This is a genomic window from Desulfoferrobacter suflitae, assembly GCF_022603395.1.
Taxonomy (GTDB): domain Bacteria; phylum Desulfobacterota; class Syntrophobacteria; order Syntrophobacterales; family Syntrophobacteraceae; genus Desulfoferrobacter; species Desulfoferrobacter suflitae.
Genome location: NZ_JAIBKA010000006.1, coordinates 115,344 through 343,828, shown reverse-complemented (window position 1 = coordinate 343,828; position 228,485 = coordinate 115,344). Strand labels below are relative to the sequence as shown.

Sequence of the window (228,485 nt, the reverse complement as noted above, 5' to 3'; positions counted from 1 at the left end):
TAACCCATTATTCATTGATCCTGCTAATGGCAACTACAGGCTTGACGCCCTGTCAACAGTTGTTGACGCGGGCGCCAATGGGGCTCCAGGGATGTCGGCGGTGGATAAGGATGGAAATCCGAGAATCATCAATACCACGGTGGATATGGGGGCTTATGAGTATCTTTTGGAAGCGAGCTTTAGTGCTGATACAGTCAGCGGATCAAGCCCTTTAACGGTGACTTTCAGTGATACCTCTTTGGGAAGTGTCAGCGCATGGCTTTGGGACTTTGGTGACGGGGCAACCAATTCTACAGACAGAAATCCAGTGCATGTCTATAACACGCGAGGTATCTACACTGTGACACTGACGGTGCAAGATACCAGCGGAAAAGAAGAGAGCGAAAAAAAGACCGCCTATATCCGGGTGGATATTCATCCCCTGCCGCCGTACCTGATACTGTTTGATTAGTGGCTGCCTGTTCGGCCCTGCCATGCCGACATTTCAATGTCGTGATCCGGACGATCCCGGGCTGACAGGGCCGATTGTTTTTCATCCAGGCTAAATTTTTTGCTTGCAGAACTTTTTGGCGTAATCCAGATGGTGCTTGAGCAGCCACAGCCTTTCCAGGAATTCCGGCCAGCCGCAGCCTGGTTTAAAGCCCTTTTCCGCTCCAGGCAAAACCAGAGTTGCGTCTGTCACTTTGCCCTTCATTTCCCTCCATAGTGAATTCCAGACATCCAACGCGTCGTCCAGGATTACTTCGGTAACATTTTGTAAATGTTTAATTTTTTCTTCTTGTGAGAGGATGCGATGCGTTGACTCCTGCATCCCGCTCCCGGAGATGACTTTGAAATCTCTCGACATGACTTATTGCTCCTTATCCCGATATTGAACAATCGACCACGGCTTCGTCCTTCCGTGGCAGGGCGGTCTCAACGGAGGTCCAGGAACTGTTCCATCCCGGTGACGGATAGACTCATCGCGAAGTATTGGGATGCGGGTCGGTTCAGGCTTCTAATTTCGACCCATGGCGCAGCCGACGCGCGGGTCGCTTCCCAACAGCCCACTATTAGATTCAACCCTGGCTGTTGATGGCTTTATAAATCACACCTCAGGCGCAAAGCGTATTTGATTCAGTCGTAATCAATATATGACCGAATTCAAGCTCGGTCCAGGTTTTCATATGATCGGCAGCAGCGGCGTGTTACGGAAACAGGCACGCCTGTCACCTTCTTGAATTCGAAATTGTTAGCCTCAGCCGGCGCATCTGCTATGATCAAAGGTGACAAGCGATACCCGAACCGAGGACCCTCTTCGGTGAGCCCTATCGGTGTCCTGAAGAGGCATCCCAATTGCTGCTCACAGGGTTTTTACCGGAATGAACACAATATGAATGAAATAGAACGAATAGGGTCATCCTCCCAATACCTGGCCACTCTTTTGCGGCGCCGCCCGGATTACGTCGATTGGCTGGTGGGTTCAAAGAATCTTTATCGGCGCTATCCTTTGACGGAAATCTACCAGGATCTGCAGGATACGGCAGAAAAGACGAGCTCTTTCACGAATCTGCAACTGTGCTTTAGAGAGTTTAAGCAGCGCCATTTTCTAAGGATCGGCGGCCGCGATCTGCTGGGCCGGGCCAATCTTGCCGAAACTACGTCGCAATTGAGTGATCTTGCCGCCGTCGCGCTGCAAGTCGGTCTCAATATGCTCAATAAACACCCCGAGTGGTGGTTTGGCAGCACTCGCCCCGATGCGTGGCGCCGGATAAGAGAGGACTACGCTCTGGTTGTGATGGGGCTGGGCAAGCTGGGAGGACAGGAGCTCAACTATGTGTCCGACATCGACATACTCTTTCTGCACGCTGGCAAAAATGGCGGAGGTGATGACCCGTCCGATTATCTGGTTTTGTTGAACCGGTTTTGTCAGAGTTTGACGCGCCTTCTGGCGGATAAGGTCGAAGGAGACCGGGTGTTTGAAGTGGATCATCGATTGCGGCCCCTTGGCAAAGACGGGCCGCTGGCGCCATCCGTTGCAGCGGCCGTTGACCACTATCTGCATCGGGGACAGCCGTGGGAGCGTCAGATGCTGCTCAAGGCGCGACCGGTGGCGGGCGATCGTCACCTGGGGAGCGCCTTTATTCAGGAGGTGCGTCCCTTTGTGTTTCGTCGATTCCTTGATTTTCAGGCGCTCGACGAATTGCGCGACATGCGTGACAAGATTTTGGCGAGCGCCGTGCAGCCGGGTCGCGGCTGGCAGCAATTTGACGTGAAACTGGGGGTGGGCGGCATTCGGGAAATCGAATTTCTTGTTCAGTCCTTGCAGCTCATTTATGGCGGCCGGCATCCTCAGTTGGACGAATCCAACACCCTGAACTGCCTCGATCGGCTATACGGCCTGGGGTTGTTGCCCGGCGAGACGGTGCAGCAGCTGAAGGAGGCCTATGTCTTCTTGCGACGGGTGGAGCACTGGGTGCAGCTGGATCAGAATCGGCAGACTCAGAAAATACCGCGATCCGATGAAGCTCGCAGACGCCTCGAATCTGCCCTCGGTTTTGACGCGGAGGAGGGACAATTCATCGACAAGCTGGAAGTTTGTTGCCGCACGGTGCATCAACACTTCACGGCATTATTCCGGAGCAGTGAGCCGGAGGCGGCCAAGAGGGCAACGGAAGTTGACGGTGAGGCCGCTTTGCTGGAACATTGCCCGCCGGACCTGTTGGCCGGCATTCAAAAAAATACCGGGATCTTTCCAGAATTCTTGCACAAGACCGTCGTTGACGTGCTCGTGAAATTCGGGTCGACCCATGATCGTGCGATCTCTGAGAAAGTGCTGATCAGACTGGATCGCTACTTCAGTCAGGTAAGAAAGCGCCCCGGGCTTGTGAAGGTATTTCACACGGCATCCGCGTGGCTGCCCGACTTTATAGGAGGGCTGGCGCAGAGCGAGTTGCTGGCGGATCTTTTGACCCATCATCCGGCTCTGGTTGAAGGCGTTGCCACATTAGCCGGAAGATACACCAATGCCCGTTCCTGGCAGGAAACCAGCCTGGGTCTGCTGAACAGGCACAGCGATTACGAAGAGTCGCTCGAGTGGATCAGGCGGCTGAAAAACGAGCGGCTTCTGCAACTGGCCATGGCGGATCTGCAAGGCACCATAAACCACGGGCAACTGGAAAATGAGCTGAGTTCACTGGCCGATTTTGTCATAACACACACCTACCGGAGAGTGGCCGAAAGCCGCGGTTTTGACACTCACACACCCCTTGCGGTCCTTGCCCTGGGCAAACTGGGAAGTCGAGAGATGGGCTACCTGTCGGACGTGGATTTGGCTTTTGTGTATGATCCCCCCAGGGGGCAGACCGAGGATCAGATCCCCGCCGCAATTATCAGTCTCATCCAGCGATTCATGCGGATGTTGAGCACACCGCTGCATGAAGGCCCGGGCTATGAGGTCGATGCGCGTCTGAGGCCGACCGGCAATTACGGGCCACTGATTGTCACACGCCGGGCCTGGCGGGATTACTACAGGAAACAGGCCGATATCTGGGAGATCCAGGCGCTGCTGAGAATGCGCTGTGTGGCTGGAAACCTTGAGCTTGCGACCTGGATTGAGGAGGAGGCGCACAAAATCTGTTATCAACAGCGCGCCCCCTCTGCGGTATGGCAGCGCCTTTGCCATCTGCGGCAGCGCATGGAACGGGAACGGACTGAGGAACGATCCGACCTTGTCGACATCAAACTGGGGGCGGGAGGATTGGCCGACCTGGAATTCCTGGTGCAGGGGTATGTACTGGTTGAAGGCGGCAACGATCCTTTGCTGCGGGTGGGCTCCGTGCGCCGGGCATTGCCCGTAGTGCTGGAAAGGCTCGCCGAGTCGCAGGATCTGCCGGTACGGGAAGGGTATACGGCTTTTGAGACGCTGCGGTCCCTCGAACATCGCCTGGTTCTGTGTAACAATGCCGCCGCAGCACGCGTGCAGCCGCATCAGTTTGAACGGCTCAAGGCCATGGGGCTTTGGCCGCCTTCGCAGGCGGCCGGCACCGTTGATTCCTGGCAGGATCTACTGCGACTGCGTCGCAGGGTGAGAAGGCTTTTGCAGAATTGGTGCCCCGATCTGTAGAAGATTTCTGCTCTGTTCGGGAATGATCTGGGGGCGGCGTTATCGGGTACCCCCGCAGCAACAGCGCGCGTCAAACATTGGGCGGCATGGGACGAAGCGCAAAACGGCGACAGCAACGCATGGCCCAAAAAATTTTCGGACAAGTGAGAGATAGGGCTTGACTTTTGTGGTTAAGTCGCTCTAATAGAATCCTGACTTTGTAAGCTTTGGTAACAAACCGTACAACGGAGTGCGGTTTTTAATGATTGCATGAGGACAAGGGCGTCCAACTCCAAGAGTGGAGTAGCGACGCCCTTTTTTTGTCTGAGGTGCAAACCCACGCCAGCCGATCGGGCTACGACGAAGTACCCCGATGGGGACAATTGTGTCCACTCGCTCCCTCAGGGCGGTGGACTTTTTTTATTCCATCCATCCAGGAACGAAGGAGTAGAACAATGAACCTGTGTAAACCCAATGCAAACGACGCCACTTTGACGTTCAACCGGTCCAAGAGTGTGGTGCCCATGAGTGGTATCTGCTCGCGCTGTATCGACGGTTGCCGCGGCAACTGCGAGATTTTCCGATCCACCTTCAGAGGGCGGGAAGTCATTTATCCCGGCCCGTTTGGAAAAGTGACGGCGGGGGCCGACAAAGACTACCCGGTGGACTACTCGCATCTCAACATTCAGGGTTATGCGCTGGGTGCCAGCGGTCTTCCCGAAGGAGTCGAGGCGGGGCCGGACACGGCGGTTTTCCCTGCGGTGAGCACGGAAACCGATTACGGTTGGGACAGCAAAGTCAAGTTGAGTGTTCCCATCTTCACGGGTGCTCTCGGCTCCACCGAAATTGCCCGCAAGAATTGGGAACATTTTGCGGTGGGCGCGGCCTTGAGCGGGGTAACGCTGGTTTGCGGAGAAAACGTGTGTGGCATAGACCCCGGCCTGGAATTGAACAATGGAAGTAAGATTGTGAAGTCCCCCGAACTGGATCGACGTCTTGAAGTCTATAAACGCTATCACAACGGGTACGGGGAAATTCTGGTGCAAATGAACGTGGAGGACACCCGGCTGGGCGTCGCCGAGTATGTTATGGACAAACACGGACTCGACACCATTGAGCTCAAATGGGGCCAGGGAGCCAAGTGCATCGGGGGAGAAATCAAGGTAGACAGCATCGAGCGGGCGCTCGAACTGAAACGCCGCGGGTACATTGTCACTCCCGATCCGTCCAGGCGGTCCATCCAGGCGGCATACGAGGACGGCGCCATCAAGGAGTTTGAGCGCCACAGTCGTTTGGGTTTTGTGAGTGAAGAAGGGTTCATGGCCGAAGTCGAACGTTTGCGCAGACTGGGCTTCAAACGGATAACTCTGAAAACCGGGGCGTACAGTTTGAGAGAGCTGGCCATGGCCATCAAGTGGGGCTCCAAAGCCGGGATCGACCTGCTCACCATCGATGGCGCGCCCGGCGGCACCGGCATGAGTCCATGGCGTATGATGCAGGAATGGGGCATCCCGAGCATCTACCTGCACTCGAAGGCTTACGAGTATTGTGACAAGCTCACCGCCCGGGGCGAGAGAGTTCCGGATATTGCGTTCGCCGGCGGTTTCTCCAGTGAGGATGGCGTGTTTAAGGCGCTGGCTTTGGGTTCCCCTTATGTCAAGGCCGTGTGCATGGGACGAGCGTTAATGATTCCGGGAATGGTGGGCAAGAATATCGGTGAATGGATGGCCAAGGCGGATCTTCCGAAAACCGTCAGCCAATACGGAACCAACCCCGAAGAAATTTTTGTCAACTATGAAGCTGTCAGGGATTTGGTGGGCAGCGACGAGATGAATTCCATCCCGCTGGGGGCGATTGGCATCTTCAGTTATGCAGACAAGATCAAGGTGGGACTACAGCAGCTCATGGCGGGGGCGAGATGTTTCAGCGTGCGCTCCATCGCGCGCAAAGATCTGATGTCTCTCACCCAGGAATGTGCTGCGGTGACCGGCATTCCTTATGTTATGGAAGCTTACCATGATGAAGCGGAAGCCATTCTGAACAGCTAGAAACCTTTCCGATAGCTCCTTCTCCCTCCGCGGGGGAGAGAGGAAGCGTCCCCCGGGTACCGCGGGACCATGGGTGGGTGACTGTCGGCTCAACGGGAAGGGAAGTTTCCCCTTCTCGGATAAGATCTCAGCGGCACGCTGTTGGCGGGAGGTCTTGGCGCAACGGGTCGCCCCCCTCCACCCCGCGACTCCAATCACCCTGGCCCATCCTTCTCGGGCTCCACGGCCGGTGCCGACGGAGCCCTGCCTGCCGTCGCGCAAGGGCTTTTCTCAACGGGACGGGGCGCCTGTCTCTTTACTTAAACAATGCTTAGTTTTTTAGTAGAATTGGATCGGCGGCTTGGGTTCACTGCAACTTCTGAGTGGCTTAGACGGCTGGTGACTATTGGATGTGAACGAAGAGCGGACTGGCGAGAAAGGAGAACATCTATGAATCAAGAATTCAGAGAAGAATTGAAGGAGCTTGTCCAAAAACAGGGTGGACCCTGCGTGTCCATCTTCATGCCGACCTTTCGGGCAGGCACCGAGGTTCAGCAGAATCCAATCCGACTCAAAAATCTTCTGCGCGAATCCGAACAACAGCTGGTTTCCCTGGGTGCCCGGCAGCCGGAAGCCCGGGAATTGCTTGGTCCTGCTCACGGGTTGCTTGCTGACGGTAATTTCTGGCGGCGGCAGGCGGATGGTCTGGCAGTGTTCATTGCCTCAGATGTTTTCCGAACCTATAGTTTACCCATTCATTTTGATGAGTTATCGGTGGTGACCGATCGATTCCATGTGAAACCCCTCCTCAGGGTCTTGGCGGAGGACGACAGGTTTTTGGTTCTGGCATTGAGTCAAAAGGAGCTGCGATTGCTGGAATGTACCCGTTTTGGGGTCAGTGTTGTGGAACTTGAGGGGGTTCCCAAAAGCATGGATGAAGCCCTCAAGTATGATGATCCACAGCGCCAGCTGCAGTTTCATACCGGCACCCAGGGGCGTGGAGGCGGTAAGCGTTCGGCCATGTTTCACGGCCAGGGGGTTGGAGTGGACGACACCAAATCGAACATTTGGCGTTACTGCCTGATGATCGACGACGGACTGCATAGCTTGCTGCGCGAGGAGCGTGCCCCGCTGATTCTGGCGGGGGTGGATTATCTGCTCCCCATTTACCGAGAGGCCAATGGCTATGCGCATCTTGTGGAAACTTGCATCACCGGTAATCCCGATGTGTTGAGTGCCGATGAACTGCATGCCCGAGCCTGGGAGATCGTGCAGCCGCTTTTCAAGCAAGGACAGGAAGAGGCTATGGCGAAATATTTGCGACTGGCCGGAACAGGACTCGCCTCGGGGGATGTGCGGGAGATTGTGCCGGCTGCCGTTTTCGGGCGGGTCGAGTCGGTATTCCTGCCCGTGGGAAAACAGATCTGGGGCAGCTTCGATGCGCAACAAAATGAAGTGACCCTGCATCCGGAGGTGCAGCCGGGAGACCAGGATCTGCTGGATCTGGCGGCGATCCAGACCTTCACAAACGGCGGAGCGGTCTATGTGGTCGAGCCCGAGCACATACCGAACAAACAATCTGCCGCAGCGGTGTTTCGCTACTGATGCCATGTGAGTGAAAGGGGGCCCGCATTGGCCGGGCCCCACGATTTATAACCTAAAATAATCCATTTGTTATTTTATCCCGACCGTTAAGCATTAGGGGTTTTATCGTTGGCAGGTCTCGCCTCCGGGCCTCGCTGCGCTCCACCCATCCTGCATCTACTGAGAGAGGTTGGGTTGAGCGCCGGTTGGTGCTCCCTGCTACCCGACCTTAATCCACAGCAGCCTGGCGGTTTCCGCCCCAGGGTTCTTCCAGTGCGCGGGCATTTCCGAAGTGAGGTATATGGTGTCCCCGGCCCGCAGCGTGTAGGATGATTTATTGATTTTGACCTGCAGTTCTCCGGAGATCAAATGGCCGACCTCTTCTCCCTTGTGCATGAAAAAATGCGACGAGAGGGCTTTGTGCGGCGGCACTTCGATCAGATAGGGTTCGGCCTTGGAATCGAAGTCCACCGGAGTCAGCAGCTTTGCCTGAATGCTGTCTTCCGGCAAGTCGGGAATTTTTACTTCGGTGGCTTCATCGGCGAGGAAGACAACTGGTTTTTCCCATTCTGATTTTTCTTGAAAAAACGAACTGATATCGACCCTCAGCACTTCGGCCATTTTGAGGAGCCCGGGCAGAGAAGGGTAGATGAGGTTGCTTTCCACCTGCGAGATGGAACTGGGTGTGACTCCCACCAGCCTGGCCAGCTCCGTCTGGGAAAGTCCTCGCTTGCTGCGCAGTTCTTTAATGCGCAGGCCCAGATCGATGCCTCCCGGAGTGCGTTTTTCTTCGTCGAAGTGAATACGTTGATCTTTGGTCCAGTAGTTGTGAGGCTTGTGCAAGTTCTCCAGGTCGCGGTTTTCGGCTTTGAAAACCGTCAGTGAGGTACTTCCCCGCTTGATGGAAAGGTCGATTACGACCTGAGCGATCTGGCTGATTTGGGCTCTGAGCCGCGGTGAATGCGCCTTTTTTTCCATGATCCAATAGGCTATGGTGTTCAGTTCATAGAGGCGCGGGCAGGAATGGGAGTAAAAGTTGATGATGGCTTCCTCACCGCCCCAGAGCTCCTGCATGCCGGTGACGCTTTCGAAAACAAATCGCACGTCGCCGTCCATCTCCGCATGCAGTCCATAGAGCGTATCCATGACAAGCTCGGTTTGGCGCGGCTCTTCTATTTTGACGATGGTGCAGGATTGTCTGCCCTGCAGTGCCGCGTAGGATTTCAGAAAGATGGCAGAGCTCTTTCCTTTACCACAGGTGAAGCAATCGAGGATGGTCAGTGATGGGTTGTCGGCGAGGGGACCAAGTCTTTCCAGAAGATTCTTGAGGGAGCGATCGAAGCTGACATAGATGAGAGGCTTATTGTGGGCCTGGGACGCCTGAATGAAATTGCGGCAAAAAACATAGGCCAGGCTGCCGGAATCGTCCAGCCACACCACATTGTCGCCTATGTAGAGTCCTCCCAGCAGTTCGTCCAGCTGGTCCACTCCAGAGCTCACCTTGTATTTGTCGGACAAAGCCATATTGCTGTTCCTCTGAGTCAAGCGGCTGCGCGCGTCTGCGCCGCCAGAGTTATGGGAGAATACAGAATCCGCAAGTCACAGGCCAGAATAAAAACCGCATCTTGCCTCAGGAGTCTCCCCTATTTTCAGGTTTCATTCTAACCGGCGTGTTATGAAGATTAACACGGCGCGTGGCAATAACCCATTGGCGGAACAAATTTTTGCTTGAAATTCTGAGCGGATTCCATTATCTATTTGAAACGCAGTGTCAACGACGACAACGCTTCCGGAAATCTTCCCTTTGATCGGGCACAAAGCGGAATTTATCGTTCGCCCGGGCAAATTGGGGAGAGCCCGGATTGGTGGATCAACGAAGTTCCCCCCCTTGCTGTATTCCCCGGCATCAGACCATAGCGGTCGAATAACATAGCGCGGCATACCTGAAAGTGGCTGCCACGCGCTGCTTGGAGCCGTTTTCCAGAGGGGCCCGTGGTACCGCCGGGGCATGCCCGGGTACTCATGTCCTCATAACAAGGAGGAACAAAACACTATGTGTCGCTTATTTGCAATGACCAGTGAAAAGCCTTTGTCTCCCATGGTGGCCATTCATGCTCTGGACGTGATGCGTGAGGGCCATGACGGGTCGGGTGTGGGTCTTTTCTTATCGGACCTGGGAGGGCCTTTCGAGGAGCTGAAGGGGACTCCCATTCTTTCCGGCATCTTTAGCAACGATGGATTGAAGCGGCTCGACCAATTCATGATGAACATTGGTTTCATGACCAAGTATCGCTTTTCCATCAAAGTCCCCAAACGTCCGCCCTTGGGGGTTCCCAAACGCGACGTGTACCTCATTCGTGCTTATGAATATCCGGAAGACTGGGAACATTTGAGCCAGAGTGAAATCGATCATCGTCTGCTGTTGATTCGGCTTCAGTTGAGGCAGATGGGCGAAGAAAAAGAGGACATGATCGTCTACAGTTTCTGGCCGGATGTGATCATGCTCAAGGAAATCGGCGATCCCATGAATGTAGCCGACTATTTGAGCCTTGATCGGGACGAACTGAAGGCCCGGATCATTCTCGCCCAGGGTCGTCAGAACACCAACTATGCCATCAATTTATACGCGTGCCATCCGTTTTTCATCCAGGGCGTGGCCACCATGACCAACGGGGAGAACACCGCCTTTGTTCCCATTCGGGAGTTCCTCATGTCGCGCGGATTTCCGGGATATATCGGGTACAATTCGGACTCCGAAGTTTTCACCCACATTCTGCACTATTCACTGAACCGGCTGGGGCTGGGCATCGAAGCCTACAAGCACGTGATCACGCCGCTTCAGGATGAAGACTTGGAGCGCCATCCCGACGGAGGTTTCCTGAAACAGCTGAAGAATTCCTGCCGTCGTCTCATCATTGACGGCCCCAATTGCGTCATGGGGTGTCTGCCTGACCGGAGCCTGTTTATGGTGCAAGACCGCAAGAAATTGCGGCCCGGCGTTGTGGGAGGACGTCCGGGTCTATATGCGTTTTCATCGGAAATGTGCGGTTTGGATTCGGCTATTCCCGATCGAGACAAGAGCCGGGATTTCCAACCCATGCATTTGGATACAGCTGTCGTCGCTTCAGACCGCGCGGAGGTTAAGACATGGTCACAAATGGAAACATTAGCCCTTCTACACTGAGCGTCAAAGACCTGCCCTGGCAGATCGACTGGGATAAGGACCGGTGCACCCTGTGTGGCCGCTGTACGGCTGTGTGCCCGGTCCACGCCATTGAACTGGGAGTCTACCGCAAGCGGCACATCGAGCTGCCTTCCCTGGATGCCGGTTTAGCGAGGAACAACGGCGGTTCCAACGTCTATCAGATCTTTCAGGGGATTCGTCAAAAAACCGATCCGGCGTATGCCTGTGTAGGCTGCGCCGCGTGCAGTCTGGTATGCCCGAACGATTGCATCATCCCGCGCAGAAGCGATGAGGCCGACAAGCTCAAGTTTCACGTCAATCAGGGCGGCCAGCCACGCCGGCGGGGAGGTCGGCGCAATGTTCGCGACGTGGGGCAGGGCGGTATCCTGGACCAGATCAAATTCACGCGCATTTCCATGCTGACCGACCCGGCTCTGGATGCCGGCCGGCATGAATTTGAAGTGCGCACTCTACTGGGCAGGGTTCTGCCCCCGGAAGAAAGCTTAAGGCTCTACCGCGAGCAGGGTTGGGCTCCTCCGGTGCGGGAAATTTATCCCCTGGTCATCGGAGCCATGTCCTTTGGCGCCCTTTCTCCCAACATGTGGGAAGGCCTGCAGATGGGGGTTGCCTATCTGAACGAAGAACTGGGCATGCCGGTGCGCATGTGCACCGGCGAAGGGGGCTGCCCCCCGCGGCTGCTGCGGTCGCGCTTCTTAAAGTACGTCATCTTGCAGATCGCCAGCGGCTACTTCGGTTGGGACGAAATCATCCATGCGCTTCCGGATATGCAGGAAGATCCCTGTGCGGTGGAAATCAAATACGGGCAGGGGGCCAAGCCGGGGGATGGTGGTCTGTTGATGTGGTACAAAGTCAACAAGCTGATTGCCGCCATTCGTGGCGTGCCGCCGGGAGTCAGCCTCCCCAGTCCGCCCACCCATCAGACCAAGTATTCCATCGAGGAAGCGGTCGCCAAGATGATCCAGTCCATGTACATGGCGTGGGGATTCAGGGTTCCCGTGTACCCCAAGATTTCGGGGAGTTCGACGGCCCTGGCCGTGTTGAACAACCTCACGCGCAATCCTTATGCGGCAGGTCTGGCCATCGATGGGGAAGATGGGGGGACGGGAGCAGCCTATAATGTCTCCATGGACCATATGGGGCATCCCATTGCGAGCAATCTGCGCGACTGTTATCTCAACCTGGTCAAATTGGGCAAACAGAACGAAATCCCTCTGTTTGCCGGCGGCGGAATCGGCAAAAACGGCAATCTTGCCGCCAACGCCGCGGCGCTCATCATGCTGGGAGCCAGTGCGGTGCAGACGGGCAAATACATGATGCAGGCGGCTGCCGGCTGTTTGGGGTCGGAATCCGACCGCTGCAATATCTGCAATATTGGTTTGTGCCCCAAGGGCATCACCTCCCAGGACCCTCGCCTGTATCGGCGGCTGGACCCGGAAAAGGTGGCCGAGCGCGTGGTCGACATCTATCTCAGCTTTGATACCGAACTGCGCAAGATCCTTGCACCTCTGGGGCGGTCCACTTCACTTCCGATCGGCATGTCGGATGCTTTGGCCATCAATGATCACAACGCAGCGGAACGGCTTCAAATCAAGTATGTGGTGTGAGCCGGCTGAGGATAATAGGGAGGCAGCTATGCAGAGTCAACAAGGCCAGGCGGGCGATCAACAGGCCGTCCAACTGTGCGGGATGGAAGACGGCCGTCGGCTGGAATCGCGCGTGCTGGAAGAGCGCATCCAGCAGGCGGTGGCGGACGGCCAGCGCCGTTTGCTGATCGAGGCGTACGGCCAACATGGTTTGGGTGGCCGGTTGTGGCGAGCCGGCAATGAACCGGTCCAGGTAATAATCAGCGGTTCTTCGGGGCAGCGGGTGGGTTCCATGGGTTTTCCCAACACGCGCATTGAAGTCATGGGGCCGGCTTCCGATGATGTGGGATGGCTCAACGCCGGTGCTGAAATCATAGTGCACGGCAATGCCTGCAATGGTACCGCCAATGCCATGGCGCAGGGGAAGGTTTATGTGGCCGGCAACATCGGTGCGCGCGGCATGACCATGACCAAGTTCAATCCTCGTTTCCAACCGCCGGAGCTGTGGGTTTTGGGCTCGGTGGGAGATTACTTTGCCGAGTTCATGGCCGGTGGGGTTGCAGTGGTGTGCGGACATCAACCCCAGGACCCGCAGAATATCCTGGGGTATCGGCCATGTGTCGGGATGGTGGGCGGTAAGATTTTCTTCCGCGGTCCACACAAGGGCTACAGTCAGGCCGATGCCAAATTGTCGCCGTTGTCCGATGACGACTGGCAGTGGCTGCAAATGAACCTGCGGGTCTACCTGGAAAGCATTCGTCGGACGGAGCTGTATGACACGTTTAATGATCGAACCGCATGGCAGCTGCTGGCTGCGCGCGGACCGCAGGAAAAATTCACCCGCCCGAGACGTTCCATGGCGGCCTTCCATCGCCAAGTGTGGGACCAGGAACTGGGCAAAGGCGGACTGATCGGCGACTTGACCGATCTCGACAACAGTCCCATAGCGCTGATCACCACCGGTGATTTGCGTCGTTTTGTTCCCGTTTGGGAGAATCGCACCTATGCGGCGCCGTGCGAAGCCAGCTGCCCGACCGGCATGCCGGTGCAGGAACGTTGGCGGCTGATACGGGAAGGCCGGGTCGATGAAGCGGTCGATCTGGCCCTGGCCTACACCCCGTTTCCCGCTTCGGTGTGCGGGTATCTCTGCCCGCACCTGTGCATGCAGGGCTGCACGCGCCAGACGGTGAACATGCCGGCGGTCGATGTCAGTCAACTGGGCAGGGCGAGTATCAAGGCAAAGCTCCCCGAGCTGCCGCCGCTAAGCGGCAAAAAAGTGGCTGTGATCGGCGGCGGGGCGGCCGGTTTATCCATCGCCTGGCAGCTGCGGCGGCGGGGCCATGAAGCCGTCATTTATGACATGCATAGGACTCTGGGCGGCAAGATAGCCTCCCTCATCCCCAGGTCGCGCATCCCCGCGGAAGTGATCGGTGCAGAACTGGAAAGAATTCAGAGCGCTCTGCCCCATGTGCATCTGCAGCAGCGTCTGAGCAAAGAGGATGTTGAGCAGTTGAAGGTCGACTATGATTTCGTGGTAGTGGCGGTAGGTGCCCAAAAACCCAGAATCATCCCCATCCCGGGAAAGGAAAAGCTGATACCGGCACTCGATTTTCTGCGCCAAAGCAAAGCCGATAGCATCCAGGTGGGAAAGAAAGTGGTGATCATCGGGGCCGGCAATGTGGGCTGCGATGCCGCTACCGAAGCTCACCGGCTGGGGGCCGAAGAAATTACCTTGATCGACATTCAGGAGCCGCTCTCGTTTGGCAAGGAGCGAGAGGAAGCAGAGGCGGCGGGGGCCAAATTCCGCTGGCCGTGTTTCAGCAAGGCGGTGGTCGATGAAGGGCTCGAGCTGACAACGGGTGAGGTGATCCCCGCCGACACGCTGATCATTTCCGTTGGGGATTTGCCCGATATCGAGTTTTTGCCGGAGAGCGTGGCCACCGATCGAGGCTTCATTCAAGTCAATGAATGGTACCAGACCACCGATCCACAAATATTCGCCGTAGGTGATGCGGTGCAACTGGGGCTTCTGACGGATGCCATCGGAGCCGGGCGCAAGGCGGCTCAGGCCATCGACGACATGTTTCAGGGCAAGCGGCCGCGCGGAGACGTGCGCAAGCGAATCGATTATTCGCGGGTCAAGCTGGAATACTTCGATCCGCGCCTGCAAAAATTCGACGGCATCGAACAGTGCGCTTCCCAGTGTTCGTCCTGCGGCTCCTGCCGGGACTGCGGCATGTGCGTCACCATGTGTCCGCAGGCCGCCATCTCCAGGAAAGAAAGCGGCAAGGACTTTGAAATGGTGGTGGACAAAAATCGCTGTATTGGCTGTGGCTTCTGTGCCGGAGTGTGCCCCTGCGGCATCTGGGACCTGGTGGAAAACGACCCGATCGGCTGAGCGACCCTGACACATCCAATACTCCTTTCAAACATCAATCCTTGCATCGTGCGGCGGGGTTTATCCCCGCCGCAACCAATCCGCTCGTAAACTTTCCCTGAATCATCTGTGGCGAAAACGATTTTACATCGTGTACCTCAAATGCTATTTGACAACTGGTTCGAATCGTCCGGAAATTTGAAAGTTCATTCATTCGCAGGTCAGGATGTGTGCGGTGGAACTCCCTGACAAAAGGGTTGTGTCAGGCAGTGCTGCACACACCCTGACCTACCGGGGAGAGCCTGCATGTTCCAAAGCGAGTTTCCGGATTTCTGGTCGTCGGATTTTTCTTAGTGGACTTTTGCCAACAGCATCCACTTGCCATCGAGCAAAATTGACTGTGAGGAGAGACTGGTATGTATGTTTTGACCGAGGAATTCATTCGGGACGAGGTGGCCGATTCGAATATCATCTACCGCCGCGGAGAGAACCTCTATCAGCTTGGGGCATACAGCTGCGTCGAGGTGAATCAGGAGGAAGGATCGTATGTCTACGAAGTCGATGGAAGCTTCGGCGACTACCTGATCACGGTTGCCTTCAATAACGGCGGCATCGACTACTCCTGCAATTGCCCGTACCCCGGTGAGGGTTGCAAGCATACCGTAGCGGTCCTGCTCGACATCATGGACAGGAAGAATTTTCGGGACTATCAGGCCCTCGTGCCGGAACCGGCGGACATCATCCCGGCCGAAGCCTACCTGACCGCCGATGAAATCCGCGCTCAGGCCCTTGAGGATCGCAGAAAGCGGGCCAAAAGCGAGGAGCTGTCAGCCGTTTTAGGGGATATGTACAAAGGCGAGCACCTGGTCGGGACAGCCCGTGGGCTGCAGTACAAGGTGACCCTGCACGATCCGGAAAATGCCTTGGGGCATTGCAGTTGCCCGGATTTTTTGACGAATCGACTCGGCACCTGCAAACACCTGATGTTCATCCACGAGCATATCAAAAAGCAGAAGGACTTGCAGGAACGACTGCAAATCGAGCGCTTTCCTTTCGTGGACATCTATTGGGATTCGTGCCACGGTAAGCCAAGGATCTTTTGCGAGCGGCCGCAGGAAGAGATTCAAGACATCCAGCCGTTGCTCGCAGAGCATTTTGATCAGCAGGGACTGTTTGCAGACGGTGACTTTGACGGTTTTCTCCCGCTCTTCTTCAAGCTGCAGGGGAACAAGCGTGTGCGGGTGCAGGAACCGGTCCTCAACCGCCTTGATGAGTATCTCACCGAGCGGCAACTGCAGGAATTGGCACGCAGCGAATTTCCCGCCCTGGATAGGATAAAGGCCACCCTTTATCCCTATCAGGTCAAGGGCGTTGAATTTGGCCTTTACAGGAAAGCGGTGTTGATCGGCGATGAAATGGGCCTCGGCAAGACCTTGCAGGCCATTGCCCTGAGTGTTCTGAAAAAAGAAGTGTTCGGATTTCGGCGGGTATTGGTGGTCACCCTGGCTTCCTTGAAAGAGCAATGGAAGCGCGAGATCGAAAGATTCACCCATGAACGCGCCGCCATTGTGGCAGGCACAAAGCAGCAGCGCAAAGCGCTGTATGACAATGAGTCAAGCCTGTTCAAAATCACCAACTACGAGGCTGTGCTGCGGGATGTAACGGTCATTTCCCGCTTCAAGCCGGATGTGGTCATTCTGGATGAAGCGCAGCGCATCAAAAATTTCACCACCAAGACCGCCGAGGCGGTCAAAAGCATCCCACGCAAGCATGCCGTCGTCCTCACCGGTACTCCCCTGGAAAATAAGCTGGAAGACGTCTATTCCATCGTTCAGTTTCTCGACCCTCACATGCTGTCGCCCCTCTGGCAGTTTGCCGCCGACCATTTCATGCTGAGCCGCCACAAGAAAGGGAAAATCCTCGGATATCGCAACCTGGATGTTCTCAATGAGCGACTCAAGGGCGTTGTGATCCGCAGGCGCAAGGAGGAAGTCCTGTCAGAGCTGCCCGAAGAGATCGTCAACAATTATTACCTGGAGCTGACCGCCAAACAGGCGGAGATTCACAACGGTTATCTGGCGTCGCTGCTGCCTCTCATCAACAAGAAATTTCTCACCCCCATGGACATCAGACGCATGCAGGAACTGCTGCTCAAGATGCGCATGGTGTGCAACTCGACCTATCTGATCGATCGCCACACCAACCTCTCGCCCAAGCTCAAGGAACTGGAAGGAATTCTTGACGAACTGGTGCTGCAGAATGGGCGCAAGGTCGTTATTTTCAGCGAATGGACCACCATGACGTTTCTCATCGGTAAACACCTCTCGCAGGCCGGCATACCGTTTGTCGAGCTGTCCGGCAAGGTCCCGGTGAACAAGCGTCAGTGTTTGATCGATGAATTCACCACAAATCCCCAGTGCAAGGTGTTTCTTTCGACCGATGCGGGTGGGACCGGTCTGAATCTGCAGGCGGCGGACTGTGTGGTCAACTTCGAGCTGCCGTGGAATCCGGCCCGATTGCATCAGCGCATCGGCCGTGTCAGTCGCATCGGGCAACAGAGCAGTTGTGTGAACGTGGTGAACCTCATTGCCAAAAACAGCATCGAAGAAAAGATCATGGCCGGCCTGCAGCTTAAAAAGGACCTGTTCGACGGCGTGTTCGACGAAGGGCCCGCCACGGTGGAATTTTCCCACGAAAAGCGGATGGAGATTCTCAACAAGCTGCGCGAGATGATGGGCGATGAACCCCTCGTGGTTGTCCCGGAGACCAGGCATTCCGAGGAGCTGCCGGAAGAAACACCCCATTATCTGAATCCTCAGGTGTTGCAGGATGACAGCCGACAGGTGGCGTTCGCGTCCGAGGAACCCGATGTGCAAAGCGAACTGGCGGCCGCTCGGGAGCAACAGCAGATGGCCGATGATCGGGCTCAGGCGGCCGGCTTCAATCTTGCCGCGCAACCGCCGGAAAAACTCGAGCAAGTGCTCAACTCAGGTCTGCAGTTCATCAGCGGCCTTCTGGAAATGGCGACCGGTCAAAAGCTGGCAACGGCGGGAGAGGCGACACAGGACGAGCGGATGATCCAGATCAACAAACAAACGGGCGAAGTGACCATGAAGTTCAAGCTGCCGGGATTTTGAGGACAGCCGGCAGAGCCGGCTTCTAGATGTCGCTTTGTTCCCTCAGAATATTTCGTGCCGCGGCTTTAAGGTTTCTGCACACCACATTGACCAGCGCCCAGATGCTGTCGAGAGATTCCAGCTGGCTTGTGACAGTAGAGTTGAAACGGATGTGCAGCGCCGGTTCAAATTCTTCATCCCCTTCCCAGAGCACAAACAGCAGGGGAATGCGCGGAAAGGCCCAAAGTCGGTAGCCCAGATCGCCCATTTCCACCGGCGTTCCACCCAGAGATTGTGCGGCCGCCCGAAAAATTTCCGGCTTGCGGCCGAAAAGCGCCAATAAGGGTTCAGTGGGGAACTTGTGAGGCCCGCGAAAAAACATTTGGCCCCCGGGAATGTCCTTCTCGCTGATCCATGTGGCCGACAGTGGAACGTTTTGTGCTTCCAGCAAATAATGAAGCACTACCAGATAAAATTCAAAGTTCAGGTCGGGGTGTGGCAGTGGATGCAGAACCTCTATGGTTTGTTGGTGAGGGAGACAGACAAATGTGCCGTTGAGCAGAGAAAAGGTGTAGCCTTGTGCCTCAGAGTCGTAACGAATCTGCGCGTTAATGCAGATCCTTCGAGGATCTGCCTGGCGCAGATTTTCCCACAACAGCGGATCGAGTTCGGAGGGGTCGGAGTAGAGCCTGGTTTTCTGCAGATCTTGAATCAAGGGATCAATCACTTCACGAGCTTTTGTGACGTCTTCCTCGGCTACCAGAACCCGGCCCCATCCCCTCTGCGATACAAACAGTCCATTGTAGGGGGTTTCCTCAAATGTTCGCAGGATTGCATGAATTTCTTCCTTCTCCAGAGCGTGCATGATGAGGTCTGCTTCAAAGCGGTCGGCCACGGTATGAATGGAAACGAACTGAGGGTCTTCTTGGGTCATGTCTGATATCCGTTGCGTTGAAGTTCGCGGAATAAATCCCGATAGTTTTCCTGTTCCTGCACGAGCGGTGCGCAGGCGGTAATGCTGGCTTCCCGCCTGAACACGGCGGCGGCGAATGCCATGCAGGAAACGGATCCGCATTCTTGGCAGTTTGTTTTGGGCAGTGCCCGCAGGATGTCCAATGGAGAGAGTGTGGGGTGCCTGGTGAAAACCGGCTGAAGGTTTGCCCTGTTGCGCTTAACTTCCTGTATTTTCTGAAAATAGTCACGGCAATACCGTTCCGCTTCGGCGTGCGTTGTCACATCGGTGATAGTCAGATAGGTGGGATAAATGGCGATGATGTGACCTTTATCCATGAGGTTGATCACTCCGGCCTCGACGGTATAGCTGCAACCGGGCAGTGCTGCGGCCAGGTAGGGGAGCAGTTCTGCTATGGTCTCCTGCAAATCCATAATAACATTGAAATTGGCCGAATTCGGCAGGCATTCGATGTTGACCAACCGAAACCGGTAGCCATTTGGCGTGGTTGTCTCTCGCTCCATGTTTTCCATCTCGTTGTCAGGCTGCTTTGCCCTGCTTCTGCAGTTGTTCGTAAGCCCATTGAATATCTTGAAACTTTTCCTTGGCCAGAGCCTGGAACTCTTCTCCCAGGTGGGCAACCTTGTCCGGGTGATAGCGATTGGCCTGCAGTCGGTATGCCCGCTTGATTTCCGTGGGCGTAGCCGCCGGTTCCACACCGAGGATCTTGTACGGATCCCTGAAGTCTTTGTGAGACCCGCCAGCATCGCCCGTGCGCTGCCGCCCTTGCGAATCGGTCCGTGATTCCTGCTGCTGTTCCTCCTGGTATTGAAACCGGCCTGTATGGTCGGTGGAATAGCTTTGCTGTTTGTTGCGCCACATCCAATATCCGCCGATGAGGATGAGAAAATCCTCGATCCAGCCGATTCCAGGGATAAAATCCGGGAACAGGTCAAAGGGAAAGAGGAAGTAAATCATCCAAAGGATCAACAGCCAAAAAGGGAGCATTGATGTTGTTTCCCGATTATGCTTCTCAACAGAGCATTCAATATACCGACTGCTTCAGGACCGACCCGTGGGCTGCGCGATTCCTGCCACCATCTGAAATATATCGATCTGCTGATCAAAAACAAGGTTTAAAGCGGTAAGCACTCTTCTTATCCACACGAGTTCGACTCCTGCATGAGCATATTCACAAAATCCTGCTGGTACGACAAAAGCTTCTTATCCACTCGTGTCACGATGCAAATGTGATCCGGCTGAAAATAGTGATCGAGTGCGAGAAACTCGAGCCTTCTCTCTCGCAGGACGGGCAAATCCCTCACCACCGTGGCAAAGGAAATGCCAAGACCCAGTTCCACATAGATCGAACTGAGCTCCACATTGGAAGATTCCATAATGATGCGGCAGCTCATTTTCATGCGCGCCAATTCCCTTTCCAAAAGCTGACGGCAACCGGTTCTCATATGCTTGGGGGGCATGATGAGCGGGTACCTGGCGAGCCGGTCGAAGGTCACCCGCTCCAGCCGAGCCAGGGGATGCCCCTGCGGCACCATGAGAACCGTTTCCACTGTCAGCCAGCGAACAGAGGTGAAGGACTTGGGCACCAGTGATTCCAGGGCAAAACATAAATCGATTTCTCCCTGCTTGAGCAGTTCGAGCGCGCTCTCCTGCGGACGATCCAGCAGAGTGAGCTCCACTTCGGGGTAGCGCTGCATGTATCGGGAAAGTCTCTCCGGCAGCAAATGGTACAGGGTGGTGAAGGGTGCCGCGATCTTCAGTGGTCCCTTCGGAAGCTTTTTGATGTCGTGCAACTGTTCCACAAGCTGCGCGTGCCCGTGCAGCACCGATTCGGCGTAGTGATACAGGATTTCGCCGGCCGCGGTGAGGCTGATCCTGCGCTTCCCCACCCGCTCAAACAACTGACAGTCCAGCTCCTCTTCGAGTGCCTTGATCTGCTGACTCAACGCCGACTGCGTGCGGAATGTGGCTTTTGCCGCTCGGGTAAAGCTCTTTAACCTGGCGACGTGATAAAACCCCGTCAATTGCTGCCATTCCATTCTGCATAAGCCTGTCTAATGTGCTCGATTAGAATAATTAATTTGACATTTCAACATCTTACACTCGATAGATAAAATAGTAAACCGGAAAAGAAGACTTGATTTCAATCGAACAGCACATTCCAGAGGAGGTTCACCATGCAAAAGACGCTTCAGCCCGGGTTGTCCTTTGAGTTCAACTTTACCGTACCGGAAAACAAAACGGTGCCTTTTCTCTATCCCGAGTCGCCGGAGTTTCAGGTGATGCCCAAAGTGTTTGCCACCGGCTTTATGGTGGGACTGTTCGAGTGGGCCTGTATCTGCGCCGTTAATCCTCATATCGATTGGCCGCGGGAACAGACGGTGGGCATCGGTGTCAATGTGAATCATACGGCTGCGACTCCGCCTGGTCTGACAATCACGGTCAGGGGAAGTCTCGAGAAGGTGGAAGGACGAAAGTTGACCTTTGTTCTCAGCGCCCATGATGGAGTTGACGAAATATCTCGAGGGACCCATGAGCGGTTTATCATCGATGCAGCAAGGTTTAACCAGAAAGCAGCGGCCAAGTCTTCACACGCGGCACCGCAATAGAAAACTTGCCGGCGCACTATGCGCCGGCAGTGCATGAAAAACCGCTTGAACTGCGGCACTCTCCTGTTGCTGCAAGTCCCTGTAAGCCAATAGTCATTGCTCGCCTCAATGGCCTCCCCCTGATTTCATCGTAATTATCTATTTGATATAGGGGCTCCTTCAATTTACTTGTCTTTCTTGTTGCTACTTGTTGCTATCGGAGCCGGCAAAGGGGCTTCCAAGGTATTGCGTGCCCCGACCGGGTGTTTTCGACAGTGCGCCTGGTGCGCTTGGAAGAAGCCATTCGACTGGAGGAGAAAAATGAAAACCATCAATCTGTTATGGCTGATTACGGTTTGCTTTCTGGTGAGTGCGGTCATGCCCTTCGATCAGGGACACTGCAATGCTCTGGAGAGCTTTAAAAACCTTAACGGGACCATCAGCATCGCCGGCGGCACGGCTCACATTCCAGTGATGAACGACGCGGCGAAAACCATCATGACTTTCAATCCTGCGGTGAGGATCACCGTTGAAGGGGGCGGAACGGGTGTCGGGGTGCAGAAAGTGGGCGAGGGCCTGGTCGACATCGGCAACACCGGACGGGCACTGTCACCCGAAGAAATCGGCAAGTATGGTCTCCGGTCCTATGCGTTTGCGCTGGACGGCGTGGCGGCCGTGGTCAATGCGCAAAACAGTGTCTCCAATCTCTCCGCCGAGCAGATCATGGATATCTTTGCGGGAAAAATCAGCAACTGGAAGGAGGTAGGGGGTAGAGACGCCGCCATTCACCTTTTCAGCCGTGATGAAGCGAGCGGGACCCGCGAGGTTTTTTGGAAGAAGCTACTCAAACAGGGAACGGTCGCCCAGTCGGCGAACATCGTGCCGTCCAATGGAGCCATGAAGGTTGCCGTGGCGCAAGACCCAAATGCCATTGGCTATGTGAGCATCGGGCACATTGATGAAAGCGTCAAGGCTTTGCAGTTGGACGGTGTAGCCGCGTCGCAGGAAAATGCGCTGAACGGCAGCTATCCAGTGGTACGCAAGCTTTACATGAACACCAGAGGTGAACCGAACCCGCTGGTTCAGGCTTTCATCGACTACATCCTGAGCCCTGACGGTGCTGCAATCATCAGGCGGCACGGTTACTTTCCCATCGAGTAGGCATGCCTTTCGGTCGCCCATGCGGTTTGCGCTTACGTTCCAAGCTGGAGCGTTGCATCGAACGAATCCTGTTGATCGCCACCGCCATTGCGGCAGTGGCGATCATTTCCATCCTGCTGTTGCTGGCGTATTTCTGCCTGCCTCTGTTCACTTCAGGGGAACTGGGTGAGGTGTTTTCACGGCGCTGGCAGCCGTTTGCCGGCAGCTATGGCATTCTGCCCATGTGCGCGGGGTCCTTCGCTATTTCTCTGCTGGCCCTGTTTCTGGCCTTCCCTGGGGCCGTCGCCATTTGTTTTTTCGTGCACTCACTCGCTCCGGCCCCGGCAGCCGGATTGTTAAAGACACTGGTGCATTTCATGACGGGCATTCCAACGGTCATTTACGGATTTGTATCGGTTTTTCTGCTGGTTCCGCTCATGCGTGACTGGCTGTCGGCAGGAACCGGCTTCACTCTTCTGACCGCCGCCATAACCCTGAGTCTCCTTATTTTGCCCACGATCGTTCTGGTTTTTCAGGCCAGACTCGAACGTATTGATCCGACTCTCACACTGGCCTCGGCGGCGCTGGGCTTCACTCCCATCGAACAGGTGCGGCACGTGTTGATCCCGGCCTCTGCCCAGGGACTGCTAGTGGCGGCTATTCTTGGCTTTGGCAGGGCGATCGGCGATACGCTGATTTCGCTCATGCTGGCCGGAAACGCCGCGCAATTTCCCGTCTCTCTATTTGTCTCCATTCGCACTCTCACGGCCCATATCGCGCTGGTTCTGGCAACGGACAGCCAGAGTATGGCCTACCGGTCTGTCTTTGCAGCGGGACTGGTTTTGTTCTTGCTCATGGGGATGATCAATCTGCTCATCCAACGAATTGGCCGTGCCGATAACGAAAAGACTTATGAAAAAGATCGCTGATCGGTGTTTGGTCGGGTTCGCCTGGCTCTCCGCCGGGATGGTTACGCTTGCCGCCGTCATGCTCGTCGGCTTCCTGCTGCGGCGCGGGCTGGCAAGCATCGATGGCTCGCTGTTTTTTGGCGAGACTCACTGGCTGGACGCGGTCAGCGGCCGCGCCCCCGTTTTTGAAGGTATCTGGCCAGCCCTGATGGGAACACTTTATCTGGTTCTGGTGTCGTCTTTTGTGTCGATACCGGTGGGCATTGCCAGCGGTGTCTATCTGGCTGAATACGCATCCAAGCGAGTGCGGGCCTCTCTTGGCTGTGCCGTGGACCTGCTGGCGGGGACCCCATCTATCGTCATGGGTCTGTTCGGGTTCGCCCTGATACTCTTATTGCGCAGGACCCTGTTCCCCCAGGCGGGAACGTCACTCGCTCTGGCCGCCCTTTGTATCGCGCTCCTGGTCCTGCCGTATGTGATACGTACCACACAGACGGCGCTGCAGGCGATCCCCGTGCATCTGCGCATACTTGGCCCCGTGTGTGGCCTGTCCGGGCTGCAAGCCATTGTGCACATTTTGCTTCCGGTCGCCAGCCGCGGTATACTCAGCGGGGTCATCCTCGCCATGGGACGGGCGGCCGAAGACACCGCGGTGATCCTTTTGACCGGCGTAGTGGCTCAAGCGGGAATGCCGCGCGGCCTATGGGAACGCTTTGAAGCGCTGCCGTTTCGCATCTATTATCTGGCGGCGGAGCACCAAACTCGTCGGCAGCTGGATCAGGGTTTTGCAACGTCGCTGGTGCTGCTCCTTTTGACCTCGACCTTGTTCTTGACCGCCTTCATGCTGCAAAGACGCTTTGAGAAGCGATGGAAAAAGTGGTAACGAACCCCGCTATTGTCGTAGAAGAGTTGTGCGTGGAATTTTCCGGCAAAACAGTCCTGGAAAATGTCAGCCTGACAATACTGCCTGCTGAGCTGCATGTTATCATTGGACCTTCGGGATCGGGCAAGTCTACCTTGTTGAGGGCCATCAATCGTCTCAATGAGTTTTTTCCCAACTGCCGCACCAGCGGTCTGGTCCGAATCCGACTGGATGGTCACCTGGTGGATATCTATGCGCGCGATGCACCCCCTCTGCCCGAGCTCCGAAGACGGGTGGCCATGGTCTTTCAGACTCCGGCGGTGTTGCCTTTTTCCATTGAGAAAAACATGACTATGCCGCTCAAGGTGACCCTTGGTTTGCGAGGCGGCGAGCTTAGGGAGCGCATGGAGTGGGCCCTGCGCCAAGTAGGTTTGTGGGATGAAGTCGAAGCCCGGCTGCTGGATGAGGCTACAACCCTTTCCGGAGGGCAGCAGCAGCGCCTATGTCTCGCCCGTGCGCTGGCCCTTGGACCCCAGGTATTGCTGGTGGATGAACCCACCGCGTCGCTCGATTTTCGCGCGACGGAAACCATAGAGCAGCTGCTGGTGGATTTGAAAGATCGCTACACCATCATCGCCGTATCGCACAGCCTGAGCCAGGCGCGCAGGCTGGCCGACCGACTCTGGGTGCTGCGCGAGGGGCGCGTTATGCAGCAGATGAACCGACGGCAACTGCAGGATGCAGCGCTCTTTCAAGAAATCATCGACAACATATTCTGATGAGTTCAACAGTGAAGGAAGGATGTATGCTGAAGATAGCCATACCGGGTGGCAAGGCCCTCAACGTGTCCCATCTGGTGCTCGACTGCAACGGCACCATCGCCCTTGACGGCGGTCTCATCGCAGGGGTTGCGAAAAGGCTTGCCGCACTTGCCGGAGATCTGGAAGTGCATGTGCTGACCGCCGATACTTTCGGGTCAGTCGAGGAGCAACTGACGACAATCCATTGCCGTTTGTCAATCATCCCCAAGGAGGACCAGGCTCGCGCCAAGAAGAACTACGTTCAAGAATTGGGGCCTGACCATTGCGTATGTATTGGCAACGGCCGCAATGACCACCTGATGCTGCGAGAGTCCGCCCTCGGCATCGCTGTCATACAGACGGAAGGGGCGGCACTTGCCTCCTTGACCGCCGCCGACGTGATTTCCACCAGCATTCTCGACGCCCTCGACCTGCTGTTGCATCCCCTCCGGTTGACAGCGACTTTGCGGATGTGAGCCATATTCTGCAGGCAAAGCTGAAGTGTTTCAGGGCATCGGTCCAAACCGTGCAACGGGCAGGAGGCCGTGTCGAGTCTAAAGGGGCGCAATTTTTCCGGGGGCTTGTTTGCAAAGATACCGGTGCCGCCATTGATCCCAATTGCAGATTCAGACGGTTTGCGGTGCACGGTCAGGTTGTGACTTTTCTTGCCACGAGACCACCAACCGTCTGTGATACCAAAATTGAAGTCGGGTCGGCCGTCATGCGCTCCCATTCTTCCTGGACCGCTTGCACTTCCTGGTTGGTCAGGAACTCCTGTTCGATGAGCATGGGCAGCAGTTGCCGGTGGAAGCGGCTCATCCATTCCCAGACATCGCTGCCGGGGCCGCCGGCAAGGGAGAATGCTTTAATCCATACGGTCTCCAGCCCGAAAGGCCGTAATTTGCGCGGCAGCCGACCGATCACATCGAGAAATCCAAGACGGCGTTGGTGCGCAATTCGGAAGAGCTTCTCGTAGGCCGACTGGAAAGCGTGTGCATCGGGCATCAGCGCAACGGACCTGTACTGGAGGTAGTCCATGACCGCGAGGATGCCTCCCGGCTTCAGGGCCTCCGCGATTGTTTCGAGCACGGGCGTCAAATCTTCCATGTGGGCGAACAGCCAGCGGGCGAACATCCCATCAAATGAGCCTCCTGGAAAACGATGGGTTGCCGTGTCCGCACAAATGACCGTTACGTTTTCCGCTGCTTGAGAGCGAATCAAATCACAGAATCGTTCATCGTTATCGACTGCGGTCACTGCTCCCGTCGCACCAACGCGCCCGGCCAGTTCGTCGGTTGTGAACCCCGGCCCTGCGCCCAGATCGGCGACTCTGTCCCCAGCACAGAAACCCGCGGCAGCCAGCACCGCATCGGTGGCGAACCGCCAGGTGCCGTGCTGCTGTTCGAGTCTCTGAATTTCATCGTCACTGTTTCCCAAAGCGTAATGATGTGCCATCTTCTGCCTCCCCGGGGTGTTGTCCATTCAATCTCAGGAAATCTCACGCCTCCTCATCGCGACCCCCTTCCCCGCGGGGGAGATGGTGTGTGCCCCGCGCGCCACGCTGCTAAAGTTCATTGAGGCGGCGCTGCAGCGCTTGTATTTCATGGGAGCTGAAATCAAGGTCCCGGTAATAGACCGATTCGAACCGGTTGACAAATTGCGCTGCCTTGACACGCACCCTGCGGTCTTCAATGCGTGCAACAAATTCTTCAAGACCTTCAGAGCGCTTACGCTGATAGCCGAGCTGGCTCATCCGGCCTTCGAATCTTGCCATCAACTTTTCGTGGGGGCGCCTGCGCACGGCTCGATACAGCGCACAAATGAGCAGGAACGCTGGAGCCGCAGCCAGAAGGTAGAGCAGGTAGCGCTTAATTTGATGCTTGGCCAGATCGATTTGGACATCCGGTTTTTGGATGGTTGCCTTGAGCTTCCGGATCAGGGCCAGTTGTTTGCTGAAATCATAGTTGATGATGAATTTGTACCAGTAGTAATTGAAGGTATCCAGCATGAGCTTGAGGCGCATGAACACGCCGTGATCGGGACTCACGGAGGCATCGGCCCGGCTGTATAGGGTCGGGTCGATCCTTAGCCAGCCCTGTTTTTCGGGCAGATAAGCTTCGACCCACACGTGCGCGTTGTTTTGCAGCACCATGTAGTAGCCGGCCGCCCGGTTGTAGTAGCCGCCTCGGTAACCGCCCACGAGTCGCGCCGGGATCTTCGCCATGCGCAACATTACGGCCAGGGATGAAGCAAAAAACTCACAGTTGCCGCTCCTGTTTTGAAACAGGAAATCCTCCAGTGGGTTGTCCGTGGTGGGCAGGTTCTTCATCGAATACTGAAAATCGCCCTGCCTGAAAAATGCCAACAAAGCCTGCAGGGTTTCTCCTCCCTGCCTGCCGTGGGACAACTCAGCGACGAGCCGTTCCATTCTTGGTGAAAAATCCGCCGGCAGCTGAACATATCGAGAATGCCCGGGGGATTGATCAACAAGGAAGTCCGTGATGACCGAGACGGCCTTGTAACGGACTCTTTCGTCGATGTATGTGGACAAAGAATAGGTGAGATCCTGAGCCCGTTCCACATGCCGGTGCAAAATCGATTGGGGTTTGTCGAGGGCGAACAAAAATCTGTTGCCGTAAGGCTCCAGATAGATGGTTTGCTCAACCTGCGGGCCTCTCCGCAAGCTGGGTTTGGATGAGGTGTCAACGGCGCCGCTTTTCCAGGATTTACCGTCGAATTGGTCGAGGACGATGCCTCGCCAGTAGAGATCCTGGTCATCGATGGGGCTCATTTGAGCCCGGAATATGACCAGATTATTTTCCTGAATTTCTGCTATCTCCCCGAGATTGATGCGGTCCGTGAAGCCCGCCCTGGCATAGCCTTCTCTGTTGAGAAAGCTCAGTATGGGATAGTTGGTGCGGGGCAGGATCACGAAGAAAATCAATGAACCGGGCAAGGCGATGGCGCAGATGAGAAGTGATTGCAAAAAAACCTTGTTCAGGTTGCGTCGCTGGATGGCGATTTCCGAATCCTGAGCAAAATAAGCCAGCAGAATCAATGCACTCGTGGCCAGGACCGCCGTCAGTGAAAAATAGCCAAGAAAGGCGATGCTCAAAGAAAGCAGGCTGGAGCCGATCAGCACAAAAACACACATGGCAAATATTTGCGCGTAGTCTCTGAAAGCCTTGTCATCCAGCAGCTTGATGGCAATCAGCACGAGCAGCGCGCCCAAAACGGGTTCCACCAGATACTCGGTGGTGATGGTGAGGGCTGAAATGGTCAGCACTCCAAGGGAGATGCTGTTGAGAAGCCACCGAGGAATCTTTAGGAAACGGTTGAAATTCAAGTAGATGGAGAGGGCCAACAGGGAGGCGAAACTGGCAGAATAGTACGTCTCGACATATTGAAAAACGGCCGCGTAGCTTACGCCAACCACCAGATAGGTGATGATCTGTAAAATGCTGCTAATCTTGACCATACACTGCCAGTTTTTTCAGGAGAGTCAATTTGTGGGCTGTGGTTGCAGCGGGTTTGAATCTCTCGCCGGCGATCACCAGGCCCACCGGAACATTCGATCGGATGAAATTGAGAATCAGGTAGGTGACGCAGGATATCCTATGTTCCAGATCTTTCTTATCGAACTTGTCAAAATCGATCATCACCTGCCGCAGCTCGATGGCTGCCAGTTCCTTGGTTTTCAGGGTGCCCGTTTTTGCCGTCGACTTCCAGTTGATGTATTTCAGCGGATCTCCCGACACGTAATCCCTGATCGAGACGATATCCGAATCGTATCCCAGGGTCAGGGCAGCGCTTTCTCCTTTGACGCGGGTTTGTCTGTCCTGGAAATGGAGGGACCGGCATTTCTGAGGCCTGGCAAAGATGATCAGCCGGCGGGCCTGCTTGAGCTTTCTGTAGCGCGAAAAGAAATTGAAGGGGAAAACCGAACTGACATAGATGTTTTGAATCACGTGTGCGCCCCGTGTTTCGAACTGCATCGCGCAATACTGCTTATGTTGTGAATTGGGGCCGATGAAGGAAAATAACGAGTGGTGATTTTCGACGAGCACCCGAATTAGAAATGCGGGCATGAATTTTCGCCTGTTGGTCACGCGAATGCCGACGAGGGTGCTGGTCTGGGCGAAGATTTCCTGTGGAATTTCCAGGTCGATGTCAAGTTCGAACAGGTTGCGCCGGCCGAAAATCCCGGAAACCAGCATATAGCTGAGCAGTGCCGATGCGATGATGTAGATGAGGTTATTGCCGGTATTGACCGCTGAAAACCCGACCAGGATAGTCAGAATAATGTAAATCCAGCCGGCTTTATTGATCTTGATTACACCGGGACCGGCACTTCTTCCAGGATTGATCGTATGATCTCCTTCTTGTCGGCGGACTCATATTCTTCTTTGAACAGGACTCGATGGGGCAAAATATACTGGGCCAATTCCTTAAGATTTTCCGGCACCACAAAGTCTTTTTTCCTGAAGAAAGCGTCCGTTTTGGCTGTTTGCACCAGTGCCAGAGCCCCTCTGGTCGACAGGCCCGCAATCAGGTATTTGCTCTCCCGGGTTGCAGCAATGACGTTCAGGAAATAATCGATGATCTTATCCGAAACATAGACCCTCTGTTTTATGCATTGCTGAATCTCGATCACTTCGTCTTTATCCATGACCGGTTCCATGGAGTAGATTTCTTTGCGCTTGCTGCCTCCCTTCAAAATTTCCCTTTCAGCCGTTCGCGGCGGGTATCCGATGCTGATTTTCATCATGAATCGGTCCAGTTGTGATTCGGGCAGAGGGAAGGTCCCAAATTGCTCGGTGGGGTTCTGGGTGGCAATGACGAAGAACGGCCGGGGCAAATCATAAGTCCTGCCCTCGATGGTCACCTGCTTTTCCGCCATGGCTTCAAGCAATGCGCTCTGTGTCTTGGGAGTGGCCCGGTTGATCTCATCGAATAGCACGATGTGGTTGAAGATGGGGCCCTGCTGGAACTCGAAGGCACTCAGATTCTTATTGTAAATGGACAGTCCGGTAATGTCCGAAGGCAGCAGGTCGGAGGTGCACTGAATGCGGCCGAAGGTGAGGCCCAACACCTTGGCGATGGCGATGGCCAGGGTCGTTTTGCCAAGGCCTGGAAGGTCCTCTATGAGCAGATGTCCGTTGGAGAAAAAACAGATCAGAGCCAGGCGCAAGGCCTTTTCTTTGCCATGCAGGTAGTGGGACAGTACCGATATGGCGGCATCTATCCTTTCGTTTTTCGCCTGCAGTGGCGTCGCATCATCCGGCAGGGGAGTCGGTCTCGACATGTCTACTCACTTGCGATTCGCACCGGAGGAGACGCTTCATCGCGAGCGATAATTTCTCCTATGCGATAGGCCTTTTCCCCCATGGCATAGAGAAACTGGATGATTTCGTCGGATTCCTCGGGTTCTACGATGAGCACATAGCCGATCCCTCGATTAAAAACGCGATACATTTCATCCTCCGAAATGTTCCCTTTTTCCTGCAGAAACTGAAAGATGGCGGGGACTTCCCATGACCCGTGGTAAACAATTGCCTGGCAAGCTCCCGGGAGGATCCTGCAGATGTTGTCATGGAAGCCGCCACCGGTGATGTGGGCCATGCCCAGGATTTTAAACTGGCGCAACAGCTTGCGCACGGATTCCACATAAATGGCAGTGGGTTCGAGCAGTTCTTCGGCGACTGTGCGGTTGCATTCATGAATGAAGCTGTCCGGCTCCATCTTCAGCTGATCGAATACGATGCGCCGTACCAGGCTGTAGCCGTTTGAGTGGAGCCCGCTGGAGGCCAATCCGATGATATGATTGCCGACGTGAATGGTGGAGCCGTCGATGATCTGGCTGTTATCCACCAAGCCCACCGCAAAGCCGGCCAGATCATATTCATTTTCTTGGTAAAAATCGGGCATTTCGGCGGTCTCGCCACCAATAAGAGAGCATTTGGCCTGTTTGCATCCCCCCACAATGCCCGCGATGATTTGTTCGACCAGGTCCAGCTCAATCTTCCCCATGGCCAGGTAGTCCAGAAAAAACAGCGGCCGTGCTCCCTGCACAATGATATCGTTCACACACATGGCCACCAGGTCGATGCCCACAGTGTCATGTCGATTGGCCAGGAATGCCACTTTCAGCTTGGTACCCACGCCATCTGTCGAGGAGACCAGGACGGGGTTTTTCAAGTCACGGCAGTCGAACGAAAAAAGCCCTCCAAAACCTCCAATGTCTGTTATGACCCCGCTGTTGAAGGTCGATCGCACCAATGGCCGAATGCGTTTGACAAGCTCGTTGGCCTTGCCCAGATCCACTCCCGAATCGCGATAAAGATCTCTTGTCATGAATTTTGCCGCCCCTTTTCTGGTGATTTCCGATTATTGCTCCCCCTTTCTCCTCCACCTCGCCGACATCATAGCATTGAATCGTTTCCAAGCCAAAGATTCTTAACGGTCGCGTTGCTCAACCTATTCTCAGATTCCCCATGGGCTGTCAGCCCCTGCCAAATCCGTGTATGCCGGCTGTGACAGTTATTCTCATGCTGCCGCGAGGCGCGGTGCGCATGCGCGGGCGGCGGACACGGCTCATCCGGAGCAAGGCAAGTTGAAAGGAGAATCGCTGTAGTGTTGTCGTGAGCTGTTTTCCGTGCTAAACAAGATCGTCAACGAGGAGGTGAGCATGAGCGGTCTCAAGAAATTTGGCGTCGCAATGGGTTATCTCGTGCCTTCGGTGGTGTGGCTGTTGACGCTGGCGGGCCTGGTATATGCCTTTCAGTTCTGGATGTTTGTGCATCTACCCGGAAGAGCGGGCGCCGTGCCGCGGGTGCAGGAGCTGACCGTCGAGCCCGGCATGGGGGCGGCGGCCATTGCCGATCTACTGGAGCGAAAAGATCTGGTTGCCGATGCCAAGAAATTCTATTTGCTCTGCCGCCTTACAAACTCGGGGCAAAAGCTCAAGGCGGGAGAATATGCCTTCTTTTCTCTATCCAGCCCGGCTCAAATCCTTGATCAAATCGTGCAAGGGAAAGTTTTACTGCATCGAGTGACGATACCCGAGGGGTCGACCTTGGCGGATGTGGCTGCCATCATTGAAAGGGCGGGGCTTGGTGCGGCCGATGATATCAGCCGGTTGACCAGAGACAGGGCCTTTATCGATTCCCTGGATCTGCCCGGCGATAGCCTGGAAGGTTATCTTTTCCCGGAAACGTACTATTTTTCCAAAACTACCAGTAGCAAGACCATGTTGAGGGCGATGGTTCGCCAGTTTCAAATCAACTTTTCAAAAAAGTGGCAAACCAGAGCCAGGGAGCTTGGGTGGAGTGTGCAGGAGGTCGTAACCATGTCGTCCATCGTGGAGAAAGAAGCGGTTGTGGATGCAGAGCGACCTGTGATTGCCGGTGTGTTTTTGAACCGACTGAAATTGGGCATGCCCCTGCAAAGTGATCCGACTGCCGTCTATGATTTAGCGGATTTTTCCGGACCGATAACGCGTGAGCATCTGCAGAGGCAAAGTCCTTATAACACCTACCAGAGAAAGGGATTGCCTCCAGGCCCCATATGTAATCCCGGAGCCGAATCGATGCGCGCGGTGCTCTATCCCGAGGATGTTCCCTACTTGTATTTTGTGAGCAATAACGACGGCACGCATCGATTTTCCAGGACTCTGGAGGAACACTACAAAGCCGTTTCAATTTACCGCCAAAATAAGAACTGACCGTAAGTGGCGGGGCACTTGTCCGCGAACGGAAAATTCCTCTCCCCCTCGAGGGGAAGGGGTTGGGTGAGGGGCTGAGATTGCAACCATTTACGCCCTCACCCCGGTCCTCTCCATCAAGGGAGAGGGAGTTCCCGGACAAGCTCCGAGGAGCGATCGGAAGTTGAAAGAAGTGGCCAGCATTGTTTTTGCTGCCGGAAAGGGCAGCCGCATGATGGGGTATCAGGGCAATAAAACTCTTTTGCCTCTCATTCCGGAAGGTTCACTGTACAGTGGCAGACGGCCTATGCTGATTGAAGTGCTGGACAATCTTCCACCTGGGCCCAAGGGGATTGTGGTGCACCATTTTGCCGACCAGGTGAGAGCAGCGGCCGCTGCCCATGGAGCGGAATTCATTGTGCAGCCCGAGACCAACGGAACCGGCGGGGCGCTGCTGGCGGCAAGGTCTTTTCTTGAGTCCTCGGCCGCCGACAAGGTGATCATCACCATGGGCGACGTGCCGCTCATCCGACCGGCAACCTACGCCGGATTGATTGCACAGCTCTGTTCCTGTGACCTGGCCGTGCTGGCGTTCGATCCGCCGGACAAGGCTCAATATGGGCTGCTCGAGTGTGCGGGGGAGCACGTGAAGAAAATCGTCGAATGGAAATACTGGCGATCCTACCCGGCCTCTCGGCGGGCGGCTCTGCACTACTGCAACGCCGGTGTTTACGCCGCCGGGCGGCGAGTTCTCCTGGAGTATATGGCACATCTGGCAAAGGCACCGCATCGGGTGCAGAAAAAATGGGGCGGCAGCCATGTCACGGTGGAGGAGTTCTTTCTAACGGACCTGGTTGAGCTGATGAGCCGGGACGGCCTTGCTGTTGGGATGGCCATCGCCGCCCCGGCTGAGGTCACCGGGGTGGATACGCCGGAAGCGTTGCACTATGTGCAGCGGCAATATGCAGGGCTGAGAAGGCATTAACCTTCTCGAGGGAAAGCTTTTGCTACGGCGTCTGCCTGAATATGCGCCCAGTAGCGGCCTTTGTCCTTAACCACCTCCATCGCCAGTCCAAAAGCTTCCTGCAACAGAGAAGATCGAAGAATATCTTCGTTGGTTCCCTGCGCCAGGATTTTTCCATCTTTGAGGAGCAGGGTGTGGGTGAAGATCGGCACAATTTCTTCGAGATGGTGTGTGACGTAAATCAAAGTGGGGGAGTTGGCCGAGCTGCCCAGATCCTGCAGGATCTGGAGCAGTTGTTCACGCGCTGCCAGGTCAAGTCCGGCGCACGGTTCATCGAGTATGACCAGTTGAGGATTATGCATCAGGGCACGAGCGATAAGCAGGCGCTGTTTTTCGCCCTGTGAAAGGACTCCGTAGGGGGACTGCAGAATTTTGTCCACCCTCAGTCGACAGGCTACCTGGTAGGCGTGACGGTAGTCGTCTTCCGCAGGTTGCTCGAAAATGCCGATGGAGGCAAACTTGCCGCTGACGATAAAATCCACAGGGCGTTCGGAGGGAGGAACCTGGATTTGCAGAAATGACCCTACCCAGCCGATCTTTTTTCTCAGGGTGCGCAGGTCGGTGTGGCCGAATCGTTCACCCAGTACGGTAATGTTGCCCCGGGTCGGCCAGAGGTAGCCCGCCAGGAGCTGCAGAAGGGTGGTCTTGCCGGAGCCGTTGGCACCCATGACTACCCAGTGGTCGCCGGGACTGACGGACCACTGGATTGCTTCCAGGATGGTTTTGCGATTGCGCACCAGGGATACCTTATCCAACCTGATCCAATCGTTTTCCATTGGGCTTTCTCCGGCACACCCAAGCCCTCGTTTCAACCTCGCCTCCCAACCCCATTCCAGTCTTCCACGCCGTGCCAGGTCAAAACGATCTTGCCGAAATGACCTCCAGCCAGCATCCGTTGATGGGCTTCTTCCGCGGCGTGAATGGGATAAATGCCGTCGATTACGGGATGGATTCGGTTGGATTCGAGTAACGGAATGACTTTCTTCCGGAATTCCTGGGTTATAATCGCTTTCTCCCGGTTGGTTCTGCTTCTGAGCACCGAGCCGATGATTCGCAGTCGTTTGGTGAGTACCGGGCCAAGAGGAATTTCGGCCCTGCTTCCGCCCATCAGGCCGATTAAGACCAGGCGGCCGCGGTTGCTGAGAATATCCAAATGGCGAGTCAGGTATGGCCCTCCGACGATGTCCAGGATGACATCGACGCCTTCATCGGAGGTGAGCTCCAGGATGCGTTTGGCGAAGTCCTCCTGTTTGTAATTGATGCCGTATGCGGCTCCAAGCTCCAGGCAACGCCGGATCCTCTCATCGCAACCGGCTGTGATGTAGGACCTCACATCTGCCGCCTTGGCCAGCTGGATGGCAGCGCTTCCGACTCCGCTTCCGCCGCCCTGAACGAGCAACCTCTCGCCCGCTTGAATCTGCGCTTCCAGGAACAGGTTGACAAACGCCGTGAAAAACACTTCCGCCACTGCGGCCGCTTCCACAAACGAAAGGCGCTCAGGAATCCTGACCAGATGATCTTCCGACACGGCAATGTAGCGCCCGTAGCCGCCTCCGGAGGTTATGCCGAACACACGGTCGCCCGCATGCCATCGGGTAACGTTATCAGCCATTGCTGCGACGAAGCCGGCGAAATCCAGGCCAAGGATTGCAGAAGCACCCGGGGGTGGAGGATAAAACCCGCGTCGTTGCAGCAAATCGGCGCGATTGACCGAGCAGGCTTCTACCTGGACCAGCACTTCCCGGTGGGCAAGCGTGGGACGTGGCACCGTCTCGAACGCCAAACGGTTCCACTGACCTTTGCCGCCGGACTGTTTGACGACGATGGCCGGCATGGTACCGGAATTCATTCCATTTCCCCCTGCTCGACGAAGGAAAAATAGCGCGGACCGGCAATGATGATGTGATCGTGCACGGTGATGTCCAGGTCGTGCAGGATTCTTTTGAGTTTGCGGGTCAACTGGCGGTCGGCGGTTGAAGGGCTCGGGTCGCCCCCCGGGTGATTATGGGCCAGGATCACCGCAGTTGCCCGGTGCTTGAGACTGGTTTCAACCACCAGTCGAGGGTACACCGCCGTCCGATTGACACTGCCTCGCTGGATCTCTTCCCGAGCGATCAGTCCATTGCGGCTGTTGAGCGCGAGAACACAAAACACCTCATTCCTCTCGGTGCCCAGGACGGCTGTCAGATAGGCCACCGCCTGCTGAGTGGAATGGAACGAGGAGGTTTGCCGCCATCGGTCCTGATGATAGCGGTCCACCAAACGGGGAATCATAGAGAGCAGCATGGCCGCGTGTTCCCCTACTCCGGAAACGCTCTGCAGTGCTTCCATCGGTGCATCAAAAACCGCCGATACCGAGGAGAATTCCATCAACAGAGCCTTGGCGATCGGTTTGACGTCTCTCCTGGGAATGGCGTACAGCAGGATCAATTCCAGCAACTCGTGGTCGTGAAACCCATCGAAGCCACTGCGCAAGAACCGTTCGCGCAGGCGTTTGCGGTGTCCTTCCGGTCCGAGATTCATCAAATCGCTCCCAACCGGGCTGCAGGGTACCAGCTAGGCGGGCTTGTTGATTGAGGCCACTTTGTTATTCATTGTCTTGAGCAGTTCATCGAAAGATTTTCGGGAAAGGATGGAGTTGAACTGACTGCGATAGTTATTCACCAGACTGATTCCTGCAACGATCACGTCATAAACCTTCCACTCGCCGGCTTTCTGAGTGAGTCGGTAGTCAACGCTCACATCCTTGTCCTGATACCCGGTGATGCGGGTCTTCACCACTGCGTGGTTGCCGTCGATTTGCTGCGTGTCGAACACAACCTGCTCGTTGGAGGCAGTGTAGCTTTCGACCCGATCCACGTAAGTATTAAACAACAGGTCTTTGAAAAGTCTTACGAACTCATCCTGTTTCTGTTTTGACTGGAACCTCCATGCACGTCCCAAGGAGCGCTTGGCCATTTCTTCAAAGTCAAAATATTGGTCAACAATGGTCAGGATTTCCCCCCGCCGCGCCCTCAGATTGAGCTTTCCATCTGGATTGCGGTCATGCAGAATATCCAGCGCCTTTTCGGTTCCCGCCTTGATCACATCCATTGGAGTCCGGCTGGCTAGCGCCGGTATTGGTGCGAGCAGAAAGGAGCCAAAAATCAAAAATATCACCAAGGTTCTCACAAAACGATGATCGTGCAACATTTGCATTTCTCCTGTGGGCATTAGCTCGCTCTATAGCAACCTTTTACAAATCTCATTATTATACCAGTATGATGCCTCTGAAAATAACTTTTTTTGGGGGGCAGGATACTGATCGCCCTGCATCGCATACATCGATTTCGGGGGGCAGTCGGCGCAAATTCAAGCAGGCACCGTCTACCACCCTGGCGAACCTGCAGTCAAGCATTGTTCCGGCCGTTCCTTTTCATGTGCCACTCTTATTCATTACTTGACAAGATATACCCAGGCTAATAAAAGCGAGCCCAATCATTGTCATTATAATTTGTTAGATCAGTTGGCACAGGAGCAGTGGGATGAACAAATGGGTCTTTCTTTTTCCAGGTCAGGGATCGCAATACGTGGGCATGGGACGCGAATTTTACGAGAATTACACGGAAGTTCGTGAACTATTTGAACAAGCCAATGACATTCTGCAGATGAACATTACTCGACTTTGTTTTGAGGGGCCCGAAGAGTTGCTGGTGCTCACTGAAAACGTTCAGCCTGCGATTACCGTTGTCAATTTGGCTTGCTTTAACATATTGCGACTGCATGCCATCTATCCGGTCGCCGCCGCCGGACACAGCCTGGGGGAATACAGCGCCCTCTATGCGGCTGGCGTGATCAGTCTGGAAGACACGCTGAAACTGGTCAAAGCGCGTGGAGCCTTAATGCATCAGGCGGCTCAGGAAGAACCCGGCAGCATGGCCGCAATAATGGATTTGGAAGAAGACAAGATTCGAGAGATTTGTCAGGTGTGTGATGTGGAGGTCGCCAACATCAACTGCCCCGACCAGATCATCATCACCGGTCCGGCCGATACTGTGGATCGGGCGATGAATTTGAGCATCGAAGCCGGTGCCAAGAAGTGTGTTAAGCTGAACGTCAGCGGACCCTGGCACAGCCGCTGCATGCGTCTGGCAAAAGAACGGTTTGAGCCGGTGGTGCGAGAATGCGTGTTCCGCGATCCGCAGATTCCGATCGTGAACAATGTTGATGCAACGCCCCTGAAGACCGCACTTGAAGCCCCGCAAAAGCTCATCGACCAATTGTGTGGTTCGGTTCTCTGGAGGCAGTCCATCGAATGGATGCTGCAGGAAGGGTACAGTCAGTTTGTCGAAGTCGGTCCCAAACGAGTGCTGCGCGGACTGATGCGCAAGATAGATCGCAGCGCAAAGGTTCTGAGTGTTGAAGATCCTGCCAGTCTGGCGAGCTTTCTGCAAGCAAATCAATGAGTCAGCCGGAGGCCGATGATCGAGTCCCTAAAGCGCTTTGGGTAGTGAAACGTAAAAGGTGACACCTTGATCCGGGTTGGGCTCCGCCCAAACTTTTCCCCGGTGCCTGGTGACAATCTCCTCAACGATGGCAAGGCCCAATCCGGTTCCCGCTATTCCCTTGGAAGTTTCATTGCGCTTAAATGGTCCGAATACGGATTTGCAGTCTTCCGACTTGATGCCCACCCCGTCGTCACTGACTGAAAAAATGTGAGAATCCGCTGACTCCTGATAGCCGATTGTGATCTCGCTAAGATCATCGCCGCCATACTTGAGCGCGTTGTCCACCAGATTGCGAAAAATCCGCAGCAAGGAGAGCTTATCAGCTTTGACCGTGGGCGCATCGGCGGGTTGTGACCAGGTAATGTGATGAATTGCCAGCAGGGGGCTGAACTCCTCTCTCATGGCGGTGAATATTTCGTTGCTGTCAACGGCTTCAAAGTTCAGGGGAGTCTCCTTGGTTCTTATGAACGTGTTGAGCTCCTCAACGAGGGCGACGACCTGTTTTGAGGCTTTGAGGATTTGTTCGCAGTATTTGCTGCCTCTTTCGTCCAGCAGGTCCCTGTATTGTTTGTGCATCAACTCGACCAGGCCATGGATCCCGATCAGCGGACTCCTGAGGTCGTGGGAAATGGCGTAGGCAAACATCTTGATTTTTTCTGCGTTGTTCCTTAGTTCCGCCTCCATCTTTTTGCGCTGAGTGATATCCAGGGAATACTCGATCAGCTGAGCGACATTGCCGTCTTCATCAAAAATCGGATAGCCGTGAACTTCGACATTTCTGGGATTCCCCTTCCGGTCAAAATGAATATGTTCGACGATCACGGGCTTTTTGGTGTTTTTTACCATCTGCAGCGGGCAAATGTGTTGGGATCCGTTGCATGGGGTACTTCTCCCATGGGTCAGCTGGTAGCAGGTTGTATTCTCACTGAGCTCCCCGGCGATCGCCGCCGAGTTTGCCATTTTGATGGTGTAATCTTTGGCGTCAAGCACATAGAAAGGGTGAGGCAAGGATTCCAGGACATGGTTCAAAAATTCATTCTGCTGGCGGATTTTCTTTTCAGCCTTTTTGCGTTCGTTGATTTCAGCACGCAAATCCCTGTTGGCTTTCGCCAGGGCCTCGTTCTGTTTCCTTATCCTGGCATCCAGTTCATCATGCGCCAAACGCATGCGCTCCGCTTCCGACACGGCTTTCTGAGAGACTGATCGGTTGCTGTGCTCCTGATATCCATTGCCGGGCCCCAGAGCTCTCAGCAGATCCAGGCAGGCCATCTGCAACCCCATTTCATGCGCACCGGTTGCTGCCGGACACTGCAAAAAATCGTGGATCAGATCACCCAGGATCCGGCTCTTTTCTTTTACATGCTGGACGCGTTCTCCTGGTTCCACAGCGTGCTCCCCATGGTTAGATCAATTTCATTGTGTAGATTTGACGCCCCAAGCCAGGGACATCCCATTCTTGGTGCCATGACCACAATGTAACATCAATGCCTGCAATTGGGGAGGATGCAGCATGATAAAAGGGAACACGAGGTGCTCAAACCGCAGCCAACCTCAGACGTTTGGAAAGGCCATCCACCAGGTACCGTCAAACTCCGGCGTGACAAACTGAAAGATGGAATCGAGCCCCGTCAAGGAAAAGACATTCTTGATGGGGGCCGGTACGTTGCACAAATAGAGCTCGTTTTGATTGGCCGCAAGGCGCTTTTGTGTAGACAGGAGAACGCCCAGTCCGGCTGAGCTCATAAAAGTCACTTGCCCAAAGTCCACCAGCAGACTGCCGCTCGCCCGATCAAGCTGCCGGCGCAACAGCGGAACACTTTCGCTGCCGACGCGGCCCCTCAAGGCGATCCCCTGGTTGGTCCACTGGATGGTCAATTCGGCGGTTTCAAAGGTTTCTCCGGCAGTGGGCCGATCCTTGGAAGTCCACTGAGCAGGCTGCTTGTCCAGGCTGGTCGGCAAAACGATGTAGATCTGTTCATCGCTGTTTTCCAGCACCCGAATGGTTATATTGTCCGGCACCTGAATTGAAGCGTCGCGCAGGACCTCTTTGGGATCCTGCAGGAATTTTTCGCGAAAGGGTTTGTCTGAGCACACTCTAATGAGGATTTCCTGCAGAGGATTGTTTTCCATGACTACTCCATGCACGCTATGCTATTCACCCACATAAGGAGGAATGGCGATGTGGACCACGCGGTCTGTGTTCTCTACAAAGGTTACTTTGACTCCATCGGGCAACCGGACGCCAATTTCCGCCAGCACGGTTGCGGGATCTTCCACAAGTCTGCGGCGGAATTCGGGTGACTGCACCGCCCTGACAATCACCGACTCATAAAATTCCTGGGCGGAGATGCTCCGTTCCGGGTTCGCTGAAAGGTCTGTAAAGTTATAGAAATGATTGAGGAACGAGTTCAAAGCAGTCGTCAGTTTCATGATGACTCCTCATTGGTTGGTCGATTGGTGGGAGTGCTGTATTGACAGGCGCCTGTAAACCCTGTTTGTTTATCATACTTGAGGTAGGATGCGTAAGCATTATAACGCCAACGGAATCATTTGCAGGAAGACCAGTGTTGGCTGGCTTCAGTATTTCTTGCGGAGAATTTTTCTATGTGGCTGGAATCCATCGGACTTGGAGTCGTCATCTTCTTTATGCTGCTGGGATTTGTAGGTTCGTTTGTGCCGCTCATGCCCGGACCGCTGCTGGTGTGGCTGGCAGTGCTGGTTTATGCCATCGCAACGCAGTTCACAGTGGTTGGGCCGGTGGCGTTTGCGAGCATGACGCTGATTGCCGTCATCTCTGCCACGGCGGACATGTGGATGGCTCTGTTGGGAGCGAAAACTCTGGGTGCCGGCAGTCGTTCAATAATCTGGGGAATTGGCGGTGCATTGGCCGGCTTTATAATCCTGAACCTGCTGGGCGCTCTTGTCGGCTATGCCCTTGGCATTCTCTACGCCGAATACCGCCGGGACCAGGATTGGGGTGCGGCCTTCAAGGCCAGCGTGGGCGGAGTGGCCGGATGGGGGCTGGCAACCGGATTCCAAGCGGCAGGCGCGCTGCTTATGATCATCATCTTCATCTGGCAGGTTGTGACAAAATAGCCGGCTTAATCCGTTATTCAAAATAAAATTAATATGCTACCGGTGAATCACTTGCTTTCTGTCCATGGCATTGGTATCTGTCAGTGTACTCGATCAGTCCAAATGGATTGCAAATCCTTTTGTCATTTGATAATTATTTTCCAGTGTCATGATGCGGCAATGATGACATGCCTCGCAAAGCCGGGGAGGTTTGCCGGGTTGACCGGCAGGATCGATTTTCAGCCGTCAGCGTGTGACTGAAACCTTTGATCTCAGGAGTCTGGCGATGTATTTCAAGCAGATTACGGTACCGGGACTGGGCTGCAACTCATATGTCATTGGCTGTCCCGGAGCAAGACAGGCGGTGGTTGTGGATCCCAAGCGCGATGTGCAGGAGTATATGGACATATCCCGGGATGAAGGGATGAAGATCACTCACATCATTGAAACCCATGTGCATGCCGACCATGTCAGTGGCAACCAGGAATTGCGATCGCGCACGGGAGCGGATATTTATTTCAGCGAAAATGCGCCGGTGACTTTTGATCACAAGAAGTTGAAGGAAGGCGATGTGATTGAATTCGGCATGGTCAAGCTGGAGATCCTTCATACCCCCGGTCATACCCCCAATTCCATATCGATTCTGGTAACGGATAAAGCACGTGCCGATGTCCCATGGATGATTCTCACCGGAGACTTGCTCTTTGTTGGTTCCATCGGCCGGCCGGACCTGGCTGGGGAAGAGGTTTTGGATGAACAGGTCAACAATCTATATGATTCTCTATATGAAAAAATGCGGCGGCTCCCTGATTATCTGGAGGTCTTTCCGGCCCATGGCCAGGGTTCTCTGTGCGGCAAGGGGTTGAGCGCCAAAGCGAGCAGTACGCTGGGCTATGAGCGCCTGACGCAACCGGTGTTGCGACTGGCGGACTTTCGCGCATTCCGCGACCAGATTGGCGGGAGTTTTCCGGTACGCCCCAAGAGCTTCACCCACATCATCAACACCAACACTCAGGGCGCGCCCTTGCTTGAGCGCTGTCCACTGGAGCAGACGCTCAATCCGGATCAGTTCGATCAACTCCACCGGCAGGGGGCGACCGTCATCGACACGCGGGATACGGCTTCCTTCGGTGGGTTCCATATCCCCGGAGCCATCAACATTGGGTTCGAGAAACAGATGGCCAACTGGATCGGCATGGTTGTCGATCCATCGGACAACCTTTTGCTGGTAGTCGATGATCGGGAAAAGTATGACCTGATGACAACCGAGCTTCACCGCATCGGTTATGACAACATCATTGGCTACCTTTCCGGCGGAATGTCCGCCTGGATTGCCCATGGTATGCCCATCGACAGTCTGTCGCCGATTTCCGCCCAGGACCTCAAGCAGCAGTTGGACGACCGGGATTTTGGCCGCATCGTCGATGTGCGCACCCCGGATGAGCGCACCCAGGGCTACATTGCGGGCTCCGTTCATGTGCCGATGAACGATATTTTGGCAGGAAGTCTGGGTATGCCAAAAGACGAGGAAATGATCCTGGTTTGCGGCACCGGTTATCGTGCCAACATCGTGGCGAGCCGTCTCAAGCAGGACGGATTCAGCCATGTTCACAGCCTGGCCGGCGGGCTTACCGCCTGGCAGAATGCCGGTTACAGCCTGGCCTCATGATCCGTTGCTCACAGGCAGTTCGAGACGGGCCGCCCATTCCGTCCAGCCCGCATCGTAATAGGATACGTTCCTGTACCCAAGCAGGTGCCTTAGAAGAAAAAAAGTCTGGCTTGCCTGATGACCGGTGCGGCAATGGACAACGATGGTCGTGTCTTTGGAGGGGATAAGTGCGGCGTACTCTGTTGCGAGTTCGGTGAGCGGGCGTAATCGGGTGTAACCGTCGGTTGTCAAAACGTCTTCCGTGTAAGGCCTGTTTACCGCCCCGGGGATGTGACCTGCACGTGCTTCGTCGGATTTTTCCCCTGTAAAGTAGTCTTTGGGCCTCACATCGAGGATGACCGTGCCGGGCTGCTGCATGAGCTTGAGGACCTGGGGAGCAGTGACCGTGAAGGAGTCCGGTCGTTGCCCGGTGGGGGGTGGATAATGCGACTTGCTCAAATTAATCGGCAAGGCATTGTCGACTGGACGTTTCTCGACCAGCCACTTGCCGAAGCCACCGTCCAGGACGGCGTAATTGCTGTGGCCCAGACGTTCAAGAGCCACCCCGGCCAGTGTAGCGTCACGAATTGCGTCGCCGGCAATCAAAACGACAAGGTCCGATGGGGTTATCCCCATTTGTTCCATGTGCCATGCCAGCATTTTTTCCGGCAATATCCTCGATGGTATTCCGTCGATCACTCCCCTTAGGCTGTCCGTTGCAAGAAAGAGCGAACCGGGGATGTGAGCAGTGTTGTATTCAGGCTGGCTGCGCACATCGATGATTTTCAGGCCGGTCTCCCCGAGGTTGGATTGCAGCCAGGCAGTGTCTACCAGACCCGGCAGTTGGCCGGGGACCTTGACGGATTCCACCATACGCTCGGGCGCCGGCGCGGTCGTTGCCCGGGTGACGAAGTAATTTCTCCAGGCGGCAATGCGGGCAGCAAATTCTTGCGGGACGGGTTCCGACCTGAGGGAAACAGGTTTCAGGCAGGTTTCAATGAAACCCTTGAGGCCGTCGGTCAGAATGTAAACGTTTTGATAGCCCATGCGGTACAGAGCGTCCCGTGCCTGGGCCGGGTGAGTCATGCCGTTCGAGTAGAGGACAATTGTACCGGCATTTCTATAGGGCTGGAGAACCTCCACCAGCTCCGAGAGAGTGGCATTGATCGACCCGCGGATATGGAATTGTGCAAACTCTCCGGGAGTCCTGACGTCGACGACCAGCAGTTGGGGTTCTCGGCGCAGGATTCGATCGGCCAGTTCGATTGGCTCGATGTGGTCGGCGGCACCTTCGATCGCTTGCAGGAGCTGCTGGTCGGAATGCTTTGGGTAAGAAGGGCGCCCCGTTTCCGGTAATCCGGAGCCCGCCGGGAACTGTTGTGAAGAGGGGAGAAGCAAAAGCCCTGCGGAAAAGATCAGAAGTCCCAGGCTGAATGCCTTGAGGAACGGGCTTCGGAAATAGGTGCCGCCGCGATTCCGTGTTGCTTCAACATACTCGGAACCCCAGAAGCATCCAACGGCTAAGGCTGTCAAGAGAAATCCAAAAGCCATTCTGGAAATGCCAAGGACCTCGTAAGCAAACGAGACTCCTGCCTGCCCCCAGTTGTAGAGCGGCTTGACGGCAGCAAAAAGTTCATTAAAAAAAACGCTGCCGGCCACTGCGCCCAGGAGAAAAATCAGTGCGTCCAGCCTGCCCGACGCCAGGCCGACAGCCCCCGTTCCCGGACACCAGCCGCTCAGCACAAAGCCGATGCCGAACAACAGCCCGCCGATGAGATGGGCTCCATAAACGGTCGGCATGAAATAGAGCTGTTCCGGCCTGATCCAACCGAGTGACAGGCTCGTTGAAAGCCCCAGCATTGCTGTAACCAATGCAGTAAACATGACTTTCAGTACCGCCATGTCACGCAAGTAGAAGATTCCGGCCAGTCGCCTGGAGCTCCCGAAGCCTGCCCGCTCGAGTATGAAACCGAAACAAAAGCCGATAATGAGAGCGGCGAAGTAGCCTTGGGGGGAATTGAGGGTGCCCAGCCCGAAGAAGGTTTCAATCATTCCACTGGCTCCTCACAAAATAAGCGGCTGCATACCCGCCAATGAAGGTGCACACCAAAAACAGCAGGCTGCCGCTCAGCAGCATTGCACCTCCGGTGAGTGCCTGCCCGGATGTGCAGCCCCTCGCCAGACGACTGGCGAAGCCGACGATAACTCCGCCCAACAGCGCCAGCACGGAGCGCAGTGCAGGGGATGCAGCTGAACCTCGTTCCAGCTTGAATTGCAGGCGGCTGGATAGAACTGCGGAAACCAGAGCGCCCAGGAATGTTCCCAAAAACATGAAAACCAGATAGTAGCTGAGGGGGTCCTTGCCCCATTGACCAAAGTATTCGGAATGGAGCAGGTGATCGCGGGAAAACAGCCCCTCGACGAAAGCTCCAACACGTGCAATGCCTCCTGAGGCACCAAGGCCGGCGCCAAGCATCAGGAAGGAGGCGAGCAGCGTCAGCCCCAGCGCAACTCCAGCCAGGTACGGATTCCAATAGCCCTTATCATTTGAATTGGTCGGTTTCATGGTCAGCACCCGGCGCTCTTCTTCTTGGGGGGGTGAGGTTCGGGAGCAGGCGAAGCCGGCGGAATGATCGGTTTCTTTACCGTCGAGGTTTCATTGGGTGAGGTACCGGGCTTTACCGCAGACGGTCCCATCCCCTTGGGCAGGGTGCCGGGCAGCGTCACCTGGCGCACTGCAGGGGTCAATTCCGATTCGGCCCAATACGCCTCCACCCCCCCATAGAGGGCTTTGATCTGCCTTTCGGTCTTTTGTGAGAGTATGCCGGCGACAGCCATTGCCAGAGAACCGTCTCGGTCCACAATGATCAGAGGGCCGACCCCGGCGAGATAGACCGGGTTATTCATCAACTCGGCGATGTCCACGTGGGTGGAGCCGGGCAAACTGTAGTCTGCAAACTGCTCTGCCGGACGAATATCGACCATCTCAAAGGTGCCCGGCAGGTCCATCATGAGACGCATCAATGCAGTCGCAGGAATCCTTTCGGGCAGATTGATCCGCCTGATCGCCGCCGTACGCCCGGCACTCTGCGGGGAGCCGGTTGCCTGCGCTGTGTAAACCGGCAGGCCCGAGTCGAGCCAGGCTTCGGTTCCACCCGCCAGACTGCTCACCTTTTGAAACCCTTTGCGCTGCAGAATGCCGACCGCCAAGCTCGATCGATAGGCAGAGTTGCACACGGTGACGGTGGGCATTGCCGGATCAAGTTTCGACGCCAATGCAGCGAGACGATTCAGGGGAAGATTCACGACCGTGCCAATGCGCACCCCCATCCATTCTTCGGGGAGTCTCACATCGACCACCACCGGGGCTTCATCTGTTTGCATGAGCTCATACAGTTCGGCCGGCTTGACCAGGTCACTCGTGGAAAGCGGTAGGCCGGATCCCTGCCAGCTCTGCATGGTGATCCCTTGTGCTCGGTAGCCAACTCGATGGAGTCGGTAGACGGCCTCCCGCAGCTCGGCTTCACTGCCGCACAGAGCTACCCTGGATTCCCATGGAACCATGGTGCCCACCCAGGTTTCCAATCTGCCGCGCAGTCCGATATTGACGGCATTAGGAATGTGGCCGCCGGCATAATCCCGGGGATCGCGCAGGTCGACGACATAGAAGCGCTCGGTGTCGATGAGCGCCTTATCTGCAGAAACCGGTTTGAGTGGTGCGTGCCAGTCCACCAGGTCAGGTCCTTTGCGGTTGAGTGCTGCATTGTGTTTGAAGTATTGGGGGGCCTGGGGCAAATCCTGCAACACTGCGGCTACGAATTCGCCTCTTGATGGGTGCCGTAAATAAGGATTGGCGACTTTCTCGGATCCTATGGTGGATGAGGGCTGGTCGCTCAGGTGAGCCCCGCACAGAGATCCGGCACCATGGGCCGGAAATATCACAGCGTTGTCACCCGCCCGCGACAGTTTTTGGTTCCACGTGTCGTACATCATGGAAGCCAAGGCGGCGGCTGACATGCTGCCTTCCATGAGATCCGGGCGGCCGACGCTGCCCACAAAGAGGGTATCGCCGGTGAAGATGAGCGCCGGCCCATTGTTATCGACCTGGGTGTAGACATAGGCGCACAGGCCATCCGGCGTGTGCCCGGGAGTCTCAACAAAGCGCAGGAAAGCTTTGCCGATGGTGATTTCGGAACCCTCCCTCAGGGGCTTGAAGTCGTACTCGGCACCGCTCGCATGACTGGTGTAAATCGGGCAGGCGGCCCTTTCGGCGAGTTCCACATGGCCGGCCACAAAGTCGGCATGCGAATGAGTCAGAAACACGCCGGTGATCTTTACCCCCTCTTGTTTTGCCGTATCCAGGTAAATGAAGACGTCCCTGCCCGGGTCAACGACCAATGCCTGCTTGTCGCTGATGAGCATATACGAATAGTGCGAGAGCACCGGAAGGGTGAACTGGAGGACTTTAAAACCGGGGAACGTGTAGGTGTCGACCGCCTGGTAGGCGGCTGCGTCGTCGCCGTGAGTGGCCGATTCACTGTCCTTGATTTGTGCCGCCCATGGGCTTGAAAAGCCAAAAGACAACAGATAAACGATCGCGCAAAGCATTGATGACCCAAGTAATTTCTTCACCCTCACACCTCATTTTGTCGGTAGCGTCAAGTCTGTGAGTCTTTCTGTCGAGCCGGTTCAGCTTCCAGTTTTTTTATGTTATCCCTCGCAAATTCAATATCTGGATCGAGCTCGAGGGCCATACGATAGCACTTTATGGCCTCTTCTTTGTGGCCGAGTTCCCTCAGGTTGGAGCCGATATTGGCATAGTCGATGGCGGAGCCGGGATCAATCTCAATGGCTCTCTCAAACGCCGCGATGGCCTCCTCGTGCCTCTTGAGCTTGAACAGGCAGTAGCCTCTCAGATTGTAGATTTCTTTCAACTCGTTGTTGTGCTGTTCGGCAGCCTGGAGGTCCTCCAGGGCCGCTTCAAATGCTTCCATCTCCTTGCGGCACGACGCCATGTGCACGTGAATACTGGCAATCTCTCGCGGGGCGGGCTGCTGCTCCAGGGCCCTCTGAAACAGGGAAAGAGCCGCCTCGCACTGTCCTTCCAGTTCCAGGCTGTGGGCCAGGAAAAAAGTGAGATCGTAGCGCGGGCCGAACCGTTTGAGCAGTTCTTGCAAGTGAGGCAAGGCCCGAGCGGCGGGCAGAGTGCGCAACAGGGTTCGTGCAGCATGTTGGGGGAAATCGGTGTCGCGGGTGTGATCCAGAAAGTGCGCACCGGGTATGATGGTATAAACCGATGGAATGCCCAGCTCGGGGTGGGTGACGTTGATCACCAGGACTTCCAGACCGATTCCTTGCAACGCTTGTACGGAGCGCTCGATTTCGATCCGCAGATTATCGTCTTCCAGGTTTGGAAGGCTGCAGATGGCCACCGGTTCACTGTGGTTCTCCATCAAATAGGCGGCTTCTTCCAGGCTTGCATATTTGGGCAGGGTGGGGCGGTACGACGTGCGGCTCTCAAAGTCGCCGGCCAGCTGGGCTATCTCCGTCAGTGCCCGACAAAGAGACTTTTCCGGGTTGGACGTCGTGCCCGTCGTGAAGACTATTTCGCTCTTAAGCGGAAAAGTTGCAGGGTCATAAGCGAGCGCTCCAACCGATGGAATGCCCGTATCCAGGGAGAAATCGCGCAAAAAGAGCCGGATACCGTTACGTCGGAATTTATCCACCAGTTCCACCGCTGCCGGATCCTTCAATGATTCCAGATCAATCATGGGAGTGGAACGACCCTCATGGCTGATAATGGACCCCACGTGCCTTTCCACGACCTCGCAAAGGCTTTGCAGTACGGCTTCTTCGAGGGTATTGCCGGCTGCCGGACCATTGTATTCGTTGATGAGGTAAAACCAATCGAGGGGGACCAGTTGATCGGTGCCATGCGTCAAGTTATGGGCAACCGCCCAGCGCAGCGGCACATCCTGCAACAATCGCCGGGCAGCGTCGGTCGAAGTGCTGTCGTCATGCACCGACTGCAGAAACATCGCCACCGGGATTGCCTCATCGGCAACATCCCGGTAGCGCAACAGCGGGAATTCAGTTCGCTGAATAAAGGAGAAAAAACTGTAACGTTCAACCAGTTCCATCACCGCGCTGGCTTCGGATTGTACAGGCGTTGCCCCTTTGCCCATTTGTTTCTTGGTTCCGGTAAAGCGGGTGGCGTCTTCTCCGCAAAGGCTGATGTAAACAGGAATATCAAGCCTGCCGGTATCAATGCGCATAGTCTTGCCGAGAATCTTCATATCCATTTGCCCCAGCCGCTCCTTCACCCAGTGAACGGTTTCCTCGGGCCGCCTGGCTTTATCCTGATCATAACGATACGATTTATAACAATCTCTTATAACAATCTCGGAATTCATTCTTGCTCCCCGTCGCACTCAAGTAGAAAGCGCGCTCACACCGGCGGCTAAATCTTTGCTTCGGCTTCCTGGAAGTACTCTTTATGCTTCTCGATCAACCGGATCAAACTTTGTGCCTTTTGGCCCTTTCGATAGTTGCGCGGCAACCCTTTGGTTTGACAGAAGTCCTTGAGACTGTGAGGTCGCGTTCGCGCCAATCTCACCAGGGTCTCATTGGAGAGGATGCGAAAGGGGGCTCGATCGCGTTTTTGGGCTTCGTTCTCACGATACACATAAAGCGCCCTGAGAATGCGCCGGCCGGTGGAATCCAGCGATTTTGCTCCTTTGAGGTTAATGAAACTGTCCGGATGAAAAGGCTTTTCCTGTGCCTGTTGTTCGCACTGCCGGTCGAAGGCTTCCTTGGCCTGCGTCCATAAACCTTGAACATCCAGCTCGGCGGCCAGTTTATGGCGCAGTGGGATGAGGTAATGCGTATCAAGCCTGGCGTAATCGATCTGTTCGTGGCGGAGGGGGCGTCGACCCCAATCACAGCGCTGCCATTTCTTATTGAGTTGTACGCCGAAATGCTCCCGCAGAACGCTGGCGAGCCCCAGTTGCCTGAATCCCAGTAGTTTGCAGGCTATTGCAGTGTCAAAAAGGTTGTGGATATGGAAATCAAAATCACGTCTCAACCCGAGGATATCATTGGACGCGGCGTGCAATATTTTTTCGATTGCCGGGTTGGCAAGAAGTTCTCCGAATGGCTCCAGATTATCCAGGAGCAGCGGATCGATGATGTAATCATCGGTGGCGGTGGAGACCTGGATCAGACAAACTTTTTCGAAGTAGGCGTAAAAACTGTTCGATTCGGTGTCGATGGCGATGTGTCCGGTACGCTGCAGCTCCTTTGAAATGTTCTGCAGTTCCGCCGGATCACGGATATATGTTATGGGTTTCATCAGAGGGTTTCCCGGGCTCCTGACTTGTGATATCAGTAGATGTAGCCTGATAGAGAATTCAGCATTTACCAGCCGAGCAGCTCCTCCAGCGATTGAGGCGTCACAATGCCGGGCAAGAAAAAAAAACCAGCACATTCCAAACATCGGCCGCCGAAAAAGAACCGCTCTTTGCAGGGTTTCTATACCCCCTTTGAACAGTTAGATCAACACCTGGCGAGAAAATCAGCGCTGCTCGCTTCGGTAGCGCACCCGGGAGGAAGCAGTAAAACCGTGCAGCCAATTTCCAGCGAGGAAGCGATCTTTCATGAGGCCATGTCTGATGTGGTTCCACTGGCCAAGCTGTACCGTGAGAAGGTGCCGGCTGGTCGCCCGGCAAAGATTCCTCCGCGGTTCTTGATGCAGGAGGAGTTGGAAGTGTATGGGCATTTGGTCGATTTAATAACGGGGGAAGGCCAATTCGAGCTGACCTATTCGGATGAATACATCGATGGTGCGGTGGTCGGGCTCTCCCCGGAAATTCTCAGGAAGCTTCGCAACGGTGACTTCAGTTATCAAGGCTGCCTGGATCTTCATGGGTTCAATCGTGACCAGGCGCGTGAACTGGTGACCGACTATCTGTTTGCGAGTTTTTCATGCAAGCGGCGTTGTGTTCTGATCGTCTCCGGCCGCGGCCTCAATTCCAAAGACAAGGAGCCCGTTCTCAAGCACAACCTGGTGACCTGGCTCACCCGCGCTCCTCTCAAGCCTCTAGTGCTCGCCTTCGCCTCGGCGCGCTCCTGGGACGGCGGTGCCGGCGCATTCTACGTGCTCCTGCGGCGCAACAAGGGCAAGGCTCCATTGGTGTGTCCGGCGCGCTAGGAAAAAACCGGCAGGCTGGCGAGCATGGCCTGCGGGCTGGCTCAGGTCGAGGACTTGAGCCAGCCCGAACCCGGCCGGATCCGCTGTTGTCAAATATTTTCCTTCGGCCAGGCCGGCCGAATTAATCCCATGTGAGTATCTCTTCATCATAAACGGTTTCTATCTTCCGCTTATGTTTCATTTCTTCCTGTGCCAGCATTTCAAACAACTTGGCGGTTTTCTCCTGCATGCACTTATTTTTCCATGCATTGTAAAACTCGTAGGCTTTTTCCTCTTTTTTCATTGCCAGCGTCAATGCTTCCTGGTAGGTGATGTCTTCTTTGAACTGGACTTCAACCAGATAATCGCTGATGCGCAGGTCTTCCACCTTCTCCAGTTTCAAGCTGTCTAACCCCGAAGGGTCCAGATCCTGCAACAGCTTCTTATGTCTTTGCTCTTCCTCTGCCATTTCCTCAAAGAATTTCTTGATTCCCGGATTTTTTGCTCTATCGGCGCATTTCTGATAGAAATCCATTGCCTTCTCTTCTTTTTCAATGGCGAATTGGACGACATCGTTCATTGAACTGCATGAAACCGTAGACATAAGTTCCTCCTGTAAAAGGTTGATGTAAGATTGGGTTGGTTCAGGGGTGCGGATACCCGAACACTCAAGAATTGTCCGCCGATTCAAACAAGGGTACCAGTGAGAACGAGGACACATCCACGAGGCCCAAATCAGTCAGTTTGAGCTCCGGAATGACCGGCAGGGCCAAAAAGGATAGAGCCATAAAAGGGTTGTCCAGGGGAGACCCCCAGGCTCTGGCCTTAGCCTTAAGACTTTCCAGTTTTTGCACGACCGCAATAAGGGGCTTGTCGGACATGAGTCCGGCAATGGGAAGGGGTAACACTTCGACGTCGCCATGTTCGCTGCCGACCGCCATGCCGCCTCCATTTTTTCGAACCGCTTCGGCAACGGTTACAATCGCTGCATCGCTGGTTCCCACCGCGATGAGGTTGTGGGAATCGTGCGCCACGGTTGTAGCGATGGCACCCTTTTTCAGACCGATCCCCTGGACAAAGGCAACGGAAGGGCGCTGGTCCGGCAGGTAGCGATTATACACCACCAGTTTCAACAGGTCGCGGTCCACATCGGCCGTGACCCCGTCCGTCGAGGTGGCCGGGGCTGCCAAAGTCTTGCCCGTGAGCAGGGTTCCTTCCCGCACCTGAATCACCCGCAGCATTCCATCTTGCCTGGGTACAAAGATCGCCTCCTCGGCCATTCTTTTCAACTTCATCGGGCTGGCCGGCAGCCGGGGTGCCTGCCAAGAGGCCGGATCGAGTGTCAGCTTGCCGTCCTGCGCCACTTCCGTACCGTTTTTGAATACCCGAAGCGGATTCCAGGGAGCCAGGCTCGGGCTGAGACTGAAGTCGGCTCTGTAGCCGGGAGCCAGAGCGCCTCGCCGTCTCAGCCCAAAGTGATGAGCGGGAGTCCAGGTGGCCAGTGTGAGTGCCCTGATCGGATCCATGCCCAGCCCCATGGCGCGGTTGACAATGTGGTTCATGTGTCCCCGTCGCAGCAGGTCGTCGGGATGGCAATCATCACTGACCAACATGCAATGCGGCCAGCTTCGATCGTCCACCACCGGCATTAGAGTTGCCAGGTCCCTGGATTGGCTCCCCTCGCGCAGCATGATAGTCATGCCCTTGGAGAGTTTTTCGCGGGCTTCCAACAGGGTCGTGCACTCGTGGTCGGACGCGATCCCCGTGCCGATGTAAGCATTCAATGCCAGCCCGTCCAGCTGGGGTGAATGGCCATCCACAACCCCCTCTTGAAAAAGCACTAGTTTATCCAAAACCTGCGGGATTCCCGCGAGCACACCCGGAAAATTCATCATTTCGGCCAGCCCCAGCAGCCTGGGATGAGGCAGGAGAGAATAGAGGTCACTGCCGCTCAGATGCGCTCCCGAGGTTTCCAGCGGGGTTGCCGGCACGCAACTGGGTAGATTGAAATAGAAGTCGAGGGGGAGCTGCTCCGTCGCACTAAGAAAAAAGAGAATTCCCTCTCGTCCCAAGACATTGGCAATTTCGTGCGGGTCCGCTACCACTGCGGTCGTTCCACAGGGAAGGACGGCGGCGCAAAACTGTGAAGGACTCAAGAGGGTGCTTTCAATGTGAATATGTCCATCAATAAATCCCGGGCAGACATACATTCCGTCAGCTTCTATGGTCCGCTGGGCCGGGTAGCGGCCCCAGCCGGCAATCAGTCCGTCCTGCACGGCCAGGTCGACCTTCTCGATTTGTCCGGACAACACATTGACCAATTGGCAGCCGCGCAGGCACAAATCTACCGGCCGCTTTCCCTGAGCAGCCTCAATGAATCTTGCCAGACTCTGAGTGTCCCATTTCATGTCGGAATGCCCGCTCCTCACATCTTGTATTTGCTGAAATCTTCCGGGTCCAGCTGTTCAAGAATTTCAGCCCACTTTTCTTTGTTTTCCTTATCCAAAATCGGTCGCGGCGTGGCATCGTTCTTCTGCGACTTGGTCAGAACTTCTTCTTTGACATAGATGGGAGCGTTGGTACGCAGAGCGATGGCAATCGCGTCGCTTGGCCGGGCATCGATGGGGCTGACTTGATCGTTGTTCTTGAGGTAGATGAGGGCAAAATAAGTGTTGTTCCTCAAATCGCACACTTCTATCCGTTCGACTTGCACATTGAGGTGATCAAAACAGTTCTTGAGCAGATCATGGGTCATGGGACGAGGAAATTGAATTTTTTCCAATTCAGTGGCGATGGATGTGGCTTCCAGCAGACCGATCCAAATGGGGAGCGAGGTTTCGTCCCGGAGGTCCTTGAGGATCAAAATCGGAGTGTTAGTCTGGGGGTCCATGACCAGTCCGGACACTTTCATTTCTCTAAACATGGCGCCTCCTTCGCAACCACTCCAGCCCACCTGTCTGGTACTGAGAGCTGGTCCGCTGGACCAGTTTTCTAAAGCCGGTATGTCCTGCCGTCTGAAATGCTTCGCCGACTGATTGTCGAATCAGCTCCCTTTGCTCAGCAACTCACCCTTAAGGGAATGAGAAAATGCGGCAGTGATTTTGGTCCGCACTATTTTCCCAAGCAAATGCCGCGGGCCGGTGAAGTTCACGATCCGGTTCTGCTGAGTTCGGCCGGTTATCTGCCCTTCACCGTTCCTGCTGGGACCTTCCACCAAAACTTCTCGGACGGAGCCGACCTCCGCCTGGTTCTTGTTTAGAGTTATGGTCGCCTGCAGACTCTGCAGTTCAGTCAGGCGCCGTGCTTTGACTTCCCTGCTCACTTTGTCGGGAAAATGGGAAGACGCGGCATATGGGCGGTCTGAATAAGCAAATGAAAACAGATTGTCAAATTGAATGTCATTGAGGAGCCGCATGGTCTCATCAAAGTCTTCTTCGGTCTCTCCCGGAAAACCAACCATGACATCTGATGACAAACCCATTTCAGGGCAGCACTGCCGCAACCTGTCAATGCGCTCACGGTAACGGTCCGCCGAGTAACCCCGGTTCATCCTCTGCAGGATGCGATCAGACCCGGCCTGCACGGGCAAATGCAGGTATTTGCACAGGATCGGCAGTTGCGCCAAACAGGCTACCAGTGCGTCGCTCAAATCCTTGGGATGGGAGGTGGTGAAACGCACTCTGTCGATGTCGGTTTCGCTCCCAATGCGATGCAATAAATCTACAAAAGAGGTCTTTTCCGCCAGACCCTTACCGTAAGAATTCACATTTTGTCCCAGCAGCAAAATCTCCCGCGCTCCGCCCGCAGCCAACAACTGAATTTCCCTGATGATCTCGTTGGGCCGACGGCTCCTCTCGCGGCCTCTGACGTGAGGGACAATGCAGTAGGTGCAAAAGTTGTTGCATCCCTGCATGATCGTCACCGGGGCCACAATTTCGCTTTGTATGGAGGGCAGCTGCTGAAAGAGAGCGCGCCAGTTTTCATCCTCCTGACGGTCGGGCAGGTGCGTGATCCGGCAATGGTCGTCTTGAACCTGTTCCAGCAGCTCCCCGACGGAATCAATACCGCCTGTTCCCAGCACTACATCCACGTAGTCGAATCGTTCCAGCAGCTTTTTGCCAAGTTGCTGGGCCACGCATCCCGCGACGATGATCCTGACTTGCGGGTTGCGTGCCTTAACTCGCCGCAGCCGTCCCAAAAAGGAATGGACTTTCTGTTCGGCCTTTTCGCGAACAGAACAGGTATTGAGAAAGATCACATCGGCCGCATGCAAATCCGATGTAGGCAGGTACCCCCGCCGGCTCAACATTCTCTGAACGCGGAGCGAATCATATTCGTTCATTTGACAGCCAAATGTCTGAACGAACAGGTAACGGGCAGGATCAGCGGTTTTCAAAAAAGGCTGTTGCATCGCCTCTGCTAGATATCTTTCTCAGTCAATCGGACATTCATCTCTATCAAACGCGATATCAGCGTGCGCATCATCTGGACGGCAATTTCCGGATAATCCCTTATGATCGATTCGACGCTCTCCAGATCGTATCTTTCCACAACGCTCTCCCCCATGCTCGTTACCGTTGCCTGGCGCGGCAAATGCAAAAGCCCCGCTATCTCCCCGAAAAACTCTCCGGGTGTGACGATGGGGGGAAGTTCTTCGTTTCTGATGCTAACCCTTAAACCACCCTGAGTCGAGACCAATCTGTAAAACTCCCGACTCCTGGTGCCCTCTTCGATAATCACCTCGCCATCCTGGAAAAACCTGACATCGACCTCCTCGATGGAAAACGAATCGGACGACCACACCGAGTCGCGCGTGACTCTTGCCAGCTGCCGCAGAATCGAAGCGAGGATGTTGCGGGTCATGCGTGGGTTGCGACGAATGAAGTGATCCAGTGCCTCCGGGCCATAGGCTGCAATTCTAGATTCGCTCAGGGCTGTAGCCGTGTAAAAACAGGAATGCTTGAGCACTATGTTTTCCAGACCAAAAATGTCCTGATCCGCGAGGTTCAAAATCGCCTTCCCTTTAGTGCTGAGGCGCACCTGACCATTCAGGACCACAAAGAAACAGAGCGGTTCATCACCCTCTGATACAATCTCCTTGCCCGCCGGGTAAGTGCGGATTTGCAGAGCCTGCAGCCGATGATGACTCCGCTCTCTGTCGCTGGATTTTTTGAGAGTCTCATCCATTCGAGTCTTCCTGCTGTGGTAGTTTCGATTGTCCTGATACTGGACGGGTTTATGGCAAGTTCGGCTCGGGAAATACAGCGCTTTGTTCATTTCTGGGTGATTCCGGAGCATGCCTGAATCGTGCTGAACGCTACCTTCTTAGCCAATTCCCGGGAGCATTGCAAGGCAAATTAGACCGGGTGGACAGATGCACGTCGGACGTTAACCGGCTTCACATCGAGCCCCGAATTCTCCGCCGTCAAAATCTGCTCCAATTCGTCTTCACATCCCGGAGCGATACTTATCTGGACGATTCCGGATTCCCTATTGAGCGTGGTGACCACAGCCAAACCGTCGTACCCCTCCAGGATAAAACGCAGGAGGTAAATGTCCCTGGGACGAACAAGGTAATGTTTGATCGTGCACTCGAGGGCTATCATAAGTGCCTCTTTCTCCTTTTGTTTCAATCGAGACTATGATACCAAATAGTACTCCTGAAACAAAGAATCATTCCAGAAAACATCGGCACTCCTTGAATGCCCGATGTGGTCGAGGCGGCGGGCGGTCAGGGGCGCAGTTGCCGAGTTCGGTGGGAGGAGAACAGAAGCGATGCTCAGATTCAACATAGGGAAGAATTTGCTGCTCAAACTTGTACTACTGGTTGCCGTTGGGATTTTGCCATTACCCGCAGCGGCGGCTGAAACCGGCGGCTTCTTCAGTCAGGGTCAGGCGGTGTATGACGCGCAGGATCTTGCCAAGAGCCAGCAGGAGGCGCTGCAAGACCTCATGGTGCAGGGAGTAACGCAGGCTTTGGCATCTCTTTTGAGCCCCTCCCAGATGGGTAGCCACTACCCTGCCATCCAGTCGAAAATCCTGAAGCAACCTGAACGTTATATCGAGTCGTACCAAGTTTTTTCGGAGAATCCTGCGGGGGGATTATATCGCATTACCGGCCAGGTGAATGTTGCCATGAGCGCACTCAAGCGTGACGTTGAGCAATTGGGGCTGACTGCTGCGCCGGTCTCCGAAGCGGCACCCGCTGCACCCGAACAAACCGTGCAGCCACAGGAAGCGGCCGCTCCCCGGGAGTCAGTTGCGCCCCCGCCTCCGCCCGAACCGTACCCCGTGCAGTCGGAAACCGGCCAGCCGATGCCGGCATCCGAGCAAAGGGTGCTGTGGGCGGTTGCGGAGAAATGGGACAGCAGCTGGATACTACCGGAAAGCAGTGGGGACTCCCGGTGTTTTTTTGTGTTGAGTGTGCTGCAGGAATCCCAGGATTATCCGTGGTTGTTGAACTTTCCCCAAGGGGGGTCGCTTGCGCTCGACACGTCCGGCCATGTGGCAAGGGCGCAACTGCTCGCGCTGGCCGGTTCGTCGGGTACCCAGAGCGCCATTTCCGGTACCGTTTCCGTCCGGCAGGATAGCGGGCAGGGACCGGCCGTGGAGGTGTTTTTGCAAGTCATCGATGTCACTTCCGGTCAATCCAAAGGAGAAATCCGCAAAGAAATGCCCATGGGCAATGCCACTTATCAGGAGGGTGCAATAAAAATGGCCTACCTGCTGGTTCCTCAATTGGATCGCCTGCTGCGCGCGGCCTCCTCGGCGGCTGTTCCTGCTCCTGCCACGATGATGACTCCGGGCGGTGTCTGGACCGTCCTCATTCGCGCCGATTACCCGTACTTCTATTGGGAGGAGTTGGAGCAAGTCCTGAGAGACCGATTCGCTTCGCTGCAGGTCAACAAACTGCAGGTAAGCCGGGATCTGGCTGAGGTGCAGGTGGAGGGACTTGGAACCGAGTTTTTCACCCTGTTGCAGGAGGGAATACTGCTGCGAGACGGCACGCGCATGCAACTGGGTTCCTATTCCCCCGAAAATCGGTCTGTGGAGCTGAGGCCTGTAAAATTCTAGCGGCTCGCCAGGATGATTGCATAGATGACCATTCCCAACGTTCTGACACTGATTCGCATCCTGCTCACCCCGGTGATCGTGTGGCTGTTGCTCGCCGGAAGGCTCGATTGTGCGCTGCTCGTCTTCTTCATCGCAGGACTGACCGATGGGCTGGACGGCTTGATCGCGCGCCTTTTTCACCAGAAAACCAAGCTTGGCGCCTATCTGGATCCATTAGCCGACAAACTCCTCCTGGTCAGTTCCTTCATATTGCTCGCATATCTAAACCTCGTGCCGATTTGGCTGGCAGTGATCATCGTGAGCCGAGACGTCATCATTTTGCTGGGCATGATGACGCTGCTGTTCCACAATGTCAGGGTGGAAATCAAGCCTTCCATTATAAGCAAACTCACCACACTGGTGCAGCTCATGACGGTACTGGCGGTGTTGGCTTCCTCGTATGTTTCTGGTCCGCGCTGGGCGTATCTGGTTTTGTTTTTTCTGACCGGCCTTTTTTCGGTAGCCAGCGGTATGCAATACATCGTCAAAGGATTCCAGTTGCTGGATGCCAAGCGCACCAACAACCAGCATGTGCCCCTCAGGGACGAGTAATTGGGACCATTCGGCAACGCTTTACGGGGCGGGCCTGGCGTCGTCATTTTACTTGACATGAATCGGCTACCTCGTTATAGACTCTTCGAAACTTTTGGAGGCACGTAGCTCAGGGGGAGAGCGCTACCTTGACGCGGTAGAAGTCGGCGGTTCGAAACCGCCCGTGCCTACCAGTTTTTGCTCGCTTCTCACGCGCCAGAGAACAATAGGACGGGGGCAAATACCGATTAAATATTAAGATGGGCGCCTTGTTGGCTTACTCGAATGCGCAATATGTCGGGGGGAAAGGGTTTCTGGGGCAGACTTCGGTGCCGGGCTAATCTGAGGAGGCATTCTCCCTCTTTACGAGGAAGAGTGCCTTTTTTATCTTTTCCCCTCTTGTGCTTTGAAACGGCACCCCATATTATTTATGGGGTTATCACCCATAAATTCTGCGTACTACCGTTTTACATCATGTCCGGGGATGTGTGGGTACCTCTTGAACATAACACGCGGTGTACGGTTTCCCCTTTCGCGAACGTGACGAAGGCGACAGATACCCGGTTTAAAGTGTGACTAATCAAGGAAGCATGCGTTCGTGCGAGTTGCTCGCGTGCGCTGCGGAATACAAGGATGCGGAGCGCAGGCTGAAGAGTCTGCCGACCTGATGGGATGCAGCATGAGTTCAGATAATATCGAGGTGACGTTTGAAGATGGGGGGAAAGAGGTTCTTCCCAAAGGAATTTCAGTGGTTGAGGCTTTGCGGACGACGGGCCGATCAGCCAATGGCTGGGTTGCGTCTCGAGTGAATGGAAAGCTGACCGATCTTTCCCGGACAATAGAAGAGGATGCAAGGATTGAGGCGATTACCGCGGATACGGAGGCAGGGCTCGACGTTTTGCGTCACAGCGCTTCCCATATAATGGCGCAGGCAGTCAAAGAACTGTTTCCGGATGCAAAGATTGCCATTGGCCCCGCCATAGAGAATGGCTTCTATTATGATTTTGATGTTGAGCGGCCTTTTACCCACGAGGATCTTGAGAGAATAGAGCAAAAGATGGCGGAAATCATTGCCGCTCGCTTGCAGTTCAAACGCAGGGAAATGCCGCGGGATGAAGCCGTTCGTTTGTTTCGGGAGCAAGGCGAACAATATAAAGTGGAACTCTTGGAAGAACTCGAGGACGCTTCGGTTTCACTCTATCAACAGGGTGATTTCCTAGACCTTTGCCGCGGGCCTCATATACCCCATACGGGTTATGTCAAGGCGCACAAGCTGATCAGCCTGGCGGGAGCGTATTGGCGCGGCGACGAGCGCAACCCCATGTTGCAGAGAATTTACGGGACGGCCTTCCCCGATCGGGCAGCGTTGAAGCGCTACCTGCACTTTTTGGAGGAGGCCCAAAAGCGGGATCATCGCCGTCTTGGCAGGGAGCTGGACCTGTTCAGCTTCAGTGATGAAGTGGGTGCGGGCATGGTGATCTATCATCCCAAGGGGGCCGTGTTGCGCCACATCCTGGAGACCTTCGAAAAGCGCGAGCACCTGCGCCGTGGCTATCAATTGGTCATCGGGCCGACGTTACTGAAGACGGAACTGTGGAAACGTTCAGGGCATTTCGACCATTACCGCGAGAACATGTACTTTACTGAAATTGAAGATCAATCATATGGTATAAAGCCGATGAACTGCCTGGCACATATGCTCATCTACAAGTCGAAGATCCGCAGTTATCGGGATTTGCCGCTGCGCCTTTTCGAGTTGGGCACGGTGCACCGCCACGAAAAGTCGGGTGTTCTACACGGGCTTTTGCGAGTGAGGCAATTCACTCAGGATGATGCCCACATACTCTGCATGCCGCAGCAGCTCCATGCTGAAATCCAGAGCATCATCGATTTTGTGATCGAGGTGATGGGGATATTCGGGTTTTCCTATGAAATGGAAATAAGCACCCGCCCCGCAAAGTCCATTGGTACCGATGAGGATTGGGAGAGGGCGACGGGCGCCCTGGTGAGCGCCTTGCAGGACAAGGGTATTGCTTACAGTGTGTGCGAGGGAGAGGGGGCCTTCTATGGTCCCAAAATTGACGTTAAACTCAAGGATGCCCTCGATCGACGCTGGCAGTGTGCCACCATACAATGTGATTTTACCCTGCCGGAGCGGTTTGACTTGACTTACATCGGGGCAGACGGGGAACGCCACCGCCCGGTTATGGTCCATCGGGTCATTCTTGGAGCCATCGAGCGTTTTCTTGGGGTTTTGATCGAACACTATGCCGGGGCATTCCCCTCATGGCTGGCGCCGGTTCAGGCGGTCGTGATGACGGTCACCGATGGGCAGCTGGAATTTGCCCGTAAGGTCCACCAGCAATTGAAAGACCTGGGTGTGCGGGCGGAGCTGGATGACCGCAGCGAAAAGCTGGGCTACAAGATACGCGAAGCACAGGTTCAGAAAGTGCCTTACATGCTGGTAATCGGCGATCGGGAGGTGGCGGCCGGTGGAGTCCGCCCCAGACTTCGCGATGGCAGCCAGCTCGATATGATGAGTGCCGAGCAGGTGGCGGCTCTGATTGAAAAGGAATGCCTCGATGCCACCAAAGGGCGTATCGGACTCGGGATAATCTAAACCCGGTTTTGCCAGGCTGGTGCTTGGATGAGCCTTGTATGCGATTGGCAAATGGTTGTTAAGATTAAAATGCAATGGATATTGACCCGACCCCTGCTGTTGAGGAAAGGAGGACACTGCTCTGGACAAGCAAGTTAACGTCAATGAAAGAATTCGTGCCCAGGAAGTAAGAGTGATTGGTCAAGATGGTTCTCAGCTTGGCATCGTGCCTTTGAAGAAAGCTCTCGATTTAGCTGCTGAAGAGCATTTGGACCTGGTTGAAGTGGCTCCTAACGCGAACCCGCCTGTCTGTAAAATCATGGATTACGGCAAGTTCAAATATCAACAGAGCAAGCGGTCGCAAGAAGCCAAGAAGAAGCAAACGGTCATTCAGGTTAAAGAAGTCAAGGTGCGGCCTAAGACCGACGAACATGATCTGCAGGTCAAAATTCGCCACATCAAACGTTTTTTGGCACAAAAAGACAAAGCGAAGGTGACGATCGTCTTTCGTGGCAGGGAAATTGCCTATACAGACCAGGGAGTGAAAATTTTGGAGCGGATCGAAGAGGAGCTCCGAGACGAGGCGGTCGTCGAGCAGCACGCCAAAATGGAAGGCCGGAACATGGTCATGATTCTGGCTCCAAAGTCGTAACGCCCGATTTCAAAAAAGACTTGACACACCTAATGAACCTCAATACATTGCTCGCTTCAGTTGTGCCTTGATGCCGGAAAATGAGCCGGGTGCCGGACGCATGCCGACTTTCTGCGTGGCTCTTTCGAGAAATAAGAAGTGCTCCGAACCAACCAATGCCACTTGACCGGCAGGGCATGATTGCTGCTCCGGGCAATCGGATCACCCAGAGCCTTGGCAGATTGGGACCGAAAAATCGAAGCGACTTGATTGATGGCAAGTTGCTCGTTATAAATGCAACGCTTATCCGGGAGGACGTAATGCCAAAACTGAAGACTAACCGAGGAGCGGCCAAACGCTTTAAACGCACCGGGACCGGCAAGTTTGTCTGCTTCAAGTCGAATAAAAGCCATATCCTCACGAAAAAAACGCGCAAACGTAAGCGGCGCCTGCGCCAGAGCGTGGTGGTTGACGCCGTCAATTTCAGATCGCTGGAGCGCATGATGCCATATCTATAGTCTTGGCTGAAGTGAGTATATCAAGGAGAGATTAAATCCATGCCTAGAGTCAGGAAAAGTGTGAAATCACGGCAGCGCCGTAAGAACATCCTCAACGCTGCCAAAGGGTATCGGGGTGGTCGAGGCAAACTACTCAGAACCGCGTCGGAGACGGTCGACCGTGCGCTCAAGTTCGCCTATCGAGATCGACGGGTACGCAAGCGAACTTTCCGCAGTCTTTGGATCATGCGCATCAATGCGGCGGCGCGCCAGCATGGCATGAGTTATTCGCGCTTTATGGCCGGCCTGAAGAAAGCGGATGTGGAATTGGATCGCAAGGTGCTGGCCGGTATCGCAGTAAACGACCCGGCTGCTTTCGCGAAACTCGCCAACATTGCCAGGCAGGCCGCATAAGATCAGTATGGAAGAATCGGTTCAAGAACTTTTGCGTGCTGCCCGCCGGGCGATCGTCGAGGCCCGTCGAGATGTGAAAGCGCTGGAGCAAATCCGCGTGCGTTATCTCGGCAGGAAGGGAGAACTGACGCAGCTTTTCAAGCAGCTGGCTGGAGCGTCTGAGAACGATCGGCCCAGATTCGGCAAGTTGTTGAACGAAGCCAAGCTGCAGCTGGAGAGTGGCATAGCGGCGGCGCTCGGCCAGGCCAAAAAGCAGGAGCACAGTGGCAAAGAGCAGTTTGATGTGACTGTCCCCGGGCGCAGCCCCGTGAGAGGACACCTGCACCCGATCACCCAGACCGCCCTCGAAATCAGCAGAATTTTCAACTGGCTGGGCTTCGAGACCGTTGAAGGGCCTGAAGTCGAGCTGGACTATTACAATTTTGAAGCCCTCAATATCCCCAGGGATCATCCGGCCAGAGATATGCAGGACACCTTTTATGTGTCTGAAGATGTGGTCCTGCGAACCCACACATCCCCTCTTCAGATTCGTACCATGGAAAAGCGTCGCCCGCCGATCCGCATCATTGCGCCGGGAAAAGCCTACCGCTGCGATTCCGACGTCACTCATACCCCCATGTTCCATCAGGTGGAAGGCCTGATGGTGGGAGAAAACATTTCTTTCGGAGACTTGAAGGGAATCCTTACCATATTTGTGCACCAGATGTTCGGGCCCGATGTGGGGCTGCGTTTCCGACCCAGTTTCTTTCCTTTCACAGAGCCGAGTGCCGAGGTGGACATACAGTGTGTGATGTGCGCCGGGCGGGGTTGCCGAGTGTGTTCCGACACCGGCTGGCTGGAAATCCTGGGTTCGGGAATGGTTGATCCTGAGGTGTATAAAATGGTTGGGTATGATCCTGAAGAAGTGACGGGTTTTGCCTTTGGTATGGGAATCGAGAGAATCGCGATGCTGAAGTTCGGTATTGATGACCTGAGGCTTTTCTTCGAGAATGACCTGCGCTTTTTGAGGCAATTTTAGGGGAAGCAGAATCGCGCCCACCGCGGGTCGTGCGGACTGCGGCACACGTCTTTCCCGTAACTTCAAGCAGCGCGTTGATTCCCATCCTCTTGGCGCGACCCCGGTAATCATGATTCATAGCAATAGGTATTGCTTCTCCAATTGCATTGCAAATGGCTGCTGACGGTGCTCGACCGCAAGACGATGGAGATAAAGAGGAATCATAGGAATGATTGCTAGTCTAAAGTGGCTGCAGAACTATGTGGATATTTCCATACCGGTGCAAGAACTTGTCACGCGTTTGACTATGGCCGGCCTGGAAGTTGAAGCCGTGCGCAATCTCGATGCTCAGTTGCAGCAAGTGGTGACGGTCAGGGTGGAATCCATCGAACCGCATCCGAAGGCAGATCGGCTTCATCTCTGCCAGGTTGCGGATGACCAAAGGACCTATCGGGTCGTCTGTGGAGCGCCAAATCTTCAAGTGGGCAAGGTCGTTCCTCTCGCTCTTCCGGGCGCCCGTTTGGCCGATGGTGAAATCCTCAAGGCGGTTGAGATCAGGGGCGAGATGTCCCAGGGTATGCTCTGTTCGCAAAGGGAATTGGGCCTGGGCGACGATGCCGACGGCGTCTGGCTGCTGGCTCCGGATACGCCCGTTGGAATTCCCGTTGCGCAAGTGATGGGAGACGGCGATGTAATAATCGATATCGGCATCACGCCAAATCGTGGGGATTGTCTTTCCATCATCGGCATAGCCCGGGAGATTTCCGCCATTTGCGGTTCACCCTTGCGCTATCCTGATATTGCGCTGTCGGAAGGTGATGCGGATATCGGCTCGTTGAGCTCTGTGACCGTGGATGATCCCGTGGGGTGCCCCCGCTACGCCGCTCGTATCGTTCAAGGAGTGAAGATAAGTGGTTCGCCGGCCTGGCTGAGGCAGAAACTGGAAGCGGTGGGCATTCGGTCGATCAACAATATTGTCGATGTGACCAACTTCATCTTGATGGAGATGGGCCAACCCCTGCACGCCTTTGATTTTGACCGACTGGCGGAAAATCGAATCGTCGTGCGGCGTGCTGGAGAGGGCGAACGATTCACGACCCTCGATGCGGTGGAGCGGGTTCTCTTCGCAGACACTCTGCTCATCTGCGATGGCAGGAATCCGGTCGCCATTGCCGGCATCATGGGTGGGTTGGATTCGGAAATCAAGGCGGATACGACTCGAGTGCTGATCGAGAGCGCCTACTTTCAACCGCAGTGCATTCGCAGGAGCAGCAAAAAGCTTGGCCTGCGCACGGAATCGAGCTTCAGGTTCGAGCGCGGCGTGGATCCGGCGGGGCTCGTGCGCGCCTTGGATCGAGCCGCTCAGCTTATGGTGGAGGTTGCAGGGGGAGAAATTGCCCGCGGGCGTATCGACGTATACCCGCACCCCATTGAGCCCCCCGTCCTGCGGTTGCGTGTGGATCGTACCAATCGCCTGTTAGGGACCCGGCTGAAGTCTTCCCAAATGGCGGAGGTTCTGCGCCGCATCGAAATGCAGGTGAAAGAGACGGACAGCAACTGTCTGGAGGTCGTTCCACCTTTGTTCCGGCCTGATATCACTCGCGAAGTGGATCTGGCAGAGGAGATCGCGCGTCTGGTCGGCTACGATAAGGTGCCGGTCACCGCTCCTCAAGCTGCCGTTGAAGCCGCTTCCTTTGACCCCCATCTGCGTGCGCGCCAGGAAGTGAAGTTCCTTTTGCAGGGAGCGGCTTTTTTTGAAGTGCTCAATTATTCCTTTATCGCGGAGGAATCCATCCAAAGATTGCGTCTTCCAGTCGGTGATCCGCGGCTCAGCCCCGTCCGTCTCATGAACCCGCTCAGCGAAGAACAGGCCGTGATGAGGACCTCCCTCGTGCCGGGATTGCTGGAGACGGTCAGATACAATTTCGATCACGGCAATGACGATCTGCGCATCTTTGAATTGAGTAAAGTCTTTTCCGCCATTGGTGGAGCAGACCTTCCCGAGGAGCGTCACCAGCTTGTGGGAGCAATGGCCGGCAGATTGATTCCTGATCCCCTGTACGGCGGCAGGGAAGAAGTGGGATATGTGGATGTCAAGGGTACAGCAGAAAGTATTCTGAGTATGTTCTACCTCGAGGGAGTCGCCTTTGCTGTAGATGAAGCAGCCCCATACCTGGATCCGAAAATGATGGCTTCGGTCTATTGCAAAGGGGAATACCTGGGTTGCCTGGGCAGGGTCCATCCCGAAGTGGAAGAAGCGTTTGACCTCAAGAGGGCCGTATATCTTTTCGAGTTTGACTTCGATCGCCTGTTCAACCTCAGATCGTCTCGCCCTCTGTTCCGACCGCTGCCTAAATTCCCTTCGGTGACGCGCGATATGGCCATTGTGGTTGATGCCGCCGTCAGGGTTCAGGAACCGTTGGACTATATCCTCGAGCTGAAGGAACCGCTGCTGGAACTTGTGGACGTTTTTGATGTGTTCAAAAGTGAACAACTGGGAGCGGGCAAGCGGAGCATCGGGTATCGGCTGGTGTACCGGGCTGCAGACAGGAATTTGACCGATGAAGAAGTGAACGCCGTCCACCAGAGGCTGGTTGATAAGGTGCTCGGGAAGTTTGGAGCCACTCTGCGGTAATTGCAGAGCGATACCCAGAGAGAAGCGGACTATGGGAGAACAGGAAAGGGCTATCCTCAAGGAGAAGACAATGCCGTGCCAGGTAACCTACTTCCTGAATGACGATTGGGTCGGGGACGGTACTTGCACCCATCTGAATGAGCATGGCATGCTGGTTCGGTGTGACAAACCGGTTTCCCTCAATAAGAGGTTGAAACTGGTGCTGCAGTTTCCGGGAGGCCAGCAATCCGTTGAAGTTCAGGGCATTGTCGTTTGGGCCAACATACACGGACCGGCGGATGCTTTTACCCCGAGAGGAATGGGGGTGAAATTTGTGAATCTCGACAGAAAAGCCGAAAGGTTCCTGGTCCAGGCCGCTTCAAGATACGAAGCTCAAAGCAACATTTACAAATGCTACTACAATTGATCTTCCGGATCGTTCCCAAGGCTGCTGAACCCTTTCCCACGGACCTGGGGGAAATGTGAGACAGCAAGCCAACCTGTTACTGTACTGTTCAAGAAAATGATTTTGGCTTCCAAGCAGGCTGGGTTGAGGCACTAAACCCAGCAAAATGGGCGTTGGGTTGCCTCACGCGAAACGCGTGATTCAACCCAACCTTCTACAGCAAGAACATTATCTTGGAAGCTGTATTAAAAATCATATCCAGGAAGTCATAGTTCGAGAAGAAAGTAGCCTTGAAACCCATTGAGACAGCGTTGGTGGCGGTAGCTCTGGGGTGTGATGCGTTTGCCGTGGGCCTCGGTGTGGGGACCCGGTTCTGTGCTCCCCGACAAGTTTTTCGCCTCTCCTTTCACTTCGGTCTATTTCAATTCCTGATGCCCCTGGTGGGCTGGTTCTTTGGGCAGAACCTGGTGGGAGTGGCCCGCCAATGGGCACCTTGGATTGCCTTCGCCCTGCTCTTTTTTATCGGCGCAAAAATGAGCTATGAAAGCCTGCGCCCGGAGCTATCCGAGCAGACGGCCCACTGCCCGGACCCGACTCGCGGTTTCAGTCTGGTAATGCTCTCGGTTGCTACCAGCATCGATGCCCTTGGTGTTGGTTTCAGCCTCGGTATCCTTGGTGAAAGCTTGTTGGTCACAGCCACCTGGATTGGTGTTACCGCCTGCGCCATGACCTGGGCTGCCATGAAGCTGGGCAATCAGTTGACGCAAAAGTTCGGGCGCAGCATGGGCGTTGTGGGCGGCATCATCCTCATGGTCATCGCGGTGAAGCTGTTGGTGTAGCGGACCGGGAAGCAGACCATGCGCGCCGGGCTGTGCTCTGGGCAAAACGGATTTTTTTCCAATGAGTTGTTGCGGTAGCAAGGGATTTTGTCATGGCTGAAAGAATCGAAATTTCCCTGAAGGACCATTTGTTTGATCCGGAAGGGGCAGGGCTTTGTCGGCGGATAAAGGAATATTTCGGGTGGCATGTCGGGCGGGCACGGGTCATTCATGTTTTGACCCTCGATACCACCCTGACGGCCGAGGAACTCGATTCCGTGCGCAGGGAAGTGTTCACCAACCCGATCACCCAGGTGTCCGCCTGCCATTCCCTGGCCGGAGATTTTGACTGGGCCGTGTGGATCGGATTTCGCCCGGGGGTTCGGGATACCGCCGGCAGTGTTGCCATTGAAGCCATCTCGGATTTTGTCGGCAGATCCCTCGGGAAGGATGAGGCTGCCTACACCTCAAAGCTCTATTTATTGTCGGATGCCCGTTTGCAGCGCGTACAGGTGCAGACGATCGCGCGTGAACTGCTGGCCAACGATATCATCCAACAATGGCGGATTTACTCTCGCTCCGAGTGGGACAGCGCCAATGGAATTGGGGTCATCGTTCCGCGCGTGGACCTGGCTCACACCCCTGCCGTGGAGACCATACCGATCCCGTCGGATGACGCTCTGATGCAACTGAGCCAGGAACGGAACCTCGCCCTGAACCCCCAGGACGTGCCCGTCATCAGAAATTATTTCCTGCGGCCCGAAGTCCTCGAAGAGCGCAAAAAAGCAGGCCTCTGGCTGCCCACTGATGTGGAATTGGAAGCCATTTCTCAGGCGCGCAGTGATCATTGCAATCACAACACCTTTCGCGGCAGGTTCCACTACCTCGATGTAACAACGAATGACGCGCTGGTGGTGGACAACCTTTTCAAAACCTGCATAGAAGCCCCAACGCTGGCTCTGCAGCAAGAAAAGGAGTGGGTGATATCGGTTCTTTGGGACAATGCGGGAGTGGCACGTTTTGACGCAGAACACCATTACTCGATCACCGGCGAAACACACAACAGTCCTTCCAACATGGAAGCATACGGCGGCTCACTGACCGGAATCGTGGGGATCTATCGCGATATCATGGGAACCGGCAAGGGCTCGCGCCTCATCGCCGGCTTGTACGGATATTGCGTCGGTCCCAGAGACTATGCGGGTCCTCTCAAGCCCCACCTGCACCCGCGCCGACTTCTGGACGGAGTCGTTGAGGGAGTCAAAGACGGGGGCAACAAGCACGGTGTCCCCACGCCTTTTGGCAATCTATTCTTTCACCCTGCCTACCTGGGCAAATGTCTGGTCTTCGTGGCTTCCCTGGGAATCATGCCGAAATCCATCAAGGGACTTCCGTCAGAGCAGAAGTGCCCCCAGCCGGGAGACCTGATCGTCATGAGCGGCGGGCGCGTCGGCAAAGATGGGATTCATGGAGTGACGGCCTCAAGCGAAACCTACAGTGAGCACACCCCGGCAGGCCACGTGCAGATTGGAGATCCCTACACGCAAAAGAAGATGCATGATTTTCTGCTGGAAGCGCGTGACGAGGGACTCATTTCATTCATAACCGACAACGGCGGTGGCGGGCTCTCGTCATCCATCGGCGAGTCAGCTCGATTCTCCGGCGGCGCTTTTGTGGAGTTGGACAAGGTGCCCCTCAAATACGAGGGTCTTGATGTTTGGGAGATTTGGGTTTCCGAGTCCCAGGAGCGTATGACGATTGCCGTCAATCCCGCTGATATCGATCGTTTCCTGGCGCTCTCCCGCAAGCATGACGTGGAAAGTACGGTCATCGGCCGCTACGAATCCCATGGTAAACTGCACATCACTTACCAGGGGAAAACTTGTGCGTACCTGGATCTCAGCCTTTTCAGTCAGGACTTTCCCCAGTGGGAATTTGATGCCCATTGGCAGTCCCCGGAGGCGCGCGGGTTGGTGGAGCCCGTTGTGAGTGAACCGACAGATTATGCGGGGCTTTTTCATGCTCTTCTGGGACGTCCCAACATGTGCTCCAGGGAATGGATACAGCGCCAGTACGATCATGAAGTCCAGGGTGGGAGCGCTGTTAAATATCTTGTGGGGCGGGAGCGCGATGTACCGAACGACGCCGTTGTGCTCAGGCCGATACTTGACAGCAAGCGCGGATTGGCGGTCGCCCAGGCGTTGAACCCCAGCTACTCGATCATTGATTCCTATGCCATGGTGGCGTTCTGCATCGATGAGGCGGTGCGACGCCTCCTGGCTGTTGGAGCCAAACTCGATGAAATCGGCGGTGTGGACAATTTCTGCTGGCCGAGCATTCAATATGATCCCGTACACAATCCCGACGGACGCTACAAGGCGGCCCAGTTGGTGCGAGCCAACTGGGCGCTGCGTGACATGTGTCTTGCCTATGGAATTCCTCTCTTGTCGGGTAAAGACAGCATGTATGTGGATGGGCATCTACCCGGGGAATACGGCGAGCGTCATAAAGTAAGCGGCCTGCCGACCATGCAGTTCACTGCCACCGGGGTGGTCGCTGATGTGACCGAAGTGCTCACCATGGAAAGCAAAATGGCTGGAGATCTGGTCTATCTTGTGGGGGCAACCGGCAACGAACTGGGTGCCTCAGAATATTACGATCTTCTAGGCTATGTAGGCCTCCAGGTTCCCAAAGTGGATGTGCGGCTCAACCAGTCTGTCTATCGGGCATTGGAAAGGGCCTTGCAGGCAGGCTTGCCGGCCTCCTGCCATGGCATCTATCGTGGCGGATTGGCTGTCCATGCGGCCCTGGTAGCTATGGGCGGACTCTTGGGCATGACGCTCGATCTATCCCGCGTTCCCCTGAAAGGTCCACAGTTCCAGGGTCCCGATGCGGCTGCATCCTTTCTTCTTAGAGATGATCAGATCCTTTTTAGTGAATCCTGCGGCAGATTTCTGGTGACACTGCCGGCGGATAATTGTGCAGCTTTCGAAGCGCATTTCCAAAATCTTCCGTGTGCCTGTATCGGGGAGATCACAGCCGAGCCCCGGCTTTTGATCAAAGGGGTTAACGGTTCGATTTTACTGAATGAAGCTGTGGTAAGACTTAAGACATCCTGGAGCAGAATGCCTGCCGCCTGAGGCGGATAGGCATTGCGTGGTTGTGGAGTGTTTTCATGAGCCGCATAAGAGCTTTAGTTTTGACCGGTTTCGGCCTGAATTGTGATATCGAGACGGCATACGCGCTCAAGAAGGCGGGTGCCCGGGCCGAACGTATTCATCTCAACCATCTGATCGATGGCGTCAACAGGTTGAAGGACTTCCAAATATTTGTCATCGGTGGCGGTTTTTCGTGGGGAGATGATCACGGGGCCGGGGTCATTCTGGCGATGCGCCTCAAACACCGCTTGCAGGATGATATCCTCAATTTTGTTCAGGCGGGCGGCTTGGTGCTCGGCATCTGTAATGGCTTTCAGGTCATAGTGAACCTTGGGCTGTTGCCCGGCTTCGAACCTCATCAATTGCGGCGCGATGTTGCCATCATCGGCAACGATTGTGGAAACTTCAGGGATCAATGGGTTCGTTTGGGCGGTAATCCGGCGTCGCCCTGTATTCTGACGCGAGGCATCGATACGATTGAGTTGCCCGTTCGCCATGGGGAAGGGAAGTTTTACGCCGAGACCGGGGTTCTGGAGCGGCTGGTTTCCAGCGAACAGGTGATCCTGCGCTATACAACAACGGATGGACGTCCGGCTGCGGGTGAGTTCCCCGACAATCCCAATGGTTCGCTTGGCGACATTGCGGGCATCTGCGATCCTACCGGCCGCATTGCCGGCCTCATGCCCCACCCCGAGGCTTTCAATCATTGCACAAACCATCCTGACTGGACTTACCGGAAGGAAGTGTTGCGACGGCAGGGCAAGTCGCTTCCCGAAGAGGGCGACGGCATAAAGATGTTCCGCAACCTCGTCGATTATTTTGCTTAACGGGATCCTGCAATCACATGACGCTAAGGCAGAACAATAAACTGCGGCTTGCTGTCCTGATTTCGGGCGGCGGCACCAACTTGCAGGCGCTCATCGACCGGGCCCGGGACGCCAGGCTCGCAGCCGAGATAGTCGTTGTGGCAAGCGATCGTGCCGACGCCTTGGGATTGGTCCGCGCTCAGCGCGCAGGAATTCCGGTCCATGTTGTTGACTACCGTTCCTGCCTGCAGCGCGACGCCGCACAGCTCGCATCTCAGGAACTCCCCGTCGATCTCAGGCAACTGGATCGCACTCAAAACATCCTGCGGCAACAGGATTCGAAAAAGAGGCTGCTGCACCTTGGCCGATTGGTTTTGGCCGAAAAGGATTTGCTTGCAGTGCTGCGCCCATATCGGCCCGACTTAGTTTGCCTTGCGGGTTTCATGAGGCTCATGACCCCATATTTCCTTTCCCAGTTCAATAGGGAACAGGAACTGCGTGTGTTGAACATCCATCCAGCCATGCTGCCCGCGTTTCCAGGGCAGCATGGCTACGAGGATACCTTCAACTACGGCTGTAAGTGGGGCGGAGTCACCGTTCACTTTGTGGACGAAGGGGAAGACACCGGGCCAATCATAGCCCAGGCGGGATATCCCATATGGCCGGGGGATGATGTGGAAACGATCCGCCAACGGGGTCTGCAGTTGGAGTATGAGGTTTATGCTCAGTGTGTCAACTGGCTCGCAGCGGGACAGGTTCACGTGGCACGGCGCGCGTCCGGACGCCTGTACACAGTGATCACCGATCCTTTGTACAGAACAATCGTAAGTCAATGGTTGCAACAGTCACTCACCTGAAGGGGTTTTCATAGGATGTTGCAGCGACTGTGCTGCCCCACGCGCATGCTGTGCGATTAGAGAGTGTTTCTCTCGGCAGCCGATCCAGAAAACTGAACAGCTACAACTTTGGGAGGATTTGTCATGGCCGACGAACAAAGCTCGCAAAAGACATCTTGCACTTTCATCTGCAGCAGGGACACCATTGATGGAGTTTATCCGTCGCTCATTCTAGCCATTAATGCAAAACGATTGGGCATGGAATCGACTATCTTTTACACTTTTATGGGGATCAATGTGATTCGCAAAGAGGGCGCCAAAAGGTGTAAATTTGTGCCGTCCGGGGTAATGGGGTCGATACCGGGAATGTCCACCGTGGCTACCAAGATGATGAAAAATAAAATCCACGCTGCCAACATCCCCTGTCTGGAAGATCTCCTGGAAATGGCCCAGCTGGAAGGAGTCCGACTGGTGGCGTGCAAGATGACCATCGATATGATGGAGTTCAATGAGGACGATTTCATCGAGGGCGTTGAGATTCAAACAGCTGAAGACTACCTGAAGCATGCCCGCAACTGCAAAATCAATATGTTCACCTGAGACTTATTTTGGAAAAGCGGGAGACAATGCTTGGCAGAAATGTAACCTTTTATTCTTAACCGGTGGATCGGCCGCTCTCTGAAACCTTGTCATTCTCTTCTTCCTGCATCCGCCGATAAATGGAACAGCAGGAAATGGCCGCTTGCTTCTGTTCCATCTCTTCCTTGGTCCTAAATACCCAGGTGCCCGGTTCCGAAAAACAATAGATGGCCAACTCGCAATTTTTGCATTCTTCCATATGCATTGCCTTTTATTGGATCAGGTGTGGGAGCAACATTTTTTCTCGATAACACACGGCTAAAGACGTGCCAAATATTCTTGCCACTCCAGCGGAAGCAGGTAGCGTTTTTTGCTATTGCAGGTTTTGCAAGCTGGCACCAGGTTGCCTCGAGTGGATCGGCCGCCTCTGATGATGGGCACAATGTGGTCCATGGTCAATTCTTGGGGAGGCGTGGAGTGTCCGCAATAATAACACACACCCTTGGCGATCTGATTGCGCCACCACTGAGTCTTGCGCATCGCTCTCGCCTTGGCCTTCTCACGTTCCACCGTGCCGGGTTCCAGGCTGACCGTAAAACTGGCTTGAAAAGCTTTCATGCCTTGCTTGAACCTCATTCCTCCGGTTGCATCCGTGTGGGATGCAATACCGGTTTCCGCTCATGCAGATAAACCATACGGCCGGCGGAGCTCCATTGAGAGGGGTGCCGCCAGCCGCATCACGCTATGCCGGTATCGATCAATTAGTTCTGGGCGGCTTTGAGAGCCACGTAGAACGTGTTCTCTCCCCGTTTCACCAGCAACAGCAAGCTCTCCTCCTTCTTGGCCTTTTCGACGGCCTGCTTATAGTCTCTCAGATTCTGAATCTTCTGTCGATTCACTTCCTTGACCAGATCGCCCGCACGCAGTCTTGCCTCGGCCGCAGGACTTCCCGGTTCGATGTCCGAGATCATGACACCGCGTTCATCGGCTTCCCAGCCAAACTGTTTGGCCAGCTCCGGCGTCAGGTTCTGAACGGTCAGCCCCCAGGCCGATTCTTTTTTGGCGGGTGCGGTTTCCGTTCCATCTTCGGGCATGGTCCCAATGGTGACCTCCAGGTCTTTGGTCTTTCCGTCGCGGATGAGCTGTAAAGTTATTTTGCTGTTGGGAGGTGTGGCAGCCACACTGCGCGACAGGGAACTCGAATCGCTAATGGGCTTGCCGTTCATGGCGACAATGATGTCGCCCTGCTTCAGTCCTGCTTTCTCAGCCGGTGAATCGCCGAGCACATCGGCAACCAGGGCACCCTTGGCTTCCTTGAGGTCAAACGATTTGGCCAGCTCCGGCGTGATATCCTGGATCATTATGCCAAGCCAGCCTCGAATGACTTTTCCAGCCTTCAACTGTGGGAGGAGATCCTTTGCCACATTGATGGGAATGGCAAAACCTATTCCCTGGCCTTGGGCGACGATGGCGGTATTGATTCCCACCACTTCACCCTTCATGTTATACAGAGGACCGCCGCTGTTGCCGGGATTGATGGCCGCATCGGTCTGCAGAAAATCATCGTAGGGGCCGGCTCCAATCACCCGCCCTTTGGCGCTGATGATGCCGGAAGTCACTGTATGCCCCAGTCCAAACGGGTTGCCCACGGCCATAACCCAATCACCGACCCGAATGGCGTCCGAGTTCCCCAGGCGGGCTGCCTTGGGCATATCTTTCACGCCCTCGACTTTGATGAGTGCAAGGTCGGTTTTGGGATCGCGACCGACCACCTTGGCGTCATACTCTTTGTCGTTCTCCAGCTTGATTTTTATTTCACTTGCTTTTTCCACAACATGATTGTTGGTCAGGATGAGGCCGCTTTCATCGATCACAACCCCTGAGCCAAGGGCGTGGGTCTTCATTTCACCTCGCGGCATATCGCCAAAAAAGCGTTTGAAGAAGTCGTCCCCGAAAAACTCCCGAAAAGGCGAGTTGGGGTTCATGAAAGGGTTGTTCATCGGATTTTCTCGCAGCACCTGGGTGGTTGAGATATTGACTACGGCGTGCTTCACCTGCTCGGCCAAATCTGCAAAGGACGGCGGGCCTTGCTGGCTGCAGACTGGATCGACGGAAAGCGCCTGCGCGGCGGCCAAAATCAGCAACGCACATCCGATCACCGCTAGCTTATGCCATCGGCTCAACCTGGAAATGGAATGTTTCAATTTCATCCAAACTCCTTTCAAACGTCTACCCTCATTTCCTGCATACAGAACCGCCTTTTGGGGCGGTCAGCGAGACACCTGCAGGGTGGGACCATGGTATGTTTACTTTATCGTGGCTGCCTGCTGGAAAAGTACGGCTCACATCTCAAATCCCCTGTCCAATCCAGCATTATCGAATGCTATCAATACGGCTGCCAGGATATCAAAATATCGAGCCAAACTCAATCGTTCGGCCGACTTCCAATATCATGAAAAATCTGTTATGCAAACAGCATAAACAAACTGGTTGAAAAATCAAGCAATCTGCTGGAGCTCAAAGGGAGGTTAAAGCACTTGGCCAGGCGACTGAATTTGATCGAAGGTTGTGATAAAGCGGTAGAGATAGTCTCGTGCGCGCAGGAAATGAAGCAACTGTACTGGCAGGCCGTCAAGAGTTTTGGGGCAGGCGAGCTGAGAACGGGTATCCTGGATTTGGCAGTGGATTCCTTTGAGGATGAAGATGTCAAAAACGAGGTCTTCTCGAGTGACGAAGGCATGTTGGCCTTCTTCTGCGGGATTTGGATACAGTTTCTGCTCACCGAGATTGCCGGGGTCAAGAAAGACAAGCTGCAGGCCCTGGCCAGAAAAGTATTCAGGGAAATTCAAGAAAAACAGTCGCTGAACTGACTGTCACCCAGTACCTCATGGCCCCTGCCTAATGAATCGTCCTCGGACCTTCTTCCTGACCATAGTTGTCGATGGTGATGCGATCCGTGGGCAGACACCTGAAAAATTCGCGCGCCTCACCAAAGCTTTGTATTTTCACAGTGATCAGCACCACCGGCTGATTGTGCTTGTCTGTGCCGCGGCCGATGTACTCTATTTGGGCGCTCGTGTTCAAAAGATTTGCCAATGAGCGGATCACCGATTGTACTTTTTCCTGAAAAACGCGCAGAGTGAAAACCAAAGGGCGGCGCCACACCGATGCTTCGTCCCAATGCACCTCGAGCAGCCGTTGGGGCTCAAGATCGTGGCGATCCAGCAAATCGGAGCAATCTCTGTGATGAAAGGTGATCCCGCGCTCACTCAGTACCGCCAGAACGTTCTGCTGCCCGGGAAACGGGTTGCAGCAGCGGGCGAACTTGTGAATCCCTCTATCCAGTTCCGGGACCGTCAGCACATTTCGTTCGTGGGTGAACAAGTGCCTGCCGGGCGAGAAGTTCTGATCCTTGTCTCGCGCTTGCGGCTTGATGAAGTAATAGAGCACGACGTGTGGAGAAATCAAATCCTGGCCCACGCGCACAAACAGCTCCGGGAGGTTCTTGATGTTGTGAAATTCGAGGATGAGCCGGGTGTCCTCATTTTTCAGAATGTCTGACGACAGCCCATGGCGGTTGATTTCCTGTAACAGTATCTGGTGGCCGATGTCTTGAGCATAGCGCAGCCTCTTCTGCTGCAGGTGCTTATTCAAAGCGGTGCGTGCCTTGGGGGTTTTGCACAATTCTTCCAGTTCGGGGTCGACGTCATACGGCTCCGGGGAAGTGACGATTTCCACCACATCGCCGTCACTGAGAGCGCGCGTGGGCGGGGCCCATTCGTTGTTGATGTGCGCTCCTTTGCAATGATCGCCCAACTCCGAGTGAATCTTGTACGCGAAATCCAGTACCACGCTCCCTTTGGGCAGGTAGTAAATGTCTCCCTTGGGACTGTACACGAAGGTTTCCTCGGCCTCCGACAAGCGAATGAGCGCCTTGCGCTGAGGTCCAGCTCCACCGTATTCGCCGATGCTACGCAAAAGTTCGCTGATCTCCTGCCAGTGTTCTTCCGACATCGGCTTATCGGAGCTCCATCGCGTCAGTATCCCATAGGCTGCAAATTCGTCCATTTCGGGGGTGCGAATTTTGATGAGGTAATTCTGGCCGGCAACGTGAACGCGCACGTGCAAACTGCGGTAGCCGTTCATTTTCGGGTTGGAGATGAAGTCCCTGAGCGTCCTCGGGATGGGGGGAAACATGGAATTCACGATGCCAAGTGCTGAATAGCAAGCCACCGTGTCCTGCGTATCCAGGATTACGGCAAAATCCATGTGATTTTCGCTGTTGCTGATGTCCAGGGTCTTCTTGATGGGATCGTAGTATGATCCCAGGCCCTTGGCGCGAGGCCGAATGGTTACAGCCGAGGAAAACTTCCCGAGTGCCTTTTCCAGTTCGTTTTCGAACTCAACGACCACCGGTGAACTGCGGAATCCGCGAATGAACTGCAAAATCTTTTTGCTTTTCTTGGGGTACAGGTAGGAAAGTGCCAAATGATACAATTCCCGCTTGACAGGGAAAATATTGAGTTTGGCCGCTATCGGGGCGTATACCTCGATGGTCTCGTGGGCAATGCGCTGACGCTTTGGTTTCGGCAGGTGGTGCAAGGTGCGAAGGTTGTGCAGGCGATCGGCCAGTTTGATGATGAGGACTCCCAAACGGCGACTGGCGGTTAAAAATATCTTACTGTGGGTCAAGTCCTTGAGAATTGCTTTATTGGGGTAGTGACGCGTTAATTTGGTGCAGCCGTCGACCAACTCGGCAACCACCTCGCCAAAACGCTCTTGAATATCTTCCAGTTGGATTGATGGGACATCTTCCACAACGTCATGGAGAAGAGCGGCCGCGAGCAAATGAGGATCTTTCAGCTTCAATTCGTGGGCAAGAATTTCCGCCACGGCAAAGGGATGGCTGATGTAGGGGTCTCCCGACTTTCTCTTCTGTCCGGCATGAAGTTCGTGGGCGAACAGCAGGGCCTGGTAAAAGACCGCGTTCTCAGCGTCGTCTTCATCAATGTATTGGGCCATCTTCGACCGATATTGTTCAGGGTCGGACAAATAGGGATCGTTTGCCTCGGCGGGCGGCGACCAGGCCAGCTTATGGGCAGCAGGTTGAAAGTTCACGCATACCTCGAATATATCTGTATTGGATAGCAAATATCTGACTCTTCTCCTTGATCCCTTATTGGCCCGCAGTGCCTGTCTCAGCGGCTGATCGCTTTCCATGGGGACGGAGGAACGTCCTGGCGCTTCATAACCTGTGATAAGGGCAGTAATTCCGAGAGGAATCTTTGTCCTCATGGGCTGAATCAATATTATAGAATATCCGCCAGACAAAAGACAAGCGTAACACCGGCCTAGACTCTTGACTTGTAAAATCAACTTGATTATCCTAAGCGGACTTGCTGGGGGATCGTCTAGCGGCAGGACGGCAGACTCTGGATCTGTCTACCTAGGTTCGAATCCTAGTCCCCCAGCCAAACAAAGGTCCCATCGTCTAGTGGTCTAGGATATCGGCCTCTCACGCCGAAGACACGGGTTCGAACCCCGTTGGGACTACCAAGTGATTTCCACAACTTAGTTGTGGCGGCTTAGCGACCCTGACCCTTTCGTGTAAATTTACGTGTAAAACGGGTGTAAATTCGACGTCAGGTGAGGTTCCGCGATTAACGAAATCGAACGAGCCGCAGATATGGCCGCTCCTTGGTTGAGCCACCAACCCGGGAGCGGCTTTCTTCATTTTGCGCCGGCGCCGCTTTCGGCTCCGGCAACTCCCGAACCTCCGGCGCTGCGGCCGTCGGCAAGGGCTCTCTCCTGAATGCATCGTCCAGAACTGCCCTGAAGCCTCGCAATTTGTGAATATACTTCGATGTCGTATTGGCACTCTTGTGCCTCAGAAGAGACTGGATGGTACTCAGGGGGTAGTTCTTGTCATCCAAAATGCTCGCTGAAAGGTGCCTTATGGCATGGATTCCAAACCTGGGCACCCCTGCCTTATCGCAAAGTTTCTTCAGCCAGTGATACCTGCGCACGAAGGGCTTACCATAGTACCCTTTGCCATAGGGTGTCGTGTCTTCGCAGTTGAACACATATTGACTATCCTTGGAGGTCCGATTCTCATGCCACTCCTTCAAGGCTTCCTCCAGTTCCCGGGTCATGGGGATCCGGTCGGCTTCCAGACCACCCTTGCGCTTCCTGGTCCATAACCTGATCCGGTGTCTGCCAAAATCCACATCGGACCAAATCAGCTGGAAGATCTCCGTTTTCCTGGCGGCCGTATGCAGATAAGCGGTGAACATGACCCGGTCCTGGCCGGATGTCAGGTCAAATACCTTCCAGAAATCCTCCGCCGGCGGAATATGCCGGGGATGCTCCTCCGATTCCTGTCTTTCGGCCTTGGCAAAGGGATTGGCCTCGGGCCAACCGGGCAGGTATTTCATCACATCCTAGCTGCAATGAGGTTTTTCGGCGCGCAAGCTGGATGCCTACAATAATGTAGGGTGCCCTCGACGTTTATGTAGGAGCGGCAATCCTTTCGGGCTCCCCCCCAATGCCCCACGCTAAAATAAGTATGCACTTAATTTCAGACAGATAGCCGCTGCCAACCGGTTCCTGGGCGCATCTGGCACAGTCCGTGCCTTATACCCCCGCAACACCACATATGATCAGGAGGAAACAGGCAATGAGAAAAGTAGCGATTTACGGCAAAGGCGGAATCGGGAAATCCACGACAACTCAGAACACGGTGGCCGGCCTCGCGGAGATGGGCAAGAAGGTGATGGTGGTGGGTTGCGATCCCAAAGCAGATTCAACTCGGCTGTTGCTGGGCGGGCTCTCCCAGAACACGGTGCTCGACACCCTGCGCGAGGAGGGCGAGGACGTGGAGCTGGAAGACATCCGCAAGGTGGGTTTCAAGGGCGTGATCTGTGTCGAGTCGGGCGGTCCCGAGCCAGGCGTCGGCTGCGCCGGCCGCGGCATCATCACCTCGATCAACCTGCTCGAGCAGCTCGGGGCCTATGCGTCCAGCGAGGAACTGGACTACGCCTTTTACGACGTGCTCGGCGACGTCGTTTGCGGCGGCTTCGCCATGCCCATCCGCGAAGGCAAGGCGCAGGAGATCTACATCGTCGTATCCGGGGAAATGATGGCCATGTACGCCGCCAACAACATCTGCAAAGGCATTGTGAAATTCGCCGAAGCCGGTGGTGTGCGGCTTGGGGGAATCATCTGCAACAGCCGCAAGGTGGACAACGAACAGGCTATGATCGAGGCGTTCGCCAAAAAGCTGGGCACCCAGATGATCCATTTCGTGCCGCGCGACAACATGGTGCAGCGGGCTGAAATCAACCGCAAGACGGTCATCGAGTACGACCCGGAGCACTCCCAGGCGGATGAATACCGCACTCTCGCAAAAAAGATCGAAGAAAACGAGATGCATGTGATTCCCAAGCCGATGCACACGGATGAGCTCGAGAAGCTGCTGATCCAGCACGGCATCGCCAATTGAGAGAGGCCAGACAGCAGGTGAGAAGGTTAGTCAGCAGTGGGCCTGGTGAATGGAAGGCCTGCGGAGAAAGGAAGGATAGAACATCATGATAATGATCAGATCAGTTGTACGGCCGGAAAAAGTCGATGATGTGCTCGCCGCCTTGATGGACTCGGGGTTCCCGGCGGTCACCAAGATGTCCGTGGTCGGGCGCGGCAAGCAGCGCGGAATCAAGATCGGCGAGATCACCTATGACGAAATCCCCAAGGAGCTGCTGCTCACGGTGGTGAAGGACCAGGACAAGGAGTTTGTGGTGAAAACCATCATGAAGGCGGCGCGGACCGGCGAGAAGGGCGCTTACGGCGACGGCAAGATTTTCGTCTCTCCGGTCGATGAAGTCTACACCATCAGCTCCGGCATCCGCGAGACCCCCTCGGGAGAGCCCGAAGAGGTGAAGCTATGAAGGAGATCATGGCCATTGTCCGCATCAACATGATGAACAAGACCAAAAGAGCCCTCTCGGACGCGGGCATTTCCTCCATCACCGCCCGGGATGCCCTCGGCCGCGGCAAGGGGCTGGTCGACCTGAAGCTGCTGGAAGGGGCGGAAAAGGGCTACGAGGAAGCCGTCGCCCAGCTGGGGCAAAGCAATCGACTGATCCCCAAGAGAATTCTGTTCATCGTGGTCCCGGACAAGCTGGTGGCAAAGACGGTCAAAACCATCATGCGCGTGAACAAGACCGGCAAGTCGGGCGACGGCAAAATCTTTGTCCTGCCGGTGCTGGACGCCCTCCGGGTGCGGACCGGCGAAAGCGGCGACCGGGTGCTCGATGAAGTGGTTTGATGAATCAGGCTGCGCTGGCAGGCGGCTGCAGTCGCCAGCCGTTCGGCTCAAAGGAGATGCAAATGGCGGCATTGCTTGAAGGATGCTTCAACCTGGACACCGACGAGGTTTGTGAGATCAAGCCGGAGGACGTGAAACAGGAGCTCATCCAGAAATATCCGGTAAAGGTGGCTCGCAAGCGGGCCAAACAGATCGTTATCAACAAAGTGGACGAGTGCGGCCAAGTCCCGGAAATTCAGTCCAATGTGCGCACCATTCCCGGCATCATCACCCAGCGCGGCTGCACCTACGCCGGCTGCAAGGGCGTGGTGCTGGGACCGACCCGGGACATCGTCAACCTCACCCACGGTCCCATCGGCTGCGGTTTCTACAGTTGGCTCACGCGCCGCAACCAGACCCGGCCCAACGGTCCCGATGACCATAACTTCATGACCTACTGTTTCTCGACCGATATGCAGGACGAAGAGATTATTTTCGGCGGCGAAAAGAAACTGCGGCAGGCCATCCAGGAGGCCTACGACATCTTCAAGCCGAAGGCCATCAGTATCTTTTCCACCTGTCCGGTGGGGCTGATCGGCGATGACGTTCACCAGGTCGCCCGGGAAATGAAGGAAAAGCTGGGCATCAATGTCTTCGCCTTCAGCTGCGAAGGCTACAAGGGAGTCAGCCAGTCGGCCGGACACCACATCGCCAACAACGGCATTTTCACTCACGTGGTGGGGCTCGACGACACGGTGCGCGAAGGCAAGTTCAAGCTCAACCTGCTGGGCGAATACAACATCGGCGGCGATGCCTTTGAAATCGAGCGGATCTTCGAGGAATGCGGCATCACCCTCGTTTCCACCTTCAGCGGCAACTCGACCATCGACCAGTTCGCCAATTCGCATACCGCCGACCTCAACCTCATCATGTGCCACCGCTCCATCAACTACGTGGCGGAAATGATGGAGACCAAATTCGGCATCCCCTGGATCAAGGTGAATTTCATCGGCGCCGAGGCGACCGCCAAGTCACTGCGCAAGATCGCCCGCTACTTTGAAGACCAGGAGCTGATGGACAAGGTGGAGGCAGTGATCGCCCGCGAGATGCCCGCCGTCGAAAAGGTGCGGGAAGAGGTCAAGGCCAGGTGCCAGGGCAAGCTGGCGATGCTCTTCGTCGGCGGCTCGCGCGCTCACCACTATCAGGAATTGTTTGCTGAGATCGGCATGGAAACCATCTCCGCCGGGTACGAGTTCGCCCATCGGGACGACTACGAGGGCAGGCGGGTGTTGCCCAACATCAAGGTCGACGCCGACAGCCGCAACATCGAAGAGCTTGAAGTCCATCCCGACCCGACCCGCTTTCGCCCGCGCAAGCCGGCCGGGGATCTCGCGCGGCTGCAGGAGCAGGGCTTCCGCTTCAAGGATTACGACGGCATGATGGCGGAGATGGGTGACGGCAAACTGGTGATCGACGACATCAGCCAGTACGAGACGGAAAAACTCATCGAAATTTACAAACCGGCCATCTTCTGCGCCGGCATCAAGGAAAAGTACGCCGTTCAGAAAAGCGGCATTCCCATGAAGCAATTGCACAGTTACGACTCGGGCGGACCTTATGCGGCTTTCCGCGGGGCCGTCAATTTCTACCGGGAAATCGACCGCATGGTGAACAGCAAAGTCTGGAGCTACCTGAAGCCGCCCTGGGAGAAAAACCCGGAGCTGGCCGCCAAATACGCCTGGGATTGATTGAGAAAGAGAGGAACGCGCGATGTTATTGCGACATACGCCAAAAGAGATCACCGAGCGGACGGCGCTGACCGTCAACCCGGCCAAGACCTGCCAGCCGATCGGCGCCATGTATGCGGCGCTCGGCATCCACAACTGTCTGCCGCACAGCCACGGCTCGCAGGGATGCTGTGCCTACCACCGGAGCACCCTGACCCGCCACTACAAGGAGCCGGTGATGGCCGGCACCAGCTCCTTCACCGAAGGGGCTTCGGTGTTCGGCGGGCAGGCCAACCTGCTGCAGGCCATCGACAACATATTCACCATTTATGAGCCCGATGTGATTGCGGTGCACACCACCTGCCTGTCTGAAACCATCGGCGACGACATTGTGCAGATCGCCGCCAAAGCCAAGGACGACGGCAAGGTGCCGACCGGCAAGTACGTCATCCACGCCAACACCCCCAGCTACGCGGGTTCGCATGTGACCGGTTTTGCCAATATGACCAAAGCCATGGTGGATTACTTCGCTCAGTCCACCGGGCGGCGGGAGGATGTGGTCAACATCGTTCCCGGTTATGTCGAGCCCTGCGACATGCGGGAAATCCGGCGCCTGGCAAACGAGATGGGGGTCCGCACCATCCTGTTCCCCGATACCTCGAATGTCTTGAATGGACCACAGACCGGCCGCTACCAGATGTTTCCCAACGGCGGCGTGACCATCGAGGAGCTGATCAAGACCGGCGACAGCCGCGCCACCATCGCCCTGGGGCGGCTGGCTTCGGGCCCGGCGGCCCGCGCGCTGGACGGCAAATGCAAGGTGCCGTGTGAAATCCTCGATCTGCCCATCGGCCTGCGGCAAACCGACCTGTTCGTCGACGCACTGCGCAAAATCGCCGGAGTCAACGTGCCCGATTCCATCAATATCGAACGTGGCCAGCTACTGGATGTGATGACCGACATGCATCAGTACTTTTACGGCAAAAAGGTCGGCCTGGTGGGCGATCCGGACCAGCTGATCGCGCTCACCGATTTCCTGGTCTCCATCGATATGCAGCCAATCCACATCGTCACCGGCACACCGGGGAAGAAGTTTGAACAGCGCATCAGGGAAATCACCGCGGCAGTGCCCCACGCGGTCAACGTGCGCGTGGGCGGCGACATGCTGCTGTTTCACCAGTGGGTGAAAAACCAGCCGGTGGACCTGCTGATCGGCAACACCTATCTGAAATACATCGCCCGGGACGAGGACATCCCCCTGGTTCGCTTTGGCTTCCCCATTCTGGACCGGGTCGGCCACAGTTATTTGCCGACCGTGGGATACCGAGGCGGATTGCGCCTGCTGGAAAAAATCCTCGATGCGCTGCTCGACCGCATGGACCGGGACGCACCCGAGGAACGCTTCGAACTGGTCATGTAGATGGAGAAAAAAATGCCCAAGCCACAACATCACATCTTTGTCTGCTGCAGCTTTCGCGGCACCGAAGCGAAGGGAAAATGCATGAAGAAGAATTCGCTCGATTTCATCCCCTACATCGAGGAAGAAATCGCCGACCGCGGCCTGGACGCCATGGTTTCCAGCACCGGCTGCCTCAAGTATTGCGAGGAAGGCCCCGTCATAGTCGTTTATCCGCAGGGCTATTGGTATGGGGGAGTGACCGATGAGGGCGTCGTCGACGAAATACTGGACGCCCTCGAGCAAGGGAAAGCGGCGGAAAGCTACCTGCTGAGTTGAACGAAGATTTTTCCACCCGCTTTCGACACAGGACAGAACGTCATGAGCAACGAATCACAGCTTATATTCGAAGAGCGAGAAGACCAGATTCATCGCAAAGGGGAGCAGCCCTATCGCCTGGCCTGCGACCGCGACAGTCTGGCCGGCGCCGTCAGCCAGCGGGCCTGCGTTTTCTGCGGCTCGCGGGTGGTGCTCTACCCCATCGCCGATGCGCTCCATCTGGTGCATGGCCCCATCGGCTGCGCCGCCTACACCTGGGACATCCGCGGGGCGCTGTCGTCGGGCCCGGAACTGCATCGGCTGAGTTTTTCCACCGACCTGCAGGAAAAGGACGTCATCTTCGGCGGCGAGGAAAAGCTCCATCGCGCCTTAATCGAGCTCATCGACCGCCATGGGCCGAAGGCCGCTTTCGTCTATTCCACCTGCATTGTCGGCATCATCGGCGATGACCTGGCGGCCGTGTGCCGGCGGGTGAGCAAGGAAAAAGAGCTGCCGGTCATTCCGGTGCAGTCGGAAGGGTTCAAGGGCAACAAGCGGGCGGGCTACCACGCCGCCTGCAAAGCCATGTTCGAACTGGTCGGAACGGGCGATGTCAGCGGCATTTCCCCTCTCAGCGTGAATATCCTGGGGGATTTCAACCTGGCCGGGGAAATCTGGATCATCCGCGAGTACTTCCAGCGGATGGGCATCGAAACCGTCGCCAACATCACCGGGGACGGCCGGGTGGACGACCTTCGGCGAACCCACGGGGCCGCTCTGAATGTGGTGCAATGCTCCGGCGCCACCATGGACCTGGCGAAAATGATGCAGGAAAAATTCGGCACGCCCTTCATCCGGGTCTCCTATTTCGGCGTCGAGGACATGGCCGAGTCGCTCTATGCGGTGGCGCGCTTTTTTGAAAAACAGGACTCTAACGTCTTATCGCGCACTCAGGAACTGGTGCACGAGGAGCTTTCGGTGCTCCTTCCCCAGTTGAAGGAATTCCGCCAGGCGCTGCGGGGCAAGAAAGCAGCCATTTATGTAGGCGGAGCGTTCAAGGCCTTTTCGCTGGTCAAGGCCTTTCGACTGCTCGGTATGAAGGTGGTGCTGGTCGGTTCGCAGACCGGCACCGCCGAAGACTACCAGGAGCTGCACGAAATCACCGACGAGGGGACCATCATCGTGGATGACTCCAATCCCCTCGAGCTATCCTCGTTTCTCAAGGAAAAAGACGTCGACATTTTTGTCGGCGGGGTCAAGGAGAGGCCCATCGCCTACAAGCTCGGGGTCGGTTTCTGCGATCACAATCATGAGCGCAAGGAGCCTCTGGAAGGGTTCGTGGGCATGTTCAACTTCGCCCGTGAGGTCTACACCTCGGTGATGAGCCCCGTGTGGCGCTTTGTGCCGCGACGGTCGAGAACGCTCGCAGAGGAGCGGTTTGCCGGCAGCTGAAAACGTAAGAAGGTTGGAAAACTACAAAGTCAGTAGGTGAAAGCCATGAGCGATTACAGTTCTCCTTATATCTCGACCACCAACGCCTGCAAGCTGTGCAAGCCGCTGGGCGCCTGCCTGGCTTTCCGCGGGATCGAGGGCGCCGTGCCGTTTTTGCACGGCTCGCAGGGCTGCGCCACGTACATGCGGCGCTACATCATCAGCCACTTTCGCGAACCCATGGACATCGCTTCGTCATCGCTTGGCGAAAAGCATGCCGTCTACGGCGGCGAGGCAAACCTCAGGCAGGGCTTACAAAACGTCATGAAAAAATTCGGTGCCCGGCTGGTCGGGGTGGCGACGACCTGCCTGACGGAAACCATCGGCGATGACGTGCCCATGATCCTGCGCACGTTCAAGCGGGAAATGGCGGAGCAGGGGACGGCGCACCAGGACCTGCCGGCCATCGTCAACGTGGCCACGCCGAGCTACTCGGGCACCCACATGGAAGGCTTTCATGCCGCCGTGCGCGCGGTGGTCGAGCAGCTGGCGGAATGCCCGGAAGATGCCGGCCGGAGCGCCGCCGTCAACCTGCTGCCGGGTTTCACATCGCCCGCCGATGTGCGCTATTTGCAGGAAATTATGGCGGATTGCGGAATTCCCGTGATCGTTTTGCCGGACATTTCGGAAACCCTCGATGGTCCGGCGCTCGATGACTACCGGAAAATCCCCGATGGTGGAACGTCATTGGCCGAAATCGCGCGGATGGGTTGCTCGCGGGCGACCATCGAACTGGGGCGCACCCTGTTTGGCCATGAGAGCGCCGGCCGGCTGCTCGAAACTCGCTTTCAGGTGCCGCTGCACCGCCTGGGCGTGCCCATCGGCCTGCGCGAGAGCGACCGCCTGTTCGAGGTGCTACAGCTTCTGGCGGGGGTCGAGACGCCAGAAAAACATGTGCTGGAGCGCGGCCGCCTGATCGATGCCTACGTGGACGGGCACAAGTACACTTTCGGCAAGGGCGCCGTGATCTATGGCGAGGAGGACTTGGTGATTGGGCTCACTTCGTTTCTGCTCGAGATCGGCGTGAAACCGCTGCTGTGCGCCAGCGGCGGCAAAAGCGGCCGTCTGCGGGAAGCCATCGAGGACGTCAATGACAGCATCCTGCCGGAGCTGCCGATCATCCGTGAAGGGGTCGATTTCTATGAAATCGCCGAGGAGGCGGAAAGCCTCTCGCCGGACCTGCTGCTCGGCCACAGCAAAGGCTACCATTTGGCCCGCCGTTTCAGGATACCGCTCATTCGGGTCGGGTTTCCCATCCACGACCGGTTCGGCGGCCAGAGGGTGCTCCACCTGGGCTATCGCGGGGCGCAGGAGTTGTTCGATCGAATTGTCAACGCACTGCTTGACGCCAAACAGGAAGCTTCACCCGTTGGCTACGGCTACATGTAGAAGGATTGGACCATGACTGCCAGGTTGGACCTCACTCGACATCCGTGCTTCAATGCTGAAGTGAAGGGAGAATGCGGACGAATTCATCTGCCGGTGGCGCCCAGGTGCAACATCAAGTGCAACTACTGCAACCGTAAATACGACTGCGTCAATGAAAGCCGCCCGGGGGTGGCCGGCGGCGTCCTTTCGCCGGCGCAGGCCGTCGCCTACCTCGAGGAGGTGCTGGAAAAAGAGCCGCGAATCAGCGTGGTGGGCATCGCCGGGCCCGGCGACCCGTTTGCCAACCCGGTCGAGACGCTCGAGACGCTGCGCCGGGTGCGCGAGAAATTCCCTCACTTGCTCATCTGTCTTGCCACCAACGGGCTGGGGCTGCCGCCGCACCTGGACGAACTGGCGGCAATCGGCGTTTCCCATGTCACTATAACCGTCAATGCGGTCGATCCCGCCATCGGCGAGAAGATCTTTGCCTGGGTGCGCGACGGCAAGGTCATCTACCGCGGCGTCAAGGCGGCCGAGCTGCTGCTGCAGCGGCAACTGGAATCGATCTGCGGCTTGAAGGCGCGGGGGATCGTGGTCAAGGTGAACTTCATCGTCATCCCCGGCATCAACGATCACCATGCCGAGGAGGTGGCGCGAAAGATGAAGGAGGTGGGCGTGGATCTGCTCAATTGCATGCCCATGTACCCCAACGCCGACACGGTCTTCGAACATATTCCCGAACCCGATCGGGAAATGCTCGACGGGGTGCGCGCGACCGCCGAACGGCATCTTCCGCAGATGCGCCACTGCACCCGCTGCCGGGCGGACGCCGTCGGCCTGCTGGGGGAGGACCGATCGGCGGAATTCAGCGGCTGCCTGAGAAAGTGCTCCAAACTGCTGCCGGCCGCAAAGAACCGGCCTTACGTTGCGGTGGCCACTCTGGAAGGGATTTTGGTCAATCAGCATCTGGGTGAGGCGACCCATCTGCAGATTTGGGGCGAAAACGGCGACGGCTACCAACTGGTGGAGGTGCGCGCAACGCCCAAACCCGGGAGCGGAATGCGCAGATGGCAGCAATTGGCCGAGCTGGTGGCGGACTGCCGGGCGCTTTTGGTCAGCGGCATCGGCGACAATCCGCGGCAGGCGCTTGAGGCCGCCGGAGTCCTGCCGGTCGAGATGAGCGGCTTTATCGAATCGGGCCTCGAGGTCATCTATCACGGCGGAAGCCCCGAAGCCCTCAAGCAGCGGCGACGCGGCGGCTGTGCCAAGGGGGCCGGCTGCCAGGGCGATGGCGGTGGGTGCGGGTGAGGTCCAGGGCTCATGTGCCGGATCACGGCCGCGCGGCGCACCCACCCCCGCATGGCTCAGCCAACCACGCCGGCTCCAGGGTCTGCAAAAGCGACCAAATTGTAACAAAGCGTGGCTGCCGGGCCGGGGAAATAACGTTTTTGTGCCATCCTCCGCCCCTGTCGGGGTTGCGTAGGGTGGGCGGAGGCGCGTCTTTTTGCGCCGTAACCCACCGCAAACCTGGCTGCCGCAGCTTCAGGCGTCGCCACAAGTCGGATTTACTCGTTGTGGGTGGCTTTGCGGTCCCACACTGGCTTCATTCTGTCATTCCCGCAGGCTTCAGGCGGGAATCCAGTAATGGCGCCGGCTTGGATTCCCGCCAAAAACATGCGGGAATGACGGTCACGGGGCATGATTCTGTGCCCCTGCGCTTTTTTTAGAAATTACCGTTTCACAACCATCTGTTTTCATTGTTGATCGTGATTCGACATCAAGTCTCGGATTGGATGGAATCATGCCCGAACAACCGCCGGCGCAAATTCGGCACGCATATTGCTCAGGGTTATTGAGGATGGAAAAGAGAATTGCAGAACTTGAGCTGAAAGTATTGTTTGAGATCAGCCGCGTTATCGGGCAGGCGCTGCAGCTCGACCAGTCGCTGGAGAAGGTGCTGGCGATTTTATCCGAGTCCCTGTCCATGAAGCGCGCCACGGTCACCCTGAAAGATGACGAAACCGGGCATCTGGTCATCCGGGCGTCGCATTGCCTCAGCCCCATCGAGCGAAAGCGCGGCATCTACCGGCAGGACGAAGGCGTGACGGGCCTCATCTTTCGCACGGCGGAGCCCTTTGTGGTGCCGGACATCAGCCAGGAACCGCTGTTTCTCAACAAGACCCGCTCACGGACCATCGAGAAGGGGCGCATCGCGTTTTTGGGCGTGCCGATCATGCTGCATGGCCAGCCCATCGGGGTGCTCAGCGCGGATCGGCTGTTTGGCGACGAAATTTCCTTCGAGGAGGACATCCGCTTTCTCTCCATCGTGGCCACCCTCATTGCCCAGTTCGTGAGCCTCAACCGCCAGGTGAAGGAGCGCGAGGAAAAGCTGCGGGAAGAAAACATCTCCCTCAAAGCTCAACTGTCCCGGCACACCCGGCAGTTCTTCATGGTGGGCAAAAGCGCCGCCATGGTCGAGGTGCAGCAGCTAATCAAAAAAGTCGCGCCCAGCAGGGCTTCGGTCCTGCTTCTGGGTGAATCGGGCACCGGCAAGACGCTGGTGGCGCGAATCATCCATGAACTGAGCAACCGCTCCAAATATCCGTTTGTCAAAATCAACTGCGCGTCCCTGCCGGAAAACCTCCTCGAGTCGGAGCTTTTCGGGCATGAAAAAGGGGCCTTTACCGGTGCCGCCAAGGCCAAGGCGGGGCGCTTCGAGGAGGCTGACGGCGGGACCATTTTCCTCGATGAAATCGGTGAACTGTCCCCGCCGCTGCAGGCCAAGCTGCTGCGGTTCTTGCAGGAGAGAGAGTTCGAGAGGCTCGGCAGCACCAGGACCATCAAGGTGGATGTGCGCATCATCACCGCCACCAACAAGGACCTCTCCGATGCCGTAGACAAGGGGCTTTTCCGTGAGGACTTGTTCTATCGACTCAATGTCTTTCCCATTCAGGTGCCGCCGCTGTGCGAGCGCAAGGAGGATATCCCCGATCTGCTCAATCATTTTCTGGAAAGGGCCTCCAAGGAATACGGCAAAAGCTTCCGGTTGACGCCCCAGGCGCTGCAGGTGCTGGTCGATTACGAGTGGCCCGGCAATGTGCGGGAAATGGAGAACCTCATCGAACGCCTTGCCATCATGGCGGAAGGTGACGAAATCGACCTGAGGGACTTCCCCATTTCGCTTCAGCGCCAGCCGGGCAACGGCCGCGACAGCGGCGATCATTCCCTGTCGCGACTGGAGGAGATGGAAAAAAAGGAAGTGGTGGCCGCCCTCCAGCGCAACGACTTCATCCAGTCCCGGACCGCCCGCGAATTGGGGCTGACGCTGCGGCAGATGGGCTATCGGGTGAAAAAGTTCGGCCTCGAGGCGATGATCGAGCGAAACCGCTCGCGCGCCGCACGATGATACTTCCCTGCAAGTTCTAAGACTCCTGCCGACTACTTCAGTTTAAGGAGGAGGAAAAGAGGCTGTTTTCTCTAGGAGCCTGTCCGAGAATAAATAACAGTGTGATTGTAATATAATATGTCAATAATATATTGAAGGTACTTCACAATTCACTCGCATGTCCCTAGGTGCGGGGGTTGCGAACATCCCGGCGGTTGGGCATGAAATTATCCAGGCCGCGGTCCCTTTCCGGGATATTGTTACGGCCAGCGCGCTCGATAAGCACGACCATCTGGAGAGCGATTTTGAATAGAAACAAAAAGGCCTCGATGCGCTCAGGGGTATGCAGGTAAATGGGCTCAAGCCGATAGCCGCTTTTGGCTCTGCGGTTGAGGTGTTCGCATTTGAACTGACTCTTGTGAGCCATCATGGCTTGTTCAAGGCTGAGTTGTTCAGCGGGTTGATTGGTGACCAAAGGATAACAGCCGGCTCGATAGAGAGCTTGCTCGAAGCCGAGCTTGATGCTCTCGCCTGTCTTGTTATTGTTGCACTCGCCGTAGACGGAAGCTGAGGTGGTGTCGTTATGGCAAAGTCGGCTTTTGATCTCGAACTCTTTGGTGCAATTTTGCGTCGGGAGCAACTCGAGGTTGCCTAATCCGTAGTCAAAGTAAGCGCGCAATATGGGAGCAAAACCAACACCCTGAGTTTGCACTGACTGAACACCGGACTCTGTCATTTATCCCTCCTGTGGAAGGATAGCTCAGAATAAGATCAGAGCATTGTCCGGCCTGGTATTCAGCTTTTTTATGGAGATATATAGGCAAAATAAGATCTAATAAGTTACATATCTCAATATTACATAAATTTTCACTAGTTTTTAGAACTATTCAAAACACAATCAATGAAGAGCGAAATGTGAGATGTATGATTTCCGTCGTCAGACACAAACCCACGTCATGGATCTGGAGTATCCCGTTGAGGTCCCGAAAAATGGCTGCCCGCGCCATGATAGTGTTGAGCGTCCGCGACCCTCGAGAGGCAAACCGTATGCTGGACAACACACGCAGCAGACACCCTCTTACAGTTTTGATCGCGGCCGACTTCGGGTGGTTCAACGCGCCCTACACTCCGAATGCAGGTTTTCATCCGTGACGAGTAGAGTTGCCATGAGGCACCTCCTTTACACAACAGTCCAAATTATATGCTGTGTGAATTCAAATGAAGACACACAAAGCATGACGTCGGAGAGCTCTTGTTTTTGTGGCAAAAGCACTGTCCCGGGGCTTATTTTTGTGCCGTTTTAGGGATTAAAGATATTGATGCCGCGCCTTTTGGCGGCATTTTTGAGATGCGCGTACAGGGCTTGCCGGGCTTGTTCGGCGTCCCTTGCGGCGATCGCTTCAAACAGGCGCACATGTTCTTGGTATGACTGTTGGGTGAGAGCAAGATTGGCCGGCTGGTTTTCGTCTTCCGTCAACAGGTCCCAAAGCCTTTCATTCACATATTCCATCAGACTGGTGAGAAGCGGGTTGCCGGAGGCATTGAGGATGGCTTGATGAAAATCAAAATTGGCGTTGCCGCCATCCAGCCCGTCTTGCATGGCCATAGTGAGAGTCGTCAGGCACGCCTGCAAGTTATTGATGTCGTCTGTGCTGCAACGCATCGCGGCGAGAGCTGCTGCATCGCCTTCCATGAGCACTTTCAATTCGTATAAGGCAGCCATCTGGGTGGCTTTATCCAATCCCTGGAAAGGAAATCTGAACACCTGAAAGGAGTTGTCCGCGACTCGCGAACGGCTCCCCTGCTTAGATTCAAGGATTCCCTGCTGCTGTAACCGGGCCAACGCTTCTCTCACAACGGCTCTGCTCACATTAAACCGGTACGACAATTGGGCTTCCGAGGGTAGGGGATCGCCCCGGCGGATCGTTCCTTTTTCTATTTCAGCCGCCAGAAAACCGGCAACCTGCTCTGAGAGCCTTGGGGCGCGCTTTAAATTTGGCTCTTTTGAAAATTTCATGGGCCGTTTCTTTCCCTTCGGGTAAACTGATTTAATGCCTTTTTTATAATTGATAAATAACCCAGCGGCGTGCTAGTTGTCAACTTGTCAGCTTGTCATACAAATTTTCTGCTCCTCATAAAATCATAACCCACAACCCGTCCCAACAGGGTGAATTTAAACCGAAGAATGGATTACCCCATGAAGCGTGAAATTCGAGTTATTCAGTATGGCATCGGACCGATTGGGCAAAGAATTACCGCGCAACTCAACGAAAAGACCAATGTTCAGATCGTTGGGGCGATCGACAGTGATCCGCAAAAGACTGGCGTTGATCTCGGTGAACTGGCGGGCTTGAATACTTCGCTCGGCGTCAAAGTGACTGATGACTCGGCAGGCCTCCTCAGCGATATAGAAGCCGACGTTGTGGTATTAACGACCACTTCGACGATGAAAAACATCGAACCTCAGATCATGGAAATCGTCGCCAGCGGCAAAAACCTCATTTCAAGCTGTGAAGAGTTGGTGTATCCCTGGAAAACGCAGCCCGAGATCGCAAAAAAAATTGACCTGGCCGCCGTGGATCACCGGGTATCGGTCTTGAGTACTGGCGTAAATCCCGGTTTTCTCATGGATTTTTTTCCGCTTGCCATGACCGGCATTTGCCAGGAGGTCAGACGAATACACGTCGAAAGGATTCAGGATGCCAGGCAAAGGCGGATTCCCTTCCAGAAAAAGATAGGTGCCGGTTTGCCTTTGGAACATTTCAACCAAAGGCTGGAAGAGGGAGTGCTGCGTCATGTCGGTCTGGTGGAATCGCTCCATCTACTTGCTGCCGGTATGGGTTGGAGTCTCGAGAGGGCGGAAGACATCATTTCGCCGGTAATCGCTTCCAAGCCGTTGGAAATCGGTGATCTCAGCATCGAGCCTGGGATGGCGGCCGGTGTTAGACAAATTGGCCGCGGTTTTGTGAAAGGTGAGGAGGTCATCACACTTCATTTTGAGGCCTCAATCGGAGAGCCAGCGCCGCGTGATCGAATCGTGATCAAAGGGAGACCCGACCTGGATGTGACCGTTAAGGACGGCGTCAATGGAGACATCGCAACCACCGCGATCATTGTCAATGCGATTCCTACTGTGATTAATGCCGCACCCGGCTTGAGGACAATGATCGACGCAGGTCTCATCTCCTTTTGGGCCTGACAGCGCCGCACCAGGACCAGCCAACGGTACCTTGACGCTCGCTCCACGCTCGCCGCGACCGACATGACCGGCGACATCAGCGGCAGACAGCCACAGTCCTTTCCCTCTACTGCGAGGGAGTTCAGATATATCAGTGAGGTCGGTAGGGTTTTCAACCTTCAACCATGGAAAGGAGACAAGGTATGGGATTCAAATCGTTGGCGATGATCTTAGGGGTTTTCATGCTTTTCGTTGTCATGCCCGGGGCACATGCGGAGGATGTGGTCAAGATTGGCATCGTTGCGCCTCTTTCAGCTCCGGGCGGGGTTGAAACCGGACAGGCTCTGGTGGACGGGGCGAAAATTGCCGCTGAGGAACTGAACCAATCGGGCGGTCTGCTTGGGAAAAAAGTGGAGCTGGTGATCGGAGACACCAGCGGTGTTCCGGAAAAAGGAACAGCTGTGATGGAGCGAATGGTGACCCATGACAAGGTGGTCGCCGTTGGTGGAGAAGCACACAGCTCGGTGACGATGGCGGAAATGGAAGTGGCCCATCGCTACAACATTCCCCTGGTGATTTCCGAGGCCTGGGCGGATGAAATAACAGCCAAAGGTTATCCGGAGGTTTTCCGCTTGACTGTTTGCAACTCGTTGATTTATTCGAAGGCCGCCAAATGGATTAAGGACTCCGGGTTCAAGCATGTGGCCGTGATTGGAGAGAATTCCGATTGGGGCATGGGGGTCATCAAAGTATTTAAAGATAACTTGATGGCGGCGGGCGTCAAAGTCACCTCGTTTTCGGCCGAACGAACGACCACCGATTTTACTCCTCAACTGCTGCAGCTGAAGAGTGCTTCCCCGCCGGTGGACTTTCTGGTGGACGGTTTCACCGGAGCCGGTGAGCTCCTGATGATCAAGCAGGCGTATGAGCTGGGTTTGGCGCCGACCAAGAATTGTGCCCTACTCGGAGCGGGCATGGACACGCTGTATCCGGGCTTTTGGGACACGGTGGGTGAAGCGGGCGTTTATGTTCTCAGCAATCCGGCGGGTCTTCCCGGAATTCCCAAGACCGAGACCTCCGAGAAATTTACTCAACTCTTTAAAGACAAGTTTCAGCGCGAACCCGATGCCGTTGCGATGGAAGGCTATGATACCGTTATGGTTATTGCCGAAGCCATCAAGCTGTCCGGCAGCACCGCTTCCAAGGAGCTCATCGATGCCATGGAAAATAAGCTCAGCTGGCTCGGAACCAGGGGCACCATCACCTTCTCCAAGGAAAAGAACCCACCGTGGGCATACCATTTGTGGATGGATGTGCCGGTTTTCATCATTCAGTACACCGAGTTTAAGCAGGATCCATCGAAGGCTGCCATCTTGTGGCCGGAAGAATACGCGACTGTGGAATCATACATACAACCTCCCAAATAAAGGAACCATACTAATCTGATTTTTTGGCCGAAACCCGCACTGCAAGCCGAACGGCTGTTATCGAGAAGCTGTGTGGGGCGGGCCGGCGCAGAATCAACCACACCACCCCCGCACAATCCTTCTCGGAGGCCGCGATGCTGATGCTCGCCCAGCTTGTAAACGCTCTTGTTATCGGCACTCTCTACGCCCTGATGTCGCTCGGCTTATCACTCATATTCGGGGTTCTGAAGCTGGTGAACTTTGCTCATGGAGAGTCGCTGATGGTTGGAGGGTACCTTTACCTCTTTCTGGCGAGCTTTTTCCTTTCTCATTCTTGCGGACTGCCACTGCCGTTAGCGCTGATTACCAGCATGGCAGCAGTTTTTGTGTTCGGTTTGATCCTGGAGAGGTTGTTTCTGCGTTCGGCCTATGAACGCAAGACGGCCCGCTACGACGAGTATGTTATATTGGTGACTTTTACTCTGGGGATTTTCCTGCAGAACCTGGCGTTGCCGTTGTTTGGACCCTATAACCGCCAAGCCCCGGCCATATTCACAGGACGTATCAAGATCGGTGACCTGGTCATCGCCGGTGACCGCATCAGTGCTGCCGTCATAGCTTTCCTGATCATAGCACTGCTGCTTTTCTTCCTCTACCGGACCTATCTCGGCAAGGGCTTGCGCGCAGTGGCGCAAAATCCTGATGCCGCTTCCATTTTGGGGATTAGTGTGGCGCGCATGCGCGGCATGGCCTTTGGCATAGGCATCTCCCTTGCCGGTGTGGCAGGAGCACTCCTTGGTCCGATTTTTCTGGTCAACCCCGGCATGGGTGTGCCGTTTGCCATCAAAGCCTTTGTTATTGTGGTATTGGGCGGCATGGGCTCCATCAAGGGGACCATTATCGGGGCTTTCATACTGGCCATGGTCGAGAATTTCGGCTCCATTCTGCTGCCCGATCCGACCCGTGCGCTTGCTTACAAGGACGCTTACGGCCTGCTGCTACTCATCCTGACTCTGCTGTTTCGCCCGCAAGGCCTGTTCGGTGAAAAGGAGCGGCGCGCATGAGAAGATTCTTTCTCGGCGTGCTTTTGCTGCTTGCAGCGGCTCTGCCATTCATCTTTCAGGGCTACTGGCTTTATGTCGCCATCGTCGGGCTTTATTATGCAGTTCTGGCCAGTTCCTGGGCGATGCTGGCCGGCCAGGTGGGCATCATTTCCTTTGCCCACGCAGCCTTCGCTGCCGTCGGCGCCTACACCTCAGCCATGCTGGTCATTTATCTCAATTTTCCCATACCCTTGGCCATGGTTGCCGGCAGCGGAGCGGCAGCCGTGTTCGGTTTGGCCATCGGGGCGCTCACCCTGAAGATGCGTGGGCCCTATCTGGCCTTAACGACCCTGGCCTTCTCGGAGATTTTCCGCATCTTCCTGACGGCGGAATATGAGCTGACTCGTGGATCTTATGGGTTGAAAGTGCCGCTCATGCTGGACGGCAACAAGACCTGGTGCTATTACATCGGCCTGCTGCTGCTGGTTGCTACCGTGACGACTCTCTCGCTTGTCCTACGCTCCAAACTGGGACTGTTTCTACTGGCTATGCGGGAAGACGAAGACGGGGCGGCTACGCGCGGAGTCAATACCGTCTATTACCGTTTGTGCGCCTTTGTGATCACCAGCGCCTGCGCGGGTCTAGCCGGCGGGTTTTACGCTCACGTCATCGGATTGGTGAGCCCGAGAATAAGCACCATCAGCGAAATGGGACTGATACTGGCGATGAGCGTTTTCGGTGGATTGGAGTCGCTCATGGGATCGGCCTTGGGAGCGCTGGCGCTGCAGTCTCTGACGGAGTATCTGCGCGCCTTTGAAGAGTGGAGGCTAGCCATATTTGGAGGCCTCGTCCTGCTCATCCTTAAATTCACTCCACAGGGCCTCCTTCCGCGGCTGTCTGAGTTGTTGGATACATGCCGGCAGCGGAAGAGCAACATGCTAAAGGACGAACATCGCTAATGCTTGAGTTGAAAAATGTTGTTAAAAACTTCGGCGGTTTGCAGGCACTCTCCGGAGTATCGGTACGTTTCGCAATGGGGGAATTTGTCGGGTTGATCGGGCCCAATGGCTCGGGCAAGACCACTTTGCTGAGCTGTATATCCGGACTGTACCGCCCGAGCGAAGGTTCCATCCAGTTGGACGGTCGGGAAATTTCCCGCCTTGGTCCGCACAGGATTTATCGCTGCGGCATCGGACGTACCTTTCAGATTTCGAAAGTATTCGCTCGTCTCACGGTCCTGCAGAATCTTTACATTCCGGCCATGACGGTGGCGGAACTGGATCGAACCGGCATGCAGCAAAGGGCTGTGGAAATATTGCGCGCGCTCAAGCTCGACCAACTGGCCGAAGCTCCAGCCGAACGGCTCTCGGGAGGCCAAAGAAAGCTGTTGGAGATTGGGATGGTGATGATGAACACCCCGCGCTTCCTGCTCCTCGATGAGCCTTTTGGCGGTGTTCACCCGGTGCTTAAGAACCAGTTGGAAGAGTATCTGAAAGATCTACACCTGAGCGGGAAGAGCATTATCCTGGTGAGCCATGAAATGTCTTCCGTGTTCAGGATATGCGAGCGGCTTGTCGTACTGGATCGCGGTGCACTTGTGACTGACGGTCCTCCGCACGAAGTGCGCGCGGATCAACGGGTCGTGAATGCCTATCTCGGAGGCAAACATGCAGCTTGAGGTGCAGGATCTACATGCTGCCTATCAACGGGATCTTTTTGTCCTGCGGGGCCTTGATTTGACGGTAGCCGAGGGCGATGTCAGCATTGTCATCGGTCCCAACGGCTCGGGTAAATCGACCCTCTTAAAGTCTATAGCTGGAGTGCTGAAACCCCAGAGGGGGGCTGTGCTGCTCAATGGAGAGGACATAACGGGCATCAGACTGGATGAGATCATTAGGCGCGGCATCTGCTATATTCCTCAGGAGCGCGCCATATTTCCCCAGATGAGCGTGACGGAAAACCTGGAGATAGGCTGCTGGATTTTTAAACGAAATCGCAAACTGGTGCACGAACGAGTACAATGGGCTTTGGAACGATTTCCCGCCCTCAAGGATCGAAAAAATCAGCTGGTCGGATCGCTCTCGGGTGGTTTGCAGCGCACCCTGGACATAGCAAAATCTTTGTTGGCGAACCCAGCACTGCTGTTGGTTGATGAACCGTCGGTTGGACTCGCTCCCCTGGTGGCGCAAAGCATTTACGCGGAGCTCTTCGCTTTGAAGCAGGAAGGCAAAACGATTTTGCTGGTGGATCAGGATGTGCAATCGGCCATGGAAATTGCCGACTGGGTCTATGTTCTTGACCTTGGTCGGGTACAAACCCGGGGCTCCAGAGAGGATTTTGCGGGGCAACTGCATGAGCTTGTGGCAAGCTGGCTTTTGTAGGAGGAATATGTGACGGCGCTGAATGGATCTGCAATCCTTTCGATTATTCAGGAAATTTGCTCTTTTGGCTCGCGTTGGATGGGATCGCGGGGCGAGGAAAGGACCAGGAATTATATCCTTGATCGATTCCGGGCTGCCGGCTTGGCCACAGAGCTTCAATCGTTTCCCTACCTGTCCTATGCTCCTCAGACGGCAGCTCTATCCGTTGCTGGACGGGAGACATTGTGTCAGCCCATCGCACTTTCAAGTTCCACTCAAGAGCCGCTGACTGCTCCCCTAGTGTTCGCCGGACAATGCTCCGAGCAAGAGCTTGCCGAGCTCGAGTCGGGCGGGATCAAGGTTAAGGACTCGATACTGGTCACCACGAATATGCGCTCCTTCGTGGCCTACCCTCCGGCTCAGGATTGGGGTGCGCGTGGGCTCGTGTGCGTCACCGACCTCGAAGGCAATACCATCCGCTGCGGCTGTGCCCGGCTGGACCGGGAAGCCGGTAAGATCCCGGCGGTAGCCATCGGAGGTGACGACGGCCGATGGATCCAAACACAACTGCATTCCGGAAAAGCCATTGAAGCCACCCTTGAATCGCGCGGGCTGATCCAGGAGGCCCTGGGGTACAATGTGGTTGGCCGCAAAACCGGCACGAGCAAGAGAAAAATCCTTGTCACCGCACATTATGACAGCTTCTGGAACGGTGTGCATGCGATGGACAATGCTTCGGGCACTGCCGTCGTAATTGCTCTGAGCCAGGCACTGGCATTGTTGCCTGAGGTTTCGCTCGAATTTGTGGCATTCGGCGGGGAAGAACTGGGGCTTTGGGGCTCTTCGAGCTACCTGGAAAAGGCCGCGAAGCGTCTTGACGAGATCTTGGCCATGGTCAATCTCGATACCTTCGGATCGAATCGGAGCAAGCTGGAGATCGGGGTTACGGCGGACCTGGTTGGCCTTTGCGAGGATGTGGCTGAAGCGGTCGGAGTTTCCATTGACTGCTGGAATATTCCTCCACGAGCGGCGAGCGATCAGAATCCTTTTGTACAGCAGGGCGTTTCCGCCGTCTGGTTGGTGAATTGCGGCAATGACAAGCGCTATCACACGCCTTTGGATACACCGGATCAAATGGATTCGGAGAAGTTGGGAATTGTGGCAGCTTTGACGGAAGAACTCATCAAGCAGCTGGGTGCCGGCTGTTTCCAATGAACCGGAAAGCATGCTTGCCGGACCAGGGTTTCATGGCAGGCCACTCGCGAGCGGCGGCGCGGGGTGGCACATGGGACCACGGGTCTGCTGCCGTCTATCGCGGGAGCCCCCTGTTGACAATCCAGTGAACAAGCGGGCCAGTGTTCACCAGCAAGTCGCATCCATGACGGGCAGGAATCGGATCGGCCGGAAACCGGCAGGGCTATCCCGCCGGCTCAATGCCCAGAAAGCAAAGTGCGGTTTCGGCTGAATGGAAGTTGATCCCGGCCTGCACTTAAATGTCGTCACATCGACTTCTCTTTTCTCCTGAAGTACTCCAGTGCGTTAAGCACAAATCGGGCATAGGCCCCAGCAGGTCCTCCACCCATTTCGATGGCCACGTCTATGGTTTCATAGATTTCCTCATCGGTGGCCCCAGACTGCAGAGCTTGATCGAGATGCCATTCCATGCAGGGTTCACACTTGGTTACGATGGAAATGGACAACGCCATCAGTTCTTTTGTCTTTTTATTGAGAGATCCATCCGCGAAAGCTTTTTCCTCGAGGTCGAGAAACGCTTTATAGGTCTTCACGTTGTCGAGGAATCTAAGATGCAGCCTCTTGCGGTCCTTGATGCTCTGCTCAATGTGCTTGATGGTCAGATCAGACACGGCATATTCCTTTCCAATGATTTTGTCGCGACCTGTTGTTGGGCTGCCCGCAGTGTTCCCAGACGAGCGGAGAGAGGCAATCGGCTTTGCTGGGAGGAGGCCAACAGCAAGACGCATGAGTAATCCGCCTGAAGAGATACAAAGCCACCGATAGCCCAGTTCGCTCACTATGCAAATCGTTCGCATTCGTCAAGCCCCAATCGTGCGCACCTTAGCCGAAGACAAGGAGTGTACCGGCTGAATTGGGAGCAGAGTGTGCCTCTGCAGGGCAGTGCTGTAACGAGAAATCCGCCGTGTTGTCACATAATCGTAACAATTGACGGGTAATTTTTGCGCGTGGTGCACCGAATGAACGTCTTGGTATGACTTGCGGCAGTCTTTCCCAACGCTGCGGTCACAGAGGGATTTTTCCAAAACAGAGAGGAGTGAGTCAATGAAGAAGGCAAAATGGCTGATGGTGGTGACAGTTCTGTTGGCATGTGCGGGAGCGGAACAGGTTTGGGCGGGAACCATTAAGATCAATGGTTCGACGACGGTTTTGCCGATTGCCCAGAAGGTGGCGGAGGCATACATGAAGGAATTTCCCGAGGTGAGCATTGCGGTATCGGGCGGTGGCTCGGGCAACGGCATCAAGGCGCTGATCGACGGCACAACGGATGTCGCCAACAGCTCTCGATTCATCAAGGGAAAGGAAGTCCAGGCTGCGGTGGAAAAAGGGAGGTACCCGGTTCCTTTTGCAGTGGCCTATGATTGTATCGTCCCGGTGGTGCATCCGGCCAATCCAGTGAAAGACCTCACACTGGAGCAGCTGAAGAGCATCTATATGGGAAAGATCAGCAACTGGAAAGAGTTGGGTGGTGTGGACAAAAAAATCGCAGTCATTTCCCGTGACACCTCATCGGGAACCTATGAAGTCTGGGAAGAGAAGGTGATGGACAAGGAAAGGGTGTTCCCCGGTGCTTTGTTGCAGGCCTCCAACGGTGCTGTGGCGCAGGCTGTGGCCAAAAACGAGAACGCCATTGGCTATGTGGGATTCGGTTATCTCAATGAGGACCTCAAAGGCCTGACCGTAAACGGCGTTGAAGGCAACGCCGAAACCACCTTGAGCGGCAAGTACCCGGTATCCCGGGCGCTGTTCATGTTCACGGGCGGCTGGCCGGAAGGCGATGTCCTCAACTTCATCAACTACGTGCTCAATCCGATGAAGGGGCAGAAATACGTGAAGGAGGCGGGCTTTGTGCCTTTGTACTGATGTTTTTGGCTCCTCTCATGATGTTGTGTTTTTCACCGGTATCAAAACAGGAGTCACTGAAGTACAGGGCAGCGCGACCTGTGTGGAGAGATAGGAAAGACCCGCATGTTTGCTGATCGACAAAACAAGGAAAGAATCATCCGCCTGATTTTTCTTCTGGCGGCCTCCATTTCCATACTCATATTGTCGCTCATCGTGGTTTTCCTGTTCATGGAAGGACTGCCTATTTTCAGGGAGGTATCCATCAGAGGTTTTCTTTTCGGCAGGGAATGGTATCCCACCTCGGATCCTCCCGATTTTGGGATTTTTCCTCTGCTGACGGCTTCCTTTGCGGTGACCCTGCTGTCGGCCATGGTGGCGATTCCACTGGGAGTCATGACCGCTGTTTATCTGGCGGAGATCGCGTCGCGCCGCGTGAGGCAAATTTTCAAGCCCGTTGTCGAGCTCCTGGCGGCTCTGCCTTCCGTGGTGATCGGCTTTTTCGGCATGGTCATCGTGGCCCCGTACCTGCAGCGCACGTTCGATCTCGCCACCGGTTTGAACCTGTTCAACGCCTCATTGATGCTGGCATTCATGTCGGTACCGACCATAACGAGCATTTCCGAAGATGCCATCTACAGCGTTCCTGCCGAACTGAAAGAGGCGTCTCTCGCCCTGGGGGCGACCCACTGGGAAACCATCATCAGAGTTATCCTCCCGGCATCACTGTCGGGGGTGAGCACGGCAGTGATTCTGGGCATGTCGCGCGCCATCGGTGAAACCATGGTCGTATTGATGGTTGCCGGAGGTGCCGCCATGATTCCGACCTCGATATTTGATCCAGTGCGGCCGATGCCTGCGAGCATCGCTGCCGAAATGGCGGAAGCTCCTTTCCGCAGCGAGCATTATTATGCCCTATTTGCCACCGGCATGGTACTTTTCCTATTCACTCTGGTTTTTAATGTGATAGCGGACTACATCGCACAAAAACACAAACAGGTGGGTGCTGCAACGCTATGAATGGAGAACAAAGCGCCCCTAATTGGCGCGGGCGACGCCTGAAGCAGTTCGGCATGTTCGGGTTATTCCGCCTGGCGGTGCTGATCAACGCATTGGCCCTGTTCATTGTGGTGGGGTTTTTGCTCCTCAATGGAGCAGGAGCCATCAACTGGACGTTTTTAACCGAGGCTCCGCGCGACTCCATGACCAGGGGGGGTATCATGCCCTGTATCCTGGGAACCTTACTGCTCAGCTTCGGTTCCATGCTGGTGGCGTTTCCGTGGGGAGTTGCCTCGGCCATTTACCTGCATGAATATGCGAGCTCCGGCCCTGCTGTGCGCGTCATTCGCATGGGTATCAATAACCTGGCGGGGGTGCCCTCGGTGGTGTTCGGACTTTTTGGATTGGCCTTCTTTGTGACCTGGCTGAAGCTGGGTGTCAGTATCCTGGCCGGGTCGTTGACCCTGGGGGCGCTCATCCTGCCGGTGATCATCGGCACGGCGGAAGAAGCCTTGAGGGCCGTGCCGGCGACCTATCGAGAGGCGTCGCTGGCGCTCGGTGCGACCAAATGGCAAACCATTTACCGGGTCGTTTTGCCCGCCGCCTTTCCCGGCATGTTGACCGGTTCCATACTGGGAATCAGCCGGGCCGCCGGAGAAACCGCCGCGATCATGTTTACCGCCGCAGTGTTCTTCACGCCCCACATCCCCGCGTCGTTATTCGATCCCGTTATGGCGCTGCCCTATCATATCTATGTGTTGGCCACCGCCGGGACCGAAATCGAGGCCACGCGGCCCTTGCAGTACGGAACGGCGTTGGTCCTGATCGCCGTGGTTTTCGGCATGAATCTCATCGCCATCATCTATCGGGCCCGGCTGCAGCGCAAATACTGAGTACAGCCCCACGCAATTACAACTGCACCCTCATATTGCAGCCCAGTGAAATGAGGGAAACTCTATGCGTCAAGCTCCCAGCCCCGTGCTCCACGCTAACTTTCGCAGTGATGTTTGATGTTCACCCCTTTAACGATGAATATGACGCTCTCGGCGATGTTGGTCGCCTGGTCGGCCGCCCGCTCGATGCACCTGGCGGCGATGATGGTTTGTACCGATCGCTCCACTGCAGGCACTGCATGCAAGATATACTTGATCTGATTCTTGAGAATGGCGGCATTCAATTCATCAGCGGTATCGTCCATCTGACAAACGTCATAGGCTTGGTCGGTGTTGCCGTTGACGAATGCGCCGATCACCGTCTTCAGCATATCGAGTGCGGTGTCGGCCAGCTGCTCCAACTGTGGATTGGGTGGTAACGGTGGGCGGCTTGCCAAAAAGATGGTTCGTTCCGCTATGTTCACTGCCTGGTCGGCAATCCGTTCCAGGTCCACGGCGATCCTCATGCAGCCGACGATGAACCGTAAATCGGAAGCCATTGGCTGATCCAGTGCCAGCAGTCGCAAGGAGTACTTGTCGATGTCCACCTCGAGCAGGTTGATTTCCTGATCTCCCGCAATGACTTCCTTTGCCTGCTCAACGTTTCTGTCGAAAAATGACTGCAGCGCATTTTCCAGGGCTCTCTCGGTGAGAGCCGCCATGCGCAAAATAGCCATCTTGAGTTGTTCCAGTTCTTCGTGGAAACGGCTTCCCATGGGCGATCTCCTAGCCAAACCGTCCGGTGATGTAATCCTCAGTTTGCTGATGTTGGGGTCGAGTGAAAAGCGTTTCCGTAAGGTCCACTTCGATGAGCCTTCCCATGTAGAAGAAGGCGGTGTAGTCGGAAACGCGGGCCGCCTGCTGCATGTTGTGCGTGACAATGACGATGGTGTAATTCTTTTTGAGCTGATGAATCAGGTCCTCGATTTTCTGTGTTGCAATCGGATCCAGGGCAGATGCGGGTTCGTCCATGAGAAGCACCTCCGGTTCGACTGCCAGGGCGCGCGCGATGCACAACCTCTGCTGCTGCCCGCCGGATAGTCCCAAAGCCGTTGCATGCAATCGGTCTTTCACTTCATCCCATAGAGCCGCCTGCTGCAGGCTCTTTTCCACACGTTCGGCCAAAAACGCCTTGTCTTTGACGCCGTTCACCCGCAGGCCGTAGGCCACGTTTTCAAAGATGGTCTTGGGAAAAGGATTGGGCTTCTGAAAAACCATGCCGACTCTTCTTCGCAAGGCCACAACGTCGACCTTGGGAGCGTAAATATTGTGCCCGTCCAGCAGTATGGTCCCTTCCACCCGGCTTATGGGGATGAGGTCGTTCATGCGATTGAGGCAGCGCAGAAAGGTGCTCTTGCCGCACCCCGACGGCCCGATCAGTGCCGTGACCATGCGCTCGTGGAAGAGCAGTGAGATGCCTTGCAACGCTTGAAATTTTCCGTAATAAAAATTGAGGTTCTCTGCAGCCATTTTGACTGGATTGTTCATCTATCTGTCCTCTGGCCAACCGTCAAATAAGAAAGCAAAAGAAACCGAGTCCAAAATCAAATCTTCGTTCAAACAAGTCAGTTTCTTCAATGAAATAAAGTGAAATAGAAAATGGTTCCATTCTCCTGGAAATCAACCGGGCTTTTAACCCATATCCTGCCGCCATTGTTCTGAATGATGTGGCGGCAGATGGATAATCCCAAGCCGGTGCTGCCCGGCTGAGCGCCGCGGTGCTTTTCGACGCGGTAGAAGCGCTCGAAAACTCTGTGCTGATGCTGTCCGGGGATCCCCGGTCCATCATCCCGCACGCTGAAGGTCACCTTTTTCGGGTCATCGGTGTAACCCACCTCGATGATCTCTCCTGTGGGACTGTACCTAACCGCATTTTCCAACAAATTGCGAAAAACCTGCACGAGCTGGTCGAAGTCGACCGTTACCTGCAGCCCCTCAGCCGGCAGGGAGTGAGTCAGTCTGACCTGTTTTGATTGCGCCAGCGGCTCACAGGCTTTCCAGGCAGCGGCCAGCGCTTCTGCCGCATTGACCGCCGCGGCTCCTTCCAGGTGTGAGCGCGCTTCAAGCCTGGCCAGTTGGAGCAAATCGTCTACCATTTTGACCATGTGGTTGGTGTTTTTCAGTATAACTGAAAGGAACGAAGCAAGGGGCTGGGGACCCTGTTCGTGTTCGGCGAGGAGCGTTTCCGCGTATCCTTTGATGGATGTCAGCGGAGTGCGCAGCTCGTGGGAGACATTGGCGACAAAGTCCTGGCGTACTTTCTCCAGGCGCTTGAGCTCGCTGATATCGTGAAACACCACGATGGCCCCAATGCCCCCTTGCGGGTCCTGCAACCGGACGATGTTGACGTCATAAATGTTTTCCCCAGCGTGCAGGGTGATCTGCAGCATATAAGGATAGCTGTCCAAATCACTGGAAGGAGACAGCACATAATCGCAGGCCCTCTGTAATTCCAGGCTCATGGTAGCTTCCAGCGGCCGGCGGCCGATGCTTTGGGAAACGTTGGGAATGATCTCCGCCATAGCCCGGTTTACACCGCTGAGTTTGCCCTGTGCATCCAGCACCATCACGCCTTCCTTCATGCCGTGGAAGACCGCCTCAAGCTGCTGCTTCTGGCCGGTGATGGTGTGGATTTGCCGGCTGATCATGTCGGCCATGGCGTTGATGGACCCGGCAAGAGAGTAAAACTCGTGACCGGGTTGAAAGTGCAGACGCTGTCCGTAGTTCCCCTCGCCTATTGCGTTCATGGCAGCGATCATGGTGTTTACGGGCTTGTCCAATTGACGAGTGAGAAGGTAGCTGAGCAGTGCGATGATTGCAAAGGCAAGCAGCATGACCCACACAAAAGTCCGACTGTACCTGTCGAACCTCGCCCGAAAGTCGGACCAGGGAACCGCCAGCCGAAGGACCCCCGGAGGGATGCCCCCGCTTGGTTGAATGGCCTTGGCGACATAAATCAGTTCCTGTTGGGATGTTCGGCTGTAGCGGGTTGAAAGACCAACCTCCTGTTCCTGGGCCGCCACGATTTCCGGTCTGACGGCGTGGTTGTCCAGACTGGCAAGGCTCGACAGGGGCACTTGGGAGTCGGCAATGACCATGCCGCCCCTGGCAACATATGTGATACGAAAGCTCATGCGGCTGCCGATGCGCCGCAAATAGCGCTGTAGGGCCTGCTGATCGTTGATATCAGCGTCGCGCTGCAGCATCCCATGAATGAGCTCGAGGTTCTGTATGGCGTTCTTGTGGGCCTCTGCACTGATCTCCTGCTTGAGGTTGCGGTAGTAGAACCAGCACACCAGCAGCAGAACAGCGAGCAGGAACGACCAAAAAAAGCCCAGCAACTTCATTTTCGAGTTGAAAAGATTATCCATCCGCTACTCTTTAAAGCGATAGCCCACACCGCGCACGGTTTCCACCCAGTCCGAATAGTGCCCCAGCTTCTGCCGCAAGCGGCGCACATGCGTGTCGACGGTGCGCGCATAGCCCTCAAATTGATACCCCCAGACCCGGTCAAGCAACTGATCGCGCGTCTGGACTTTGCCGCCGCTGCGGATCAGTTCCACCAGCAGCTTGAATTCGGTTGCCGTGAGTACGATTTCTTCTTGGTCAATGGTGACCTTATGGGCTTGCATGTCGACTTTCAGCCCCTGTTGCTGCCAGATGGGGGTCATGCTTTCTTCCAGCCCCGACCGGCGCAGCACGGCTCGAATCCGCAAGGTCAACTCGCGGGGGCTGAACGGCTTCACCACGTAGTCGTCGGCACCCAGCTCGAGTCCAACGATGCGGTCCACTTCCTCACCTTTGGCCGTAAGCATAATGATGGGGATGTGCCTGGTCTCGGAGGATCGTTTCAGTTCTTTGCAAATCTCAAATCCATCCAATCCCGGCAGCATGAGATCGAGTAAAATGAGATCGGGCAGCCGGCGTTTGGCCAAACTCAGAGCTGCATATCCGTCCTCAGCCGTTAAAACCTCAAAACCTGCCGTTTGAATAGTATATTTCAACAATTCTAAAATATCTGCTTCATCCTCAACAATCAGGACACTCGTCTTGGCCATGGGGCCCTCCTGTCAGGTTCAGACGACCAGCAAAACAATTCATTGTGACAAAGCAATGATAGAAATGTTACAGGAGTGTTACATTTTCGTTCAAACGCTTTGAAATAACAACCAAAACTTCGAATAATCGGGACTATGAGAGGGCAAAGAGAATTTGACACCGGTCTCCCGCTCTGCCAATATTCGCGACACTGACAGCCCTCACCAACCGGGAATATTTGTGCAAGGGTGGAAGGATTTGCATGTTTGAAATTATCTTGGTGCTTGGAATCCTGGCCGGGGTTTACATGGCCTGGAATATTGGTGCAAACGATGTCGCCAACGCCATGGCTTCCGCCGTGGGTGCCAAGGCGATCACCCTGCGGCAGGCGGTCATCATCGGCGGGGTGTTGGATTTTGTCGGGGCTACCGTAATCGGATCGCATGTCACCTCAACCATTCTCCATAAAATTCTCGAGGCTCGGGTGATTGCCGATCCGCAGGTCATGATGCTGGGGCTGCTCGCCGCACTGCTGTCGGCGGCATTTTGGGTGTTTTTCGCCACCTGGAGTCAATTCCCGGTTTCCACGACTCATTCCATTGTCGGTGCGGTGGTGGGTTTCGGCATCATTGCCGGCGGCTTTGGTGCCATCCAGTGGGGCAAAATCATCGCCATAATCCTCAGCTGGATCATCTCTCCCATTTTTGCCGGGCTGCTGGCCTATCTGATTTTTGTGGTCATTCGCGGCAGCATCCTGAGACGACCGGAACCCTTTCTTGCAGCCCTCAAATTGGCTCCCGTGTTTCTCGGAAGCACCATTTTCATCATCTTGATTTCACTCTTGACCAAAACGCCCCTCGGTGAAAATCTGCATATGGGAGTGCGATCCGGCCTGATTGTCTCTTTGGCTGTTGCGACGGTGATAGGGGTTGGCGCCAGATCCTGGTTGAGCAGGACAATAAGACAAGTGGAGGAAGCCGGCGTGGAAGAAATCTTTAAAAAGTTTCAAATTCTCACTTCCTGCTACGTGGCCCTGGCCCATGGTGCCAATGACGTAGCCAATGCCGTGGGGCCGGTGGCAGGCATCTATATCATCTTCAAGACTCACGCTCTGACCGAGACAATTCCCGTCCCGACATTTCTGCTGGTTCTGGGAGGGATATTCATCGCCATCGGGGTATGTACGTGGGGTTATAAGGTGATCGAAACATTGGGTTCCAGAATCACCACCTTGACCAATACCCGCGGTTTTTCCGTGGATTTTGGCACCGCCACATCCGTGTTGATCGCATCTAAAATGGGACTGCCGGTTTCTACCACGCATGCCGCCGTGGGGGCGGTCATTGGGGTGGGATTGGCTGGAGGACTGGCCGCCGTCGATTTCAAAGTGGTTGGAAAGATTACCCTATACTGGCTCATCACCTTGCCTCTGGCCGCAGTACCATGTATGGTGATTTTTAAGATCTTGGAAGCTATTTTCTTATGATTTGGAGATAAGATATGCGTACAGCTCTGTTGAAACTTTTTCGCCAGTCTCCCTTTGAAGGGCTGCTCAAACACGCTGAGTACATTCGTGAGTCGGGTCCGATTTTTCAACTGGCCATCCTGGCTTATCTGGATGAAAGTGACGAGGAATTTGAAAAGCACCACAACCAGGTGACAATCATTGAGAACCAGGGCGACCTGGTGAAGCGCAACATCCGTGGGCACCTCCCCCGAGGAATTCTGATGCCCATGGACAAATTCCAGCTGCTCTGGTACTTGCGCGAGCAGGACAAGATCCTGGATTCCGTGCAGGATGCGCTGCACTGGCTTTCCTATCGGAAGACGCATGTTCCCGATGAAATGGTCGACGATCTGTTGTTGATGGTGGAAAAAGTCAACGAGGTGCTGAAGGCCATCTATCCCCTGGTGAATTCGGCAGCCCTGTATTTTTCAAACTTCTCCGAAGAGCAGAGAGACAAGGTGAAAGACGCTATTCGAGAAATTCGCGAGTATGAGTTCCAATCGGATCAGGTGGAACGAAAACTGCTCTCCGATCTGCTTTCCTATCCGTTTGAAAATTCCACTTCGGCTTTCCATTTGACACGTTTGATCGAGTACCTGGGCGATGTGTCGAACCATGCCGAAAACGCCGGTGACATGATGCGAGCGATGATTGCCCGCTGATCTTTCGGCTCCGTCAGCCCGACAGTTGCAAGTCTTTCGATGGCATCGGTCGGTGTGGTTGGAGGTTGACAGGGGTTTTCCCTGTTTGTATACTTACCGATAAGTCAAGACACCACCATGTTGCGCACAGGATATGCCGGGAAAGAGGTGAACCATGCACTCGAGCTATGAACATCAGGCAAGAACCCCTTTCAACTGGAGCTTGACATCTACGGAAAAGAACGGTTTCCAAGAGGACCTCAGGAAAAAGGAGCTCATCCTCAAGGCTGCCGCCGCTCTTTTTGCCAATAAAGGCTATACGGGAACGTCCGTCAGGGAAATTGTGGAAGCTGCGGGAGTCACCAAGCCGACCCTGTACTACTATTTCAAAAACAAGGAAGACCTCTACATCCAGCTGATGGATGATGCCATCGAGACTTTTTTTGACATATTTGACCAGGCTGCGGCGGCCCCCGGGAACATGCGTGCCCGCTTGTCCAAGGTGTTCACTGAAATCTACCATGCGTTCCGCCAAAACATTGATTTCCTGCGTCTGGTGAACTCCATGGTCTATGGTCCCCGCGGGGCTCTGCCTGAATACGATCTGAAAAAGCGAAATCAGCAATTTGAGGAGTGCCTATCGCGGATTCTGCGCGACGGCATGGCCGAGGGGGAATTGCATACCGCCGATTTCAACCGGGTTATGCTGCTGCTGGTTGGACTGTTGCGCAGCCTGCAAATTCTGCTGGTGGTCAAGCCGCTGTCCCAGAACATTTCGCCCGATGAGCTGACAAAGGCCATCGATCTCATCTTCGATGGCACCAGGAACAAGACGGCTTAAATTCGGCAGTTTTGCCGATAACCCATTGTCATGCGGGCACATACCGCCAAGGCAGCGGGCATGCATCGGGTGGGGCTGCCTGCCTGGCTTTCGGCGCTCGCCGAAACGACCCTTTCCATTCTCCCGAAAATAATTATTTTACATGTACTGGCAGCCAACAGCCGGAGCGACGAACTTCTAACGGCCGGGCGTTTTCGGCCCGCACGCCGGCAGGCTGCTGCAACATTTTTGCGAGCTGTAAGCACGCGGGAAGGAGTGAATCCCCATGCAAACCAATGACACATTGACGACTATCGCCCAGGTTTCGTGTGATTGCTGCCAAACCATCCCGAACGAGCCTGCGGCAGGATACGATTGTGCTGCACGGCGGACCGTTTTTACCCCAAGGGAAGAAGAGGTATTGAGCAGCATCCGGCAATTGGGTGACGAGGCAAGGGAAACGAAGAGGCACATTGAGCAACTGGCAAGCGAACGGAAAGATTCTCAGGAATATCGGGAGGCGCTGAACCGGTTTGAAAACCTGAGGCGGCGCCGGGCGGAGCTGGAAGAAGAGCGCATTGCCGCGGCGGATGAGCGCATGCGCCTGTTGGGGCATGCCTGAGGCTGCCGCCTCGAGTGCCGGATGCCGGAACATTGCAGGCCACGCCTCCCCAGTGAGCTTTCTGGCATGGTCGGCGGATCTGCGCAGTTCACGGCTGCAGCTTTTTTGTTCGAAGCGCCGTACTGTATGTCTGAAAGTGATAATCGACCAGCAGCGAAGTGTGGGCTACATCTCCGGAGCGGCGGGTTGACACCAGGTCAATGTAGTGTGTCTTGCCGTCATAATCGGGCAGCGTGATTCTGGTTCCGTCCTCGAATCCGCCCCGTTTGAACCACACGTCCGGGGGCAGCAGCCACGTCTTGCCGAACTGCTCCTCGAAGCGAAAATATTCCAGGGCATCCCGCGGGAATTGCACGTACAGGCACAATTCTTCCTCCGTTGCGGACCGTTTCAGTTCCCTTTCCAACTGCTGCCTCTTGGCATCAAAATTTTCCTCGGCCAATTGCTGAATGCCCGCCTCATCATCCAGGATCTGATACCATTTCTTGCCGTCCGTTCTCTGATATTCCAGGACCTTCTCATAGATCCATTCCTGTGGGTCGTAGAAGGGGAAGGGACCATACCTTCCCAGCAGCAGTCGCTTCAAGTCGTCCGATGGTTTTTCATAGCGCCCGTGCAGGACATTGTTGACCGCCGTAGTCCACAAGATCTGACTGCCGGGGGTGACGGACCAGATGTTGCCCAATTCGATGTTCACCTTACTCAGGTCGTCGAACACCTCGTGCACGCGCTCCAAAAGTCCCAGCTTTTCAGCCTGTTCAAAGGCCATACTGGCGGCTCCGCCAGTTAGTTTATGGCGTTTGACGGTAGGATCGAATCCTCGATAAGGCGTCTCAAAACGCTCGTAAAGTCTTCTTTCACGGCGCAGAATATCTGAAGCTTCGACCAGCGGATGGACCTTCAGGCAGGGCGACTTGATGCCGTAGTCGTGCAGGCTCTGAATCAGGCTAAGTGCCGGTGCCTGGCTGAACATCCCGCCATATCCGTGGTCGGCGACTTCGACAATTTTGACTCCTTCTGTCACCGCGGCGATCATGCGGCTCAGATCGTTCCCGTCGGTATTGTGGCCGTGGTAGGAGAGCAACAACCCGGGGAAGCTGTCTCGCAGTGCGCGGACCAGGGACGCTATCCGGGCGGGGGACCCGACAGCGGAATGGTTCTTGATTCCCAGGATCACATCTTCTCCCACTGTGGAAAGAATCTCTTCAACCTTGCCCAGGTAAAACTCGTCGGTATGTCCCCTTCCCGTGCTGAAACAGATACTGGGCATCAAAATCTTGCCGGCCTTTTGAACCTCTTCGGCGACAACTTTGAGGTTAGGAATGTGGTTTAGAAAATCGTAAACGCGCCAGACGTCCACGTAGCGGGAAAAAAGACGAACGGCCTGGCGAATTACGTTATCCGGGTAGGGCCGATAGCCAAACAGGTTTCTCCCCCGGCAGACGGCTTGCAGCAAGGTGTTGGGCATGGCTTTGCGGATCAGCCGCAGTTTTTCGAAGGGATTGATCTGCTTTCTCAGCAAATCCACGTGCACGGACGCACCGCCCGAAATTTCAAAAGCGAAATAACCCGATTCATCCCGGTAAGGGGCCACCTTGAGAGTGGTATGCGGCATGATTCGTCCTTTAAAATCCGATTGGGATACGTCCCTCTCATTATTGGTAAGGAAGTAACCCGGGGAACTGTGCAGGAAGTCCAAGACTTCCCTGGATTTCATCTTGGGGGTAATACGCTCGCGTTGGCTCATTATAAATTCAGCTCCTGCAAATGGTTTGGGCTAAGCCGGCAAAACATCCCGCCTGTTAAGGAGATTCGGCGTAGGGGTTGTGGCCAAGGGCGTTTATTTCGGCAACAAGACTCGCGAGTTTTTCCATTTCCGGCACATTTTCCTGATACTCGAGGAGATGCGGATGCGTTTCAATGTAGGAAGTATCAAAGCGCTGCTCAATGAAATCGGGATCATTCACAATCTGTTTGTAAAAGGGGATGGTGGTTTTCACTCCTGCAATGCCGAAACCGTCCAAGGCCCTGCGCAAACGGTCCACCACTTCTTTCCAGGTGAAGCCGTACACCGTCAGCTTGACCAGCATGGAATCATAATAGCGTGGGATCTCATAGCCCTGGTACACCGCACCGTCCAGGCGTATGCCGTGGCCGCCCGGGGACTGATAGATCTGGATGACACCGGGGCTTGCCATGAAATTGGTTTTGGGATCTTCTGCGTTGATACGGATTTCGATGGCGTATCCGCGAAAGTGGATGTCTCGCTGGGAAAACGAAAGGGCTTTGCCTGAAGCGATGCGGATCTGCTCGCGCACGATGTCGATGCCGGTAATCATTTCGCTGATGGTGTGTTCCACCTGAATGCGCGTGTTCACTTCCAGGAAATAATAGCGCTCTTCAGCATCCAGCAAGAACTCCACGGTGCCCGCATTGACGTAATGCGCCGCCTTGGCCGCCTCGGTAGCGGTCTGGCAGATCTGCTCCTGAATCAGGCCGGGAAGCGATGCCGGAGCGATTTCGACCATCTTTTGATGGCGCCGCTGAATGGAACAGTTGCGCGTTCCCAGGTGAATGACGTTGCCGTATTCATCGGCCAGGATCTGTACTTCGACATGGCGCGGTGAGGGCAATCCTTTCTCCAGGTAGATCTCATCGTTGCCGAAGGCCATGCGGGCTTCAGAGCGCGCCAGCTCAAGTCCCCGGATCAATTCGTTGAGGTCTTTAACCGCCCTTATGCCGCGCCCGCCACCGCCCGCCACCGCTTTGATCATGATCGGAAAACCGTTGCGTTCGGCAAACTGCAGGGCTGCCTCCTTGCCCGCATCCCCCCCCGGCAGTACGGGAGTTCCCGCGATCACAGGTATATTGGCATCCGTCATGATGCCGCGGGCAATCACTTTACTCCCCATGGCGCTGATCACTTCCGGCGGCGGTCCAATGAAAGCCAGCCCGGCTTCGGTGCACCTCTTGGAAAAGTTTGGGTTCTCTGCCAGAAAGCCGTAGCCCGGGTGAATGGCTTCTGCCCCGGTAGCCTTGGCGGCGTTTATGATTCGTTCGATGTTGAGATAATCCTTGCGCGGACCCGACCCGATACAGAATGCTTCATCGGCGCGCATGATGTGCATGGCCGTCTTGTCGGTTTCTTCGTAGACAGCTACCGTCTTGATGCCCAACTCCTGGGCTGAGCGCATGATGCGAATGGCTATTTCGCCACGATTAGCTATGAGTATTTTCTTGAACATACCTGGTCTCACCGCATATGAAGAGAGATGACAAATAACGATTCGTGCCGAACCGTGTTGCTAGGTAACAAATCGGCTCATCTTCTTATCATAGGAAATCATTCAACTTCAATGGGAGAGATCGCTTTTGGGCGGGAATCCTGTGTGTATCCGCGGCAACTCAGCCGGCGACAGCAGTGATGATGCCAGGGGAGGACCGGCGGCTGTTACAGCGTTGCCCCAAACACTCTCCTCCTGGCGCGACGTCTACGACTCATCTGGTTCATGTATTCGCGACCGAGCAGATTGCATTTGAACGGTTTGATGACTTCGTTGATCTCCCACTTGGGGCGACTTTCATCGTTCTGGAGTGCCTTGATGCTGTTCCATTGCGCCGGTGAATAAAACTCGCAACGTGAACCCTCATTGAAGAATTCACAATGCTGTTGACTGACATATTTTTCATACTTGCGACAATACTTGATCTTCACGTCCTGTTCCTCCTCTGTCCGGTTTGACTCAAACCTGCACCCCTGCCCCATGGAGGCGCGTGCATGCTGCTGACGACCAACTGCCTGACGGTCGGGAAATAGTTGTTATGGACCATGGTTCGCATTCACCTGTATTATGGATATTGAAGTGTTGTATAATGAATTAATATATAATCATCTTCACCTGATTGTTCAATGCCGATCAAGCCGTCGCCAACATTTCCCTTTACATCAAAACGAGAAAACGTTATATAGGGGGCGCTTGCAGGCCAGTAGCTCTAACGGCTAGAGCACCGGACTCCAAATCCGGGGGCTGGGGGTTCGAATCCCTCCTGGCCTGCCAGCTTGGAAGAACTCAAAATCTTACGAGCACGCAAAAAAGGCAAGGGCGGGGGATTTCCCGCCCTTGCCCCTTTTTGCCGCCGGTAGATGATTTTTTTCTGTTTTGATACGCCCTCCCGCTCAGAATGGCACATGCCGACCGTTCCACATTTTTTCTCGAATGTCTATAGGCAAAAATACCTATTTTTATATAGGCAAGATCACCTGGTCTCTGTGCGCAAACCCCGTGGCTGTTTTCTGCTGGGGTGATAGAGTGGGCGGAAGGGCAACTGTGAAACGATATGCTTTGTTGCTTGACCGAGTTGTGGTGATGAGTCTTTTTCTGGGCTACGATGCTCGTATTGGGATACACCTGGAGCACGACATTTGATCAGACGCCACAGAATCGAGTGGAGGTTGACCGACAACAATGAACTTGCAATCAAAAAAGTCATTTGCAATGGTAGATTATGCAAGTTGCGATGCGCACCGGTGTAATCCCGACAAGGGAATTTGTGCCGCTGTGCTCGCCTGCAGCCACAAAGTGATCAAGCAAATCGATGGCGCTTTTGAACCGCCAATGATTTTTTATGACTTGTGCCTGGGATGCTGGGAATGTATCGAAGCCTGTCCTTTGAGGGCTGTCCGGATCATGCACGTGACCTGAGTGCAACTCCACACAAATAGAGTCTCCGAAATGCAGCGGACCTGCGGAATTCGGCCGCTTGATTGTGTGGGACCGCACTAAGAGCTTGTGCCGCTGCATTGAAACCGATTCGGGGAACGGAAAAAGACAACAAACGGGAAATACGTCAAAAGGGAGCAGGTGATGGAGGACGACCGGGATCATCGGAACCAGCGCGGCAAATTGGCTCGAAAAGCTATGCCGGCCGCGGCCATGAACCATAATGACAAGGATCTGAGCGACTATCGCGGTGACTGCTGAGCCGGCTTTTTGGACGCAAGTTTGCGCCTCAGGTTTTTGCGCTCAGGTGAGGGTTTCAAGGTCGTTTGCTCGGCCGACCAGTTGGCCAAGTTGAAAAAGGTTGTGGCGCATAACGGCGGCCGCCTGGAAATCGAATCGAGAGCTGCGGATGGGGTGTACATCCGCATCTGGAAAAGCGATTGACACATACCATGGGGTCATTTATGGTCGATTGCGCTGCACCGCAAGCGGCAAACCGGGTCAGGAGAAGCATTGTGACAGGATCTCCGAGCAGTGGAAAAAATTTGCCGTTTTAACGCAAAGTTCTTGACAAACGTGTTGTCATTTTGTAGTCAGATACCCTGACACTCTTACTTGAAGGATGAAAACAGTGGCACCTTTCAATTCCGGCAGGCTTTTTGGTTATTATTATTTTTATTATGCCTTTCGTCTGCCTGAGGTGCGCTGAAGCGAACAAGTCCAGCAGTGAAGAAGCCGCAGGCAGGTGAAGCCCGCGGCTTTTTTGTTTTTTAAGAACCGTAGGGCACGATCCTACGGTTTTTTTATTCTTCCATTCACAAGGAGAAAAGACAATGAAGCCGACTCATGACATTCATGTAAAAGAATTTATCCCTCTCGTTTCACCCAATACACTGAAAGAGGAGCTGCCACTGAGCAGCCAGGCCTACCAGACCGTCGTAGCAGGTCGAGGAGCCATCCAGAAGATATTGCGCAAACAGGATCGGCGGCTGCTGGTCATCGTTGGTCCGTGCTCCATCCATGATGAAAAGGCGGCCATCGAGTACGCCGAGCGCTTGGCGGCGTTAAAGGAAAAAGTGAAAGACACGCTTTACCTGGTAATGCGCGTTTATTTTGAAAAGCCCAGAACGACCATAGGCTGGAAGGGGCTGATAAACGATCCGTGGCTGGACGGATCGTGTGACATCGTTTCCGGACTGCGTATAGCGCGCAGTCTGTTGCTGCGCATCACCGAAATGGGGCTTGCGACCGCCACTGAAATGCTGGACCCCATCACGCCCCAGTACATTGCCGGACTGGTTTGCTGGGCGGCCATCGGAGCCCGCACCATAGAATCTCAAACTCATCGGGAGATGTCGAGCGGCCTTTCCATGCCGGTTGGTTTCAAGAACTGTACCGACGGCGGTCTGGCGACGGCTTTGAATGCCATGATTGCAGCGGGGTCGCCACAGAGTTTTCTGGGCATCGATCAGAACGGTCAAACCTGCATTGTCACGACCACCGGCAATCCGGATACGCACCTGGTACTGCGCGGGGGTAAACGTCCCAATTATGATTCGGTAAGCATTCAGGAGGCACTCGGCCTGTTGCGCGAAAAGGGGCTGGCAGAAACCATCATGGTCGATTGTTCGCATGCCAATTCGCGAAAAAAGCATCGGGCCCAGGCGATGGTCTGGCAGGATGTCATCAACCAGCGCATCGACGGCAATGACGCACTGATCGGCTTGATGCTTGAAAGTAACCTGTTTGAAGGCAATCAGGAAAATAAAGGCGACCTGGCAGCCATGAAGTATGGGGTGTCCATCTCGGATGCGTGTATTTCCTGGGAAACCACGGAACATCTGATCATGAGCGCTCATGAACAGCTCGAGCGGCATTTCCAAAAGGAACCCATCTCAGAGGGATCGATGAATATGCCGCGTTACCGGGTGGCATGATGCTCATTGGTTCCGTTTGTGTTTCCATGAGCCGTTGTGGTTTCGCTTCCGCGCTTTTTTGACCTTCCCACATCTGACGCTGCAGGGCGGGGAGTCTGCTGAGTCCAAGCGGGGTCCCCTGCTCGCTACCAGAAACCGCTGTGCAGCCGCTGGTCGATGAGCCTTTGCACGGTCCGCAGGCCGTCTTCGCCAAGGTATCTCTCGAGACCGGCCAGGAGATAGGAAATCCAACGGTCGCGTTTACCCGCTTCTACCGCCACGATGGAAGTGACAGCCTGGTCAATGTTTCTTTCCACAAGTGCATGCAGGTCCATGGTTGTTTTTCTCCTGCTCATCAGCGCAAACCGGTAATACGGCAATGGTGCCCATAGCCCACCGTCATGCCGACGAAATACCGCTAAAGCGGGAGGCATTCAGTCGATCACCGGGTTTCGGCATTGCGGCTCTTCGCCCGAATGACCGAGAAGATTTTGCCTGGCTCCATTGTCAAATTTGTCTGAGCTGATGCCTGACGCTCTGATTTGCGCGGCATCCGCTCCGGAGCATGCGCACAATACCTTTGGAATTCGAGGGTTGTCAATAAATAGAGGGACCAACCATATGAATAGAGAGATGCGGGGGTCAATTTATGATAGGATTTCACCTCCCCGAGAATTGCGTCAAGCTGTATGAGTGATCCATTGCGGCAAAGGCTGGAATCAAGTATGTTTGGAAATTCCTGGCCTTTGGCGTGCGCCGGGGTGACGGCGCAGGAGAAATTCGAAGTTCCGATATTCAAACCAGCAGCGCATCCGTTACCGAACCGAGGTGGCCACTTACAGGTATGACATCATCTCTGCGCATCATCGTGAGCGGGCTCATTGCCCAGTACCCCCTTGGCGGTGTCGCCTGGGATTACTTCCAGTATGTTCTCGGCTTGGCTCGGCTGGGCCACGATGTCTATTATTTTGAAGACACGGGGCAATGGCCGTACAATCCTCAGGAAGGCGGTACCAGCAAAGGCTGCGAATTCAACGTAAAGTATCTGGCGGACATCATGGAGCACTACGGGCTGGGCGAACGGTGGGCCTATCGTTTCCCCTGGGAATCCCAGTGGTTCGGTCTGCCCGATGGAAAGCGCAGGGAGGTCATCCGGTCGGCGGACCTGCTCATTAACATTTCGGGTGTGCTCGAACGTCCCGAAGAATACCGCTCCGCCGGTCGTTTGATCTACATCGATTCGGACCCGGTATTCACCCAGGTAAAACTGGCGCGGGGACAACGCGACTTTCGCAAGCTCATCGACATGCACGACGTTCTGTTCAGCTTTGGTGAATGCTTTTCCGCCGCGGTTCCGGATACCGGGCATCGCTGGCGACCGACCAGGCAGCCGGTGGTCCTGTCGGAATGGCGTCCCGGCAGGCCGCGCCGCGAAGCATTCACCACCGTGATGAACTGGACCAGTTACAACCCGGTGGTTTACGCCGGACAGACCTACGGTCAAAAGGACATCGAATTCCTCCGTTTTGTCGATCTGCCCCGACTGGTTTCTCCAACGGTGCTTGAACTCGCCGTGAATGAAGGCAAAACACGCCACACACCGAGGTCGCTTCTGGCACACAAGGGCTGGAAGGTGGTGGACCCTGCCGTTGTATGCCCGGATTTTGACAGTTATCGCCGCTACATTGAGTCATCCAAGGGAGAATGGAGCGTCGCCAAGAACGGCTACGTTGTTGGCCAGGCCGGCTGGTTCAGCTGCCGTTCAGCCTGCTATCTTGCCGCCGGAAGGCCTGTGATTGTACAGGATACCGGCTTTCGCCCGGTGCTTCCGGTTGGAGAAGGTCTGCTGGCGTTTTCTTCCATCGAACAGGCGGTTTCTGCCATTCGCCAGGTGGAAGCCGACTATGAGCGCCACGCACGGACCGCACGCGCCATTGCCGAGACCTGTTTCGATGCGAACAAAGTACTGTCGCGCTTACTCGACGATGCTCTGGGAGACTGAACCGTCGCAGGTCAGTCTTCCCGTGGTCGCTATTTGACCGTATCTTTCCCATGCCAGCGCTGCATGTGCAGGGCATGCGTCCGCAAGTAAGCCCCCGGCTGGTAAAACGTGTCGTAAAATTCAAGATCCAGGTGATGAGCCTGAAGATAGGTGATCAGGAAAATGGACGGCACAGTTCCGGGGAATTTGCCGAACGTATCAAAGATGTATTGCGCCTGTAATGCTACGCAGGCTCTAAATTCTTCGTTGTGCACCTGAGCCGAGGTGCGCACCCTTCTCGAGTCCTTCCAAGGTCCCGGCGTATCTCCGTGAAACGGCCCGCCCGGGCCGAACTTACGATCGCAAACGGCCTCTACGGCGGCTTTCATGTCATCATAATGCGGCGGGCAAAAACCCTCCATGGCTCCTGCCAGTCCCGTCGGGTTGGGGTAGGGCCAGCGGGCATGCGTATCGTAGCGAAATCCCAGACCGCGCACCGTGGCATCGCCGCTTGCTCCGAGCACCGCAAAAGGGTCCATGCCGTTGAACATCCAGCCCCCCAGGCCCATGGCCTGCAGCATGAGAGCTCCGGCATAGCAGCCGGTGGAAAGCTCCGCGGTCAGTTCCGCCATGGACAGCTGTTCCACAAAGGTGAGGGGCCAGGTGTTGTTGATGTCAACGATGCTCTGAAATTTTTCGATTCCTGGAATTTGTCGCCCATGGACATCGTCCACAATGACTAATCCATTCTGCAGCATGTAACAGATGTTCAAGAGCATGTGTTGGGCCAGGTCCCCCACCGGAATGACCAGCAGCGTTCCGGGGCGATTGACCACCCAGGTGTTGTGCGGTTCAACGTAGGGTGTTTCAGGGGGCAGTGCAAGCCGTCCGTCTGATATTTTTCGGACGTGGCTGCGCAAATCTTCCAGCAGGACGTCGAGCTGCAGTGAACCGTCTTCGGCCCGTTCGGCAAAGGCCGGCGCATCCCGCACATCCAGCAGGTACACGCCGCCATCGTCGGTGAAGAACGTCTTACTCGTGTGGAATCCGGCGGCCGAAGGAAAGGTGCGGCCCCCGGCAGCTCCCGAATAATTGGACAGGTGGGGTGCGTAGTGTGCGGCTCGATAAAGCAGGTGATGCCAGCTGGTATTGCCCCCGCACGCAGCTACGACAAGAAGTTTTTCCAGTTCTGATAAAGGCACGGGCTCGTGCTTCGACTTGTAGGCGAAAACCCCGTCGGGAATTTCCCCGCCCATCAGGAAGCGGCGCGAACGTCGCCCCAACAGTGCTTCGATAAACCCGAATTGAAGCATGTCCTCGAATCCTGAAGGCAATTCAACTTTTTTCCCCATAACGCACTCCTTTCTCGAAGATTTGTCACCCGGGCGCTTGCCCGAGAATGCAAAATTCCTCGCTCCCTTGAGGGGGAGAGCTCAGGTGAGGGGGTGAGATTTCAATCACCTACACCCTCTCCCTCGAGGGCGCGGGAGCTCTCGGACAAGCTGCTGGATGCGTTGTCGGGTTCATGTATGGAGTCGCGCCCTGTTGCCGGATGAGGGCCGGACAGAGCGGGCACCGATTCCAGCCAGCTCATGAGGTATTCGTTTAAAATGGTCTCTGCACGCTTTACATCAAGCCGATATTTTTCCGGTATAAAACCCATATCAATCACATAGACATCGTCTTTGAGCGCGATAAAGGGGCATTCTTTGAGCTCCGTTTCATCGAACCGCCCCAACAGCGAAAAGACTTGATCGAGAACTGCTTTGCAGCCCTTTATTTTGACCTCCTGCAACGTGTAATTATTGGCAAACAGGCGGAGCTCGCTGCACGATCCGTCCCGCAACAGGGCGGCGCGCTCGATGCCGTACTTTTTCAGGAAATAGAAAGGGCCGATCAGGTTCAGCCTGGCGATGGGTTCGTGACCCTCCCGGGCAGCCTGAAGGATTGTATGGACGGTGGCTGAAAGGTTCTGCCGCCGCGGGTCGAAGTCATACACCTTGAGGCTTTGTGAATGCTCCCCCAGCCGTTCGAGTATGCCCTGGTGAGTGTCCGGTGGAACCAGCAAGGCGAGTGCCCGGCCAGTCTGCCAGGACTGCTGCAACAATCTAACATCCAGTTCCTGCGGGTTTTTCACCTGGATCAGGGTCATGATCTTCACACAGTGGGCATTTTTGCATCTCAACCGCTCGGATACGCTGCGGGCACAGGCGAGGAAGCCCGATTTGAGGTTTTCCAGTTGCGCTTCGTCGATAAAGGCCACCTGGGCTGCCTGCACGATGTCATCCACTGCCACTACCTGCAGGATGTGTCTGGTATAGTCGAACGGCTCATGCGCTCCCTGCCATTCGTCGAAAGTGAGGATCTGGAGCTCGTCTTTCAAGGCTTGCGGGAACCTTTCGATGCCGCCTTCGCCGTGCAGATTTTCCCGCGGAATGACCACCGTGCGACAGCCGGCGTTGTAAGCGGTCTCGATCTTCAGCGCCAAGCCGCCAACCGATGTGATCCTGCCACGCGTGTCGATTTCTCCGGTCATGGCGACGTCTCTGCGGATCTTGCGCCCCGACAGCAGCGATGCCAGAGCCAGGGCGATGGCCCCTCCCGCCGAAGGCCCGTCCTTGCGCGTGGAACCGCCCATAAAGTGCAGATGAACCGGCTCCTCGCTCTGCAAATCGATATGCAGAGCGCGCGCCCGATGAAAAATTCCGGTGGTGGCCACCTTGCGGCTTTCGTCCATGATTTTTTCAATGTTGCCCGTGGCGTGAGTAATGCTCAGGTATGCCCGCCGTATGCCGCCGCCGGTTGCCCCCATGCCGATGCGCGTGGCCTGAATCGGGATCACGGACCCCACACCCTTTTCCAAATCAACCCCCAGGCCCAGCATCTCACCGCTTTGATCGTCTTCGTTGATTTGCCTGGGTTTGATGGGTTCATCCAGATACGCCTTGATCTTCTCCCGGGTGATACGCACCGAACGCTCCCCTTTGGTGAGAATTTCCTTGCGTTGAATGCGCAGGAAAAGAGTTCGTATGGTCCTCTCCAGTTCGCGCACCCCGGCTTCATAGGTGTAATTTCGTACCAGGTACCTGAGCAGATCCGACTTGGTTTTCTCATCAAAGAAAATCTGCTGCTGATCGATCTGATATCGTTCACGCACCCGGCTGATCAGGTGTTCTCGGGCGATGGCAATTTTCTCCTCGACGCTGTAGCGGTCTAAAAAAATGATTTCACATCGGTTCGCCACCACCGGTGGAACGCCTTCCAGCGTGTTGGCGGTGAGTAAAAAATGACAATTGGAAAGATCGATGTCCACCGTCGTTTCCGTGTACTTGTCGTGGAATAGATGATTTTGCTCGGGATCGAGGATTTCCAGGAGGGTCGCGATGGCAAATTTTTCCGTTTTGTCCGCCTCGTCCAGAATGAACATTCCGTTCATGACTTCCATTTTGATGAGACCCTGTACAATGGCTCCCGGCTTGGACCCTTCGTAGGTGAATCCGTGGCCGCGCATGTCGGCTTCATCGCGCATGCCCCCCAGAGATATCTTGTGATACGGGATCCCGAGGTTCCTTGCGATGGAGATGGCCAGGGAGGTCTTGCCCACCCCGGGAGGTCCAACGAACAGGAAGGCACTGCCGGTTCGATGCCAGGAGGACGCTTGCCCGTCGTTGAAGCGCTGGTAGCGCCAGATGAGGTTGGTGAAGAAATCACAGATGGTCTCCTTGGGGCGCTGCAAACCGTAATGAGACTTGTTCAGGCCCTCCTCGAAAGCCTCCGGCGCCACCTCAATCTTCTGTATTCTGCCCCAGGGAATCGCCAGCAGCGTCTCGATCAGTTCACTGTACTTGGAACCGCTGTGACCGACGGCGTTCAGCTTGTTTTTGTCGATGACCTCCATGACCCGGCGTGGAACACTGGGATCGTTGCGCGCCTCTTCGATGCGATCCGTGAGGCTCTTGTGCTTCCGCTCGGGCGTCTCGGAACGCTGCGGCCCGCTGCCGGGAGCCGGGTAGGCGGCAGGCACGCCTTGATCCCGGGTGATGTACCGTTCCAGTGCCCCCATGAAGAGTTTGAAAAGGTCCTGCGGTGCTTTGCCGTCGACGCTCGATTCGGGCAGCCCCAGCTCGCGGAACAGTACCACCAGTCCCCAGCGGTCCTTGAAGGAATGGAATATGTCCTTCGCTTCCTGGTCGGATTTTGCGGCGACCAGGGCAAACAGATGGAGAACGCTGCTGAGGGAAGCTGCCCGCTGCATGATGGGCAAAGTGTTGTCGCGGCTCCTGCGGTAATGTTCCCCCAGAACCCTGGCTTTCAGTTCTTCATCCAGAGAAGGAAAGGCCCGCTGCAGTAAAGCGTCCGGCATGTTGGCCAAGGTCGCCGCCAATGAATTGATGAGGGTGCCGATGATATCGAGATACGGCAAATCCTGCTCGGCCCTGTCCAATAGAGCGACGTAGTGCTCTCCTCTGATGCCGTTCAGTTCATCGGTCAGGGATTTGCGCAGCATGCGGTAGAGGGTCGGGTCCGAGTTGCGCAGGTCCATGGCGAAGTCGACATCGGCGGCAATGATGTCGCGTTCGCTCCGCTCGGGATAGAGGATGTGATCCACTTGGTGGCGCAGCAACAGTTCGCAAAAGGCAAGCATTTTTTGTTCTTCAGTCGTGCCGCTGGCGAAAGTCTCATCGGCATCCCTGGGAAATACAAAGGACAAATAGTCGAAGATGCGCTCGTGAATGTAGATGTTCCATGCCTCGTCCTCCCGGCCCAGGAGACTAATGGCACGGCTTTGACCCTGGTCGTCCTCCAGCCGGTGCAGGCTCAAATGGCCGGTGACCCGACCGAGTTTCAAAGGATCGGTTCCCCGGTTGGTTTTGAAGTAAGGCACAATGCGCCGTTCGACGATGGCTTCGAGCAGGTCGAGCAGGTCCTGGATCCGCTCTTCACCGGGAAGAGGCAGCCCACTCAAAATGTCGTATTCGAATTCCATTGGAAACATGGCGTGTTCTCCATCTGCTGATGAGTGTTGACAACCCGTATCGCCTCTCCTAGTTTCATTGGGAAATCTTAGTCTAAAACGCGCTTTTGCAAAAGGTGGAAGACAGAGAACAGGTTCTCATGCAGGGGCCTGGAAAATATTTCAAATGGGTTCGGTTGGATGCAAGAAATGAGGAGATCCCAATGATTCAGAAATCTACCTTGATTGTCACTATCGTTTGCCTGTTGACTGCTGCGGTTGCGGCCCGGGCGGAAAAGGAATTTGCAAAGGATTACATCAGTACCTCAGCGGGTGATCTTGAGATCGCCTTCATCGGCCACGGCTCGTTGATGTTTGCCTTCGACGGCAAGATCATCCATGTCGACCCTGTCACCCGCGAAGCGGACTACAGTACCATGCCGCAAGCGGATATCATTCTCATCACCCATGAACACAAAGACCACTACGATCCTCAAGCCATACGGCAGCTGTGGCGGGAAAAAACGGTTTTGATCGCCAATCAGGCGGTCGCTGAAGAAATGAAGGATGCGCTCGTCATGAACAATGGCGACGTCAAGACCGTCCAGGGATTGAAAATTGAAGCCGTACCTGCGTACAACCTGGTGCACATGCGCAGCAAGGACGTGCCCTATCATCCCAGGGGGAACGGTAACGGATACGTCATCACCTTTGCAGACAAGCGGGTGTATGTTGCCGGAGATACTGAAAACATTCCGGAAATGAAAAAGCTGGAAAAGATCGATATCGCTTTTCTGCCCATGAATCTCCCCTACACCATGTCTCCCCAGATGGTTGCCGCCGCGGCCGAAAGTTTCCTGCCGGAAATCCTCTATCCCTATCATTACGGCGATACGGACACGCTGGAAATCGTGGATTTGCTGAAGGAAAGCGAGATCGAGGTGCGCGTGCGCAACATGAAATGAAGCCGCCGCGCGCCAGTGCCATGATGCCGCCGAGGAAAACGTCCATGGAACGGCACGCCTTCATCCTCGCCAACACGCGTGTTGCCGTCCCGCTGCTGTGTCCGGAAATCCGTCTGCGCCTCATCACTCCGGCCTGTCCCCTGTGGTCCGCTACTGAACAGGACCTCGCCCAGCTGTCCCTTGCAGATCCCTACTGGGGCTTTTGCTGGGCGGGCGGGCAGGCGCTGGCGCGCCATGTGCTGGACCATGCGGCAGGGGTAGCGGGCCGACGGGTTTTTGTGTTCGGCGCCGGCTGCGGCATTGATGCCGTTGCCGCCGCCAAAGCCGGCGCCCAACGTGTTTTGGCCTGCGATATCGACCCCATGGCCGCCACGGCAACCCAAATCAATGCGCTCCTCAACAGCGTATCGCTGGTGACCACGACGGCCGACATGATCGGTTCCCCTTTAACGGGTTTCGATGTGGTGCTGGCCGGGGACATGTTCTTTGATCCGTCTTTGGCGGCACAGGTTTTTTCCTGGTTTGGGAGGCTCGCCAGAGACGGCCTGGAAATACTGCTGGGCGATCCCGGGCGCGGCAATCTGGGCGGTCAGCCTCTGGTCAAGCTGTTCTGCTGCATGGCTCCGGCCGACGTGGACATGGACGGCAGCCGCCTGCAGGAAACCACGGTGTATGCGTGGCAAAGGGATGGGCGCAAGCTCTGAAGGGCCGCAGAGACGCACAGATGCTGCGGAGTAGTTTGGTGTGGAACCGCTTAGGGTAATATGCTACATCTAATCGGGTCCCCGGGGTTGATGCTCGTGCAGGTATGAAAAGTTGATGGTTGGCCGCGGATGGACGCAGATGAACACAGATTAACGGCAGGGTTTGCCTTCATCGACGGTTGTCTGCGGCTGCAGGGGTGGAGAGGTCGGGGGGGGGATCTGCCCCATTATCGAGCAGTCTTTTGACGTATCAGAAAGGAAAATTGCTCATGCCGTATGGAATAGAACAATCCAGAGTCGACAGCGTACTGCTCGACGGAAAGATCAAAATCGCCGTTTATCCTGAAATCATGAAAGAACTGGGATTGCAGCCCGATCAGACGATCGATGAAGAGACGGCGAAAAAGATTGTCGCGGAAAATGAGAAATACTACCTGGCCAAGAACTAGGTTTTTGTTGGCCGCCGATGAACGCAGATGCACACGGATGTGAACAAGAGATCTGCGTTCATCGGCGGCCAAAATCATCCAGGCGCGGGGTGGGTGAGGTACCGCTTTTTGTGCCGCCACCCGCCGCGGCTTCGGAGCTGCCGGCGGCCTCAGTCAAAAAGCCATTTGAACAGGGAAAAGCCGATGGCGTCGGGATTGTTGATGATGGGGTTGCGGCTGGATTCGGTTACGGCGATGGTATCCGCCTGCCCGTAGAAGTTCCTGGAGGCGGTGATGCGGTAGCTTGTGCTGCCGACCGATGTAATTTCCACGGTGTAGTTGTTTGGCGTGGAATAGGTATCTTCGCTGCAGTCGTTGCCGAAGGTGGGCAGGCAACCGATGGTTCCGGCATAGCGGTTGTTTTCGGCGAAGAACAGCTCCTGGTCCATCCTGCCGCGCATGAGCGCTTCGACCGCTTCCGACTGAATCGCGCGGTTCCTGTAATTGACGTAGGACGGTACGGCCACTGCAGCCAGTATGGCTACGACGGCAACCACGATCATCATCTCGATGAGGGTAAATCCCGATTCGTTGATCCTCCTGCTCCTCATGATCTGGTCCCCTCGATTAAGAGTTATGCCTGTTAAGGCAAGAAACATGCATTTCTATGCCGGCAGTCACCGATGGGTTTCGTCACGCTTGGGCGCGACTCTGCCCATCCTACATCAACGTGGTTACGGCCGGTGCCGCGATGCCGTAGGATGGGTAGAGCGAAGCGAAACCCATCAGCAACGCCTGCAAACAATGAAAAATCTAATGCTTAACCGCTATATCTCTGCCGGGTACAACTCGCCATGAAAGAAGCTCCCCCTCGGCATTGACCGTGTCCGCCATGCACGACCTGTTGCGTGGAAGGGTGCTGTGCCTGTCCTTGCCAACTTTTGGGAAAAGAGCAGGTACATATCCTTAACCGATATACCACTGACGGGCAGCCTGCTAGAGATTATCCCGCCAAGACAGGGTCGTTACCACAGTTGAGAGCTGGTTCGCATTCTCTATCGCTGTGCTGCTGTATTTGATGCTTGGATTTCCACTCAAATCAATTGTGGCGGGCTCGGTACCCGCCACAATGAGCGTTCCAAACAAGTCCGGTGTTCCGCTTGCCCAGCTGATCTCAGCGTCCTCATCATCGCTGTTGGATAGAACAATGATCACCCCTTCAAAGTGGAAATTCCCGGTGAAATGCACTCCATCGGTCACGATCAGAATTCCGGCGCCGTCCAGGGACCCAGAGAAGGTGACTTTTTCGCTTATGTAGGTTACCTGAGGCTCATCCCGCGTACCAAGTGCACTTTTCCCCTTGGCATCAGCAGCGCTATAGGTGACCGTATTCTCCATTGTCATGAGCCGATTTGCGAGGTCGATCCAGTATTGATTGTCATATTTGGGAATTCCAACGACAATACTGTCATCGCAATATTCCTCTGTACATCCGTTACCATCGATGTTGTTCTTTTTCTTGCCACTATTGCCACTATTGCCACTATTGCCGCTGTTGCCGCTGTTGCCGCTGTTGCCGCTGTTGCCGCTGTTGCCGCTGTTGCCGCTGTTGCCGCTGTTGCCGCTGTTGCCGCTGTTGCCGCTGTTGCCGCTGTTGCCGCTGTTGCCGCTGTTGCCGCTGTTGCCGCTGTTGCCGCTGTTGCCGCTGTTGGTATCCATGCTTACAGCGTTTTCGCTGAAAATGCCCGGGATGTTGGAACCGTAAGGGGGAGTTGTGGTTCCGTCACATGAGGAGCCCTTGCAGTTGAAAGAATCTGGAAGGTGATGGTTAATCCCTGAAATAGTAGCTGAACCGCTCAAGTCGACAACGGGAGATTCAGTGTATACACCCACTGCGCCGTCCGGCACCAGCGGCACCAAATCTTCTTTTTCGATTTCCACCTGGATGATTTTCACTGCACTACCAACTCTGCCGATGGAGGTGACAAAGACTCGGTTGTTTGAGTCTCCCCACACTTCTCCATCGCCGTCACCGTCACAACCGTTGAGGTAGTCCATCGGGCAATCCGTTATGTGGACGGTGTAGCTTCCGTTACTGAAAGTCCTGTTTTGCAGTTCGGCCAACCTGCCGTTGTCGCTGGCGGAATCCTTGTCATCGTCGGCGCCCTCCAAAACGTCGTTGAACGACTTCTTCCTGAGCAGACTCTTGGTATGCTCGATGCCCGCTTCGGCAACATAGAAAGCTTGCAGTTTGAGTTTGTAATTGGCCGCTACGCGCATTTCGGTTGCGCTTTGATAGGCGGCATAGACGGCGGTGAGGGTCAGCAGGACCAGGATCAGCAGGGAGATAACCAAAACGTAGCCGCCCTGTTCCTTGACGATCGAAGCCCTGGTTCTTGCAGCCATGGTAGAGACCTCCCCAAGAGTTCCGCAGCAACCAGAATGGATTGCTACTTTGCCTTGATACATGTGAACGATATGCTGTGAGGTATGTCATCTTTGTCTGTCCATGAGACAGTCACGGTTATGGTGGTGGTGTCATTAATGGGCGTATTTTGATTACGAGACCAGTTTACCTGGAAGCCGTCAATGGCCTGCGGAATAATTTCTGCGCTGAGGAGGTCATTATAAGGCATCCCCAGCAGTTCCTCCATTTTGCTTTCCGCCAGGTTGGTCGCCGCGGTCAACTGGTTGGCGGCAGAATTGCTGCCGACGGTAAAGAGCTGCAAGTTGAGAAAGGGCACAATGCCGAGAAAAAAGATCAACAGGGCCACAAATATCTCCACCAGGGTGAACCCTCGTGGATCCCTCAGCGGGTTCACTCTACAATCCCATGTTGCGGCAATACACTGTTGTTGACAAAAGCCTGCGGCGATACCCGTCATTTACGGTAATCCTCTGGTTGGCCACCGCATAAGTGGTGTTGTTGGTAAAATTCGTGTCGGGCTGTTCGCTGCGGCCCAGCAGCCAAATCTTGACGGCTCTTATGGCGTCTAAGGGTATTGTGGGATAGAGCGGTACGCCGGCGGGGTTATCCAGCTCATCGACTTCGCCGTCGTGATTGGTGTCCAAATTGAGGTCCAGTTCACCATCGGAATTGTTGTCGACCGCCCACATGGGTCCGTCATCATGCGGATTGGCCTTGTCAAGGGTACCATCCCCGTCGGCGTCGAAAGCATAGGCGAAACCAACGGCCTCGATGTTTTCCGCGATGGAATAGGTTGTTTCTTTTTCCTCTTTCTTTTCTTCATCCTCTGCTGATTCCGATAGCGAATATCGTCTGCCCAACGTCTGAATGCCATCTGCATCCGTGTAGAGGAGGTAGGTGATGGTTTCATTCTTATCATTGCAGTCGCCGTCGGCTTCTTCATCGAGCTCATCTATTTCTCCATCGCCGTCGTTGTCGACTCCATCGCTCTCGCCGCCGGTCACATCCATGGCAAACCTGATCTCGTCATTTTTAGCGGTCAGGATCCAGGTACCGCAGGATGCGTTGGAAGTGACGCGCAGGGGATTGTATCCGGCCATGCGAATTTCTCGTGTCATGATGTGCATGGCGGCCCTCACCTGCTGCTGCATTTCCGTGACCTGCTCCTGGCTGATGGCGGCTTTCTGCTGTGCGGGAAAGGTCTGGTAGATGACGGCGGTCACAACCGCCGCCAGCATCAGCACCACCATGAGCTCCACAAGGGTCAAGCCGTCTTCATTGCCAGTCATCGCCGTTCCACTTTTTCATTTTTATGACACCCGTATTCGTTGCTCCTATAGCAAATGCCGCGCCGTCACTGTTGGCAAGATAGCAGTAGCCGCTCTTGGAGGGCAGCCCCAGGGAATTGAAAGTTACCCGATCACCACTGAAGGTGACAGGTTCTGATGGCTCACTGGAAGAAAAAGGATTTTTCTTGTTGGTCGCATCGTGGGTGGCGGAGCCATGACCGTAAAAAACTCCCTTGTCCAGGGAAATGGCATCCCCCTCATCGACCCATTTGCCGCTCGAGTCCTCTACCTGAAACCGGTAGGAACCGTCGGCGGTATTGAACCGGATGGCCCAGTCCCGGTTCTCTCTGACGGCGTTCATGCGAGCCTTTTGCATATCTGTGAAAAGGTTCTTGGCCGACCCTCTAAGCCGATACAGGTTGAGCCAGCCGGAAACATCGAAAGAGCCGGCCGTCACCGCCGCCATTATGCCGATAACCGCCAGCACGACCATGAGCTCGATCAGCGTCAATCCGGAACGGTTCTTATGTGGGCCTGGCATGAGTCGCTCGTCATCCTGGAGTGGTGAGAGTCAGCGTTGTAATGCAGAACAACATGGCAGAAAATTGCTCAACATGCAAGACTCGTTCGTTGCCGGAACCATTCAGGCACTGATCAGCCAAACCGACGAACGCCTCACCATCACCGGTTGCCGCCATTACTTGCAGCAAGTCGTGATCTAAGCAAATAAACTGCCAGGCAAGCTACTGGTTAAAGAACTATAGCTTGCAAGATAATGTTTTTGGTGTGGGTTGGGTATCTCAACCCAGCCTACTTGGAAGCCAAAATCATTTTCTTGAGCCGTAGAGATTCGGCACAGGGGGGAGACTGCAGGGCCGATGACCCTGCAGTGATGGAGATGATTGGCTGAGGGTGAGTCACAGGATGGTGACCGACGATTTACAGGAGCAACTACAACCCCTTCTTGTTGGTAATGTAGAGATCTCCCATCCCCGAATATTCTGCACAACCGTCTGTGGGCTCCCTGGGGATGACGGTTATATGTATCGTGTTGAGACCAGTGTGGACGCTCTCTTCCAATTTTAGCCCGTTCAAGTCGATTTTTACCACCAGATGTCCTACGCTGTCCCGGGTGAGCTCAATGAACTCAGAGGCCATGGCGAATTCATTGTCGTTGACGTAAACGAAGGCTTCGGCCGTATTGACGTATCGCGCATAGGTGAGCACCCTGACATAGTGGGCCACTCCACCCGCATCGATATTGACTTGAGACGGCGAGACTTCGATGTTGACGGGGCAGGGATCGGACGGCAAGTCCTGCCCATAACCGTCGGTCCCAGACCAAATGGACAAGGTGAGAATTACGATCAGACAACCGACGGACAAAACAGTTCTTTTCAAATTCACTCCACTCATTTCACTCCTCCGTTCGTCAAGAATTAATTTTCTTCCTTCCAGCCTTTGACCTGCAGGGGATTTTCCGGCAGTTCGATTTTGATTCTGTGGATGCGGGCATCGCTCGTTTGCACAAAAAGGTAATTGCCTGAGGAATCCAAGATCGGCCGACTGGGCATGCCGGGGCCAATGTAGGCGCGCACCGCTTTGGCGTCCAGGCTGCTTGTCATGGCATCTTCATTCCATCCGCCGCTTCCCAGCCACGTGTAGCTGAGACCCGAGCTGCTGAACGGGTCGACGGTGAGGTTCAGGCACTTGTAGTTGACGGCGTAAAGGTAGGCGGAGCCGCCCGCGGTGCACACCGAGTTGGTGTTGGGAATAAAGGTGGTGAAAAAGACCATGCCGCCGGCAGCCAGCGCCGAATCGACCACCCGCTCGCCGTCTCCCACCAGATCAAGCAGGCATGCATAGCAATCGGTGCTGCACGGTGCGGTAACGTCGGTCCAGTTGCCGGCGGCGCTGCAGTCGGCGGCGCAACCGTGCCGGTCGAGGGAGACGGTCATGCTGGATGAATTGCCGCAGGTAATGGCGGTCGATACAGTGCTGGGGGATGTGTCGACGGCAGGGTTGAAGGACGTCAGGGGAACCGAGAGTCCGTAAAAGGACATCTTGGCCTCATCATTTCTGTCATTTTGAGTGCCCTCGATATTGTCGAACTTTCCCGTCCCGAAGTACAGCAGCAGGTGGCCGTCGGCCGACCGCATCGGTTTGTCCAGAGCGGCGCTGGGTGTAACGGTAATCGGCTGGCGACTGCCGCGAAATCCCCAGGGTGCGCTGGGACTGGAGGCGTTCTTGGTTTCCCAGATATCCAGTCTGAGACTGGATGCCGAAGCGGGATCGATGGCGAGACCCCAGAGCAGGCCGCTCAAGTCGCCCACGTATATATGGTCGACGGCCCCGTCCGAAGTGAATATCGGGTATCCCGAACTGTTCACTCCGCTCCAGACATCGAGGGCGATGGTATTGGCCATGGCATTCGGGATGAAGTGGGTACCGCCCACCGATTCAGGCGTTGTCGGCCAGCCGGTGCTGAATGTCTCCGAGGCCTGAATTTTTGGCCAGACATACTGCAGGATATTGTTCCCGGTTTCCATGTCGATGATGAAAAGATGGGGCTTTTGTAACGGGGTCAGGTCAATGTCGTCTTCTTCCGTCGAGATGAAATGGCTCGATTCGTAGACTCGGTATCCGCCTCCGGCGAATGCAAACCAGCGGTCGGTTGCGCCGTGATTGGCCGCGGTGGGGGGATCCGGATGGGTGTCCGGGTCGGCATCGTTGGGGGCCAGAGTGAAAGCGGAAAAAGAGAGGCTGCTGCTCAGGTTGAGCCTCCCCACGTAAGGGACGGACCAGGAGGTGGGCAGCGTCTTGATTTCAGAGTAGTCGGCGGAGCTGTAGCAGAGCACGGGATCGCCGGAATCTTGGTCGATCGTCAGCAGGTTCCGGATGGTCGAATACTCCCAGAGAACTCGAGGATAGCTGGATTGGGCGATATCAGCGGAGTTGATGGCCGAAGGGTCGGTGACGTCCAGGGCAAACAGCAGATCGCCTCCCCCACGCAAACCGCCCACGATGACTGTTCTCCATTCGCGTGTGCCGTCGTGATTATGGTCGATGTAGACATCCCATGCCTGCGGTGACAGATCCACCATGAACCGATGTTTACACCCCGGGTCATTGCCGTAGCTCGGGCCGGCCAGGGCCTTCAGCTCCGACAGCAGGCTGCTTGGAATGTATGCCCACAGCTCTTTGCCGATCTGCGGATCATCGTTGGGGGTGTAGACCCACTGGCCATCCACGTATTTGCCGAGCAGAAAGGCGTGGATCATGCCGTCGTTGGCGCCGACGTAAATCACCTTGTTTCTGGTCAGGTAATTCTCCCGGTAGGTGTAAAAGCATTGTTTGGCGCTCGCGTCGCTCAGGTTGGGAATGCATTCGTCGCTGCTCCACTGGCAGTAGGGAGACGGACAGTCGCCCGCAGTCGTGTAATTTTTACATGCGGCAAAGTTTGCACAGCCGCTGCCGATAACGGTCGGGTCAACCGATGCCAGGGACGGGGCGCCGACCACCACCGGCGTCGAATAGACCACATCGCCCAATATCCATTCGTTGCGGTTGCGGGCGGTTGTGCCGTCATAGGTGGTGGTCCCCAGTACCCAGTTGATGAGGTCGGTTGCCGTCGGTTTGCATTGCGCCGCGGCCGAATCCCACCAGCAACTGGAGCCGGAGCAGGTTTCTGCAGAAGTGAAAGAGTCGCAGTCGGCGCCGGCAAAATCGATGTCGTTTGCCAGGTGGGAGCGCAGTTTCGCTTCATTGGCTGCTTCGAAATTGACTTTAGCCAGGTTGTTCGACTGATCCGCGTCGCGGATGTAGGTGAAGACGTTTCTATCGCCGGCAGCCGGCATGATGGCCGGGTCGCCCGCGTCCCAGCAGTAGCCGTTGGCCTTGTCCGTGGCGGTGCAGAATTTTTCCGCATCTTCCAGGACGCTGAGTGGCCGCTGGAAGGTGTACATCTTGCCCACACACTGGTTGTTCATCCAGTTGCACCCCGAAACGGCCGCGCATTTGGGCTGCGTGTTGTACTCTGAACAGCCGTCGTAGGGGATGTAGACCTCCAGATGCCCTTTCCAGTCGATATTGGAAGTGGCCGCGTCTTCCGTCTCGAAGCCTCCGCGCACAATCAGATCATCGCTTTCCATCTCCTGGGTTACGGTGGCCACGGCACCGGCCGCCCCCACCGAAGCGATTTCGTAAAAGATCTGCGTCAGGGCGCGCTCCAGCTCATAGGCTGTTTTTGCTTCGACATAGTTGTGGCCGTCCCATTCGCCCGGGTCCGGAAGATCATTGTCGTCGGCATCCACAAATCCGCCGTACTTGGCGATGTGCCAGAGAAGGTTGATGTCATTGGGAGGCGCTTCGCCTCCAAGGGCGTAGATGGAATAAAAATTCAAATTGGCGTCATGCTGCTCCCCGCTGCGCTCGGGGTTCCAGATGCCGTTGTAATTATGCGCCCAGTAAGCCACCGCAACGCCGTAGGTGGTCCCGTGCATGGGCAGCGATCCGTCGAAATCGGAACTCATGCCCAGACTTTCAAGAACCGCGGAGGCGTTGAACGCGTTTACGCCCTCTCCGGAGGGCTCCCAGCCGGTGGCGTTGCCGTCCCGCGGAACGTTCTCATCCATCGTCGAGTAACTGTCCGAAATCAGTACGACGTTGTTGCTCTGGCAAAAGTCCTCCACCGGACTGGTGTAGGAAAGATTCTCTGTGTAGGCCGAATCCAGACCGCGAAAATAGCGGGTACCCTCATAGAGCGTTTCCCCAATGGGAGTCCAGTTGCTGTAACAGGTGGTTGTCTCACCCGTTTGTTCACAGGGCTGCCGGTTTATCTCGTCGATGATGGTGGAATTGTCCAGTTCTACGGCAGAGAGCACGCTCCCTCCATCGAGATCATCGCCGCTCGTATAGCCGAACCGGGTATAATCGGCGTCATCGAATTCAAAGGCGCTGCCGCGCGGATTGGTCGCCAGCAACCCGAGCTTCACCTTGGATTTGACTTTGTGCAGGATTCCTTCCGGCGCTTCGGCCAGCTTGCGGCGGTTGACCATGGTTTTCAAAGGGGTGTCGCCGTCGCCCAGCAGCAAGGCGTCCATGCCCGCTTCGACCAGCATGGCCGGAATATAGAAGTATTCCGGGTCCTGGTCGCTTAACAGAGTGTTGGAAGGGTCCAGGGGACTGACCTCGGGGAGTCCGTGCTTGGAGCAGAAATTGAGAAGCTGATGGGCTACGCAGTCGGCGCCGTCGGATGTGTCGCCGTCACCGTCGACATCGTAGAGATCTCCCCAGCTATGATCATTGCCATCCCCGGTATAGCACCACCCGATCCCGATTTTTGCTTCGTCGGGCACCTCGTCGGGAGCTTCCTCATGGTCGGGGGGGTTGTCGGCATCGTAGGGATAGATGGAGCAAACCAGGCCCGGATTGAAGATGTCCCCGAGCAGGTCCCAGCGGATCGAGCCGCCGTGTTGAACTTGATAGTGATAGAGCCCCTTGCAGATGGACTGGATGCTCTGGATGTCGCCGTCACTGATGACGTCATCCTCTGATCGTGCCAGATCGCGGCAGGTCAGGAGCGAATGGACAAAAGCCGAAATCTTGTATTTATTTTGTTTGGCGACGCTTTCGCTGTCCCAGTCATAGTCCATGCAGCCCTTGATGTATTGCTTGCACTGGCCGAACGGTCCGCTGTCAAGCGTTGAGAAGCAGGTGACGGCGTTCAGGCAATCGTCCATGGCGCAGTCAAAATCATCGGCCACGGCGTACACTTCTATGGTGGTCTGTCCTCCCGGCGAAAAGCTCAGGGGACCGCTGTCCGTCTCTGGTCCCTTGATGGCAAACGCATAACCCGACCCTTCCAGGTACCATTCCTTTTTGTCCTGAACCCAGCATCTGACCTGCTTAATGAAACGCCTTCCCACGCAGCCTCGTGATTCACCCAGGAGCCCGCTTGCGGAGCCGAAGTTCTCATACTTGCCGCCGGTCAATACTTTCTTCTCGACGTCCAGCTTCGACATGGTCAACCAGTTTAACAGGTTGCCTCGGGCGAAAAACTGGTTCGAACTCCCAACGCAGTAATCCTGCTGTGATTCGCTCCGGTTCAGACACCCGATGGCCGGTGCTGTTGCGGCTTGCTCGAAGTAGCCGGCATCCTTGTATTCATACCAGGCATCGGGTTGATAGTAGCCGTAGTAGGTTTGGCCGGGAAACCCCTCGCGCGTGTAGCCATCAAAGGGAGAATCATAGGTATCGTCGTAGCACAGGGACGGCCTGCACAAGAAAGTAGCATTCTTGTCCTGCTTGCACTTGGGCTTACCCGGTTCTTCCTTGTTGTTGCACACGTAAGCCAGGTCATACATGCTGGCCGAATTGTCCAACACCAGCAGTACGTTGGGAATGATGGATGCGCTCACAAAAGGCGGCTCCGAGCATTGACCCGCGTGACCGGTTCCAGTGAGCAGGAGAGCGGTGCCGAGCAGGAGCGTGAGCGACACGAGGCAGCCTTTGGACGAAGCGATACGGAACGTGTTCGTGTTATGCCACATGGAGTCCTCCTGCACCCATCGCGGTCGGGCGAACCACGATGGAAGTCATTGGGTCACCTTCTTTGCCAGGCTCACAACCGCCGTGGTGGCATCTCCCTGGGACGACGGCAGTGCGATGCGCCCTTCGCCCCGGCACATGTAGTGTACATTGTGGAAGGCGGAATAACCCTGCCAGTTGAGCATCCACCCGGGGCTGGGATTCTTGTCGTATCCCGAGTAGTAGATCTGCGGAGTGACTTGACCGCCGTTGAGCTGGCGCGCTGCGTAGCTGGGTGATGAAACATTCAACGCTTTGGGGATGCTGGTGTTCAAGTGGGCGGAAGAGGGGAATAGGGTGTTCATTTTAATGCAACGCAGACCCAGGTTGAGAGCCGCTTCCGCCAGGTTGAGCACGGACTCGTAGCGGGTGGTGGCAGTGCTCACCCGGAACGCCGTTTTGCTCTGCAGCAGAAGCCACATGCCAAGAAGACTCAACAAGCCGGTCAGGCATATCGCCAGCACCATGGCCATGCCGCCTTCATCTCCAAGTTTAGCAACCGGTTTCATATACAACTCTCATATACGGGTTTAGGTCACCAGCGTAGGCTGGGTAGAGCGCAGCGAAACCCAACAAGCGCCGGGCGGTCTAACGCAGTTGCCGGGTTGCGTCATGCGCAACGCGTGACTCTACCCAACCTGCGCCCCTGCAAGTCCGCCGCATGGCGCACATTCCATTGTGCAGAGTGGCACTAATTGTTGCGGGACGTGACCTGCACGACAAAAGTGCGGTACGTGTACCCACATTCCTCAGATCCGAGCGCGGCGGCGGCCCGGTTCTCCACCGCCGGTCGACAGTGTTTGGGGTTATTTCTCAATGCCCTGTCCTGATGGCCGGTCCTGGTCACCAGGGTATAGCGAATCAAGTCAATGTCGGATGGATTAAAGGAAGCCGGCGCGCAATTGTCTTCGGTGCATCCGGCAATTCCATACCAGGTACCGGCCCGATCGCGGTAGGCCACCTGCAGGTCGACGACATTGGTTGCCAGAGGTCCCTCCGAATGGCGATCGCTGCGTCGCAGGACCCAGCGAGAAGCCGTTCCGTCCGGGTCGCATGCGGCATTGCTTCCGTCGTCCACGCAATAACGGATAGCCGGTGCCGCAACCGTCCCCGAGAGCTCTCTATCCAGGTTCAATGTGGCCTGGTTGCCGGTCACCGCCGTTGCGGTGATCGCGGCAATCTTATTGGTGAGCGCATCACTGATCAGGTAGCGGTGCCCGGGGCCGTCCTCACCCACATCCGGCAGGTCCCGCGTCCCGTCCCCGTCGAGATCCAGAGGATCTTCACTGCCATTGCAGGTCTGGAATCCGCAGTCCGCCTCCACGGTGACACTGTTCTCCTCCAAACCTGATCCGATGATCGTGGCGCAAAGAGCGTTGTCCGGGTCCTTTAAAAGATTGCCGGCCTTGATCAGATCAGCGGCGTTGCCGCTCACCCTGACCATGTTGACGTCATTGAGGTAAATCTGGTCGCACCCATTGGCCCCGCCGTCCTCAAAATAAAAGGCCATTTGGGGACGCACCGCCCAGCCCGCTTCCATCAGTTCCCGTTTGATGAGCTCGACGACGGGCGGCATGGCTTCTTGAATTGTGTTAAAATCACTTTTATTGACGTAGCTCTTGTATTGGCCGGTGAATATGGAAATGCTCAGCGTTGCCACCAGCATTGTGACGCAGATGGAGACCATGAGTTCCACCAGGGTCATCCCGTCACACTGGTACATTCTGTCGGATCTTTTAGACACAATCCAGACCTTTAGTCCAAATCAACCAAGATGGTCGCCACCCGGACGTTGCGTTCTCGGTCCTGCACTGTTCCGTCCAGTAATTTGATTCTTTCCGGCCAGGAAACCGTGACAAAAATCTCCTTCTGCCAGGGTTCGATCACATCCGCCGTCCAGACGATGTCGAAGGGTGCCGCCGAAGAGGTGTCTTCTCCATCGAAAACCGTCGCAAAACTCTGGGCGCGCAACTCTTCAAGTTTCTGGTTGGCAAGAAACAGGGCGCGCGATTCATCCCTGTTGCGCAGGTCGGTCCTGAAGGAAGTGAGGTGCAATCCGCACAGGGCCACGAATGCGATGGCCATGACGGTCAAGGAAACCATCACTTCCACCAGGGTGAAGCCTTTCGATTTGCTAATAACCATCATTGCAGCGCACACTGACATCTCCAAGGGAGACGGTGACCGCACAGCAAACGCTTGAGTCCACGTTCATGCAGTCGGTGAGACTGGCTACGGTGTCCGGCTGAATACCTTCGGCCAAAAACAAAACCGATACACTCTGGGCGGCCGGGGCAGGAGCAAGGAATCCTCGCACATCGTAAGTGAAGTCCGGGTCGGGCAGATTTGCATCACCCAGGTAACCTCCTGTGACTCCGGGGAATTCTTTGTCGGCGTTGACCTGCATGATGGTAAAGTCGCCGTCATCGGAGTCGAGGGTGCGATCACAGTTGGTGTCGAGAAAGGCGCTGTAGAATGCACTGCCGGGGTTGTATGTAAGGGTATGGCAGGCATGTTTTTCTATGGCGCGGATACGCGTTTCTCGCAGGTGACCCGCAAAGAGGTTGGCCGCCCCACGAGCCTTTTCTTTGGTTATCCAGGAAGAAAACCCGGAATAACCGACACCGGTCATGAGGGCTACCAATGCGACCACCACCATGCTTTCGGTGAGAGTATAGCCGCGGTTATTGAGAGTTTGCCGGAGCGATTTCATGCGTGGCGTTCCTTTCGGCTTGCTGCCGTCCTACCCTGATCTGGTAAGTGAGAAGGGTTTCAGCTCCATGTACGTCACTGGCCGATAGAGCTACATCGAAAGTTCCCTGTTGAGCGGGTCCGAGAACCCAGCGAAGGGTTTGAGACTGGGGGTCCATGCGCATACCGCTGGGGGATTCAGTCAAAGAAAGCGTGACGGCATCTTCTTCCGGATCGGACACGTGGATTTGCGCCCGGTACTGACCTGCCTGGTCAAGGCTTTGGCTCAGCAGTCGGAGCTGGGGCGGAGCGTTCCCCACAAAGGTCGAGCAACTCCTGGCAGCCTCCGGGGAGAAATCGTCCGCCGGCCTGACCTGCAGTTCCACAAAATCATCGCGGCGGATGGCTTGATTCAGGTGCGGATCACCCGATTCCTGAACTTTTTGACCGTTGATCAGCCACAGGTAGTGGAGCATCAATTTGTGTTGCTCCTCTCGGGTAAATTTTACTTGGGCCGTGAGTCGATCGCCGGTGGCAGGATTACTCGGTTGCAGGGTAACCTCAAAGCCTGGTCCGGACGAAGGGGCCTGAAGAGTCCCATTGTTCTGCCGGTCGTCGGCTTTGATGGAAACGGGTGCGACGGCCGAGTTCACCTGTGTTGCCGCCGATTCCTCTGATGTCGCCTGCTCAGCCGGCTGCCCGGGCGGTTGCTCTTCATGCTTCGAGCAGTTGCCAAACATCAGGCAAACCGCCGCAGCCACGGTGAAAATTTTCAGATGATGTTGGATGCTTCGGGGTCGCATTCGATCTCCGCCTGACAGCGATTAATCAAACAGCCACTTGAAAAGCGAGTAGCCGATGGCCCCGGGATTCAGCACGCTGGGATTCTGACTGGTGCCGCTCAGCGTGATCCGATCGGTCCCGGCGTAAGCATAGATTTTTTTCTCCGCCATGACGGTGAAGTTGTTGCTGTCGGCGGATTGAATGAAAATCTTGTAGCCGGCGGCATCGGGGTGCATGTAGGCGTTGGCTCCGCAGGTGTTCCCGAAGGACTGCAGGCAGGTAATGGTGGCGGCATAGCGATAGGCATCGGCCCAGAATACCTCTTGATCCATCTTGGCGGTCATGAGAGCCACGATGGCTTCGCCCTGCTTGGTGCGATTGACATAGTTGATGTACGCCGGGACCGCCACGGAAGCAAGAATGGCGGTGATCGCCACGATGATCATCAATTCGACCAGGGAAAAACCGGCTTTGTCGCTCATGAGAGCATCCTTCTTGCGGCCGTGGGCAAGCCCGTGCAGCGCTGCGCGCTTTCTCTGCCCGTCATTGTTTAACTGTTGGGAAATACTTGAAATGTTTGCCTGTGTTCGAGGGGCGAATAGTGGCTATATAAAGGACCATGGAAACACCTCCCTGCTGTTCTGTCGCGTTGTGCGGCGCACAACACCCGAACCGGAGGTGCTGTGATCGCCCGGCAACCCTGCTACCATATTCCGCTGCCGCGAAACTTAGGCCAGTGGCTTTGCGTCCCACCCTTTCGGATGGTTTGCCTTTTTCAAGCTTTCCATCAACTTGAGTCGACGGTTCGCTTGAAAAATAAGCAAGAAGCACGCCAACGCAAGGGGGGGCAGCGGGCGGCGGCGCGGTCGAACTGTGCCGTGCGGGCCGTGCGGGTGGATTCGATGGCAGCCGCCGCAGCCGTAGTGCCAAAAAATGGTTTTGGTTTCCAAAAACATTATCCTGGCGGCTATAGTTGTATTGCCGCGTGGTCAGCCGAGGGACTCTCGATTACCAGCGGATTACACTATTGAAATAGGAGCGTAATCCAAGTGTGGCGCGATTATGTCTTTAATGTGGCGCGATTTATCGGCCCTCTGTCCGATTCGAGGGCCGACGGAGTGTTTCCCGGTCCCTGTAGAAATTCAATAAACCTATTAAAAACAATCTGTTATAATGTAATCGGAAATTCTTTATGGATTTGGCACCAACATTGCACTTGTAGCAGAAGAAAGAGAAACCAACTCTTTCCTCCTCAAAAGCTAGCCGGTTCTAGCCCCTCCGGCTGGCTTTTTTTATGGGTTGTCGTGAACCGCCATTGTCACCGCCTCAGACTGGAACTCCTCGCAATAACCGTTTATTGGGAGTATGATTTATTGTTTCGGCCACTGACGGGTGCGCATCAACACAGATCAAGCAGGGAGGATTTATGAGTAAGATTCTACTGGGTATTTTGGGTTCTCCGCGAAGATCGGGGAACTCTGAGCTTTTTGTCAAGGAGCTCTACCGCCGACTGAAAGGAGACTGGCGGCTGCAACTGGTGCGTCTGCCCGAACTGGACATTCGTCCCTGCAGGGCGTGTTACCAGTGTCTGATGGAGCAGGGCCGATGCCCGCAGAAGGATGACTTCAATCTGGTGCTCGATGCGCTGGTCGAGGCGGATGCCTGTGCCGTGGCCGCTCCCACCTACCTGCTGTCGGCCAATGCCAGTTTGAAGCGGTTTCTGGATCGAGGTCTGAGCTTTTACGCACACCTCGACAAACTCTGGAAAAAACCCGCTGTGGGGGTGGCCATCGCAGGCATTGAAGGGCTGGAGGGGTCCACCAAGCTGAGTATCGACAGTTTCATCAAACTGCTTCTGGCGGATCACAGGGGGTCGGAAGTGATCTATGGTGCTCTGCCGGGAGAGATCTTTCTAAACAATGGCGGAAAGGATGCGGCTGCCAGGCTGGCAGAAAGGCTTGTGCACGGCGCGCCGCAGGACCAGTCGAAGGTGCCGGCATGTTCGGTGTGCGGTGGCGATACCTTTCGTTTTCTGCCCGAGGGAAAAATTCGCTGTATGCTCTGCAGCAGTGCGGGAGAGTATCAGACGAGGGGGGGAGAACTTGGCATTCGAACCACTGCGGGCGAACACCCGTTGTTTCTCAGCTATGAAGATGTAAGGCGGCATGCTGACTGGCTGCGCGGCATGAAAGATGAATTCCTGAGGCGTCGCCGGGAGCTCAAGGCAGTGGTTCAGGAATACGCCCAGGTGGGCGAATGGGTTCGACCCGAGCCGAGGCAGCAATAGATTGAGGGATGCCGGGCAGCCGATGGTGGATCACGGGGTGGTGGGTTGTGCCCCACCCCTTAAACGCCCGGGTTACCCCGGTCATGGCCGCGGTGGCGGTCTGGCTGGTTGTCTCGGCGGTCTCTGTGTGTTCTGCGGCAAATGCTGACGAATTACCGAGCCCGATCGGGGACCAGCCGGCGTCTGCCGTCCGCCTCCACTTGCACCTGCAAGCCGAAAATGGGCACCAACTCGGCGAAGCTGCGTCCAAAGATCAGATCCAGATTGTCCCTGGGGATGTTGAACTGTTCGCTGAAAAAATTGCGAAAATGGTCTTCGTACGCCAGCAATTCGACCAGTTTGTGGGCGGCGTTTTCACCGTCTTGCTCGACGCGCTTCACCGCCTCCTGCAGCTTGGCAAAGGAACAGCGTTCATGATGCTTGGCAATGACATCGAGCAACAGCTCGACATGGGCAAACAGGTCGCGGCGGGTCAGGTAGGCCTGCTCGGCCAGCTGTTTCGCTGCAGAACCGTCCCAGCAGGCCTGGGCGCGACATTGAAGAGGGCGGTCGGTGTAGATGGAGCAGCGATCGGTTGAGCTCTCCAGAAAAACGCATTCCTGTGTTTCCGGTTTTTCCCGCAGCTTGATGCGCTCGTCCAGCAGAAAAAAAATCTTCGGCTGCAGGGGCGATCTTACCGGTTCCCCCTGGCGCAGGGTCACCAGTTGGTCCCAGGAGATCCTGCCTTCCTTCAGCAGTTCCAGATCCTCGATGTGCAGCGTGGGGCTCCCCCTGCGGCAGCACTCACCACACTGCACACAGGTCGGGAGGATGTCCCTGGCCGCCTGTTCACTATATTCCAGCAGCAGTTTCCACGCCTTCAACCGCTGACTGCCGTCCATTTTGGGCCAACGTTGCATGATGTCATGATAGACGGTGCTCTGCTCCAATTGATATTCAATGCGCTTCAGCGGTATGGACGCTTCCTGTTCTTCGATGAGGTCCTGCAGATGGTCCAGCCAATTCCGGCGCAGCGCCCGGGTGTCCCAATCGGCAGGATAGCCGACGGGGTTCCCTTGAGCATTGCCATGTTCAGAAGATGACATGAGTGTTTCCGCTCCCTGGAGAAAAGTGTGAGTGGGGCTTAGCCCGCAGTTGCAGTTACCGTTGTCTTCTACCCGACCCATTCTAATCGATGGCAATGGCAAGATAAAGCTCCCCTGCGAAAAAACTCATGCAATCACCTCTCGATCAAACGGTCCAGGTAGGCCTTGAGCTGCCCGGCACGCTCCAGCGACGTCCTGGGCAGGCCAAGCCCGAAGCGGATAAAATCGAGCAAGTCATGGGGTAAAGGCAACTGATGGGCGGGGTGCGCAGGCTGGTCGCATGGCGGGGGTCCCTGTGCCTCATCAAACTCAACGGCCGCCGACCTTATCTGTTGCAGCTCCTGGTAGAGACCCTGCGGGGAACAGGCGGCCAGTGAGTTCCTGGACAAAAGCCCGGCCAATATATACCGGTGAGCTCTGGGCTTAAGGTTTGGGGCAAGGAGAAACCTGTGGCGTGCGAGCAGCTCCGTCGAGCTCCAGCCCAGCTCGAGGGACTGCAGGCGCAGTATTTCAAGCAGCCTCGCTCCCCATTCCAGTATGTGGAAGAGCGGGTTGGCGCGGCGGCTGGAATAATAGAAGCTGTTGTATCCCGCAACCAGGGTGAGCCAAAAGCGGCGTCCTTGAGGCGGCAGTCGGGAAAATTCTCGAGCTGGAAGGCAGCTTTCACGCGCGCATTTGCTGCCATAATCGACCAGTTCTCTGAGGTCTTGGCCGCCATTTTGCGCCGGGTGCAGCAGGCAGCCCACTGTGCGCCCACGGGCATCCAGAAAGCCCAGTGCCCAGCAGGAATAGCCCACAATGGGACGATAGCCCGGCCCGTGCGTGAGAAATGCTGCCCGGTTTTCGCTGAATTCTCTGCGCAGGCTGCCGGCATAGTCCAGTGGATCATAGTGCGGCGGGCGGATGGGAGGGCAGCAGCCGAAACAGGTGACCTCGGATGTGGGTGCACACAGTGTGGTCATAGTCGTCATGCTCTACTCGGTTAGACACAAAACTCCATGATCGAGCTGCGGATGGGCGTCGATAAACGCGACTTGGAGAAGGCATTTGTCTTCATCAGCGTTTATCTGCGGCTGTCATCGTGGACATTGCCGGGGACTGACCGCCGCCGTCAGGAAGCTGATCAGCTCTGGTCCGCCGGCGCCATTCATGGCAGATGATTGACAGTTACGGTACCCTCGGTTATGGTTCGCCTCGAAGCCCTGTAGAGCTTCCAAGATCATGTTTTTGGTGCAGGTTGGTCGAGTCGCGCGTTGTGCGTGACGAAGCGAGCTAACAGGCTGCCCCAGAATGGAGTTCTCGGACAAGCTCCGAGAAATACTTGATTCCCAGAGATAATCCTGGAGGCTACAGCAAGGAGAGAAGTATGCCGATTTATGAATTTCGCTGTGTCGGGTGCGGAAACATACAGGAAATCATTGTAACCAGCGGCTCCGAGTCTTTCGAGATGACATGCAGCAGCTGCCAGGGTGAAACCTTTGAGAGGGTGTTGAGCACCGTCAGCTATGCCATGGGGTCCTCCTCTGGAGAGCCCTGCGGCCCCACCGCCACCACCAAGACCTGTGGGCCTGACAAGAGCTGCACCACCATTACGCTGCCGGGGCACAGTCGTTGACCGGGGAATAGTGTTGATATTCCGTCAAATGGTGCCATCGGCTCGCCACTGTGCGATCTGGTCCGCTGAATAGCCGGCTTCAGTCAGCACCGCTTGAGTGTGTTCGCCCAGTTCCGGAGCATGGCTGCGGATGGCCCCGGGGGTCAGGGAAAACTTCGGGGCAATGCCCAGCTGCCGGTAAGCTCCCCAGCTTTCATGGACCATTTCAACGACCATCCCGCGTGCCTTTACATCTCTATCGGCCATGACTTCAGCCAGATTGAGCACCGGTTCGCAGCAGCAGTCGACCGTCGAGAAGAGTTCGACCCATTCGGCCTGGGTCTTGCGCTTGAAGAGATGGGCGATGTTCTGCTGCAGTACTTTCTGATGCGGGCCGGGTTCGAAATAATTGGGTTGATTCCATTCGGGATGGCCCGTCACCTCGCAGAAAACTTTCCAGAATTGCGGTTCCAGCGCGCCCAGCGACATGTACCGCCCGTCCCGGGTTTGGTAGACGTTATAGCAGGCAAAGCCATGGTTCAAAAAATCATCACCCGGCGACGGCACCCGCTGATCTGCCAGGTAGCTTCCCCAGCGCAGGCAGTTCCAGGTCATGGCGCCGTCCGTCATGGAAATGTCGATAAACTGGCCCTTGGCCAATCTCTCCCGGGCGAGCAGGGCGCTCACGATGCTCAATGCCGCCAGCAGGCTGCCTCCCCCGATGTCCGCGATCTGCACTCCAGCCAGGGAAGGGGTGCCCTCTTTGCCGCTGTAGGAAAGCACCCCGTTGCGAGCCAGGTAGTTGATGTCGTGGCCTGCCCTCCGGGAATGAATTCCATCGGCGCCGTATCCGGTGATGGCACAGTAGACGAGGCGCGGGTTGATGGCTTTGAGCGTTGTGTAGCCGACGCCTAGACGGTCCATGACGCCGGGGCGGAAACCTTCCAAAACCACATCCGCCTCTTTCGCCAGCTGCTTGAAAATCTCTTTGCCCTGAACCGTTTTTAGGTTCAACGTGAGGGATCGTTTGTTACGGTTCAGAACCACATGGAAGCCGCTGTTTTGTCCGATCTTGGGAGGCCACCAGCGAATGTAGTCGCCGATTTTGGGGTCTTCGATCTTGACCACGTGTGCCCCCAGGTCCGCCAGCAGCATGGAACAAAACGGGCCGGGAAGCAGCCGGGATAAGTCCAGAATGGTGAAGCCGTCAAGGGCTCCCTGCATGGCCTACTCCTTTGGTGCGGATGCGGCTTGCCGGAGGACAGCGGGCGAAAAGCGGCATCCGGCAGCTAATGTGGTTCAAAACAATGCCCTGGTGAATTCTTCCGGGTCGAACGGGCGCAGGTCATCCAGCCGCTCGCCGATGCCGATATAGCGCACCGGCAGTTGCAGTTCTTCGCTTACGGCGACAATGATGCCGCCCTTGGCGGTACCGTCCAGTTTCGTCAGGATCAATCCGGTGATGCCCATTTCCTGCTTGAACATGCGCACCTGGGAGAGTGCGTTCTGCCCCGTGGTGGCATCCAGCACCAGCAGCACTTCGTGAGGTGCGCCGGGCATCTTTTTCTGGATGACCCGCAGCACCTTCTTGAGCTCTTCCATCAAATTGACTTTGGTGTGCATGCGGCCCGCGGTATCGATCAACACCACATCCACATCGCGGGTGACCGCCGCATCGATGGCGTCAAAGGCCACCGCAGAGGGGTCGGAGCCGCTTTTCTGGCGGATCACGGGAACCTTCACACGCTCCCCCCAAAGCTCCAGTTGTTCTATGGCTGCGGCTCTAAAGGTGTCCGCGGCTACCAGGAGCACTTTCAGTCCCGTTTGTTTCAGTTCATGCGCCAGCTTGCCGATGGTTGTGGTCTTGCCGACGCCGTTGACGCCAATGATCATGATTACGAACGGATGGTGCCTGGCCGGGTCCCAGGGAGCGGCCGGCACGGCAAGGATGTTGCGGATTTCCTCCCGCAGGTGGTCGCGAAGTCTTTCCGGATTGCTCAATTCCTTGCGCTCGATCTTGTCCGCCACCTTGCGCAGCAGCACCTGACTGGTCTTGACACCCAGATCCGCCGTGATCAATACTTCTTCCAGATCATCCAGCAGGTCCGCATCAATGGTCTTCCTGCCGAGCACCAGGCGATCCACCCGGGTGACAAAATTTTCTCTGGTCTGGTGCAGCCTGTCCCGCAGCCTTTTGAAATAAGGTTTTTGTTGCTGGCTGGCGGTTTCCGGCGATTCTGTGTGGGAAGCCACGGGGGCACAACAATCATTCGCATTTTCATGGGTGGCCTCGCCGTCCCGGGGCTCTTCCTCCTCGACCCCGTACGCCACTGTCTCCGCCGCTGGCGCAACCTGAGAATCGATGGGGACTTGTTGGAACGTTCGTTCCTCTCCACTTGCGTTCTTGTGTTTGCGTTTGAACCATTTGAGCATGAATTTGAAATTTCCTCTTGGGGTAGAGTGCTTGCAGTTGATTGGCCAAATCGCGACCGCTCATTTCGAGCATGACCACATCAGTAATGAGCAGCTGAATTCCACCGAATGCGATATGGACCGATTACCCGCACCGTTCAGGTGCCCTCCAAATATTGTATCATCTATATATCCGTGAAGCATAAAATGTCAAAGCCGCGATAAAACGCAACGCGCATCATTGCTTGCCTCCTCGGGGCGATGTGGGCGTTTTTCCGTCAAGCAGAGCAAGCCCGCCAGCGACTCCATTACCGGCTTGTACATAAGGCTATTTCATGCCATAGTTTTTTCTCATGGCAGCGAACCCTTGCATGGGAGGAGATCAAAATGAAGCAGAAGGTGGTGGTGATTTCAATCATGTTGTTCATTGGCGCGCTGATGGTTGTCTTGAACACTCCTCCGGTCTTTACTGCGGGGAGGTTCACCGACAACGGTGACGGAACGGTTACCGACAACGAATTGGGCCTGATGTGGGCAAAAGCGGACAATCAGCGTGACGTCGGCTGGCAGGAGGCAAGCTGGTACTGCCACATGGGTCCACCCGACATTGTGGGAAAGTATAAAGGCTGGAGGATGCCGACGGTCGATGAGCTCAAGAGCCTCTATGTCATGGACCCCAACTACAGGGGATATAAAGCCGCCTGCGGGCAGCGCGTGAGCATCACGCCGGAAATTCGTCTGAGTTGCGGGCAGGTCTGGTGCAATGAAAGGGGACTTACCACGGCGTCCGCCTTTTCCTTTGCCGACGGGATGAAATCGTCTGAAGAAAAGTCCACGGCGGTGGGTTTTCGAGCCTTGCCGGTGAGATCCTTGAGTGCCGATTAATGCGCGAATGGATGCCATGATGCATGAGACCCGCAAGCGCGAGGAACTGGTCCGGGTGTGTCGGCACCTGCAAGATCGCGGGTTGGTGGCCGCCAGCGACGGCAATGTGAGCTGCCGGGTCGGGTCGGATCGGATGCTCATAACGCCGAGCGGCAGGCGCAAAGGGGGTCTCGAACCGCTCGACCTTATCCTGTGCGATGTGAATGAGGGTACCATTGTGGCGGGGCGGGGCGGGGCATCGAGTGAAATTCGCATGCACCTGCTGGTTTACCAGCAACGTGTCGATGTGCAGGCAGTGGTGCACGCGCATCCACCGTTGTTGACCGCCCTGACCCTTGCAGGCATTCCCTTTGCCGCGGAGATACTGCCCGAAGTGTGGCTGTCCATCGGCCAGGTTCCCACAGCTCCCTATGCAACGCCGGGAACACAACAGCTCCCCGCAGCGATCAGCCCGTTTATCAAGTCGTGTCAGGCCATCCTCATGGAGCGGCATGGATCGCTCACGCTGGGGAGCAGCCCGGAACAGGCCTGCATGCGGCTGGAAAAGCTGGAACATGCGGCACACACGCTCTTCTATTGTCACCTGTTGCAGGGGAAAATGCCGCGCCCATTGTCCGAGAGGGATCTGGCCAGGTTGGACGAGGCCCATCGAAAAGCTTCGTCTGCATGACTCCACCGGCTCACAGCCGCCCACGAGAATAGTGCCGAGCCGCCCTGCAGTGTGTTCATGCCGGGCTTGCCGAAGGTTTCACGGCGCCAGCCTGCTGCACAGCTGCGCGACTCTCTGGCCCAATTTGAAGGCGTTTTCCGCCGTTTTGTCGTCGGGGGCGCCCACGCAGGCTACCCCATAATGGCCGGTAGCGCTCATTGGGTCGCCAACGATGATCATGCCATAGATCAGCAGGCACTGGATGATGGACATCATGGTGGTTTCCTTGCCCCCGCTTGCGTCTCCCGATGTGGCAAAGGCGGCTCCCACCTTGTTCTCCATCCTCTTGCGGGTTCCGATGAATTCATCAAATACCCGCTTGAGGTCGGCGGCCATAACTCCGAAGTACACGGGTGAGCCCGCTATGATGCCGTCCGAATGGAGAAAATCATCCTGGGTGACGTCAGCGGTTGATTTCAACGCCACGCTGCTGCCGGCAACCGACTCCGCTCCCTTGCCAATCGCTTCAGCAAGCTTTTTGGTATTGCCGCCCTTGGAATAATAAAGAACGAGAATTTGCATGGTTTGATCCTATCCTTTTGGGGTTTGTCCTACGCCTTTAGGATTCTGGCATCCACAACGACCATTCCTTCCGGGTAGGCAAACACCGGATTGAGGTCGATTTCCATGATGTCTTGATGCTGTTGCGCGATCTCAGCGAGTTTGAGCAGACCGTCAATGAGGGCCTCCTCATCCACCGCCGGATGCCCGCGAAATCCTTTGAGGAGCGGCGCCCCTTTTATTTCCCGGAGCATTCCGGCAGCCTCGGAGTGGTCCAGAGGCAACAAGCGCATGGAGACATCGCGGAACAACTCGACGGTGATTCCGCCCAGACCGAATAAAATAACGGGGCCGAACTGGGGGTCTCTATTCATCCCCATGATGACCTCCAGCCCGGGTGCCGCCATAGCGCTCACCACGGCACCCCTGATGGTGGCCTGCGGTGAACGGGTGCGCACCTGCTGCATCATGTCGTCATAGGCTTTGCGCACATCTTTGCTCGATTGGAGATTGAGCTTTACGCCGCCGAAATCCGACTTGTGCAGGATGTCCGGCGAATCAATCTTGAGGGAAACAGGAAAACCGAGTTGATGAGCAAGGTGCACCGCCTTGCCGGGACTCTCCGCCTGCAGGCTGACAATGCAATCGAAGCCTTTGGACTGCATGAACTGCAGACTTTGGAACAGTCCCAGCTGCGACCGTCCGGCGGACTGCGGGAGGGTATACTGGGCCGGGCGGTTCTTTTTGCCCGCAGGGAGCACTTGCGCCAGGGCTCGAATGCCCCGCTCAGGGGTAGGAAACACAGGGATCCCGCGGGAATGCATTTTCAATTTCTCTGCCCGTTCCACTTCAGCCCCGCCAAGAAAAATGACGAGCTCATTGGAGCCCGGGGTGACCACTTGCGATGCATCCAACACAGGATCTCCAAAGATGATGCCCAGGATGTCGTAGTGGGGCCGGGCCCGCTGGATTACTTCCTGAAACATCGTTGCATTGGCATCACCCGTCAAATCCAGAGGATTGGCACGAATGGCATGAGCGGGAATGACCTCGCTCAGTTCATCGCCAAGCTCTTTGGGCAACGGCGCGACGACCAGCCCTTCCTGTTCGGCGGTGTCCGTGGCGAGTATCGCTGCTCCGCCGGAGGTGGTGACAAACAAGATTCGATTGCCTTCGGGAGGCTCCAGGTAAGCAAAGGCTTTGGCAAAGTCAAAGAATTCTTCGATGGTCTGGGCGCGGCAGATCTTGTGGTAATTGAACAGGGAAGAATAGATGGCGTCGGCGCCGGCAAGGGACTTTGTGTGGGACTCGGCTGCCACTTTTCCCCCCGGGGTGCGTCCCGACTTCAGCACCACCAGCGGCTTTCTGAGAGACTGCAGGACGTTCCGGAAGCGCACCGGGTCCTTGACTCCCTCGAGATAAGCCGCAATCACTTTGGTGTTGGGGTCGTCTTCAAAGTATTCGATCAGCTCGATCTCATCGACATCGGCCCGGTTTCCAAGGCTTACGAAGCTGGAAACCCCCAGTTCCTCGAAAGAAAACCAGTCCATCATGGCTGCGCCCACCGTGCCGCTTTGGCTGAGAATGGCCACGTGGCCTTTGCGTCTGAGCAAAGGCCAAGAGGCGCAGCACGGATGATAGGGATTATTGACTCCCTGGCAATTGGGCCCAATCAGACGTACTCCACCTTGTTTGGCGATTTCAGCGACCTGCTGCTGCAGTCGTTCGCCTTCCGGGCCTGCTTCGCTGAAGCCTCCGGAAATGATGACGGCCGCCTTGACACCCTTTTCACCGCAATCCTGGATGGCCTGCGGGACAAATTTGGCCGGAATGATGACGACCGCCAAATCAACGTCATCCGGGACTTCCTTGATGTTTTTGCTGCATGCCAGCCCCAGAATACGCTCACTCTTGGGATTGATCGGGTAGAGTGCTCCCGGGAATCCACCGTCCAACAGGTTCTTGAGAATTTCGTGGCCCAACTTGCCGGCGCTTTCGGAAGCTCCAATGACGGCGATGCTGGATGGATGAAAAAATGCGGCTAAATCACCCATATCATGACCTCCCTTCAGGTCCAGAATTGTGGCAGAAAAACGCGTCGCTCAAAACCCCATCGATAGCGGACTTCACAGCATGTTTTTGGCCTTCTCCGCCACGCGTGCATTGAACTTCTCCGCCTGAATGATGAAGCGCTCGTGCGTGGCTTCAGCGATTTTTTCAGCTTCATCGAAAGCTTCCAGGTTAAATGTGAGTTTGCGGCCGTCCACCGCGGTCACCTCGGTTGTGACCCGGACTTCCATCCCCAGGGGGGTGGGAGCGAGATGCTTGAGGTTCATGGAAATGCCGACGGATTGCTGCCCCGCCTCGAGATGTTCGTCGATCAATTCAGCCGACACCCTCTCCATTAGGCCCCCGAGGATGGGCGTGGCCAAAACGTCCGGGAGGTTGTGGTAAAATTTCCGGGCGGAATGTTCGGCCAGGGATTTGATCTTGAGTTCACGGGTCATGCCGACTTGCAGTGAATTGCTCATACCTTGCCTCCTCATTGAACGAATGTTGTGTCTGTGTTTAGCGAATTCGCCCCTGTGTCAAGGAGCCGTTCCACTGATTGCCGCGGGGCGGTTCAGTCACTCGGGACACCCCCCCCGCAAGATCGTGTCCGAATTAGCTGGAAGCCTGCTTTATTCTCCTTCTCCACCGCTGCTGATTGGGGGGAGAGGAACCAGCGGATTTGCCCATGCCAACGATCTTTTGGAGCCGGTCGCTGATGGGTTGCCGTCAACAATGGCAAGGGAGTCGCAGCGCAGCTTGAGCAGTCATCCTGTGGGTCGCAATTGACGGGAGCTTGAGTCTGGTATGGTGCCCAATGAACTGGAATAACGTGCAGGGATGATTCTTCCAAATGAAGGCGCTTCTGTCAAGTTCAGGAGAACCCCGAAAGTCGCCTTGACTGCCACTGGAAGCACAATTCCCGGGCGGTTTCCCGGTTATGGAGTGGCAATCGGATAGCTTTTCCCATTGAGCTCCAGGAAAAACTGCCCATGCGCCGGGTCTTCTCCGATCCACTCTGCCAATTGGTAATAGGCGGGACGGGAAAACCGGGCGGGAAATCGCCCTGCACGGATGCGGCAGTAGAGGATGTTTGCGTGACCCACATAAAGCGTCTCGGGGACGAGCCGGACGGGTGCCTTGATGTGACGCAGCGTCAGGAGAATCGCTTCACCTTCTTGCGAGGCGGTGCGGTCCACTCGCGATATCACAAAGGGGGTGTCCGCCACATCCAGAGAACAGCGCTTGCCTCTCCAATCAATGATGAATTCATTTTCCGGGGTCAGGGAGAGATGCTCGTAAAAGAGCTCCAGGATGTCGTCCCGGGTGATTTTGCTGCCCTTATGGAACCAATCCCCTTCCGCGTCTACAAAGATTTCGCAGGGTAAAACCGGGTCATTCACAGCCGCCGAATGCAAAATAGTGTCAAGATCCACTGCTTCACCTCACGTTAAAATACTTTTTCACTGTCCAGCAACAGTGTCACAGGTCCGTCATTGATCAGATAGACTTGCATCATCGCCTGAAATTCTCCGGTCTGCACAGGCACTGAATGCTGCCGCAATCTTTCGATAAAAGCCTCGTAGAGCGGGCGGGCATTTTCAGGAGGCGCCGCTGCGGCGAATGAGGGACGGCGCCCCTTCCTGCAGTCGCCCCACAGGGTGAACTGAGAGACGACCAGCAGCTCCCCGCCGATTTGTACCAGAGAAAGATTCATCTTGTCGTCCTGATCCGGAAAAATTCTAAGATTGACCACCTTGTCGGCCAGATAGACGGCATCTTCCCGAGTATCGTTCCTGCCGACTCCCAAAAATACCAGTATTCCTCTGGCGATCCTTCCCTGCTCTGCACCGTTGATTTGCACGCCGGCTTGAAGGACTCGCTGCAGCACTGCGCGCATGATTCATCTCCCCAAGGAACGTTGCGTTTGACCGGGGCTCGGTAAATGGATATAAGTCGCCGACCGCTGTGGTGGCGTACTATGGGTCAAAATGTTGCGCAATGAGACTATGACCAAGACTCCTTCAATACTCCTGATCAATCCATGGATCACCGATTTTGCCGCCTTCGATCTGTGGGCAAAACCTTTAGGCCTTCTGCTGCTCGCTGCTTTGCTGCGCGAGGCAGGCATCCAGGTTGACTTTGTGGACTGCCTGCAGCGCAACGATCCCCAGACCTTGCAGCATAAGGATACTGTCGGGGGCTGCAACCGCCCTTATGGAACCGGCAAGTATCCTAGAACGTTGATCGACAAACCGCAAGTCTATGCCGACATGCCCCGCAATTACTACCGTTACGGCATTCATCCCGAGAGCTTGGCGTGCAAACTTGAATCCTTGCCCAAGCCGGATCTGATTTGGCTCACTTCCATCATGACTTATTGGTACCCGGGGGTGCAGCAAACCATTGCACTGATCCGCAAGATCTTCCCCCATGTCCCGGTGTGGCTGGGGGGAATCTATGCCCGGTTATGCAGGCATCACGCATTTATCACCAGCGGTGCAGACCGGGTTGTAGTCGATCCATTGCCGCAACTGGCGGAAGAAATTGAAGCCCAGACGGGTTTCAGGCTGACCAACAAACCCCACTGGAATGCTTTGCAATCGCTCCCAATCCCTGCCCTGGACCTTTTGCCGGAATTGGCCTACGCCCCCCTTTTGACCAGTTGGGGCTGCCTCTACAGCTGCCCTTATTGTGCCTCAAGGAAGCTGCAGCCCAAATGGGAAAGGCGCAGCGCGGACGCCGTCTACCGGGAAATCGTCCAATGGCACCAAGACTATGGCATCAAAGATTTTGCCTTCTATGATGATGCCTTGCTGCTCGATGCCGAGAGCACCCTCAGGCCGGCCCTCGAACGGGTATGCAGGGAAGATCTCGAAGTGCGCTTCCACACCCCCAATGCTTTGCACGTGCGCGCCCTCAGCCGCGAGTGGTGTCACCTGCTCCATGCCGGTGGTTTTACGACCATGCGCCTGGGATTGGAAACAGGCCGCTCGGATCAACAGAAGGAATGGGGCAATAAGGTTGATACCACAATGTTTTTTGCAGCCATGCAAAACCTCACCGCCGCCGGTTTCTCCCCTCGGCAGATCGGAGTGTACCTGCTGGCCGGTTTGCCGGGTCAATCTCCACAAGACGTTGAAGATGCTATCACTCTGGTTGGGAGCACCGGTGCCCTGCCTTACCTCTCCGAGTATTCTCCGGTTCCTGGTACGGCCATGTGGCGTGAGGTGCTGGCGACGTGCCCATATGACCTCGTACGCGAGCCGCTCTATCATAACAATTCCTTTTTCGCATGCCGCCGGGAAGACTTTACCCGGGAGGATCTTGCTCAGTTGAAAAGGCTGGCGCGGCAGGCACGCCAGGCGGTCGCAAATGCGAGTGGGGCGGCGTCTGCGTGCGGTGCAAGGGTTGATCGCAGCTGAGGGCGGTTCAAGTGCACATTAGCCGGCAGTTGATTTGCCTCCCCTGCCCGCGGGAAATCCCGGGGGGTGGCCGAAAGCGCAGAGATCGGATCATTTGTGGCGGACAATCTGTTATTTACTTGACGCCATTCCACGGTTTGATATTATCCTACTTCTTCATTTTTAAATATCTGTATTTATTGTAAAATTTGTTATTCAGGCGAGAGGTCAAGTTCGATGCTTTTAGATCCTCAGGAAGGTTTGTACGTGTTTGAAGTGGCGCTGGGTTTCAATATCGACGGCGCAAAACAGTATACGACTCCTTACCTTGTTCAGGCGGATGATCCCGAAGAGGCGGAAGAAAAGGTGCTCGAGTATATTGATGATCTTGATTTTGACCAGGAGATCTGGATTGAAGAGATGAGCGAACCCTTCGACATTGAAGAATATGCCCAACATCTTGAGGATGGAGATGCGCAGCCGTTCCCCCTGCTGGGCGAACTGACCGAGGAGGAATTCAGGGATATGGTTGGCTATTGATCGACCTCACAAAGGAATGAATCGAGTCACCTGCCTGTTGACACAGTGGTAAATGTCTTCGTCGGTTCCATACATTTCGACGATGGCTTTATGATCAATCAGCTTTTCTGTGATGAAGGAGGTGAGGTACAGGCTTATGAAATGAGGACGTGCAACCAAGGTCCTGAGGTTGGCGATCTGCAGCTGCACTTCAAATTCCTCGGCGCCGAGGAGGGTCTCCAGAGAGAACTGAAGCTGCGACTGCAAGTCTTCCATGCTGGTTGTTTCTATAAGCCGCTCTTCTATCAGTTTAATGGCAATCAAACTGCTGAGTTCATCAATATGCTGGCGCAACAGGTGGAGGGCATTCATCCGTTGTGATTCCTTGGCATGATCCAGCTTTGAAATCACGGCGGACTCTCTTACGTTGGGGCGATACTCCCTGGCCATAGTGTTCCCTTTCCAGATATTACAGGTGCAAATGATACATGGTCGACTTCCGGGGCAAAGTCGAAGCAATCAGGTCAACTTGTTTCAGCGCAACTCCCGTCATCTGACCAAGTGCCTGGTGGGCTTGATCCCCGTGCGCCCGCAGTTCCTTCAGATGCGCTATCCAGTAGCGCCAGGCGGCTAACAGTTCGGTTTTGTCCTGAACCACAAAGCTTGCCTGATGGTTCGTCAAGATTCTATGTTCATAATCAACTTTTTGCAAGTTTGGACCATAGAAAACGGCTTTTTTCCAGGCTGCAGGTTCCAGGATATTATGCCCGCCGACAGGGGCCAGCGTGCCGCCGCAGAAAATGAGATCGCCCAGAGCGTACAGCTCAAAGAGAGAGCCTATGCGATCAACCAGAATAACGCAGGTCTCTCTTTTTTCACTGCCCTGGGCAATGGGTGTCAAGAACTGGAAAGGGATTCCTTGTGCTCTCAGCCAGCGACCCATGTTGGGGAGCTGTTCGAGGTGCCTTGGAGCGAAGATGGCGATCAAATCCGGCCGGATCAGGTTGAGCTCGCGGTACACTTCCGGCAGATCAATACATTCAAAGCGACGCAAGCTCCCTCCGACGAGCACGGGAGCGCCGCAGGGGATATCAAGCCTGGTGCGCCATTTCTCCATCTGTTGGGGATGGGCTTTGGTGAGCAGTCCCTCGTATTTGGAGCTGCCCAGCACGAGCGTGCGATCGGGCGGTGCACCGAGCTTTAACACATTGCTGAGGTCATCCTGCGAATGCAGGGCGAGCCATTGAAACCGGGCAAAGATGGGACGAAACAGCGGACCGAATAAACTGTAAATGCGCGCCGACTGCTTGGACAGGCGGCCGTTCAGAAGCACCCGGGGTATCCCGCGCCTGTCCAAGAGATGGTAAAGATTGGGCCAAAATTCGCTTTCCAACGCCACGTAGATGTCCGGCTGAATCAGGTTCAAGGCTTTCTCGATGGGGGATTGAAAATCCAGCGGGAAGGCGAGAACTTGAACCCCCCTGGGCAGTTGTCTCTGGGCGGCAAGAAAGCCCTGATAGGTTGCCACGGTCAGGATAATGCAAGGATCGTCCAGGCGCTCGTGCAGAGCCCGGATGATTGGAGCGGCCCCGCTCACCTCCCCGACGGAAGCTGCGTGCAGCCAGATGCGAGGCTTTCCACGCGGGGTGATGGCGCCGTCATAATCACCGAATCGTCCTCTTGTGAAGCTCGGATCGCTTCCGCTTTTCGGTGCCAGCAGCGGCACAAGGCCCCATCCCGCAGTGTGCAACAGGAGGTTATAAAGTCTACGCATCATGTTCAAGACCGCTCCTAACGGCGCCCTCTGCAGTTAACGCTTGCCGGTCTGTGCAATGGACACGGCTCTTTTAGATTAATGCTACAAAATCTACAAACAAATAATGACGATCGGCCAATGGTTTTCTTGACATTTTTCTTATAGTTTGTCCAAGATGCCGTAGTACCGCAGTCCAAATGGAGGCATGGGCTGGCACGGCTCGATCCGCCGGTTTAACGCGTCCAACTGCCGGTTTTGTTGATGGGGGACGGAGTTCTCGAAATGGAAGCGCAACGATAAGCGAGGCGAAGAAAGGATCACCAATCCAATGCAGCAAGGTGTGCGCATTATCGAGTTATTTCGAAAAGAACGGGAGTATCTGGAGAAGAGCGTTTTGGTGCGGGGCTGGGTTCGCACCAAGCGGGAATCCAAAGCCGGGATCAGTTTCATTGAGGTCAACGACGGGTCCTGTCTGAGGAATCTTCAAATCATTGCGGAGCATCGGGGGTCGGGTTATCAGGAGGTACTTGAAAAGCTGACGACCGGTTGCAGCATTGGAGTGGAGGGCAAGGTCGTCGCTTCTCCGGGGAAAGGCCAGAGCATCGAGCTCCACGCCGCAAAGATCGAAGTTTACGGATGGGCCGATCCCGCCACTTACCCGTTACAAAAAAAGCGCCACTCCTTTGAATTCCTGCGCCAGATCGCCCATCTGCGGGCGCGCACCAACACCATGGGAGCGGTCACCCGGGTGCGCAACCGCCTGAGCTACGCCATCCATCAGTTCTTTCAGGAGCGCGGGTTTCACTACATTCAGACACCCATCATAACCGCCAGCGACTGTGAGGGAGCCGGAGATATTTTCCGCGTGACCACTCTGGATCCGACCCGGATCAGCTCAGCGGAATCGGAAGCCATCTACCAGCAGGATTTTTTCGGACGGCCGACGTATCTCACGGTGAGCGGCCAGCTGCAGGCGGAAATCTATGCCTTGTCGCTGGGTCAGGTGTACACCTTCGGCCCGACTTTTCGCGCCGAGAATTCCAATACCAGTCGTCACCTGGCGGAGTTTTGGATGGTCGAACCGGAAGCGGCTTTTTGTGACCTGCAGGACAATCTGCAACTGGCGGAAAGCTTCATCAAAGCAATCATTGGCGCGTGCCTGGATGAGTCTGCGGAGGACATTGATTTTTTCACGCGCTTCGTGCAGCCGGCGCTGCGTGCAAACCTCGAACACATTGTCAACAGCTCCTTTGAGACGATCACCTACACGCAAGCCATCGATCTTTTGAAGAAATCCACAGAGAATTTCACCTTTCCAGTGGAATGGGGCAACGATCTGCAGGCGGAGCACGAGCGTTACCTCACCGAGAAGGTCTTTCGAAAGCCTGTCAGCATTATCGATTTTCCCCGGGCAATCAAGCCCTTCTATATGCGGGTCAACGACGACCATAAGACGGTGGCGGCCATGGATGTTCTGATGCCGGGCATCGGTGAAATCATCGGAGGCTCACAAAGGGAGGAGCGCCTCGAGGTATTGCTCGAACAGATGCGGCTGAAAGGCATTTCTACCGAAGACTACCGGTGGTATGTGGAGTTGAGGGAGTTTGGGACGGCCCCCCATTCGGGCTTTGGGCTGGGGTTTGAACGTTTGGTGCAGTTCACCACCGGCCTCGGCAACATCAGGGAAGCCATTCCGTTCCCGCGCACGCCGGGGCATGCGGATTTTTGAGGAGAGGTTCAGGCAAGGGGTTCTTCGTCTGCATAGGCGGCCATTTCCCGGAGAAGGCGCAGGGATTCGCGGGCTTCTTCAGGATCCACCTTGTGCAGGGCGAAACCGGCGTGAACGATCACATAGTCGCCCAGTTGCGCCTCCTCCGGCAGCAACATGAGAGAGGCTTTGCGCAACGCTTCGCCAACCCGCACTGTGGCCATTTCATCTTCTATTTGAATTATTTCGGCAGGGATAGCCAGGCACATGTCTGTTCACTCCTGGATTCGCTGTTCTCATTGGTCTTGATCGCATAACCGCCGCCCGCTTTTTCAATTTCATCCAAAACCCGCAGGCAAAGTTCTTTCAACCGGGCATGGACAATGGCTGTGAGCTCCATGCCCCAGGGCGAAATGTCCTGGGGCTCGATGCCGATGATGACTGCCTGCGGCCGCTTGCCGAGCATCTCTGCGTAGGCCAGAGTTTCAACCAGGTTCAGCTGATGCAGGGAATTCTTGAAAGCGACCCGCTTGGACAGTTCATCGGCGGGCAAACGATACAGGGTCCCGGGGGGCGCGCCGTGCTGCACTGCATCGACAACGATCAGGTAATCGGTTGCAGAAATAGGGTCCAATAGCCTCAATCCCAGGGTGCCGCCGTCCATCAGTTGCACATTGGCAGAAAAATTGTAGCGCGACTGCAGGATTTCGATGACGCGCACGCCGACCCCTTCATCCTGCAGCAGTACGTTGCCCACACCCAGTACGAGAATTCGCTTGTTTTGGTCGTTCTGCATGGGAAAGATCGCCCTTTCAAAGTCCCGGCCCGAGAACAGGAACCCGCCGCATGGCCGGGCTCCTGTTCTTTCAAGTAGCCAGGTCGGTGCCCTTAGACAACTCGAAACTGGTAAACCTCATTGGACTGCGGATCGATCACGTGAACACCGCATGCGATACAGGGGTCAAAGGAGTGCACGGTGCGGATGATTTCGACGGGCATCTTGGGGTTGGACACCGGGGTGCCGATGAGCGCCTCTTCCACCGGGCCGAGCTTGTCTGCCGCATCGCGCGGCCCCAGGTTCCAGGTCGAAGGAACGACCAGCTGGTAGTTGCCGATCTTTTTATCCTTGATTTCAATCCAGTGTCCCAACGCGCCGCGCGGCACATCGTTTAGGCCGGTGCCCATACCCGTTTCCGGCATGTCGAAGGATTGGTAGATCTTGTTGTCTCCCTTTTTCACATTTTCCACCAACTGCGTGATCCAGCCCTCCATGGCGTCTCCGATCACCTTGGTTTCAAGTGCCCTGGCAGCTGTTCGGCCGAGGGTGGAAAAGAGTGTTTCCTGGGGAATTCCCACCGTCTTGAGCAACCCGTCCACCGATTTTTTGACGGCTTCATTGCCCTTGCCGTAGGCCACCAGCACGCGCGCCAGCGGACCCACTTCCATCGGTTCGCCCTTGTAGCGCGGTGCCTTCATCCAGCTGTAACGCTTATCCACGTCAAAAGCGTCATATTTGGGCTTGGTTTCGCCCTTGGCCGGGGGCAGGGCCTGGTCGCCTTCGTACCAGCTGTGCTTGACATGCTCTTCGATGAGTCCGATATCCACCGGCTCCACCCCGGCGACGTTTCTCTTGAAAATAGCTCCGCGCGGCAAGAACAGACTGTCGGGTTCCTTCTCATTTTCCGGGAATTCACCGTAGGCGAGGAAATTAGTCGTGCCGCCGATGCTTCCCCAATCTTTATAAAATCCTGCCACCGCCGCGACGTCCGGCAGATAGACATTGTTGACGAAATCCATAGTTTCCTGCCACATGTACTTGAATTCGGCCAGACGGTCTGCAGTGAGATCGGTCGCGCAGGTAACGCCTCCCACCGCAAGGGTCTGGGGATGCGGATTCTTGGCGCCGAAAACCGCCATCATGCGGGCGGTGCGCGCCTGCTGGCGGAGGGCCTCCAGGTAATGAGAAGCCGCCAGCAGGTTGACTTCCGGTGGGAGCTTATAGGCCGGGCTGCCCCAGTAACCATTGGCAAAAATGCCCAACTGGCCGCTTTCAACGAACTTTTTCAAACGGTTTTGCACGTCCCTGAAATCGTTGACCCCACTCCTGCTCGCCGGTGAAACTTCACCGGCGATCTTCGCCGTTTGCTGCGGGTCCGCTTGCAATGCGCTCACAATGTCCACCCAGTCGAGGGCGCTCAGATGATAAAAGTGCACCAGGTGGTCGTGAAGAAACTGCGAACCGTGGAGCAGGTTGCGCACCAGCCGCGCATTGTCAGGAATCGTGATCTTGGCCGCATCGTCCACGCAGCGCACCGAGGCCAAAGCGTGCACGTAGGTACAAACACCGCAGGCCCGCTGGGTGATCAGCCAGGCATCCCGCGGGTCACGACCCTGAAGCATGATCTCGAGACCGCGAAACAGCGTGGCGCTGCTCCATGCGTTTTTCACTTTGCCGTCAGCTACTTCGACTTCTATGCGTAAATGACCTTCAATCCTGGTGATCGGATCGATAACAAGTCGCTCTCCCATATTTTTAAACTCCTGTAAGGTTGTAAGAGAACACAGGATTCACAAGGCACGGGCGGACTATGACCAAAGCCTGCCCGGCACATCACCCGCATTCTCATGTTTCGTTGTGAACCGGTGAGTCAAGGGGGTGGATGACTCTCGACGCGGCGCTGGATCATATGAGCATTTGGATGCTTAGATCGGCTTATAGAAGGGAGACAATTTATCCCAGAAATCGGGTTCGCTGCACCCGATACATGGGTGTCCCCCCTGGACCGGCCAGCTGGTTCCGTCATTGAACTTGACCGTCGGACAGTTGTTGTATGTTTCCGGCCCCTTGCAGCCCAGTTCATAGAGGCAGTAACCCTTCTGGGCCTCCTCCGACTGGAAGGACGGGGCAAACTCACCCATCTCGAAGTGCGAGCGTCGCTGGCACTGATCGTGAACCAGTTTGCCGTAGGCGAACAACGGTCTTCCCAACTGGTCCACTTCGGGAAGCTTGCCGAAGAGCAGATAGTTGACAATGGTGCCTACCATGTTGATGGGATTGGGAGGGCAGCCTGGAATGTTGACGGTTTTGATCCCGATGGCGTCCTGAATCGATTTTGCCCCGGTGGGATTCGGGGCCATAGCCGGTACACCGCCGTAGGCGGAGCAGGTCCCCACGCACAGAACCGCCAGGGCTTTGGGGCAAATATCCTTGGCGATCCCCAGAAAGGTTTTCCCGCCGATCATGCCGTACACGCCGTTGTCCGCCGTCGGTATCGAACCGTCCACGATGCAGATGAATTTGCCGGAATTCTGGGTCACGGTCTCGTGCAGAGATTTTTCGGAAGCTTCTCCCGATGGAGCCATGAGCGCTTCGTGATAGTCCAGCGAAACGGTGTCCAGGAGAAGCGTGTCGATCCACGGGTAGGTTGTCCTCAACAGCGCTTCCGTACAGCCTGTGCACTCGGCAAAGGAGAGCCACACGACGGGTGGGCGCTGGGTTGATGTGAGTGCTTCAGCAACCTTTGGAACAAATGACGGCGCCAGCCCCATTGTAGCGGATACAATGGTACAGAACTTCATGAAGTCCCTGCGTGTCACGCCTCTCTGTTCCAGCCTCTGTTCCACGCTTCCTTTTCGATCTGACATAAATTACCTCCGCAAGCCTGTTGTTGTGTTATTTTACCTATTGCTCCACCGCTCCGGTCTATACGACGGTGGAAGCAGTTGCACCCTTGATGAATACCGGGCTGGGCCGGGCCCCTTGATTGCCCTGTAACCCGCCGCTAACTTTACCGTTTTAGCTCTCTTGGGGAGAGGTCTGGAATGACAGTGGAGCGGCCTGGAATGCCCTCTCCCCCCGGGTCGCTTCCGTGAAAACGAGGACCAGGGGGATGAAAATCTCGTTGCGGTATAAATGTACCTACATCAAACAAAAAACCAAATTAAATCAATTAGAAAGAGACAATATGCATTACTTTGACGAAACAAAATGCTTACCCTGCAAGGGCTCATAACACCGGCGGAGGGTTGTGTCAAGATGGCCGTGACAGATGGCAGCGACGGCGGAATCCTGGGGGATAATGGAGTTGCAGCTGCATAATTTTCGTTGATTGAAACAGAGGAAACTTCGTTATGAAAAACATCCCGTTGGAAGACCGGCTTATTTTTGCGTTGGACATGGCTTCGCAGCAGGAAGCCAAAGACTGGGTGAAGCGGCTCAAAGGCCAGGTTAAATTCTACAAGGTGGGACTGCAGTTGTTCCTGGCGGGCGGTTTTGCTATGGTCGAATGGATCATCGAGAGGGATCTTAAGGTATTTCTTGATCTGAAGTTTTTTGATGTTCCCGAAACCGTCAAAAACGCGGTGCAGCAGTTGCACGATCGAGGAGTGTCATTTACGACGGTGCACGGTAACGACCGCATGCTGCGGGCGGCAGCGGAACATAAGGGATCCGTCAAGATACTGGCGGTGACGGCCCTGACCAGCCTCGATCAGGGCGACCTGGAGGATCTCGGTTTCCGTTGTTCGGTCGAGGAGCTGGTGCTTTCCAGGGCGCGAAGGGCTCTGCAGCACGGTTGTGACGGGGTGATATCGTCGGGGCTGGAAGCTCCACGGTTGAGGACGGAGCTGGGGGATCGCTTTCTGATCGTATCGCCGGGCATCAGGCCGGTGCACAATATGGACGATCAAAAGCGCACCGTGGATGCGCGCCAGGCCTTCAGAAACGGGGCGGACTACATCGTTGTCGGACGTCCTATCCAGCGCGCCGGGCATCCTGAAAAAATGGTGGAGGAGCTGTTCGAGCATATTCAGGAGGGCCTGGCGTAAGCCTGCCCGGGGTCTTCTTCTGCATCAGGGGAAGAGGAATTCGCCGGCTCTCGCACAGCCGCCCGGGGCAGGTCGGGCAGTGTGAGGAAAAGACAAGGGGTCAGGTACAGGTGATTGCAGTTCAGCAGGTGAGTAAATTTCTCGGGAAAAAAGAGCTCTTCAAAGAAGTCTCGTTTCATGTTCATGGGGGCGAGCGGGTGGGATTGATTGGCACCAACGGCGCCGGCAAGACCACCCTGTTTCACATTCTCCTGGGCGAAACCGAGCCGGACGAGGGCATCGTCACCAAAGCGAAGCATCTTTCCATCGGTTATCTTCCCCAGCAGTGTCAACCGCCGGAAAAACGATCGATCCTGGCTCATGCGACCGATGTGGATCAAAAAACAGGGGCCGTTCGTGCTGAGCTGAATGTGCTGCAAAAGGACATGGCGGCAGCCGGGGAACCGAGTGAGATTGAAGCCCTGGTGCTGCGCCAGGCCCATCTGCTCGAGCAGCTCGAGCACCTGGGCGGCTACGATTTGGAGGCGCGGGCGGGAAAGATTCTCTCCGGACTCGGGTTTCACGAGCATCAGTTCGGCAGTCCGGCGGCAACCCTGAGCGGCGGCTGGGTGATGCGCCTGGAACTGGCTCGATTATTGCTCTCCGAACCGGATCTGCTGCTGCTCGACGAGCCGACCAATCACCTCGATCTGGAATCTCTCATCTGGCTCGAACAATATCTTCTCAGCTCTGCTTCCGCCGTGATTGTGGTCTCCCATGACCGGGCATTTTTAAACCGCGTGGTCACCCGCATCCTGGAACTGGAGGGAGGGCGGTTGAGTGAGTATGTCGGCAATTTCGATTTCTACGCATCGGAAAAAATGCAGCGGCGACAAATTCAGCTCGCTTCATACAAAAACCAGCAGGAGCGAATTCGCCAGGTAGAGCGTTTCATCGATCGCAATCGCTGCCGCAAGGATAAGGCGCGGCAGGTGCAAAGCCGCATCAAGAGTCTGCAGCGCATGGAGCGAATTGAGGTCTCCGCGGAGCAGTCACAGATCCACTTTGAGTTCCCGCAACCGCCCCGTTCGGGCAAACGCGTCCTGGAGCTTCGCAACGTATCCAAGGCATACGGAGACCACGTAATTTACGAGGGGGTGAATCTGGTCATCGAAAAAGGGGACCGCATCGCCTTTTTGGGAAAAAACGGGGCGGGCAAGAGCACACTGCTGAAAATTCTGGCCGGTCGAGAACCGCTCAGCACCGGCGAGCGGATCCTGGGGCACAATGTTGCCCTGGGCTACTATGCACAATACCAGTGGGAACAACTGGCGGCTGATAAGTGCGTGCTGGACGAGGCCGCATCGGTTGCCGGTGATTTGCCCCATTCCCGGTTGCGCGGCCTGCTGGGGGCCTTTCTGTTCCGGGGTGACGATGTCGAGAAAAGGATCGCAGTGCTGAGCGGCGGCGAGAAGGCGCGGCTGATTCTGTGCAAACTGCTGCTGCAGAGACCCAACGTGCTCCTCATGGATGAGCCCACCAACCATCTGGATATTCCCTCACGGGACGTGCTCGAAGAGGCTTTACAGGAGTTTCCGGGAACTTTGTGCTTTATCAGCCATGATCGGCACTTCTTGAATTCCCTCTGCAACAAGGTCCTGGCCGTTGAGAACGGGCGTATTCACCTGTTTCCCGGCAACTATGACGATTTCGTCAATGTTTGGCAGCATCGGCTGTTGCCGCACAACGAAGCTGCGCCAGGCAGCGAACAGACGCCACAGGATGCGGTCTCATCGGGTGCCCGCAGGGCACAGCAGCAAAAAAGATTGGAAGCCCGATGGCGCAATGAGCTCTACCGGCTCAAGAAGCCTCTGCAGGAGAAACTGGAAAGGGCCGACGCCGAGCTTGACGAGCTCCATCGGCTTCTCGATTCCCTGAATGAACAGCTTGGTAATCCGGACACGTATCAACAGGGGCAAAAAGTGCAGCAGCTGCAAATAGAGTATCAGCAGTGTCAAAAGGATATCGGACGTCTCACGCAGCAATGGGAAGCAATCGCTCTGCAACTGGAAGAATTGGAGGAGAATTTCTGGAAGGAGAGAGAAATCGCCGCCTGCTCATCGGGGTGAGGGGTTTTGCAGCCTGGCGAGATGCCGCTTTAGCAGATCACTCTTGGGGAATACGCGCTGCGCCAGTTTGAGTGTTTTGATGGCCTCTGTTCTTTCCTGTCTGACCTCATAGAGTTTTGCCAACAAAATCCATTTGCCCAGGTCGGCATGGTTTTTCTTAAGCTTCCTTTTGACCAGGAATATCGCCAGGCCGCTCGTGACTCTATAAAAAACGGTGACAGGAAAGTAGTACCAGCTCACTCGATGGTCCCTTCATTGACGCATTGTTCCCGGGGGATTGCCGTTGACTTCAAAACATCATTATCCGATTATGGTGAAACGCAAACTGACATTTTGCCTGCATTTTGTCAACCTCCACCGCGAGTGGGCAGGTCGTAAAGAAGCATGCACGTGCACAGGATGACGGATGGACATTCACAGGCTGGAAGTATTTTGCCGGGTGGTGGAATTGCAAAGCTTTACCAGGGCGGGTGAGGCGGTTTGTCTGACTCAGCCTACCGTGAGTGAGCATGTTCGCGCCCTTGAGGAGATGCTCGGGGAGAAGCTGGTGGATCGTCTGGGGCGCGAAGTACTGCCAACCCCCGCGGGCAAAATCCTTTACGAGTACGGACGCAAAATCATTCGGCTGCGCGATGAGGCGGTGCAGGCGGTGCAGAATTACACAGGCAATCTGTGCGGCCACCTGTTGATAGGAGCGAGCACGATTCCCGGCACTTACATCCTGCCGACCATTATCGGATCATTCAAGTCCCGCCACCCTTCGATCCAGATTACCGTTGCGATATCAGGCAGCGCCAAGATTGTGGAAAGACTGCTGCGCAGCGATCTGGAAGCAGGTCTGGTGGGGGCCAGATGGCAGGATCGGCGCGTTGTCCTGGAGGAGGTCTTTGCAGATGAGCTGATCCTGGCGACCTGGCCCGATCACCCGTGGGCCGAACGCAAATCCATCCGCCTGGATGAGCTGGCAGGGCAGCCGTTCATCATGCGGGAACAGGGCTCCGGAACACGTAAGGTGATGAGTGAAACGCTGCGGGAGCATGGCTTTGACCTGGCCAGTCTTTCCGTCGTGGCGGAAATGGGCAGCACTGAAGCGGTTCGCCAGGCAATCAAGGCACGCATCGGGATCTCCATCCTCTCCTATCATTCGATAGCCGAGGATCTGCACAACAAGAGTCTGGTCGCGCCGCCGATTGAAGGTCTGCGAATTTCCCGACCGTTTTACTTGATCCAGAGAAAGAACCGGCAAGTCTCACCCCTCTGCACGGCCTTCCTGAATTACCTCAGACAAAGAGCCGCGGAGAGAAGCTAAACAGTGTCCACCGCCTGCGCGCCTGCAAAAGGTTTGAGGAGGACTCTTTTACAAACCAGTGTTTCCTGCTATATTGCAACAGTTGCCGGAGCATATTCTTAAATCGACATTGACCCATACACCTGCGCTTCCAAAAAACTCTTATTATTTGAAGTAAGATACAGATTAAGCCGTTATGCGAAGTTGGCCGCAACCACTTCTCCTCCAGACTTGAGACAGGTTTTGGAAAAGAAAATGAAACTGCTGAACAAAGTCTTGCTGGTAGATGATGACCCCCTCGCACTTGATCTGATCTCCGAAAACCTCAAAACACAAGGTTATTCCGTTGAATTGGCCTGCAGCGGAATAGAGGCAGTAGAGAAAGCCAAGACCCAAAGCTACGACATCGTGATCACGGATCTATCCATGCCCGGCATGGACGGCCTGCAACTGCTCGACCATTTTAAAATCAACTACGCAGACACCATGGTCATCGTATTGACCGGTTTCGGAACCATCGGGACGGCGGTTGAAGCCCTGAAAAAGGGTGCCTTCGATTACATGACGAAGCCTGCCAACATGGATGAAATCTTGTTGGCTTTGAATAGAATCCAAGAGCTTCACGCATTGAAGATGGACAATGTGATGCTGCGGTCGCAGTTGCAGGAACGCTACCAGTTTGACAACATCATAGGACGGAGTGCTCCAATGGAGGCTCTGTACAGGATCATCCGCAGGGTGGCCAAAACCGATTCGACGGTGCTCTTGACCGGCGAGAGTGGCACGGGCAAAGAGCTCATTGCAAATGCCATTCATTTCAGCAGTGACCGCAATAACAAACCGATTGTCCCGATCAACTGTGGTGCAATTCCAGAGGAATTGCTGGAAAGCGAGTTGTTCGGCCACGAGAAGGGAGCATTTACGGGAGCGGTCAAGGAGCGTAAGGGTCGATTTGAATTGGCGCACCGCGGTACGATTTTTTTGGACGAAATAGGCGAAATGCCCCTGAAGCTTCAGGTGAAACTGCTGCGTTTTCTGCAAGAACGCAAGTTCGAACGAATAGGGGGAGGGCGCACGATTCAGGTGGATGTGCGCATCATTGCTGCAACCAACAAAGACCTGGAGAAAGCGGTTGAGAATGGCGAGTTCAGAGAAGATTTGTATTATCGTATCAATGTCATTCCCATTCGAGTTCCCCCATTGCGGGAAAGGGATGGCGATGTGGCTCTGATCGCTCAACATTTTTTGAGACAGCACTGCATGGAAAAAGGCGTTTCCCTCAAGAAATTGACGAGCTCTGCGATGGCCGCGCTGGAGGCCTACGAATGGCCCGGCAACGTGCGCGAACTGGAGAACTTGATCGAGCGGCTGGTCATTCTCACGGAAGCTGACGTTATCCAGATGAACGATCTGCCCGCACGGATACGCCGGCAACCGAAGTCTCACGTGGAGAACAAGGAACAGCTTATTGAGGCAGGGGGCGTGGACCTGAAAAAGACCCTTGATGAGCTTGAAAATAGACTGATCATGGAGGCTCTGGAGAAAGCCAACGGCGTTCGTGCCAGGGCTGCTCAGTTGTTGGGTTTGAATCGCACCACCCTGGTCGAGAAGATGAAAAAGAAGCACCTCACCTATTAATCAGTTCCCGCAGACAGCCTGCGGCTCCCCGGTTTTTACTCTCCCCTGCAACATGGCTCTCCTTTCCTGCATGAGTGGCTTGAGCGCTTCGCGGCCGTGACAACCTGTTGGGCCGGAATGCTCCGCTGCGCCCCATCGGCATTGGCACCACTCTTGCTCCTTCTTTTGCTTCCAACGACTCTATATGGGGTGCAATGACTACAGGACTCTTGATGAGATTGGAATATGACAGGATTCTATTCACAGACGAGAAGTGTCAAAATTTTGGTTGCAGCCGTGGTCTTGATCTCGTCGTTGCTTATTGATGCTTGCTGCGCCTCGGCGGCAGAACTGCACCGAGTCCGTTTCGGAGACCATGCGTCGTTCACCCGCATCGTATTTGATATGCAGGGTGAACGACCTGTCCGCATCGAGGATTCTGAACGGGACAAAGTCATCATTGAATATCAAAAACTCACCGCCAGGGTTCAGCCTTCGAAACTCCCCTATCGGTATTTCAAATTGGTGACGAAAATTCGGTTCACGAGATCAAACCAGGGCACAAGCATTGTCGTGTCGTTAAAGCCCAACACCTCCATGAGCTATTTCTACCTGGAGCATGATCCCCCCAAACCCGGATGGTATCGTTTGGTGATGGATTTTTCAGCGGATACCGCCCCTGCCGCTTCCCTCGCTCCCACTCGCGACCGGGATAAGCCTGGCATTCCGTTGGACCCCCCCCCAAAGGAGCGAACGGTTGGCGACCAGCCGGGCAAGGCGGAGGGCATTGCCCCCGGCGAAACTGCTCGGCCCCTGAGTCAAAAAGCCGAAGAACGCCACGCCGTCCTTGCCGCGGGAGCTAAGCCGAATATCATAAAACCCCTGACAATGTCAAGTCAACTTTTTGACGGTGGACAGCGCAAGCCAATTCCCCTAACCCGTCAAAAGAACAAAGTGGAGCAGGCGGGCGATCCTGCCACGAGCCGTTCCAGCGACCAGGCTCTTGTCATGGATTCAGTCAACTCCGTGGCTGATCCGGCGTCTGCAGCCACAGAAAAGGAAGCGACCGCGCCGCATGAAATGATTCGAAACTGTGAAAACGGTATTCCAACCGATCCCGATGATCCTCAAGTGCCCCTGCTGCTCTTCCGCTGTGCATCGGCATACCTGCAAATGGGGGACATGCAAAAGTGCAAGGAATATCTGGAAAACATAATTGCCGACTATCCTCGTGCTGCCGTTGTGCCTTTGAGCTGGATGCAACTGGGCCGCCTGCAATTGACGCTCAATGATTCAGTCGGCGCCGTTACGTCCTTCCGCACCGCCCTCTCTCTTGAACTCAGTCCGGCCGACAAACTTGAAGCCAACTACCAATTGGGAAAGGCATTGTCCAAGGTGAACGCTCATCAGGATGCCATAGGCCATTTCCAGGAATGCCTCTCCATGGACCCCAAGGCGTACTTAAAACATCCCGATTTGCTTAGATATTTTGGGGAGTCCCTGTTCGCTGTCGCGCAATATGCCGAAAGCTATCGATACCTGATGCACTACATCAACCTGGACGTCCAGGGTGCCGACAAGGATCTGGTGCTGGCAAGAATTGCCGAGACATTGCAGCACAAGGGAGAGAAACATCTGGCTGACAAATTATCTCGATACATTGTCCAACAATATCCCGGCACAGAGGGCTACGTCATCAGTCAAATCCGCACAGCAGAGTCATTGGAGCGGGGCAGCCAAATGAGCGCCGAGGCCTGCCAGATCTACCGCCAGTTGGCTGAACGCCCCCTTTCGTTGCCTCTGATGAAGGTGGTCTTTTTCAAGTTGGCCGTTTGGGAATGGCAAAACCGGAATTATGCACAGAGCCTCTCATTGGTTGAAAAGATCCTTCAGGGCCGGAGCAATGCGGCTGAATTCGATGAATTTTTGGCGCTCAAGGAACGGATAGTGAGCGACTGGGCGAAGTCCGCTTTCGCCAACAAAGACTACCTGAAAGTGGTGGAGCTCTATAAGGAATACCCGTCCTGGTTTCAAGCGAACGGGAGCGGCTCGTTGCTAGCTGCCGTCGCAGAAAGCTACGGTCAATTGAAACTCTATTCCAGGGCGATCGACATATATCGGAACCTGCTGCGCGATGTGGCGGCGGAAAATGATGAATGGCACCTTAAGATATCGGAATATGCTCATTTGGCGGGTGATCCCGACACTGCGATGAACCATCTGGCACAAGTCCAATCAGTCGCTCTGGAGCCGGAGAAACAGCGCCTGACGGCAGAGATCCGTTTCGGTCGGGGCGACTATCAGGGGGCTGTGACGCAATTCGACCTGTTGCTCGGCGATGGGTACACACCCGAAGCGACTGACCTGGTCCTGTTGTGGCACTACGCTGAATGCTTGATTAAAACAGATCGCCCGGAGGATGCCCTGGAACAGCTCCACGTTATCCATGACCGGTTGAGCAAGGACGACGCGGAGCAGAGGGTCCGTCTGTGTTTGATGCAAAGCGAGTGTTATGAGGCTCTCAAGCAACCGCAGCAGGCGGCTGAGATGCTGGAGAAAGCGATTGCTCTCAATCCTTCCGGGGAACTGAAGGGTCGCTTGAACTATCAGCTTTCCCATCTCTACGCCAAAGCCGGGCAGGCCGACAAGGCCATGGAAAAGCTCCATGAGCTGATGAAATCTTCGCAGCCGTTCTGGCAAACAGCTGCGCAACAGAAGCTGGATTATCTCAAGCTGGAGGATAACAAGTCCAAGCGGGCTGCATTTTAGCGCTGCACCGGAAGTGACGACCTGGCTGGCGAGGGCGCCGGCACCTCGGGGAGACGAGGCGATGACCATTTTGATCGTATCATCAAATCGCCATGAAGTTGACGATTTGAAGGGTTGTATCGAACAACAGGGATGTGCGTGTAGGGTGGCTGCAACGATGGATTCAGCCTCAAAACTGATGGACCGCAGTGACATTGGCCTGGTGTTGCTCAGTTCCAATGGTCACACGGCTCACACGGTTCGCTTCCTGGAGCATTGGCAATCGCTCTTGAAGCAGCCCCCGGTGATAGTGATGAGTCATAAGCCCAGCCTGGAGGATGCAATTGAATTGATGAAGGCGGGAGCGCAAGATTATTGGGTGAAGCCTTTGGTGCCCGAACGGCTCATCAAAACCATCGCGCTCCTGGCCGACCGACCGGACCGCACGGAGCAGTCCTGCCATTTGCGTCACTCCGATATCATAACCAGCAACCCGGTTATGCTCCAACTGAAAGAGATAGCCAAACGCGTGGCTGCAAGTAATGCGGCCGTATTTATTCAAGGAGAGAGCGGCACAGGCAAGGAACTCTTTGCCAAGTACCTGCATACCCACAGCGAACGCTCAAGCAAGCCGTTCATCCCTCTAAACTGTGCTGCGCTGCCCGAATCTCTCATCGAGAGCGAGTTGTTCGGCCATGAAAAGGGCGCCTTTACTGGAGCGACCAGAGCCAAGCCGGGCAAGTTTGAATTGGCGCATACGGGCACCTTGTTCTTGGACGAAGTCACGGAAATTCCAATTCACCTTCAGCCCAAACTCTTACGCGTGCTGCAGGAAAATGAATTGGACCGGGTGGGCGGCAAGTACCCCGTGCCCATAGACGTCCGCGTAGTCGCTTCAACCAACCGTACGATTGACGAAGCCCTGGCGCAGGGTCACTTCAGAAAAGATCTTTACTACCGGCTTAACGTGATACCCTTAAAGCTCCCACCGCTGCGTGAGCGGCTGGAAGATCTTCCCTTGTTGTGTCAACACTTTGTGGCCAAATACAACCAGATTCACAAACGCTGCATTGCTCAAATACAACCCGCAGCCATGGCGGCTCTGGCGGAGCACTCCTGGCCGGGCAACGTGCGTGAACTGGAGAATATCATTCAGCGGGCCATGCTGTTGAGTAGGGACCATGTCATCAGCCGAGAGGATCTCATATTCGATCAGTCTCAACCGCATCAAGCACCTGCTTTGGGTCTTGATGTCATGCCCATTGACGACATGGAACGGCTGCTCATCGAGAAGGCATTGGCAAACTGCCGCGGCAACCGCACACGGGCGGCGGAAATTTTGGGGATCAGTGTGCGCACCCTGCGCAATAAGCTCAGCCTTTATGCCGGGCAGGGCGCAAGCAGGGATGCGTGAGTGCCGTCAGGTTGTCCGGACCTCTTGCCAGTGTCTTGGCAGAGCTGCCACGAAACTTTTTTGACGTTCAGCCGACCGGATGGACGTCAACGTTTTGACAATGCGTCCGAGAGCCGCTGATCGTAAAGGGTGCTTCGACGTGGTGTGAGGCCATGGCAGTGGTATGAAATGTGCTTGTACCCTGGCGTGAAAGGAGAATCACAATGAATAATGAGAGTAAAGTTTTTGACCGTACAATCGCACTCATGAGGGACCGACTGAATCTCGGTTCGCTCAATCACCAACTGGTTTCAAGCAATTTGGCCAACCTCAATACACCGGGTTTCAACGCCAGGGAGCTCTCTTTTGAAGAGACCCTCAAGAGTTACCTTGGAGAACCGGGCTTTCATATGGTGAAGTCCGATGCCGGCCACCTTGCCCCTGGTGACGCCGTCTGGCCCGGGGTGCCTGTAACAACCGAGGAGATCGGCGCGGTCAATTTGGAGCAGGAAATGATGAAGCTGACGCGCAACAGCATTGAATATCAATTCATCACGACGATGCTCAACAAGAAGTTTTCGATGCTGCGCCAAGCGATCAGTGAAGGAGGACAATAGTGGATTTGGAAACCTCTATGAAAATAAGCGCTTCCGGGTTAGCGGCGCATCGTACCTGGTTAAATGTGGTGTCCGCCAACCTGGCCAATGTGAATACAACGAGGGCCGACGATGGCCAACCTTACCGGCGCAAGACGGTCATCTATGAGACTGTCCCCGTGGCGGAGCGATTTGATCGGTCGCTCGACGGCGCCCTGGAGGATGCTTTGGGAAAAGTGCAGGTGAGGGAAATTGTTCCTGACGGGCGCGACTTTAAGCGCATCCATGACCCCAGCCACCCTGATGCCGACGGGGATGGCATCGTTCAGATGCCGAACATCAACCCCGTCGAGGAAATGGCCAATTTGATGATCGCCACCCGTTCCTATGAAGCCAATCTGGCCGCTTTGAACATGGCTAAACAATTGGCTCTAAAAGCCATGGAAATAGGCAAATAACAGAACATGGGGGAGGAAAAATTTTCCCCCTTGAGCAGGGGTGGCTGTCAGATGGACCCCGAACAGAGATTGAACCTACTATCGAAAGGAATTTCCGATGCGTATCAGTTCGTCCGCTGACGGCTGGCAGAGCAACGGCTTGGCGGCATCGGTGCAGGAAGCGTCACCGACTGGGTTTGCCGACGAGTTGAAGGCCAACATCAAGGCAGTCGATCAGTTTCAGCGCGAGGCTGAAACGGCGATGCAGGAAGGGGCCGTCAACGGTGTCAAGAACATCCACGAGACGATGATTCAACTGGAAGAAGCGGACCTCAGTTTGCGGCTGCTCCTTAAAGTACGGAATAAGGCTCTGGACGGTTATCAGGAAATCATGCGAATGCAGTTCTAGCGGATCGTGTGAACGGCTCAGACCATCAGCTCACTGGTTGTGTATCCTATGAACAAGTTAGTGCATTTCCTCAAGAGTCTAAAAAACGGCTACGCCCAGTTGCCCACACCTCAGAAGATCTTTTATGCGGGATCTCTGGCGGTCCTGTTGGGCAGCCTGCTCTTCCTGGCTTACACAATCAACAGAACGGAGTACTCGAATCTGTACACGGGATTGTCCGAAGAAGATTTGAGTGGAGTTGTTGCCGCCCTCCAGGCACAAAATAAACCCTATAAGATAACCGGAAACAGCATAGCCGTGCCGGCTGAATCCCTGTATGAAACCCGCATGGCGCTCGCTCAGGCGGGACTCCCCAAGGGCGGCGGTGTCGGGTTTGAGATATTTGATGAACAAAAACTGGGCAGCACCGAGTTTGTGCAGAAAATCAATTATCAAAGGGCGCTCCAAGGGGAATTGGCCCGAACCATCAACCGGCTCAATGAAGTACAGGAAAGTCGCGTGCATTTGGTGCTGCCCAGCGAAAGTGTTTTTGTCGAGGATCAAAAGCCTCCCAGTGCCGCTGTTGTTCTAAAGCTGAGACCGGGCACCAAGCTCGATTCCACTCAGATCCAGGGCATTGTGAATCTAGTGGCGAGTACGGTGCAGGGTTTGCCGGAAGACAAGGTGACCATTATGACAACGGACGGCCAGGTGCTCTCCAGGAATCAGTCGGACAAGAACCCCTTGCAGCTGACCAATTTGCAGATGCAATACCAGGAGAGTTTGGAAGAGAGCTTGCGTCGCAAGGTTCAATCTCTGTTGGAGGCGGTCGTTGGGGCAGGGCGGGTGATGACTCGTGTTTCCGCCAACCTGGATTTCAGTCAGGTGCAGACCACGGAGGACACCTATGATCCTGACAGTGCCGTCGTCAGGAGTCAACAGCGTAGCGTTGAGAGCTCGCAGGGCGGCGATCTCGGCCCCAAAGGCAATCCCGATATCCCAATCAATGCAGAGAGTCAGTTGATGCAAAACGCCGCATCAGATCAGCAGGGGGAACAGAAAAAGTCCTCCCGGCAGCGTGAGACGGTCAATTACGAAATTAATCATGTGACGCGGCAAATTACCCAATCGTTGGGAACGATCAAAAAGTTGTCCGTTGCTGTGGTCATCGATGGACCGTACGAAACCAAAACAACTGAGGAAGGCAACGTGGAGTCGGTATTTGCCGGCTATCCCGGCGATCAGCTCAAGTCCTTCGAGGAAATCGTCAAGAAAGCGGTCGGGTATGATGAAACGCGGGGCGATCAAGTCAGCATTTCCAATGTCTCTTTTGCCTCGGATTACGCCGGTGGACAGTTCGTTGAAGCGGACAACCGATGGCTGCAGATGTTGAAAGAAAACCACAAGATTATTATCAATTTGCTTCTGGTTCTGCTGGTGTTCTTGTTCGTCGTTAGACCGTTCATGCGTCGCATTCAACAGGTCTCGGCGGATTTGGCCGTGGCCAGCAATGCGCCCGCTGTAGCCCTGCCTGAGGAGACTCCCGCGGAAGATCTGATTACCGGCGGACAGCTTGCCGAAAAGCCCTCCCTCAGAAACCAGGCCGTTGCCCTTGTTCGACACAATCCGGAGCGGGCGGCCGAGATACTACGTTCCCTGTTGAGAGAAGAAAAGTGAGACCATGCCGACCAATCTAAGCGGTCCTCAGATGGCTGCCGTCATTCTCATGACACTCGGGGAAGAGGCCTCTGCCCTTGTGCTGAAAAACCTGAGCGCGGAAGAGATCAAGAAGATCGGGTTTCAGATGTCCAACATCCGCGAGGTGCGCAAGGAATTGAGCGATGAGGTTTTGGAGGAATTTGTCTACAAGCTCCGGGAGGAAGAGAACATCTATGTGACGGGAGATCATTTTTTTCGCAATCTGCTCCCCAACGTCGTTGACGGCAATGCCGCCGATGACCTGCTCACGGCCATAGAGATGGAAAAAGAAAAAGTCCCCTTCAAATATGTACGTGAAATTGATGGAAAGGTTCTGGCAAATTTCATCAAGAACGAGCATCCCCAAACGATCGCCATCATTCTCGTGCATTTGGGGCATGAAAAGGCCGGGGAAGCGCTGGGATTTCTACCCGAACCCATGCAGCTGGAAGTCATCAATCGGATTGCCCAATTGGATACCGTTCCGCCTGATTTGATTCGTGAGGTGGATGAAGTCCTGGAGCGTGAATTGCTCAGCATCGGCAAGGAAAGCCATCAAGTTCTGGGAGGCGTTCAGACCGTAGCGGAAATCCTCAATTACAGCGACCGGCGCACCGGCGAAAACATATTGCAGAGCATGGAAGAGGCGGATGCGGAGCTGGCCGAAAGGGTCAGAAAATTGATGTTCGTTTTTGAAGACCTGGTTGCAGTGAATGATTCGGGCATTCGCGAACTTCTTAAAGAAGTGAGCAATGAGGAGCTGACCTTGGCTCTGAAAACCTCCTCGGAAGAACTGAAAAACAAGATATTCAAGAACCTGTCGCAACGTGCCGCACAGATGCTTGAGGAAGATCTTGGCGTTCTGGGTTTGGTGAGGTTGAGCGAGGTTGAGTCGGCTCAGCAGAATATTTTGAGTGCCGCCAGAAGGCTGGAAAAGGAAGGCAAACTGATCCTTGCAGGCAGAGAAAGCGGAGATACTTTTGTCTAAGATAATCAAAGCCTTTCAGCTGACACCCATCAAATCGTTCGATTTTAGAGAAATTGAACAGGAAGAGGTGACCTATTGCGAGGCTGACGCCCGAGTCTCGGAGACCGATCGGTTGCGAAATGATTACGATTCCTCGGTTGCCGTTGAAAGCGTCATACAGAGGCGCCTGGATGAGGCTGAACGCCAAGCCCGGGAACTCGAAAAACAGGGTTATGAGGAAGGATATGCGCGCGGCTGGAAGGAAGGCAATGAGGCCGGCCGGCAGGCCATGCACGATACCAGGGAGCGATTGGAATCGCTCTTGCGAGAGCTTCAAGAGCTGCCGGCAAAAGTTTTCCAGGATTACAGGGGGTGGTTCATCGATGCGGTTCTCGCGGTGTCTCGGCAAATTGTCGGCGATGAATTGAGTGCCAGGCCCGAGCTGCTGGTGGACTCCATTGAATCGTTGATCATGGAGGCGGAAAAATCAGCGACCCTGACCGTTTATCTAAATCCAAACGACTTGGAGACCCTGGAAAAACATAGTGACCACGTGGCAAGACTCAAGGATCTGGCCGCGCCGCTTCTGCTGAAGCCCGATGCCGCCCTGCTGAAGGGCGGATGCCGTGTGGAAAGCGAAATCCAGCTGCTGGATGCCACCATCGAAACGCAGCTGGAAGGCGTCCGGCGGATACTGACCAACAATGGGGCGGCAACGAAAAATCGAGCGGTTGACGATGTGCCTTCCTGACAACAATTATTTAAAACTGGGAGACGTTGTCAGCGCTTTGGCGCACACGACGTCCCTGCTGCGGATAAATGGCAGAGTAGTGCAGCTGGTGGGCAATTTGATTGAGGTGGAGGGCCTTAAGGCCGGTCTGGGAGATATCTGCAAGATCATTACTCCACCAAGCACTCCCCCCATCTACGCCGAAGTGGTCGGATTCAACCAGAAACGTCTGAAGTTGAGCCCGCTCACTCCCGTTGGCGGAATTCATCCCGGTTGCCTGGTTGAGGCCCCCCGGCAGGCCGATTGTGTGCCGGTCAGCAGCGCCATGTTGGGGCGCGTGCTCGACGGAATGGGGCAGCCCATTGACGATGGAGGGCCCCTGCCTGCGGGAGCACTCTACCCAATCTCGGGAAACGTTGCCAACCCTCTGATTCGGCCGCTCATCAGCGAGCAGCTTGACGTGGGGATACGGTCCATTAACGGCTTGCTTCCCATTGGCAAAGGGCAGAGGATAGGCATATTTGCTGGTTCCGGCGTGGGGAAGAGCACGCTGCTGGGAATGATGGCGCGCTATACCTCTGCCGCGGTCAATGTGATCGCCTTGATCGGGGAAAGGGGCAGAGAGGTCAATGAATTCCTCGAGAACGATCTCGGTGTCGCGGGTTTACGACGCTCAGTGGTCGTTGTGGCAACCTCAGACCAGCCGGCCACCATTCGTCTGCGAGGCGCTTTTCTAGCTTGCGCCATCGCTGAGTATTTCAGAGACCGCGGCCAGGATGTGCTGTTGATGATGGATTCTCTGACCCGCTTTGCCATGGCGGCACGTGAAATCGGTTTGGCGGCCGGTGAACCGCCCACCAGCAAAGGTTACACACCAAGCGTTTTCAGTCACATGCCGCGACTCCTGGAGCGCGCGGGGAACTTTGAAAGCGCTTCCATCACAGGAATCTACACGGTGCTGGTGGAGGGCGACGATATGGAGGAGCCCATAGCCGACAGTTCCCGCTCGATCCTCGATGGACATCTGGTGCTCGATCGCCAACTGGCTCAGAAGCGCCATTTCCCAGCTATCAATGTCCTTAAAAGCGTGAGCCGGCTGACTTCGCGTTTCCACAATAACGAATACGGCGAGCGCGCTGCCAAGTTCATTCAAACGCTGGCTCATTACCATAGCGTGGAAGATATGATACGCATCGGTGCCTATGTCAAGGGAACGCATGATGAAACCGATTATGCCATCGATATGATGGGAAAGTTGAATCAGTACTTGCGCCAGCCAGTAGAAAACGGCTGCACCATAGAGGAAGCCAAGAAAGATTTAACCGACCTCTTTGCTGTCTCCTGAAAGGAGGTGAAATGTTTCAGTTTCGTTTAAGAAGCGTCCAAAATTATCGTCGGCACATTTTCAAGAATGCCCAAGCTCTGCTCGCTGAAGTTCTGCGCGAGTATCAAACACTCAGTCGGCAGCGGGACAAATTAAAGGAAGAACTGGATCACCTCGAAACCGTATGGAATGAAAAGCGAGCTTGCGGGATAAGCTCCCTGGAGCATGGTTACTACAGTGACTGCCTTCAGGCATTGAGAGAAAAATTGCTGGTCTTGGAAGGACAGATCAGTAAGACCGCCAATCAAGTGAATGAAGCAAGAGAAGCTCTGCTAATCAGGAAAAAAGAGGCTCAGGTGCTCGATTCCATGGAGCAGGAGGCCAAACAGGATTATCGTAGCTCCATGTCGAAAAAGGAACAGAAGCTTCTGGACGAACTGATCGTTATTGGCAACTGTCACAGAAACCTGGATAATTGAGCGTGCCCTATGAAAGCCAAGACCCTCGGGAAGTTCATCAAGTGGAGCGTGCCGTTATTGTTGATTGTTCCTCTCGTGTCGTTGAAGCTGGCTCTGTCGGTCGGCCGCGTACTGCAGCAATTCAACGAGATTCCGGAAGCGGCTCTTGTCTCCCAGGTGCATGCCGCAGATCGTGCGGCTCAGCCAAAGCAGCCCCTGTCCCCGGCGCCGTTGGACCCGCCCGGGGAAACCCAACCGGCACCCGCTGCCACGCAGCCTTACACAGCCAGCATACCGGATGTCATGGCCCACATACAGCAGAGAGAGTTGGAGCTCAAGCAGAAAGAGAAGCTCCTGCAGGAGCGGGAGGAATACCTCAAGCGCATGCAGGAGGATGTCGAGCGTCAACTGAAGGAACTGATTGACGTCCAAAAGGAGATCCAGGCGTACCGAACTGAAAAGGAAGAGAATCGCAGTGCCCAAATAAGATCGTTATCCAAAATTTATGGAACCATGAAGCCGAAGGAAGCAGCCAAGCTGCTGGAAAATTTGGAAGATCAACTGGTAGTGAGCATCATCTCCAGCATGAATGCGACTGAAGCGGCCAATATTCTTGCCAACATGGACATCAAGAAAGCTGCGAAGATCTCGCAGAGCCTGTCGCAGAGCCGATGATCACCGGCAGTGAAGTAAGGTGACAGGGCATTAGGCGTTTCCCCGGACACAAGCGGGAGCGCAATTTACCCGCTGGTAGGCAATATTTGCTGGCCATCCAAGAAAAAATTTCCGAATCAAACGCTCTTCCCCTTTCTCTCGATTTCCAAGCATTTCTTTAAGTGGGCGAAGTAATTCATCAAAAAGCATAGTCATGAAGATGGCACCATCGTTGCTCATGATCTTCACCGAGCAGTGTGTCTGATGCCTCGGTGGCGGCCATCCGGAGACCCACTGGCTCCTCTCCCCCGGGGACCTGAAAATATCCCGGTGGAAGCCGCGCAGCCAACCATAGACTGAGGAGCGAGAGTGCAGACAACAAGACTTTTTGTAGCCCAGCTGATGGGGGAATTCCTGGGGGGTCAGAACGCCAGGCTCACTCAGGAACTTACAGCTGCGGAGTTTTCGCAGGAATTGCAGGCGCAGCACTCTAACCATTTCGGCATGGATCCCACCATGCTCTCGATGGGGTCTTCCACGCGGAAAGGGGAGGATGGTCCTGATCAAATCCCGGAGACTCAGAACTTCCTGTTGCCGGCTCTGGCCTGCACCCCAATGACGCAACCGGCAAGACGTGCGCTGCCCGTCAGTGCAGAATCGCGACCTGCTTTGAACCACACACAGGCAGAGGATGCTCTCAGGCCGCTGCAGGTTGGTAGCCGCCAGAAGTTGGCCAAAGCTGGAGAGAGAATCGTATTCACTGATGGGCTGCTGGTTGAAAAGATTGCCACCCAATTGCGGCTTCCCGCCGAGAAAAAAGCCGCGTGTCTGGCGGCGGCAGACAATGCGGGTCGGATTCCGCTGACCTCCCTGCTGGAGATTCTCAATATCCCCGGCAGGGGGCCCGGCAATTTGGTCCATAAACCCGAGGCCGCCGCCGAAGATGTGCGATTGCTGTTCAGATCGGTGGAGCTGACAAAAGCGGGGGTGCTCCCCCAAAAGACTATGGATTTAACCTTGAAAGCAAAAGGTTCGTACGATCTCGATGAGATCAAGAAACTGCTCAGCGACGTTGTTTCGCATGTTGACGAAATGCAAAAGAAGGTCGCTCCAGGGGGAAGTGCCCATCCAACAAGCACACAGGTGAATGAACGCAACTCAGATCTGTTTGGTGCGCCCAAGAATTCCGTGTCGCTGCTGCATCCAACCAAGGAACTGGTCGCGCCTTTCTCCGTTTCTCCGGAGGTCGATACCGGCAATGGCATGGCGGAAACTCTCAGCCGGCCGGATAGCCCGGGCAAGCAGTCAAGCTCAGGGGAAAAGCTGGAAACACGGCCGGCCAAGTTCTTGGGGGATCCGCAGCCCAATCCGGCCAGAGCCGTTGCGGCAAGCTTTCTTGAGATGGACGTGGAAATCGATCAGAGGAGTTTCGGCCCGCCTGCAGACGGACAAGCCGCCAATCTTACCCTTGACGACACCCTGGAGTCACGCTTTGTGGATGCCGAATCGTTGGAGCGGTTTGAGAATATCACCAGGGCAAGGTTGATGGGGGGCGGATTGGCGAAGAATTTTCCAGGTGGCGGACGGCATAATGTAACCAACTTGAGCACTGCCGAAGGCGAGACCGTGCTGGTCGGCAATATGGAGCAGGGTACGATAGCCACAAAACCGGATGCACGGGATGATCGACTCCTGACGGCAAGGGAAAATCGTGCGGAGCCCTTCGGCATGACGCGAGGCGAGATCAAGACCGGACTGGAATCGGGTGGTGAGAAGCATTTCTTCCAAGGACATGGGCAGGAACACAAATCAACTGCCTGGTCCCTTTCCGGCGCCGCTCCGCCAGGCGGAGAAGAAAAGTTTGCCGCCCTATTCCCCAATGATAGCCAAGTGCTCAACCCTGGTCAGGCGGCTTCAGGTGATGAGAAATTGCCGCAGGGCTATGTTTCTTCTACGGAATTCATTTGGGCGGAAAAAATTGCCCAGTATGCTCAGCGTCTCAGGGCCAAGAATCGCAACCAGTTGACTCTGCAACTGCAATCAGGACGTCTGGGAGCCTTGGCGGTTCGCATCGAGACCAGGCGGGACCAGGTTGCGGCTTTCATCGTGGCGCAAAACGAATACGCCAGGAGCTCACTCGTGCAAAATGCTTCGCTGCTGCACGAGAGCCTGCAGCAACAGGGTCTGCATCTGAGTGAAATGGTGGTTGATGTCAGGCAGGAGCCGAGCGAGGGTTTGTTGCAGGGTTCAGCAAAGGAAGCAAGGGCCGCCACTGGAAAGCCGGCCAAGCGTCCCGGGCTCCCAGCCCCAAGTGTATCGGCAAATGACGGCGGGATTTCGGCAATCAACCTTTTTGCCTGATCCCAATAAGAACCTGGATAATAAGGAGCACCCGGATGAGCATCACTTTTTCCGAGGCCATCGGTTCAAACAATGCAGGTCGTGCCGGTTCAGCACCGGCATCGAGAGGCTCAGCGATGGATATGAGCGCTTTCTTGACCCTGTTTACCACGCAACTCAAGTACCAGGATCCCACCAATCCCCTGGAATCTTACGAACTGGCCGCTCAACTGGCTCAGTTCAGCACCGTTGAAAGGCTCACGGAAGCCAACAAAAACTTGGAGGTGATGCGCTCGCACTTATCGTCCATGAACAACTCCCTGATGGTGCAAATGCTCGGCAAACAGATCACCGCACTGGGCAACTCTCTGATAACCACCGACGGGGAGGTCTCTCAGGCCTCTTATGAAATAGATCGGCCCTGCGAGGTCAAGATAGAAATCTATGACGAGAGCGGTCAACTGGTGAGGACTCTGCATGTGGGTGCTCAGGATGCGGGAAGCTATGAGGTTGCCTGGGATGGTTGCGATGATTCGGGAAACAAAGTGGCCGATGGCGCCTATAGCTTTCAAGTTGAGGCCGTCGATCAAGAGGGCAATACTGTCGACGTGCTCACCACAATTTCCGGCGTGTGCAGAGCGGTGCACATGGGGGGTGGCGTCGTCTATTTGACTCTGGGAGGGCCTGATGGGGTTGATGTCACTCCCAGTTCCGTTATTGAAGTCTGTGAAGCCAATGTTGTCTGAACACAGGCCATTTGCCCGTGGGATAAAGACAATAAAAATATGAAAAAAAAACCGACCTGAAAATCCATTTTTCAAAAGGAGGAGACGATGGGAATCAGCAGTTCACTCTACAATGGTTTGACCGGGATGAACTCATACAGTACGGGTATATCTGTGGTCAGTGATAATGTTGCCAATGCCAATACCACCGGATTCAAAGCCAACGACATCCGTTTCGGAGACCTGATCCTGGGCGAGTATTCCTTCGGGACCAATGATAAAGAGAGTGAGGGAGCGGGCAGCTCGGTCCTGGGAATTGTCACTGATTTCAGCCAGGGCACCCTCCTGGATACCTCCAACTGGTCGGATCTCGCCATCAGCGGCAAGGGTTTTTTTATCGTCAATGATGGATCACAAGATTTTTATACGCGTGACGGCACCTTCCACATCGGCATTGAGGGCACGGGCGAGGAGGCGCAATATTTTCTTGTCAACCAGCAGGGATACAAGGTCCAGGGTATCGATGGCGATATTGAAATCGCCAATCCCGACACCTATGCCAAATTTTACGTCAATATGAAGGGCGAAATCATTGCCGTCAACGGCGAGGGCGAGGAAGAGACCCTGGGACAAATAAAACTCGCCGGCTTCACCAATGAAAACGGTCTGGTTCGCAACGGCGGCAATCTCTACTCCAAAGGGCCTGAAAGCGGGGAACCCTTTTACAGCGACAACGAAGAAAAGGCGGCCTACTTCGGGAAAATTATCGATAGTTGCGTCGAATCTTCCAACGTCGATTTGGCGGCGGAAATGGTCAACCTCATCGTGTATCAGGCGGGCTATAATGCCAATTCGAAAACCATCACCACGTCCAGTGAATTGATCAATACCAGTATCAACATGATTCGATAAACAATGAGTATTTGTCCAAAACCTCCATGGTTCCCGGCCCAATGGGGTAGAGGTCGATTGACGGGGTGCGATTTCATCATGCCACGGGCCACGCCCGTGGCATGGCCTGTCAGCGCAACCCTCTCCCGCCAGTAAGCGAGCGTTTTGCAGGGCGGTTCTCTTTCCTGCAACCGGCGGCCCTGATGGCGGCTGGGCAGCTCGTATGATTTTGACAGCAGACGTCAAAATGTTGACTTATTGCCATTGCCGGCCCGTCCATCATTCCCCCGCAAGTATTCCAGTCGTAGGAGACCCGCGCAGCCTGTCCGCAAAGGATAGGATCCTCTCCTCCTTGCTGGCACGCTCATTGCTCGTGTGTCCGAGTGCGGTCATGAGGCGTTGTCTCATCCCGGTCGGCCCCTCTAACTCAATAATTGAGGCGAACCAGCAGTCATGGACATTGCAACGTTTGTCGGTATTGTTTCAGCTTTTGCCCTCGTTCTCATCTCGATCATGTTGGGTAGTGGCTTATCCCTTTTTTTTAACGTTCCTTCGATGATGATTGTGCTGGGTGGAACCCTCGGAGCCACGATGATTCACTATCCGCTGAAGGATGTCCTGAGTGTCTTCAGGGTTGTGAGGAATGTATTTTTCACCAAAGTGTGGAGCACCCAGGAGGTGATAGACAAATTCATCGAGTTTTCCAACACCTCGAGAAAAGAGGGGATGCTGGCGCTGGAAGGTGACCTGGTGCAGGTGGATGATCAATTCCTTTCCAAAGGCCTGCAACTTGCCATCGACGGCATGCAACCCGAAGCCATTCGGGAAATTCTTGAAATCGAGATCGACTATCTGCAGGAGCGGCATCGATTTGGAGCAGAAATACTGGACACCATGGCGACCTTTTTCCCCGCCATGGGCATGATCGGAACACTGGTCGGACTGGTGCAGATGCTGCAAACGATGGAAGATCCCAGTACCATTGGACCAGCGATGGCGGTCGCACTGCTGACCACGTTCTATGGAGCCGTAGCCGCCAATCTGGTCTGTTTGCCCATGGCCGGGAAGTTGCGCAAACGCAGCAGGGAAGAATCCCTGATAAAGGAGATGGTGATCAATGGTGTTGTGGCAATCGCCAATGGTGAAAACCCAAGAATCATAGAGCAAAAGCTGCACTCATTTGTTCCTCCACAGGCCAGAGCAAGCCGTTTCAAATGAACCGGCGGATGCGAATGAATGCTCTTTGACACACGGCATAACCCTCAGGCAGAAAGTGTAGACGACACACCATGGTTGACAAGCGCAGACTCGAAGAAAGTGAGACAACGCCGCTGCAGAAGAATTCCAAATGGAAATGGATTGTGCTCGTACTGCTACTCGCAATGGCGGGCAGCGGAGCGTACCTGGGCTGGAGTTATTTTTTCCAGGAATCGGGTGCCGTCGCCGAGGTCAGGCCGGAAGCAAAAGTGGAGCAGGAAATGGACACCTTCCTGGTGAACCTGGCCGATCCCGGTGGGAAACGCTATTTGAAAATCAGCATGAAGCTGGTCCTTAACAATGCCCAGGCGGCAGCCCAATTCAACGCTCGCAGTGCGGAGCTGCGGGATAGCGTCTTGCTGCTTCTTTCCAGCAAGAAATACGACGATATCGCAACATTTGCCGGAAAAATGGCCTTGAAGCAAGAGGCCATCGCTCAACTCAATCAAAAGCTCGGACAAGGCCAGGTGGAAGATATCTATTTCACCGAACTGCTGGTTCAATGAGAAACGTCATGCCGGTCGAGTCGTTTCAACAAATGATGTGATGGGGTGTAACACTCTATGGAAAAGATCCTCTCCCAGGATGAGGTCGATGCCTTGCTCAAAGGCTTGTCCGATGGAGAAATTGAGGGTGACGCCGATGTTGTCGAGGACCAAGGCACCGCCCGTCAGTATGACCTCACCAACCAGGATCGTATCATTCGCGGGCGCATGCCCACTCTGGAAATCATAAACGATCGCTTTGCCCGTCTGCATCGCATAACACTGTCGTCAAACCTGCGCCGGATCATCGATCTGACCACCGCCCAGACGGAGATGATCAAGTTTGGAGAATTCATTCGCACCTTGCCGGTTCCGACCAGTCTGCACGTGCTCAAGATGGAGCCTATGCGCGGGCATACCCTGCTGGTTCTGGAAAGCAAGTTGATCTTCAATCTGTTGGACTGCTTTTTCGGGGGTACCGGCAAGAGCAATTTTAAGATAGAAGGCCGAGACTTCACGTCCATCGAAAATCGTGTCGTGCAAAAACTGGTGAATGCGGCGCTCGATGACTTAAGCCAGGCATGGAAACCGGTGGCTGACATCGATTTTCAATATGTGCGCTCGGAGGTGAACCCACAATTTGCCACCATTGTGCCCCCGTCCGACATCGTCATCACGGTGCGCTTTGAGCTCGAATTGGATCGGATCGTTGGGCGAATGATCCTTTGTTTGCCGTATTCGACCATAGAGCCGATCCGATCTCGGCTGTATGCCAGCTATCAGAGTGATCAGCTGGAAGTTGACGTGCGCTGGGTGGAACGTCTCAAGAAGCGTATTCAGGAGGTAATGGTCGAGCTGACCCTGGAGCTTGGAAAAACCACGATCAAAGGGCGTGATTTGCTGCAGCTCGATGTGGGTGACGTTCTGGTCTTGAACCAGGACATTGAAAAACCCCTGGTGGTTAAAATCGAAAACATACCGAAGCTCAAGGCCTTCGCCGGAACCCACAAGGGCAGCAAAGCCATTCAGGTTCAGGAGGTAATCGCTTCGAGCAACTGCTGAAAATTGCTGGAAAGGGAGTAAGGGAATGAGTCGGGAACAAACGGAGCATCATGACCTGCAGCCGGCATCTCTTGCGGAAAGAGATGCTGCTCAATTTCCTGATCTGCAGCAGGAAACAGCCGCAAAAGGCATCATTCGCGATCTTGATTTTCTGCTGGATATCCCCTTGGAAGTTACCGTGGAGCTCGGGCGTGCAACGATGCTCATCAACGATCTTCTTCAGCTGGGACAGGGTTCGGTTATAGAGCTCAATAAACTTGCCGGGGAACCTCTGGAAATATTGGTCAATCAACGCCTGGTGGCACGTGGGGAGGCCGTGGTGATTAACGAGAAATTTGGGGTGCGCATCACCGACATCATCACTCCTACCGAACGTGTCAAGCAATTAACCTGATATGTCTGCCGGAAAATCGGCAACATTTTGTCATCAGAGCCCCGGTCGCTCACGGGGTGAGAGTTGAAACCGCAACGTGCGAGATCGTTTAGACGATGGGAACAAGCTTAGATATCGGCCTGCAGATCGTCAAAACGGCAGGTAGCCTGGCGCTGATTTTGGGCGTCCTGCTGGTTTGCTTTTACGGCTTCAGGCGAGCCGGGCTGCTGACTCACAGAGCGGCATCGAATGCCTGGATTCAGGTCATTGCGCAGCATCCCCTGGGGATGAAGCACAGTTTGTTGCTGGTGAAAGTGCAGGGACAGACATTCTTCCTGGGGACTTCACCGCAGGGTCTGCACTTCCTGGCGGTTATTGCCGGCGAAGCAGAATCCCCTGCCGCCGATCCCCCATGAAGACGCTTCCCCCTGTTTTTCCCAAAGCCTCCGTCCGCGGGAGTGCCGGGCAAGGACCCTGGCAATATGGTCTGCTGGTGTGTCTGGTTGCCGGCGGCGTGGTCCTGCTGGGCAGCTCTACCGCCTGGCCGCAGGGCATTGATGTGCCGGGAATTCAGTTGGATTTTAGCGGACCGGAAGGGGCCCGGCAGATTTCGAGCACACTGAAGATTGTCTTCATCCTGACCGTCCTGTCCCTGGCTCCTGCGATTCTCATCCTGATGACATCGTTCACCAGGCTGGTGATAGTCTTTTCCTTTCTCCGCCATGCCCTCGGCACCCAGGCCTCTCCCCCCAATCAAGTGATCATCGGTTTGGCGCTTTTCCTCACATTTTTCATCATGCAACCCGTGTGGCAGGAAGTTTACCAAAGCGCGATCGTGCCCTATGAAGACCGTCAAATCTCCGAACAAGAGTTTTTCCAGCGCGCCGCAGGTCCTCTCAAAGAGTTCATGCTCAAGCAAACGCGCAAGAAAGATCTTGCCTTGTTTGTCGAGCTTTCTCACACAGAGAAGCCGCAAAATGCCGACGCCCTGGCAATCACCACCGTGATCCCGGCATTCGTGGTGAGTGAACTGAAGACCGCCTTTCAAATCGGCTTCATGCTCTACCTCCCGTTCTTGATCCTGGACATGGTGGTCTCCAGCATTCTTCTCTCCATGGGCATGATGATGCTTCCACCGGTGATGATTTCCCTGCCTTTCAAGCTGATGCTGTTTGTCCTGGTGGACGGTTGGAACATGTTGATCGGTTCATTGGTCAAGAGCTTCCAGTGAGGAGAAGTGCTGCGTGACTCCCGAGTTTGTCATGGGGCTCGCTCGACAGAGCCTTGAAACGCTATTGTGGGTGAGTCTGCCGGTGCTCCTGGTGAGCCTGCTGGTTGGACTCGTCATCAGTGTTTTTCAATCGGTGACTCAAATCCAGGAGATGACCTTGAGCTTTGTGCCCAAAATCATCGTCACATTCCTTGCCCTGGTAGTATTCGGATCCTGGATGATGGCAAAGATTACCGATTTCACCAGGGAGATCTTGGTCAATATTCCCCTCTGGCTCAAATGACGCAGCATGAAAAATACCGGTTGAGGCTGCCGCTTCTTTTTCTTTCTCGGAAGGCACGTGGTTATGGTCGTTCACATCGATTCCACGCAAATCGCAAGTTTTTTGACCATTCTCTTGCGTATCAGCCTCATCTTTTTTGTCATACCGTTTTTTGCCGGCAGTCAAATCCCCAAGAGTGTCAAAGCTTTGACTTCTCTGGTCGTGAGCCTCTTCTTGTATTTAATCATTTACCGGGATGTGGCGCCCCTGGCTTTTCATCCAGGATTCCTGCTGCGCATCGCCGTGAGTGAAATCCTTTTCACTGCTGTGATCGCTCTGGCTACCGCCGTCATGTTCGGCACATTCCAGTTCATGGGGGAAGTCATCGGCTTTCAGATGGGATTCGGGTTTGCTCAGGTTGTTGATCCTCAAACGGGAATCCAGATGGCGGTTCTCAGTCGTTGGTTTCAACTTCTTGCAACCATGATTTTTTTCTCTTTGAATGGGCATCACGTCGTCTTGAAGGCTATGGTCGAGAGCTTTCATGTGATCCCGGTCGGGAACTTCGAAGTGACTGCAGGCGCCTATTCCAAATTGGTTCATTTATCCGGTCAGCTGTTTGTAATCGGTCTCAAAATGGCTGCACCGATGATGGCGGTGTTTTTTCTCATTCAGGTGGGATTTGGCTTGATCGCAAGGTTCGCACCGGAAATCAACATTCTCATCGTAAGCTTCCCGCTCACCATCGTGCTCGGGTTTCTTTTCATCGTTTTGTTCTCGTCCGTCTGGGAGGAGGCGATGGTCGGTTTCCTGGAGCTCTTTTTGAAGTCCATGCGAGGACTTTTTCATCCCTGAGAGCATTGACTGTGAATAGCAACGCGGACTGAACAGATGGCCGGATCGCAGGAAAAGACAGAGAAGCCCACCGACAAAAAGTTACGGGATGCGCGCAAACGAGGCAAGGTCGCCAAAAGCCGAGATCTCAACACCATCGCCGTGCTGGCGGCAGGTGCCGCAGCGGCCTATCTGAGCAGCGGCCTCATTGCGTCTCACTTCAAGGAAATAGCGACGATCTTGTGGGGCAATGGCTTTGCTGCTGAAGTCAAAGATTCGGCGGGCGTCAATCTTTTGTTGGCTGTTCTGGTTCACTTCGGCATCATGGTGTTACCGGTCATCTTGGCCACCGCTTGCGCGGGGATAGCCATAAACCTCCTGCAAACCAAAGGTTTGATGCTTTCCGCTGAAGCGATCCAACCCGACCTCTCCAGGCTCAATCCGCTCCAGGGGGTGAAAAGATTCTTTTCTCTGCGCTCATTGCTGGAGCTCGTTAAGTCTCTTGCCAAGATTCTCATAGTCGCTGTGGTGATCTATGGCGTCTACGCCGAGGAAGGCAATTTGCTGGGCAGTCTCGCCCGGGTGGAGCTCGGGGAACTGCTGAATGCTTTTCGCTACTTGTCTTTTAAGGTGCTGGTCAGGGTCGGGGTGATAATGACGGTGTTCGCTCTTCTCGACTGGCAGTATCAACGCTGGCAGTACGAGAAAGACTTGCGCATGACCAAGCATGAAGTGAAAGAGGAGTACAAAGAAACGGAGCGGAACCCACAGATGAAAGCGCGCATGCGGGCCATCCAGCAAAGCCTTGCTCAGCAGCGCACCATGGCCAATGTTCCCAAGGCAAGTGTCGTCATAACCAATCCAACGCACTATGCGGTGGCTCTGGTGTATACCGCGGACATGGATGCACCCAAGCTGGTGGCCAAGGGAGTAGATTTTATGGCTAGCAAAATCAGGGATTTGGCTCGAAATCACAAAGTTCCCATCGTTTCCAATCCCCCTTTGGCACGAGCTTTGTACAGCGGTGTCAAGGTGGACGAGACAATCCCTGTTACTTTGTACAAGGCGGTAGCCAAGGTTCTCGCATACATCTACAAGCAAAAAGGCCAAGCACCGGAGCGAGCGGTTTGAAGGTCAAATCTTCATCCTCGCCAACGAGGAATGCATAACGCATAAGGAATCAGTGTATGTCGTCCGCGACTCAAGCCCCCGGCCTTCTACGCGACAGGCTCAAGCAGTTCTCCGACAACGATGCAATGCTCGGCATCGGTGTGGTGATCATCTTATCGATCATGCTCCTGCCGTTTCCTGGCAGCGTGTTGGATATTCTTCTGGCAGTCAACATCAGCATCGGCTTGGTTATCCTGCTGACTTCGATCTACACGGTCAAAGCGGTGGACTTCGTCATATTTCCCTCCCTGTTGCTCATCACGACCCTGTTTCGGCTGGCGCTCAATGTGGCCAGCACGCGCTTGATCCTGTTGGATGGTCATCAAGGCACAACCGCTGCGGGCAAGATCATCAGCTCGTTCGGCCAATTCGTCGTTGGTGGCAACTATGTGGTGGGTTTGGTGATCTTCATCATTTTGGTCATCGTCAACTTTGTGGTCATCACCAAAGGGACCGAGCGAATCTCTGAGGTTGCCGCGCGTTTTACTCTGGATGCCATGCCCGGTAAGCAAATGAGCATTGATGCCGATTTGAATACCGGTCTGATCAATGATCAGGAAGCGCGGCAGAGGCGCGCCGCCATCGCGCAGGAGGCCGACTTTTACGGGGCCATGGACGGGGCCAGCAAGTTTGTGCGGGGAGACGCGATCGCAGGAATTCTCATCACCGTGATCAATATCCTGGGTGGCTTTGCCATTGGCATGCTGCAAAATCGCATGACGATTGTGGACGCACTGAAAAACTATACGTTGCTGACGGTGGGCGACGGATTGGTTTCGCAAATTCCCGCGCTGATTATCTCCACCGCGGCGGGTATCCTGGTCAGCAAGGCGGCTTCGGCCGATTTGGGGATGGGCCGGGCATTCGGCAATCTTTTCAGCCTTCAGCCGAGGCCCATGATCATTGCCGGGTCAATGCTCTGCTCGCTCGGCATTATTCCCGGTTTTCCATTGTTTCCCTTCATGCTCGTGGGGGGGGCGCTGGTGGGCGTCTCCGTGCTGCTCCTGAAAAAGCAAACGACATCTGCCGAGCAGTATTGCGAAGTCGAAATGCCGGTCGAGAGTCAGGACGGTTCCCATAAGCTGCCCCCGTTGCAGGAAGTTCTGGAACTGGAAGTGGGCTATGGTTTGATTCCCCTGGTAGATGATTCACAGGACGGCGACTTACTCGCCAGAATCAAAGCCATACGGCAGCAACTGGCGCTGGATTTCGGCATTATCGTTCCGGCCCTGCATGTGCGCGACAATCTTCAGTTGAGGCCGTCGGAATACAGGCTGCTGCTGAAGGGCAATGCCGTTGCAAAAGGCGAGCTGATGCTCGGGCATTACTTGGCGCTGAGCTCCGGCGACGTGACTGAAGATTTGGGAGGAATCGCGACCAAGGATCCTGCCTTTGGACTGCCGGCCATCTGGATTCCGGAAGGCAAACGCGAGCAAGCCTTGCGCAGCGGCTGCACGGTGATCGACCTTTCCACCGTGGTGGCGACTCACCTTGCTGAAATATTTAAAAAACATGCCGATGAACTGGTGGACAGACAAATAACACAGCAACTGCTGGATCATCTCGCATCAGTCCATCCCAAATTGGTGGATGAGCTCACGCCCAACCTTCTGCCCATCGGGACCATCCAGAAAGTGTTGCAGAACCTTGTCCGGGAACACGTCTCCATCCGGGATCTGCAAACGATCTGCGAGACGCTGGCCGACCATGCTCCCGTCACCAAGGATCCGGAATTCCTGACGGAGCTGGTGCGGCAGTCGCTGGCCAGAACCATAACCAGACCGTATGAGACCGAAACCGGCAAGCTCTATGTGCTCACATTCCAGCCGGGGCTGGAGGAGCACCTGACCAAAAACATTCAGAAAACGGACCACGGTGCTTTTCTCTCTCTGGAACCGGGGTTGGTGCGCCAACTCATACAAAGTGTCAACACCGAAATGAAAAAGATTGTCAATCTGGGGCATCAACCGGTGGTTCTCTGTTCACCGTCGGTAAGGCGTCACCTGCGCAAGCTGCTGGAGAGGTTCTTGCCCGAGGTGGCAGTGATCAGCCACAACGAATTGAGGGGCTCTCTGGAAATCCAATCTACCGGCATTATCAAGGTCAACCATGCAAATTAAAAGCATAAGGGCAGCGAATATTTCCGAGGCACTGGTCCAGGTCAAAAAACAGTTGGGGTCCGACGCCATCATTCTGGGCCATAAGAAGATAGATCTCACCGCAACCGAATCGGTGGTCGAGGTAATGGCCGCGGTGGAGCACGATGCACTCAAAAGTGAAGAAGTCAACCCGGTCCAGCAGGACATCCAGGAGATCAAGAGCTTCCTTTCCATGCTCATCTCGTCGAAGGATTATTTTACCCAGCTTCAAGTGAGACAGCCTCTGGCCGAGGTGTATCATAGCCTGATCGTGCGCGGTCTGGATGAACGGCAAACGTACCGCCTGCTGACCAAGGTATTGCCGCAGGTCAACGAAGATACGGACAAACGCCAGATTATTGAATGCTTCTGCCGTCAACTGGTTGACGCCATCCGTCTCGCCAGGCCTTTCCACCAGTTGTCGAGGAGAAACGGCCGGCCGCCCATCTTTACTTTTCTTGGTCCAACGGGAGTCGGCAAAACTACGACCCTGGCAAAATTAGCGGCCTATCTAAAGGTCAGCCGCAAGTGTAAAATAGCAATCATCTCTATCGACACCTATCGGGTGGGCGCTGCCGACCAGCTCAAAACCTACGCGAAAATATTGAATGCCCCGCTGATCATGGCTCTCAACAGACAGGATTTTGCAGAAGCCAGAGACGCGTTCCATGGGCATGATGCTATTTTGGTTGATACCATTGGCCGAAACTTCTTGCGTCGAGAATACCTGCAGGACATGCGAGAGGTCTTTGCTGGTACTGAAAATATTGAACATTTTCTGGTACTCAGCGCCACGGCTAAAGATAATGATCTGCGGCAGACCATTTTCGCCTTCAAGGAGATGGACTTCAGCAGCCTCATCTTCACCAAGGTGGATGAGACGGTCGATCACGGTTGCCTGATCAACCAGCTCATCCGTTTTCCCTATCCTTTGTCTTACCTGGGAACCGGCCAGAGAGTTCCTGAGGACATCGAATCCGCCACACATAAGCGTTTATTATCGTTACTGTTTCCGTCCAGCAACGGGGTGCATAGAAAGGATTCACATGGATCAAGCCGCAGGACTGCGTGACAAAGAGTTTAACAAGCGCAATCCAACGTTCTACCGAAATCTTGGGGTGCCCAAGCGACAAGTGCGCGTGATAGCCGTCAGCAGCGGGAAAGGCGGGGTCGGCAAGAGTACCGTGGTGATCAACCTCGCAGTGGCTTTTGACCGCATGGGCCAAAGGGTCCTCGTTCTGGATGCGGATCTTGGCCTTGCCAATATCGATATTTTTCTTGGACTGACACCCAAACAGAATATCAGTCATGTTCTGAATGGCAAGCGACAATTGCATGAGGTTCTGGTCAACGGTCCCGGCAGGATACGCATCATGCCTGCCAGCTCCGGGGTGCAGGAACTCACGCGTCTTACCGATGAGCAAAAACTGCTTCTGCTGGAAATGCTGGATGAATTGGAGTCGGAAGTCGACCTCCTGCTCATCGACACTGCGGCCGGCATCTCGGATACCGTCCTGTACTTCAATCTGGCTGCTCAAGAGAGGATCATTGTCGTCACCCCCGAGCCCACTTCGCTCACGGACGCCTACGCGCTGATCAAAGTGCTTCACACCAGAAACGGCGAGCGCCATTTTCGCATTCTTACCAATGCTGCCGACAGCGACAGGGAAGGAAAGTTAATTTTTGCCAAGCTCAGTAAGGTGGCCGATCACTTTCTGAACGGTATCTCGCTCGATTATCTGGGCAATATACCCAGGGATCCACAGGTATCCGCGGCATTACTGCAGCAGAAGCCGTTCATCACCCTTTTTCCGCATACTGCCGCGGCAAAAGCGTTTGTCAATTTGGCTGACCGAATTCATCGGAGTGCCCCCGCTCGCGATAATGGAAATGTGCGATTCTTCTGGAAACGTTTCTTAGAGATATGAGACGACCGTTTCCCTTGATGAGTGAATTAAATGCTGCAAAGACTCTATCACAACCAAAGCTATTATCCTGCACAAAAAACCGACGGGGGGTGCCTTGTTGAGAATAAGGAAGAGGTGATCCTCAACTATTGTGATCTGGTTAAATTCACTGCCCTGCGATTACTCTCGCGGCTGCCGAGCTGCGTTCAGTTCGATGATCTATTCAACGCCGGGATCATAGGACTTATGGACGCCATTGATAAGTTTGATGCCGATCAGGGCATACAGTTTCAGACCTATGCCAAGATCCGCGTCAGAGGGGCCATGCTGGATGAAATTCGTTCCATGGACTGGATCCCACGTTCCTTGCGGCAGAAGAGCAGCGAACTGCAAAAGGTCTATGCTTCCCTGGAAAGCAGGTTAGGGCGTGAGCCCCGGGATGAAGAGATAGCCGCCGAGATGGGTCTGACCCTTGACGAATACCTCAAACTGCTGGAAGAGAGCCGGATTATCTCGGTCTTGCCGGAAGATATCAGCAACCTGAGTGTCGATGACGGCGGTAATCTGGCCCTCGCAACAGATTCGGACCTGCTCTTTGACCAGGCGCATCAAAAGGAGCTCAAGACGCATCTGACCGAGGCGATTGCTTCCCTGCCCGAAAAGGAACAGCTCATATTATCCCTTTATTATTACGAAGAGCTCACCATGAAAGAAATCGGTCAGGTTATGGGCTATACCGAATCGCGCATCTGCCAAATTCATACGAAAGCCATCATTAAGCTGCGCACGCGCCTTTCCCGCAAGCTGCGAAAAGCCGATCTCCCTGATACACTGGATCTTTTTTGAAACCCACCACGCCCTCTCCAGGGAGGCGATCAACCGAGGAGGCATTGACCCGCAGAGGAGGCTTATCAGGTGCCTTTAGGAAAACGCGACAACTTGCCGGATTCTGCTGCACACCATGACCGCGAGGATTTCTCGCGCGAGCCGGCCGGTAGTGCTGAGCTGCAGGCACTGGAGGGGTACGATCAGACATTCGAACAGGCATCCGCTCCATCAGAAACCATCTCCCATGAAGCATCGCCCCGCGAGCCAGCCGGTGAGGAATCGCCGCCCGATAAGAGCGGGCTCCCCGGAGAGAAGCCGACGGGGAAGCCCGGAGCGCGGCGGACAGCCGGTCTCCTGCTGGCTTTGATTCTGCTCGCCGGGGCAGCGGGTTTGGCCGTCTACCGGGGGACAGGAGGAGGACCGTTTGCCACCTCGGCGGTCTATATCAAAAAGCCCATAACGGCACCAACTCTTAAAGAAAAGCTCAAATTTCTGTTTGTTGCCAACACCGCAACCGGCAAGGAGCTCTTGATCCTGGAGCTGGGGTTTGATTTTCGCGCCGTGAACGCTCCGGAACTTTTCAAAAACGATGAACTGCTCATAAGAGACATGATCTACCAGTTTTTGACGGAAGCACAATCCGTCGGTGATTCTATCACCTATTGGGAGCAACGGGTGAAGAATGACTTGTACGACAATCTAAAACGCCATTTCGGCCATTGCGGCATTGAGTCAGTTTATGTTGCTCAGCTGCAGAAACTCTAGCGGGGGAGATATCGCACATCATGGACTCTATCCCAAGGTGGCTCCTGGAACAGCCGCATTTCGTATCCTTCCTGCAAATCGTGTTGGATCTGTTACTGGTCCTGTTCGTTGCCGTCCTGTTCCTGAGACGGTCAAAAGAAAACCGCACGGCCGGGCGCGAATTGAGTCGAGCACTCGAAGAGGTGCTCCAGCAGACGGAAACCATCGCGCGCGAATTTGATGAGAACCTGCGTGAGCGCCGTGAATTGATGGGGCAGGTTATGGCGGCGTTGGACGACAAGATTAACCAGGCCAAGACGATTTGTAAGAATCTGGAAAAGGTCGAAGAAATCGGCCGGCAGGGGGGCCTCGGTCGGCGACACGGGTCGTCGCGTGATCAGGAAAATCAGGCCATTGTACATTTGGCACAAAAAGGCCTCAGTGCCGTCGCAATAGCCGAACATTTGAAGAAGCCTTTGGGGGAGATCGAGTTGGTGTTGAGTCTGAAGCGACTGAGGCATGAATCATGACAAGCCGCTAGGGTTTCTCGCGCCACAGGTGATGCAAGTGACCCGTGATAGGAAAAAATTTCCCTGCAACCGGTAAAATTGCCCTTCCGGGGGTGGCAGAGCCTGTCCACACGAGTCCTCTGAGAGCGCCCGGCGGGAGCAGCCGGCGCTGCAGCCTCGGCAACGCAGAGGGTTTGGCATCCGGGTTGCAAAGTCAGCTGGGGGAAAGGTAAGGAGGCGAGACGATGCGGATCGGATATTTTGGGGCGGCCCTCGGTTCCATTCAGCAAGAAAAGCAGATGGCGGTCCACAGCAACAACATCGCCAACGCGATGAAGCCCGGCTACAGGAAGGACGCTGTCCATTTCAGTAATTTTTTTCAGCAAAAGACTTATACAAAAATGGAGCAGGGGAAAATCCAGCGCACCGAAAATCCCCTCGATATAGCCATCAATGGAGAAGGGTTCCTGCGGGTGCAGACCGATGCGGGCATCCTTTACACCCGTGCAGGCGACCTGCGCTTCAGCCCTGACCGCACGCTGGTTACCCAGGACGGCTGGCCGGTCTTGGGCAGCGACGGGCAGCCGATTGAAATTCCCGCATTGGAGCATCAATTCGACATCAGGATCGAGCGAGACGGCCAGGTGTTCGATGGCGAAGATCCCATCGGTACTCTTGCCATTGCTCAGTTTGGACAGGAGGCTTTGCTGGAGAAGGTCGCTAACGGCTACCTGCGGCCGGCCCGGGGAGAAGAGCGGCTCATGGCGGAAGGAGAATTCACGATCGAACAGGGCGCACTGGAGGCTCCCAATTTCAATATCGTTGAAGAAATGGTCAAGATAGTGGAAACCACAAGAATTTTTGAGGCCTATCAAAAGGTGCTTCAGTCTTTTGATCAGGAAGATTCCCAGTTGGTCAGAACCCTGGGTAACCTGTAGGCCAACGCGAAGATTTATTCCAGCTGCTCGCGGACCGCTAGTCTGCAAACTGGGCAGAGTATGAGGTAAGCGACCCACAGGGAGGCTACACGAGATGATTCGCAGTCTTTGGACCGCCGCGACAGGCATGGCGGTACAGCAGTTCAATATGGATGTGATCGCGCACAACCTGGCCAATACCAACACCGCTGGATACAAGCGCAGTCGGGCAAACTTCGAAGACCTGATGTACCAGACCATTATCCCGCCGGGCTCCGAGACCGCCAGTGACGCACGCATGCTGTCGGGCATCCAGTTGGGAATGGGGGCCAAGGCTGTGTCGGTGCAGAAAATTTTCAGTCAGGGCAATTTTACCGAGACCGGCAACCCGCTGGATATAGCCATTCAGGGTAGAGGCTTTTTCAAAGTATTGCGCGGAACGGAGGAAGTTTACACCCGTGCGGGGACCTTTCAATTGGATTCCGACGGCTTCCTGTGCGACATGGAAGGGAACCGTCTGCAGCCGGAGATGAGTGTACCGCAGGAGGCCATATCCATCAACATTGACTCCGGAGGCACCATGACGGCTATCGATCAGAACGGAAATGTGGTGACCTCACAGAGGATCAGCCTGTACGATTTCCCCAATCCTGCCGGGCTGCTGAGCCTTGGTAAGAACTACTGCATCCCTACGGAAGCGTCCGGAGAGGTCATTGAAGGAGACCCGGGGATTGAAGGACTGGGAACTTTGCTGCAGGGCTACATCGAGAGTGCAAACATCAATGTGGTGGAAGAAATGGTGAACATGATTGCCGGTCAGCGGGCTTATGAGGCCAATTCGAAAGTCATCAAGGCCTCTGATGAAATGCTGCACATGGCCAATAATGTCAAAGCCTGATGGCGGGAAATGAGGTCATGACAACGGGACGCTTTCACGACACAGGAACCCTGGTGGCCGCATGCACAGCGGCTTGCGTGCTGCTCTTCGGCATTGCCGCGGGCGGTCGGTGCAATGCAGTGGCGCCGCCACCGGCGGTGGAGATTGTTCCGGCGGTTGAGGTCGAGCGCAAATACGTTTCGCTGTTGGACTTGTGCCGGCCCGGGTCGATTGCCTCCCCTTGGAAAGAACGGCTGGAGGCGGAACACATTGGTCAATCGCCAAATGTGGGGGAATATAAGTACATTCTCGGCAAGAACCTGCGTGCCTACCTCGATCGCTTCTTCAGCCGAAAGGGTTGCGACCCGGCCGCCATCGAAATGAGCTTACCGGACAAGATCACCATTGCCCGTGCCGCGCTGAAGCTCTCTGCAGAACAGATCGAAGCCATTTACCGGGAGTTTGTCCTGTCCCGCAGTCCCTGGAATCCCAACGACCTGCAAATCAGCCGCATTTACTTTCCAGGTGTACCGGCCTTGCCGTTGGGCCGATTATCGCATGAGGTTTATGCGGATTCGCAAGAGAGGTTTCTGGGAAACGTGACGGTTACCATCCAGTTTTTTGTGGATGGTGCCAAAGAGCGAAGCATGCGGGTTACCGGCAAGGTGGATTTGTATCAGAACGTGTTGCACGCCATCCGACCGTTGGGTAAGGATGAGGTCGTTGCGGCGGGCGATCTGGAAATTCAAAGGATCAATATCGCAGACAACCCCGATCGTTACGCAACCCGGATGGATCAAGTGATTGGCAAGCAACTGGTGAGGGGAGCGGGCGCTCACCAGCCCATCTTTCTGGGGGATGTCATCCAGCCCAATGTCGTCAAGCACGGAGGCATTGTGACCATCATCTACCAAGACGGGGGGCTCAAGCTCACCGCCAAAGGAAAGGTGAGCGGCAATGCATCGGTGGGCGACACCGTCAGGGTAACCAACCTCATGACACAACGCACCGCAATCTGTAGAGTCCAGGACGGCGAAACGGTGCATGTGGTGCATTGAATCAATCGACAAAGGATTAGCATGCGTTGCCACAGCGACAGACCAAGGAGTGTTTTCGCTGCAATAGACGGGGGAAGACTTCTTGCTTTCCCCCTGATCTGTTTCTCACTTGTTGTGCTGAGTGTATTGAGTGCTTGTTCGAGTACCGGCAAGCCACCCGCTCCCAACCCTTCTGTGGCGGCGCAGCCCTGTCCGACTTCAGGTCCGCCTGCACCAGCCGCTCATGTTGCCGCCATCGCTCCACAGCCGACCGGGTCGGTATGGACCCCGCGCAATGGCACCCTTTTTCAGGACATCAAGGCTAGAGATATCGGTGACATAATAACTATCACGGTGGTGGAGCAGTCGACTGGTTCGAAAACTGCCGCAACCAACACCAGCCGCAATTCCGATCTGCAGGGTAGCTTCAAGTTTGACGGTGTCAGCACGGGAGCAACCGGCAGCCCGGTCGGCGCCTTCAGCTTTGGGCCCTACCAGGCACAGTTCTCAAATAAATTCAACGGCGCCGGCACAACAACCAGAACCGATGATATGTCCGCTTACATGACGGCAACGGTGGTGGACAGACTTCCCAACGGAAATTTGGTGATCAGGGGATCGCGCTGGACCAAAGTCAATAATGATATGCAGCAGATCGTGTTGGAGGGGGTCGTGCGCCCGACCGATATCACGCGAGAGAATACGGTGCTTTCGCAAAACATTGCCGAGGCCAAGATCTTCCTGGTAGGCAAGGGACCTTTGGCCAAGCAGCAGAAACCCGGATGGTTTGGCCAAATCGTAGACTTTATATCGCCCTTTTAGTGGAGCCGTATGCGCTGCAAACTAAATTTCCTCGTTTTTTTCCTGATGATTTCCTGGTGTTTTTCTCCCGAGTCGTGTCACGCGGCAAGGATCAAGGACATCGCTTATTTCATGGGAACCGCTTCCAATCCATTGGTGGGCTACGGACTGGTGGCAGGGCTTAATGGTACCGGGGATAAAGAGCGCACTCGCTTCACCGTCAATACCCTGGCAAATTTGTTGGACAATGTCGGAATTCACATAGATCCCAACATGATCAAAGTCAAGAATGTGGCGGCGGTCATGGTAACCGCCAACCTGCCTCCTTTCGTGCGGGTGGGCAGCAAGTTGGACGTACAGGTCTCTTCCATTGGAGACGCCAAGGATCTGCAGGGGGGAACGTTACTCATGACCTCGTTGCAGGGACCGGACGGCAAAACCTATGCGCTCGCACAGGGGCCCCTGTCTACAGGTGGATTCAGCTTCTCGGGGCAGAGTGGTACGAGCGTGCAGAAAAACTTTCCCACCGTCGGGTTCATCAGTGGGGGGGCTACCGTTGAGCAGGAGGTCTCTACTGATTTTGGAAGCCAGCAGTCTTTGGATCTGGTGCTGCGCACCCCGGATTTCACTACCGCTCACAGGACCGCGCAGGAAATCAACCAACTCTTCGGTGGAGAGCTTGCCCGGGCGCTCGATGCCGCTTCTGTCAAGATCCAGGTCCCGTCCGATTTTGCGGGCAGAATCACTGAGTTGATTGCGGAGGTGGAAAATCTGCAGGTAGAACCCGAGAGTGTGGCTAAGGTCGTTATCAACGAGCGAACCGGAACCATTGTGATCGGTGAAAATGTGCGCATCACCCCGGTGGCGGTAGCGCACGGCAATCTGACCGTACAGATCTCCGAAGATCCGTTTATTTCCCAACCGCTGCCATTCAGCGATGGAGAAACCGCCATCGTGCCCCAAACCAACATTGAGGTGCAGGAGGAGAAGGGCTCGCTGGCGGTAGTCGGCGGAGGAGTCTCGATTCAACAGTTGGTGCAGGGGCTCAATGCCATCGGGGCAACCCCTCGAGACCTCATCAACATTTTACAAGCGATAAAAGCGGCGGGAGCACTGCAGGCGGAAATAGAAATCATCTAACAGCATGCGGCAACCCTGTGGAATTTGTCCGTCAGGCTGAGGAGTACAAGACACAAGCGGTTTCTGTGAACGTGCGGCGACGGTATGCCAATCCGGAAGAAGTAGGCGAAACAGTCTGTGGACAAAAAACAAGCGCAAGAGAGCAAGCGCAACACCAACAAATGGATCACCACATACACCGATTTGATGACCTTGCTGCTGACCTTTTTCGTGCTCCTCCTCAGCATGTCGGTAAGAGACGAAATTCGTACCCGCAAGGCCCTCGATTCACTGGTGGGGGCGTTTGGTTTGTTGCCCGGGGGACGTTCGCCGCTGGGGAAGTCCAAGGGCACCGATGTGCGTGATCCCGCTGCTCCGATCCTGCTCAGCAAACCGGTCAACTTCGAAATGCTCAAGGAGTTGACCGTTACCAATGAACTGAACCCCTACATACAAATTTTAAAGCGGAAACAGAAACTCATCATCTCCATCGATCAAAGGGTGCTGTTCACGTCGGGGTCGCTCCAACTGAAGCCGGAGATACTGCAATACCTGAGGACTCTGGCGGAACATCTTCGCCACAGCAAAACCGATATTGAAATACGCGGCCATGCGGGGCGCTATGAGAACCTGCAGAATCCCGACTGGGTGCAGCAGGCATGGATTTTATCGACGAAACGGGCCCAGCTGATTCACCAGTTTTTTCTGCAGCAGGGCATAGCTGCCGAGCGAATGAGCGCTCATGGGTTCAGCTATTTTCAACCAATTGTGGATGACCTGGTGTTCCCTGATTTACGCGACAAGAACCAACGGGTTGAAATCATGTTGGGAGCTGACTCGAATGTGCCGAGTCAGCTGTTTCGAAGGGAGGCCAAGGCCAAATCTTACATCAATTATAAAGATTTCCTATTCAAAGTGTTGCCTTGAATCGGCGGGGCATTCAGCGGGGCGGTTACCATTGGCATGAGACGGAAAAATCGCAAGGGCGGACAAACCGATACTGAGCCAAGCCAGGGGGCCTGGATGGTGACTTTTTCGGACCTCTCCACGTTGCTCCTGACTTTTTTTGTGCTGTTGCTTTCCATGTCTTCCCTGGATCAGAAGGCTTTTCAAAGTGCTTTCCATAATTTCAACAGTTCCACCGGCGTTCTTTTTTTCAAGGAATGGAGCCAGGTGAATCTGGATAAGGACTTGGTCATCCAGGAAATATGTAAGAGTCTGGAGAGTATTCACATGTTGGACATTCGCGACATCGATGAAGTGCCAAGCGGCTCTCCCGCACCCGAAAGGGACTTCAAGCTGCTGGTTTCTTCAGGCAGTGGGGTGTGGCTCAATAAGCGGGACAAATCGACGAAATTCTCCTTCATCTTCTCGGACAAGCTGCTGTTCGACAGCGGCAGCAGCCAACTGAGCACGCGCGCTCACGGAATACTGGGAACACTCGCTGAATTCATCGCCACGACGGACTATCGCGCCTATGTGGACGGACACACGGACAGCGTCCCCATCCATAACGATCGATTCGCTTCCAATGACGACCTGTCCCTGGCTCGGGGCCAGGCCGTGCTGCAGCACCTGGTGACTCACGGTCAGGTCGATCCGGCAAAGTTGGCCCTGGCGGGTTACGGCAGCTCTCATCCCATGCAGGACAATGAGACCTCCGCGGGGAGAGCGGCCAATCGCAGGGTCGAAATCATCTTTGAGAAAATGGATTGAGCGCAAGGGGGCCGTGCTTAAGATCAATGGCCCGCCAAGGGGGTTAGGCCTGTATCAAAATCCGACGGCGCAAGTGGATAGAGAGGTTGAAGACTATTGCCGCCGCGCCGTTGATCAGGAACCAATCGGCTGAGCCGGTGAAAAGGAGACGTATGACATCGATTGCGGCAACGGGCAACCAGGCAAGGTTGGGGCAGCAGGTATCAGAGGCGGACAAAAAACGTCTCAAGGAAGCCTGCGAACAATTTGAAGCGATCTTTATGCAGTACCTGCTCAAGTCCATGCGACAGACGGTGGTGCGAGCGGAGGATCCGGAGCAGGCCAGAGAAGTCTATGAGGCCATGATGGATGAAACGCTGGCGCAGGAAATGGCGAGCAAGCAGGAGAGGGGTCTTGCTGCGATGCTCTATCAACAGCTGTTGCCTGCGCTGACAGGGGAGACATCGCGCAAGGCTTGAAAGCCGATGGCAGCGGCCGGCCGGCCGAGTGTGTGCGATGTGTCCGGCGCCGCCGCGAACGTGCGGCACCACGATTTATTCCCTCAAGCAATCCAGCCAACCTGCCGATAGCAGATATGAATGATCCAGGATGGCCATCCAAGAAGAGAGAGTGCCCGACATGACTGACAAATGCCCCGTCCAAGACGAATCTTCTCTCGCAGCACAGCCCCCCGCAGCGCTGCCGCTGCAGGAGAACAGCGCTGGGGAATGCGTGGTACTGGCCAGGCAGCTGACCCGGTTGTTGGAGGAAGAAAATGAAGCGCTTCGTTGCTTTGCCGGTGCCAGGCTGGTCCAGTTGCTCTCGGATAAACAGCGTCTCATCACGGACCTGGCGGATCGGCTGGAGGCGTTCAAAGCAACCGGGGTGCCGAAGAATGCTTCCGAGATGCAGGGCGACTGTCCGCTTTTGCGGCAGCTACTGGGCGAAATTGAAGAGAAAAATCAAAAAAACGCTCTCTTTATTCAAGGAACCCTCGCCTTCTATCAGGATTTTTTCTGCAGTGTGGTTCCTACCGTCTATGCGCCCGACGGGGAGCGAATTCCCGGCCGGGAGCCTCCCAAGGGGCTGAAGCTTAGCAAGGAGGTGTGACTATGGGAAGCATGTTGAATCTCACTCTGCAGATCGCCAAAAACACGCTTGTCAACAGCGGAGTGGCAATTCAGACGGCCTCGCATAACATCTCCAATGCCGACAATAAAGACTACGCCCGCCAGAAGGTTCTGTTCAATACCGCTCTACCGCTGCAAATGGGTGCCGGCTGGCTCGGCACCGGCAGTCGCATCGCCGGAGTCGTGCAGCAACGCGATCAATTCATTGAAAAACGTCTGGTTGGGGCCATTTCCAAGGAAAGCGGCTACAACAGTCTGATAGCACACCTTTCCATCGTGGAAAAGCTCATTGCAGACGACGGAGACAACGGCATTTCACAGAAACTCGGTGAATTCTGGAATGCCTGGGAGAGCCTCAGTCAAAACCCCCTTGGCTTAGCGGAAAAGACTCTTGTCCACCAATCCACTCAAGAGCTGGCCGATGCCATTCGCCACACATATTCCCGTCTCCAGGATTATGCATCCGGCATCTATCGAAGCGATGGAACTTTTGCAAGCGGCGAAATCCTGCGCGTAACTGAAAAGGCCAATGGATTGCTGCGCAGCATAGCGGACGCCAACGTGGAAATCATCAAGGCTGAAATTAACGGCGATTGCGCCAACGACCTGCGCGATTTGCGATATGGCTGCTTGAAGGCACTGGCGGAACTGATTCCGGTCAATTGGCGGGAGGATGCCGGTTCCGGTTCGCTGACGGTTTCAACCACCGGCGTTGACAGCGAAGGCAATGCAGTGGTTGTGAATTTGGTCGACGGCAACAGTGCCGATGAGCTGGAAGCGAAACTGCTGGATGCCAGTCTGCAGATCGTTGACAAGACCAAAGGGACGGTCCTGCAGGATGCCGGGGAAGGAGGACAGCTTTTTGCCCTGAGGCAGATGCACGATCAGTGCGGAGCGGTTGCCGTCGGCTCGGCCCCCCCGACCTATCTGGATCGGCTCAACACCTTCACGCAAACTCTCATCACGGCGGTCAATTCCATTGACGCCGGTATTTTTGTCGGAAGCGACGCCGGTGACATTCAAAGCGGCATAACAACCGTGGACGCCATTGAAGGTCAGGCCGCCCTTGACATCGCTCGTCTGCAGAGTGAGACTTTTGCGGAGCTCAATGGCGCAACGCCAGCTGCCTACCTGGCGGACATTCAGCAGCAGATGGGGATGGATTTCGGGCAGGCGACTACTCAATACGAGTTCCAGCAGGCCCTGCACTCCCAGCTGGAAGCCGCACAGCAGTCCGCCGCCGGTGTTTCCATTGATGAAGAAATGGTGGAGTTGTTGCAATATCAGCAGATTTATCAGGCGGCGGCAAAGATTGTCCAACAAACATCCCAGCTGCTCCAGAGCGTCATCGAGATGGTATAGAGCAAGGAGAGAGGCACGGGCCATGCGAATCACGTTTGCGGCAAGCTATGACAAGACCATCCACAACCTCAACTGCAAAAAATCCGAACTGGATAAACTGTCAACCATGCTATCCTCGGGCAAACGCTTGCTGAGTGCCAGTGACGATCCGGTGGCGTGGGCGCAGGTTCTGAACATGAAGCAAACTCTGCGGGAGCTTGAGACCTATGACCGCAACATTCACTTTGCGGTTAACTGGCATCAGGCGACCGAGGCAGCTCTGAACAAAATGTCCGAACTCCTGATGCGGGCTAAAGAAGTGGCCATAAGGGCGATCAAGCCCACCAGTCCCGCAGAGCGGACAGTCAACAGCAGCGAAATGGAACAGATCCTCGGCCAGGCGCTGCAGACCGCCAACAGCCAGTGCAACGGTCTTTACATCTTCAGCGGCTGGTTTGCTGATGACGGCACGCTTGCCGCCGCCGCTCCGCCCTTTGACGGCAATTCGCATTACGCCTACCAGGGGAACGAAAGAGGGCTCATGGTGCGGACGTCTGGGACAGGGGAAAACGAGCGGGTGAACCTGGACGGCAAGGACGTTTTTTTTATTGGTGGCGACGCGGAAGAGGGAACGAACATCTTTGAGATGCTGGAAGATCTCAAGGATGCTATTGCCGAAGAGCGCGTGGTTGACATCGAAAATTCCCTCACGCTTCTGGACCGTGCCTACGAGCATATCACCAGTCGCCAGGCCGTCGTTGGCGTTCGTCTCGAGCGACTCGAGCGCCGCCGGGAAGCTCTGGCCGACTTAAACATCACCGCCCAGAGCCGCTATGCGGATATCAGTGAAGCAGACTATCTGGAAGTCATATCGCAACTGCAGCAGAAACAGACCGTTTTTCAAGCGGCCCTCAAGGTCACCTCGATGCTCGATGGCCTAAACCTGCTGAACTACCTGCGATGATCCTTGGACAATTCTCGGGTTCTCGGTCAATCCGCAACCCAAGAATCAGAGTGGGATCCAATCCGATGGCTTGTTTCAAGATGATTTTCCTCATTGCGGGTGTGGAGTTGTCGGGGCTCTATGTGGAATAGCCGGCGTCGTTCCGACCGGCTCTGGGTTGACCCCGGAAGCGGGGTTGCCGCAAGCGGCGGAGCTGGGTGCCCTATCAGTACAAGCTGTCGGCAACTATTTTACTGGCGATTTTTTCAGGGTCGACTTGGTAGTTGTTGTTTTCAATCAGCTTTCGCAACTGGTCTACTTTTTCCGTGCGCACATCACTCCGCTCCATCGCCACTTTGCTCAGTTGCGTCATGTGCTGGTAACCTTTGGACAGCTCCACCTTGTCCCCACCGGTTGAGGCATCCTGCGGGCTCACTTTCTCGTCCCCTCTCAAGTGCCGCTGTGATTCCTGAATCTTTTGCAGTGACTGCGCGCTGTATGTTCCGACCTTTTTAATTTCCATGGGGGAACTCCTTGTATTATCCGACGACCCTGAAACAAGCTTGAACGAGCCCTTACAGTAGCATCGGCGATGTTTTTCTGTCAAATGGTCTCATTGGCTTCCGGGTTGCGCGGATAGGCCTGCTCTAGAGCCTTATGGGCCACATGTTCCATGATGCTGCGGCGTCTTCCCTCCTCCGAAATGCTCACCTTTTCCTCGGAGAGTCTCGGGATACCTGCTTCCAGCTTGCTCGAAAGCTTCGAGCGTTGCAGCTGATTACTGTAGGTCCTCAATACGTTTTGTATGCGGCTGTCGGTAATCACCATGGGTTTATCCTTTCTCTCATTAGATCGGTCGAGAGCGCGCAAAACTTTACAAATAATTTTTTCTCGGCTGCGTTTTTTTGGGAATCGGAATCCTGCAGGGGGAAGGGATATTTTGTCAGGTTCAAGGGTCTACCGGAACCATTCTTGCATACTTTGACGCTGTCGCAAGGCTGCCCATGGCGTCGTCCTCGAGCAATGCCGCCAACGCCGCAGGGGCCGGGCATGCCGAAGATTCCGGCTTGCGGTTTATGCTGCCATGAGGCAATGACACCATATCGGACCCATGATGAGACAACCCGTTGAATGGACTTGACCGCCTTGCCCGGGAGGGTGGGGAACATTTCATGAAAACATGACGGAAGGCCAATGAAATTAAGAGCTGCGTTGCAATTGGGGGGTAGAGGAAATCGTGGTGGGGGCGGCCTGGGCTTCATCAAGAAAAAATTCAACTTTTCCCAGGAATTGGAACGTCAACGAGCTTTCCGGGCCGGCCGTAAGACTTCGCAAGGACCTCCGACCCAGGACAGCGGCACGCAGCTCCCGCCCGGCGCAACCTCCAACAAGCTCATTTGTCTCGGCAAAATCAGCCGTGAGAACCCCACTGTATCGCATCTCCTCAGCGCGTCTCCAGACTATCAGAAACGTTGTTGGGAATTGATTCACGCGCCGCAGAACAGGGACAAGCCGTATCGGCAGCTAGCTGTAGGACAGGCAATCTATTTCGATCGCGAGAAACAAGAAATCCTGTGGGACTGTCAGGAAAAAGCCCGGTCCACGGGCAGAGTCGCGCAATCTTACTCTGTTGTTGCAAGCCTGAAAGTCGGCAAGCCGGGGTCGCAAAACACGCCCGTATCCATGACAGCAGCCCGAGCAAATAAGAGCGAAAGCAAAGGGTGGAAGCAGGGCGTTACGGCAGCGCCGGGCAGCCCTTCCATGCCGGATGGCTCACAAGCTCTGGGCCGGGAGCTGGTGCAGAAGCTGCGCGCGTTCATAGGAAAATCCTACAAGCGCTTGAACTGCTATGAATTGGTTGTGGCAGGGCTGAAGGGGGTCGGCATTCGCTATGAGGGCAGGGACGGAGTGCAACAGAGTCTCATCCGCAGGGCGATGCGGCAACGCTTGCCCCTCAATAGCTATTTCACCGGAGAAGGGCTGATAGAAGCCTCGGGCGAAGCCCTCTTTTCGAAGCAGTTCCACAGTAGGCGGCGGCCGGCCGGCATAGCCCGGGAAATATGGCAGGAAATCAAACCAGTGCTGGAACCCGGACTGGTCATCAGCTTCTCTACCGGGCGTCGCGGCCATACCGGCGTTGTGGCCCGCTATCGAGGTCACTGGACCTTGATCAATTCGGGGTTTATGGACAACGACCTGCACTCCCCGGTCAGGCAAAAGCGGGTGGGCGAGGAAAAACTCATGCAAGAGATCCTCAATTGGTCTCGCCTGGCACATTCCCGCAGACAGCCTCTCAACTTGACCCTGGGGAGAATCGACAAAAACAAGGCGGCGGGTGCTGTCGAGGACAACGTTTGAGCCGGATTGCCCCCGAATGCGCCAAGTTTCTTCCAATCGGCAAGCCGGAATGGTGCGATGCGCTCCCGCGCCGACCGTCAAAAACCGATAAAGTTTTGTCCCTGTGGGTCCGATTATTTTTGAAAGCAGGTGGAACGTTACGGTGCCGACCCCATACTTGATTGCGGGGACACCGCTATGAACACAAGATTGAACCGTTCCTGTCGTGGTCGGCCGCCTGTTCTGGAATGACGCGATTTTTGCCCACCGGGGGAAACGGTTTTCCTGGATCGAGCGCGGCATTGATACTGTTTTTGCGAAAAGGAGATCACAATGGCTGAACCGGCAATGGCCCAAGACTTTTACCAAGGATTTCCGACGGACAAAGGGGGCAAGTATCTGACCTTCAGTCTGGCGAAAGAGGAATACGGGGTCGGGATACTCAAAGTGAAAGAAATCATAGGCATGTTGCCCGTCACTTCGGTACCGCAAACTCCCGATTTTGTCACAGGCGTGATTAATCTGCGCGGCAAGGTGATTCCGGTAATCGATTTGAGGCGCAAGTTTGGAATGGCGGCGCAGGACTATACGGAACGTACCTGCATCATAGTGGTGGAGATTCACCGCGAAGACAACTCGATCCTCATGGGCATCGTGGTGGACTCAGTATCCGAGGTCATACAGCTGAAGAGTGAAGACATTGAAGAGACACCGACATTTGGCAGCAAGCTCAACGTCGAATATATTCTGGGCATGGCTAAGACCAATGATGGTGTGAAAATCTTGTTGGATATCGACAAGGTGTTGTCTTCCCACGAGATTCTCTTGTTGGACAAGGCTCTGTAACGGACCGGGAGCCGCAGTCGGCAGCCGGGTTGAGCCTGTGCGCCTGATCAAAGGACGCCATATTGCTTGCACAGGCTCAATCAACCACTTCATCCGCGCCTGGGTTGAACCCGCTAAAAGCCAAACTGGGCAAGCAGCGCGTCCACGTCATCCTGGGAATGCAAGGCCTCCGCTTTCCCTTTGTAGGCGGGACCGTAGAGCTCCTCGCTTGGCTTTTCCGGGGTGACATCCCCCTTCATCCCGAATATGCGGATAACGTTGACCAGCTTCAACTCCAATTCGTTCAAAAGATTCATGATCTTCATGATGATTTGGCCGGTCAGGTCCTGATAGTCCTGGGCCGTGAGAATGGTTATCAAATCTTCATGCGTCTGCTGCAGTGAAGCGGCCAGCTCCTCGGACAGCTGCAGACCGGAGGCGAGTTTTGTATGAGCCTGCGCACTGATGGGTTGGAGATTTTTCAGCAGCTTCCGGGTCTCTGCTATTCTGCGCTGGTCCTCATGGTTTCTGTTTTGGATGGCTTCCACGTGGTCCAGGGTGATGTTGGCGGCTTTTTCGGTGAGCTCAAGGATGTGTTCAAGCCGGTTCCCGGAATCGGGTATTTTACTCTCCACGATTTCTTTCAGGCTCGGGTCCAGGGTGTCCATGAAATGCCTCAGGGAATTGTGCAGTTCTCTTGCCATCAGCCCGATCTCGTTGTAAAGCCCCGCTTGATCCTGTTGCTCTGCAAGGAACAATAGGATCTCCTGAGAACGTTTGATATCGCCTGACGACATGGCCTGCATGAACTCTCGCACATTATTCAGAACCTTCTGGATGCGATCGTCTTTCAGGACAAAATCGCTGTTCAATAAGGCGGTGGCATCCTTGAGGGAGAAGCATTCCTCCAATTGCTCCATGTTCTCCGATGTTGCCGCGAATTGCAGGTGGACGGCGGTTCCGCCGCTTCCATTGGACTGCAGGCAACATTCTCCTCCCAGGCGCGTTACCAGATGCTGCAGCTTGGCAATGTCGGGTTGCTTCTCAGGCGATTGATGGTCCCCGGCTGCTGCCGCCAGGCCGGTCTCCAGCGCCCTTTGAATCTGCTCCAGGTTGATCTCGACTCCCCCGTTGCCCGCTCCGTGCTCCATCGCCTGGACCAGACCGGCCACTGCCAGTTGAAAAGCCAGCCAGGATCGCTGGTCGGCGTGGGGCACGATCCGCTCTTGCAGACACTTCTCCAGGTAGACCACCGCTGATTCAAGCTCCGGCATTTCAAGCATTGCCGCCGTTGCTTGCACCCCTCGCAAATCTCGGCAAATGGAATTGGCCGCCTCGGAAAAGTCTCCGTCCGTAGCGGCAACAGGAACCTTGTCTTGCAGTCTTTTGAGGACTTGTGCAAGTTCTTCCCATTCTTCACGCTGCATCGCTGATGTCATTGTGTATTTCCTTGTAGCGTTTTACGATTCCTTTAACATCGATGATTAGAGTCACCCTGCCATCGCCCAGGATGGCTCCTCCGGAAACGCCCTGGATATGCCCAAGAGAGCCTCCCAGGCTCTTAATGACGACTTCCTGCCGGCCGACGATTTCATCGGCCAGCAGGCAATAGGGGCGGCCGTCTTCGTTGACTACCAGAAGCAGCCCTTCCCATGGGTCGTGGCATCTTGGTTCCACTTCAAAAATGCGATGAAGACGGATCAGTGGCATCAAGTTCTTACGCACCTTTATCAGCTCGCCTTTTCCCTGGACCGTCACATAGGCATCCTCGAGGGGTCTCAGGGATTCCTGCAGGGAGATGGTCGGAACCACGTAGCGCTGGTCACCGATCCGGATAATCATGCCGTCAATGATGGCCATCGTAAGGGGGAGCTTGAACTGGAATTGGGTGCCTTGCCCGGGTATCGAAAAAATCTCCATTTTGCCACGAAGGTGTTCGATGCATTTTTTTACCACGTCCATGCCCACGCCGCGCCCTGACACCTCGGTGATCTCATCTTTGGTCGAAAAGCCGGGGTGGAAAATCAGTTCATAAATAGACTTCTCATCCAGTTGCTCATCGCCGCTTATCACTCCCCGTCGCACTGCGGTGTCGCGAATCTTTTCGGTATCCAGACCGCGGCCGTCGTCTCTGATGTCGATGACAATGTTTCCCCCCTTTTGCTCCGCGGCGATCAGAATGGTTCCCTGACGATTCTTGCCGGCGGCCGTCCGTTCCTCGGGCGTTTCGATGCCATGATCGATGGAGTTGCGGATCATGTGCACAAGGGGATCATAGATTTCCTCGACCATGTTCCGATCTATTTCCGTTTCCTCCCCGTGCATCGCCAGAGCCACCTCTTTGCCGGATTTGCGCGATAGATCCCGCACCAGTCGAGTCATTTTCTGGAAGGTGTTCTTGATCGGCACCATTCGCATGGACATGGCGATTCGCTGCATTTCATTGGTGATGCGCCGAAGCTGAATGCTGTCCTTTTGCAGCTTCTGATTCTTGATTCCCTGCAGGTCAGGGTTTTGCAAGACCATGGATTGGGCTATGACCAGTTCGCCGACCATATCCACCAGATTATCCAGCTTCCAGGTGTCGATCCTCACCGAGGCTGCCCTCTCTTTTGTGCGGGACGGCAGGGTAGGATCTTTGGACGGATTTGAGGGGGACGGTGTCGCAGTGGTTCGCATTTCACCGCGCGCCGCTGCAGCTGGTTCACCGGCAGTATCGACCGCGGCCGGAAAGCCGTGCGGTGCAGCAGGCTCAACCGCTTCCCCGCTTCCTCCGCCGGTGGCGGCTTCAGCCGCAGCACCATGGGTGTCCTGCAGACATTCCAGCCGCTTGCAGAACGCCTCAACCTCAGCCCAGCAAGCCTGGACAGGGTGGCTGTCCTGGAGCGCGATCTTCACTTGATCCAGCAGCATCTTCAGTATGTCGACCGCCTCCAGAACCAGATCAATCACTTGTTCCGTCACCTTGAGCTTGCCGGCACGCGCCTCGTCCAGCAAGTTTTCCACGTGATGGGTGAGGTTGTGAATGTCGGGCAGATTCAGGAAGCCCGAGACACCTTTAATGCTGTGGAAAGGACGGAATATGGCACTGATGGCTTCCAGGTTTTCCGGGTCCGTCTCCAGCGCCAGAAGGTTCATCTCTATCGAGGACAAATGGTCCCTGGCTTCTTCAAGGAAGTCCCGCACCAGTTCAGGATCGAAAATTTCCGTTGCGCCATGTCCCGTGGGGCCCTCACCTGCATCGGCAAAGCCTGGATCGGCCGGTTCGCAAACTGTTTCAAACGGTTGCCCGGCTGCTGCTGATTGATCCCGGCCGTTATCGCACAGTTCCGCCACCTTGCGTTGTATGGCCAGCCAATCGGATTGACGATCTTGCGATTCATCCAGAATGATGTGGTTGAACATCTTCCTGAGGGCTTCCAGATGAGCCCCGTTGCCGGCAAACGAAGGGTCCTTTGCTTCCAGCAGATCCAGGAGGTTCAGTATTTCCCCGATGCCGGCCAGATCGTCCGGGCCGCCAATCACACTGTTGGCCAGCTTGTTCAGGAGTTGCTGCATGTCTGGCATCCTTCTTCACGAGACGGTTTCCTGTCTGGCTTCCCGGCCTCCAATGAGCAGCGGGTGATGAACCGCTGTGTTGTGTGCGCGGCACTTGCCGACCATGCAGAAAACCTTTCTTTGGAATATTATCGTTTCGCCGTGCGCGCAGATGCGCGGCCGCCATCCTAATCAGGAAGAATCTTTGCCAATTTTTCGCCCAGCGTCTCGGCGGTAAAAGGTTTGACAATGTAATTGCTGACCTTTGCCTTCACCGCCTCGACCACGTTTTCCTTCTGCGATTCGGCTGTGATCATGAGAAACGGCAAGTTCTTGAGCGTGTCATCGGAGCGCACGAATTTCAGGAGGTCCAGTCCCGTCATTTTCGGCATATTCCAATCCGATACAATGACATCCACCTTCTGAGCCTTCAGTACCGATACGGCGGCCATGCCGTCTTCCGCCTCCAAAATATTTTTGAATTCCAGGTCCCGCAAGATGTTCTTTACGATTCGTCGCATGGTTGAAAAATCGTCTACCACCAAAGCGGTGAGATCCTTATAGGCCACGTCATTACTCCTTCAGTGCATGAGTTGTCCGGTTAACTGTTCAATCACTGCCCGCTGCCGCTCTGACATTGAGGCGGCATTTCCAGGCTCCGCCTTGACAGCGTCGGCAGCCTGCCTTTCATGGATCTGCAGTAGAGACCAGCCGCAGAATGGCGGAAGGGATCTCCTGCAGTGGCGCAACAAACTCTGCGCCCCCCTGGCGAATTGCCTCCTTGGGCATTCCGAAGACCACGCAAGTGGCTTCATCCTGGGCGACAGTGCGGGCACCCGCTGCGCGCATTTGAACCATGCCCGCCGCGCCGTCTCTTCCCATACCCGTCATGATGACTCCCACCGCATTGGCGCCGGCATACTTGGCGACCGATTGAAAGAGCACATCCACGGACGGTCGCTGATGGCAAACCAGTGGGCCATTTTTGACTTCGACGTAGTAACGCGCTCCGCTGCGCCCCAATGCCATGTGGTAATTTCCAGGAGCTATGAGAGCGAGTCCCGGCAAGACAGCATCACCATTCACCGCCTCTCTCACCTCTATTTTACAGAGGGAATTGAGACGATCTGCGAAGGCTTTGGTGAAATTGGGGGGCATGTGCTGAACAACCATAATGCCGGGGCTGTTTGCCGGGAGATGGGTCAGAACACTTTTCAATGCCTCCGTACCTCCCGTCGAGGCCCCAATTGCGACGATTTTGTGCGAGGTGCGCTTGAGAGTATATGAATCGTTGGTGGCGATGCTGCCACTGGATGGCAGCACCCTCTGCTGCTGGCCGGGTTTGACCATGCGCACCTGGGCCGCCGCCCTTATCTTTTCCACCAGCTGGATACTCATGTCTCCCACCGAATATGCCCCGCCGGGTTTAGCCAGTACCTCAACCGCGCCGCACTCGATGGCTTCAAGAGCCATTTCACTGTTCTTGGGGGTGAGCGAACTGACAATTATGGTCGGAATCGGATAGTACTTCATGAGCTTTCGCAGAAAGCTCAGCCCATCCATGCGGGGCATCTCTATGTCCAGGGTGATCACATCGGGTTGCAGGCGAACGATCTTATCCCGGGCGACGTAGGGATCCGGAGCCGTTCCCACCACTGTAATATCTGCATGCTTTGACATTTCCTGCGCAAAAATCTTCCTGACAATGGCGGAGTCATCCACGATCAGCACTTTTATCGGTTTGCTCATGTGCAATTCTCGTCAATGGTTTGCGGACAAAAAAGCATTCTCAGGCCGGTTCCCGGCGACTTTCGGTCAGGAAGATCGATCCTATCTGTTCGCCCAAATGTGACAAGGGCAACCCGGTGCCTGCCGAAGCGCCGGCAGCCTGCGTCACTGTTCCGATTGATGGGATCCCGAGGCTCCACTCGCTGTCATCCAATTGAAGCTTGTAACTGCCGGCGATCATGTTCGTCATTTCCTTGGCGACGTCTTCCACGTCCTTCCATGCGACGTTTTTTTCCTCTACCCCCAGAAAGTTGGCCGCAGCGACCAGGGCAAACGGGCGCGTCATACACAGATGTACGGTGACGGTTTGCATATTCCGCACCAACTCAACTTGCGATTCCAGGGCGTATAGCGGCGCAACCGCGACCGCGGAAGACTCGAAATCCACCGACATGAAGAACATGGTTTCCAATAATTCAGAAATCACACCCTTCATCACCATTTGCCATTGATTCATGAGTTTCTCCCAGAACCCGCATCAACAGGGAGCGCAATTCTTCCGGCCGGAAAGGCTTGCGAATATAGCCTCTGGCGCCCAGCTCCATCGCTCTCCTTTGTCTCCCCGGATTGGATTCGGTGGTTACCAGGACCACCGGCAGATCTCGCCAAATTTCATTTCTGCTGATAGCTTCCAGCAGTTCGAATCCGTCCATCTCCGGCATGTGAATGTCCGTGAGAACCAGGTCGATCCAATGCCTGCTCAGTACCTGCAGAGCCTCTCGCCCGTTGCTCGCTTCAAAGCACTCATTCATGTGGAAGCCGGATGTGCGCAGGATCTTGCGGATCACCTTGCGCAGCGATGCGGAATCATCTACCAGCAAGACATTGTATGACATGTTTGCCTCAGTCCAAAAGTAGCGGCCAGTCTCGTCACAGTTCCAATTCTCCGACACCGGAAACTTTCAGAAAAACCCTGCCGCTACTCATCTCCAGGCGTACGGTGCGATTTACGTTTCCGCCTACGTGCTCCGAGGTGACCATCACGTTGTTCTTCCAAAAGATTTTCCGCAGCGCCAGGTAATTGCGTTTGCCTATGTTGAATACGCCCTTTTCGTCCAGTATCTGAGCACCCCCAACCACCTTGACGATGAGGCTGCTCTTCTTTGCGCCCAGTTGATAGCTCTGTTTGAACAGCATGGGAATGCCCGTGTCGGCGAACATGGCAGGCACTTGCTTGGCCTTGGCTTCATCGAGACTTGAATCCGGGAGCATATAATGCAGCATGCCGCCCACCTTCACCAGCGGGTCATAGATGACCACAGCAATACAGGACCCCAGCGAGTAGGTGATGAGCACCTCCCCGACTCTGTTGCTAACTGCCAGATCCGCAACACCGACAACCTTTCTCATGCATCTACAATCATGATTCCTGTGTTGACAGCAACCCTATTTTCTATAGACCGCGGGCCGAACGTACTTCAATGAATGCTTCAGTCCCATCAGACTTTCCGAATGGCCCACAAACAGATAACCACCCGGACTCAGGTAAGCTGACATTTTGTTCACGAGATTTTCCTGCACCGACTTGTCAAAGTAAATCATGACATTGCGGCAAAATATGTAATCGAAGGGGCCCTTGAAAGGGTACGCATCCTTTAGATTTAATCGGCGAAAACTGATGATCGATTTCAGTGCCTGCGCGACGTGATACTGTGCAGCCGCTCTGTCCGACGGGTCTGGTCGAAAGTAGCGGCTTCTCAGGGGTTCCGGAACCTTTAGAACCTTCTCCTTGGGATAAATGCCCCGGGCGGCTACCGCCAGAGCTCGGGTGGATATGTCCGTAGCAAGAATGCGAAAATCGCATTCCGGAAAATCATCCAGGTGGGGCAGAATGCACATGGCCAGACTGTACGGCTCTTCCCCGCTTGAGCAGCCGGCGCTCCACACGCGCAGCCGACAGTCCCGCCGCTTGCTTTTTTCCGCCAGCAAATCCGGCAATATTTGCTCAAGGAATTTCATGTGTTGAATTTCCCTGAAAAAGTAGGTCAAATTGGTCGCTATGCAATCGAGGAATTGGATGAGCTCCTGCGTATTGCCCCTGGCAGTTAAGAACCGATAGTAAGTTTCGTAATCGGGGAGCTTTGTGGCACGCAGGCGCTTGTTCAAACGGGCCTGCAAGAGAGCGCGCTTGCCTTGATGCAGATTGATGCCGCATTCTCGATAGACAAGTTCACTGTACTTTTCAAAAAGATGATCAGGTAACCCGGCTTCTTGCATCACAGTGTCTCTTGGCTTCAAAATCAGTCTTGGGTCAATCCATCGGCTTGCCGGCAAAAACCGCTGGGGGAAATGCCGTGCCATGTCTCCTTGCAGCTTTCATCGGCAGCTGAGGGCATTTACTTTAGCGAATACTTCGGCGGCACAGGGTGCTAAGACGGCCCGCCCGAGCACTTGCTCTGATTCCCGGGCATGGGGCACCTATGGATGGGTGTGAGAGATGCGGTGACACGGCGGCAAAACGGAAAGTCGGCCGGTGGCGCCCCGGATTCTTTGGGGCAGGCAGGGAGGGGGACAGGCGTGGGTGCATGTCGGTGCGGCAGGAGCGGTTGGGTTCAATGTCCGGGGATGTTGTTGATGCGGTCGGTGCGCGGGCCGGGCCTCAAATCAATAAACAAATTCGGCAGCATATCCATTGATGCCGCTTCCTTTTGGTATTCGTGATAGCGGCGCGCCTGTTTTTGATCTTCACTCGGCCCTGCCCGGTACTCCACTCTGTTTCCTGCGGCGCGCGTTCCGGGTGTGGCGGCGGACGTTGCGGATGAGGGGCCACCGGTCGCATCGGCCGAGGGTTTCGAGCCATAAACGATGGAACCCTCGGTTTCCTCCAGGCCTGCCAGAACCATTCGTGAGGGCAGGGGTCCTGCTGCTGCGGACGGCGATCGAACGGCAGGGGCCATAAACGTGCAGACGGCCGCAACCAGCAAGGTACGTCCGATCAATCTGCGATGAGTCGCCTGGTGAATTGCCATATCAAAGGTAGTCACCTCTTGCCCATTTGATAGACTCCACATAGGCCAAGATGTCTAATTCTTCACTCAATTCCGCCAGTAGGGGATCGTTCGGCATTGTTGCCGCAATTCCCCTCAAATCATCCGCCTTGGTTTTGAGGGATGAGAGCGCGTTTTCCAGGGTTCTCAAATCCGCGCCGGGTGTCGCAAGACTCTGGACTACACCGCCCAGCTCGTCGCACAGGCCATCAATGGCTCCGGCGATTTCGCCCTCGGGCGCAAACATTGAACCGATCGGCAGAAGGGCAGTCATCTGGGACGCTATGGGCGGCTGCCCGGTCGCCGATTCCACCTCCGCACCGCACCGCTGCTCTTTTTCCTCGCGCAAGAGCTCCGCAAACTTCGTGCATTCCGCATGGTGGTTGGCGTCAGTTCCGCTTATTCCGCCCGCAACGATCTCCTTGCCAGAAATGGGATTCACTTTCATCGGGTTTCTCCGCTGTTATGGTTATCCGGCTCATTTTCCGGGTTAGCCGGGAGACAGAGCAAATCTCATTCCACAACGCAAAAGACCTTTGACAAAGCCGTATCACTGAATCCAGCGGCGGGTATCGACGGGAAAAAAATTCCCAGTTCAGGCAAAAACTGCAGGAAGTATCATTTCAAAGGACGGACTTCCCGACCGCGTATGGGAATCATGAGGATCGTTGCAGTGGTCTCCCGGTCTGACTCAAACTGCACCCTGGCACCATACGGGGCGAGAACTCGGCTCACGGTCCAAAGCCCCGGCCTGCCGTATCTGCTGGTATCCTCGGCGCGTGACCGGGTCTGCGAATCGGCCAGTTCGAACAGTGAAAAAAAGTCCTTATCCATTGGATCCGCCGCCGCTTCTCTCCCGGAATCCCGCACACTGAGCCGTATCCAGTCATCGTGCGCACGGCATTCGATGGCAATCCTTTTTTCCTCGGCATCGCGTACGGCGTACAACGCATTCATCAGGAAGCGCATCAAGGCGAAGGTGAGCTTGTTGCCGGGGATGCCTATGACCGGTAGATTCTGTGGCAGATTCAGTTCAAATGTGACCTGGTATTTCGCAAAGCGATCGCAGCGGCACAGGGCAACCAGTGTCTCGATTGCCGGGCGCAGGTCAATCCATGAAGGGTAGTTCAACAACCGCTGCAGGACCCTGATATCCTCCGTGATTTTGGTCAGAGCGAGAAGCTGTTCCGACAACTGCTGCAAACGGTGCAGCTGGGCGTCACTCGATTCCACAACTTGTGTGTGATCAAAGCCATTCCCGGCAGACACCAAGTCGTTCATGTGTTTTTGCCGCTTGTTGAGATTCTCGACCAGCAGAATCATATTCTGCAACGGTCCGCAAACATTATGGATGAAACCGTTCAGGACGGCTCCGACTTGGCTCAGCAAATCCTTTTGCAACAGCGTGTCATAGAGGTCTCTATGGTGGTTACTCATCGACGGCCCTGTTAGACTCTATACTGTTCAAGAAAATGATTTTGACTTCCAGGCAGGCTGGGTTGAGGCACAAAACCCAACGCCTACTGCCCTCAGGAATACCCGCGTTTTTGTCTCCTATCCAGTTGAAAGATGGTCCTCAGAAGCATCTCGCGGTCTTCTTCACTGATTGCCACGAATTCTACTCCCACCAGGAGTTGATCGTCCTGCTTGTCAATCCACTGGGCTTTGCCCAGGGCATAGAAGGAAGGCAGGTTTCCATGTTCGGGGAACAGGCAGAGATCCAGCAGAGTGCCTATGCCGCAGGTAACGGAGGTGCTCATGCTGAAGCCGCCCCCACTGATGTCCCGCACCGTTGCCTCAAAATCGTACGGCTTGCCGTAGCTCTGCTTTTGCAGCTGGCGGATGAGGAAGTCGAGCTTGGTTTCGATCCTCTGCAGTCGGGCGGCAACAAAGTCCTGAAAAGGGTTGCGCTCTTCCAGGGAGTCGCTCGCGAACGGACTCGGCCTTTCCGCAAAGTTCACATACAGGGAATTGTTTTCTCCCTGTTCGATACAGTTGAAAAAGACCTTGAGCCCCGCCACTTGAACGCGCAGGTAGGAACGCTCCTCTGTGTTCATAGCATTCCCGATTTTTTCAAAGACTCCAGAAAAGCGTCCACTATGTCTCCATCGAACTGTCTGCCGCGATTCTTGATCAGTTCCGACACCGCGTCCGGAATTGGAAGTGCGTCGCGATAGGCACGCTTGGACGTCATGGCATCGAAGGCGTCGGCTACCATGATAATCCTGGCAAGCAGGGGAATGTCCCGTTGGCTGAGTCCATCGGGGTAGCCGGATCCATCCCAGTGCTCGTGATGATGCCGAATGATGGCTCTTTCATCGGGGCTCAGCCCAAGATCGGCTACAATCGATTCTCCTATCACCGGGTGCTTTTTCACCAATTGCCATTCTTCCCCACTGAGGCTTGCGGGCTTGTTCAAAATGCTGTCGGCTAAGCCGATTTTGCCGATATCGTGCAGGTAGCCCACGGTCTTGAGCGAGTCGAGCTGATCTTCGCTGCAGCCAATCTCTCGAGCAATGGCCAGAGCATAGTGGGTTACCCGCTCCGAGTGCTTTCCGGTATAGGGGTCCTTGGCTTCCAGTGCATTGACCAGGGACTTCAAGATTCCGTAAAAATTGCCGATCATGCTCTCATACAAAGCCATATTCTCTATGGCCAGTGAGGCTTTCTGGATCAAAAAATCCAGAAAACTGCATTCCCGCTCGGAAAGAGATTTTTCTACGCCGTTATGGACCGTTGCCAGAAATCCAAAAAGCTTTCCCCGGATATGCAGAGGCCAGCAGGAGAGCATCGATTGATCGGCGAATTCCCGCTTGAGTTGAGGGTCGGACAGACTGTCGGGGCGGATGATGAGCGGAGAGTTGCTGGCGCACATACGTCCCGAGAATGTTCCGTTCCCCGTTTCAAATACTTTCTGCAGAAGGGCGACGTCCCCGCTCCCGTGCTCTGAAATGAGAACCAGTTTGTTCTCATCGGGAGGCATAAGGAAGAAGGCGGTCTGTTTCGCCGCGGTCACATGGGCGGCAAGCTGCACCATGCGTTCATAGAGTATGTCGCTGGAAGCGGTTTCATCAATGGTGCGGGAGATGTTGAAAAGCTTCGATTGATCCTCGATTCTTTCCTCCAGCTGCTTATTCACGACTTCCAGCTGTTGGCGTGCTTCCGATGTCAGCCGCAGGCTCAAATTTTCCAGCAGCAGCGCCCTCTCTTTGGTTACCCGCTCCAGCGCAATGGCCATCTCATTCAGCCCGAAGGGTTTGGTAAGGAAATCCGAAGCGCCGGTGCGCATGGCTTCAATGGCAAAGTCCAGGGTGGCGTAGCCGCTCATGACTATGACCGGGAGAGCCAGGTTTTGGGTACGGATTTGCTGGATCAATTGCAGGCCGCTCATATCCGGCAGCATCACATCAATGAAGGCGCAGTCGTAATCTTCGCTCTGTACCAGAACAAGGGCGTCCGCCGCTGTGTCGCAAACATCGATCTGTTCGTGCTTCTGGCGCTGCAGATAATCCCGCAGAAACTGGCTGAGAATCTCGTCATCTTCAACAATAAGAATCTTCATCCCATATTCGCTTCAGTTGAGTTCAAGGGGAGACCAAGCGTTCAAGACACCCTGGTCGACGGCGGTCAAACCGACTGCCGGGACCCATGGCAAGCGCCATCTTGCCGCCGTCCTCAACGACCGCTGTCACTGCCCCTGGGTGATTAACGAAGAACCGCGTCGCCCACAAAAATTGCGGATGGGATTGACATGGTTCCCTCGAGATTGTTCAAATCACAGGAGATTTTTTCGGCTGCTATGTGTTTCGCGCCCCTTTTGTCAGCAACCTTTGGTCAGGCACTTTCCCGGTAACGTTCCCTCATTCCTCGTCTTGTCAGGGACGATGTGGGATCATCGGATTTGCCCGGGTCTAACGATACAGGCTCATACTTTATCATTAAAAAGCACTCCGCGCAACTCCGTAAGTTTCTCGCGCAGTTCGATTAATTCCTTGGGAGGAATCTGTCGTATCACATTGCCCGTCTCATGATTGATGACCTGTACGATGAGATCACCCGTCTGTTCATGGACTTCGAAGTTGAGCTGGATCTGGACTTCTTTCAGGCATTGTTGAATTTCCTCGGCCAGTTCTCGAGTTCTGGTTCCACTTTCCTCTGTGTCGGCGGACTTGGGAGAGCCGGGATGCCGGTCGTTTCTGGCTCTCGTTCCCTGCGCCGCCGCGGCTTTTTTTATCGGCTGAATCAGGGCTGAATCTCTGGGGTTGTGTTCATACTTCTGCCATGATTCTTGTGCCAATGCCTGCACTTCACGTATTTTGGCTTCCATATCGCATCTCCTGTTTCTCCATCCATGGCGATTCATTTACCGGACGATGCTGTCACATCCCGGCCATGCTTGCCGTCCGCCGCTGCAGCCACCCCCCCAACCGCCGGCCGTAACGTCGCGTACTGGGTCGGCGGAGGCGGCGGCACCAGCAGTCGCGCAGCCTGTTGCGCCAGACCCCTCGCCAGATCTCGCCGCCCCTTGGCGTGTTTCCCGCTGATGGTCGTCCAACCCAGATCGATGTCTTCCCCCGGATGCGAACCGGCACTCTGCAAAAAATTCCAGAGCAGCTGTCCGGAACGGGCATCGAGGATTTTCACGTTGATATCCAGGCGGTTTGACAGCACTCCGGAGCCGTCCAGCAAATAGACAACCTCGGCCAGCATAATCAAAGAGCACTGTTCGTGCCGTCCCCACCACACTGCTTCGCTTTCGTCGGCGACTTTGTGCGGAATCATGATGACCTGCCTGAATACTCCACTGGCCATCAACTCCTGCTGGTAGATGGCGGCCAAATCCCGGGCGACCGGGTCGGCATAAAAGGGAGTCTTGAAGGGCAATATGCCGATTGTGGCAAAGCCGAAACAACGTGATTCGGCGCGCGCAAATATGTTTACCGACGCACAATCCACCGGGCGTGCCGCCTCCGTTCGAAAGGTTGATGCACAACCCGTCGCCATGCCGGCTACCAGCAGGAGCAAAAGAATGGGTGCCGGCAGTAACAAATGGGGGCTTCGTGAAAGGTGATTCACAATCCGGTGTCTCCTTCCTTGGGTATTGTGCGCCAGGGGAACCGCCCTCGCCCTAATCATACGGAGCGTTAATCTAATGAGCCGACCCTATGGTATGCCAGCGCCTGTTTTCTCTTTTGGGTGACGGCCGCAAGAAATCCAGCCAATTGCTCCTGGCTGGCGCACATGAGGTGCATCAGCTCTCCTGTGCGATTGCTGGCCTGTTGCACCAGTTCCAGCAAGCCCGGATCGTTGCTCAGCCCGAGTTGCCGTAGCTGTGCCATGATTGCCCGATGTTCATTCGCCAACTCTTCAAGTTTTTCGCTTGTATCCTGTTCAATGGCGATGGATAGGCGGCGGGTCACATCCAACAGTTTTTCGTAAGCGCAACGATGCGGGTCTGTCACGTTCGCTTCTCCTCTAACGATCTCGAGATAAACCATCGCACTGTCCTCAAGCGCGCATGCAACCCTTGCCAAACCCTCACACTGCCACATTCAACGGCCGGGGTGCAGGCCGCGCATTGGTGTGAAGCGCCGGGGCCGGGTTATGGTTATGCCGCGCTGCCCCTTCAAAACCTTCACTGATGGTGATCAGCACCTTTCGCACGGCGGCCAGGGCGGCGTCATCGTTTTTCAAATTGGCTTCGGTGATGCTTGCCATCGCCCAATGATAGAGTACGTGGAGGTTCTGCGTCAGGTCGCCGCCAACCTTACTGTCCAATGCGCAGTCCAGTTCCGTTATGATGGCCAGGGCTTTCGAGATGGCTTCGCCTTTCATTCTGGGGTTTTGCTGCCGGATACCTTCCTGGGCAAGCTCCAAATATTTAATGACACCTTCATACACCATCAACAATATCTTTTCCTTGTTCTGCATGGTATTTACCGCTACAGAACTGTATGCAGCGTAGCCTTTCGGTGTCATGAAGTCGTCTCCTTTCTTAAGATGGATTTTGTAAGTCCACGTCAGGTTTGTTGCACAAACTGAAAATTGAGATCCCCAGCCGCTGTTTCCTCCACTTCTACTCGTCGGAAAGTGCCCTTGCGCTCCTGCGCAGCATGCTTTGCATCAATAATCGGCTAACCGCGGCCTCGACTTTAAAGATATTTCCCCCTGCAGGTTAATGCCCACGATGTCCGGGCCGCTGCCATGCAGACAAATTTTTCTAAAGGTTTTACCGCAGATGCCGATAAGTAAGGCAACAGCAAAACTTGGCCGGAGAGGAGGAGCGCAGCAGGTAAGGCCTAAACAGAAGGGTATCAGATTTTTTTTAAGACGACACGACAAAGAGGTGAGGACAGGAAGTCCTAAACCAGACATTCAAGGAGGAATGAATCATGGCACTTACAACGAACACCAACGTTGCCTCATTAAATGCCCAACGCAATATCACCAAAACCCAAAGCTCACTGAACAAAGCGCTTGCCCGCCTTTCTTCCGGTCTGCGCATCAATTCGGCCAAAGACGATGCCGCCGGTCTGGCTATCTCCAACCGGATGACGGCAAAGATCAGGGGATTTAACCAGGCGATTCGCAATGCCAACGACGGCATTTCCATGGCGCAGGTAGCTGAAGGGGCCATGGATGAGGCCACCAACCTATTGCAGAGAATGCGCGAGTTGGCGGTTCAGGCCGCCAATGGCTCCAACAGTGCAGAGGACCGGGTGGCCTTGCAGAAGGAAATGGATCAGCTCTACTCAGAGTTGGATCGTATTGCCTCCTCAACCGAGTTCAACGGCAAGAAGCTGCTGGACGGCACGGCCCGATCCATGACTTTCCAGATTGGAGCGGATGCGGGCCAGACTCTCTCCTTTGGAATCGGATCCATCAAGTCTCAAAGCCTTAATCTCAATGGATATTCTAAACTGGGGGACCTCAATGGCGGCAGAGTGGGCGCGGAAGTTGCGACAACGACGACATTTGACGGGACTAATGCTGGAGAGATTGAGGCCGGTGAGGTGCTGATCAACGGGAAAAACTGGAGTGGCGCCACTGAAACCCTGGATGGCGCCGATGACGCGGCAGCCATCGCCGCTGCAATAAACAGTAATACCGGCCAACATGGGGTTCAGGCTACCGCGTATAATGTCATCGAAGGCAATGCCGTAGCGGACGATGGTACGGTGAAATCGATTACGGTCGATGGAACAACCGTACAAGCCACCACCCAGGGCGACCTTGTCGAGAAGATCAATCGCGATGTGGCGGGAGTCACCGCCATGCTCAACTCGGATAATTCCATCACCCTGAGCAATGAAACCGGTAATGACATTGCCATCACCGCATCCACCGGGACCGGGCTTTCTACCGGCACGTACACGGGTTATGTATCTCTGAGCAGTTTGAGTGGCGAGGCCATCGCCATTTCAAGCGGAACAACCGAAGCGACTTCGAACAAAGAACTGGGCCTGAAGGCTATTCTGGCAATGGGCTTCACGCCCACAGCCGCTGGTTCCCAGCAGGCCGAGGGACAGGCTGTCTCTACCGCCAAGATCACCGCGTCCTCCGATCTTCAGATCAACGGTGTTCAAGTCGGCGCATCCGCTTCTGCCTCAGCTGCCGACAAAGCAGCCTCCATCAATGCTATCAAAGGCCAGACGGGGGTCGAGGCCAAAGCCTACACGGAAGTGACTCTCGTTTTCAATGCCGATGTTTTGGGTACCGCCGCAAATGCTCAGGCCATTAACATCAATGGCACCGATGTAGATCTTTCGAGTGCAACGACCTTAACCGATGTGGTCGATGCGATCAACACGGCGGTTTCGGGGATTAGCGCATCGGTAACAGAGGACGGGCTGCTGAAGCTGCGATCTGAAACCGGCAATGACATTGTAGTCCTTGATGACGATGCTGCGGGTACTGGCACCGACGATTACCTGGGGGCCATGTATGATCAGACGGGAGAAGAATTGGTCAGTGATGTGACTACCGCCGAAACTGCCAAAGGGAGCATCGCTCTCACGAGCACCACCGGGGCCGATATCCGAGTCACCGGCAGCGACGCGGACATCATCGGCTACACCGCCACGGGAGGCTCGGAAGCCGCGGTGGGAACCGGCTTGGATGTGAGCAATGTGCGTAACGCCAACAATGCCATCAATCGTCTGGACGAAGCCATTTCCAAGATATCTGAATACCGCTCTGTCCTGGGTGCTGTTCAGAACCGGTTCGAATCGACCATTTCCAACCTGGCGAATGTTTCCGAGAACCTGTCCAATGCCCGTTCACGCATCATTGATGCGGACTTTGCTGCGGAAACTGCTGAAATGACACGCTCACAGATTATGATGCAATCGGGAATAGCCATGTTGTCTCAAAGTAACCAACTGCCGCAGATGGTCTTGTCTCTGTTGCAGTAACCCATAGGTAAAAAATGTCTCAAAGGATCCGGCAGGGGCCCCTCCCGGATCCTTTGTAACAGGGCAGGAGGATGGGCATGGGAATCTCTGTCGGCGGACTCATTTCAGGTTTGGGTACCGAGGATATCATCAGCAAGCTCATGGAGTTGGAACGGCGCCCGATTCTGAAACTCCAGCAGCGGGAAGCGGACTATCAGCTCCAGCTGACCACTTACGGTCAGCTGAGAAGTGCTGTGCTGGATTTCCAGAGCAGTGTTGCGGCATTGACGGAAGCACCCGGCTATACCGATTTCAATGCTGTTTCTTCGGACCCGGCGATCCTCACTGCAACCGAGACGGGGGACGCAAGTGCAGGGAGCTACTCGATACAGGTGCATCAGCTGGCGCAAAAC

217 protein-coding genes, 4 tRNA genes and 1 riboswitch (1 of these 222 only partly in view) are annotated in these 228,485 nt (G+C 55.2%); of the genes, 126 read left to right on the top strand and 95 right to left on the bottom strand.

Going from position 1 to position 228,485, the window contains the following annotated elements:
* The coding region (locus K1V27_RS12965) for a PKD domain-containing protein (protein WP_258930428.1) at positions 1–451 on the top strand (451 nt) is incomplete at its 5' end.
* Positions 452–541: 90 nt separating this feature from the next.
* Here the strand turns inward: K1V27_RS12965 and K1V27_RS12960 are convergent.
* Positions 542–847: a hypothetical protein gene (locus K1V27_RS12960; RefSeq protein ID WP_258930427.1), complete on the bottom strand. Its 306-nt coding sequence runs from the start codon at positions 845–847 to the stop codon at positions 542–544.
* A 525-nt stretch (positions 848–1,372) separates the two neighbouring features.
* On the opposite strand from K1V27_RS12960, the gene glnE reads away from it, so the two are divergent.
* The 3 genes from glnE (at position 1,373) to K1V27_RS12945 (ending at position 7,716) form a co-directional block, all read left to right on the top strand.
* Positions 1,373–4,105: a bifunctional [glutamate--ammonia ligase]-adenylyl-L-tyrosine phosphorylase/[glutamate--ammonia-ligase] adenylyltransferase gene (glnE, locus tag K1V27_RS12955; protein WP_258930425.1), complete on the top strand. Its 2,733-nt coding sequence runs from the start codon at positions 1,373–1,375 to the stop codon at positions 4,103–4,105.
* Between the two features lie 434 nt (positions 4,106–4,539).
* A complete protein-coding gene (locus tag K1V27_RS12950) occupies positions 4,540–6,132 on the top strand; it encodes an FMN-binding glutamate synthase family protein (protein ID WP_258930424.1) in 1,593 nt (530 codons plus the stop codon).
* Positions 6,133–6,561: 429 nt separating this feature from the next.
* The gene (locus K1V27_RS12945) at positions 6,562–7,716 is read left to right on the top strand and encodes a baeRF7 domain-containing protein (protein ID WP_258930423.1); all 1,155 of its coding nucleotides are present in this window, start codon (positions 6,562–6,564) and stop codon (positions 7,714–7,716) included.
* A gap of 198 nt (positions 7,717–7,914) precedes the next feature.
* On the opposite strand, the gene K1V27_RS12940 is transcribed toward K1V27_RS12945, so the two are convergent.
* On the bottom strand, positions 7,915–9,219 hold the full coding sequence (locus tag K1V27_RS12940) for a helix-turn-helix domain-containing protein (RefSeq protein WP_258930421.1): 1,305 nt from the start codon (positions 9,217–9,219) through the stop codon (positions 7,915–7,917).
* A gap of 529 nt (positions 9,220–9,748) precedes the next feature.
* Between K1V27_RS12940 and K1V27_RS12935 the strand changes: the two genes are divergently transcribed.
* The 4 genes from K1V27_RS12935 (at position 9,749) to K1V27_RS12920 (ending at position 17,997) form a co-directional block, all read left to right on the top strand.
* A complete protein-coding gene (locus K1V27_RS12935; protein ID WP_258930420.1) occupies positions 9,749–10,879 on the top strand; it encodes a class II glutamine amidotransferase in 1,131 nt (376 codons plus the stop codon).
* Positions 10,843–12,504: a glutamate synthase-related protein gene (locus K1V27_RS12930; protein WP_258930419.1), complete on the top strand. Its 1,662-nt coding sequence runs from the start codon at positions 10,843–10,845 to the stop codon at positions 12,502–12,504. The genes K1V27_RS12935 and K1V27_RS12930 overlap by 37 nt, the downstream gene beginning before the upstream one ends.
* Positions 12,505–12,532: 28 nt before the next feature.
* On the top strand, positions 12,533–14,881 hold the full coding sequence (locus tag K1V27_RS12925; protein WP_258930418.1) for an FAD-dependent oxidoreductase: 2,349 nt from the start codon (positions 12,533–12,535) through the stop codon (positions 14,879–14,881).
* A 395-nt stretch (positions 14,882–15,276) separates the two neighbouring features.
* On the top strand, positions 15,277–17,997 hold the full coding sequence (locus K1V27_RS12920) for a DEAD/DEAH box helicase (protein WP_258930416.1): 2,721 nt from the start codon (positions 15,277–15,279) through the stop codon (positions 17,995–17,997).
* Between the two features lie 22 nt (positions 17,998–18,019).
* On the opposite strand, the gene K1V27_RS12915 is transcribed toward K1V27_RS12920, so the two are convergent.
* From K1V27_RS12915 to K1V27_RS12900, 4 genes are all read right to left on the bottom strand, one after another.
* Entirely contained in the window at positions 18,020–18,910 is an 891-nt protein-coding gene (locus tag K1V27_RS12915; protein ID WP_258930414.1) for a DUF3786 domain-containing protein, read from the bottom strand.
* Positions 18,907–19,452, bottom strand: a complete 546-nt coding sequence (locus K1V27_RS12910) for a (Fe-S)-binding protein (protein WP_258930413.1) — start codon at positions 19,450–19,452, stop codon at positions 18,907–18,909. The genes K1V27_RS12915 and K1V27_RS12910 overlap by 4 nt, the downstream gene beginning before the upstream one ends.
* A 16-nt stretch (positions 19,453–19,468) precedes the next feature.
* Positions 19,469–19,936, bottom strand: coding sequence for a DnaJ domain-containing protein (locus K1V27_RS12905; protein ID WP_258930412.1), 468 nt, complete (start codon positions 19,934–19,936; stop codon positions 19,469–19,471).
* A 149-nt stretch (positions 19,937–20,085) separates the two neighbouring features.
* The gene (locus K1V27_RS12900) at positions 20,086–20,988 is read right to left on the bottom strand and encodes a LysR family transcriptional regulator (RefSeq protein ID WP_258930411.1); all 903 of its coding nucleotides are present in this window, start codon (positions 20,986–20,988) and stop codon (positions 20,086–20,088) included.
* A gap of 138 nt (positions 20,989–21,126) precedes the next feature.
* Here K1V27_RS12900 and K1V27_RS12895 point away from each other — a divergent pair, with 138 nt between their 5' ends.
* The 6 genes from K1V27_RS12895 (at position 21,127) to K1V27_RS12870 (ending at position 25,723) form a co-directional block, all read left to right on the top strand.
* Entirely contained in the window at positions 21,127–21,558 is a 432-nt protein-coding gene (locus K1V27_RS12895) for a thioesterase family protein (protein WP_258930410.1), read from the top strand.
* Between the two features lie 300 nt (positions 21,559–21,858).
* The gene (locus K1V27_RS12890) at positions 21,859–22,698 is read left to right on the top strand and encodes a phosphate ABC transporter substrate-binding protein (protein WP_258930409.1); all 840 of its coding nucleotides are present in this window, start codon (positions 21,859–21,861) and stop codon (positions 22,696–22,698) included.
* A gap of 2 nt (positions 22,699–22,700) precedes the next feature.
* Positions 22,701–23,606, top strand: coding sequence for a PstC family ABC transporter permease (locus tag K1V27_RS12885; RefSeq protein ID WP_258930408.1), 906 nt, complete (start codon positions 22,701–22,703; stop codon positions 23,604–23,606).
* Entirely contained in the window at positions 23,590–24,468 is an 879-nt protein-coding gene (locus K1V27_RS12880) for a PstA family ABC transporter permease (RefSeq protein WP_258930407.1), read from the top strand. Before K1V27_RS12885 ends, K1V27_RS12880 begins: the two co-directional genes overlap by 17 nt.
* On the top strand, positions 24,453–25,226 hold the full coding sequence (locus K1V27_RS12875) for a phosphate ABC transporter ATP-binding protein (RefSeq protein ID WP_258930406.1): 774 nt from the start codon (positions 24,453–24,455) through the stop codon (positions 25,224–25,226). Before K1V27_RS12880 ends, K1V27_RS12875 begins: the two co-directional genes overlap by 16 nt.
* A gap of 26 nt (positions 25,227–25,252) precedes the next feature.
* Positions 25,253–25,723, top strand: coding sequence for an HAD family hydrolase (locus K1V27_RS12870; RefSeq protein WP_258930405.1), 471 nt, complete (start codon positions 25,253–25,255; stop codon positions 25,721–25,723).
* 172 nt (positions 25,724–25,895) lie between these two features.
* Here the strand turns inward: K1V27_RS12870 and K1V27_RS12865 are convergent, their stop codons facing one another.
* The 5 genes from K1V27_RS12865 to purM form a co-directional block, all read right to left on the bottom strand.
* Positions 25,896–26,702, bottom strand: a complete 807-nt coding sequence (locus K1V27_RS12865) for a class I SAM-dependent methyltransferase (RefSeq protein WP_258930404.1) — start codon at positions 26,700–26,702, stop codon at positions 25,896–25,898.
* Positions 26,703–26,811: 109 nt separating this feature from the next.
* Positions 26,812–28,725 carry a transglutaminase TgpA family protein gene (locus tag K1V27_RS12860; protein WP_258930403.1) on the bottom strand — a complete coding sequence of 638 codons (1,914 nt, stop codon included), beginning with the start codon at positions 28,723–28,725 and terminating at the stop codon, positions 26,812–26,814.
* Positions 28,712–29,464 carry a DUF58 domain-containing protein gene (locus tag K1V27_RS12855; protein WP_258930402.1) on the bottom strand — a complete coding sequence of 251 codons (753 nt, stop codon included), beginning with the start codon at positions 29,462–29,464 and terminating at the stop codon, positions 28,712–28,714. Before K1V27_RS12855 ends, K1V27_RS12860 begins: the two co-directional genes overlap by 14 nt.
* 116 nt (positions 29,465–29,580) lie before the next feature.
* Positions 29,581–30,552, bottom strand: a complete 972-nt coding sequence (locus K1V27_RS12850) for an AAA family ATPase (RefSeq protein WP_258930401.1) — start codon at positions 30,550–30,552, stop codon at positions 29,581–29,583.
* Positions 30,553–30,554: 2 nt separating this feature from the next.
* Positions 30,555–31,601: a phosphoribosylformylglycinamidine cyclo-ligase gene (gene purM / locus K1V27_RS12845; RefSeq protein WP_258930400.1), complete on the bottom strand. Its 1,047-nt coding sequence runs from the start codon at positions 31,599–31,601 to the stop codon at positions 30,555–30,557.
* Positions 31,602–31,935: 334 nt separating this feature from the next.
* On the opposite strand from purM, the gene mltG reads away from it, so the two are divergent.
* Positions 31,936–32,970 carry an endolytic transglycosylase MltG gene (mltG, locus tag K1V27_RS12840; RefSeq protein WP_258930399.1) on the top strand — a complete coding sequence of 345 codons (1,035 nt, stop codon included), beginning with the start codon at positions 31,936–31,938 and terminating at the stop codon, positions 32,968–32,970.
* 172 nt (positions 32,971–33,142) lie between these two features.
* Complete coding sequence (locus K1V27_RS12835) at positions 33,143–33,934, top strand: NTP transferase domain-containing protein (protein ID WP_258930434.1); 792 nt, start codon at positions 33,143–33,145, stop codon at positions 33,932–33,934.
* Here K1V27_RS12835 and K1V27_RS12830 read toward each other — a convergent pair.
* The 4 genes from K1V27_RS12830 to K1V27_RS12815 are packed head-to-tail and all read right to left on the bottom strand — an operon-like array spanning position 33,931 to position 37,165.
* Entirely contained in the window at positions 33,931–34,749 is an 819-nt protein-coding gene (locus K1V27_RS12830; RefSeq protein WP_258930398.1) for an ABC transporter ATP-binding protein, read from the bottom strand. The genes K1V27_RS12835 and K1V27_RS12830 overlap by 4 nt on opposite strands.
* A gap of 32 nt (positions 34,750–34,781) precedes the next feature.
* Positions 34,782–35,822: an NAD(P)H-quinone oxidoreductase gene (locus tag K1V27_RS12825; protein WP_258930397.1), complete on the bottom strand. Its 1,041-nt coding sequence runs from the start codon at positions 35,820–35,822 to the stop codon at positions 34,782–34,784.
* Positions 35,819–36,496: a RadC family protein gene (gene radC / locus K1V27_RS12820; RefSeq protein ID WP_258930396.1), complete on the bottom strand. Its 678-nt coding sequence runs from the start codon at positions 36,494–36,496 to the stop codon at positions 35,819–35,821. Before radC ends, K1V27_RS12825 begins: the two co-directional genes overlap by 4 nt.
* Before the next feature lie 33 nt (positions 36,497–36,529).
* A complete protein-coding gene (locus K1V27_RS12815; protein WP_258930395.1) occupies positions 36,530–37,165 on the bottom strand; it encodes an MlaC/ttg2D family ABC transporter substrate-binding protein in 636 nt (211 codons plus the stop codon).
* Positions 37,166–37,497: 332 nt separating this feature from the next.
* Between K1V27_RS12815 and fabD the strand changes: the two genes are divergently transcribed.
* Complete coding sequence (fabD, locus tag K1V27_RS12810) at positions 37,498–38,418, top strand: ACP S-malonyltransferase (RefSeq protein WP_258930394.1); 921 nt, start codon at positions 37,498–37,500, stop codon at positions 38,416–38,418.
* Between the two features lie 27 nt (positions 38,419–38,445).
* Here fabD and K1V27_RS12805 read toward each other — a convergent pair whose 3' ends face one another.
* The 3 genes from K1V27_RS12805 to K1V27_RS12795 all read right to left on the bottom strand — a co-directional run bounded on the left by K1V27_RS12805 (position 38,446) and on the right by K1V27_RS12795 (position 40,890).
* Complete coding sequence (locus tag K1V27_RS12805; RefSeq protein ID WP_258930393.1) at positions 38,446–39,846, bottom strand: sensor histidine kinase; 1,401 nt, start codon at positions 39,844–39,846, stop codon at positions 38,446–38,448.
* Positions 39,847–40,011: 165 nt separating this feature from the next.
* Entirely contained in the window at positions 40,012–40,590 is a 579-nt protein-coding gene (locus K1V27_RS12800; protein WP_258930392.1) for an anti-sigma factor antagonist, read from the bottom strand.
* A 21-nt stretch (positions 40,591–40,611) separates the two neighbouring features.
* Positions 40,612–40,890, bottom strand: coding sequence for an NHLP leader peptide family RiPP precursor (locus K1V27_RS12795; protein WP_258930391.1), 279 nt, complete (start codon positions 40,888–40,890; stop codon positions 40,612–40,614).
* A 174-nt stretch (positions 40,891–41,064) separates the two neighbouring features.
* Between K1V27_RS12795 and K1V27_RS12790 the strand changes: the two genes are divergently transcribed.
* Together K1V27_RS12790 and K1V27_RS12785 are read left to right on the top strand one after the other, a co-directional pair.
* Positions 41,065–41,556, top strand: coding sequence for a DUF456 domain-containing protein (locus K1V27_RS12790; RefSeq protein WP_258930390.1), 492 nt, complete (start codon positions 41,065–41,067; stop codon positions 41,554–41,556).
* Positions 41,557–41,821: 265 nt separating this feature from the next.
* Positions 41,822–43,204 carry an MBL fold metallo-hydrolase gene (locus tag K1V27_RS12785; RefSeq protein WP_258930389.1) on the top strand — a complete coding sequence of 461 codons (1,383 nt, stop codon included), beginning with the start codon at positions 41,822–41,824 and terminating at the stop codon, positions 43,202–43,204.
* Here K1V27_RS12785 and K1V27_RS12780 read toward each other — a convergent pair.
* From K1V27_RS12780 to K1V27_RS12760, 5 genes are read right to left on the bottom strand one after another with little or no spacing between them, the layout of a single operon-like run.
* Positions 43,199–45,235 carry a rhodanese-like domain-containing protein gene (locus tag K1V27_RS12780; protein WP_258930388.1) on the bottom strand — a complete coding sequence of 679 codons (2,037 nt, stop codon included), beginning with the start codon at positions 45,233–45,235 and terminating at the stop codon, positions 43,199–43,201. The two genes, K1V27_RS12785 and K1V27_RS12780, sit on opposite strands and share 6 nt — an antisense overlap.
* Positions 45,228–45,749: a YeeE/YedE family protein gene (locus K1V27_RS12775; RefSeq protein ID WP_258930387.1), complete on the bottom strand. Its 522-nt coding sequence runs from the start codon at positions 45,747–45,749 to the stop codon at positions 45,228–45,230. Before K1V27_RS12775 ends, K1V27_RS12780 begins: the two co-directional genes overlap by 8 nt.
* A 2-nt stretch (positions 45,750–45,751) precedes the next feature.
* On the bottom strand, positions 45,752–47,815 hold the full coding sequence (locus K1V27_RS12770) for an MBL fold metallo-hydrolase (protein WP_258930386.1): 2,064 nt from the start codon (positions 47,813–47,815) through the stop codon (positions 45,752–45,754).
* A gap of 26 nt (positions 47,816–47,841) precedes the next feature.
* Complete coding sequence (locus K1V27_RS12765; protein WP_258930385.1) at positions 47,842–49,596, bottom strand: YcaO-like family protein; 1,755 nt, start codon at positions 49,594–49,596, stop codon at positions 47,842–47,844.
* A gap of 47 nt (positions 49,597–49,643) precedes the next feature.
* Entirely contained in the window at positions 49,644–50,534 is an 891-nt protein-coding gene (locus K1V27_RS12760; RefSeq protein ID WP_258930384.1) for a ribonuclease D, read from the bottom strand.
* A gap of 105 nt (positions 50,535–50,639) precedes the next feature.
* On the opposite strand from K1V27_RS12760, the gene K1V27_RS12755 reads away from it, so the two are divergent.
* Positions 50,640–51,392, top strand: coding sequence for a Smr/MutS family protein (locus K1V27_RS12755; protein ID WP_258930383.1), 753 nt, complete (start codon positions 50,640–50,642; stop codon positions 51,390–51,392).
* 121 nt (positions 51,393–51,513) lie between these two features.
* On the opposite strand, the gene K1V27_RS12750 is transcribed toward K1V27_RS12755, so the two are convergent.
* The 6 genes from K1V27_RS12750 to K1V27_RS12725 all read right to left on the bottom strand — a co-directional run bounded on the left by K1V27_RS12750 (position 51,514) and on the right by K1V27_RS12725 (position 56,977).
* Positions 51,514–51,975 carry a ferritin-like domain-containing protein gene (locus K1V27_RS12750; RefSeq protein ID WP_258930382.1) on the bottom strand — a complete coding sequence of 154 codons (462 nt, stop codon included), beginning with the start codon at positions 51,973–51,975 and terminating at the stop codon, positions 51,514–51,516.
* 64 nt (positions 51,976–52,039) lie between these two features.
* Complete coding sequence (gene ade / locus K1V27_RS12745; RefSeq protein ID WP_258930381.1) at positions 52,040–53,779, bottom strand: adenine deaminase; 1,740 nt, start codon at positions 53,777–53,779, stop codon at positions 52,040–52,042.
* Positions 53,780–53,796: 17 nt separating this feature from the next.
* Positions 53,797–54,294, bottom strand: a complete 498-nt coding sequence (locus K1V27_RS12740; RefSeq protein WP_258930380.1) for a bifunctional nuclease family protein — start codon at positions 54,292–54,294, stop codon at positions 53,797–53,799.
* A gap of 120 nt (positions 54,295–54,414) precedes the next feature.
* Positions 54,415–55,782 carry a tRNA (N6-isopentenyl adenosine(37)-C2)-methylthiotransferase MiaB gene (gene miaB / locus K1V27_RS12735; protein WP_258930379.1) on the bottom strand — a complete coding sequence of 456 codons (1,368 nt, stop codon included), beginning with the start codon at positions 55,780–55,782 and terminating at the stop codon, positions 54,415–54,417.
* An 8-nt stretch (positions 55,783–55,790) separates the two neighbouring features.
* Positions 55,791–56,558, bottom strand: a complete 768-nt coding sequence (locus tag K1V27_RS12730; RefSeq protein ID WP_258930378.1) for a cyclic nucleotide-binding domain-containing protein — start codon at positions 56,556–56,558, stop codon at positions 55,791–55,793.
* Positions 56,559–56,728: 170 nt separating this feature from the next.
* Complete coding sequence (locus K1V27_RS12725; RefSeq protein ID WP_258930377.1) at positions 56,729–56,977, bottom strand: DUF4911 domain-containing protein; 249 nt, start codon at positions 56,975–56,977, stop codon at positions 56,729–56,731.
* 169 nt (positions 56,978–57,146) lie between these two features.
* Here K1V27_RS12725 and K1V27_RS12720 point away from each other — a divergent pair, with 169 nt between their 5' ends.
* The 15 genes from K1V27_RS12720 (at position 57,147) to K1V27_RS12650 (ending at position 73,391) form a co-directional block, all read left to right on the top strand.
* Entirely contained in the window at positions 57,147–58,445 is a 1,299-nt protein-coding gene (locus K1V27_RS12720; protein WP_258930376.1) for a hypothetical protein, read from the top strand.
* A 24-nt stretch (positions 58,446–58,469) separates the two neighbouring features.
* Positions 58,470–59,036, top strand: coding sequence for a CDP-alcohol phosphatidyltransferase family protein (locus K1V27_RS12715; RefSeq protein ID WP_258930375.1), 567 nt, complete (start codon positions 58,470–58,472; stop codon positions 59,034–59,036).
* Between the two features lie 98 nt (positions 59,037–59,134).
* A tRNA-Val gene (locus K1V27_RS12710) sits at positions 59,135–59,209 on the top strand.
* A 485-nt stretch (positions 59,210–59,694) separates the two neighbouring features.
* Positions 59,695–61,635: a threonine--tRNA ligase gene (thrS, locus tag K1V27_RS12705; RefSeq protein ID WP_258930374.1), complete on the top strand. Its 1,941-nt coding sequence runs from the start codon at positions 59,695–59,697 to the stop codon at positions 61,633–61,635.
* A gap of 121 nt (positions 61,636–61,756) precedes the next feature.
* Positions 61,757–62,266: a translation initiation factor IF-3 gene (gene infC, locus K1V27_RS12700; protein ID WP_258930433.1), complete on the top strand. Its 510-nt coding sequence runs from the start codon at positions 61,757–61,759 to the stop codon at positions 62,264–62,266.
* A gap of 299 nt (positions 62,267–62,565) precedes the next feature.
* Entirely contained in the window at positions 62,566–62,763 is a 198-nt protein-coding gene (rpmI, locus tag K1V27_RS12695; protein ID WP_258930373.1) for a 50S ribosomal protein L35, read from the top strand.
* 39 nt (positions 62,764–62,802) lie between these two features.
* Entirely contained in the window at positions 62,803–63,156 is a 354-nt protein-coding gene (gene rplT / locus K1V27_RS12690; RefSeq protein ID WP_258930372.1) for a 50S ribosomal protein L20, read from the top strand.
* Positions 63,157–63,163: 7 nt separating this feature from the next.
* Positions 63,164–64,174, top strand: coding sequence for a phenylalanine--tRNA ligase subunit alpha (gene pheS, locus K1V27_RS12685; RefSeq protein WP_258930371.1), 1,011 nt, complete (start codon positions 63,164–63,166; stop codon positions 64,172–64,174).
* Between the two features lie 208 nt (positions 64,175–64,382).
* The gene (gene pheT / locus K1V27_RS12680) at positions 64,383–66,788 is read left to right on the top strand and encodes a phenylalanine--tRNA ligase subunit beta (RefSeq protein ID WP_258930370.1); all 2,406 of its coding nucleotides are present in this window, start codon (positions 64,383–64,385) and stop codon (positions 66,786–66,788) included.
* 70 nt (positions 66,789–66,858) lie between these two features.
* Positions 66,859–67,194 carry a PilZ domain-containing protein gene (locus K1V27_RS12675; protein WP_258930369.1) on the top strand — a complete coding sequence of 112 codons (336 nt, stop codon included), beginning with the start codon at positions 66,859–66,861 and terminating at the stop codon, positions 67,192–67,194.
* 269 nt (positions 67,195–67,463) lie between these two features.
* Positions 67,464–68,012: a manganese efflux pump MntP gene (locus K1V27_RS12670; protein WP_258930368.1), complete on the top strand. Its 549-nt coding sequence runs from the start codon at positions 67,464–67,466 to the stop codon at positions 68,010–68,012.
* A gap of 92 nt (positions 68,013–68,104) precedes the next feature.
* Positions 68,105–71,131, top strand: coding sequence for an AIR synthase-related protein (locus K1V27_RS12665; protein WP_258930367.1), 3,027 nt, complete (start codon positions 68,105–68,107; stop codon positions 71,129–71,131).
* A gap of 35 nt (positions 71,132–71,166) precedes the next feature.
* Complete coding sequence (locus tag K1V27_RS12660) at positions 71,167–71,976, top strand: phosphoribosylformylglycinamidine synthase subunit PurQ (protein WP_258930366.1); 810 nt, start codon at positions 71,167–71,169, stop codon at positions 71,974–71,976.
* Positions 71,977–71,993: 17 nt separating this feature from the next.
* A complete protein-coding gene (gene purN / locus K1V27_RS12655) occupies positions 71,994–72,812 on the top strand; it encodes a phosphoribosylglycinamide formyltransferase (protein WP_258930365.1) in 819 nt (272 codons plus the stop codon).
* 123 nt (positions 72,813–72,935) lie between these two features.
* Positions 72,936–73,391, top strand: coding sequence for a DsrE/DsrF/DrsH-like family protein (locus K1V27_RS12650; RefSeq protein WP_258930364.1), 456 nt, complete (start codon positions 72,936–72,938; stop codon positions 73,389–73,391).
* Positions 73,392–73,446: 55 nt separating this feature from the next.
* Here K1V27_RS12650 and K1V27_RS12645 read toward each other — a convergent pair whose 3' ends face one another.
* The 3 genes from K1V27_RS12645 to K1V27_RS12635 all read right to left on the bottom strand — a co-directional run bounded on the left by K1V27_RS12645 (position 73,447) and on the right by K1V27_RS12635 (position 75,580).
* On the bottom strand, positions 73,447–73,629 hold the full coding sequence (locus K1V27_RS12645; RefSeq protein WP_258930363.1) for a hypothetical protein: 183 nt from the start codon (positions 73,627–73,629) through the stop codon (positions 73,447–73,449).
* Positions 73,630–73,688: 59 nt separating this feature from the next.
* Positions 73,689–73,988 (bottom strand): HNH endonuclease, encoded by a 300-nt coding sequence (locus K1V27_RS12640; RefSeq protein WP_258930362.1) that lies wholly within the window; start codon positions 73,986–73,988, stop codon positions 73,689–73,691.
* Positions 73,989–74,131: 143 nt separating this feature from the next.
* Complete coding sequence (locus tag K1V27_RS12635) at positions 74,132–75,580, bottom strand: DegQ family serine endoprotease (protein ID WP_258930361.1); 1,449 nt, start codon at positions 75,578–75,580, stop codon at positions 74,132–74,134.
* Positions 75,581–75,907: 327 nt separating this feature from the next.
* Between K1V27_RS12635 and K1V27_RS12630 the strand changes: the two genes are divergently transcribed.
* Positions 75,908–76,240: a hypothetical protein gene (locus K1V27_RS12630; RefSeq protein ID WP_258930360.1), complete on the top strand. Its 333-nt coding sequence runs from the start codon at positions 75,908–75,910 to the stop codon at positions 76,238–76,240.
* A gap of 28 nt (positions 76,241–76,268) precedes the next feature.
* Here K1V27_RS12630 and K1V27_RS12625 read toward each other — a convergent pair whose 3' ends face one another.
* Complete coding sequence (locus tag K1V27_RS12625) at positions 76,269–78,488, bottom strand: RelA/SpoT family protein (protein WP_258930359.1); 2,220 nt, start codon at positions 78,486–78,488, stop codon at positions 76,269–76,271.
* A gap of 282 nt (positions 78,489–78,770) precedes the next feature.
* Here K1V27_RS12625 and K1V27_RS12620 point away from each other — a divergent pair.
* Together K1V27_RS12620 and K1V27_RS12615 are read left to right on the top strand one after the other, a co-directional pair.
* Positions 78,771–78,844, top strand: a tRNA-Gln gene (locus K1V27_RS12620).
* 6 nt (positions 78,845–78,850) lie between these two features.
* Positions 78,851–78,926 (top strand) — tRNA-Glu (locus K1V27_RS12615).
* Between the two features lie 104 nt (positions 78,927–79,030).
* On the opposite strand, the gene K1V27_RS12610 is transcribed toward K1V27_RS12615, so the two are convergent.
* Entirely contained in the window at positions 79,031–79,804 is a 774-nt protein-coding gene (locus K1V27_RS12610; RefSeq protein ID WP_258930358.1) for a tyrosine-type recombinase/integrase, read from the bottom strand.
* A gap of 242 nt (positions 79,805–80,046) precedes the next feature.
* On the opposite strand from K1V27_RS12610, the gene nifH reads away from it, so the two are divergent.
* The 10 genes from nifH (at position 80,047) to nifA (ending at position 91,378) form a co-directional block, all read left to right on the top strand.
* The gene (nifH, locus tag K1V27_RS12605; protein WP_258930357.1) at positions 80,047–80,871 is read left to right on the top strand and encodes a nitrogenase iron protein; all 825 of its coding nucleotides are present in this window, start codon (positions 80,047–80,049) and stop codon (positions 80,869–80,871) included.
* Positions 80,872–80,956: 85 nt separating this feature from the next.
* On the top strand, positions 80,957–81,313 hold the full coding sequence (locus K1V27_RS12600; RefSeq protein WP_258930356.1) for a P-II family nitrogen regulator: 357 nt from the start codon (positions 80,957–80,959) through the stop codon (positions 81,311–81,313).
* Positions 81,310–81,693, top strand: coding sequence for a P-II family nitrogen regulator (locus K1V27_RS12595; protein WP_258930355.1), 384 nt, complete (start codon positions 81,310–81,312; stop codon positions 81,691–81,693). Before K1V27_RS12600 ends, K1V27_RS12595 begins: the two co-directional genes overlap by 4 nt.
* A gap of 62 nt (positions 81,694–81,755) precedes the next feature.
* Positions 81,756–83,420 carry a nitrogenase molybdenum-iron protein alpha chain gene (gene nifD, locus K1V27_RS12590; RefSeq protein ID WP_258930354.1) on the top strand — a complete coding sequence of 555 codons (1,665 nt, stop codon included), beginning with the start codon at positions 81,756–81,758 and terminating at the stop codon, positions 83,418–83,420.
* Between the two features lie 22 nt (positions 83,421–83,442).
* Positions 83,443–84,819, top strand: a complete 1,377-nt coding sequence (gene nifK / locus K1V27_RS12585) for a nitrogenase molybdenum-iron protein subunit beta (RefSeq protein ID WP_258930353.1) — start codon at positions 83,443–83,445, stop codon at positions 84,817–84,819.
* 12 nt (positions 84,820–84,831) lie between these two features.
* A complete protein-coding gene (locus tag K1V27_RS12580; protein WP_258930352.1) occupies positions 84,832–85,134 on the top strand; it encodes a (2Fe-2S) ferredoxin domain-containing protein in 303 nt (100 codons plus the stop codon).
* Positions 85,135–85,176: 42 nt separating this feature from the next.
* A complete protein-coding gene (nifE, locus tag K1V27_RS12575; RefSeq protein WP_258930351.1) occupies positions 85,177–86,565 on the top strand; it encodes a nitrogenase iron-molybdenum cofactor biosynthesis protein NifE in 1,389 nt (462 codons plus the stop codon).
* 45 nt (positions 86,566–86,610) lie between these two features.
* Positions 86,611–87,993, top strand: a complete 1,383-nt coding sequence (locus tag K1V27_RS12570; RefSeq protein ID WP_258930350.1) for a nitrogenase component 1 — start codon at positions 86,611–86,613, stop codon at positions 87,991–87,993.
* Between the two features lie 12 nt (positions 87,994–88,005).
* Positions 88,006–89,280, top strand: a complete 1,275-nt coding sequence (nifB, locus tag K1V27_RS12565) for a nitrogenase cofactor biosynthesis protein NifB (protein ID WP_258930349.1) — start codon at positions 88,006–88,008, stop codon at positions 89,278–89,280.
* A 550-nt stretch (positions 89,281–89,830) separates the two neighbouring features.
* On the top strand, positions 89,831–91,378 hold the full coding sequence (gene nifA, locus K1V27_RS12560) for a nif-specific transcriptional activator NifA (RefSeq protein ID WP_258930348.1): 1,548 nt from the start codon (positions 89,831–89,833) through the stop codon (positions 91,376–91,378).
* Positions 91,379–91,541: 163 nt separating this feature from the next.
* Here nifA and K1V27_RS12555 read toward each other — a convergent pair whose 3' ends face one another.
* Together K1V27_RS12555 and K1V27_RS12550 are read right to left on the bottom strand one after the other, a co-directional pair.
* Positions 91,542–92,093, bottom strand: a complete 552-nt coding sequence (locus K1V27_RS12555) for a transposase (RefSeq protein WP_258930347.1) — start codon at positions 92,091–92,093, stop codon at positions 91,542–91,544.
* Positions 92,094–92,657: 564 nt separating this feature from the next.
* Positions 92,658–93,374, bottom strand: a complete 717-nt coding sequence (locus K1V27_RS12550; RefSeq protein WP_258930346.1) for a FadR/GntR family transcriptional regulator — start codon at positions 93,372–93,374, stop codon at positions 92,658–92,660.
* Positions 93,375–93,554: 180 nt separating this feature from the next.
* On the opposite strand from K1V27_RS12550, the gene K1V27_RS12545 reads away from it, so the two are divergent.
* From K1V27_RS12545 to K1V27_RS12515, 7 genes are all read left to right on the top strand, one after another.
* Positions 93,555–94,556, top strand: a complete 1,002-nt coding sequence (locus K1V27_RS12545) for an NAD(P)H-dependent amine dehydrogenase family protein (protein WP_258930345.1) — start codon at positions 93,555–93,557, stop codon at positions 94,554–94,556.
* A 182-nt stretch (positions 94,557–94,738) separates the two neighbouring features.
* Positions 94,739–95,962, top strand: a complete 1,224-nt coding sequence (locus tag K1V27_RS12540) for an ABC transporter substrate-binding protein (RefSeq protein ID WP_258930344.1) — start codon at positions 94,739–94,741, stop codon at positions 95,960–95,962.
* Positions 95,963–96,096: 134 nt separating this feature from the next.
* Complete coding sequence (locus K1V27_RS12535; RefSeq protein WP_258930343.1) at positions 96,097–97,005, top strand: branched-chain amino acid ABC transporter permease; 909 nt, start codon at positions 96,097–96,099, stop codon at positions 97,003–97,005.
* A complete protein-coding gene (locus tag K1V27_RS12530) occupies positions 97,002–97,943 on the top strand; it encodes a branched-chain amino acid ABC transporter permease (protein ID WP_258930342.1) in 942 nt (313 codons plus the stop codon). Before K1V27_RS12535 ends, K1V27_RS12530 begins: the two co-directional genes overlap by 4 nt.
* Positions 97,943–98,662 (top strand): ABC transporter ATP-binding protein, encoded by a 720-nt coding sequence (locus tag K1V27_RS12525; protein WP_258930341.1) that lies wholly within the window; start codon positions 97,943–97,945, stop codon positions 98,660–98,662. The genes K1V27_RS12530 and K1V27_RS12525 overlap by 1 nt, the downstream gene beginning before the upstream one ends.
* Positions 98,652–99,365, top strand: coding sequence for an ABC transporter ATP-binding protein (locus tag K1V27_RS12520; protein WP_258930340.1), 714 nt, complete (start codon positions 98,652–98,654; stop codon positions 99,363–99,365). The genes K1V27_RS12525 and K1V27_RS12520 overlap by 11 nt, the downstream gene beginning before the upstream one ends.
* A 9-nt stretch (positions 99,366–99,374) precedes the next feature.
* Positions 99,375–100,559 carry a M28 family metallopeptidase gene (locus K1V27_RS12515; RefSeq protein WP_258930339.1) on the top strand — a complete coding sequence of 395 codons (1,185 nt, stop codon included), beginning with the start codon at positions 99,375–99,377 and terminating at the stop codon, positions 100,557–100,559.
* A gap of 284 nt (positions 100,560–100,843) precedes the next feature.
* Here K1V27_RS12515 and K1V27_RS12510 read toward each other — a convergent pair whose 3' ends face one another.
* Positions 100,844–101,209 (bottom strand): carboxymuconolactone decarboxylase family protein, encoded by a 366-nt coding sequence (locus K1V27_RS12510; protein WP_258930338.1) that lies wholly within the window; start codon positions 101,207–101,209, stop codon positions 100,844–100,846.
* Positions 101,210–101,642: 433 nt separating this feature from the next.
* On the opposite strand from K1V27_RS12510, the gene K1V27_RS12505 reads away from it, so the two are divergent.
* The 3 genes from K1V27_RS12505 to pstA all read left to right on the top strand — a co-directional run bounded on the left by K1V27_RS12505 (position 101,643) and on the right by pstA (position 104,332).
* The gene (locus tag K1V27_RS12505) at positions 101,643–102,461 is read left to right on the top strand and encodes a phosphate ABC transporter substrate-binding protein (protein WP_258930337.1); all 819 of its coding nucleotides are present in this window, start codon (positions 101,643–101,645) and stop codon (positions 102,459–102,461) included.
* A 105-nt stretch (positions 102,462–102,566) separates the two neighbouring features.
* Complete coding sequence (gene pstC, locus K1V27_RS12500; RefSeq protein ID WP_258930336.1) at positions 102,567–103,460, top strand: phosphate ABC transporter permease subunit PstC; 894 nt, start codon at positions 102,567–102,569, stop codon at positions 103,458–103,460.
* A complete protein-coding gene (pstA, locus tag K1V27_RS12495; RefSeq protein WP_435051668.1) occupies positions 103,457–104,332 on the top strand; it encodes a phosphate ABC transporter permease PstA in 876 nt (291 codons plus the stop codon). The genes pstC and pstA overlap by 4 nt, the downstream gene beginning before the upstream one ends.
* A gap of 95 nt (positions 104,333–104,427) precedes the next feature.
* Here pstA and phoU read toward each other — a convergent pair whose 3' ends face one another.
* From phoU to K1V27_RS12475, 4 genes are all read right to left on the bottom strand, one after another.
* On the bottom strand, positions 104,428–105,087 hold the full coding sequence (gene phoU / locus K1V27_RS12490; protein ID WP_258930334.1) for a phosphate signaling complex protein PhoU: 660 nt from the start codon (positions 105,085–105,087) through the stop codon (positions 104,428–104,430).
* Positions 105,088–105,097: 10 nt separating this feature from the next.
* Positions 105,098–105,859 (bottom strand): phosphate ABC transporter ATP-binding protein PstB, encoded by a 762-nt coding sequence (gene pstB / locus K1V27_RS12485; RefSeq protein ID WP_258930333.1) that lies wholly within the window; start codon positions 105,857–105,859, stop codon positions 105,098–105,100.
* An 86-nt stretch (positions 105,860–105,945) separates the two neighbouring features.
* Positions 105,946–107,742, bottom strand: coding sequence for an ATP-binding protein (locus tag K1V27_RS12480; protein ID WP_258930332.1), 1,797 nt, complete (start codon positions 107,740–107,742; stop codon positions 105,946–105,948).
* Between the two features lie 3 nt (positions 107,743–107,745).
* On the bottom strand, positions 107,746–108,429 hold the full coding sequence (locus K1V27_RS12475) for a response regulator (protein ID WP_258930331.1): 684 nt from the start codon (positions 108,427–108,429) through the stop codon (positions 107,746–107,748).
* Positions 108,430–108,671: 242 nt separating this feature from the next.
* On the opposite strand from K1V27_RS12475, the gene K1V27_RS12470 reads away from it, so the two are divergent.
* From K1V27_RS12470 to K1V27_RS12455, 4 genes are all read left to right on the top strand, one after another.
* Positions 108,672–109,895: an inorganic phosphate transporter gene (locus tag K1V27_RS12470; RefSeq protein WP_258930330.1), complete on the top strand. Its 1,224-nt coding sequence runs from the start codon at positions 108,672–108,674 to the stop codon at positions 109,893–109,895.
* 14 nt (positions 109,896–109,909) lie between these two features.
* A complete protein-coding gene (locus tag K1V27_RS12465) occupies positions 109,910–110,578 on the top strand; it encodes a TIGR00153 family protein (protein ID WP_258930329.1) in 669 nt (222 codons plus the stop codon).
* A gap of 154 nt (positions 110,579–110,732) precedes the next feature.
* Entirely contained in the window at positions 110,733–111,398 is a 666-nt protein-coding gene (locus tag K1V27_RS12460) for a TetR/AcrR family transcriptional regulator (RefSeq protein WP_258930328.1), read from the top strand.
* 265 nt (positions 111,399–111,663) lie between these two features.
* Positions 111,664–111,999: a hypothetical protein gene (locus K1V27_RS12455; protein WP_258930327.1), complete on the top strand. Its 336-nt coding sequence runs from the start codon at positions 111,664–111,666 to the stop codon at positions 111,997–111,999.
* 88 nt (positions 112,000–112,087) lie between these two features.
* On the opposite strand, the gene K1V27_RS12450 is transcribed toward K1V27_RS12455, so the two are convergent.
* From K1V27_RS12450 to K1V27_RS12440, 3 genes are all read right to left on the bottom strand, one after another.
* A complete protein-coding gene (locus tag K1V27_RS12450; protein WP_258930326.1) occupies positions 112,088–113,746 on the bottom strand; it encodes a pyruvate carboxylase in 1,659 nt (552 codons plus the stop codon).
* 55 nt (positions 113,747–113,801) lie between these two features.
* Positions 113,802–115,244, bottom strand: a complete 1,443-nt coding sequence (locus K1V27_RS12445) for an acetyl-CoA carboxylase biotin carboxylase subunit (protein WP_258930325.1) — start codon at positions 115,242–115,244, stop codon at positions 113,802–113,804.
* Positions 115,245–115,450: 206 nt separating this feature from the next.
* Positions 115,451–115,714: a hypothetical protein gene (locus K1V27_RS12440; protein ID WP_258930324.1), complete on the bottom strand. Its 264-nt coding sequence runs from the start codon at positions 115,712–115,714 to the stop codon at positions 115,451–115,453.
* Positions 115,715–115,980: 266 nt separating this feature from the next.
* Between K1V27_RS12440 and K1V27_RS12435 the strand changes: the two genes are divergently transcribed.
* The 4 genes from K1V27_RS12435 (at position 115,981) to K1V27_RS12425 (ending at position 118,657) form a co-directional block, all read left to right on the top strand.
* Positions 115,981–116,057 (top strand) — tRNA-Trp (locus tag K1V27_RS12435).
* 408 nt (positions 116,058–116,465) lie between these two features.
* Entirely contained in the window at positions 116,466–116,702 is a 237-nt protein-coding gene (locus K1V27_RS22800; RefSeq protein ID WP_353740567.1) for a 4Fe-4S binding protein, read from the top strand.
* A 300-nt stretch (positions 116,703–117,002) separates the two neighbouring features.
* Positions 117,003–117,164: an ATP-binding protein gene (locus K1V27_RS12430; protein ID WP_258930323.1), complete on the top strand. Its 162-nt coding sequence runs from the start codon at positions 117,003–117,005 to the stop codon at positions 117,162–117,164.
* A gap of 389 nt (positions 117,165–117,553) precedes the next feature.
* A complete protein-coding gene (locus K1V27_RS12425) occupies positions 117,554–118,657 on the top strand; it encodes a 3-deoxy-7-phosphoheptulonate synthase (RefSeq protein WP_258930322.1) in 1,104 nt (367 codons plus the stop codon).
* Positions 118,658–118,782: 125 nt separating this feature from the next.
* Here the strand turns inward: K1V27_RS12425 and K1V27_RS12420 are convergent, their stop codons facing one another.
* The gene (locus tag K1V27_RS12420) at positions 118,783–118,971 is read right to left on the bottom strand and encodes a hypothetical protein (protein ID WP_258930321.1); all 189 of its coding nucleotides are present in this window, start codon (positions 118,969–118,971) and stop codon (positions 118,783–118,785) included.
* Between the two features lie 509 nt (positions 118,972–119,480).
* On the opposite strand from K1V27_RS12420, the gene K1V27_RS12415 reads away from it, so the two are divergent.
* A complete protein-coding gene (locus tag K1V27_RS12415) occupies positions 119,481–120,638 on the top strand; it encodes a glycosyltransferase (protein ID WP_258930320.1) in 1,158 nt (385 codons plus the stop codon).
* 29 nt (positions 120,639–120,667) lie between these two features.
* On the opposite strand, the gene K1V27_RS12410 is transcribed toward K1V27_RS12415, so the two are convergent.
* Both K1V27_RS12410 and K1V27_RS12405 read right to left on the bottom strand, forming a co-directional pair.
* Positions 120,668–121,969, bottom strand: coding sequence for a hypothetical protein (locus K1V27_RS12410; RefSeq protein ID WP_258930319.1), 1,302 nt, complete (start codon positions 121,967–121,969; stop codon positions 120,668–120,670).
* Between the two features lie 101 nt (positions 121,970–122,070).
* Complete coding sequence (locus K1V27_RS12405) at positions 122,071–125,613, bottom strand: S16 family serine protease (protein WP_258930318.1); 3,543 nt, start codon at positions 125,611–125,613, stop codon at positions 122,071–122,073.
* A 182-nt stretch (positions 125,614–125,795) separates the two neighbouring features.
* Here K1V27_RS12405 and K1V27_RS12400 point away from each other — a divergent pair, with 182 nt between their 5' ends.
* The 3 genes from K1V27_RS12400 (at position 125,796) to K1V27_RS12390 (ending at position 127,689) form a co-directional block, all read left to right on the top strand.
* Positions 125,796–126,536, top strand: a complete 741-nt coding sequence (locus tag K1V27_RS12400) for an MBL fold metallo-hydrolase (RefSeq protein WP_258930317.1) — start codon at positions 125,796–125,798, stop codon at positions 126,534–126,536.
* 44 nt (positions 126,537–126,580) lie between these two features.
* Positions 126,581–127,240, top strand: coding sequence for a class I SAM-dependent methyltransferase (locus tag K1V27_RS12395; protein ID WP_258930316.1), 660 nt, complete (start codon positions 126,581–126,583; stop codon positions 127,238–127,240).
* Between the two features lie 269 nt (positions 127,241–127,509).
* Complete coding sequence (locus K1V27_RS12390; protein WP_258930315.1) at positions 127,510–127,689, top strand: hypothetical protein; 180 nt, start codon at positions 127,510–127,512, stop codon at positions 127,687–127,689.
* Between the two features lie 149 nt (positions 127,690–127,838).
* On the opposite strand, the gene K1V27_RS12385 is transcribed toward K1V27_RS12390, so the two are convergent.
* From K1V27_RS12385 to K1V27_RS12320, 13 genes are all read right to left on the bottom strand, one after another.
* A complete protein-coding gene (locus K1V27_RS12385; RefSeq protein ID WP_309574014.1) occupies positions 127,839–128,279 on the bottom strand; it encodes a type IV pilin protein in 441 nt (146 codons plus the stop codon).
* A 385-nt stretch (positions 128,280–128,664) separates the two neighbouring features.
* Positions 128,665–130,074, bottom strand: coding sequence for a pilus assembly PilX N-terminal domain-containing protein (locus K1V27_RS12375; protein WP_258930314.1), 1,410 nt, complete (start codon positions 130,072–130,074; stop codon positions 128,665–128,667).
* A gap of 44 nt (positions 130,075–130,118) precedes the next feature.
* On the bottom strand, positions 130,119–130,490 hold the full coding sequence (locus K1V27_RS12370) for a type IV pilus modification PilV family protein (protein WP_258930313.1): 372 nt from the start codon (positions 130,488–130,490) through the stop codon (positions 130,119–130,121).
* Position 130,491: 1 nt separating this feature from the next.
* On the bottom strand, positions 130,492–131,385 hold the full coding sequence (locus K1V27_RS12365; protein WP_258930312.1) for a PilW family protein: 894 nt from the start codon (positions 131,383–131,385) through the stop codon (positions 130,492–130,494).
* Positions 131,372–131,926 (bottom strand): GspH/FimT family pseudopilin, encoded by a 555-nt coding sequence (locus tag K1V27_RS12360; protein WP_258930311.1) that lies wholly within the window; start codon positions 131,924–131,926, stop codon positions 131,372–131,374. Before K1V27_RS12360 ends, K1V27_RS12365 begins: the two co-directional genes overlap by 14 nt.
* Before the next feature lie 410 nt (positions 131,927–132,336).
* Positions 132,337–132,801 carry a hypothetical protein gene (locus tag K1V27_RS12355; RefSeq protein WP_258930310.1) on the bottom strand — a complete coding sequence of 155 codons (465 nt, stop codon included), beginning with the start codon at positions 132,799–132,801 and terminating at the stop codon, positions 132,337–132,339.
* A 23-nt stretch (positions 132,802–132,824) separates the two neighbouring features.
* The gene (locus K1V27_RS12350) at positions 132,825–137,936 is read right to left on the bottom strand and encodes a pilus assembly protein (RefSeq protein ID WP_258930309.1); all 5,112 of its coding nucleotides are present in this window, start codon (positions 137,934–137,936) and stop codon (positions 132,825–132,827) included.
* A 45-nt stretch (positions 137,937–137,981) separates the two neighbouring features.
* Positions 137,982–138,482 carry a hypothetical protein gene (locus tag K1V27_RS12345; protein WP_258930308.1) on the bottom strand — a complete coding sequence of 167 codons (501 nt, stop codon included), beginning with the start codon at positions 138,480–138,482 and terminating at the stop codon, positions 137,982–137,984.
* Between the two features lie 182 nt (positions 138,483–138,664).
* Entirely contained in the window at positions 138,665–139,696 is a 1,032-nt protein-coding gene (locus K1V27_RS12340; RefSeq protein ID WP_258930307.1) for a PilW family protein, read from the bottom strand.
* 32 nt (positions 139,697–139,728) lie between these two features.
* Entirely contained in the window at positions 139,729–140,121 is a 393-nt protein-coding gene (locus tag K1V27_RS12335) for a type IV pilus modification PilV family protein (RefSeq protein WP_258930306.1), read from the bottom strand.
* Positions 140,108–140,686, bottom strand: coding sequence for a pilus assembly FimT family protein (locus tag K1V27_RS12330; RefSeq protein ID WP_258930305.1), 579 nt, complete (start codon positions 140,684–140,686; stop codon positions 140,108–140,110). The genes K1V27_RS12335 and K1V27_RS12330 overlap by 14 nt, the downstream gene beginning before the upstream one ends.
* Positions 140,658–141,467 (bottom strand): Ig domain-containing protein, encoded by an 810-nt coding sequence (locus K1V27_RS12325; RefSeq protein WP_258930304.1) that lies wholly within the window; start codon positions 141,465–141,467, stop codon positions 140,658–140,660. The genes K1V27_RS12330 and K1V27_RS12325 overlap by 29 nt, the downstream gene beginning before the upstream one ends.
* A gap of 21 nt (positions 141,468–141,488) precedes the next feature.
* Positions 141,489–141,929 carry a type IV pilin protein gene (locus tag K1V27_RS12320; RefSeq protein ID WP_258930303.1) on the bottom strand — a complete coding sequence of 147 codons (441 nt, stop codon included), beginning with the start codon at positions 141,927–141,929 and terminating at the stop codon, positions 141,489–141,491.
* Between the two features lie 208 nt (positions 141,930–142,137).
* A riboswitch (cyclic di-GMP riboswitch) is annotated at positions 142,138–142,228 on the bottom strand.
* A gap of 645 nt (positions 142,229–142,873) precedes the next feature.
* Between K1V27_RS12320 and K1V27_RS12315 the strand changes: the two genes are divergently transcribed.
* Positions 142,874–143,734: a flavodoxin family protein gene (locus K1V27_RS12315; RefSeq protein WP_258930302.1), complete on the top strand. Its 861-nt coding sequence runs from the start codon at positions 142,874–142,876 to the stop codon at positions 143,732–143,734.
* A gap of 152 nt (positions 143,735–143,886) precedes the next feature.
* Here K1V27_RS12315 and K1V27_RS12310 read toward each other — a convergent pair whose 3' ends face one another.
* Together K1V27_RS12310 and K1V27_RS12305 are read right to left on the bottom strand one after the other, a co-directional pair.
* A complete protein-coding gene (locus K1V27_RS12310; RefSeq protein ID WP_258930301.1) occupies positions 143,887–144,819 on the bottom strand; it encodes a YkgJ family cysteine cluster protein in 933 nt (310 codons plus the stop codon).
* 134 nt (positions 144,820–144,953) lie between these two features.
* Positions 144,954–145,781 carry a hypothetical protein gene (locus K1V27_RS12305; RefSeq protein WP_258930300.1) on the bottom strand — a complete coding sequence of 276 codons (828 nt, stop codon included), beginning with the start codon at positions 145,779–145,781 and terminating at the stop codon, positions 144,954–144,956.
* A 36-nt stretch (positions 145,782–145,817) separates the two neighbouring features.
* On the opposite strand from K1V27_RS12305, the gene K1V27_RS12300 reads away from it, so the two are divergent.
* Complete coding sequence (locus K1V27_RS12300; protein ID WP_258930299.1) at positions 145,818–145,979, top strand: hypothetical protein; 162 nt, start codon at positions 145,818–145,820, stop codon at positions 145,977–145,979.
* Between the two features lie 206 nt (positions 145,980–146,185).
* Positions 146,186–146,434, top strand: a complete 249-nt coding sequence (locus K1V27_RS12295) for an FmdB family zinc ribbon protein (RefSeq protein ID WP_258930298.1) — start codon at positions 146,186–146,188, stop codon at positions 146,432–146,434.
* 24 nt (positions 146,435–146,458) lie between these two features.
* Here the strand turns inward: K1V27_RS12295 and K1V27_RS12290 are convergent, their stop codons facing one another.
* Entirely contained in the window at positions 146,459–147,637 is a 1,179-nt protein-coding gene (locus K1V27_RS12290; RefSeq protein WP_258930297.1) for a CaiB/BaiF CoA transferase family protein, read from the bottom strand.
* Between the two features lie 75 nt (positions 147,638–147,712).
* Positions 147,713–148,846, bottom strand: coding sequence for a signal recognition particle-docking protein FtsY (gene ftsY / locus K1V27_RS12285; protein ID WP_258930296.1), 1,134 nt, complete (start codon positions 148,844–148,846; stop codon positions 147,713–147,715).
* A gap of 366 nt (positions 148,847–149,212) precedes the next feature.
* On the opposite strand from ftsY, the gene K1V27_RS12280 reads away from it, so the two are divergent.
* Positions 149,213–149,710 carry a DUF1566 domain-containing protein gene (locus K1V27_RS12280; RefSeq protein WP_258930295.1) on the top strand — a complete coding sequence of 166 codons (498 nt, stop codon included), beginning with the start codon at positions 149,213–149,215 and terminating at the stop codon, positions 149,708–149,710.
* Complete coding sequence (locus K1V27_RS12275) at positions 149,700–150,380, top strand: class II aldolase/adducin family protein (RefSeq protein ID WP_258930294.1); 681 nt, start codon at positions 149,700–149,702, stop codon at positions 150,378–150,380. Before K1V27_RS12280 ends, K1V27_RS12275 begins: the two co-directional genes overlap by 11 nt.
* 78 nt (positions 150,381–150,458) lie before the next feature.
* Here the strand turns inward: K1V27_RS12275 and K1V27_RS12270 are convergent, their stop codons facing one another.
* From K1V27_RS12270 to dtd, 5 genes are all read right to left on the bottom strand, one after another.
* On the bottom strand, positions 150,459–150,941 hold the full coding sequence (locus tag K1V27_RS12270) for a flavodoxin family protein (protein ID WP_258930293.1): 483 nt from the start codon (positions 150,939–150,941) through the stop codon (positions 150,459–150,461).
* Positions 150,942–150,970: 29 nt separating this feature from the next.
* The gene (locus K1V27_RS12265; protein WP_258930292.1) at positions 150,971–152,974 is read right to left on the bottom strand and encodes an acetate--CoA ligase family protein; all 2,004 of its coding nucleotides are present in this window, start codon (positions 152,972–152,974) and stop codon (positions 150,971–150,973) included.
* 72 nt (positions 152,975–153,046) lie between these two features.
* Positions 153,047–153,451, bottom strand: coding sequence for a thioesterase family protein (locus K1V27_RS12260; RefSeq protein ID WP_258930291.1), 405 nt, complete (start codon positions 153,449–153,451; stop codon positions 153,047–153,049).
* 456 nt (positions 153,452–153,907) lie between these two features.
* A complete protein-coding gene (locus K1V27_RS12255; protein ID WP_258930290.1) occupies positions 153,908–154,405 on the bottom strand; it encodes a DUF1285 domain-containing protein in 498 nt (165 codons plus the stop codon).
* A 14-nt stretch (positions 154,406–154,419) separates the two neighbouring features.
* On the bottom strand, positions 154,420–154,869 hold the full coding sequence (gene dtd, locus K1V27_RS12250; protein WP_258930289.1) for a D-aminoacyl-tRNA deacylase: 450 nt from the start codon (positions 154,867–154,869) through the stop codon (positions 154,420–154,422).
* A gap of 109 nt (positions 154,870–154,978) precedes the next feature.
* Between dtd and K1V27_RS12245 the strand changes: the two genes are divergently transcribed.
* Both K1V27_RS12245 and K1V27_RS12240 read left to right on the top strand, forming a co-directional pair.
* Complete coding sequence (locus K1V27_RS12245; protein ID WP_258930288.1) at positions 154,979–156,394, top strand: B12-binding domain-containing radical SAM protein; 1,416 nt, start codon at positions 154,979–154,981, stop codon at positions 156,392–156,394.
* Between the two features lie 216 nt (positions 156,395–156,610).
* Positions 156,611–156,913, top strand: coding sequence for a hypothetical protein (locus tag K1V27_RS12240; RefSeq protein ID WP_258930287.1), 303 nt, complete (start codon positions 156,611–156,613; stop codon positions 156,911–156,913).
* Between the two features lie 6 nt (positions 156,914–156,919).
* Here K1V27_RS12240 and K1V27_RS12235 read toward each other — a convergent pair whose 3' ends face one another.
* Together K1V27_RS12235 and K1V27_RS12230 are read right to left on the bottom strand one after the other, a co-directional pair.
* Entirely contained in the window at positions 156,920–157,342 is a 423-nt protein-coding gene (locus K1V27_RS12235; protein ID WP_258930286.1) for a hypothetical protein, read from the bottom strand.
* A 19-nt stretch (positions 157,343–157,361) separates the two neighbouring features.
* Positions 157,362–158,669 carry a 3-deoxy-D-manno-octulosonic acid transferase gene (locus tag K1V27_RS12230; RefSeq protein WP_258930285.1) on the bottom strand — a complete coding sequence of 436 codons (1,308 nt, stop codon included), beginning with the start codon at positions 158,667–158,669 and terminating at the stop codon, positions 157,362–157,364.
* 307 nt (positions 158,670–158,976) lie between these two features.
* Here K1V27_RS12230 and asnS point away from each other — a divergent pair, with 307 nt between their 5' ends.
* Complete coding sequence (asnS, locus tag K1V27_RS12225) at positions 158,977–160,377, top strand: asparagine--tRNA ligase (protein ID WP_258930284.1); 1,401 nt, start codon at positions 158,977–158,979, stop codon at positions 160,375–160,377.
* An 8-nt stretch (positions 160,378–160,385) separates the two neighbouring features.
* Here asnS and K1V27_RS12220 read toward each other — a convergent pair whose 3' ends face one another.
* The 4 genes from K1V27_RS12220 to K1V27_RS12205 form a co-directional block, all read right to left on the bottom strand.
* Complete coding sequence (locus K1V27_RS12220; protein ID WP_353740566.1) at positions 160,386–160,625, bottom strand: HypC/HybG/HupF family hydrogenase formation chaperone; 240 nt, start codon at positions 160,623–160,625, stop codon at positions 160,386–160,388.
* A complete protein-coding gene (locus K1V27_RS12215) occupies positions 160,598–161,152 on the bottom strand; it encodes a HyaD/HybD family hydrogenase maturation endopeptidase (protein ID WP_258930282.1) in 555 nt (184 codons plus the stop codon). The genes K1V27_RS12220 and K1V27_RS12215 overlap by 28 nt, the downstream gene beginning before the upstream one ends.
* A gap of 92 nt (positions 161,153–161,244) precedes the next feature.
* Entirely contained in the window at positions 161,245–162,885 is a 1,641-nt protein-coding gene (locus K1V27_RS12210) for a nickel-dependent hydrogenase large subunit (protein WP_258930281.1), read from the bottom strand.
* A 174-nt stretch (positions 162,886–163,059) separates the two neighbouring features.
* Positions 163,060–164,001, bottom strand: a complete 942-nt coding sequence (locus K1V27_RS12205; RefSeq protein WP_258930280.1) for a hydrogenase small subunit — start codon at positions 163,999–164,001, stop codon at positions 163,060–163,062.
* Positions 164,002–164,487: 486 nt separating this feature from the next.
* Here K1V27_RS12205 and pyrF point away from each other — a divergent pair, with 486 nt between their 5' ends.
* On the top strand, positions 164,488–165,183 hold the full coding sequence (gene pyrF / locus K1V27_RS12200; protein ID WP_258930279.1) for an orotidine-5'-phosphate decarboxylase: 696 nt from the start codon (positions 164,488–164,490) through the stop codon (positions 165,181–165,183).
* Positions 165,184–165,293: 110 nt separating this feature from the next.
* Positions 165,294–167,291: a ribosomal protection-like ABC-F family protein gene (gene abc-f, locus K1V27_RS12195; protein WP_258930278.1), complete on the top strand. Its 1,998-nt coding sequence runs from the start codon at positions 165,294–165,296 to the stop codon at positions 167,289–167,291.
* Here abc-f and K1V27_RS12190 read toward each other — a convergent pair.
* Positions 167,280–167,531 carry a tetratricopeptide repeat protein gene (locus K1V27_RS12190; protein ID WP_258930277.1) on the bottom strand — a complete coding sequence of 84 codons (252 nt, stop codon included), beginning with the start codon at positions 167,529–167,531 and terminating at the stop codon, positions 167,280–167,282. The genes abc-f and K1V27_RS12190 overlap by 12 nt on opposite strands.
* Positions 167,532–167,697: 166 nt before the next feature.
* Between K1V27_RS12190 and K1V27_RS12185 the strand changes: the two genes are divergently transcribed.
* The 42 genes from K1V27_RS12185 (at position 167,698) to flgL (ending at position 208,226) form a co-directional block, all read left to right on the top strand.
* Positions 167,698–168,600: a selenium metabolism-associated LysR family transcriptional regulator gene (locus K1V27_RS12185; protein WP_258930276.1), complete on the top strand. Its 903-nt coding sequence runs from the start codon at positions 167,698–167,700 to the stop codon at positions 168,598–168,600.
* A gap of 234 nt (positions 168,601–168,834) precedes the next feature.
* Positions 168,835–170,217 (top strand): sigma-54-dependent transcriptional regulator, encoded by a 1,383-nt coding sequence (locus K1V27_RS12180; protein WP_258930275.1) that lies wholly within the window; start codon positions 168,835–168,837, stop codon positions 170,215–170,217.
* Between the two features lie 225 nt (positions 170,218–170,442).
* Positions 170,443–172,965, top strand: coding sequence for a tetratricopeptide repeat protein (locus K1V27_RS12175; RefSeq protein WP_258930274.1), 2,523 nt, complete (start codon positions 170,443–170,445; stop codon positions 172,963–172,965).
* A 61-nt stretch (positions 172,966–173,026) separates the two neighbouring features.
* On the top strand, positions 173,027–174,358 hold the full coding sequence (locus K1V27_RS12170; RefSeq protein WP_258930273.1) for a sigma-54-dependent transcriptional regulator: 1,332 nt from the start codon (positions 173,027–173,029) through the stop codon (positions 174,356–174,358).
* Between the two features lie 203 nt (positions 174,359–174,561).
* Positions 174,562–174,954, top strand: a complete 393-nt coding sequence (flgB, locus tag K1V27_RS12165; RefSeq protein ID WP_258930272.1) for a flagellar basal body rod protein FlgB — start codon at positions 174,562–174,564, stop codon at positions 174,952–174,954.
* 17 nt (positions 174,955–174,971) lie between these two features.
* Positions 174,972–175,391 (top strand): flagellar basal body rod protein FlgC, encoded by a 420-nt coding sequence (gene flgC, locus K1V27_RS12160; protein WP_258930271.1) that lies wholly within the window; start codon positions 174,972–174,974, stop codon positions 175,389–175,391.
* 97 nt (positions 175,392–175,488) lie between these two features.
* Positions 175,489–175,779: a flagellar hook-basal body complex protein FliE gene (fliE, locus tag K1V27_RS12155; RefSeq protein WP_258930270.1), complete on the top strand. Its 291-nt coding sequence runs from the start codon at positions 175,489–175,491 to the stop codon at positions 175,777–175,779.
* 48 nt (positions 175,780–175,827) lie between these two features.
* Positions 175,828–177,435, top strand: coding sequence for a flagellar basal-body MS-ring/collar protein FliF (gene fliF, locus K1V27_RS12150; protein WP_258930269.1), 1,608 nt, complete (start codon positions 175,828–175,830; stop codon positions 177,433–177,435).
* A 4-nt stretch (positions 177,436–177,439) separates the two neighbouring features.
* Positions 177,440–178,444 carry a flagellar motor switch protein FliG gene (gene fliG / locus K1V27_RS12145; protein ID WP_258930268.1) on the top strand — a complete coding sequence of 335 codons (1,005 nt, stop codon included), beginning with the start codon at positions 177,440–177,442 and terminating at the stop codon, positions 178,442–178,444.
* Complete coding sequence (locus K1V27_RS12140; RefSeq protein ID WP_258930267.1) at positions 178,437–179,174, top strand: FliH/SctL family protein; 738 nt, start codon at positions 178,437–178,439, stop codon at positions 179,172–179,174. Before fliG ends, K1V27_RS12140 begins: the two co-directional genes overlap by 8 nt.
* Entirely contained in the window at positions 179,128–180,498 is a 1,371-nt protein-coding gene (locus K1V27_RS12135; RefSeq protein ID WP_258930266.1) for a FliI/YscN family ATPase, read from the top strand. The genes K1V27_RS12140 and K1V27_RS12135 overlap by 47 nt, the downstream gene beginning before the upstream one ends.
* 11 nt (positions 180,499–180,509) lie before the next feature.
* Positions 180,510–180,956, top strand: coding sequence for a flagellar export protein FliJ (fliJ, locus tag K1V27_RS12130; RefSeq protein WP_258930265.1), 447 nt, complete (start codon positions 180,510–180,512; stop codon positions 180,954–180,956).
* Positions 180,957–180,965: 9 nt separating this feature from the next.
* The gene (locus K1V27_RS12125; protein WP_258930264.1) at positions 180,966–181,610 is read left to right on the top strand and encodes a MotE family protein; all 645 of its coding nucleotides are present in this window, start codon (positions 180,966–180,968) and stop codon (positions 181,608–181,610) included.
* Between the two features lie 348 nt (positions 181,611–181,958).
* Positions 181,959–183,950 (top strand): flagellar hook-length control protein FliK, encoded by a 1,992-nt coding sequence (locus K1V27_RS12120; protein WP_258930263.1) that lies wholly within the window; start codon positions 181,959–181,961, stop codon positions 183,948–183,950.
* Positions 183,951–183,985: 35 nt separating this feature from the next.
* Complete coding sequence (locus K1V27_RS12115) at positions 183,986–184,675, top strand: flagellar hook assembly protein FlgD (RefSeq protein WP_258930262.1); 690 nt, start codon at positions 183,986–183,988, stop codon at positions 184,673–184,675.
* Between the two features lie 87 nt (positions 184,676–184,762).
* Positions 184,763–185,566: a flagellar hook-basal body protein gene (locus K1V27_RS12110; RefSeq protein ID WP_258930261.1), complete on the top strand. Its 804-nt coding sequence runs from the start codon at positions 184,763–184,765 to the stop codon at positions 185,564–185,566.
* A 432-nt stretch (positions 185,567–185,998) separates the two neighbouring features.
* Complete coding sequence (locus K1V27_RS12105) at positions 185,999–186,763, top strand: flagellar motor protein (protein WP_258930260.1); 765 nt, start codon at positions 185,999–186,001, stop codon at positions 186,761–186,763.
* 71 nt (positions 186,764–186,834) lie between these two features.
* Positions 186,835–187,308, top strand: a complete 474-nt coding sequence (locus K1V27_RS12100) for a flagellar basal body-associated FliL family protein (RefSeq protein ID WP_258930259.1) — start codon at positions 186,835–186,837, stop codon at positions 187,306–187,308.
* Positions 187,309–187,365: 57 nt separating this feature from the next.
* Positions 187,366–188,349 carry a flagellar motor switch protein FliM gene (gene fliM, locus K1V27_RS12095; RefSeq protein ID WP_258930258.1) on the top strand — a complete coding sequence of 328 codons (984 nt, stop codon included), beginning with the start codon at positions 187,366–187,368 and terminating at the stop codon, positions 188,347–188,349.
* A gap of 25 nt (positions 188,350–188,374) precedes the next feature.
* Entirely contained in the window at positions 188,375–188,743 is a 369-nt protein-coding gene (gene fliN, locus K1V27_RS12090) for a flagellar motor switch protein FliN (protein WP_258930257.1), read from the top strand.
* A gap of 95 nt (positions 188,744–188,838) precedes the next feature.
* Positions 188,839–189,138, top strand: coding sequence for a FliO/MopB family protein (locus K1V27_RS12085; protein ID WP_258930256.1), 300 nt, complete (start codon positions 188,839–188,841; stop codon positions 189,136–189,138).
* A complete protein-coding gene (gene fliP / locus K1V27_RS12080; RefSeq protein WP_258930255.1) occupies positions 189,135–189,953 on the top strand; it encodes a flagellar type III secretion system pore protein FliP in 819 nt (272 codons plus the stop codon). Before K1V27_RS12085 ends, fliP begins: the two co-directional genes overlap by 4 nt.
* 13 nt (positions 189,954–189,966) lie before the next feature.
* The gene (gene fliQ / locus K1V27_RS12075; protein WP_258930254.1) at positions 189,967–190,236 is read left to right on the top strand and encodes a flagellar biosynthesis protein FliQ; all 270 of its coding nucleotides are present in this window, start codon (positions 189,967–189,969) and stop codon (positions 190,234–190,236) included.
* 63 nt (positions 190,237–190,299) lie between these two features.
* Entirely contained in the window at positions 190,300–191,070 is a 771-nt protein-coding gene (gene fliR, locus K1V27_RS12070) for a flagellar biosynthetic protein FliR (protein ID WP_258930253.1), read from the top strand.
* A 36-nt stretch (positions 191,071–191,106) separates the two neighbouring features.
* Positions 191,107–192,180, top strand: coding sequence for a flagellar biosynthesis protein FlhB (flhB, locus tag K1V27_RS12065; protein ID WP_258930252.1), 1,074 nt, complete (start codon positions 191,107–191,109; stop codon positions 192,178–192,180).
* A gap of 56 nt (positions 192,181–192,236) precedes the next feature.
* A complete protein-coding gene (gene flhA / locus K1V27_RS12060) occupies positions 192,237–194,339 on the top strand; it encodes a flagellar biosynthesis protein FlhA (protein WP_258930251.1) in 2,103 nt (700 codons plus the stop codon).
* Positions 194,329–195,429, top strand: a complete 1,101-nt coding sequence (locus K1V27_RS12055; protein WP_258930250.1) for a flagellar biosynthesis protein FlhF — start codon at positions 194,329–194,331, stop codon at positions 195,427–195,429. Before flhA ends, K1V27_RS12055 begins: the two co-directional genes overlap by 11 nt.
* Entirely contained in the window at positions 195,404–196,285 is an 882-nt protein-coding gene (locus K1V27_RS12050) for a MinD/ParA family protein (RefSeq protein ID WP_258930249.1), read from the top strand. The genes K1V27_RS12055 and K1V27_RS12050 overlap by 26 nt, the downstream gene beginning before the upstream one ends.
* 30 nt (positions 196,286–196,315) lie before the next feature.
* Entirely contained in the window at positions 196,316–197,110 is a 795-nt protein-coding gene (locus tag K1V27_RS12045) for a FliA/WhiG family RNA polymerase sigma factor (protein ID WP_258930248.1), read from the top strand.
* Positions 197,111–197,179: 69 nt separating this feature from the next.
* Positions 197,180–197,857 (top strand): hypothetical protein, encoded by a 678-nt coding sequence (locus K1V27_RS12040; RefSeq protein WP_258930247.1) that lies wholly within the window; start codon positions 197,180–197,182, stop codon positions 197,855–197,857.
* 20 nt (positions 197,858–197,877) lie between these two features.
* Positions 197,878–198,366 (top strand): DUF6115 domain-containing protein, encoded by a 489-nt coding sequence (locus K1V27_RS12035; protein ID WP_258930246.1) that lies wholly within the window; start codon positions 197,878–197,880, stop codon positions 198,364–198,366.
* Positions 198,367–198,590: 224 nt separating this feature from the next.
* On the top strand, positions 198,591–199,283 hold the full coding sequence (locus tag K1V27_RS12030; RefSeq protein WP_258930245.1) for a flagellar hook-basal body protein: 693 nt from the start codon (positions 198,591–198,593) through the stop codon (positions 199,281–199,283).
* 94 nt (positions 199,284–199,377) lie between these two features.
* Positions 199,378–200,160 (top strand): flagellar basal-body rod protein FlgG, encoded by a 783-nt coding sequence (flgG, locus tag K1V27_RS12025; protein ID WP_258930244.1) that lies wholly within the window; start codon positions 199,378–199,380, stop codon positions 200,158–200,160.
* Positions 200,161–200,177: 17 nt separating this feature from the next.
* Positions 200,178–201,197: a flagellar basal body P-ring formation chaperone FlgA gene (flgA, locus tag K1V27_RS12020; RefSeq protein ID WP_258930243.1), complete on the top strand. Its 1,020-nt coding sequence runs from the start codon at positions 200,178–200,180 to the stop codon at positions 201,195–201,197.
* Positions 201,198–201,323: 126 nt separating this feature from the next.
* The gene (locus K1V27_RS12015; RefSeq protein WP_258930242.1) at positions 201,324–201,998 is read left to right on the top strand and encodes a flagellar basal body L-ring protein FlgH; all 675 of its coding nucleotides are present in this window, start codon (positions 201,324–201,326) and stop codon (positions 201,996–201,998) included.
* 9 nt (positions 201,999–202,007) lie between these two features.
* On the top strand, positions 202,008–203,117 hold the full coding sequence (locus K1V27_RS12010) for a flagellar basal body P-ring protein FlgI (protein WP_258930241.1): 1,110 nt from the start codon (positions 202,008–202,010) through the stop codon (positions 203,115–203,117).
* A 117-nt stretch (positions 203,118–203,234) separates the two neighbouring features.
* Positions 203,235–204,023, top strand: coding sequence for an OmpA/MotB family protein (locus K1V27_RS12005; protein WP_258930240.1), 789 nt, complete (start codon positions 203,235–203,237; stop codon positions 204,021–204,023).
* Between the two features lie 36 nt (positions 204,024–204,059).
* Entirely contained in the window at positions 204,060–204,812 is a 753-nt protein-coding gene (locus K1V27_RS12000) for a flagellar motor protein MotB (RefSeq protein WP_258930239.1), read from the top strand.
* A gap of 152 nt (positions 204,813–204,964) precedes the next feature.
* Positions 204,965–205,270 carry a rod-binding protein gene (locus K1V27_RS11995; protein WP_258930238.1) on the top strand — a complete coding sequence of 102 codons (306 nt, stop codon included), beginning with the start codon at positions 204,965–204,967 and terminating at the stop codon, positions 205,268–205,270.
* A gap of 130 nt (positions 205,271–205,400) precedes the next feature.
* Positions 205,401–205,901 carry a flagellar protein FlgN gene (locus K1V27_RS11990; RefSeq protein ID WP_258930237.1) on the top strand — a complete coding sequence of 167 codons (501 nt, stop codon included), beginning with the start codon at positions 205,401–205,403 and terminating at the stop codon, positions 205,899–205,901.
* Between the two features lie 2 nt (positions 205,902–205,903).
* Positions 205,904–207,283, top strand: a complete 1,380-nt coding sequence (flgK, locus tag K1V27_RS11985; protein ID WP_258930236.1) for a flagellar hook-associated protein FlgK — start codon at positions 205,904–205,906, stop codon at positions 207,281–207,283.
* Positions 207,284–207,305: 22 nt separating this feature from the next.
* The gene (gene flgL, locus K1V27_RS11980; RefSeq protein WP_258930235.1) at positions 207,306–208,226 is read left to right on the top strand and encodes a flagellar hook-associated protein FlgL; all 921 of its coding nucleotides are present in this window, start codon (positions 207,306–207,308) and stop codon (positions 208,224–208,226) included.
* A 205-nt stretch (positions 208,227–208,431) separates the two neighbouring features.
* Here flgL and flgM read toward each other — a convergent pair whose 3' ends face one another.
* Positions 208,432–208,728: a flagellar biosynthesis anti-sigma factor FlgM gene (gene flgM / locus K1V27_RS11975; protein WP_258930234.1), complete on the bottom strand. Its 297-nt coding sequence runs from the start codon at positions 208,726–208,728 to the stop codon at positions 208,432–208,434.
* 80 nt (positions 208,729–208,808) lie between these two features.
* Entirely contained in the window at positions 208,809–209,033 is a 225-nt protein-coding gene (locus tag K1V27_RS11970) for a DVU0524 family FlgM-associated protein (protein ID WP_258930233.1), read from the bottom strand.
* 366 nt (positions 209,034–209,399) lie between these two features.
* Between K1V27_RS11970 and K1V27_RS11965 the strand changes: the two genes are divergently transcribed.
* Both K1V27_RS11965 and K1V27_RS11960 read left to right on the top strand, forming a co-directional pair.
* Entirely contained in the window at positions 209,400–210,563 is a 1,164-nt protein-coding gene (locus K1V27_RS11965) for a hypothetical protein (RefSeq protein WP_258930232.1), read from the top strand.
* A gap of 312 nt (positions 210,564–210,875) precedes the next feature.
* Positions 210,876–211,388 (top strand): chemotaxis protein CheW, encoded by a 513-nt coding sequence (locus K1V27_RS11960; RefSeq protein ID WP_258930231.1) that lies wholly within the window; start codon positions 210,876–210,878, stop codon positions 211,386–211,388.
* Positions 211,389–211,501: 113 nt separating this feature from the next.
* Here the strand turns inward: K1V27_RS11960 and K1V27_RS11955 are convergent, their stop codons facing one another.
* The 17 genes from K1V27_RS11955 to fliS form a co-directional block, all read right to left on the bottom strand.
* A complete protein-coding gene (locus K1V27_RS11955; protein ID WP_258930230.1) occupies positions 211,502–212,806 on the bottom strand; it encodes a protein phosphatase CheZ in 1,305 nt (434 codons plus the stop codon).
* The gene (locus K1V27_RS11950; protein WP_258930229.1) at positions 212,784–214,925 is read right to left on the bottom strand and encodes a chemotaxis protein CheA; all 2,142 of its coding nucleotides are present in this window, start codon (positions 214,923–214,925) and stop codon (positions 212,784–212,786) included. Before K1V27_RS11950 ends, K1V27_RS11955 begins: the two co-directional genes overlap by 23 nt.
* A 167-nt stretch (positions 214,926–215,092) precedes the next feature.
* On the bottom strand, positions 215,093–215,473 hold the full coding sequence (locus K1V27_RS11945; RefSeq protein ID WP_258930228.1) for a response regulator: 381 nt from the start codon (positions 215,471–215,473) through the stop codon (positions 215,093–215,095).
* 118 nt (positions 215,474–215,591) lie between these two features.
* Positions 215,592–216,653 carry a protein-glutamate methylesterase/protein-glutamine glutaminase gene (locus K1V27_RS11940; RefSeq protein ID WP_258930227.1) on the bottom strand — a complete coding sequence of 354 codons (1,062 nt, stop codon included), beginning with the start codon at positions 216,651–216,653 and terminating at the stop codon, positions 215,592–215,594.
* Positions 216,654–216,693: 40 nt separating this feature from the next.
* Positions 216,694–217,149 (bottom strand): chemotaxis protein CheX, encoded by a 456-nt coding sequence (locus K1V27_RS11935; RefSeq protein WP_258930226.1) that lies wholly within the window; start codon positions 217,147–217,149, stop codon positions 216,694–216,696.
* Positions 217,109–217,528 carry a response regulator gene (locus K1V27_RS11930; RefSeq protein ID WP_258930225.1) on the bottom strand — a complete coding sequence of 140 codons (420 nt, stop codon included), beginning with the start codon at positions 217,526–217,528 and terminating at the stop codon, positions 217,109–217,111. The genes K1V27_RS11935 and K1V27_RS11930 overlap by 41 nt, the downstream gene beginning before the upstream one ends.
* 34 nt (positions 217,529–217,562) lie before the next feature.
* Positions 217,563–218,042, bottom strand: a complete 480-nt coding sequence (locus K1V27_RS11925) for a chemotaxis protein CheD (RefSeq protein WP_258930224.1) — start codon at positions 218,040–218,042, stop codon at positions 217,563–217,565.
* Between the two features lie 36 nt (positions 218,043–218,078).
* On the bottom strand, positions 218,079–218,909 hold the full coding sequence (locus tag K1V27_RS11920) for a CheR family methyltransferase (protein WP_258930431.1): 831 nt from the start codon (positions 218,907–218,909) through the stop codon (positions 218,079–218,081).
* Positions 218,910–219,244: 335 nt separating this feature from the next.
* The gene (locus K1V27_RS11915) at positions 219,245–219,661 is read right to left on the bottom strand and encodes a hypothetical protein (RefSeq protein ID WP_258930223.1); all 417 of its coding nucleotides are present in this window, start codon (positions 219,659–219,661) and stop codon (positions 219,245–219,247) included.
* A 1-nt stretch (position 219,662) separates the two neighbouring features.
* Entirely contained in the window at positions 219,663–220,127 is a 465-nt protein-coding gene (locus K1V27_RS11910) for a hypothetical protein (protein ID WP_258930222.1), read from the bottom strand.
* 170 nt (positions 220,128–220,297) lie between these two features.
* The gene (locus K1V27_RS11905) at positions 220,298–221,116 is read right to left on the bottom strand and encodes an ATP-binding protein (protein ID WP_258930221.1); all 819 of its coding nucleotides are present in this window, start codon (positions 221,114–221,116) and stop codon (positions 220,298–220,300) included.
* A 92-nt stretch (positions 221,117–221,208) separates the two neighbouring features.
* A complete protein-coding gene (locus K1V27_RS11900) occupies positions 221,209–221,736 on the bottom strand; it encodes a PilZ domain-containing protein (RefSeq protein WP_258930220.1) in 528 nt (175 codons plus the stop codon).
* Positions 221,733–223,241 carry an HD domain-containing phosphohydrolase gene (locus tag K1V27_RS11895; RefSeq protein WP_258930219.1) on the bottom strand — a complete coding sequence of 503 codons (1,509 nt, stop codon included), beginning with the start codon at positions 223,239–223,241 and terminating at the stop codon, positions 221,733–221,735. The genes K1V27_RS11900 and K1V27_RS11895 overlap by 4 nt, the downstream gene beginning before the upstream one ends.
* Positions 223,242–223,604: 363 nt before the next feature.
* On the bottom strand, positions 223,605–224,006 hold the full coding sequence (locus tag K1V27_RS11890) for a flagellar protein FlaG (protein ID WP_258930218.1): 402 nt from the start codon (positions 224,004–224,006) through the stop codon (positions 223,605–223,607).
* Positions 224,007–224,038: 32 nt separating this feature from the next.
* Positions 224,039–224,755: a hypothetical protein gene (locus K1V27_RS11885; protein ID WP_258930217.1), complete on the bottom strand. Its 717-nt coding sequence runs from the start codon at positions 224,753–224,755 to the stop codon at positions 224,039–224,041.
* 68 nt (positions 224,756–224,823) lie between these two features.
* Positions 224,824–225,177 (bottom strand): hypothetical protein, encoded by a 354-nt coding sequence (locus K1V27_RS11880; protein WP_258930216.1) that lies wholly within the window; start codon positions 225,175–225,177, stop codon positions 224,824–224,826.
* Between the two features lie 40 nt (positions 225,178–225,217).
* Complete coding sequence (gene fliS / locus K1V27_RS11875; protein ID WP_258930215.1) at positions 225,218–225,658, bottom strand: flagellar export chaperone FliS; 441 nt, start codon at positions 225,656–225,658, stop codon at positions 225,218–225,220.
* Positions 225,659–226,071: 413 nt separating this feature from the next.
* Between fliS and K1V27_RS22630 the strand changes: the two genes are divergently transcribed.
* Both K1V27_RS22630 and fliD read left to right on the top strand, forming a co-directional pair.
* Positions 226,072–228,093, top strand: a complete 2,022-nt coding sequence (locus tag K1V27_RS22630; RefSeq protein WP_309574013.1) for a flagellin N-terminal helical domain-containing protein — start codon at positions 226,072–226,074, stop codon at positions 228,091–228,093.
* Between the two features lie 77 nt (positions 228,094–228,170).
* Positions 228,171–228,485, top strand: partial view of a flagellar filament capping protein FliD gene (gene fliD, locus K1V27_RS11855; protein ID WP_258930214.1) — the 5' end (the start) only. 1,110 nt of this gene lie beyond the right edge of the window; the window shows 315 of its 1,425 coding nt (coding positions 1–315); the start codon lies at positions 228,171–228,173; its stop codon lies off the right edge, out of view.

Bases quoted from the DNA above. Each gene is read 5' to 3' on its own strand.
- K1V27_RS12960 (WP_258930427.1), bottom strand. From the start codon at position 847: ATGTCGAGAGATTTCAAAGTCATCTCCGGGAGCGGGATGCAGGAGTCA.
- glnE (WP_258930425.1), top strand. From the start codon at position 1,373: ATGAATGAAATAGAACGAATAGGGTCATCCTCCCAATACCTGGCCACT.
- K1V27_RS12950 (WP_258930424.1), top strand. From the start codon at position 4,540: ATGAACCTGTGTAAACCCAATGCAAACGACGCCACTTTGACGTTCAAC.
- K1V27_RS12945 (WP_258930423.1), top strand. From the start codon at position 6,562: ATGAATCAAGAATTCAGAGAAGAATTGAAGGAGCTTGTCCAAAAACAG.
- K1V27_RS12940 (WP_258930421.1), bottom strand. From the start codon at position 9,219: ATGGCTTTGTCCGACAAATACAAGGTGAGCTCTGGAGTGGACCAGCTG.
- K1V27_RS12935 (WP_258930420.1), top strand. From the start codon at position 9,749: ATGTGTCGCTTATTTGCAATGACCAGTGAAAAGCCTTTGTCTCCCATG.
- K1V27_RS12930 (WP_258930419.1), top strand. From the start codon at position 10,843: ATGGTCACAAATGGAAACATTAGCCCTTCTACACTGAGCGTCAAAGAC.
- K1V27_RS12925 (WP_258930418.1), top strand. From the start codon at position 12,533: ATGCAGAGTCAACAAGGCCAGGCGGGCGATCAACAGGCCGTCCAACTG.
- K1V27_RS12920 (WP_258930416.1), top strand. From the start codon at position 15,277: ATGTATGTTTTGACCGAGGAATTCATTCGGGACGAGGTGGCCGATTCG.
- K1V27_RS12915 (WP_258930414.1), bottom strand. From the start codon at position 18,910: ATGACCCAAGAAGACCCTCAGTTCGTTTCCATTCATACCGTGGCCGAC.
- K1V27_RS12910 (WP_258930413.1), bottom strand. From the start codon at position 19,452: ATGGAGCGAGAGACAACCACGCCAAATGGCTACCGGTTTCGGTTGGTC.
- K1V27_RS12905 (WP_258930412.1), bottom strand. From the start codon at position 19,936: ATGCTCCCTTTTTGGCTGTTGATCCTTTGGATGATTTACTTCCTCTTT.
- K1V27_RS12900 (WP_258930411.1), bottom strand. From the start codon at position 20,988: ATGGAATGGCAGCAATTGACGGGGTTTTATCACGTCGCCAGGTTAAAG.
- K1V27_RS12895 (WP_258930410.1), top strand. From the start codon at position 21,127: ATGCAAAAGACGCTTCAGCCCGGGTTGTCCTTTGAGTTCAACTTTACC.
- K1V27_RS12890 (WP_258930409.1), top strand. From the start codon at position 21,859: ATGAAAACCATCAATCTGTTATGGCTGATTACGGTTTGCTTTCTGGTG.
- K1V27_RS12885 (WP_258930408.1), top strand. From the start codon at position 22,701: ATGCCTTTCGGTCGCCCATGCGGTTTGCGCTTACGTTCCAAGCTGGAG.
- K1V27_RS12880 (WP_258930407.1), top strand. From the start codon at position 23,590: ATGAAAAAGATCGCTGATCGGTGTTTGGTCGGGTTCGCCTGGCTCTCC.
- K1V27_RS12875 (WP_258930406.1), top strand. From the start codon at position 24,453: ATGGAAAAAGTGGTAACGAACCCCGCTATTGTCGTAGAAGAGTTGTGC.
- K1V27_RS12870 (WP_258930405.1), top strand. From the start codon at position 25,253: ATGCTGAAGATAGCCATACCGGGTGGCAAGGCCCTCAACGTGTCCCAT.
- K1V27_RS12865 (WP_258930404.1), bottom strand. From the start codon at position 26,702: ATGGCACATCATTACGCTTTGGGAAACAGTGACGATGAAATTCAGAGA.
- K1V27_RS12860 (WP_258930403.1), bottom strand. From the start codon at position 28,725: ATGGTCAAGATTAGCAGCATTTTACAGATCATCACCTATCTGGTGGTT.
- K1V27_RS12855 (WP_258930402.1), bottom strand. From the start codon at position 29,464: ATGCTGGTTTCCGGGATTTTCGGCCGGCGCAACCTGTTCGAACTTGAC.
- K1V27_RS12850 (WP_258930401.1), bottom strand. From the start codon at position 30,552: ATGTCGAGACCGACTCCCCTGCCGGATGATGCGACGCCACTGCAGGCG.
- purM (WP_258930400.1), bottom strand. From the start codon at position 31,601: ATGACAAGAGATCTTTATCGCGATTCGGGAGTGGATCTGGGCAAGGCC.
- mltG (WP_258930399.1), top strand. From the start codon at position 31,936: ATGAGCGGTCTCAAGAAATTTGGCGTCGCAATGGGTTATCTCGTGCCT.
- K1V27_RS12830 (WP_258930398.1), bottom strand. From the start codon at position 34,749: ATGGAAAACGATTGGATCAGGTTGGATAAGGTATCCCTGGTGCGCAAT.
- K1V27_RS12825 (WP_258930397.1), bottom strand. From the start codon at position 35,822: ATGAATTCCGGTACCATGCCGGCCATCGTCGTCAAACAGTCCGGCGGC.
- radC (WP_258930396.1), bottom strand. From the start codon at position 36,496: ATGAATCTCGGACCGGAAGGACACCGCAAACGCCTGCGCGAACGGTTC.
- K1V27_RS12815 (WP_258930395.1), bottom strand. From the start codon at position 37,165: ATGTTGCACGATCATCGTTTTGTGAGAACCTTGGTGATATTTTTGATT.
- fabD (WP_258930394.1), top strand. From the start codon at position 37,498: ATGAACAAATGGGTCTTTCTTTTTCCAGGTCAGGGATCGCAATACGTG.
- K1V27_RS12800 (WP_258930392.1), bottom strand. From the start codon at position 40,590: ATGGAAAACAATCCTCTGCAGGAAATCCTCATTAGAGTGTGCTCAGAC.
- K1V27_RS12795 (WP_258930391.1), bottom strand. From the start codon at position 40,890: ATGAAACTGACGACTGCTTTGAACTCGTTCCTCAATCATTTCTATAAC.
- K1V27_RS12790 (WP_258930390.1), top strand. From the start codon at position 41,065: ATGTGGCTGGAATCCATCGGACTTGGAGTCGTCATCTTCTTTATGCTG.
- K1V27_RS12785 (WP_258930389.1), top strand. From the start codon at position 41,822: ATGTATTTCAAGCAGATTACGGTACCGGGACTGGGCTGCAACTCATAT.
- K1V27_RS12780 (WP_258930388.1), bottom strand. From the start codon at position 45,235: ATGATTGAAACCTTCTTCGGGCTGGGCACCCTCAATTCCCCCCAAGGC.
- K1V27_RS12775 (WP_258930387.1), bottom strand. From the start codon at position 45,749: ATGAAACCGACCAATTCAAATGATAAGGGCTATTGGAATCCGTACCTG.
- K1V27_RS12765 (WP_258930385.1), bottom strand. From the start codon at position 49,596: ATGAATTCCGAGATTGTTATAAGAGATTGTTATAAATCGTATCGTTAT.
- K1V27_RS12760 (WP_258930384.1), bottom strand. From the start codon at position 50,534: ATGAAACCCATAACATATATCCGTGATCCGGCGGAACTGCAGAACATT.
- K1V27_RS12755 (WP_258930383.1), top strand. From the start codon at position 50,640: ATGCCGGGCAAGAAAAAAAAACCAGCACATTCCAAACATCGGCCGCCG.
- K1V27_RS12750 (WP_258930382.1), bottom strand. From the start codon at position 51,975: ATGTCTACGGTTTCATGCAGTTCAATGAACGATGTCGTCCAATTCGCC.
- ade (WP_258930381.1), bottom strand. From the start codon at position 53,779: ATGAAATGGGACACTCAGAGTCTGGCAAGATTCATTGAGGCTGCTCAG.
- K1V27_RS12740 (WP_258930380.1), bottom strand. From the start codon at position 54,294: ATGTTTAGAGAAATGAAAGTGTCCGGACTGGTCATGGACCCCCAGACT.
- miaB (WP_258930379.1), bottom strand. From the start codon at position 55,782: ATGCAACAGCCTTTTTTGAAAACCGCTGATCCTGCCCGTTACCTGTTC.
- K1V27_RS12730 (WP_258930378.1), bottom strand. From the start codon at position 56,558: ATGGATGAGACTCTCAAAAAATCCAGCGACAGAGAGCGGAGTCATCAT.
- K1V27_RS12725 (WP_258930377.1), bottom strand. From the start codon at position 56,977: ATGATAGCCCTCGAGTGCACGATCAAACATTACCTTGTTCGTCCCAGG.
- K1V27_RS12720 (WP_258930376.1), top strand. From the start codon at position 57,147: ATGCTCAGATTCAACATAGGGAAGAATTTGCTGCTCAAACTTGTACTA.
- K1V27_RS12715 (WP_258930375.1), top strand. From the start codon at position 58,470: ATGACCATTCCCAACGTTCTGACACTGATTCGCATCCTGCTCACCCCG.
- thrS (WP_258930374.1), top strand. From the start codon at position 59,695: ATGAGTTCAGATAATATCGAGGTGACGTTTGAAGATGGGGGGAAAGAG.
- rpmI (WP_258930373.1), top strand. From the start codon at position 62,566: ATGCCAAAACTGAAGACTAACCGAGGAGCGGCCAAACGCTTTAAACGC.
- rplT (WP_258930372.1), top strand. From the start codon at position 62,803: ATGCCTAGAGTCAGGAAAAGTGTGAAATCACGGCAGCGCCGTAAGAAC.
- pheS (WP_258930371.1), top strand. From the start codon at position 63,164: ATGGAAGAATCGGTTCAAGAACTTTTGCGTGCTGCCCGCCGGGCGATC.
- pheT (WP_258930370.1), top strand. From the start codon at position 64,383: ATGATTGCTAGTCTAAAGTGGCTGCAGAACTATGTGGATATTTCCATA.
- K1V27_RS12675 (WP_258930369.1), top strand. From the start codon at position 66,859: ATGCCGTGCCAGGTAACCTACTTCCTGAATGACGATTGGGTCGGGGAC.
- K1V27_RS12665 (WP_258930367.1), top strand. From the start codon at position 68,105: ATGGCTGAAAGAATCGAAATTTCCCTGAAGGACCATTTGTTTGATCCG.
- K1V27_RS12660 (WP_258930366.1), top strand. From the start codon at position 71,167: ATGAGCCGCATAAGAGCTTTAGTTTTGACCGGTTTCGGCCTGAATTGT.
- purN (WP_258930365.1), top strand. From the start codon at position 71,994: ATGACGCTAAGGCAGAACAATAAACTGCGGCTTGCTGTCCTGATTTCG.
- K1V27_RS12650 (WP_258930364.1), top strand. From the start codon at position 72,936: ATGGCCGACGAACAAAGCTCGCAAAAGACATCTTGCACTTTCATCTGC.
- K1V27_RS12645 (WP_258930363.1), bottom strand. From the start codon at position 73,629: ATGGAAGAATGCAAAAATTGCGAGTTGGCCATCTATTGTTTTTCGGAA.
- K1V27_RS12640 (WP_258930362.1), bottom strand. From the start codon at position 73,988: ATGAAAGCTTTTCAAGCCAGTTTTACGGTCAGCCTGGAACCCGGCACG.
- K1V27_RS12635 (WP_258930361.1), bottom strand. From the start codon at position 75,580: ATGAAATTGAAACATTCCATTTCCAGGTTGAGCCGATGGCATAAGCTA.
- K1V27_RS12610 (WP_258930358.1), bottom strand. From the start codon at position 79,804: ATGAAATACCTGCCCGGTTGGCCCGAGGCCAATCCCTTTGCCAAGGCC.
- nifH (WP_258930357.1), top strand. From the start codon at position 80,047: ATGAGAAAAGTAGCGATTTACGGCAAAGGCGGAATCGGGAAATCCACG.
- K1V27_RS12600 (WP_258930356.1), top strand. From the start codon at position 80,957: ATGATAATGATCAGATCAGTTGTACGGCCGGAAAAAGTCGATGATGTG.
- K1V27_RS12595 (WP_258930355.1), top strand. From the start codon at position 81,310: ATGAAGGAGATCATGGCCATTGTCCGCATCAACATGATGAACAAGACC.
- nifD (WP_258930354.1), top strand. From the start codon at position 81,756: ATGGCGGCATTGCTTGAAGGATGCTTCAACCTGGACACCGACGAGGTT.
- nifK (WP_258930353.1), top strand. From the start codon at position 83,443: ATGTTATTGCGACATACGCCAAAAGAGATCACCGAGCGGACGGCGCTG.
- K1V27_RS12580 (WP_258930352.1), top strand. From the start codon at position 84,832: ATGCCCAAGCCACAACATCACATCTTTGTCTGCTGCAGCTTTCGCGGC.
- nifE (WP_258930351.1), top strand. From the start codon at position 85,177: ATGAGCAACGAATCACAGCTTATATTCGAAGAGCGAGAAGACCAGATT.
- K1V27_RS12570 (WP_258930350.1), top strand. From the start codon at position 86,611: ATGAGCGATTACAGTTCTCCTTATATCTCGACCACCAACGCCTGCAAG.
- nifB (WP_258930349.1), top strand. From the start codon at position 88,006: ATGACTGCCAGGTTGGACCTCACTCGACATCCGTGCTTCAATGCTGAA.
- nifA (WP_258930348.1), top strand. From the start codon at position 89,831: ATGGAAAAGAGAATTGCAGAACTTGAGCTGAAAGTATTGTTTGAGATC.
- K1V27_RS12555 (WP_258930347.1), bottom strand. From the start codon at position 92,093: ATGACAGAGTCCGGTGTTCAGTCAGTGCAAACTCAGGGTGTTGGTTTT.
- K1V27_RS12550 (WP_258930346.1), bottom strand. From the start codon at position 93,374: ATGAAATTTTCAAAAGAGCCAAATTTAAAGCGCGCCCCAAGGCTCTCA.
- K1V27_RS12545 (WP_258930345.1), top strand. From the start codon at position 93,555: ATGAAGCGTGAAATTCGAGTTATTCAGTATGGCATCGGACCGATTGGG.
- K1V27_RS12540 (WP_258930344.1), top strand. From the start codon at position 94,739: ATGGGATTCAAATCGTTGGCGATGATCTTAGGGGTTTTCATGCTTTTC.
- K1V27_RS12535 (WP_258930343.1), top strand. From the start codon at position 96,097: ATGCTGATGCTCGCCCAGCTTGTAAACGCTCTTGTTATCGGCACTCTC.
- K1V27_RS12530 (WP_258930342.1), top strand. From the start codon at position 97,002: ATGAGAAGATTCTTTCTCGGCGTGCTTTTGCTGCTTGCAGCGGCTCTG.
- K1V27_RS12525 (WP_258930341.1), top strand. From the start codon at position 97,943: ATGCTTGAGTTGAAAAATGTTGTTAAAAACTTCGGCGGTTTGCAGGCA.
- K1V27_RS12520 (WP_258930340.1), top strand. From the start codon at position 98,652: ATGCAGCTTGAGGTGCAGGATCTACATGCTGCCTATCAACGGGATCTT.
- K1V27_RS12505 (WP_258930337.1), top strand. From the start codon at position 101,643: ATGAAGAAGGCAAAATGGCTGATGGTGGTGACAGTTCTGTTGGCATGT.
- pstC (WP_258930336.1), top strand. From the start codon at position 102,567: ATGTTTGCTGATCGACAAAACAAGGAAAGAATCATCCGCCTGATTTTT.
- pstA (WP_435051668.1), top strand. From the start codon at position 103,457: ATGAATGGAGAACAAAGCGCCCCTAATTGGCGCGGGCGACGCCTGAAG.
- phoU (WP_258930334.1), bottom strand. From the start codon at position 105,087: ATGGGAAGCCGTTTCCACGAAGAACTGGAACAACTCAAGATGGCTATT.
- pstB (WP_258930333.1), bottom strand. From the start codon at position 105,859: ATGAACAATCCAGTCAAAATGGCTGCAGAGAACCTCAATTTTTATTAC.
- K1V27_RS12480 (WP_258930332.1), bottom strand. From the start codon at position 107,742: ATGGATAATCTTTTCAACTCGAAAATGAAGTTGCTGGGCTTTTTTTGG.
- K1V27_RS12475 (WP_258930331.1), bottom strand. From the start codon at position 108,429: ATGGCCAAGACGAGTGTCCTGATTGTTGAGGATGAAGCAGATATTTTA.
- K1V27_RS12470 (WP_258930330.1), top strand. From the start codon at position 108,672: ATGTTTGAAATTATCTTGGTGCTTGGAATCCTGGCCGGGGTTTACATG.
- K1V27_RS12465 (WP_258930329.1), top strand. From the start codon at position 109,910: ATGCGTACAGCTCTGTTGAAACTTTTTCGCCAGTCTCCCTTTGAAGGG.
- K1V27_RS12460 (WP_258930328.1), top strand. From the start codon at position 110,733: ATGCACTCGAGCTATGAACATCAGGCAAGAACCCCTTTCAACTGGAGC.
- K1V27_RS12455 (WP_258930327.1), top strand. From the start codon at position 111,664: ATGCAAACCAATGACACATTGACGACTATCGCCCAGGTTTCGTGTGAT.
- K1V27_RS12450 (WP_258930326.1), bottom strand. From the start codon at position 113,746: ATGAGCCAACGCGAGCGTATTACCCCCAAGATGAAATCCAGGGAAGTC.
- K1V27_RS12445 (WP_258930325.1), bottom strand. From the start codon at position 115,244: ATGTTCAAGAAAATACTCATAGCTAATCGTGGCGAAATAGCCATTCGC.
- K1V27_RS22800 (WP_353740567.1), top strand. From the start codon at position 116,466: ATGAACTTGCAATCAAAAAAGTCATTTGCAATGGTAGATTATGCAAGT.
- K1V27_RS12425 (WP_258930322.1), top strand. From the start codon at position 117,554: ATGAAGCCGACTCATGACATTCATGTAAAAGAATTTATCCCTCTCGTT.
- K1V27_RS12420 (WP_258930321.1), bottom strand. From the start codon at position 118,971: ATGGACCTGCATGCACTTGTGGAAAGAAACATTGACCAGGCTGTCACT.
- K1V27_RS12415 (WP_258930320.1), top strand. From the start codon at position 119,481: ATGACATCATCTCTGCGCATCATCGTGAGCGGGCTCATTGCCCAGTAC.
- K1V27_RS12410 (WP_258930319.1), bottom strand. From the start codon at position 121,969: ATGGGGAAAAAAGTTGAATTGCCTTCAGGATTCGAGGACATGCTTCAA.
- K1V27_RS12405 (WP_258930318.1), bottom strand. From the start codon at position 125,613: ATGTTTCCAATGGAATTCGAATACGACATTTTGAGTGGGCTGCCTCTT.
- K1V27_RS12400 (WP_258930317.1), top strand. From the start codon at position 125,796: ATGATTCAGAAATCTACCTTGATTGTCACTATCGTTTGCCTGTTGACT.
- K1V27_RS12395 (WP_258930316.1), top strand. From the start codon at position 126,581: ATGGAACGGCACGCCTTCATCCTCGCCAACACGCGTGTTGCCGTCCCG.
- K1V27_RS12390 (WP_258930315.1), top strand. From the start codon at position 127,510: ATGCCGTATGGAATAGAACAATCCAGAGTCGACAGCGTACTGCTCGAC.
- K1V27_RS12385 (WP_309574014.1), bottom strand. From the start codon at position 128,279: ATGAGGAGCAGGAGGATCAACGAATCGGGATTTACCCTCATCGAGATG.
- K1V27_RS12375 (WP_258930314.1), bottom strand. From the start codon at position 130,074: ATGGCTGCAAGAACCAGGGCTTCGATCGTCAAGGAACAGGGCGGCTAC.
- K1V27_RS12365 (WP_258930312.1), bottom strand. From the start codon at position 131,385: ATGACTGGCAATGAAGACGGCTTGACCCTTGTGGAGCTCATGGTGGTG.
- K1V27_RS12360 (WP_258930311.1), bottom strand. From the start codon at position 131,926: ATGCCAGGCCCACATAAGAACCGTTCCGGATTGACGCTGATCGAGCTC.
- K1V27_RS12355 (WP_258930310.1), bottom strand. From the start codon at position 132,801: ATGAGTGGAGTGAATTTGAAAAGAACTGTTTTGTCCGTCGGTTGTCTG.
- K1V27_RS12350 (WP_258930309.1), bottom strand. From the start codon at position 137,936: ATGTGGCATAACACGAACACGTTCCGTATCGCTTCGTCCAAAGGCTGC.
- K1V27_RS12345 (WP_258930308.1), bottom strand. From the start codon at position 138,482: ATGAAACCGGTTGCTAAACTTGGAGATGAAGGCGGCATGGCCATGGTG.
- K1V27_RS12340 (WP_258930307.1), bottom strand. From the start codon at position 139,696: ATGTACCAGTGTGACGGGATGACCCTGGTGGAACTCATGGTCTCCATC.
- K1V27_RS12335 (WP_258930306.1), bottom strand. From the start codon at position 140,121: ATGATGGTTATTAGCAAATCGAAAGGCTTCACCCTGGTGGAAGTGATG.
- K1V27_RS12330 (WP_258930305.1), bottom strand. From the start codon at position 140,686: ATGAAATCGCTCCGGCAAACTCTCAATAACCGCGGCTATACTCTCACC.
- K1V27_RS12325 (WP_258930304.1), bottom strand. From the start codon at position 141,467: ATGCGACCCCGAAGCATCCAACATCATCTGAAAATTTTCACCGTGGCT.
- K1V27_RS12320 (WP_258930303.1), bottom strand. From the start codon at position 141,929: ATGAGCGACAAAGCCGGTTTTTCCCTGGTCGAATTGATGATCATCGTG.
- K1V27_RS12315 (WP_258930302.1), top strand. From the start codon at position 142,874: ATGAGTAAGATTCTACTGGGTATTTTGGGTTCTCCGCGAAGATCGGGG.
- K1V27_RS12310 (WP_258930301.1), bottom strand. From the start codon at position 144,819: ATGTCATCTTCTGAACATGGCAATGCTCAAGGGAACCCCGTCGGCTAT.
- K1V27_RS12305 (WP_258930300.1), bottom strand. From the start codon at position 145,781: ATGACCACACTGTGTGCACCCACATCCGAGGTCACCTGTTTCGGCTGC.
- K1V27_RS12300 (WP_258930299.1), top strand. From the start codon at position 145,818: ATGATCGAGCTGCGGATGGGCGTCGATAAACGCGACTTGGAGAAGGCA.
- K1V27_RS12295 (WP_258930298.1), top strand. From the start codon at position 146,186: ATGCCGATTTATGAATTTCGCTGTGTCGGGTGCGGAAACATACAGGAA.
- K1V27_RS12290 (WP_258930297.1), bottom strand. From the start codon at position 147,637: ATGCAGGGAGCCCTTGACGGCTTCACCATTCTGGACTTATCCCGGCTG.
- ftsY (WP_258930296.1), bottom strand. From the start codon at position 148,846: ATGCTCAAATGGTTCAAACGCAAACACAAGAACGCAAGTGGAGAGGAA.
- K1V27_RS12280 (WP_258930295.1), top strand. From the start codon at position 149,213: ATGAAGCAGAAGGTGGTGGTGATTTCAATCATGTTGTTCATTGGCGCG.
- K1V27_RS12270 (WP_258930293.1), bottom strand. From the start codon at position 150,941: ATGCAAATTCTCGTTCTTTATTATTCCAAGGGCGGCAATACCAAAAAG.
- K1V27_RS12265 (WP_258930292.1), bottom strand. From the start codon at position 152,974: ATGGGTGATTTAGCCGCATTTTTTCATCCATCCAGCATCGCCGTCATT.
- K1V27_RS12260 (WP_258930291.1), bottom strand. From the start codon at position 153,451: ATGAGCAATTCACTGCAAGTCGGCATGACCCGTGAACTCAAGATCAAA.
- dtd (WP_258930289.1), bottom strand. From the start codon at position 154,869: ATGCGCGCAGTGCTGCAGCGAGTCCTTCAAGCCGGCGTGCAAATCAAC.
- K1V27_RS12245 (WP_258930288.1), top strand. From the start codon at position 154,979: ATGACCAAGACTCCTTCAATACTCCTGATCAATCCATGGATCACCGAT.
- K1V27_RS12240 (WP_258930287.1), top strand. From the start codon at position 156,611: ATGCTTTTAGATCCTCAGGAAGGTTTGTACGTGTTTGAAGTGGCGCTG.
- K1V27_RS12235 (WP_258930286.1), bottom strand. From the start codon at position 157,342: ATGGCCAGGGAGTATCGCCCCAACGTAAGAGAGTCCGCCGTGATTTCA.
- K1V27_RS12230 (WP_258930285.1), bottom strand. From the start codon at position 158,669: ATGATGCGTAGACTTTATAACCTCCTGTTGCACACTGCGGGATGGGGC.
- asnS (WP_258930284.1), top strand. From the start codon at position 158,977: ATGCAGCAAGGTGTGCGCATTATCGAGTTATTTCGAAAAGAACGGGAG.
- K1V27_RS12220 (WP_353740566.1), bottom strand. From the start codon at position 160,625: ATGTGCCTGGCTATCCCTGCCGAAATAATTCAAATAGAAGATGAAATG.
- K1V27_RS12215 (WP_258930282.1), bottom strand. From the start codon at position 161,152: ATGCAGAACGACCAAAACAAGCGAATTCTCGTACTGGGTGTGGGCAAC.
- K1V27_RS12210 (WP_258930281.1), bottom strand. From the start codon at position 162,885: ATGGGAGAGCGACTTGTTATCGATCCGATCACCAGGATTGAAGGTCAT.
- K1V27_RS12205 (WP_258930280.1), bottom strand. From the start codon at position 164,001: ATGTCAGATCGAAAAGGAAGCGTGGAACAGAGGCTGGAACAGAGAGGC.
- pyrF (WP_258930279.1), top strand. From the start codon at position 164,488: ATGAAAAACATCCCGTTGGAAGACCGGCTTATTTTTGCGTTGGACATG.
- K1V27_RS12185 (WP_258930276.1), top strand. From the start codon at position 167,698: ATGGACATTCACAGGCTGGAAGTATTTTGCCGGGTGGTGGAATTGCAA.
- K1V27_RS12180 (WP_258930275.1), top strand. From the start codon at position 168,835: ATGAAACTGCTGAACAAAGTCTTGCTGGTAGATGATGACCCCCTCGCA.
- K1V27_RS12175 (WP_258930274.1), top strand. From the start codon at position 170,443: ATGACAGGATTCTATTCACAGACGAGAAGTGTCAAAATTTTGGTTGCA.
- K1V27_RS12170 (WP_258930273.1), top strand. From the start codon at position 173,027: ATGACCATTTTGATCGTATCATCAAATCGCCATGAAGTTGACGATTTG.
- flgB (WP_258930272.1), top strand. From the start codon at position 174,562: ATGAATAATGAGAGTAAAGTTTTTGACCGTACAATCGCACTCATGAGG.
- flgC (WP_258930271.1), top strand. From the start codon at position 174,972: ATGAAAATAAGCGCTTCCGGGTTAGCGGCGCATCGTACCTGGTTAAAT.
- fliE (WP_258930270.1), top strand. From the start codon at position 175,489: ATGCGTATCAGTTCGTCCGCTGACGGCTGGCAGAGCAACGGCTTGGCG.
- fliF (WP_258930269.1), top strand. From the start codon at position 175,828: ATGAACAAGTTAGTGCATTTCCTCAAGAGTCTAAAAAACGGCTACGCC.
- fliG (WP_258930268.1), top strand. From the start codon at position 177,440: ATGCCGACCAATCTAAGCGGTCCTCAGATGGCTGCCGTCATTCTCATG.
- K1V27_RS12135 (WP_258930266.1), top strand. From the start codon at position 179,128: ATGGGGCGGCAACGAAAAATCGAGCGGTTGACGATGTGCCTTCCTGAC.
- fliJ (WP_258930265.1), top strand. From the start codon at position 180,510: ATGTTTCAGTTTCGTTTAAGAAGCGTCCAAAATTATCGTCGGCACATT.
- K1V27_RS12125 (WP_258930264.1), top strand. From the start codon at position 180,966: ATGAAAGCCAAGACCCTCGGGAAGTTCATCAAGTGGAGCGTGCCGTTA.
- K1V27_RS12115 (WP_258930262.1), top strand. From the start codon at position 183,986: ATGAGCATCACTTTTTCCGAGGCCATCGGTTCAAACAATGCAGGTCGT.
- K1V27_RS12110 (WP_258930261.1), top strand. From the start codon at position 184,763: ATGGGAATCAGCAGTTCACTCTACAATGGTTTGACCGGGATGAACTCA.
- K1V27_RS12105 (WP_258930260.1), top strand. From the start codon at position 185,999: ATGGACATTGCAACGTTTGTCGGTATTGTTTCAGCTTTTGCCCTCGTT.
- K1V27_RS12100 (WP_258930259.1), top strand. From the start codon at position 186,835: ATGGTTGACAAGCGCAGACTCGAAGAAAGTGAGACAACGCCGCTGCAG.
- fliM (WP_258930258.1), top strand. From the start codon at position 187,366: ATGGAAAAGATCCTCTCCCAGGATGAGGTCGATGCCTTGCTCAAAGGC.
- fliN (WP_258930257.1), top strand. From the start codon at position 188,375: ATGAGTCGGGAACAAACGGAGCATCATGACCTGCAGCCGGCATCTCTT.
- K1V27_RS12085 (WP_258930256.1), top strand. From the start codon at position 188,839: ATGGGAACAAGCTTAGATATCGGCCTGCAGATCGTCAAAACGGCAGGT.
- fliP (WP_258930255.1), top strand. From the start codon at position 189,135: ATGAAGACGCTTCCCCCTGTTTTTCCCAAAGCCTCCGTCCGCGGGAGT.
- fliR (WP_258930253.1), top strand. From the start codon at position 190,300: ATGGTCGTTCACATCGATTCCACGCAAATCGCAAGTTTTTTGACCATT.
- flhB (WP_258930252.1), top strand. From the start codon at position 191,107: ATGGCCGGATCGCAGGAAAAGACAGAGAAGCCCACCGACAAAAAGTTA.
- flhA (WP_258930251.1), top strand. From the start codon at position 192,237: ATGTCGTCCGCGACTCAAGCCCCCGGCCTTCTACGCGACAGGCTCAAG.
- K1V27_RS12055 (WP_258930250.1), top strand. From the start codon at position 194,329: ATGCAAATTAAAAGCATAAGGGCAGCGAATATTTCCGAGGCACTGGTC.
- K1V27_RS12050 (WP_258930249.1), top strand. From the start codon at position 195,404: ATGGATCAAGCCGCAGGACTGCGTGACAAAGAGTTTAACAAGCGCAAT.
- K1V27_RS12045 (WP_258930248.1), top strand. From the start codon at position 196,316: ATGCTGCAAAGACTCTATCACAACCAAAGCTATTATCCTGCACAAAAA.
- K1V27_RS12035 (WP_258930246.1), top strand. From the start codon at position 197,878: ATGGACTCTATCCCAAGGTGGCTCCTGGAACAGCCGCATTTCGTATCC.
- K1V27_RS12030 (WP_258930245.1), top strand. From the start codon at position 198,591: ATGCGGATCGGATATTTTGGGGCGGCCCTCGGTTCCATTCAGCAAGAA.
- flgG (WP_258930244.1), top strand. From the start codon at position 199,378: ATGATTCGCAGTCTTTGGACCGCCGCGACAGGCATGGCGGTACAGCAG.
- flgA (WP_258930243.1), top strand. From the start codon at position 200,178: ATGACAACGGGACGCTTTCACGACACAGGAACCCTGGTGGCCGCATGC.
- K1V27_RS12010 (WP_258930241.1), top strand. From the start codon at position 202,008: ATGCGCTGCAAACTAAATTTCCTCGTTTTTTTCCTGATGATTTCCTGG.
- K1V27_RS12000 (WP_258930239.1), top strand. From the start codon at position 204,060: ATGAGACGGAAAAATCGCAAGGGCGGACAAACCGATACTGAGCCAAGC.
- K1V27_RS11995 (WP_258930238.1), top strand. From the start codon at position 204,965: ATGACATCGATTGCGGCAACGGGCAACCAGGCAAGGTTGGGGCAGCAG.
- K1V27_RS11990 (WP_258930237.1), top strand. From the start codon at position 205,401: ATGGCCATCCAAGAAGAGAGAGTGCCCGACATGACTGACAAATGCCCC.
- flgK (WP_258930236.1), top strand. From the start codon at position 205,904: ATGGGAAGCATGTTGAATCTCACTCTGCAGATCGCCAAAAACACGCTT.
- flgL (WP_258930235.1), top strand. From the start codon at position 207,306: ATGCGAATCACGTTTGCGGCAAGCTATGACAAGACCATCCACAACCTC.
- flgM (WP_258930234.1), bottom strand. From the start codon at position 208,728: ATGGAAATTAAAAAGGTCGGAACATACAGCGCGCAGTCACTGCAAAAG.
- K1V27_RS11970 (WP_258930233.1), bottom strand. From the start codon at position 209,033: ATGGTGATTACCGACAGCCGCATACAAAACGTATTGAGGACCTACAGT.
- K1V27_RS11965 (WP_258930232.1), top strand. From the start codon at position 209,400: ATGAAATTAAGAGCTGCGTTGCAATTGGGGGGTAGAGGAAATCGTGGT.
- K1V27_RS11960 (WP_258930231.1), top strand. From the start codon at position 210,876: ATGGCTGAACCGGCAATGGCCCAAGACTTTTACCAAGGATTTCCGACG.
- K1V27_RS11955 (WP_258930230.1), bottom strand. From the start codon at position 212,806: ATGACATCAGCGATGCAGCGTGAAGAATGGGAAGAACTTGCACAAGTC.
- K1V27_RS11950 (WP_258930229.1), bottom strand. From the start codon at position 214,925: ATGCAGCAACTCCTGAACAAGCTGGCCAACAGTGTGATTGGCGGCCCG.
- K1V27_RS11940 (WP_258930227.1), bottom strand. From the start codon at position 216,653: ATGAGCAAACCGATAAAAGTGCTGATCGTGGATGACTCCGCCATTGTC.
- K1V27_RS11935 (WP_258930226.1), bottom strand. From the start codon at position 217,149: ATGAATCAATGGCAAATGGTGATGAAGGGTGTGATTTCTGAATTATTG.
- K1V27_RS11930 (WP_258930225.1), bottom strand. From the start codon at position 217,528: ATGTCATACAATGTCTTGCTGGTAGATGATTCCGCATCGCTGCGCAAG.
- K1V27_RS11925 (WP_258930224.1), bottom strand. From the start codon at position 218,042: ATGAGAAAGGTTGTCGGTGTTGCGGATCTGGCAGTTAGCAACAGAGTC.
- K1V27_RS11920 (WP_258930431.1), bottom strand. From the start codon at position 218,909: ATGCAAGAAGCCGGGTTACCTGATCATCTTTTTGAAAAGTACAGTGAA.
- K1V27_RS11915 (WP_258930223.1), bottom strand. From the start codon at position 219,661: ATGGCAATTCACCAGGCGACTCATCGCAGATTGATCGGACGTACCTTG.
- K1V27_RS11910 (WP_258930222.1), bottom strand. From the start codon at position 220,127: ATGAAAGTGAATCCCATTTCTGGCAAGGAGATCGTTGCGGGCGGAATA.
- K1V27_RS11905 (WP_258930221.1), bottom strand. From the start codon at position 221,116: ATGAGTAACCACCATAGAGACCTCTATGACACGCTGTTGCAAAAGGAT.
- K1V27_RS11900 (WP_258930220.1), bottom strand. From the start codon at position 221,736: ATGAACACAGAGGAGCGTTCCTACCTGCGCGTTCAAGTGGCGGGGCTC.
- K1V27_RS11895 (WP_258930219.1), bottom strand. From the start codon at position 223,241: ATGAAGATTCTTATTGTTGAAGATGACGAGATTCTCAGCCAGTTTCTG.
- K1V27_RS11890 (WP_258930218.1), bottom strand. From the start codon at position 224,006: ATGGAAGCCAAAATACGTGAAGTGCAGGCATTGGCACAAGAATCATGG.
- K1V27_RS11880 (WP_258930216.1), bottom strand. From the start codon at position 225,177: ATGGTTTATCTCGAGATCGTTAGAGGAGAAGCGAACGTGACAGACCCG.
- fliS (WP_258930215.1), bottom strand. From the start codon at position 225,658: ATGACACCGAAAGGCTACGCTGCATACAGTTCTGTAGCGGTAAATACC.
- K1V27_RS22630 (WP_309574013.1), top strand. From the start codon at position 226,072: ATGGCACTTACAACGAACACCAACGTTGCCTCATTAAATGCCCAACGC.